The organism is Aeromonas sp. NJAU223, from assembly GCF_051125555.1.
Classification (GTDB): domain Bacteria; phylum Pseudomonadota; class Gammaproteobacteria; order Enterobacterales; family Aeromonadaceae; genus Aeromonas; species Aeromonas veronii_G.
On record NZ_CP144204.1, the window covers coordinates 2,790,963 to 3,021,648 of the forward strand.

Here is a 230,686-nt window from a genome sequence, read left to right on the forward strand (position 1 = left end):
AAGATCGTCGCCGCCGTGGCCGACAAGTTCATCTGCATCATCGACAACACCAAGACGGTCCCGGTGCTCGGCACCTTCCCGCTGCCGGTGGAAGTGATCCCCATGGCCCGCGAATACGTGGCCCGCGAGATCAAGAAGCTCGGCGGCAACCCGGTGTGGCGTGAAGGAGTGGTGACCGACAACGGCAACCACATCCTCGACGTCAAGGGCATGGCCATCACCGATGCCAAGGGGCTGGAAGTGCAGCTCAACGCCATCGTCGGCGTGGTCACCAATGGTCTGTTCGCCCACCGTGGTGCAGACGTCGTGCTGATCGGCACTCCCGATGGGGTTGTTACCCAATAAGGCATCTGACATGGTCGGCGTGGTCACCCAGGATCCATGTTCCGCCCACCGTGGTGCAGACGTCGTGCTGATCGGCACTCCCGATGGGGTCGTTACCCAATAAGGCATCTGCCATGGTCGGCGTGGTCACCCAGGATCCATGTTCCGCCCACCGCGGTGCAGACGTCGTGCTGATCCGCACTCCCGATGGCGTGGTCACCAACCAAGCCTCCCTGCCAACGGTGAGCGGCCCGTCCAGGGCCCCTCTGCCGTGAAAACAGCAACGGCGCCTCCTCGGGAGCCGTTGCTGTTTCTGGCTCAACAAACGACATAGTCTCAGCTACAACTATCGTTGAAAACTTCAAAGAATTTGACTTTCGTCACAAATATTCCCTCTCCTCGCTGTTTTTGCTAATTTACGGTTTTCTTCACATCGCATACCTGCACCGTTTTTCGCACACATATATAAAACAGAGGGATCGTCATGACAGCCAAGTATTCGCTGGACAAGGATAAAATCAAGGTGTTGCTGCTGGAGGGAGTCCATCCCAACACGGTGGAAACCTTCCGGGCTGCCGGTTATAGCAACGTGGAGTACCTCAAGACCTCGTTGTCGGAAGAGGATCTGATCGAGCGCATTCGCGACGTGCATTTCGTGGGCCTGCGCTCACGCACCCAGCTCACCGAGAAGGTGCTGGATGCCGCCAACAAGCTGGTGGCCATCGGCTGCTTCTGCATCGGCACCAACCAGGTCGCCCTCGACGCCGCCCATGTGCGCGGCATTCCGGTGTTCAACGCCCCCTTCTCCAATACCCGCTCCGTCGCCGAGCTGGTGCTGGGGGAGATCCTGCTGCTGCTGCGCGGCATTCCCGAGAAGAATGCCAAGTGCCATCGCGGCGTCTGGGAGAAGCTCGCCAACCGCTCCGTCGAAGCCCGTGGCAAGAAGCTCGGCATCATCGGCTACGGCCACATCGGCACCCAGCTTGGCATCATCGCCGAGATGATCGGCATGAAGGTCTACTACTACGACATCGAGAACAAACTCTCCCTTGGCAACGCCATCCAGGTGCCGAACCTGGTGGAACTGCTCAACATGTCTGACGTCATCAGCCTGCACGTGCCGGAAACCGCCTCCACCAAGAATCTCATCGGTGCCGAGCAGCTGCGCATGATGAAACCGGGCGCCGTCTTCATCAACGCCTCCCGCGGTACTGTCGTGGACATCGAGGCCCTGGCGGAAGCCATCAAGAGCGGCCACCTCAGTGGCGCCGCCATCGACGTCTTCCCCGTCGAACCCAAGTCCAACGACGAGGAGTTCCTGACGCCGCTGCGCGGTCTGGACAATGTCATCCTGACCCCCCACATCGGCGGCTCCACCCAGGAGGCGCAGGAGAACATCGGGCTGGAAGTGGCGAACAAGCTGGTGAAATACTCCGACAACGGCTCCACCCTCTCCGCCGTCAACTTCCCGGAGGTCTCCCTGCCCGGTCACAAGGGCTCCAGCCGCCTGCTGCACATCCACCGCAACCAGCCCGGCGTCATGAACCAGATCAACCAGATCTTCGCCGACGAAGGGATCAACATCGCCGGTCAATACCTGCAGACCAGCAGCGAGATTGGCTATGTGGTGATCGACGTGGAGACGGAGCACAGCGAGAAGGCACTGACCAAGCTCAAGGAGATCGGCGGCACCATCCGTGCCCGGATCCTGCACTGATGCCTTGCTCCCTTTCCCAAAGCAAAAAAGCCCGTCTGATGACGGGCTTTTTTATGCCACAGATCCCCTGTTCGCGCTCTGCTCCCCTCGCGGGAGAAGGGTTGGGGATGAGGGGAAAAAGGGACGCCCCTCACCCTGCTCTATTCCTGGCGTGAGAGGTGAAAACGTAATAGAAAATCGGGCCTTAACTACCACCAGCCGAGCAGGTTGCGGCCAATCAGGGCGCCCCAGACCAGAGCGTTGAGGGCCAGCGCGATAAAGACGGCGGCGGAGCCGAGATCCTTGGCTCGGCCGGAGAGTTCGTGATGCTCGGAGCCGATGCGGTCCACCACCGCTTCAATGGCGGAGTTGAGCACCTCGACGATCACCACCAGCCAGCTGATGACGATGAGCAGCAGCACCTGATTGAGGGAGTCCCCGAGCCAGCAGGCCAGCGGCATCAACAGCAGCACCAGCACCAGCTCCTGACGGAAGGCGGCCTCGTTGATCCAGGCTGATTTGAGCCCCTTCATGCTGTAACCGGTTGCGTTGATGATACGGGTTAACCCGGTCGCGCCTGGCTTTGCCACGATAACTACCTCATTGAAATGGCTTTTGGGCTCACATCCTAGCAGAGGCGCGATGGTTTCCATCAGGGGGTTTTTGCTTTATTTTATCCCTCTGCCTTTTCGGCACTGCATTTATCAGGGCCTGCCCATGGCGGTCCACACCACCTATTCGAGAATTGAGTCGTATGTCCATTCACACCGATGAATTGCGCACCCGCCGCCTGGAGTCCCTGATCACTCCGAGCGAACTCGCGCACGCCTTCCCCATCAACGACCAGATCGCCCAGAACCTGCTGGACGCCCGCCGGGAGGTGGAAGCCATTCTCGCCGGTGAGGATCAGCGCCTGCTGGTCATCGTCGGCCCCTGCTCCATCCACGATCCCGTCGCCGCTCACGAATATGCCCAGCGCCTCAACGCCTTGCGCGAGCAGTACCAGCAGAGCCTGTGCATCGTCATGCGCACCTATTTCGAGAAGCCGCGCACCATCGTCGGCTGGAAGGGGCTCATCAACGATCCGCGCCTGGATGGCAGCTTCGACGTCAACGAGGGGCTGAAACTCGCTCGCAAACTGCTGGTGGACATCAACGCCCTCGGCATGCCCACCGCCACCGAGTTCCTCGACATGGTGACCGGCCAGTACATCAGCGACCTCATCACCTGGGGCGCCATCGGTGCGCGCACCACAGAATCCCAGGTTCACCGCGAGATGGCCTCCGCCCTCTCCTGCCCGGTCGGCTTCAAGAACGGCACCGACGGCAACACCCGCATCGCCATCGATGCGGTGCGCGCCGCCCGCCACAGCCACATCTTCTACTCCCCGGACAAGGACGGCAAGATGACCATCTACCGCACCGCCGGCAACCCCTTCGGTCACGTGATCCTGCGCGGCGGCCATCGGCCGAACTACGACACCGCCAGTGTCGATGAGGCATGCGAGGCGCTGGCCGACGTGGGCCTGCCCGAGCGGCTGGTGGTGGATTTCAGCCACGGCAACAGCATGAAGGATCACCGCCGCCAGCTGCTGGTGGCCCAGGACATCTGCGATCAGTTGCGCCGCGGCCGTACCGGCATCGCCGGCATCATGGCCGAGAGCTTCCTGGTGGAAGGGCGTCAGGACGTGGAGAACGGCTGCGCCGCCACCTTCGGCCAGAGCATCACCGATGCCTGCCTGTCGTGGAACGATACCGAGACCCTGCTGGCCATGCTGGCCGAGGCCGCCCAGGTACGGCTGGACAAGCAAGCGGGCTAACTCGCCGAAACACGCCATGCAAAGGGCCAGACACCGCAGGTGTCTGGCCCTTTCGTCTTGTGGCGAGTGATCAACAGGAGCGCTCATTCGGCCAACGTAACGGCGCCCTTTTCCCGCTTATTTAAAGAAAGGGGATAAGGGGCGAGGTGTTTACAGGCTCGGTCTGAACCAGACCCGGCCATCTGCCTCGATGCGATCCGTCTTTATCTGGAACACCCGTGCCAGCAGTGCTTCATCGATAATATCGACGCCCCCCTCGGCCACCAGCGCCCCCTGTTGCAGGCAGAGGATCCGATCCGCCCAGTCGATGGCCAGGTTGATGTCATGAATGGCGATCACCACCAGCAGCCCCTGCCGGGAGAGGCGCTGGAGCAGCCGCAACAGGGCCAGCTGGTGATGCAGATCCAGTCCCGCCAGGGGTTCGTCCAGCAACAGCACCCTGCCTGCCGGGTTGAGCCCGGGCCAGATCTGCAGCAGGGTACGGGCGATCAGCACCCGCTGTTGCTCACCGCCGGAGAGGCGGCTGAAATCCCGTGCCAGCAGGGCATCGAGTTCGAGTTCGCGGCACAGGGCGAGCACCGCCTGATTGCGGGCATCGGGCTCGGTCGCCTCATCCAGCCCCAGGCTCAGCACCTGAAACACCGGAATATGAAACAGCTGGGGTTGACGCTGTGGCAGCATGGCGCGCTGCCTGGCAAGCTCTGGCCAGCTCATGTCCAATATGGACTGCCCATCCAGCAGCACATTCCCCTGCGAAGGCAGGAGCCCGGCCAGGGCGCCGAGCAGGGTCGACTTGCCGCTGCCATTGGGGCCGAGCAGGGCCACCAGTTGCCCCCCCTGCCACGCCAGATCCAGCGGGGCCAGCCGCGTGGGAATGGCCACGGCGCGGGCCGCCAGCACGGGTGAGAACGCAGCGGAAACGTTAACGGGCGACATCGGCATCTTGCCTCAACAGCAGGTAGATAAAGAGCGGCGCCCCCACCGAGGCGGTGATGACCCCGATGGGCAGCTCGCCGGCATCGAGAGCGGAGCGGGCGATGAGATCGGCCCCGAGCAGCAGGGCCCCGCCACCGAGGGCCGAGGCTGGCAGCAGAAAGCGCTGATCACTGCCACCACACAGGCGCAGCAGATGGGGCACCACCAGGCCGACGAAACCGATGACCCCGCACAGGGCCACCGCGAGGCCGGTGAGCAGGCAGACCACCAGCACCAGTTGCACCCGCACCCTGTCCACGTCCAGCCCCATCAGGCGAGCCTGGGTCTCCCCCAGCAGCAACTGTTGCAAGGCCCGCCCCTGCAGGCAGAGCCAGCCGAGGGTCAGCGGCAGCACCAGCCACCACCAGCCGAGCTGCTGGCTGCCATAGGAGAGACTGCCCATCATCCAGAACATGAATTCCCGCAAGGAGGCGTCATCGGCGAAATACATCAGCCAGGTCATGGCGGCATTGGTGAGGATCCCGATGGCGACCCCGAACAGCAGCAAGCGGGTGTGGCCGAGGCGGGCGCAGCGGGCCAGCCGGATCAGCATCATGGTCACCAGCAGGGCGCCACCGAAGGCGGCAAGGGACAAGCCCCAGCCCGGCAGATAGACCCCGAGGGCGCGGGCCACCGCCATGGCTATCATGGCGGCAAGCCCTGCCCCGCTCGAGACGCCGAGCAGGCCGGGCTCCGCCACCGGGTTGTGCAGCATCACCTGCAGCACGGCACCGCCACAGGCGAGCGCCGCCCCCGCCAGCAGGGCCAGCAGGGCGCGCGGCAGGCGCAGGTCCAGCAGGATGCGCTGCTCCAGATCGCTCATGGGGTGCCAGGGCAGCAGCACAAACTCCCCCCAGGCGAGGGAGAACACAAACAGCAGCAAGGTGAGCAGCAGCAGGGCAAGCAGCCAATAACGCTGCCAGCGCTGCTGGCGATGGATGAGAGCGAGATACAAGCGGGATCCCCGATGAGAGAGATGCGACCCAAAGCGGGCCGCCAGCAAGGGTGCATGATACCAGCGCCTGACCACCCGAGGTCAAGGGTGGTAAGGCTTGGCCAGGGTCTCTATCTCGCCGCTGGCCACCATCTCCTTGAGGGCCTTCACCAGGGCCGGAGCCAGATCATGATGGGGTGAGCGCTTGCTGATCCCGAGGTAGAGCACCACCGGGGATGGCGGCTGATAGTCCGCCTTGAGGAGGGCGCCGGCGTTGCGCTTGCTCAGGGCGTAATCCACCTGGCAGTCGGTGCCTATCATCAGCGGCAGGTGGCCACGTTCCACCATGCGTTGCAACTGGGATTCGGTCGGTACGCCGTGCTTGTCGATCCAGGGGTCATCATCGAAGGGATCAAAGTAGGCAGAATTGAGGACATAGCCCACCTCGCGTCCACGCAGATCCTCGTACTGCCGGATGCCGAGCACGGCCCCGGCCTTGCCGTAGAAGGCGGGGCGGCACTGATAGTAGGCCGGTTGCAGGTAATCGATGAAGGCGGCCCGCTCTGGGGTGTGGGCCAGCCCTATCATCAGGTCCGTCTGGCCGGTCTGCATCTGCTTGAGGGCGCGCCCCCAGGGCACCCGCTTGAGCGTGAGGCTGACACCGCTGCGGGCCTGCAGCCGGCGCAGGATATCGATATCCAGCCCATAAAAGTGCCCATCCTGCGCCAGCATGCGAAACGGGGGCCACACATCCGTCGCCACCGTCAGGGTCGGCGCACCGCTGGCCGCCATGGCCACAGGCGCCATGCAGGCAAACAGCAGACCAAGCACTCCCCAGCTTGTCTTGCCCATCCATCTCAGCCTTCTGTTGTCTTCATCCTTGTGCGCTAAAAATACCCGCAAGCCCCACTTATGGAAACCCATGGAGTCGAGATAAAATGCGCTTGATTTCAAAGGAGAACCTAATGAACCCTATCATCACCAGCATAGGCCTGCTCATCTGCAGCAACGTCTTCATGACCTTCGCCTGGTATGCCCATCTCAAGAGCATGAACCACAAGCCCTGGATCATCGCCGCGCTGGTCAGCTGGGGCATCGCCCTGTTCGAGTATCTGTTGCAGGTGCCTGCCAACCGCATCGGCCACACCGTGTTGTCGGTCGGTCAGCTCAAGATCCTGCAGGAGGTGATCACCCTCACCGTGTTCGTTCCCTTCTCCATCTTCTATCTGAAAGAAGACCTGAAATGGGACTACCTCTGGGCCGGCCTCTGCATCCTCGGCGCGGTATTTTTTGTGTTTCGCGAGAAACTCACCGGCATCTGAGCCTGTACACTCAACCACAGTCCCCACCGCATCCCTTTGAGCAAGAGGCCCCCATGGAATTGCGAGACATGTTACAAACGCTGGCCAAGCAGGATGGCTCCGACCTCTATCTCTCCACCGGCGCTCCCCCGTGCGCCAAGTTCAACGGCGCCCTGCGCCCCTTGAGCGAGACCCCCCTCGGGCCCGGAGACGTGGCAAAGATTGCCGACGACATCATGGATGCGGAGCAAAAGCAGCAGTTCGAGAAGGAGCTGGAGATGAACCTCGCCATCTCCCTGCCCCAGGTCGGCCGCTTTCGCATCAACATCTTCAAGCAGCGCAACGAAGTCTCGCTGGTGGCGCGCAACATCAAGACCGAGATCCCCCGCTTCGAGGATCTCAAGCTCCCTCCCGTGCTGCTCGACACCATCATGGAGAAGCGCGGCCTGGTGCTGTTCGTCGGCGGCACGGGCTCGGGCAAGTCGACCTCGCTGGCGGCCCTCATCGACCATCGCAACCGCAACCACAGCGGCCACATCATCACCATCGAGGATCCGGTGGAGTTCGTCCATCGCCACCGCAAGAGCATCATCAACCAGCGGGAGGTGGGCGTGGACACCCGCAGCTTCCACGCCGCCCTGAAGAACACCCTGCGCCAGGCGCCGGATGTCATCCTCATCGGGGAAATTCGTGACCGCGAGACCATGGAGCATGCCCTCGCCTTCTCCGAGACCGGGCACCTGGCCATCTCCACCCTGCACGCCAACAACGCCAACCAGGCGCTGGATCGCATCATCAACTTCTTCCCCGAGGAGCGCAGGGCCCAGTTGCTCAACGATCTGGGCAACAACCTGCAGGCGTTCGTCTCCCAGCGGCTGGTGAAGACGCTGGATGGCGGACGGCGGGCGGCGGTGGAGATCATGCTCGGCACCCATACCATTCGGGATCTCATCAAGCGCGGCGAGTTTGCCAGCCTCAAGGAGATCATGGAGAAATCCCGGGCCCTTGGCATGGTCACCTTCGACACCGCCCTGTTCGATCTGGTGGTGGAAGGGGCCATCGATGAAGAGGAGGCGGTGAAGAACGCCGACTCCGCCAACAACCTGCGACTCAAGATCAAGTTGTGGCGGGAGAAGGGGCAGATCCTCGGCAGCGCCGATGCCAGCAGCTGGAGCCTGGAACCCACCAAGGACGGGCAGCAGGATCTCTTGTAACCCATGCCGCTGGCAGATGAAGGGATCTGAAGAATATAAAAAGGGAACCGACATGGTTCCCTTTTTCGTGTTCAGGCAGTGATAAACAGGGTGGCGAGACTGGCCTCGTCAGCTCTTTTGCACCAGGCCTATCTGGCCCGGCTCACACCACTCGAACATCACCTCCTGGTGCTTGCCGCAGCAGCTGCCGCCGCAGACCCGGCTCTCGCGCTTGGCGACACGGCCCTTGCGCATCCAGACCCCCAGCATGGCTTCTACCGCATCTTCCGAGGTGTGAAAGTGGCGGGCCAGCTCTGCCCGGCTCACCTTCTGCTGGGCTGCCAGGTAATCACCCAGTTCGCGCAGGATCATGACTGGTTCTCCTCTTGATATGGCGAGTCGCGGCAAGCTGGCTCACAGGGCCATCACCTTGCGACCCGCGATGTCGCCGTGACGACGACCCAGCCACCAGAGCAGCACCAGGGACAGACCGTAGAAGGCCAGCCACAGCAGGCTCTGCTCGGGGTGGGCCGCAAAGGTCGCCAACTGATAGAAAACGGTGGCGCACATGAAGGCCAGGTAGTTGCACCAGGCGGCGGTGAACAGGGCCCACTGGCGGCCGGTTTCCCGCACCAGGGCGCCCATGGCGGCGGCGCACGGCATGTAGAGCAGCACGAACAGCAGGTAGGCGAAGGCACCGGCCACCCCATCGAAGTGGGTCTGCATGTTGCCGTAGGTGGAGGTGTCGACCTCCTGCTCCTCGGCCGCGACCTGCTGATCTTCCAGATCCCCGACCTTGATCCCCATGGGGTCGGTCGGATCGATGCCGGCGAGGTTCGCAGGAATGGTGGCGAGCGCCTCCTGCAGGCTGCCGAGCAGGGAGTATTCACTCTCCTCGTCATCCCCTGTGCTGCCGGCATACAGGCTGTTCAGGGTGGCGACCACGGCCTCCTTGGCGAAGATGCCGGTGAGGATGCCCACCGTCGCCTGCCAGTTCTCTTCCCGCACGCCGATGGGGTGCAGCACAGGGGTCACCGTCTGGCTCAGTTTGCTCAGCACCGAGTTTTCCTGATCCTGGTTGCCGAAGCTGCCGTCTGTACCCAGGGAGTTGAGCACGCTCAGCACCGCCACCATCAGCACGATGGTCTTGCCCGCGCCGAAGATGAAGGCCTTGAGCTTTTGCCAGGTACGCAGGCACACATCCACCGGACGGGGCCACTCGTAGTCCGGCATCTCCATCACCATGGAATCGCTCTTGCCCGGCAGCAAGGTGCTGCGCAGGAAGAGGCCGGTGAGCACCGCGGCCAGGATGCCGATGAGGTAGAGACCGAACACCAGGTTCTGACCCGATTCCGGGAAGAAGGCCACCGCAAACAGGGCGTAGACCGGCAAGCGGGCGCCGCAGGACATGAAGGGCGCCATGGCCGAGGTCATCAGCCGCTCACGCTCGGCGTTGAGGGTACGGGTCGCCATCACCGCCGGCACCGTGCAGCCAAAGCCCATCAGCATGGGCACGAAGGCCTTGCCGGGCAGGCCGAGACGGCGCATCAGGGCGTCCACCACGAAGGCGGCGCGGGCCAGATAGCCCGAGCTCTCCAGCACGGCGAGGAAGAGGAACAGGCAGCCCACCACGGGGATGAAGGTGGCCACCGTCTGCAGACCGGCGCCGACGCCGTCCGCCAGTACCGCATCCAGCCAGTCGGGGGCGCCGATCAGGCCGAGCAGGTGGTGCACCCCATCCACGAACAGGGCCGCCCCCATGATGTCGAAGAAGTCGATGAAGGCGCTGCCCACGTTGATGGCGAACATGAACATCAGGTACATCACCAAGAGGAAGAAGGGGATGCCAACCCAGCGGTTGAGCAGCGCCTTGTCCAGCCATTCGCTCTGGGCGACGGTGAGCTTGCCCTGCTGCTTGCACGCCTGCTGGCTCCAGTGGTGGATGTGACCATAGCGCAAGTCAGCCAGTTGCAAGTCGATATCCTGGGCGCCATGAGCCCGGCTCACCAGATTGTTGACGGCGGCCTGCTGACCGGCCTGCACCGTCTCCTGCATGGCATCGTCCTCTTCCAGCAGGCGCAGGGCGCGGCCACGGGCGTTGAGGTGATGGGGGGCGAGCAGGGTCTCAAGCTCGGCGATGTCCGCCTCCAGCGGCTGGCCGTAGTCGAGCACCAGGGCCGGAGCAACCTTGCCGATGAAGCCCTGGATCTGTGCCTTGAAGGCCGCCACCTGCTGGCGGTTGTGGGCGGAGAGCGACACCACGGGGCAACCCAGGGCCTCGCTCAGCAGGGATTCGTCTATGGTGACGCGGCGCTTTTGCAGCAGATCCATCTTGTTGAGCACCACCACCATGGGCAGGCCCAGTTCACGCAGTTGCAGGGTGAGGTAGAGCGAGCGCTCCAGATTGGCGGCGTCGATGACGTTGAGCAGCAGATCCGGCTGCTGGCCCTCGACGAAGCGGCTGGCGATCTGCTCGTCCAGGCTCGCCTCCTGATTGGCCAGGGCGTAGATGCCGGGCAAATCCGTCAGCTGGCACTCGTGCTCGCCGGAGAAGAACTCGCCCATCTTCTTGTCGACGGTGACCCCGCTCCAGTTGCCCACCTGCTGGCGGGCACCGGTGAGGGCGTTGAACAGGGATGTCTTGCCGCTGTTGGGATTGCCGACGGTGACCAGGTTGTAACTCATACCGGTTCCACCTCGATTTGCCGTGCCAGGCTCTTTTGCATGGAGAGACAGATGCCCTGGCACTGGATCTGAAGCGGATCCCCGAGCGGGGCCGCCCGCAGGAAAATGACCTCGGTCTGGGGCAAGAGGCCCATCACCATCAACTTGCGTCGCAACGGGCGCGTCAACTGATTCATGTTCTTGATGCGAGCACTCTGCCCCGGCGACAACTGCGTGAGTACCATGACGGACTCCTGATGATAAACAAGAATAATTCGCTTTTAGTCCGGGAATTATAAGCTGTGCCCCCAAGATTTATTTGCGTAAAATCAAACTCCGTTCAGCTAATCCACAAGAACTGCCATGACCCCAGACAATAACAGCCGCCTGGTTTACAGCACGGATGGCGGCATGATCAAAGAACAAACCGCCCCCCAAAACGCCTCCCCCTTCCCCACCGACGGGCTCGTTCGCATTCGACGCGAGACCAAGGGACGCAAGGGCGCCGGCGTCATCACCATCCACGGCGTGCCGCAGGATCAACAGAAGAGCATCGCCACCCTGCTCAAGAAAAAGTGCGGCACCGGCGGGGGCCTGAAGGAGGGGATCATCGAGATCCAGGGTGACAAACGGGAACTCATCAAGGCCGAACTGGAGAAGGCGGGTTTCAGCGTCAAGCTGGTTGGCGGCTAGCCCCCGGCTTTTTCATCCTTGTTTCCCTCCCCCTTTTTCCCTAGAATGCCCGCTCCCATCGAGGGGGAGTAGTCTCGCGGCCGGTCGGCTTTTGCCCAGTCCGACCCGCGATCCTGATCAACACACTTGGTGCCAACTCACCATGGTCAGGGTGATCCGGAGAACGCCGGATTTGACAAGACCTTTGACGGGCCAGTGCCAATACCGGGGACGGATGGCGCAGGCTTGTCTCAGGTATAACAATTCCGTCCCCCGGTTACTTTTTTATGGAAGCCTTGTTGACCTCAACCCTGAGCGTGGCCATCGCCGAAATCGGCGACAAGACCCAGCTCCTGGCGTTGCTGCTTATCTGTCGTTTTCGAAAACCCTGGCCCATCATCGCCGGCATGCTGGTGGCGACCCTGCTCAACCACGCAGGGGCCGCCTGGATTGGGGGCTTCATCAGCCGCTGGCTGGATCCCCATCTCATGACCTGGCTGGTGGCCGCCGCCTTCATCGCCATGGCGATCTGGATCCTGGTGCCGGACAAGATGGACGACGAAGAGAGCTCGCTGGACAAATACGGTCCCTTCATGGCGACCTTCGTGCTCTTCTTCATCGCCGAGATTGGCGACAAGACCCAGATAGCCACCGTGCTGCTGGCCGCCAAGTACGACTCCCTCACCCAGGTGATCGCCGGAACCACCCTCGGCATGATGCTGGCCAACGTGCCCGTGGTGCTGCTCGGCAAACTCGGTGCCGACAAGCTGCCCCTCAAGGGGATCCGCATCGCCTGCGCCATCCTCTTCGTGGGACTGGGCATCAGCACCCTCATCTTCGTCTGAGACGGGCCGCCATAGGCTGCCGGGGTCAGCGTGAGCACTGACCGATGGCACCAGAGGCCCCACCCTCATCAGCCCCGCACACCGCGGGGCTTTTTGTAGGCATTCCCTGAACCCCGCGCCCCCCTGTCGCAACCCCTCCGACAGGGTCTGCCCCCCATCACGTTGCCGTGCCATAATGCGACAAATACAAGGACAGACAGGCACTTGGGAGCCTTGCCATGCACTTCACCTCCAGACAAACCCTGCTCGACTGGGTCAGGCGTGGCAGCCTGGCCCCCGAGCGACTGCCGGCGGCTCTCGCGCTGCTGGATCTCCCCCCCAGTGCCCAGCGCTGGCAGTGGTTGTTCGACCGGCTGCTGCTCTGGCTCGGCAGCCTCTGCCTCGGCGCCGGGCTGGTGTTCTTCGTCGCCTTCAACTGGCAGGAGCTGGGCCGCCTCTCCCGCCTCGCCCTGCTGGAACTGCCCCTGCTCGCCATGCTGGTGCTGCTGTGGAAGCGACCCATGACGGGGGGCGCGCGCCAGGCCCTGCTGCTGGCCGTCGCCCTCAACATCGGGGCCCTGCTGGCCCTGGTGGGCCAGACCTACCAGACCGGTGCCGATCCCTGGCAGCTGTTCGCCACCTGGGCCCTGTTGCTCACGCCCCTGGCGGCGCTCGGCACCAGTCCCCTGCTCTGGACCCTCTGCTGGCTGCTCGGCCAACTGGCCCTGGTGCTCTATTGGCGCCTCGGCCTGTTTGACTTTTTCTTCGCCTTTGACGAGGAGGCCCTCGGCTGGAGCCTCTCCCTGTTCAACCTCGCCCTCTGGGGTGCCCTCATCCCGGCGCCCGCCCGATGGGGGCTGATGCCCTCCTGGCTGGCGGGCCTGGCCGCCGGCCTTGGCATCACCCTGCTGACCCTGCTGGCGCTGTTTGACGCAGCCTCTCCCTGGGTCTGGCCCCTCTGGCTCGGCTGGCTCGCCGCCGCCTACCTGCGCTGGCATGGTCGCTTCATCGCCGGTCTCGCCATGGGATGCCTGAGCCTCATCGCCGTCATCCTGGCGGCGCTCGGCAAGTGGATGGAGCCCGACATCAACGGCTTCCTGTTGCTCAGCCTCATCGCCATCGGCCTCTCGGTGGCCGCGAGCCGCTGGCTGCAACAACAACGGAGGCGTCATGGCTGAGTTCACTGGCTGGCAGTCCCGGCGCGCGCCCCTGGCGGCCACGTCACCGACCCTCATCACGGAGGCAATCCCATGTCCGAACTGACCCCCTGGCAGCGGCTGCAAGCCGCCCAGCTCGTCGAGGGGGATGCCCCGAGGGATGAGCAACCCCACTGGTCGAGCCGCTTTCTGCTCGGCGTGGTCGGCTGGCTGGCTGCCCTCTTCCTGCTGTTCTTCCTCTTCATGGCGCTGGAGTCCTGGATCCAGGAGGCAAACCACGCCCTCGCCACCGGCGCCGTGCTGATGGTGGCGGCCCTCGGTCTCAACCGCAGCGCATCGCGGGGCCCCCAGGCCAGCGATCTGCGGGATCAGTTCGTGCTGGCCCTGGCACTGGCGGCGGACGCCTGGCTGCTCTACGGCCTGCTGGATCGGCTGGATCTGGACTCGGCCCCCCTCTGGTTCGGGCTCACCCTGCTGGCGCTGGCCATCGCCGCCCTGTTCGAGCACTGGCTGGTGCGGCTGTTCCACAGCTTCGCCGCCGCCATCCTGCTGGCCCTCGGTCTCGCCTGCCTCGGCCTGCAGCTGCTGGCTCTACCGCTGGTGATGGCCGCCCTCGCCGCCTGCTGGCTGCAGGCCGAGCGCGATCCCAGGCGCCATCAACTCTACGAGTCCCTGACCCTGGGGCTGGCCCTCTCCCTGCTGGTACTGGGCCGCCTGCATCACCCGCTCTGGGAGGGGGGCGCCAGCGTGCTTGACGAGCTCGGCGGCTCCCGCCTTCCCCTCTGGCTCAACCCCCTGCTCTGCGCCGCCCTGCTGCTCGGGGTCATGGTGCGCCTCAAACTACCCCTGCTCTGCGCCCTGCCGCTGGTGCTCATTAGCGCCATCATCCCCGGCATGGGGGCCGGTGCCCTGGTGCTGGTGCTCGGCTTCTACGGCGGCAGCCTCGGCCTCATGACCCTGGCGGGCCTGCTGTTGCTGGGCTTTGGCTCCCTCTATTACTACGATCTGGGGCTCAGCCTGATGACCAAATCCTGGTTGCTGCTGGGCTCGGGGGCCCTGCTGCTCGGCGCTCGCCAGTGGTTGAAACTGCTTGGCGCAAGGAAAACCTCATGAAACCACTGCCACAATCCCTCTCACCTCATATCTTGACCACAGGAGGCCCGACATGAAGCGTCTTGCACTGCTGCTGACCGGCCTCGCCATCCTGGTGGGGATCAATGCCACCGTCTGGCGCTTCGAACACGCCATGGCGAGCGGCGACGTGGTGTTGTTGCCCCTGGCGCCGGTCGACCCCCGCTCCCTGATGCAGGGGGACTACATGCGCCTGAACTATGCGCTGGCCCGTGAGATCGCCGGGTTGGGGCAGGACAAGCTCGCCGCCCTCGAGACCCTGGTTGTCCGCCTGGACGAGCATCAGGTGGCCCACTGGGTGGCAGACGGCAAGCCAGATTCGCTGGCGGCCGATGAGCGCCTGCTGCAGGTGCACAGACAAGGCAACCAGTGGCGCATCGGGCCGGACGCCTACTTCTTCGAGGAAGGAACGGGGGAGCTGTTCGAGGCGGCCCGCTACGGGGAGTTCAGGTTGCAAGGTGACGGCTCCACCCTGCTGGTGGGGCTGCGAGACGCGGCCTTCAAGCCCATCGGCCCCAGCCGGGCGCGCTGGTAATCCCCTTGCGCCCACCAGTACCGCCATGGACTGGCGGTACTGCAGTTAGTTGGCCCGCCCGACCCCCCTCTGCCCTCCCCTGCCAGCCTGACTGCGACTTGCCCCTTGCCCGACCAGCTTTGGCTGCCGAGTGCCATGGCCGAAATCCGACCTCCCCCTCCATCGCGATAACCATGTGCCGGGGCCGCAATCCGACCACCTCCTCCATGGCGGGTGGCGAAAGCCCGGGACTTGGCAACACTTGATGGGGATAACCTGCATCAGGAGGGTCTGGATGAGCAGAGTCACATCAGTTGTCATGGGCGCCGCGGCGCTCTTGCTCCCCCTGGCGCTCTTGCCGGGGCTGGCGGGCGAGGCCCGGGCCAGCCCGGCTCTCGGCCAATTGCAATATCTCACCGAGGAGTACAGACCCTACAACTTCAGCGATGAGAGGGGAGCCCCCACCGGGCTCGCCGTCGAGCTGCTGCAACTGGTGTGGCAGAAGACCAATACCCCGCCCCAGCCCATCACCATGTTGCCCTGGGCCAGGGGATACTACCTGCTGACCCAAAAACCCAACGCCGTGCTCTTCTCCACCGCCCGCACCGAGGCCCGCAACCCGCTCTTCAAGTGGGCCTGCCCCATCGGCTACGCCGAGATAGTGCTGATGGGGCTCGCCAAGCGAAACCTCAAGATCCGCAAGCTGGAAGATGCCCTGAACTACAACATCGGGGCGGTGCGCACCGACGTGGGGGAGCAGCTTTTGCTCAACAACGGCTTCGATGAGCAGAAGATCATGAGTGCCAACCGCCTCTCCCAGGCCCTGCGTATGCTCACCTCGGGCCGGGTCGATCTCATCTCCACCAACAAGACCACCCTGCAGGATCTCATCAAGGCCCAGCAGCTGGATCCCGCCCTGTTCACCGTGAGCTGGGTGTTGAGCTCCGAGCAGTTCTGCTACGCCTTCAGCCATCCGGTGGACGATGCCCTGGTCAAGGAGTTCCAGCACGGCCTGACCCAGATGCTGGCAAGCAGCGACTTCCGGCTGCTGCAGGCCAAGTACTTCCCCCTCCCCTGACCGGCCTTCGCGGGCTACCCCCCAATAGCTTTAACCCCCGCTGGCGCCGTCATGCGCCAGCGCCTTTCTCTGCGGCGATGGTCGGCGCACGCCAGAGTCGATTGCCCGCAGCCTGGTGCCCTGCACACCGGCTCCGGCACGGGCCGTGAACACGGTACTGACTTACCCCCATCTGGCCGCACTCGCGGGATGGGGCGGTGAAAAGAAGAAGAGCCGGGTGATCCCTGTGATGTGCGGATCCCTGTCATGGGCGAATGGACGCAGCTCCTCGAGCGGCGGGGGCTGGCAGAGCGCGGCAGGCTTGTTGGAGGATCTTGTCGACGGGCGAGGATGCAGGCGGCGTCGAGCATGGCGATGGCGATGGCGATGGCGATGGCGATGGCGACAACAGGATATCCATCGCGGCATGACGACCGCTATTTATGGCTACCAAGTGGATTTGGTGCAGTTAAATGGCGAGGCAAAAATAAAAAAAGAAGCACAAACCCCCTGACAATTCACATCAAGGCAGTGCAAAAAAACTTTATAAAATGGCTTGTTTCCGGCCAGGGGCCGTGTCTCGCACGCCACCAGGGCCCGCAGGGTGCCTTTCAGCGTCTTCCCGGCCAGCAGATGCCCCCGCGGACGGGCGTCGCGCCATGTCACGACCCTATCTGCCACAGCCTGTCTGCCACAACCTGTCAGCGCAATCCTATTTGACCCGCATCAGCCGGTGGCTCACCGCCCCCACCGGGAGCTCGATGGCCTGGGAGCGCACCATCTCGTCCACCTGGCGCAGCATGGCCCCGTCATAGCCCTTGCGCACCATCCACTGCATGGGCTCCTCGAAGCTCCCCTCATTGACGACGAAGGTGTCGGTGTGGGTGTCGTGCAATATGCTGACCACCCAGATCCGCTGCTGAAACTCCATCAGATCGGCGGCCTTTGCCGCCAGGGTGCGCACTGTGCTGATAAACCGGTTGGCCATGGTCGAGGCTGCCTGTGATGAGAAGAGCTGCATCCTAGCATCGCCGTCGTCGGGGCAACAATGCGCGGCATCAAGTCGGGGCGATCGGCCTTCAGCGTCCCGCCTGTTCACCCGCTGGCTCAGCCCTGCGTGCGGCGCATCCGCTTGACCGCATACATGCTGGCATCTGCCAGACGCAAAGCTTCCTCGATGCTGGTCTCGGCGGGATTGACCGCCACCACCCCCACGCTGGCCCCGGGGTAGTGCAACGTCTGGGCGGGCAGCGGCAACTGCAGCACGCTTTGCTCGAACAGACGACGCTGGAAGCGCAGCACCGCCAGCTCCTGCGCCTCCTCCTCTGGCAGCGGGCCCATGCCCACCACCACGAACTCGTCCCCACCGACCCGCGCCAGCAGATCGCCGCTGCGAAGCGCCGAGCCCAGCCGCTGCGCCACCGTGGTGAGCAGCAGATCCCCCGCCTCGTGGCCATGGGTGTCGTTGATCTGCTTGAAGCCGTCGAGATCGATGAAGGCGACCAGCACGGGGTGGCCGGCCCGCGCCGACAGGGAGAACAGCAGCGGCAACTCCAGCATGAGGGCGCGGCGGTTGAGCTGCCCGGTCAGGGGATCGCTCAGCGCCTGGCGCGACAGCTCCAGATTCGCCTGCTGCAACTGCACCAGCAGTTGCTCCCGCTCCACGTGCTCGGCGATGAGCATCGCGAAGAAGGCGATGAGCTGCTCGGAGCCCGGCACGCAGGGCTTCTGTTTGGCACTGGCGGCGCACAGGGTGCCGTAGAGCGACCCCGAGGGCGTGCGCACCGGGCTGCTCAGGTAGGTACGAATGCCGAGCTCTTGGGCGGCATCGGAATCCCCCCAGCAGTCGGCCACATTGCCCGTATAGAGGCGCCCCTCGTTCATGGCGCGCCGGCACAGGGTATCGCTCCAGTCCACCGAGAGCCCCTCCGGGATCTGCAACTCCGCCACGTTGCGGGCGAAGCGGATGTGCTGCCTCTCCTCCCCGAGGTCTATCTCGGTGAGGTAGGTCGACTCCAGTCCGGTCACCGCTTCCAGCATCTCCAGCAGCGGCCGGGTCAGGCTCTCCAGATCCCGCGCCCGGGTGACCTGTACAGACAGGGCCTGCAATATCTTGTCCATGCCTATCTCCAAGCTTGCATGTTATCCATGGATAACCTTACCCAAGCCGGGCATGACCCGACAAGCGGGAGCAGGCGCCAGCCCGGCAAAATTCCGCCCTCTTCACACTTTGGCGAACCGCCCGTCTGGTACGCCCCCGGCTTCTGACCCAGACGCAGCCATAATGTTGAGCCAGCGCAAATATTCATTCATTTCTGATGGTTAACTCATCAAAGCCATGGATAAGACCAAGATGGCTCCGTAAGATGGGGGCGAGCTCCTGTGCCCATACGCCGGACGACGGTTCACGACGCACTCTGGCAGTCAGCGCCTGGCGGCAGCGTCCCTGGCGGATGCCAGCCCGGCATCCCGCCCCTGCGGCAAGGGGCGAGAACCCGTCCTCGATGGGTGTTCGCCGCCAGTAACCCGGGAATTGCCTCAAGTCTCCGGTGTGATCCCCTCTCCCCTGCGGGAGAGGGTCAGGGTGAGGGGTCACTAGCCTCTTTTGGCACGGTTTCATCGCGTGAGATGCGAGGACGCTGTCCTCGACAGGGTTTCGCCGCCGCTGCGCGGCTAGGCGAGTGACTTTGGAAAGACCCAAAGTCACCAAAGGTCTAATCCCCCGCTTGTTCGCCCTGCTGCGTCGGGTTCCCTCGGTTCACCCGTTTGTCACACGGCACGCGCCGATGGGTCATCCATGGCCCAGCGGCGCTCGCTCGGCGTCCTGCCTCGCGGCCTGGACAAACGGGCTCACCTCGGCGAACAACAGGGGGCAACCCCGAACCTTCAGCACCGAGGCTGGTTAATAGCCCTCTGTCTATTTGGGGGAAAGATCGGGAGGTTTGTTATCTCAGAACCAACCCCTCTCCCACCCCATGGCGAAACCAGATTGCCGCACCGATGAAACAAGAGTCATCAACGTGGTTGCATGGGTGAAAAAATCATTGTGAGTACAACAGCAAGCCGCACATACCTCTATCGGAGATAGAGTTTTATATTGAAGGCCCGATAGTGAGTATTTCACCGTAATGACACCTTATTTCTCGAACGTCCGATTATGCTTCGCTAATCGAACCTACAGCACTAATCAAGAATATATATTTGAAAAATGAATTTTAACATTGGAGGTATTGTGATAACGGATGATAAAGAATGGGGATGTAAACATAAAAAGCTCCCAGCAAGCGGGAATATAAAGTCGTGCTTGATTACTGTAAGCGATCTAAGATGCATAGCCCAAAAACTAACTGAATCTGTTCTGGATACTTCATGGATGCTTTCTATGGACAAGGGAACAAAGCGCTCTTATAGCTATACAGCCAATGAGACTGCAGAAGCACTTGTCGCTATTTTTAAAAAATTTCAAGACAGCAATGAAATTGGCTCTGAATTTGGCGAGATAATGATATCAATAGGTTCATCACGGGCCTTGAAGATAATTTTTGATCACAAGGCATTACCTATAGCTGAAATTTGGAAGCCACAGAGGAAACAAAATGAAGGTTTCGATTTTCATACAGAATGTCCAGAAAACATCATTAATTTTGGAGAGGCAAAATATTCTGGGTCAATTAATTCCCATATAAAAGCGATTCCACAAATAGAACGATTTATAAATGAAGAGAAACATTTTAGAGATAGGGTTCACCTAAAAAACCTAGCAAGTGCTGAATCAATAAATAATTTGGATGATGATAGCTTCGGTGTAATTGCTGCATTCTCGATAAATTCTGACAACCATGAATCCATAATGGACAATGCTCTTAATAGTGTCTGTAGCTCAAGTTTAGCCAAAGGTGCCACCGCAATATATTTAGTAGGTTTGATATGTTCAGCATAAAAAGTATTAAAGAGTCAAACAGTCCAGAAGATGACCTGCTTAAATTAATTGGAAAATTACACTCTGATGGCCCAATAGATAACAACATAATAGAAAACATAACATACTATAAAATTTTTCACCCAGAGACATTCGCATTTTACGAAGAGAAAATAATATCCACTCTAGGCCTGTTTTATAAAAACACAGAGCCTAAAAACTTATATTCATTCATCCTGTCTAACATTGGACATAACCACAAAAAAAGATTTGGTGAATACCTTACCCCCGTTCAAGCCAGTGTTAGAACAGCAGTAGAAAGCAAACAGTTTGTGTCTATATCTGCACCAACAAGTGCAGGAAAATCATTTTCTATTCGAGATTATATTTTTGATCTTCAAGGTGATTGTGTCATTATCGTTCCATCTCGCGCATTAATTGCAGAATATATAAAAACAATGCGAGATAAGTTTAAAGATGATAAGAGTGTTATGATTTCATCTTTTGTTGACTACGTATTTACAGAAAGACAGTTAAGACGAATATTCATTTTAACTCCTGAAAGAGCTAGGGAACTATTTACATCAAATGTGAGCTTAAATATATCTTTATTCTTTTTTGATGAAGCTCAAGTTTCAGAAGAAAAAGAACGGGGAGTTATATTTGATGTATTAGTTAGACGGATACAAAAGCATTATTCAGAGGCGAAATTAATTTTTGCACATCCATTTGTTGATAATCCAGAAGCTCAATTCAAAAAACACTCTATAAATGAAATAAGTTCATACTCAAGATCTTACCCTCACAACACCGTAGGGAAAATATTTGTTTTTGGCCATAAAAACCGCAAAGACTATTATTTTTCACCTTACATAGAAAAAGGTCATCGTCTAAATAATTGCATTGAGTTGGATAGTGATTTTGAAAGATTTGCATTTGATGGTAAAAAATCAGTTCTAGTCTTTGTATCGAAAGCATCTCTTTATCGTGGAGACTTCCTTGATAGCTTTAAGAAATTTGTTGACCACTACGATAAAATAACAAATGAACGAGCGTTGGAAATAATTAAGGAGGTAGAAAATGTTCTGGGAGCAAATGACAACAATCATAAATCCAAGCTGGTTGAATTATTAAGGATTGGGGTTGTTATTCATCATGGTTCAGTTCCACTGAATGTAAGATTCTTGATTGAAGATTTCATTAGGGAAGGATTTGCTAAAATTTGTTTCGCGACTAGTACCTTAGCTCAAGGTATAAACATGCCATTTGATATTGTCTGGTTAGATAATATGAGGATGCAAGGTGAATCTGAAGAAGACAAATCTTTAGCATTCAAGAACCTAATTGGCAGAAGTGGCAGACTTTCAAAAAAACCTACTTTTGACTTTGGCTTTGTTTATACAAACAATGCCAAACTCTTATCTTCGAGAGTTAACAGCTCTTACCATCTATCAGAAACCTCTCTATTGGAATCAGATGCTGACGAATTTACAGATGAAAAAGAGCTGGTCTCATCAATAATCGACGGAACTTTCAATGAAGATATTAATCTACCTCAAACAAAGATAGAGCGACTATCTAATGAACATACTTTCAATATAATCAAACAAATTCTCGACTTAATTTATGGTGATGAGTTTGGTAAAAAATTATTTGGTCATGATAACAAAGAGAACCGAGACATCGTCAGAAAAAACCTACGCCTCATATATGAAGCCTCACTAGGGAGAGAATTATTTGACGGTGAGCTCAATGTATTTAATACAGCTATAGTGATTTTCTTTAACGTGATTAGAGGCCGGCCTTTCAAGGAAATAGTTGGGCTCAGGTATAACGATATATCTAACCGCGATGGTGATAGGAATGCATTTGCAAAATTTACACAGCCAGCGAATAAGTTACCAGACAGCACCTTAACAAAGGCATACTCTTTGTTTCAAAACGGTACCAAGGCAAAAGATGTAAGCTATGATGCGATAGTTTTCGATACTTACGACTATCTCGATACGGTCATTGCATTCTCTCTATCGGATGTGCTAATAGGTGCATTTTATATTTATCATAGTGCAACAAAAGATAGTAACGCATTGAAAATGATTGAGTTACTAAAGTATGGAACAAATAATACTACTCACACACTATTAATAAGATATGGGTTTCCACCAGATGATCTAAAAGAAATATCAGAGTATATCGATAAAATTTCTGAAGAAAATATATTGTTTAAGCCAGATGTGATTTTTAGTTCGCCACATATACAAGAATTAGTTGAGTGGTATTTACCTTAGTCATCTAAACAGCATACTTAAATCCTAATTACTACCCCCTTAAAATCCCATATTTATCGCAATAAAAAACCGCAGCCTCGGCTGCGGTTTTTTTATTCCTGATTTCTATTTCCCCAACCCCTCGCACTGCTCTCCCCCTGCGGCGTAATAAACGGTCGACCAGAAAGATAAAGCCACGGGCGGGCACGGTATTTGTTCCCCCTGCAAACCGCCGAGCCGAGCTCAACAGGTCACGAGCGCCATCAGGGATGATGGCGTAGCCGGCATAGGGGCCAAATCGGATCTGGGCGAGCACTGCTCGACCCCGATTTGGCGCGAGAACAGGGATGTTCGAAGTGGGCTTTGGCCGAAGCCATGGATGGCGTAGGCCAAAGTGCCGTCTGCGGCGCTCCGTCCGACCCGTTGGACGAGACGAGGGAACCCGCGAAGCGGGCGGTTTGTCGGGGGAGAAGACTTTTGGTGACTTTTGGTCTTTCAAAAGTCACTCGCCAAGCCGCGCAGCGGTGGCGAAACCTCTTCGAGGACAGCCCCTCGCGTCCTGCATGGCGAAGCCATGCCATTAAGGCGTTGGACGGCATTCAGCCGAGGAATGACGTTAGCTCCCCTCACCCTAGCCCTCTCCCACAAGGGGAGAGGGGATCAAAGCCCAGGCCACCGACGCTTAAGAGGTGTAGAGGAAAATGCCACAAACAAAAACCGCAGCCCCAGGGCTACGGTTTTCTTATTGGCTCAACCTGTTGGCACTTGGCGCCAACAGGGCCAACCGGCCTTAGGCACGGCGCCAGCTGGTTTTGCCGGCGCTGTCTTCCAGCACTATGCCCATCTCGGTGAGACGGTTGCGGGCGGCATCGGCGGCGGCCCAGTTCTTGTCGGCACGGGCCTGGTTGCGCTGGGCGATCAGCTGCTCGATCTCGGCCACTTCGTCGTCCGCTTCGCTGCCCTTGAGGAAGGCGTCCGGATCCTGTTGCAGGATGCCGAGCACGGCGCCGAGCTCCTGCAGGCGGGCGCCCAGGCCAGCGGCAACAGCTATGTCTTCGGCCTTCTGACGGTTGATCTCGCGCACCAGGTCGAACAGGGCGGAGTAGGCTTCCGGGGTGTTGAAGTCGTCGTCCATGGCCTCCTTGAAGCGGGCCACCTGCTCCTCACCACCGGCGGCGGGAGCGGCCGGCAGGTCGCGCAATGCGGTGTACATGCGCTCCAGGGCGGCGCGGGCCTGCTTCAGGTTGTCTTCCGAGTAGTTGAGCTGGCTACGGTAGTGGCCGGACATCAGGAAGTAGCGCACGGTTTCGGCGTCGTAGTGAGCCAGCACGTCGCGGATGGTGAAGAAGTTGCCGAGGGATTTGGACATCTTCTCCTTGTCCACCATCACCATGCCGCTGTGCATCCAGGTGTTGACGTAGTCGCCACCGTGGGCGCAGCAGGACTGGGCGATCTCGTTCTCGTGGTGCGGGAACTGCAGATCCGAGCCACCGCCGTGGATGTCGAAATGGTTGCCGAGGTGCTTGGAGTTCATGGCGGAGCACTCGATGTGCCAGCCGGGACGACCCGGGCCCCAGGGGCTGTCCCAGGTCGGCTCGCCGGGCTTGGACATTTTCCACAACACGAAGTCGAGCGGATTACGCTTGGCATCCACTACGTCGACCCGGGCGCCGGCCTGCAGTTGCTCCAGATCCTGACCGGAGAGCTTGCCGTAATCGGCGAAGGACTCGACGATGAACATGACGTCACCGTTGTCCGCCACGTAGGCATGCTCTTTGGCGAGCAGGGTTTCCACCAGTTCGATGATCTCGTGGATGTGCTGGGTGGCGCGGGGCTCGATGTCAGGACGCACCATGCCGAGGGCGTCGAAATCCTGATGCATGTCGCCGATCAGGCGCTCGGTCAGATCGTCGCAGGTAACGTGCGTCTCGGCGGCGCGCTTGATGATCTTGTCGTCCACGTCGGTGACGTTGCGCACATAGTTCAGCTCATAGCCGCTGTAGCGCAGGTAACGGGCCACCACATCGAAGGCGACGAAGGTGCGGCCGTGGCCGATATGACAGTGATCGTAGATGGTGACCCCACACACATACATGCCCACCTTGCCCGGGTGGATAGGTTTGAATTCTTCTTTTTGACGAGTGAGTGTGTTGTAGATCTTCAGCATCTTTAGACCACTGCCTGTGAGTAAAATGGTCTGACATTCTAACCGCATCCGGGGGAGAAAACGAGGCGCAAAACGGGCCGGATCCTGCACCGTCGCCCTTCGCACGCCACATTGGTATCACGCCAGCGCTATGCCGGGCGCCCTTGTTGGGCTAGAATTGCCACCACTTTATGCCATACACCCGTGAGCCCGGCGCGGCTCACCTCACAGACAAGGACAACCTCATGGTTACTCTGCACACCAACCACGGCGACATCACCCTCACCCTGAACGCCGAGAAGGCCCCGGAAACCGTGGCCAACTTCCTGCAATACTGCCGTGACGGTCACTACGACAACACCATCTTCCACCGCGTCATCGACGGCTTCATGATCCAGGGCGGCGGCTATGCTCCCGGTTTTGAAGAGAAAGACACCCGCGCCTCCATCAAGAACGAAGCGGCCAACGGCCTGTCCAACAAGATTGGCACCATCGCCATGGCCCGTACCATGGAGCCGCACTCCGCCAGCGCCCAGTTCTTCATCAACGTGAACAACAACGACTTCCTCGACTTCAAGTCCGCCACCACCCAGGGCTTCGGCTACTGCGTATTCGGTGAAGTGACCGCGGGCATGGACGTGGTCAACAAGATCAAGGGCGTGAAGACCGGCAACTACGGCCGCATGCACCAGGACGTGCCGACCGAAGACGTCGTCATCACCAAGGTGACCCTTGCTGACTGATTGCTGCCATCTCGGCACTGACACAACTGCGGCCCCGGCCGCAGTTTTTCCATCTGCGCTGGCATCGGGTGCAGACGGCGGCCCGAACTGGCGCCGCCTCGACTACCTGGCCCAGGGCAACCCACGCCAGCGCTCGGCCCACGCCCTGCTCAGCGCCGGACTGTGGGATGAGCTGGCAGATCAGTGCCAGGATCTCGCGCTGGTCAGCACGGTCGCCATCGGGCTGGATCTGCCCGGCAGCGATCTCGACATTCTCTGCCAGCACGCCTCACCCGCCACCTTCGCGAAACACCTTGCCCGGCACGGCTGGCAGGTCAGTCACAAGGGTCAACAGGTCTGGCTCGCCGAGCAGACCCATGACGGCCCGGATGGCCAGGCATGGCCCGTCGAGCTCTATATCACCCAAGCGCCCATCGAGACGCGCCACGGCTGGCGCCACCTCAGCCTGATGGCGGCCCTGCTCGAGCGCTTCGGTCACGACTTCTATCTCGCCGTGCTCGCCCTTCGCCATCATGCGGATCTCAAGGGCGAAGTGGCCATCTGCCGGTTGCTCGATCTCCCCGGTGACCCTTATCTGGCCTTGCTGGCCCTGGAGGGCGAGGATCTTGACCGGATTGTCTGGTCAGCTGCGCCCTCCTCGCCTCGCACCGGCGCTCTTCCCTTACCATGACGCTCAGGACCCCATGAACACCCTCTTTATCAGCGATATTCACCTCAGCGATACCCGCCCCGACATGACGGCCGCCCTGGTGCGCTTTCTCGAACAGGACGCTCCCGGCGCCGATGCTCTCTATGTACTCGGGGATCTGTTCGAATTCTGGGTGGGAGATGATGACCCCAATCCACTCCATCGCCAGGTGGCGGATGCCTTCTTCGCCCTGAGCCAGCAAGGGGTGCCCCTTTACTTCATCCACGGCAACCGTGACTTCCTGCTGGGCAGGCAGTTTGCCAAACGTGCCGGCATGACGCTGCTCGGGGACCCTTGCGTCATCGACCTCTACGGGGAGCGGGTACTGTTGAGCCACGGGGATCTGCTCTGCACCCTGGATGTGGATTACCAGAAGTTTCGTCGCATCACCCAGCAGAAGTGGCTGCGCTGGCTGTTTCTGCGCCTACCCCTCGCTCGCCGCCAGTCCATCGCCTACAGACTGAGAGGTCAGAGCCAGATGGAGAATGCCGGCAAGCAGCAGACCATCATGGATGTCACCCCGGCGGCGGTGGACGCCATGTTGCGCGCCCATGACTGCGCCCTGATGATCCACGGCCACACCCACAGGCCCGCCATCCACGAATTCAAGCTGGATGGCAAACGGGCGCGGCGCATCGTGCTGGGAGACTGGTTCGAGCAGGGGTCCATTCTGGTGTGCTCCCCCGCCGGGCAGCGACTCGAGACCCGTTCACTGGCGTAAACAATGCACGCCGCCGGGTGGATGGTTCTCATATGACCATTTCTGACCAACCCGAGTCCCTGGCGGGATACATTCCAATCCACTGCGTATACTCTAGGTCTCTCACATAGCGAGGATAGAGTGATGGGATTTATTACCTGGATTGTATTGGGACTGATCGTCGGCATTCTGGCCAAATGGATCATGCCGGGCAAGGATGGTGGTGGTTTCTTCATGACGGTGATCCTGGGCGTGATCGGTGCCATGGTGGGGGGCTATGTCAGCACCCTGCTCGGCATGGGTGACGTTACCGGCTTCAACCTGCCGAGCATCATCATCGCCACCGTCGGTGCCCTGATCGTGCTGTTTATCTACAACAAGGTACGCAGCTGACAGACCCGCTTTCCCTTGGCATAGTGCGCGCCCTCACGGGCAAAGATCCGAAACCCAGTGTTTCGGATTTTTTATGGGCGCGATCCAAGAGGTGACGTACATCAGGCAAGGGGATGACTGGTAGGAACAGACCGTATCCATTCCAGACGATGGGACAGAACCGACGCAAGTAATGGAGCCGGCAAACTTGCAAGATGGATGAATCACTACCCAGCACGAGTACGGGGTAGTCCCAGCAAAAAACGCTGTCGCCACTTTGGCGCCATTTAACCAAAAACAAAAAGGCCGCTATTGCTAGCGGCCTTAGTAAGTCTTTGATCTTAATGGTGCCCGAGGCCGGAATCGAACCGGCACGCCGCGAACGGCGAGGGATTTTAAATCCCTTGTGTCTACCGATTTCACCACTCGGGCACCGTAATCGGTATCAAGTCCGCGCGGCGGGCTTGTCAATATGGAGGCACGTTCCGGAGTCGAACCGGACTAAACGGATTTGCAATCCGCTGCATAACCGCTTTGCTAACGCGCCATGCAAAGGAGAGTGAACTCTCGATTGTCTGAATTTGGAGCGGGAAACGAGACTCGAACTCGCGACCCCGACCTTGGCAAGGTCGTGCTCTACCAACTGAGCTATTCCCGCATCGGTCTGGCTGATTGCCTGACTACGAGGACGCATTCTAGCGATGTTCCTCGCCCAGTCAACCAAAAACATTTAATACGCTGATCGTTCGGGCATTTTTTGCCCTTTCCCGCACTTTTGCCCCTCATGACCGTTTCCTGGCACCAAGGGCCGGGAAACGGGGGTTTGTGAGGAGAAAAACTAGAAGCGGGAGTGATAGCTCAGATCGCCCCACGCGGCCTTCATGTACTGGAACATGGACCAGAAGGTGAGCACGGTCGCCACATAGAGCAGCACGTAGGCGAGCCAGACCATCCAGATGTCGTACTGCCAGATGAGGCCGGTGAGCGACACCATCTGGATCATGGTCTTCCACTTGCCAATCCAGCTGACCGCCACCGAAGAACGCTTGCCAAGCTCGGCCATCCATTCCCGCAGGGCGGAGATGATGATCTCGCGGCCTATCATGGTCATGGCCGGGATGGTCACCCAGATGGTGTTGTAGTGCTCGACGATGACCACCAGGGCCGCCGCCACCATGATCTTGTCGGCAACGGGATCGAGGAAGGCACCAAATGCCGTGGACTGGTTCAGCTTGCGGGCGAGATAGCCATCAAACCAGTCGGTCGCCGCCGCCAGGATGAAGACGATGGCCGCCGCCACATAGGCCCACTGATAGGGAAGGTAGAACAGGATGACGAAGACGGGGATGAGCAAAATCCGAAAAAACGTCAGCAGGTTAGGAATATTTGTCATTATTTTTCAGCCACTTCTTGTATGCCGCTACAGGGTAGCCCCAAGCCGATTGCCGATGCAACCGGGCGGTGCCCGTCTTGGTCTATGGATCCGTCAATAACCTCAGGATGCCGGTTATTATGGCATTGGCGGCCCCCCGACGTCACGGCTCTTGTATGCCGAAACGGGGCTTTGCCAGATCCCACCGGGCCCGGCGCCCCTGTGCAATACCCTGATCGCCCAGGATGATCCCCACGCCGATATGACCCTGTTTCTATCACAGCGAGTGCAGGGCATCGTGGATGGACTGAGCCAGTTCCTGGCTGATGCCGGGCACCTTGGCGAGCTCGTCCACCCCCGCCTTCTTCACCTCCTGCAGGCCCCCCAGGTATTTGAGCAGGGCCTGCCGGCGTTTGGGCCCGACCCCGGGAATATCCTCCAGGGTACTGGTGGTGCGGGCCTTGGCGCGCCGTGCCCGGTGGCCGGTGATGGCAAATCGGTGGGATTCGTCGCGAATGTGCTGGATGAGGTGCAAGGCGGGCATATCCGCCGGCAAGTGCAGCTCTTCGTGGCTATCCCCCATGATGAGGGTCTCCAGCCCCGCCTTGCGGGTCACCCCCTTGGCGATCCCCACCAGCAGCGGGTGTTTGCCGCCGAGGAACTCGAGCTGTCGCGCCAGGATCTCTTCGGCCCGGCGCAACTGGCCGAGGCCGCCGTCGATAAACAGCACATCCGGCACCTTGTCCGGCTCCTGCTGCTTGCCAAAGCGCCGCTCCAGCGCCTGCTCCATGGCGGCGTAGTCATCCCCGCCGGTGATGCCGTCGATATTGAAACGGCGGTATTCGGAGCTGAGCGGCCCCTCCCGGTTGAACACCACACAAGACGCCACGGTGCGCTCCCCCATGGTGTGAGAGATATCGAAACACTCCATGCGGGCGATGGGAGCCTCCAGTTCCAGCAGCTCCTCCAGCTGGGTGAAGCGGGCCGTGATGGTACTCTTGTGGGCGAGGCGCGAGCGCAGCGCCGTCTCGGCGTTGATGGCGGCCAGCTTGATGAAACGGGCCCGCTCGGAGCGAGTGCGGCTCTGCACCCTTACCTTGTAACCGGCGGTCTGGCTCAGGGTCTCGGCAATGACGCTTTCATCCTCCAGCGCCACGTCCAGCAGTACTTCGCTCGGGATCTGCCTGCCCCCCTGCCCCGACAGGTAGAACTGCAGCAGGAAGGATTGCACCACCTCGTCGAGCGGCGTATCCGCCGGCACCTTGGGGAAGTAGCTGCGCGAACCCAGCACCTTGCCCTGACGGATGAAGAGCACATGGATGCAGGCGGTACCCTGTTCGAAGGCCACCCCCACCACATCCAGCTCGTCCAGCACGTTGCCGCTCACCGATTGCTGCTCGGTGACCCGGCGCAAAGCCTGGATCTGATCCCGGTAGCGGGCCGCTTCCTCGAAGCGCAGATCGCCGCTGGCGGACTCCATCTTGCCCACCAGCTCCCCTATCACCTGCTGGTTCTTGCCCGCGAGGAACAGCTTGGCCAGCTCCACCTGCTGGGCGTACTCCGCCTCGCTCACCAAACCCGCTACACAGGGGCCGGCGCAACGCTTGAGCTGATAGAGCAGGCAGGGACGGGTGCGGTTGGCATAGACGGCGTCCTCGCACTGGCGCACCGGGAAGATCTTCTGCATCAGGTGCAGGCTCTCGCGCACGGCGCCACCGGACGGATACGGGCCGAAGTAGTCCCCTTTCACCTTGCGGGCGCCACGGTGGACGCCGATGCGAGGATGACGATGGCTGGTGATGATGATCCAGGGGTAGGACTTGTCGTCCCGCAGCAGCACGTTGTAGCGCGGCTGGTACTGCTTGATGAGGTTGTGCTCGAGGATCAGCGCCTCGGTCTCGGTGTGGGTCACCGTCACCTGGATGTCGGCTATCTGGCGCACCAGGGTACGGGTCTTGATGCTGTCGACATGGGTGCGAAAGTAGGAGGCGAGCCGCTTCTTGAGATCCTTGGCCTTGCCCACGTAGATGACGGTGCCGCCAGCATCATACATGCGGTAGACACCGCTCTGGTTGGTGACCGCACTCAGGAAGGCCTTGCTGTCGAAATGGGGTTCAGGAGAAGGGATCATCGGCGACTCGATTCAGGACAAGATTCTCGGGGGATCATACTGCGCCCCGCCACCGGAAAGCAAAACCGAGCGGCGACAGAAGCAGCCAGGGCCATCAAGCAAAAAGGCGGCCCGGGCCGCCTTTTTCAACACACTCAACCCGATCAGAGGGTATCGGCATCCAGCATGCCGTAGCGAATGGCCAGATGGGTCAGCTCCACATCCCCGTTGATGTCGAGCTTGCTGAACAACCGGTAACGGTAGCTGTTGACCGTCTTCGGGCTCAGGTTGAGCTGCTCGGAGATGTCGGTCACCTTCTGCCCCTTGGTGATCATCATCATGATCTGCAGCTCGCGCTCGGAGAGGGACTTGAAGGGGTTCTCGTCCGCCGAGGCGAACTGGCTCAGGGCCATCTGCTGGGCAATCTCCGGGGAGATGTAACGCTGGCCGGAGTGTACCAGCCGGATGGCGTGGATCATCTCGTCAGGCGCAGCCCCCTTGGTCAGATAACCGGCGGCACCCGCCTGCATCACCTTGGTCGGGAACGGGTTTTCTGAATGAATGGTCAGCACTATGATGCGCACATCGGGCCGGATCCGCAGGATCTTGCGGGTCGCTTCCAGACCGCCGATCCCCGGCATGTTCATGTCCATCAGGATCACGTCAGGGTGATGTTGCCGGCAGAAGGCCACGGCCGTCTCGCCGCTCTGTGCCTCGCCCACCACCTTGATCCCGCGGACATCTTCCAAAATGCGTCTTATCCCTGTACGCACCAACTCATGATCATCGACCAGGAATACATTAATCACCCATACACCCCGTTTCTTATGTCGTTATATGCCAGTTAGGGTTAACACGGCGTCTTGCATCATAACCAAACTCGGTGATTTGGCAAACCATGGCCGGTAAAAGTTTGAAACTCTCCATTAATGCCGTTTTAAATCAACTAATTATGTAAAGTTTCAACCAAAAAACGGCGCCTTGAGGCGCCGTTTCGGGTCTGATTGTCGTGATCTTTCTCAGGGGGCCAGCAGGGCGCGCACCTTGTCCAGATCCCGCTGGGTATCCACTCCCACGGGGGGGGCCTCCAGCGCCTGGGCCACGTGGATCTTCTCCCCGTACCAGAGCACCCGCAGCTGCTCCAGCGCCTCGACTTGCTCGAGGGCGCTCGGCGCCCAATCCACGTAACGCTGGATGAAACCGGCGCGATAGGCGTAGATGCCGATATGGCGCTGATAATGCGCCCCAATCTCTGCGTGGCTCTGGGCAAAGCGATCCCTGTCCCACGGAATGGAGGCGCGACTGAAGTAGAGGGCATAGCCCGCCTGGTCGGTCACCACCTTCACCGCATTGGGATTGAACGCCTCTTCGGCATCCTGGATGGGCACGGAGAGGGTCGCCATGGGGGCGCTGGCACTGGCCAGGTTGTCTGCCACCTGGCGGATGATGACGGGGGGAATGAGGGGCTCATCCCCCTGCACGTTGACGATGATGGTATCGGCGGCAAAACCGTAGTGACGGCACACTTCCGCCAGACGCTCGGTGCCGGACTGGTGATCGGCGGAGGTCATGCACACCTCGGCCCCCGTCTCGCTGGCGACCGCAGCCAGTGCGTGTTGTACCCGCACGTCGTCGGTGGCAACGATCACCCGATCCGCACCGGACTGCAGGGCCTTTTCCACCACGTGCTGCACCATGGGTTTGCCATGGATGTCCGCCAGCGGCTTGCCCGGCAGCCGGGTCGAGGCGTAGCGGGCCGGAATGACGACGACGAAGCTCATGGGTTCAGCTCTTCGAGTGACAGGGCGCGGGCGCGGTTCTCCAGCAACACAGGGATCCCCTCCTCCAGCGGATAGGCCAGCTTGTCGAAGCGGCAGACCAGCTCATGGGCGGCCTTGTTGTAGTGCAGCTTCCCCTTGCAGACCGGGCAGGCGATGATGTCGAGCAATTTGATATCCAGTGCCACAACGAAACTCCTTTGACGATTTCGGACAGGCGATCCCGGTCAGTAATGCCGGGCAATCCAGTGGGCATGTCCGGCGCCGATGACGAGTACCCCTGCGGGCACAGGCCTGGTATTCACGCCGGACATCGCCATATTTTCAACTGATTGGGTCGCTGTGGCAGTCATTACCCAAGGTAAATCTCGCACCAACAGCACAAATACGATGTTTATTTATTCACATTAGCACGAGGTGCTGCCACATCCCCACGGGTCGTGGCCAAGGAGGCCAGCAGGGCATCGAGCAAGGAGGTCGGCAGCGCCGCACTGACCGGCAGATACCACCAGTGGTCCGGCGCGAAGTCCCGGCACTTGACCGCGTCCTTTTCCGTCATCAGCAAGGGACGTTCGCCGAAGCGGGCCAGCAGCTCGGCGCGGTCGAACGCCTGGTGATCCGCGTAGCCGACGCTCTGCTTGAGTTCATAACCAAGGCTGGTGAGGGTCGCGAAGAAACGGGGAGGATGACCTATTCCCGCCAGGGCATCGATTTCGCGCGGCAAAGGCTCGGTGGCCAGCGCGTCGCCGCGCACCCGGCGCGGCGTATCCGCCACCAGTTGCATGGGGTATTCCCCCCTCGCCGGGGTGCCGCCATTGCAGATGATGGCATCCACCCGCTGCAAGCGGGTCATGGGCTCGCGCAGGGGCCCCATGGGCAGCAGGCAGCCATTGCCGAAGCGGCGCATGCCGTCCACCACCACCAGTTCCAGATCCCGAGCCAGGGCGTAGTGCTGCAGGCCGTCGTCGGTGATGATGATGTCCACCTCTCCACTTTGCTCCAGCAACCGCACCGCATCGGCGCGCTTGGGCGCCACCACCACCGGGCAGCCACAGCGCCGGGCGATGAGCACGGGCTCATCCCCCGCCTCGGCCGTGGTGCTGTTCTCATCCAGTCGATACGGATAATGCGGCGCCTTGCCGCCATAGCCACGGCTCACCACCCCGGGTTTGAAGCCGCGAGCCTGCAACTGTTCCACCAGCCAGACCACGACCGGGGTCTTGCCGTTGCCACCGACCGAGATGTTGCCGACCACGATCACCGGCAGACTGGCGCGATAGGCTTTGAACCAGCCGCGTCGATAGGCATAGCGGCGCACGCCGCTGATGAGGGCGAACAAGAGGGCGAAGGGGGCCAGCGCCCAGCGCCAGCCACTCTTCTCGTACCAGAGCCGCTCCAGCATCAGGCCTGCTGGCTCGCGGCGGGTTGGCTGGCACCGAACTGGATGGCGCGCAGCTGGGCATAGGTGCCCTGCTGGCTCATCAGTTCGCTGTGGTTGCCGCGCTCGACAATGTGACCCTCGTCGATCACCAAGATCTCGTCCGCCTTCTCGATGGTGGAGAGACGGTGGGCGATGACCAGGGAGGTGCGCGCCTTGCACAGCTCGTCGATGGCCGCCTGGATGTGACGCTCGGACTCGGTATCCAGGGCCGAGGTGGCTTCATCCAGCAGCAGCACGGGGGCGTCGCGCAGCAGGGCGCGGGCGATGGCGATGCGCTGGCGCTGACCGCCGGACAGGGAGGCGCCGTTCTCACCGATGACGGTGTCGTAGCCTTCCGGCATCTTGCGCACGAACTCGTCGGCGTGGGCGATGCTGGCCGCGTGCTGGATCTGTTCCCGGCTGTAGCGATCTTCCGCCGCGTAGGCGATGTTGTTGGCCACGGAGTCGTTGAACAGGTGTACGTGCTGGGAGACCAGGGCGTACTGCTTGCGCAGCTCGCTCAACTTGTATTCGCGGATGTTGACCCCGTCCAGCAGGATCTCCCCCTGCTCGATGTCGTAGAAACGGGTCAGGAGGCTCGCGATGGTGCTCTTGCCGGAGCCGGAGCGCCCCACCAGGGCCACGGACTTGCCCGCCTCGACCTTGAAGCTGACATTGTGCAGCGCCGGAGTCTCCTTGGTCGGGTAGGTGAAGGTGACATTGCGAAACTCGATTTCACCACGGGCCCGCTCCAGGGTGCGGGTGCCGGTGTCCTCTTCCGGGGTGGAGTCGAGCAGGCCGAACAGGCTCTGACAGGCGGTGATGCCGCGCTGGAACTGGTTGTTCACGTCGGTCAGGCTTTTCAGCGGCTTGAGCAGCATCATCATGGAGGTGACCATGACGGTGAAGGTCCCCGCGGTCAGGGTCGCCTTGACGCTGTCGATGGTCGCCACATAGAGGAAGACCGCCAGGGCCACCGAGGCCACCATCTGTACGATGGGGCTGCCGATGGCATCCGCCGCCACCATCTTCATGGTCTGCTGGCGCATACGGTTGCTGACGGAGAAGAAGCGCTTGTCCTCCACCTCCTGGCCACCGAACATCAGCACCTCCTTGTGACCCTTGAGCATCTGCTCGGTGGAGGTGGTGATATCCCCCACCGCCTGCTGGATCTGGCGGCTGATCTTACGAAAACGACGGCTGATGAGACCAATCAGGACGCCCACTACCGGGCCCACCACCAGGAAGATCACCGACAGTTGCCAGGAGTGGTAGAACATCAGGCCCAGCAGGCCGATGACGGTGGCCCCTTCCCGCACCAGGGAGACCAAGGTCGAACTCGCGGCGGAGGAGACCTGGCCGGCGTCATAGGTCACCTTGGAGAGCAGGTTGCCGGTGTTCTGGCGGTCGAAGAAACTCATGGGCATGGCCATCAGGTGGCTGAACACCTGCTGTTGCAGCCGCATCACCACATGGTTGCCGACCCAGGCCATGCAGTAGTTGGAGAGAAAGGCGGCGCAGCCGCGCAAGGCGACGATACCCAGCACGAAGAAGGGCATCCACTTGAGCACGCTGCTGTCGTTGCCGTTGAGCCCCTGATCGATGAGCGGCTTGATGGAATAGACGAAGGTGGTATCCACGGCTGCATAGCCCAGCATGCCGATGATGCCGCCAACCAGTCCCAGTTTGCGATCCCGGACATAACCGAGCAGGCGCTTGAAGACGGGCCAGCTCTCTTGTGAGGTTTCTTGTTGCATGAATAGCCGTAATTGAAGGAAATGACGGGCTATTCTAGCCAAAGCGCAGGCTTACACCAAGCACCGCCATCACGCCGCGCGCTGACAACATGGAAAATAGCGAAGGCATGCCCTACCAACCCCAGAGTCTGGGCCGCCACCAGTCGCCGTTTCGCCGATACCATGGCCCCTCTTCCCGCTCGGCCCGGATCTTGAGTCCCGCCCCCTCGGCTTCGACCAGGATGGCACCATCCTGCCCCGTCACCCATTGATGCGCCCCCGCGTATCTGGCCACCACTTCGGGCTTGGGAAATTGCCACTGATTCATGAAACCCGCGCTATGAATGACAAAGGCCGGACTGACCACCGCCACGAAGCCCGGTGTCGAGGAGGTGCGGCTGCCGTGGTGCGGGCTGATCAGCAGGGTGCTGGCAAGCCTCCCTACATGCCCCTCAGCGTTTTCCAATACCAGCAGGCGACGCTCCGCTTCCTTCTCGATATCGGCACTGAGCAACATGCGGCGAGGGCCGTCGCTTATCTGCACCACACAGCCATCGTTGTTGTGTCCCGCTCCCGGCCGCACAGGCCACAGCACCGCAAACTCGAGCCCCTGCCAGCGCCACCGCTGACCACGCTGGCACAGCTGGGTGCCTGGGCTGAATGCAAAGGAGGAGATCTCCCGGCGCACCGGCAACGCCTGCAGCACGGCGAGACGATTGCCCGCGTGATCCTTGTCCTTGTGGCTGATGATGAGGGCATCCAGTACCCGGATGCCGAGTCGGTTCAGCACGGGCAGGATGGCGGCATCGGCCATGTTGTAGCCGCCGGGGTAGCGATCGCCGGTATCGTAGAGGATGCCCCTCTCCCCCCGACTGATGAGCACGGCCAGCCCCTGTCCCACGTCCAGCACCCGCAGTTGCCAGGGGCTGGGCGCAGGCCATGCAGCCAGCAGCAGGGCCGTGCCCACCGGCAGCGCCAGGTAGCGCCCCCCCGGTAGACGCCAGCCCGCCCACACAAGGATGAGCAGCAGACTCGTCGGCATCAGCCAGCCCGGCACCGGCCACCAGAGCTGAAGATGGCTCGCCAGCAGGTTCACGCCCCAGAGCACCCACTCCAGTCCGCATGCCGAGAGCCAGAACAGACCGTGGGCGAGCGTGGTGGAAATGGGCGCCACCAGCACGCCGATGAGTGCCAGCGGGATGATGCCGATGCAAAACAGCGGCAGAGCCAGCAGATTGAACAGCAGCGTCAGGGGGGCCATCCCCTCGAACAACAACAGTTGCAAGGGCAGCAGACCGACTAGCAGCAGAACTTGCAGACGCATCAGGCCGGGTCTGGCCATGAGATGGCTCGCCAGCAGCAGGAGCGCCACCGCGAGGAAGGAGAGCCAGAAACCCGCCGAGTAGAGGGCGAAGGGATCCCAGAGCGTGAGTACGACGAAGGCCCACAACCAGATGCGATGACTCGGCCAGTCACGCCGTCGCCAACGCAGCAGGCTCCAGACCGCCACCATGATGAGGGCCCGCTCGGTGGCCACCGCAAATCCTGCCAGGGCGCTGTAGACAGCGGCAAACAGCAGCGACACAACTATGGCGGCGCGCAAGCCGAACAGGCGCCCGAGCCACCACCCGAGCACCGCCACCAGGGCGATATGCTGGCCCGAGATGGCGATGATATGAGTCAGGCCGCTGCCACGAAACAGATCCCACTGGGCATCCGAGATCCCGCCCTGCTCGCCAAAGGTCAGCGCCGCCAGCAACGGTGCCTGAGACAGTCCAGCCCAGGCGAGACGGGCCTCGGCCAGCCAGCGTTCACGCCAGCCGGGGGCGACAGCCGCCAGCGCCACCACCCGGCGCAGGTTGCCGGTGGCGGTGATCCCCTTGCCCAGCAGCAGTCGTCGCCCGTCCATGCCCGCCTCGTTGGCGAGCCCATGGGCCGGCTTGAGCGTGCTCACCAGGGTAATCTGACTGCCGGCGGGCAGAGGGGGCAACCCCTGGTAGGCGTTGACGCGGATCAGGGGCGAAGGACGGATGGTTTTCTCATCCAGGGTGCCGAGACGCAACAGCAGGCGAGCAAATTTATCCCCCTCTTTCCCTCCGGAGGACTCCGTACTTTGCACCTCTGCGGTTATCATGTGGGCAGTCTGCTCCTCCAGACTCCCAAGCCAGGCCAGCCGATATTGCAGACTGACCTGCATCCAGAGCATGCCGAGCAACAGGAACAGCCAGGGCCAATGACGGCCATGGGCCAGCCAGAGAGCGAGCATCAGCAGCACGGCCCCCCATGCCATCGAGGGGAGCCAGGGCCAGAGCAGTGAGGAGCTTGCCCCCAGGGCAAACGACAACAGACGCAGATCCATTGAGCAAGTATTTAGCAAGGTTTCAAACATGCCCAAACGACTCATCAAACGCTGGCTGCCCGATCAGGAGAAGCTCAAGGAGCACAAACATTTACGCCTGTTTGGCAAGCTGCTGCTCGATGCCAACCTCTGGCACCTCAACCGGCGCTCCGCCGCCGGTGCCTTCGCGGTGGGCCTCTTCATGGCCTGGATCCCGCTCCCCTGCCAGATGCTGCTGGCCGCCGGCGGCGCCATCGCCTGCCGGGTCAACCTGCCCCTCTCCGTCGCCCTGGTCTGGCTCTCCAACCCCTTCACCATGCCGCCGCTGTTCTACGGTGCCTATCTGGTGGGATGCCAGCTGCTGGGCCAGCCCCATCAACATATCGAGATAGAGTTCACCTGGGCCTGGCTGGTCTCGGTATTCGAAACCCTGGCTCCGCCCCTGTTGCTGGGCTCCCTGGTGCTCGCCCTGCTGAGCTCCCTGCTCGGCTACGCCCTGATCCGCACCTTCTGGCGCATCAACACGGTGCGTCAATGGCAGAAACGCAAGGTGGCACGGGCATGCTGAAGCAGTGGATCGCCCGCCTGAAGCTGGATCCCGAAACCCTGCGCCAACAGAAATGGTTTGCCCTGTTCGGCGAGCGGCTGCTCGCTCCGGCCCTGTGGCAGGGTGGGCGCCGCGCCCTCTGCGGCGCCATCGCCTCCGGCATCTTCGCAAGCTGGGTGCCCATGCCCATGCACTCCCTGGTCGCGGTGGCCCTGGCCCTCGTCTTCAGTTTCAACCTGCCGCTGGCCCTGCTGGCGGTCTGGTTCAACAACCCCCTGACCCTGCCCTTCATGTACCTGTGGGCCTATCGCACCGGCTGTCTGATGTTGGGGCAGCCCCCCGAACCCTTCCACCTCAGCTGGTCTTTGCACTGGCTGGAACACGAGGCGGCCACCCTGGTGCCCCCCTTCCTGCTCGGCAGCCTGCTGCTCGCGCTGATCACGGCCGCCACCGGGGCCCTGCTCACCTTGTTGCTGCTGCAACTGGCTCGCCTCGGCAAGGGTCAACCCCGGCGCCCCTGACCGCATAACTTTCGAGGCGAATGAATGACATACGGGAGGCCAGCGCGAGGGTGTCCCTTGCCATCATCTGGCTCTGCCACCACACTCCTATCAGCCTGTTTCCTCTTTGGTCGACTGCGATAAGGAGCCCTCCATGGCCGAACCACTGACCCTCGCCTACGCCAATGGCCAGCCCATCACCCTGCTGCCCGCACTGGCCAACCGTCACGGCCTCATCACCGGCGCCACCGGGACCGGCAAAACCGTCACCTTGCAGGTGATGGCGGAAGGCTTCTCCCGCATCGGGGTACCGGTATTCCTGGCGGACGTCAAAGGGGATCTCGCCGGACTGGGTGCCCCAGGTGCCCCCTCCACCAAGTTCGATGCCCGCCTGGCGCAGCTCGGCATCCCTGCTCCTGAATTTGCCGCCAGCCCGGCCATCTTCTGGGATCTTTTTGCCGAGCAGGGTCACCCGGTGCGGGCCACCGTCTCCGACATGGGCCCCCTGCTGCTGGCCCGACTGCTCGGGCTGAACGACACCCAGAGCGGGGTGCTGGAACTGGTGTTCAAGGTGGCGGACGACGAGGGGCTGCTGCTGCTCGACCTGAAAGACTTGCGGGCCATGGTGCAGTTTGTCGGGGAGAACGCCAAGTTCCTCACCACCCGTTATGGCAATGTCTCTACCGCCTCCGTCGGGGCCATCCTGCGCAACCTGCTCACCCTGGAGAGCGCCGGGGGGGATCACTTCTTCGGCGAGCCCATGCTGGATATACAGGATCTGCTGCAAACCGACGGCGCCGGCAGGGGGCACATCAATGTGCTGGCCGCCGCCAGACTGACCCAGTCCAGCCGGCTCTATGCTTGTTTTCTGCTCTGGCTGCTCTCCGAGCTGTTCGAACAGTTGCCCGAGGTGGGGGATCCGGAACGCCCCACTCTGGTGTTCTTCTTCGACGAGGCGCATCTCCTGTTCAATGACGCGCCCAAGGCATTGCTCGAGAAGATAGAGCTGGTGGTGCGCCTCATCCGATCCAAAGGGGTCGGCGTCTATTTCGTCACCCAGAGCCCGGCCGACATCCCGGACTCGGTGCTGGGGCAGCTCGGCAACCGAGTTCAGCATGCCCTGCGCGCCTTCACCCCGAGCGATCAGAAGGCGGTGCGCATTGCCGCCAACACCCTGCGGGCCAACCCCGCCTTCGATGCCGCCGGGGTCATCACCGAGCTAGGCGTCGGTGAGGCCCTCGTCTCCCTGCTCGATGAGAAGGGGCGCCCCAGCGTGGTGGAGCGCGCCTTCATCGCCCCCCCCGCCAGCCGCATCGGACCGTTGATGGCGGCCGAGCGTCAGACTCTTCTCCAGGGCTCATTGCTGCACGGCCGCTATGAGCAGAGCGAGGACAGGGAGTCCGCCTTCGAGCGACTCAAGGGCAATGAGAATGAGGAAAAAACGGCCGGGGATGAGAAATCAAGCCCTTCCCCAACCCCGAAGAGCCAGCCTGAGCAGGGGGGGCTGCTCGATGCCCTGAGCGGCATGCTGTTTGGTCGCACCGGCCCCCGTGGCGGCCAGCACGATGGGGTGGTGCAGACCGCCGCCAAGAGCGTGGCCCGCACCCTCGGCAACGAGGTGGGACGTCAGCTGATCCGCGGCGTGCTGGGATCCCTGCTGGGAGGCAAGGGGCGGCGCTAGCCCCCACGAGAACCCGACATAAAAAAGCCCGCCGAATTGGCAGGCTTTTCGTGCGCCCTGGCGGGCAGGCGTTTGGTTTAGCGCGAGTCGCCTTACAGCACCTTGGCGATGGCATCGCACAGGGGATCGATGTTGGCACGGGTGATCCCGGCCACGCTGATCCGGCCGGAGCCGACGATATAGATGGCAAACTCGCTCTTGAGGCGCTCCACCTGATCTTTCGAGAGACCGGAGAAGGAGAACATGCCATTCTGCTCGCGGATGAAGCCAAAGTCCTGGGCAACACCGCGCTCGGCGAGCTTCTCCACCAGCAGCTCGCGCATCTCGCGGATCCGCACGCGCATGGCGGTCACCTCTTCCACCCACTCGGCATAGAGGGCCGGATCGCTGACGATGGCCGTCACCACGGCGGCGCCATGTGACGGCGGGTTGGAGTAGTTGGCACGGATGACGGTCTTCACCTGGGTGAAGGCCACATCGGCCACGGCCTTGCTCGCACTCACCAGGGTGAAGGCGCCGACCCGCTCGTTGTAGAGGCCGAAGTTCTTGGAGAAGGAGCTCGCCACCAGCAGTTCGTCGTGGCACGCGGCGAAGATCCGCAGCCCTTGTGCATCCTCTTCGATGCCACGGGCAAACCCTTGATAGGCGAAGTCAAACAGCGGCAGCCAGCCGGCGGCGGCGCTCTGTTTGGCCAGGGCCTGCCACTGCTCGGTGGTCGGGTCGATACCGGTCGGGTTGTGGCAGCAGCCGTGCAGCAGTACCAGATCGCCGGCCTGCGCTTCGGCCAGCGAGGCCTGCATGGCGGCGAAGTCGAGGCCCTTGGTGGCGGCATCGTAGTACTTGTACCATTTCACGGAGAGACCGGCGGCCTGGAACACGCTGACATGGTTGGCCCAGGTGGGATCGGAGATCCAGATGGTCTTGGCGAGCCCGTTGCGCACCACGAACTCGGCGGCGATGCGCAGCGCCCCTGTGCCACCCGGTGCCTGCGCCGTCTTGGCGCGGCCGCTGGCGATCAGGGCGGAGTCCTGCCCGAACAGCAGTTGTTGCACGATGCGGGCGTACTCGGGGTTGCCCTCGATGCCGAGATAATTCTTGGTCTTCTCGTCACCGAGCAGCTTCTGTTCGGCCTTCTTGACGCAGTGCAGTATGGGGGTGGCACCGGACTCATCCTTGTAGATACCGACCCCCAGATTGATCTTGTGGCTACGAGTATCGGCACGGAAGGCTTCGGTCAGGCCCAGAATAGGATCCGCTGGGGCGGCAACAACCTTTTCAAACATGGTAGTCCCTGTATTCCATTGAATGTGTTGGGTGGCAGGCGCGTTTTTGAAACAAAAAAGTGGCAAACAAAAGCGCCCGCAGGCGAGCGCATTGTCAGCTCTTTATACCACCCTGCTCAATAGGGGAAAACCGCTTTTTCACAGGCATCTTTGACCGCTTACACTGCCCTGGTCACCGACGGCATGCCACTCATGCGCCAGGGCGCAGACTTCGGCAGACAAACCGCTGTTTGACTCGATCAAATCGCTACAAAGTACCACCAGTGGCCGCGGGATCCGGCTCGGTTCCCAGGGGCGGGAATCCACCAGGGGCGCGGCATAGGCCTCCTTGATGGGTGCCAAGGCCCGTGGCAGCCACCAGCTCGCCGGCCGCCCGAGCCGCTCGGCCAGCATCAGCACCCGATCGATGGCCGCGGGCTCCAGCGCCCCCAGGTGACTCCAGATCACCTGAGGCGGCAGTGCGGCAATCAGGGACCGCAGGGCGCCGGGTTCATCGGGGGGCAGCCAGACCAGCAGGGCATCCTCGGGCAATGCCAGCTCCGCGAAGGCGCCGAGAGAATCGGTGCTGATCACTCGCTGCATATGCCCCTCCCCCCACAGGATCTTGCCAAGGCCCCCCAGGGTGCGAACGGGCAGCGCCACCTCGCCGAGACTCTCCAGCCAGGGCCCCGCATCCAGCAGGCGCCCCCCGCTGAAAAACAGGCTGAACGGGTGCGCGGCCCGCAGCCGCAGGGATTGATCCCGGCACAGCCCAATCCCCTTGTCTTCGAAGTTGATCTGCTCGACGGGGCTGAAGCTGCCCTGCCCTTTGCGATAGAGCGCCGCCAGTACCCGCTCGTTAACCCGCTCCCCCAGCAACCAGCCCTGTCCGTGCAGCCACTCCTCCGGCTCGGGCGGGGCGCATGCCATCTCGGCCAGGGTCAGCTCACGGGTCAGATAGCGGCGGCCCGCCGGCGTCAGCTCATAGCGATGATTGCCAAGGGCCAGCAACAGCTGATTGTCTCTGAGCATGCCGATGAGCGGCTGCCATTGGCGCGCACGCAGCACCGGGGCGGCATCGGCCAGCAACTGCTGCGCCAGCGCCCGCCACTCGGGGTGGGTGAAATCGATCAAGCCTGCTCTTCCCTGTCGGTCAACTTTCCTTCAACGAGTTGAATAATCTAGCGATCCTGCCAGAGAGAGCCAAGGGAAAAAGCGTGGCAACGTGATACTGCGCGGGAATGAGTGGGGAGAGATTGCAGAAAGAGAGCCAAAAATAAAACGGCCAAGCGAGGCTTGGCCGTTTCGTCACTAACTCAGCGTTAAGACTGGATTAGAAGTTGTACTGCAGGGCAACGGTGAACTCGTCATCCACGTTGTCGATACCCTGGATCTTGTACTCGGTGTAAGCCTTGAACTTGGAGGTGAAGTTGTACTGCACGCCCAGCAGGGTCTCATCAACAATATCTTCGTAAGAAGCATTGGCGGAGTTGGAGGCAACCTTGCCTTCCTTGAAGTTGTAGCCGGCCAGGAAGGTCCAGGCGTCAACGTTGTAGGAAGCAGCCAGCTCGTAGCCACGGCCCTTGTCCTTGTCGCTACCGAAGGCGGTGTTGTCGTAGCTCAGGTCACCCTGGGTGTAGACACCGGCGAAGTAGAAGCCGTTGATGGCGTAGTGTGCGCCCAGGGCCCACTCTTTCTTGTCGCCAGAAGCGGAAGTGGTGGTGCTTTCCAGGTCGGAGTAAGCGTAACCGGCGTCGAAGCCCAGACCGAAGTCGAAGTCATAACCAGCAGCGGCAGCATAGCCGTACTTACGTTTTACGTTCGGACCGTATACGGCGTCTTCAGTGATGCCTTGGCCGATGTCGGTAACCTTGACGGCTACGTCATCGTTGGTCTGGTAGGACAGCTTGCCGCTGAAACCGCCGAAGCTGTTGGAGTAGATGATCTGACCTTCTTGACGGCCGTCGTAGAAGTTACCTACGTCACCCCATTCGTTGAAGATATCGGTCGGCTCCAGCACGTCGTAGAACGCGGTGTCGGTTTGACCGAAGATGATTTTACCGTACTGGGTACCGTCCAGGCCGACATAGATGTGACGGGAGTTGAACTTGTTGTCAGAGTTTTCAGCAGAAACTTGCCACTCGGTCTTGGCGATACCGGACCAGGTGTTGTTCAGCGCAACTTTACCGGACCAGCCCAGACGGGAAGAACCAACCAGCTCGGTATCAGCGTCGTCATGGTCAGCGTATACGTTAGCCTGAACACGGCCGTAGATATCAAAAGAAGTACCGTCTTTGTCATAAACGACTGCGGCGTTAGCGGCAGAAGCGAACAGAGCCGGGATTGCGATAGCCAGAATTGTCTTTTTCATAGTTGTTTCCAATGCCTACTGTAATTAAACACTAAGTCCTTGTTATTCCCTGTGTTAGCGATGTTCTTTGCATCACTATGCCGCCGAGACTATCACCGGGTTTTCCTATCCGCAACGAAAAAACTTGGAACTTTTTGCGAAATGCTTAGTCAAAGCAAAAATTTTGTGAGCTGACTCTCACATTGACAACCCCTGAAAGGGAAAACGTTTACAGCGATTATCGCTGTATTAATAACCCGCCCTGGTGGTTTATTGCACCAATTTGAGTCCTTATACTATAAATGCGGCGCCAGGGATCCCTCCCCCTGTCACTCCCTGCCTCGACCCCACCGCCTTGTTGCGGGTATCCTGTCTTCACCTCCCCCGCATCGGCCAGACTTCATTTATGCTATCGACCCGCCTCAAAGCCACCATTCGCAATACTTATCGACAGATTGCCGATGGTTTACCCGGCTTTGTGCCCCGTAAAGAGCAGAACTTTCTGGTGGCCGAGATAGCCAAGACCCTGACCGGTGAATACGACAGGGCCCGCCGGATCCTGGTAGCCGAGGCGGGCACCGGTATCGGCAAATCCCTCTCCTACGCCCAGGGCGCCATCCCGGTGGCACGCCTCACCCAGAAGAAGCTGGTGATCTCTACCGCCACCGTCGCCCTGCAAGAGCAGCTCATCCACAAGGACTTGCCCTTCTACCACAGGCACAGCGAGCTGCCATTCCGGTTCATGCTGGTCAAGGGACGCCAGCGTTACTGCTGCGAACATCTGCTGGAGCAGGCGGCGAGCGGCGGCGAGATGGCCAACTTCGAGCTCGATTTCGGGGCTTTGAGCAAACACAAGCCTTCCGATGCCGACAAAGAGCGCTATCAGGCGCTGTGGCAGGCCTATACCGAGGGCAAGTGGGACGGCGATCGGGACAACTGGCCCAAGCCCATCCCGGATCTCTGCTGGGACAGGATTGCCGCCGACCGCCACAGCTGCAACAAGGCCCTGAGCCATCACCAGCCCTGCCCCTTCCACCGCGCCCGCAACGACATGGATGCCGCCGACGTGCTGGTGGTCAACCACGCCCTGCTGCTCTCGGATCTCACCATGGGGGGCGGCATCATTCTGCCGCCGCCGGATGAGTGCATCTATGTGCTGGACGAAGCCCATCACCTGCCGACCATCGCCCGGGATCACGGGGCCGCTTCCGCCAGCGTCAAGGGTTCGCGCCGCTGGCTGGAGAAGCTGGTGCAAAGTGCCGGCAAACTGGCCCGGGCGCTGAACAAGGAGAGCCTGCTGGACCCTCAGCTCAAGTTGCAGGATGCGCTGGCCTCCCTGCAGCCGGATCTCAAGGCGCTGGAGCAGTGGCTCGCCGGCAACGATCACCTGTTTGGGGGGGAGCAGCATCATCGCTTCGCCGACGGGGTGCTGCCGGATCCCCTGCCCATGCTGGCGGAGAATCTGAAAGAGGCGAGCAAGAAGGCGCTGCGTGCGCTGGACAGGATGCAGGGGGCCATCGGCGAGGCTCTCAAGGATGGGGAGATCCGCCGCAAGGAGGCCGAGCCCCTGCTGGCGGAGAGCGGTTTTCACCTGCAACGACTCGAGAGCTTCTGCGCCCTGTGGGAGATGCTGAGCCGCCACGTGCCCACCGGCAAGACGCCACTGGCCCGCTGGATGGCCAAGGGGGAGGATGGCGACATCTGGCTGCACGCCTCCCCCATCGAAGTGGGTTATCTGCTGGAGGAGTGGCTCTGGGCAAAATGCCTTGGCGCCGTGCTGGTGTCGGCCACCCTCACCGCCCTCTCCTCCTTCAGTTACTTCCGCCATCAGGTGGGGCTCAAGGAGCACGATGGCACCCGCTATCTGCGATTGCGTTCCCCCTTCGACTACCACAAGGCGGAGCTCTATCTGCCCAAGATGGTCCATGAGCCCAGCGCCCCGGCCTTCACCCAGGAGCTGATAGAAACTCTGCCCCGCCTGGTGGCGGGCAAGGAGGCGAGCCTGGTGCTCTTCTCCTCCTACCGGCAGATGAACGAAGTGGCGGCGGGAGTGCGGGCCAAGGGGCTCTCCCTGCTAGTACAGGGGGAGGCATCTCGCAGCGCCCTCTTGACCCTGCACAAACAGAAGTGCGACGGCGGCCAGGCCAGCATCTTGTTTGGTACCGGCAGCTTCTCCGAGGGGCTGGACCTGCCCGGCCACTACCTCACCAACCTGGTGATCACCAAGCTCCCCTTCGCGGTGCCCAACTCCCCGGTGGAAGAGGCCACCGCCGAGTGGATTGAGCAGCGCGGCGGCAATCCCTTCCTGCAGCTGACGGTGCCGGAGGCGTCCCGCAAGCTCATCCAGGCCTGCGGTCGCCTCATTCGCAAGGAGGCCGACAGGGGGCGGGTCACCATTCTCGACCGGCGCCTGCTGACCAAGCGTTACGGCAAGGGGCTGCTGGATGCCCTGCCGCCCTTCACCCGACGGGTGGAGTAGGCCAAAGGATCGACTGCCCGCCCCTTCTCCTGCGAGAAAATACGCTGCAAACCCGGTCAGAGACGCCCTAAACACCTATTGCCGCTGTGCGGCAAACCTGTAAAAATGAGCCCCTATTTTTCAGTGGGCACTCGCCTGACTGTTCAAGGAGATGAAATGAAACTGACTGTTCTGGTACCGGCCCTGGCTGGTCTGTTGTGGGCAGGTAGCGCCCTGGCCGCTAGCCAACTGGAAATAAACAATCCCTACGTCATCCAGCTGCTCGACGGTGAACCCGTCAACCCGCAACTGCTCGACAAAGCCACCGTCTTCTCCATCGAGCCTGGCCGGCACCAGGTCGTCGTCGCCTTCGAAGGCAACTACTCCAGCCGCAGCGAAACCAAGCTGGTGACCGCCGAGCCCCTGGTGATCAACTTCAACGCCGCCGACAACCAGCAACTGTTCCTCGACTTCAAGAAACCCCGCAAGGAAGAGGAAGCTCGTCGTTTCATCAAGGATCAGAACGTGGTCCTGAAAGACAAAGCCACCGGCCAGGCTCTGAAGACCGAGCAATTCATCATGCCGACCGTGGGTGGCTTCCAGCTGACCCGTGACTACCAGCAAGAGCTCATCAAGATGGGCAAGGCATTCAATCAGCCCAAAACCGTTGCCGTCTCCACCGCCGCCGTGATGGCTGCCGCCAGCGCGCCGGTCGAAGTGGCGCCGAGCAAGGCCATGAGCAACCCGGAAGCCCTGACCCAGCTGCAGAGCTGGTACAACAAGGCCGATGCCGAGACCCGCAAGGCATTCCAGATCTGGGTGATCCAGCAGCAGTAATGGCCACGCCATATCGATGCCAAAGGGGAGCCATGCTCCCCTTTTTCACGCCCTTCTCAAACCTTGGGCAGGCCGCCTCATGACGCTTCGCATCTTCCATCACGACAGCTATTCCGCCCTCGCTCTGCCGGCGCGCCACCGCTTTCCCCTCGCCAAGTACCAGGCGCTGCAGCAGACCCTGTCGGCCCGGGGTTATCCCCTGGCACTGACGGCCCCCGCCAGCCGGGAGCAGCTCACCCGCGTTCATGACGAGCACTATGTGGAGGCCGCCCTCACCGGCGCCCTGGGCCGGGACGCCATCCGCCGACTCGGCTTTCCCTGGTCGCCCCTGCTTATCGAGCGTACCCTGCACTCGGTCGGGGCAACCATTGCCGCCAGCCGCCATGCCCTGGCCGAAGGGTGCGGCCTGCAGATCTCCGGTGGCTACCACCATGCCCACCGGGACTATGGCAGCGGTTTTTGCCTGTTCAACGATCTGGTGATTGCGGCCCAGACCTGTCTCGACGAGGGACGCTGCGAGCAGGTGCTCATCGTGGATCTCGATGTCCATCAGGGGGATGGCAGTGCGGCCCTGTGCACGGAGAGCCGGGAGATCATCACCCTCTCCCTCCATGGGGAGCGCAACTTCCCCTTCCACAAGCCCGCTTCCCATCTGGATTTCCCGCTGCCAGAGGCCATGGAGGACGATGCCTACCTCACCACCCTGGAGCAGGCCCTCGCCCTGTCGCTGCGCCTCTATCAGCCGGATCTCATCCTCTATCAGGCCGGGGTGGATGTGCACCATGCCGACGAGCTGGGGTTTCTCTCCCTGAGCGATGCCGGGGTGCGCCAACGGGACGCCATGGTCTTTGACTGTGCGCGGCAGCATGGGCTGGCCATCGCCGCCGTGCCGGGAGGTGGCTATCGGCGAGACTGGCAGGCCCTGATCCCCCTGCATCTCTCCCTGTTTGAGGAGGCGCGGCGCCGCTTCGGCTAGCCCGCTCACCCCAAACGAAGAGGCGGCCCAGGGGCCGCCTCTTCTTTATATAAAGCACAACAGTGACGGCTCAGCTCGCCCCCAGGATTGGCTAGCCGATTGACGGCCCGGTATCTGGCGCCTTTGCCCACCCTCAGGCATGAGCCACCGGCGTCCTGTGTGTCCCCATCTTGCGCAGCAGCATCAGCAGATAGATGAAGGAGACGCAGGCTATCATGACGAACAACAGGTTATCCGAGTAGCGCTGCATCAGCATCGCGGTCAGGGTCGGCCCCAGCAGACTGCCGATGGTATAGCTCAGCAGCAGCGCCTGGTTCATCGCCACCAGCTGATGCTGTTCGACCTTCTCGCAGGCCCAGGCCATGGCCACCGGATAGAGCGTGAATCCCGCCGCCCCCAGGATGAACAAGGTCGGCCCCATGGCCGCGTTGCCGAGCATCCCCAGGGCCCCCAGGATCACCACGAACACCTGCACCCTCAGCACCGGCAAGCGTCCGAACCTGTCCGCCAGACGGCCGATGGGCCACTGCCCCAGGATGCCGGCACTCACCATCACCGCCATCCAGAAGCCGATGCCCCCGTCGCTCACGCCCTGATGATTCAGGTAGAGCGGCATCAGGCCATAGAGGGATCCCAGCACGATGCCGGAGATGATGCAGCCATCGACCCCGAGACGGGCCGATCGCAGGCGCAGCATGGGCCAGACCAGGGTGGTACTCTGCTGTTCCCCGTGCGCATTGACGATGCGAGTGAACAGCAATGGCAAGCTGGCCACCAGTATCAGACCGGTGACCCAGGGCAATACCGCCATCAGCCCGGTCGGCACCTTGCTCACCAGGAGTTGCCCCAGCACCGTGCCCACGTAATAGACCATCATGTAGGCGGCCAGCAGACGGCCACGGTTGTGGGCGGTGCCGCTGCACATCAGTGCACTCTCCACCACCACCCAGATCATGGCGCAGCCGACCCCGGCGAGGAAACGCCAGCCGAGCCAGTTCCAGAATTCGAGGCTGATCCCGAGGCCTACACAGCCTGCGGCGAAGAGCAGGGAGGCCAGGTAGTAACTGCGGTTGAAGCCGACCCGTTTGATGAGCGACCCCGCCAGCAGGGTGCCCAGCAGGTTGCCGCTGAAATAGGAGGAGCTGACCATGCCCACCTGCCAGGTCGGCAGTTTTTCATGGGCCAGCCAGAGCGGTACCAGGGTATTCAGCACCGCGATGGCCAGGGTCAGCAGCAGCAGGCCACAGAGCAATAACAGCACTGGCCGGGTATATGTGGTCATGGATAAAACCGTGGGGAGAGGCAAAAATGCGAGCGCATCATGCCACCGCCAAAACCATTGTCAATCGCTCAGAGAGAGCGTCGGCGGGATTTTTTCAGGCCAGTGATTGGTGCCCACAGTGCGACTCAGCGAGCGCCAGCTGAACCTTGTTCATATCCTGCTGATTATCTGGCGGTTTCTATATAAAGCGAGGGCCTTAAGCAGGGTTTGCCCTCCCCCCATGGGCAATGGCGACGGCCAGCATAAAGACGGAAGCGTGAAGAAGCGAGGTTGCAGAACACTGTGGGCCAAACAAAAAGCGCCCGCAGGCGCTTTGTGTGTCAGTCGGTGGCAACGCCAGCAAGGAGGCCCCGGCTCAACGTTTCTTGGCGTACTTGCGACGGGCGCGGGCCTGACGCTGCTCCTCACGCTCCGCCTTCTCCTTGGCCTTCTGCTCGGCCTCGGCATCCGCTTCGATGATCTCCGCGGCCACCATCTCCGGCGTTTCCAGGGAGATGCGGCCCAGCATGCCGGAACGGAACTCGTTCACCAGGATCTCGGACGCCTTGTGCAGATCGGCAAGCCCCCCCTTGCGCATGAAGCCGCGCTGGCGGGCGATAAGCTCGAGCAGCTCGATCTCGGTTTGTGGCAGCTCGCTCAACTGGTAGCGCGTCTTGATCCGCTCGGGGTACGCCTTGATGAAGTAATCGGCGGCGAACATGGCGATGTCGGCATAGTCGAACACCGTGTCCTTGATGGCGGCGGTGATAGCCAGCCGGTAGCCGCAGGAGGGCGGATTGAGCTTGGGCCAGAGGAAACCCGGGGTATCGGTCAGGATAACGTTGTTGTCGAGCTTGATCCGCTGCTGGGACTTGGTCACCCCCGCCTCGTTGCCGGTGCGGGCGATGATGCGCCCCGCCAGGGTGTTGATCAGGGTCGACTTGCCCACGTTGGGGATGCCCATGATCATGGCCCGCACGCCGCGCAGGTCGAAGTTGCGCTCAGGCAGCATCTCGTGGCACAGGGTCAGCAGCGCCTTGATCTTCTCCGGCTCCTGCTGGGTCAGGGGCAGCGCCTTGATCCCCTTCTCTTTTTCCATGTGCGCCACCCACAGCTCGGTGATCTCGGGGTCGGCAAGATCCGCCTTGTTCAGCACCTTGATCACCGGGGTATCGCCGCGCAGCTCGGGCACCAGCGGGTTTTCGCTGGAGAAGGGGATGCGGGCATCGATCATCTCGATGATGACATCGACCTGGGGCATGACCTCGGCAATCTCTTTGCGGGCCTTGTGCATGTGGCCGGGGAACCAGTTGATGGACATATCCGTGACTCTCTGTAAGGGCTGCAGGCGCTGGCTTGCGGGAACGCGCGGCGAGCGATGGCGGACGTCTGGCGTCGCAAGGGGGCGCATTTTACCCGTTGGCGCCTCAATTTGACAGGTGATTCTAGTCAGATAAAAGCAAACCACCAAGCCGCTGGCTCCCCCTGCCCGCCTTTATTCAGGGCGGGAAACTGACAGAGCCATCATCAATAAGTGATTGATACAACATAACATTTAGCTAACACCTTCATCGGATTGTCATCCAATTTCACTAAAAGTGTCATCCGGCCCCTCTAGGCTGCGCTCAGGTTTTACAAGGAGCGAACCCCAATGAGAAAGATGGCAGGACTTGCATTGATGATCGGCGCCGCCCTGGCCGCTGGCTGCAATTCCACAAACGACAGCAATCCCCCCGAACCCCGCGCCAAGAACGTGATCTTCTTCCTCGGCGATGGCATGGGCCTCAACACCCTGACCGCGGCCCGTATCTACGGCGTCGGTGAAGAGGGGGATCTCACCATAGACACCCTGCCGGAGACGGCCTTCATCAAGACCTACTCCCACGATGCCCAGGTCACCGACTCGGCCCCCTCCATGGCGGCCTACATGACCGGGGTCAAGAGCAACAACGGCGTCATCAGCATGGACAGCGACGCCACCCAGGAGGCCGACTGCAACCAGAGTGCCGGCAAGCCGGTCACCACCTTGCTGGAGCTGGCCAAGGCTGACGGGCGCGGCACCGGCATCGTCACCAGCACCCGGGTGACTCACGCTACCCCGGCCGCCACCTATGCCCACATCTGCAACCGGGATCTGGAGGCAGACATCGCCGCCCAGCTGGTTCCGGGTGGCGCCGGCTACAACGGGGCCCTGAAAGAGGGGCTGGACGTGGTGCTCGGGGGCGGCAGCAGCTTCTTCCTGCCCACCGCCGACAAGGGCACGCGCACCGATGGTCGCAACCTGGTGAGCGAGATGCAGGCCAAGGGCTACCAGTTTGCCAGCACCCTCGACGAGCTGAACCAGGCCGATGCCAGCAAGCCGCTGCTGGGATTGTTCGGTTCGAGCCACATGAAATATGACCTGGACAGACCGGCCAGCGAGCCTTCCTTGAGCCAGATGACACTGGCTGCCATCAAGCAGCTCCAGGGCAAGGAGAAGGGTTACTTCCTGATGGTGGAAGGGGGACGCATCGATCACGCCCTGCACGACACCAACGCCAAGCGCGCCCTGCAGGACACCATCGCCTTCGATGACGCCATCAAGGCCGCCATCCTTGAGGTGAAGAAAACCGACCCCGAACTGCAGAATACCCTGATCGTGGTCACCGCCGACCATGACCATACCCTGGTACTGAACGGCTATGCCAAGCGTACCGGCAAGACCACTGCCAGCAACCCGGGCGTGCTCGGGCTGGTGAAGAACTACACCGATGGCGAACCCAGCAAGGACGCCGACGGCATGCCTTACACCATCATCGGCTTTGGCAACGGCTACAACCGGGTAGAAGGCCCGCGCAGCAGCGTGGCCGCCCTCGATGACGCCACCGTCTCCGCCGACGATTACCACCAGGAGGTGGTGGTCAGCACCGGCGACATCGGCAACGAAACCCATGGCGGCACCGACGTCTTCCTCGGCGCCATCGGCCAGGGAGCGGACAGCTTCCACGGCTCTCTCGATAACACCGCCGTGTTCGGCAAGGTCAAGGCTGCGGCCAAGCTGTAAGGAGCATTCTGATGAAATCAGCCATGAATAAAACCCTCGTCTGCACCGCCCTACTGGGAGCCCTGGCGGGCCAGGCCCAGGCCAGCGACGCCAAGAACGTGATCCTCTTCATCGGTGACGGCATGGGTCCCACCGTCCTCACCGCCACCCGCCTGTTCAAGGTCGGTGAAGAGGGGGATCTGGAGATCATGAAACTGCCCCGTAGCGCACGCATCAAGACCTTCTCCAACGATGCCCAGACCACGGATTCGGCCCCCTCCATGGCGGCCTACACCACGGGCGTCAAGATGAACAACGAGGTCATTGCCATGAGCAGCGATACCCAGGCCGTGGCGCCGGGCAAAGATGTGAATGGCAACAAGGGCGTCAACAACTGCACCAGCGACAATGGCACCCCGGTGCCCACCCTGCTGGAGCTGGCCAAGGCGGCGGGCAAGTCCGTCGGCGCCGTCACCACCACCGAGCTGACCCACGCCACCCCGGCCGCCACCTACTCCCACATCTGCCACCGGGATGCAGCCTATGCCATCGCCGAGCAGGCGGTGCCGGGCGGCGCCGGTTTCAACACCGCCCTCGGGGATGGGGTGGATGTACTGCTGGGGGGCGGTGCCAATCACTGGACCCCTTATAGTGCCAGCAACAAGGGGGGCCGCGCCGATGGCCGGGATCTCACCGCCGAGCTCAGTGCCCAGGGTTATCAATACGTCACCACCCAGAGCGATCTCGCCAAGGTGCAAAACGGCAAGGTGCTGGGGCTCTTCAGTGCCAAGTCACACCTCGACTACGAGCTGGACCGGGTCGCCAAGGGCGCGGCCAACACCCAGCCGTCCCTCTCCGAGATGACCGCCAAGGCGATCGATCTCTTGAGTCAGAACAGCGAGGGCTACTTCCTGATGGTGGAAGGGGGACGCATCGACCACGCCCTGCACGCCACCAACGCCAAACGGTCGCTGACCGATGCGGTGGCTCTGGACGAAGCGGTGAAGACGGCATTGGCCAAGGTGGATCTCGCTAACACCCTGATCGTGGTCACCGCGGATCACGACCACACCATGACCATCAACGGTTACTCCGCCAAGGGCAACCCCGTGCTGGATCTGGTGAAAAATGAGGATGGTTCGACCCAGAACGACGCCCAGGGCAAACCCTTCACCACCCTGGTGTTCGGCAACGGCCCTACCCGTCACGACGTTCGCCCCATCCTCACCAGCGATCAGGTGATGGCGGATGACTATCTGCAGGAGACCGGCGTCAAGCTCGGCTCCGAGACCCACGGCGGCGGAGATGTCATGTTGTTCGCGGGCGGTGCCGGCAGCGACCGCTTCAAGGGCACCCTCGACAACACCCGCGTGTTCGGCAAGTTGCGGGAGGCGCTCGGTCTGTAAACGGCAGGGGCCAGCCGATAAACGCTGGCCCCTGCTCTTTCGAGCGATGCTTATGATTCGACTCTTGTTTCCTCTCTGGCTGCTCGCCAGCCCCGCGATAAGCCAGGCCTACTTCGACGACGTTCCGGACTTGGCCACCCGCATCAGCTACCAGAACCGGGTGACCGGTGCCGATGGCATCGCCCGGGAGAGCCACTGGCAAGAAAAATGGATGCGGGTCGGCAACCAGGTGTGGAGCCAGCGGCTCATCCCCATTCCCCTGGCCCGCGCCTATCACGCCACCCATGACGCCAATCCGGGCCACAAGCATTTCACCCACCAGATGGCAGCCCGCTGGGTCAGCCAGAGCGACGAGGGCCTGCAACTGCGCTACGCCGACGCCTGGCACAACCAGTTGGTGGACGTTCCTCCCGAGGAGTACGGCCAAGTCGGCTTTACCCCCAATTGGGACAAGATCCGCTATTTGGTGGATCCGGCCCTGCTGCAGGGCATGACGCCACTGGACGAAGCGGCCCCCGCCCAGGCCCTCTGGTATGAGAAACGCGAGGGCAAGCAACGCACCCGCATCCTCTGGTCCAGTCAGTGGCAACTCCCCCTGGTGGTGGAGTCCGCGAGCCTGGATGGTTATCGCAGTTACCGGATGGAAGTGACCCCGAAGTCACTGCCAAAGACCTTGCCCTGGCAGCAGCTCGATGGCTACCAGGCGCTGGATCTGCGGGACTTCTTCGATTAGCGGATAAGCACGCCCCGGTACGCCTGCCCAGCATCATGATACACTCCCGCCATTCTCTGTCGGGCCCTTGCTCATGTCGCTGCGCACTCTGCTTTTATCATGCTCGTTCTGGCTGCTGGTGCCTTGCGCCGGCGCCGTGACCGTCATCGCCGGACAGGTGCCCCCCTATGTCATCCAGTCGCAACAGGGGGCGCCGAGCGGCATGGTCATCGAAGTGCTGGAAGAGGCGGCGCGCCGACTGCATGAACCCCTGCACATCGAGCTGATGCCCATGGCCCGCGCCGTGGAACAAGCCAGATACCGGGCGGACGTCCTGCTGGTGCCCCCCGTCAAGAGCCCCCAGCGCGCCCCCCGTTTTCTCTGGATAACCCCCTTGCTGGACGAGGCTTTCGTGCTAGTGACGCACCGCCACCATCACCCCGCCCCTGTCACGGTCGGTGAACTGCCCTCCCTGTCACTCGGCGCCATGCGCGGCTCTTATGGCCATAGCCTGAGCCGGACACTGCCCGAGCAGCGGGTCGAGACGGTCGCCGAGGAGCTCAACAACGCCAACAAACTGGCCCGTGGGCGCATTCAGGTCTGGGCCGTGGCCTGGAATACCGCCCGCTATGCCCAGAGACAGGCGGGCCTGCCCCTCAATGACCTGGTGCGGGGTGACACCTTGCAGACCACGCCGCTCTACCTGGCCGCCCATCCCGGTTTTCCACCCAAGGAGGCGGCGCGCTGGCGTCAGGTCATCCATGAGATGCGAGCCGACGGGACGCTAGCCCGCATCCTCAAGCAGTACGACTACCAGACCCCCTGACATTGCCAAAGCCTGTGGGAATGGTTATGGTATCCACATGAAAGCACTCATGATTTTTTCCAGTCCGCTCACACCCCGTTGAGCCCCCGCCCTCGCCCTGCAGCGCGAGTCGCTCGGGGGCATCGCGCTTGCGATCTCGTTACACAATCCCGATTTATCTCTCGACCAGCTTGCCCGTCATCCTGGTCTTGTCAGCCATTGATAAGGAATGCCCTATGAAACAGCCACATCTCGTGATTTCCAGCCTGGATCTCGATCGTATCGAGCAACTGCTCGGTAACCACCCCCAGCACCTGGCCCTGCAAGAGGAGCTGGATCGCGCCGAGATCCGTGAACCCGCCGACATGCCGCCGGACGTGGTCACCATGAACAGTACAGTTCGCTTTAAAATGCAAAATAACGACAGTGAATTCTGCCTAACTCTCGTTTATCCGAAGGATGCACTTGGTGACGAGACCAAGATCTCGGTGATGGCGCCGGTCGGCAGCGCCCTGCTCGGGCTGAAGGTCGGTGACAGCATCGCTTGGCCGGGCCCCGCCGGTCGCACCATCCAGGTGGAGATCCTGGACGTGGTCTATCAGCCCGAGCGCGCCGGCGAGCTGCACCGCTGATCACCCAGGCGCCCTTCCCCCCTGTGGAAGGGCGTACCGCCTGATCCGGATCAAACTTCCCACCCGTCCGGTCACTTATCTTGCTCACCGTTTGCCCTTTCCCTTGAGCCAAGGTGGCACCACGGGTATCTTGTTGGCCGCGCCAGCCCTGGCCACAGCTTCAGGCCGACACCATGATAAACATTGCCCTCATCGACGATCACCAGATAGTCCGCTCCGGCTTCGCCCAACTGCTCAACCTGGAACCCGATCTGCGGGTCGTCGCCGAATTCGGCTCGGCCGATGCCGCCCTCGCTGGTCTGCCCGGCAGCGGCGTCCAGCTCTGTGTGTGCGACATCTCCATGCCGGACGGCTCAGGGTTGGAACTGCTCAGGCAACTCCCCTCCAGCCTCGCCGTGGTGATGCTGTCGGTGCACGACAGCCCGGCCCTGGTGGAGCAGGCCCTGCAGGCGGGAGCCAAGGGGTTTCTCTCCAAGCGCTGCAGCCCGGATGAGCTGATCGCCGCGGTGCGCACCGCCGCCCGGGGGGGCTGTTACCTGACCCCGGACATCGCCCACAAGCTCGCCTGCAACAGCCGGGATCCCCTCACCAACCGGGAGCGGGAGGTGGCACAACTGCTGGCCCGCGGGCTGGAGGTCAAGGCCATCGCCGAGCAGCTCGGCCTCTCCCCCAAGACGGTGCACGTACACCGCGCCAACCTGATGGACAAGCTCAAGGTCAGCAACAACGTGGAGCTGGCCCACCGCATGCTGGACAGCTGGTGATCCCCCGTCTCGCCAGCTATGCCGCCATCTCGCTGGCGGCCAGCTTCATCTTCGCCGCCGGCTGGTTCTGCCTCTGGAGCATCGGCCTGCACCTGGTGGAGCACCCGGCCCTGGCGGTATTGCTGTTTCCGTTCGGTTTGCGGCTCGGACTGCTGCTGCAAAGCCCGCTCCCCTACTGGCCGCCGCTGCTATTGTGCGAGGCCCTGCTGCTCTACTGGCTCGACAGGGAGGTCGGGATCCCCCTGTGGCCATGGATAGAAGCCGGCAGCCTGCTCACCCTGGTACCCCTGCTCATCGCCCGTCGCCAGCCGGTGCGCAACGACTGGCAGCAACTGCTGGTGCTGCTCGCCACCGTCACCGTGGCGGCCCTGCTGCAATCCCTGCTCTGGCATCTGGCCGGGGAGGCGGCGCTCACCGCCCTGCTGCTGACCCTGACCGGCGGGCTCACGCTCACCTCCACCTGCATGCTGATCTGGCACTATCTCACCCGCGCCACCTGGGTGCCCCTCGGCCCCGCCCTCATCGATCAGCCAGTGGACTGGCGCTTTCGTCACCTGTTCTGGTATCTGCTGCTGTTCGTGCTGAGCCTGGGGTTGCAACTCGGCCTGCCGGACTCCCTGGTGCGCTTCACGCCGTTCTGCCTCGCCATTCCCATCATGGCCATGGCCTGGCGCTACGGCTGGCAAGGCGCCCTGCTCGCCACCCTGATGAACACGGTGGCGCTGATGGCAGGCCAGGCCTGGCACGAGCACCCGCTGGATCTGCTGCTCTCCCTGCTGGCCCAGAGTCTGACCGGTCTGCTGCTCGGCGCCGGGATCCAGCGCCAGCGAGAGCTCAACCAGGCACTCACTCAGCAGCTCGCCCACAATCGCCAGCTCACCGAGCGATTGCTGGAGACCGAAGAGTGCATCCGCAAAGAGGTGGCCCGGGAGCTGCACGACGATATCGGCCAGACCATCACGGCCATTCGCACCCAGGCGGGCATAGTGCGGCGTCTCGCGCCGGACAACCCCGGTGTCGGCCAGAGCAGCGCCCTCATCGACACCCTATCGCTCGGCATCTATGACGCGGTGCGCGGCCTGCTCGGTCGCCTGCGCCCCCGTCAGCTCGACGACATGAGCCTGGAGCAGGCGGTGCAGGGGTTGCTGCGGGAGCTGGAACTGGAGCGCCGCGGCATCGTCACCCGCCTCGAGTGGCGGCTCGGAGACAGCGATCTCTCCGATGCCCAGCGGGTCACCCTGTTTCGGGTCTGCCAGGAGGGGCTCAACAACGTGGTCAAGCATGCCAACGCCAGCTCGGTGCGCATCCAGGCCTGTCAGCAGGGTGGCCAGCTGCTGCTGCAACTGGAAGACGACGGCTGCGGTCTGCCCGAACACGCGCCCCAGGGTTATGGCCTGCTCGGCATCCGCGAGCGGGTGCAGGCGCTCGGGGGCAGGCTGCAGCTCTCCTGCCTGCACGGCACCCAGCTGACGCTCTCGCTGCCCAGCCGTAAACGGGAGGCGCCGGATGCGTGACCTTAGACGCCCACGCAGGACTCCTTCATGCTGAATTTCATCAAGAGTCATCCTCCCGCACCGCCGCTGCGGGACAAACGCGAGATAGACGCCACCTATCGCCACTGGCGCATCCACCTGCTGCTGACCATGTATCTGGGCTATGCGGTCTTCTATTTCACCCGCAAGAGCTTCAACTTCGCCATGCCGGAGATGCTGGCCCAGGGTCTGCTGGACAAGGCCGACATCGGCCTGCTCGGCACCCTGTTCTACCTCACCTACGGGGTGTCCAAGTTCCTCTCCGGCATCATCAGCGACCGGGCCAACCCCCGCTATTTCATGGGTATCGGACTGATGGCGACCGGGGTCATCAACATACTGTTCGGGCTGTCGTCATCGCTGTGGCTGTTCGCGGCCCTGATGGCGGCCAACGCCTTCTTCCAGGGCTGGGGCTGGCCTCCTTGTTCGAAGCTCCTCACCAGCTGGTATTCACGCACCGAACGCGGCGCCTGGTGGTCGGTCTGGAACACGGCGCACAATGTGGGCGGCGCCCTCATTCCCCTCATCGTCAGCACCATCGCCCTGCAACATGGCTGGCGCTACGGCATGATAGTGCCCGGCCTCCTCGCCATTGTGGCGGGGCTCTTCCTCTGCTGGCGGCTGCGGGATACCCCGAGCACCCTGGGGCTGCCCACCGTGGGACAGTGGCGAAGCGATGCGCTGGAAATCGCCCAGCAGACCCAGGATACCGGTCTCACCCCACGCCAAATCCTGCGCAAATACGTGCTCGGCAACCCCTATATCTGGCTGCTGGCCTGCTGTTACGTGCTGGTCTATGTGGTGCGTACCGCCATCAATGACTGGGGCAACCTCTACATGACGGAGCAACGCGGCTTCAACCTGATGAGCGCCAATTCCGCCATCTCCATGTTCGAGGTGGGAGGCTTCATCGGCGCCCTGGTGGCGGGCTGGGGATCGGACAAGCTGTTCAACGGCAACCGGGGTCCCATGAACCTCATCTTCGCGGTGGGGATACTGCTCTCGGTGGGCTCCCTGTGGCTGATGCCCTTCTTCAGCTATGTGATGCAGGCGGCCTGCTTCTTCACCATCGGCTTCTTCGTGTTCGGGCCCCAGATGCTGATCGGCATGGCGGCCGCCGAGTGTTCCCACAAGGACTGCGCCGGAGCCGCCACCGGCTTCGTCGGCCTGTTTGCCTACATGGGGGCGGCGCTGGCGGGCTATCCCCTGGCCCGGGTGCTGGAGATCTGGCACTGGAATGGCTTCTTCGTGGTGATCTCGGTAGCGGCCGGGGTCTCGGCCCTGCTGCTACTCCCCTTCCTCAAGGCCCAGGCGCCGAGGCTCCCCATCACAGCCCTGAGCTGAGCCGTGACACGTCCTCCTCCACAGGCAGGACGTCGTCATCAAGGGATAGCCACCACCCGACTGCCAGTGTCATCCGGCGACACAATACGGGTGAAACAAGCTCGTTTGATCCCCGCAAGCCGGGGGAAAGTGGCACAAAACGACCTCGACGGCGTTTTGCACTTGAACCCGCGCGCTTAGATAGATATGTTGTTTTCGTGTGCTTTTATGAGTCAAGCCACGAGGGAAAAGTGCGACTAACTTATTGAGTCTTCTAGCACAATCAAGTTTTGGTACATTTTTCACTCAGCAGACCATTCATAGAATCTCATATGGGGCTTTTGCCCGACCCAAGACAATAATCCTGTCTTGCCTGTTGCCGGATGCAGCAGTCTCTTGTGCCATGGAGTCGCACGGGAGCAGGTTCAAGGCCGAACACACTTTCGACAGAGACGTCACCGATATGATCAAAAAACTCATTCTCTCTACCCTGCTGCTGTGCGGGCTGGCCAACGCCGCTCCCAGCTCAACCCTGGACGCCGTGCTGGAGCGCGGTGTACTGCGGGTCGGCTTCGACGCCGGCTATCAACCCTTCGAAATGACCAACAAGCAGGGCCAATACATCGGCTTTGACGTGGATCTCGCCAAGATGGTCGCCAAGGAGATGGGCGTGAAGGTGGAGTTCGTCAACACCGCCTGGGACGGCATCATCCCCGCCCTCTTGACCGACAAGTTCGACGTCATCATGGGCGGCATGACGGTCACTCCCCAGCGCAACCTACGCGTCAACTTCGCCGATCCCTACATCGTCGTCGGCCAGACCATCGTCCTGCGCAAGGACAAAGCGAACGAGATCAAATCCTTCCAGGACTTGAACGATCCCAAATACAAGATCGCGGTCAAGCTCGGCACCACCGGCGAACAGGCGGTCAAACGCATGATCCCGAAAGCTACCCTGCTGCAGTTTGAAACCCAGGATGACGCCAAGCTGGAAGTGATCAACGGCAAAGTCGATGCCTTCATCTATGACCTGCCCTACAACGCCATCTTCGCCTCCCAGAATGCCGGCGCCGTGGTGCACCTGGACAAGCCGTTCACCTTCGAGCCGCTGGCCTGGGCCATCCGCAAAGGCGATCAGGACACCCTCAACTGGTTCAACAACTACCTGCGCCAAATCAAGGGTGACGGCAGCTACGACCGTCTCTACAAGAAGTGGTTTGAATCCACTACCTGGCTCAACCAGCTCAAATAACACCTCTCAAGGGGCGGTCCGCCGCCCCTTCACGCAGACCCCCACACAATAACGACAAGAGAGGTTGTGACAGTGATCAACCCCAAACCCGCAAGACAGATGGAAAAACAACCCAATCAGCTGCTCTGGCAAGGCGTTTTCCTGCTGATGCTGCTGGCCGCCATCTTCGGCATCTACAAGGCCGTACAGGCAGTGGATTACACCTGGCGCTGGGAACGTATTCCCCAATACATCGCCTACCAGGCCGAACAGAAACATTTCGCCGAATTTGATGGCACCGTGGTCGCCGAGAAGGGTCAGCTCTTCCTGCAAGACGATGCCGATGCCAGCCGTCGCCAGGCCATCGCCCCCCAGGGTGCACAAGTGGCCGAAGGGGATACCATCTTCCTCGGTGATACGCTCGATTCCCAACTCAGCTGGACCGCCGGCCCCATCGCCTGGGGCGTCTGGGTCACGGTCAAACTCTCCCTGGTGGCCGGAGTCTTCGCCATCCTGCTCGGCACCCTGGCAGGCCTGGCCCGACTCTCCCCCAACCCCGCCCTGCGTAACCTGGCGGTGACCTATGTGGAGCTTATTCGCGGCACCCCACTGCTGGTGCAGATCTTCATCGTCTACTTCTTTATCGGCACCGTATTGAATCTGGATCGCTTCACCGCCGGGGTGGCGGCGCTGGCGGTGTTTACCGGTGCCTATGTGGCGGAAATCGTGCGAGCCGGCATCAGCTCCATCCACAAGGGGCAGATGGAGGCAGGCCGCAGCCTCGGCATGACCTCGGCCCAGACCATGCGTTACGTGATCCTGCCCCAGGCCTTCAAGCGCGTGCTGCCGCCGCTGGCGGGCCAGTTCATCAACCTCATCAAGGACTCCTCCCTGGTCTCCGTCATCTCCATCACGGATTTGACCAAGGCCGGACGCGAGGTGGTGAGCTCCACCTTCAGCCCGTTCGAGGTGTGGTTCACCGTGGCCCTGCTCTATCTGGTGCTCACCGGTACCCTCTCCTTCCTGGTCCGCCGTCTCGAGGTGAAATATGCGAAAAGCAACTGATATGCAAACCCGACCGCTGTCGAGACACCTTGCCCACACCTTCCTCGTCCATCCGCTGGAGGTGACACATGCAGAAAGCCACTGATCCCATCATCAAGGCGACGGGCGTCGAGAAGTTTTACGGCAGCGAGGTCCATGCTCTCAAGAACGTCAGCACCCAGGTAGCCGAGGGGGAAGTCGTGGTGATCGTGGGCCCGAGCGGCTCGGGAAAATCCACCTTCCTGCGCACCCTCAATCAGCTCGAAACCATCAACGACGGCCACATCGTCGTGGACGGCATCAGCCTGACCGAGCCCGGGGACGTGAACAAGCTGCGGGAAGAGGTGGGCATGGTGTTCCAGTCCTTCAACCTCTTCCCCCACCTCAGTGTGCTGGACAACATCAGTCTGGCCCCCCAGAAGGTGCGCGGCCTCTCCCGAAAGGAGGCGGAGGAGAGAGCCAAGGCGCTGCTGCTCAAGGTCGGACTCTCCAACAAGGCCCAGAGCTACCCGTCCCAGCTCTCCGGTGGTCAACAGCAACGGGTGGCCATCGCCCGGGCGCTGGCCATGCAGCCGCGCATCATGCTGTTCGACGAGCCCACCAGCGCGCTGGATCCCGAGATGGTGGGGGAGGTGCTCGACGTGATGAAGGGGTTGGCGAAAGAGGGCATGACCATGGTGGTGGTGACTCACGAGATGGGCTTCGCCCGCGAGGTCGCCGACCGGGTGCTGTTCATGGAGAGCGGCGAGTTGTTGGTGGATGAGAAGCCCGGCGATTTCTTCGACAATCCCCCTTCCCCGCGCCTGCGCCAGTTCCTGAGCCAGGTGCTGTAACACGGCATCGCCGAACACCACAGAGGGAGCCTTGGCTCCCTCTGCCTTATGCACCAGCCCATCATCCGCCGCGCTGGCCCCATGAAATGTTAATGAAATTTTACATTCATTCGGTATGCTGGGAGCCAACTGGTCCAACCGGATGGCTGACATGGATGTCCAACTACTGCTGCTCTACCTCTCCCCCCTCTTCCTCGGCTTTGTCGTCTGGGAGATGCTCTACCTGCGCAAGCATGGCACCGCCTTTCCGAGCGCCGCTTATCAATGGCGGGATCTGTTCGCCAACGCCTCCCTGGCGCTGATGCACCAAGGAGGGGATGCACTGGCGGCCATCGCCATCGCCTATCTCTACGACGGCCTCTGGGGCTGGCGCCTGTTCGACATCGAACTCAATGTCTGGAGCCTGCTGCTGCTCTTCCTGCTGCAGGATCTATGCTATTGGCTGTTCCACTTCGCCAGCCACCATGTGCGCTGGCTCTGGGCCTCCCACGTGGTGCATCACAGCTCGGAGCGCCTCAACCTCTCCACCGCCTTTCGTCAGAGCCTGATGTATCCGGTCTCCGGCATGTGGCTGTTCTGGATCCCCATGATCCTCATCGGCTTCCCGCCCGAGGCCGTAGTCGCCACCGTGCTGCTGAGCCTGGGCTTTCAGTTCTTCGTTCACACCCAGGTGGTCGGCAAGCTGGGCTGGCTCGAGGCGCTCTTCAACACCCCCTCCCACCACAGGGTGCACCACGCCAGCAATGCCAAGTACATCGATCGCAACTTCGCCGGCGTGCTCATCATCTGGGACAGGCTGTTTGGCACCTTCGTGGAAGAAGACCCGGCCGAGCCATGTCGCTTCGGCATTACCAAGCCCATCCACAGCTTCAACCCGCTCACCCTCACCTTCCACGAGTGGCGCGACATGCTAAGAGACGCCCGTGGTCTACCCTGGCGGCAAAAACTCGCGGTGCTGTTCGGTAAACCAACCGGCCCATCCGCCTCCTGAGCCGGTTCAGCGTTGGAAAGAAATGAGGCCACCCAAGGGTGGCCTCATCACAACGAAGTCAGCTGGCGGCTCAACGCCCGGCCAGTACCCGCTTGGTCTGCTTGACCCAGTCGGACACTCGCCCCTGCTGGGAGTAGCCTTGCCAGATCTGCTCCCACTGGGCCGGGCTCAGGGGACGACCCAGTCTGCGCTGCACCCCGGCGTAGAGGTAATCGTGGGCCGTGGTACGGGCCTGGGCCGAGGTGAGGAACTTGGAGACGGGATCCGTCAGGCGCACGTCTCGCATACCGAGCAGGGGATAGTCGCTGTGCACCGCCGCCAGCATGGTCTCGCGCATGGCCGACTCGATGTAACCCCGGGCAAACAGGGCCGTCACCGACTCGAGCGACCCTTGATCCGGACCATGGTACTCCTCGTCGAACACCGGATTCGGCTCCGCCACGGCGCTTTGCACCACCGCATCGGGATCGGGCTGGGGTGCCACCACGGCAGCCTTGGGGGCGGCGGGTTTGGGAGTGGCGGCTGGCTTTTGCGGCGCGCTCTGGCTACAAGCCCCGAGGGCAAGGGCCAGGGCCACACAGCCAAGGGCACGGGAATAAGACGGCATCTTCATGACTCCTGAACGACCTTCTCGGTCACTATGGTTTCCATTCATGGGTTCCACTTGGCCAGGCAGCTTGTCGCCCGGCCCCTGCAAGGGGTATGCGCGCATAATATCGAAAAATGGCCCATACAGGGCCATTTTTATCCACCGGCATGAGTGTCCGCCACTCAGGCTGCCGGGTGTGACTCTTGCGGCAGCTTCTCGGCGGCAATGGGTTCGACCCGGGTCACCAGCAGCTGATCGATCTTGTAGCTGTCGATGTCCACCACTTCGAACTTGTAGCCCGCGTACTTCACCGAGTCGGTGCGCTTGGGGATCTTGCGCAGCATGTACATGATGAAGCCGGCGATGGTCTCGTAGTTCTGGTTCTCCGGGAACTCCTCGATGTCGAAGGCTCGCATCACGTCGGAGATGGGGGTCACCCCGTCTACCAGCCAGGAGTTCTCGTCCCGCTGGACGATCTGCTCTTCCACCACGTGGGTGGCCCACTCCCCCATCACTGTGCTCATCAGGTCGTTCATGGTGACAATCCCGACCACCAGAGCGTATTCGTTCATCACCACCGCAAAATCGCCACGATGATTCTTGAAGTACTCCATCGCCTCGTAGAGGTTCAGGGTATCGGGGATGATGATGACGTTCTGCACCAGGGAGCCGCTGTTGAGATCGATGCTCTGACCGCTGATGACGCGGATCAGCAGCTCTTTCGCATCGACGAAGCCCTTGATGCTGTCGAGGTTGTGGTCACAGACCAGGAACTTGTTGTGAGGGTGCTCGGCGATCTTCGCCTTGATGCTCTCCTCCCCCTCCTGCAGGGTGAAGTAGATGAGGCTTTCCCGCGCCGTCATGGCGGAGGTGACCCCGAGGGATTGCAGCTCGAACACGTTCTCGATGAGTTGATGTTCCTCACGCTGGATGACGCCGGCCTCGGCGCCTGCATCCATCACCGCATAGATGTCGTCAGAGGTGATCTCGTCGTTGCGTACCATGGAGACGCGCAGCAGACGGAACAGGCCGTTCGCCATGCCGTTGAACAGCCACACCAGCGGCATCAGCAGGGTGACGCACAGCATCATGGGGCGCACGACGATGACGGCGACCCGCTCCGGCATGGTCATGGCGAGGCGTTTTGGCATCAAGTCCGCTATCAGGATAAACATGCCGGTGACGAACACGAAGGAGGCGGCCGAGCTTATCTGGGAGAGCCAGGGGCCCTGATAAAACTCGGAGACAAGCGCCTTGATGGCGGGGTTCAGGGCCGATTCCCCCAGGATACCGCCGAGGATGGCGACGGTATTGAGGCCAATTTGCACCACGGTAAAGAAGTTGCCCGGCTGGGCCTGCAGCGCCAGCACTTTTTCGGCATGGCGGTTGCCCTCGTCGGCCATCACCTGCAACTTGATCTTGCGGGAGGCGGCGAGAGAAATCTCGGAGAGAGAGAAGAACACGCTGCTGGCGACCAGCAACATCAGTAAAAACAGACTATCGGCAAAACTCATGATTGACCTATTGCGACAGCCGCCTTGACACAAGACGGCAAACTGGGCCCGGGAGACCGGGCCGTGAGTCCATCCGGGACTCACACAGGGGCCATATTCTAGCAGATAAAGCCCCGTCCGGGGGCGTTATCTTAAGATGCCACTCAATGCAACAAAAAAGGCGCTTTACGCGCCTTTTTATTCACTCCTTGCTCAATGCTTGCCCAGCAAGTCACTCAGCTCGTCCGCCTTGGTATGGCGGACATCCTTGCCCTTGACGTAGTAGACGATGTATTCGCAGATGTGCTGGCAGCGATCGCCGACCCGCTCGATGGCCCGCGCCGCCCACAGCACGTTCAGCACCTGGGGGATGGTGCGGGGATCTTCCATCATGTAGGTCATCAGCTCGCGGATGATGGACTCGTACTCCCGGTCCACCTTGTCATCTTCCTTGTAGACGATGATGGCGGCGTCCAGATCCATGCGGGCGAAGGCATCCAGCACGTCGTGCAGCATCTTGATGGTGCGGCGCCCCATGTTCTCGAGCGACACCAGCGGCGGCTGCGGCTTGTTGGCGTTGTCGGTCAGCATGCGGGCTATCTTGTCCGCCACGTCGCCGATCCGCTCCAGATCCGTGATGGTCTTGATGATGGCCATCACCAGACGCAGGTCGGAGGCGGTGGGCTGACGCTTGGCGATGATGCGGGTGCACTCCTCGTCGATGGCCACTTCCATGGCGTTGACCTTGTGGTCGTTGGCCACTATCTTGCGCGCCGCATCCAGATCCTGGGTGTGAATGGCGGCGATGGCGTCGGTCAGTTGCTGCTCTACCAGGCCCCCCATCACCAGCACCTGATTGCGAACGTTCTCCAGCTCGGCATTGAACTGACCGGAGATGTGTTTATTGAGGTTCATATTATCCATACGAGTAATCCTTGATGCTCCGATTATGCCTTAGCCGTTGAACCGACTGCCAATCTGTTCCTGATATTCATGCGCTTCATGGCCCATGCCCCTGTTCCCTGCGACGACCTTAGCCATAACGACCGGTGATGTAGTCTTCGGTCTTCTTCTTGGCCGGGGTGGTGAAGATGGTATTGGTGTTCGAGTATTCGATGAGCTCGCCCATGTACATGAAGGCGGTCTGATCCGACACCCGCGCCGCCTGCTGCATGTTGTGGGTCACGATGACCACGGTGAACTGGCTCTTGAGCTCGTTGATCAGCTCCTCGATGGTCAGGGTGGAGATGGGGTCCAGTGCCGAGGTCGGTTCATCGAGCAGCAGGACTTCCGGCTCGATGGCGATGGCACGGGCGATGACCAGACGCTGCTGCTGACCACCGGAGAGACCGAAGGCATTGTCGTGTAGACGATCCTTCACCTCTTCCCATAAGGCCGCGCCGCGCAGGGAACGCTCGGCGGCTTCATCCAGGGTGCGTCTGTCGTTGATGCCCTGCAGGCGCAGACCATAGACCACGTTCTCGTAGATGGACTTCGGGAAGGGGTTCGGACGCTGGAACACCATGCCCACCTGACGGCGCAGGGCGGAGACGTCCACGCTCTTGTCGTAGATGTTGTGGCCATGCAGCTGGATCTCCCCTTCGATGCGGCAGATATCCACCAGATCGTTCATCCGGTTGATGCAGCGCAGCAGGGTGGATTTGCCGCAACCGGACGGGCCGATGAAGGCGGTCACCTGCCCTTTGGGGATCTTCATGTTGACGTTGAACAGCGCCTGCTTGTTGCCGTAGTACAGGTTGAGATCCTTGACCTCGAGGGCGGTCTGCTCCGGACTCAGGTTGAGCAGGTCGGTCGCGGTGTGCTGGGTCGAGTTCGGTGTTACGTTGATCATCTGTTGCCTCAAATCGTTTCAAGGTGGCCGGAGCAATTCCAGCGACCGTTTCATGGGTTGCTCTGGATGGCGGCCCCTGGGCCGCACATCGCCAATCTCAGTCTGGGTCAGCCGGATCAGTGTTCCAGCGACCGGAATTTCTCGCGCAGGTGGTTACGAATACCGATGGCGGTCAGGTTCAGACCGACGATCACCGTCACCAGCAGGAAGGAGGTAGCGTAGACCAGGGGGCGCGCCGCCTCGACGTTCGGGCTCTGGAAGCCGACATCATAGATGTGGAAACCCAGGTGCATGAACTTGCGCTCAACGTGCAGGTACGGGAAGTTGCCGTCCATCGGCAGCGTCGGAGCAAGCTTCACCACCCCCACCAGCATCAGGGGGGCCACTTCCCCGGCCGCCCGTGCAATGGCCAGGATGAGGCCGGTCATGATGGCCGGGCTCGCCATGGGCAGCACAATGCGCCACAGGGTCTCGGCCTGGGTCGCCCCCAGAGCGAGGGAGCCCTGACGTATGGTACTCGGGATCCGGGCCAGCCCCTCTTCGGTGGAGACGATCACCACCGGCAGGGTCAGGATGGCCAGGGTCAGGGCCGACCAGATGACGCCGGGGGAGCCAAAGGTCGGGCTCGGCAGCGCTTCCGGGTAGAACAGCTGATCCAGGGAGCCGCCCAGGGTGTAGACGAAGAAGCCCAGGCCAAACACCCCGTACACGATGGACGGCACACCGGCCAGGTTGATCACCGCGATGCGGATGATCTTGGTCAGGCTGTTCTTGCCCGCATATTCGTGCAGGTAGACCGCCGCCACCACCCCTAGGGGGGTCACGATGATGGCCATCAGCAGGACCATGAAGACGGTGCCGAAGATGGCCGGGAAGACCCCGCCCTCGGTGTTGGCCTCACGAGGATCATCGGAGATGAACTTGCCTATCTGATGGAACCAGTGTCCCACCTTGGCCGGCAGGCTCATGTCGTTAGGCCAGACCACGTCCAGCACCTTGGACATGGGCATGGTCACCAGCTCGCCGCGCATGTCCTTGACGGTGATGCTGTCTCTGTCTGCCTGGGTGCGCAGGGAGAAGAGCTCCTTCTCCAGCACCTGGTAGTTGTCGTTCAGTGCCTTGCGCTCAGCCTCCATCTCGGCCTTGAGTGCATCGGTCAGCTGGCCTTCCAGCTCGGCCTTGCGTTCCTTGAGGCGCAGCCGCTCCAGCTGGTAGTTGATGCTGCCGATGTCACCCTTTTGCAGGTCATTGGCTTTCTCGGACAGCGCGTTGGCGCGCTCCAGCACCCGGATGAGGGCGGGATGCAGATCCTGGCTCAGCGCCTTGCCATCCTCCTTCACCCCGACGATGTAGCCGTAGAAGTTGCCGTTGGTGGTGCGCTCGACCATGGCGAGCTCAGCCGGCTGGGTCTGGGACTGGATGTCCGTCTCCAGGATCCAGCGAAAATCGAGGTCGACGAACTCCCGGTTGCCGGTCTTGACCAGATAGCGGGTCAGCAGCTCGCGCTCCTCCCCCTCCAGAGCCAACCCGGCTGAACGCAGCCGCTCCACCGGTACCAGCTCGCGATCGTTGATCTCGCCGATGAGCACGCTCTTGTTGCCCTGCTCATCCTGCAACTGCCATTCATAGATGGGGTGAGGCCAGAAGTAGACCAGACCACGCCAGCCTATCAGCAGCAACAGGCCCAGTACGGCAACCAGACTCAGGCTGACGGCACCGCCGGTCATCCAGATCCAGGGGGCCCCTGATTTAAACCACTTACCCATTGTCGATTCCTTGTCCATGACAGAGTCGTTCCTTACAGAGAGCTGTATTTTTCACGCAGCCGCTGACGCACGAACTCTGCCAGGGTGTTGAACATAAAGGTGAATACAAACAGGACGAAGGCCGCGAGGAAGAGCACCCGGTAGTGGGAGCTACCCACTTCCGACTCCGGCATTTCCACGGCGATGTTCGCCGCCAGGGTACGCAGACCCTGGAACATGGAGAAGTCCATGATGGGGGTATTGCCGGTCGCCATCAGCACTATCATGGTCTCTCCCACGGCGCGGCCAAGGCCCATCATCACGGCCGAGAAGATGCCGGGGCTCGCGGTCAGGATCACCACCCGGCTCAGGGTCTGCCAGGGGGTCGCCCCCAGAGCCAGAGAGCCTTGCGTGAGGTGTTTGGGCACCGAGAACACCGCATCTTCGGCGATGGAGAAGATGGTGGGGATGACCGCGAAGCCCATGGCGATACCGACCACCAGGGAGTTGCGCTGGTCAAACTTTATGCCCATCTCGTGGGTCAGCCAGATGCGCGAATCCCCGTGCATGAAGGCATTCTCGATGAGCGGGCTCAAAGAGAAGGCCCCCCAACCGATGACGAGCAGCACTGGAATGAGCAAGATGGCGTGCCAGCCGTCCGGCAGCCAGGTGCGACCACGCTCCGGCAGGTAGTTCCAGACCAGCGCCGTCAAGAGCATGCCCATGGGCAGCAGGATCAACAGCAGGATGACCCCGGGCAGGGCCCCTTCGATGATGGGGGCAAGCCAGAGACCGGCCAGGAAGCCCAGGATAACGGTCGGCAGGGCCGCCATGATCTCCACCGTCGGCTTGACGTATTTGCGAAGGCTGGCAGACATGAAGTAGGCGGTGTAGATGGCGCCGGCCACGCCGAGCGGCACCGCAAACACCATGGCGTAGAAGGAGGCCTTGAGGGTACCGAATACCAGGGGCACCAGGCTCAGCTTGGCCTCGAAGTCATTGCTGGCGGAGGTGGACTGCCAGACGTATTGCGGCTCGGGATAACCCTCGTACCACACCTGTTGCCACAGGGCGGACCAGGTCACCTCGGGGTGATCGTTCTCCACATCAAACAGCTTGAAGCCATCCCCTTGCTGGGCCAGCAAGAGGTTGTGACGGGGAGAGATGGCGAGCGCCGCCAGGGCCCCGCCTTCCACCTTCTCGGTCAGCAGCTTGGCTTCACCGGTGGCGTGGAAGAAGTTGATGGTGCCATCCTGGGTCGCACTGATGAAGCCCTTGCGAAAATGCTCGGGGGTCAGCAGCGCCACGGCGCCATCGCTCTTGAAGTCACGAATTTGGGTAAACTGGCGCTTGCCATCCTTCGCCACTTCGAACCACTGGGAGATGACGCCATTGTCATTGCCCACCAGCAGGGAGGAGGCGCCGGAGAGCAGCTCGACCCGGGCCACGTTGGCATCGGGGGCGTTGATCTCCATGACATCACGCAGGGAGATATCGTTCAGGTTGTGGATGTCGTAAACAGACAGGCGATTGCCATCGCGCACGAACAGGATCCGCAGATTCGGGGTCAGCAGCATCTGATCCACGTGACGCGGCAGGGAGGGGATGGCGTAGTTTTCACTGCTCCACTCGACTTCCCCGGAGAGGAAATTCTCCTCACCGCTCATCACCGTCATGACGCCACGGCCATCTTCGGTCACGGCGGCGGCGGCCATCTTGTCCTTGGTCGCCTCGAACACCATGCTCGTCAATGCCTTGCCTTGCGGATCCACCACCATGGGCTTATCGCCGAAGGGATGCTGCAGGCTGGGCTCGATGACCCGCACGTCATTGGGATAGGAGACCTTGAAGGAGGGCTGGACCACCAGCGCCTTGCCATCGGCAAAGCCGTAAGCGATGAGCTTCTGGCCCGGTGCCGGGGCGGCGACCGAGGTGATCTGACCGACCATCTGGCTCTGGCCCAGCACCTGACCCACCTTGAGGTTGCCATCGGCCTGGACGGCGAAGAAGCTGACCTGACCCTGGTCGCTGAAGCGATAACCGATCTCGTTCTGCTCCTCGACGCCGAGCCAGGCGGTCTTGCCCTGCACCGGCAGCGTGAAGGAGGAGGTCGCTTCCATGCTGGCGCCATTGAAGATCGGCTTCACCACGTAGAGCAGATAGAAGAAAATAAGCAATAGAGCCACCAGTACCAGACCACCACCCGTGGTGACCCCGTACTTGGCCAACTTGTCCTTGATCCGGCGTTTTCTACTGCCCGCCATGACCAGGTTGATCGATTCCGATGACATGCAAAACCTCAATGTGAGCTAGGCTTGGCGGCATTATATGGCGGTTGCATGACAGTTTTGTTACATGGGGAGGTCGATGGCGCGCTTCTTTTCGGCGCTGGAAAGGGGGCGCTTCTGTCGGGGAATGGGGCGTGCGGCTCCCACCTTATAAAGGCAAAGTACTGGGGTGCGAGAGGAAGGCAGGTTGCCCCGACTGATATAGGCAAAACACCTGAAGGCGGGACGAAGGCAAGTGACTCCGCCAGATGATATAGACAAAACACCTCGGGGCAGGACGAAGGCAGGTTGCTCCATCAGATCTAAGCAAAGCCCCAGGGATACGAGGCGGAGCAGGTTGCCCCGCCCAGATCAGGCGCGGGGGGGGTCCGTCGGCTTGGCGGCCTGCTTCGCCGCCTTCTTTTCGGCGCGGCGCCGCTTGAAGAAGGCCGATAGCTGGGCCGAGCAGACCTCTGCCAGCACGCCCCCCTGCAGCTCGACGCTGTGATTGTGACGAGGGTCCTGCAGGATCTCAAACACCGAACCCGCCGCCCCCGTCTTCAGATCCCGCGCCCCATAGACCACCCGCTTGACCCGGCTGTGAATGAGGGCGCCGGCGCACATGCAGCAAGGCTCCAGGGTCACGTAGAGGGTGGTGTCGAGCAACCGGTAGTTCTGCAGCCGCGTCCCGGCGGCGCGGATCGCCATGATCTCCGCATGGGCGCAAGCGTCGTGTTCGCTGATGGAGCGATTCCACCCCTCTCCCACGACCTCATCGTCCAGCACCAGCACGGCACCCACCGGGATTTCACCTATCCCTTCCGCCTTGCTGGCCAAGGCCATGGCATGGTGCATCCAGCGCTCGTCTTGTTCTGTCTGGCGAATCTCGTCAGCCTGCTCAGATGGCGTCACTCCCGTTCCTCTCATTCGTCGATCTTGGTGGTTCTGGCCTCAGGAAGAGGGTTTTCGTTGCCGCGACCAGCGGCGTTCACCCCAGAGGCCGAGTGGGCGGCGATTATGCCAAATCTCCCGCTGCGGCCCAAGTTTCATCATGGCTGGACAATAAAGAAGCAGTCGGCATCTGACTGATAAAAAAGGAGTTGCGTCCGCAGAGCCAGTTCATTAGACTCCTTTCCCGTCAGCCGAGCTGACTCCGTCGGTGTGTAGCGCAGCCAGGTAGCGCATCTGCATGGGGTGTAGAGGGTCGGAGGTTCGAATCCTCTCACACCGACCAAATTCCCCGAAAATAGCCCAGTCCCTCGACTGGGCTATTTTTTTGTCTGCATATTTCTCCCTGGCCTTGTCGCAAAGCATCCCTGACATCTTTCACCCCATCATCGCGGCCCGCCGCCTTGCCCCATGCCGCGCTATCTTCTTCCTCCATGGCGGCTTTCACCGCCTATTCATGCTGCCATCGTTCGAAAACACAGTGCCGGAATATTTTTTATACAGAACCGCTTGAAGCTTTATAAAAGTCTCGCTAGGATACGCCACTTTTCCGCCGGCCATATAAACAGGGAGGTGGATATTCGGGTGAGGGAGTCACCGACCGGCTTGCAATCCATTGAGGCAAGCACCCATGACGCAAGCAGTTGATACCCAACCCGACCAACCCCTGCTCCCGACCCCGGCCAGCGAATCCGGCAGCACAGAGCACGGCCATATGGTGCACCTCGACGTGATCGATCTCGCCGCCCCGGATGATGACTATTGAACGGCGGCCAGCCCTCCGGCATGGTCAACGCCCCCTCCCTGAGGGGCCTCTTTTCCCCACACGCCGCCCCCTCTTTGACCGCGCCATTCCCACCTGGTCAAAATAACGATAAAACGCTAATAAATCACTTCATGACAGCATAATCAGCTGCCTCATTGCCTTGTCCCCCCTCCCCCCGGCCATCGGCGCCTTGATACAAACCTACGTTATTGCCCGTCATTTTCAGAGACTTTCCCTGCCTGCGTCACACCACCGTATTTCAGACATTTGGTTTTAAACAACAGTTCATCACCGAGTTCTCTTCTAAGCTGGATGCCAACTGAATTCACCGCAGATATTTCATACGGATGTTTTTTAAAAGTCTGGAGTTAGGTCGGGATTTGTTTTTGCATTGGTAATTTTATTACGTAATTAATTACATTTTTGACACCTCCTGACCTCTCCTTCCCCTCCCCCTGGCGAGGCTGGGATGCGAGAGCATAACCATCTACAAAGAGCTTTTGCACTAATCACATAAATCCTTTTAAAACATCATCTTAACTATCTGTAAAAAACAGGTGTTTTAAAAATACGGTTGACGGCACGGGTAATCTTTTGCACCTTATGAGTCATGTTGCCCCGCTGTTACAGGGCCTTTAAGAAAAACAGGGATCGACGTTAGTCGTAGTTAATAAGTTCAAAATGTAACTTTCAAAGGAGTGAACCCTATGTCGGCACCGGCCCAGACCATCAGCAGCACCCGTCTGCGTATGCAAGGCGAAATGCTTCCCGAGTACGCGCAAATCCTGACGCCGGATGCGGTGGCCCTGGTATCCGAACTGGTGGAGCGCTTCGCCCCCCAGCGCAATGAACTGCTCAAGCAGCGCGTGGCCCGCCAGGCGCGCATCGACGGCGGTGAATTACCCGATTTCCTGCCAGAGACGGCCCATATCCGCGAGGGAGACTGGACAGTGCGCGGCATCCCGGCCGATCTGCAGGATCGCCGGGTGGAAATCACCGGCCCGGTGGAGCGCAAGATGGTGATCAACGCCCTCAACGCCAACGTGAAGGTGTTCATGGCGGATTTCGAGGACTCATTGGCGCCGGCCTGGAATAAGGTGATCGAGGGTCAGATCAACCTGCGCGACGCGGTCAATGGCACCATCGCCTACCAGAGTCCGGAAGGGAAATCCTATGCCCTCAAGGCAGATCCCGCCCTGCTCATCTGCCGGGTGCGCGGCCTGCACCTGCCGGAGAAGCACGTCACCTTCGACGGTGCGCCCATTCCCGGCGGCCTGTTCGACTTCGCCCTCTACTTCCTGCACAACCACAAGGCGCTGCTGGCCAAGGGCTCGGGCCCCTACTTCTACCTGCCGAAACTCCAGAGCCACCTGGAAGGTCGCTGGTGGAGCGAGGTATTCGCCTGGACCGAAGACAGATTCGGTCTGCCCCGCGGCACCATCAAGGCCACCGTGCTCATCGAAACCCTGCCGGCGGTGTTCGAGATGGATGAGCTGCTCTATCAGATGAAGGATCACATCGTCGCGCTCAACTGCGGCCGCTGGGACTACATCTTCAGCTACATCAAGACGCTCAAGAACCACCCCGACCGCGTCCTGCCCGACCGCCAGGTGGTCACCATGGACCAGCCCTTCCTGTCGGCTTACTCCCGCCTGCTGATCAAGACCTGTCACAAGCGCGGTGCCCTGGCCATGGGCGGCATGGCGGCCTTCATTCCGGCCAAGGATCCGGCGGTGAATGCCGAGGTGTTTGCCAAGGTGAAGGCGGACAAGGAGCGCGAGGCCAGCAACGGCCACGACGGTACCTGGGTGGCTCACCCCGGCCTCGCTGATACCGCCATGGCCGTGTTCAACGCCGCCATCCCGGCCGGATCGCCCAACCAGTTGACCGTGCTGCGCGAGCAGGATGCCCCCATCACCGCCAGTGAGCTGCTGGCGCCCTGTGAGGGCGAGCGTACCGAGGCGGGCATGCGCACCAACATCCGGGTCGCCCTGCAATATCTGGAAGCCTGGATCAACGGCAACGGCTGTGTGCCCATCTACGGCCTGATGGAAGATGCGGCTACCGCCGAGATCTCTCGCACCTCCATCTGGCAGTGGATCCGCCACGGCAAGAGTCTGTCAAACGGCCAGGTGGTGACCAAGGATCTGTTCCGCCAGATGCTGGCCGAGGAGCTGGAGGTGGTCAAAGGCGAAGTGGGCGAAACCCGCTGGCAGGCCGGCCGCTTTGCCGAGGCGAGCGAGCTGATGGAGCAGATCACCTGCGCCGATACCCTGATCGATTTTCTGACGCTGCCCGGTTACGAGCGGCTCTGAAACTGAGCCCCTCGCGGGGCGGACCAATAACAAGTCAATGGACACGTGAAATCAATGAAAGAGGGAACTGATATGGCACTGACCCGTGAGCAACAGATCCAGGCTATCGAGAAAGACTGGGCAGAGAACCCCCGCTGGAAAGGGATCAAACGCGGCTACAGCGCCGAAGACGTGGTGAATCTGCGCGGCAGCTTGCAGCCGGTGCACACCCTGGCCCAGCGCGGTGCCGACAAGCTGTGGGAACTGATCCACGGCGGCGCCAAGAAGGGCTATGTCAACTGCCTCGGCGCCCTGACCGGCGGCCAGGCGGTGCAACAGGCCAAGGCGGGCATCGAGGCGATTTACCTCTCCGGCTGGCAGGTGGCGGCGGACAACAACCTCTCTTCCACCATGTATCCGGATCAGTCCCTCTATCCGGCCAACTCGGTGCCGTCCGTGGTGGAGCGCATCAACAACTCCTTCGCTCGCGCCGACCAGATCCAGTGGGCCAACAAGGTGGGTCCACAGGACAAGGGCTTCATCGACTACTTCCTGCCCATCGTGGCGGATGCCGAAGCCGGTTTCGGCGGCGTGCTGAACGCGTTTGAACTGATGAAGGGGATGATCGAAGCGGGCGCCGCCGGCGTGCACTTCGAAGATCAGCTGGCCTCCGTCAAGAAGTGCGGCCACATGGGCGGCAAGGTGCTGGTACCGAGCCAGGAAGCTGTGCAAAAGCTCATCGCGGCCCGTCTGGCGGCCGACGTCTGCGGCACCACCACCCTGGTGATCGCCCGCACCGACGCCAACGCAGCGGATCTGCTGACCACGGATGCAGATCCGTACGATGCAGGTTTCCTGACCGGTGAGCGTACCGCTGAGGGCTTCTACAAGGTGCAGGCCGGCATCGAGCAGGCCATCTCCCGCGGCCTGGCCTACGCCCCCTACGCCGACATGGTGTGGTGTGAAACCGCCAAGCCGGACCTGGACGAGGCGCGCAAGTTTGCCGAGGCCATCAAGGCACAGTACCCGGACAAGATCCTGGCCTACAACTGCTCCCCAAGCTTCAACTGGAAGAAGAACCTGGACGATGCCACCATCGCCCGCTTCCAGCAGGAGCTCTCCGACATGGGCTACAAGTACCAGTTCATCACCCTCGCGGGTATCCACAACATGTGGTTCCACATGTACGAGCTAGCCTACCAGTACGCCCGTGGCGAAGGGATGAAGCACTACGTCGAGATGGTGCAGCAGCCCGAGTTTGCCGCCGCCGAGCGGGGCTACACCTTCGTGGCGCACCAGCAGGAGGTGGGAACCGGTTACTTCGACAAGGTGACCACCGTCATCCAGGGCGGCCAGTCCTCGGTGACCGCCCTGACCGGCTCCACCGAAGAAGATCAGTTCCACTGATAACTTACGGATAGCAATAAAAAACCCCGGCCTGGAGCCGGGGTTTCTTTTTGAAAGGCCCCTCTCCCGGAGGGAGAGGGAACAGAGCCTTAGAACCGGTTCACGCTCTGTGACGAGAGGTTGTCAGCAAGGCGAAGAGCAGCGCAGGAACCGGAGTGTGTAAACACACATGAGGCTTCCGAGCAGCACATGAGCCTTGATCACGGCCTCGCAGTAAGAGTGTGAACAGGTTCTCAGAGCTCGAGGATCTCTTTGACAAAGGGAATAGTCAGCTTGCGCTTGGCACGAAAGGAGGCATTGTCGAGCTGATTCAAGGTCGTGAGCAGGGTGCGCATGTCGCGCGACAGCCGGTTGAGCAGGAAGCGCCCCACGTCGATGGGGAGCTTGAAGCCCCGCAGTTCGGCGCGCAGTTGCAGGGCGCTGAGCTTGCCTTCGTCATCAAGCTCGTCCAGATGGAAACTCACCCCCCAGTCGAGACGGGAGGCGAGATCCGGCAGTTGCAGCCCCAATTTACGCGGCGCGCTGCAGCCCGTCACCACCAGGGTTCCCTCTCCCTTCTCTTTCCAGCGGTTGTAGAAATCAAACAGGGCGCGCTCCCAGAGCGCATTGCCGGCGATGGCCTCCAGGCTGTCGAGGCAGACCAGGGGCAGGCTCTCGAGGGCGTCGAGCATGCTGGGATCCAGCTGTTCGAACTGATCGAGGGAGAGGTAAGCAGCAGCGGCATCCCTGGCGTTGACTTCGGCACAGGTGGCATGGAGCAGGTGGGAGCGCCCGGAGCCCTTGGCTCCCCAGAAATAGAGGAAAGGTGAGCCCTGACCAATGGCCGCATTCTTGAGGGCGGTGATCAGATGGGCGTTATTGCCGGGATAAAAACTGACGAAGGTTTCATCATCCGGTAATTGTACGGCTAAAGACAGTTGGGCCGGTTGCTTCACTCGTTGGGCTTTGACTGTGATATTTGTGCCCAAGTGTATCATTGCAGTGGCGGATAGAGAACCGCCCGGGCCAGGCCGGGCGGTGTGGATCCTCAACAAGGATCCAGGGTGCGACCATGAGTGGCGCATCTTGTCCCCATGGCGGGACGCCAGATCCTCAAACAGGATCAGGGCTGGGACCACTGATAGCGCAGACCCTGCTCGTTGTCTTCCACCTGATGCAGCCGGCTCTCCAGTTGCAACCCGCGCACCAGCTCGGCCTTGTCCCCTTGCAGCGTGAGGTTGAAGGTGACCTTGTCCCCTTCCAGCTTGCCGATCGCCACCTTGGTGACCGTGGCCATGCCTTGCAGCATCTTCTGCATCTGGATCATGCCATCGATGCCGGACAAGCCTTCCACCACCAGCGTCTGGCTGGAGACCACGCCCGAGATGCGCGTGCCATAGCTCTGTACCAGCCAGCCGGCCAGGGCATCGGCGAAGCCTTGTGCCACCTCGGCCTGGGTACCGGAACCCGACCCTTTGGTCAGCTCGGTCAGCTCACCGCCCTGGGCGCCCGGCTTGGTGCCGTAGAGCCCCCAGTCGATGCTCCACTTGCCCTCTTCCTTGTCATCAGGCGACAGCTTGCCGAGCACCACCATCTCGGCGCCGTAGCGCTGGCTGGCGGCCAGGATGGGATCGGCAAAGCGTCCCCACACATCGGTGGCGTTGACCGCCATGTTGTCATCCAAATCCATCAGAGGAATGCTCACCGGCAGTCCCATGGCCTGGGTCTGGGCCCGCAATGCCGCCGCCCAGCCATCGCTGGACTGATCCGCCAGGATGCGGCGCTCCCCCTGATCCACCACCAACCAGATGGCCATCTGCGGGCGTGCAGGTCCGAGCAGGGCAAACTTGCTCTGGCCGATCAGGGCGTTGACCTTGGCGACGTTGAAGTCGGCCTTGAGAAACTTGACCGGCCCCACATCCTGATAGCCATATTGCTGCACATAGTCGGCGGGGGCCGCCAGCGCCTTGACCACCTCGGGCTGGGTCAGGATGTCGCGCTTGCCACTCACCTTGATGAGCACCTCCCCCAATGCCTGGGACTGGGCGGCAGCCGTATCACCACTGGTCGGCGCCTTGCCCTGATAGAGATCGCTCACCTGGGCGGCCGACACCACCAAGGGCAGACAACAGCAGAGAAATGTTGCTAAGCGTTTCAGCATAAAGAAGATTCTCGAAATGGGAGATGGTGCTTATGGTAGCGGCAAGGCCGCTTTATCAGCAAGGCAAGCGGCCGGTACAACACCAAAAAGCGTGAAGCCGGCACGAGGCCGGCTTCACGGAGAGACAATCAGGACTTACTTGGTACCGAAGATCTTGTCACCGGCATCGCCGAGACCGGGCACGATATAGCCCTTCTCGTTCAGCCCCTGATCGATAGAGGCGCAGTAGAGCTCCACGTCCGGGTGGGCGGCTTCCAGCGCCTTGATGCCTTCCGGGGCGGCAACCAGCACCAGCACCTTGATGGACTGGCAGCCCTTCTTCTTGAGGAGATCGATGGTGGCAATCATGGAGCCGCCAGTGGCCAGCATGGGGTCGATGACCAGGGCCAGACGCTCCTCGATGTTGCTGACGATCTTCTCGAAATAGGGGACCGGCTGCAGGGTCTCTTCGTCGCGGTAGATACCGACCACGCTGACACGGGCACTCGGCATGTGCTCGAGCACACCGTCCATCATGCCAAGACCGGCGCGCAGGATGGGCACGACGGTGACCTTCTTGCCCTTGATCTGGTCAACTTCTACTGGCCCGTTCCAGCCATCGATGGTAACCTTCTCCGTTTCGAAGTCAGAGGTCGCTTCGTAGGTCAACAAACTGCCCACTTCTTTGGCCAGTTCACGGAAACGCTTGGTGCTGATATCGCCTTCACGCATCAGACCGATCTTGTGCTTGACCAGGGGGTGTTTGACTTCAACGACTTTCATTATTATCTCCTCTAACTGCCGCAAAAAAATCGCGGAATCATACAACAAAAGCCGCCGCTTGTAGAGCTTTTCCACGCAAAAACGCGCAAACGATTTCCTTTCTGCTTTTACCCCGCCGCTGGTAGAATACGCCCCGAATTTTACCCTCCACTTGTTTATATGACGGGGAATACGCGTGACTGACAAAACCTCACTGAGCTACAAGGATGCTGGCGTAGATATCGATGCCGGCAATGCACTGGTTGAACGTATCAAGGGCGTGTCAAAGCGCACTCGTCGTCCTGAAGTCCTTGGTGGTCTTGGCGGCTTTGGAGCCCTGTGTCAGATCCCTGCTGGCTACAAGGAGCCGGTGCTGGTCTCGGGCACCGACGGGGTGGGCACCAAGCTGCGTCTCGCCATCGATCTGAAGAAGCACGACACCGTGGGCATCGATCTGGTGGCCATGTGCGTCAATGACCTGATCGTGCAAGGCGCCGAACCCCTCTTCTTCCTCGACTACTACGCCACCGGCAAGCTGGACGTGGACACCGCCGCCGCCGTGGTGACCGGCATTGGCACCGGTTGCGAGCAGTCAGGCTGTGCCCTGGTGGGCGGTGAGACCGCCGAGATGCCGGGCATGTACGAAGGGGAAGACTACGACATCGCCGGATTCTGCGTCGGCGTGGTGGAAAAAAGCGAGATCATCGACGGCAGCAAGGTCGGTGACGGGGATGCCCTGATCGCCCTGGCCGCAAGCGGCCCCCACTCCAACGGCTTCTCTCTCATCCGCAAGATCCTGGAAGTCTCCAAGGCCGACGTGCATCAGCCGCTGGGTGATACCACCCTGGCCAACGCCCTGCTGGAGCCGACCCGCATCTACGTGAAACCCGTGCTCAAGCTCATCAAGGAGTGCGAAATTCACGCCCTCTCCCACATCACCGGCGGTGGCTTCTGGGAGAACATACCGCGCGTATTGCCCGCTGGCACCCAGGCGGTGATCGACGAGCAGAGCTGGCAGTGGCCGGCGGTGTTCAGCTGGCTGCAGCAGGCTGGCAACGTCACCCGCCACGAGATGTATCGCACCTTCAACTGCGGCGTCGGCATGATCATCGCCCTGCCGGCGGATCAACTGGAGAAAGCCCTGACCCTGCTCAAGGCCGAAGGTGAGAATGCCTGGCACATCGGCCATATTGCCAAGGCGGCCGAGGGTGAGGAGCAGGTCATCATTCAATGAGTGACCAGAGCCACGGCCAAATGGCCTCCCCGATGAAACGCATCCTGGTGCTGATCTCCGGCAGCGGCAGCAACCTGCAGACCATCCTGGACCATTGCGCCAACGGCAAGATTGCGGGCCAGGTGGTCGGTGTCATCAGCAACAAGGCCGATGCCTATGGGCTGGTGCGCGCCGAGCAGGCCGGGGTAGCCACCAGCGTGCTGGCCCAGCAGCAGTTTGCCTGCCGGGAGGATTACGATCTCGCCCTGCAGGGGCTGATGGCGGGCTATCAGCCGGATCTGGTGGTATTGGCGGGCTTTATGCGGATCCTGAGCGGCGATCTGGTGCGCCACTTCGCCGGGAAGATGGTCAACATCCACCCCTCCCTGCTGCCGAAGTATCAGGGGCTGCACACCCATCAGCGCGCCATCGATGCCGGTGACGAGGAACACGGTGCCAGCGTCCACTTCGTCACCGAGGAGCTGGACGGCGGCCCGGTGATCCTGCAGGCCCGTGTTCCCATCTTCGAAGGGGATGAGGCCGATGAGGTGGCAGCTCGGGTGCAGGCCCAGGAGCACAGCATCTATCCCCTGGTGGTGCAGTGGTTCTGTGAAGGCCGCCTGCAGATGCAGGAGGGAACCGCCTTCCTGGATGCTGCGGCGCTCGGCCCGGCGGGTTATGCCAGCGAATAAGCCGACCCCGTTCCGACAGATGAAAAAAGGAGGCCGATGGCCTCCTTTTTATTGTTTAAAACACGCAATTCTCAGCATTTTAGCAAATCAAAAACCAATAACTCAGCGCACTCATCTACCACAATGGCATCAGACAGTGCGATACGCTGCCGCCCCTAGACCGGATTATCGATGTCGATAAAGGTCACATCCAGCCCATGCACGGTGGCGAGCCACTCCCCCAGCGCCTTGACGCCGTAGCGCTCGGTGGCGTGATGGCCGGCGGCGTAGAAGTGCATGCCCATTTCGCGGGCGGTGTGGATGGTCTGCTCCGAGGCCTCTCCCGAGATGAAGGCATCGATGCCCTGCTCCGCCGCCTGGCTGATGTAGCTCTGGCCACCGCCGGTGCACCAGGCCACGGAACGGATAAGCTCGGGGCCGCTGTCACCGCAATGGAGCGGCTCACGGCCGAGCCGCTCGGCGATGAGTTTCGCAAAATCAGAGCCATTCATGGGCTCTTCCAGCTTGCCCACCATGGCCACGCTCTTGCTGTTCCAGGATTCGAGGCCGCGGCGCACCTTGATGCCGAGCAGCTTGGCGAGCTGGGCGTTGTTGCCCACCTCGGGGTGCACATCGAGCGGCAGGTGATAGGCGAACAGGTTGATGTCGTGGGTCAGCAATGTCTTGAGGCGGCGCTGCTTCATGCCGGTGACCTGAGCCGGTTCGCCGCTCCAGAAGTAGCCGTGATGAACCAGGATGGCGTCGGCATTGGCCGCCACCGCCGCATCGAGCAGAGCCTGGCTGGCGGTGACGCCGGTCACCACCTTGCGGATGCGCTCACGCCCCTCCACCTGCAGGCCGTTGGGGCAGTAATCCTTGATGGCGTGGGGTTCGAGCAGGTGGTTGAGCAGGGATTCCAGTTTTCGATGAGAGATCATGGGGGTCTCCTAACAGGGGCCCGCGCCAGCCATGGCGCCGTGAGCCCGGATACGGAACATCAGGCCCCCATGATAATCGAGCCGGGCCTCCAAGGCCACGGCGCAGGCCGCCAGGTGTCAGGCGGGCAGCTCGATGCCCGCGTCCCGCATCTGTGCCAGCTTGTAGCGCAGGGTGCGCGGGCTGATACCGAGCCTGTCGGCCACCGCCTTGCGGCTGCCGTTGCACTCCTGCAGGGTATCGAGAATGATCTGGTGCTCCTGCAATTTCAACTCGCTGCCGAGCCCCTCGCTCGCGGCCGGCCGCTCCAGCGGGCGTACCAGCCCCTCGTTCATCTCCTCGTCGCTCTCTTCGAGCAGCAGCTCAGCCTCCCCGATCACCCCGTCCGGGCTCAGGATCAGGGCGCGCTGCACCACGTTGTCGAGTTCGCGCACGTTGCCGGGCCAGCCATGGGCCAACAGCCGGGACTTGGCGCTCTCCTTGAGCCGTGGGGCGGGCAGCCCCATCTGGCTGGCGTGCAGCGCCAGCAGGTGCTCGGCCAGGGGCAGGATGTCGCCGGGCCGCTCCCAGAGCGCGGTCCAGCGCAGGGGAAAGACGTTGAGACGGTAGTAGAGATCCTCACGAAACAGCCCATCCTGCACCGCCTTCTTGAGATCCCGGTTGCTGGTGGCGATGACCCGCACGTCCAGCGGGATCATCTTGCGGCTGCCGAGCCGCTCCACCTCTTTCTCCTGCAGCACCCGCAGCAGCTTGGCCTGCAGGCCGAGATCCATCTCGGTGATCTCGTCGAGCAGCAGAGTTCCGCCCTGGGCCTGTTCAAACTTGCCGGGGCAGCCCTGGACGGCACCGGTGAAGGCCCCCTTCTCGTAGCCAAACAGGGTCGCCTCCAGCATGTTCTCCGGAATGGCGGCGCAGTTGATGGCGATGAAGGTCTGCTCGGCACGGCTGGAGTTGTCGTGGATATAGCGGGCCAGCACCTCCTTGCCGGTACCGCTTGGCCCCGTCACCATGACGGTGGCCTCGCTGCGCGCCACCCGGGTCGCCAGCTGGAACAGCTCGGCGGTCTTGGGATCCCCATGGACCACGGCCCGTTTCTCGATCTTCTGGGGCGGCACGTAGCGGCTCACCTGATTGAGCAGCACCTCGGGGGAGAAAGGCTTGGCGAGATAGTCGATGGCCCCCTCCCGCATGGCGCGCACCGCGCCGTCGATGTTGGCGTAGGCGGTCATCAGCAGCACCGGCACCTGGGGATACTGCTGGCGAATGTTGGCCAGCAGGGTTAGGCCATCCATGCCCCCCATCTGGATATCCGAGATCACCATGTCAAAGCTCTGGCGAGAGAGGGCCAGCAGGGCCCGCTCGCCGCTGTCGGCCTCACGGCACTCGTAACCGCCGAGCAGCAGGGTATCCACCAGGGCCTCGCGCAGGCCGCTGTCATCTTCCACTACCAGAATGCGGGCCTGGGTCATGCCACACCTCCAAGGCGCACCACCGCCTGATGCAGCGGGAATGAGAGGGTAAAGCAGGTGCCCTCACCGGGCACGGAGGCGACGCTGACCTCCCCCTGATGAGCCCGCACCACGGATTGCACCACCGCCAGGCCAAGGCCGGTGCCCTGGGAGCGGGTGGTGAAGAAGGGCTCGAAGATCTGGCCAAGCAGCTTGGCGGGCATCCCCTTGCCGTTGTCGAGGATACGCAGTTCCACCCGGGCACCGCTGCGCACCGCGCTCACTAGCAGGGAGGTGGCCCCCGCCTGCTGGGCGTTGGCGATCAGGTTGTTGATGGCGCCGGCCAGGGCGCTGTTATTGGCCAGCAGGCAGAGATCCGGCTCCGGCGCCTCCATGTGCAGGGTGCAGCCCTGCTGCTGGCAGAAGGCCTCGGCCCCCGCCTGCACCTCGGCCAGCAGTCCCTGTACCGAAACCGGCGTGACCACCTGGTTGTCGCCGTTGCGGGCGAACAGCAGGATGTCGTTGATCTGCTTTTCCAGATCCTGCAGCCGCGCCATCAGCTTTTGCTGGAACTGGCTGCGGGATTCGGGCTTGAGGGTGCGGTTCGCGAGGTTGGCCGCATAGAGCATGGCGGCGGAGAGAGGGGTACGGATCTGGTGGGCCAGGGTGGCGGCCATGTTGCCGAGGGCCGACAGCCGCTTCATGCGGTTGACCCTGTCCTGCAACTGGCGGGTCTCGGTGAGATCCGTGATAAACACCAGCTGGCCCGGTTGATCCGCCAGCGGCTGGGTCGAGAGCTGGACCCGGCGACCGTCCCGCAGGGAGATCTCGTGACCGTCGTCTTCACGGGGATGGAAGCTGCGGGCGATGATCTCGCGCCAGGGCTGTCCCTCTAGTGGCTCCCCCAGCAGGGCCAGGGCGGCCGGGTTGGCGCGGGTGATGCAGCCCTCCCCATCCAGCAGCAACACGCCGGTCGGCAGTGCCTGGAAGATGGCGTAGAGCTGGCTCACCTCGTGAGACTGGAGCGGATTGTCCTGCTGGAGCATTGTCATAAACCTGACCTCAAACTGGGTTTGGGGTAAGCCTATTCAATTTCCATGCCAGTAAAATATCCGTTAAATATCAATAGATTGAAGTCTGGCGTCAAAGCCTTGACCTCAGGCTTCCTTGCTCATGCCGTATTTCTTCATCTTCTCCACCAGGGTGGTGCGGCGCATGCTGAGCAGGTCGGCGGCACGGGCCACCACCCCGTCCTGGGACTCCAGGGCCTGACGGATCAGCTCCACCTCGAGATCCGCTAGCATCTCCTTGAGGTTGACCCCCTCCTGAGGCAGCTGCATGGGCAGCGCCACGGCGGCCGGGGCATCCAGCTCGGGGGTGCTCTGGAACACGGCGGCCAGGGCATCCCGCTCGTCCATCTCGGTGAGACGCTCGTCTCTCGGCTCGCAGGGGAGCAGACGATAGCGGCCGGGCAAATCCGCCACATCCACGATCTGGTTCGGATAGAGGATGAGCAAGCGCTCGATGAGGTTCGAGAGCTCGCGCACATTGCCCGGCCAGGAGTACTGCATCAGGGACTCCATGGCGCGCTGGGTCAGGCGAATGATGCCCTTGTGCTGCTCCGCGTGGCGATTGAGCAGCTCCTGCAGCAGCAGGGGAATGTCGTCGGAGCGCTCGCGCAGGGGGGGCGTCTCGATGGGGAAGACGTTGAGGCGGTAATAGAGATCTTCCCGGAACACCTGGGTGCGGATCATCGTCTCCAGATCCCGGTGGGTGGCGGCGATGACGCGCACGTCCGCCTGCACCGGCTTGCCGCCACCGACCCGATCAAACTGGCGCTCCTGCAGCACCCGCAGCAGCTTGACCTGCATGGGCAGCGGCATGTCGCCGATCTCGTCGAGGAAGAGGGTGCCGCCCTGGGCCAGTTCGAAGCGGCCGCGACGGGCGGCGATGGCGCCGGTGAAGGCCCCCTTCTCATGACCAAACAGCTCGCTCTCCAGCAGTTCTGCCGGGATGGCGCCGCAGTTGATGGGCACGAAGGGGCCACTGCTGCGGGCAGAGAGTTCGTGGATGGCGCGAGCCACCACCTCCTTGCCGGTACCGGATTCACCCAGGATCAGCACGTTGGCGTCGGTTTCCGCTACCTGGCCGATGAGGCGGCGCACCTCCTGAATGCCCCTGCCTTTGCCCACCAGCAGGCGCAGCAGGGCCTGGCCCTTGTCGTGCAGTTGCTGGCGAGGATGGAGGGAAAGGAAAGCCTGACAGAAGTGCAGATGACGGGTCAGGGACTCATAGGTGAAGGGCTCGTCGCTGCCACCGATGAAGTTGCTATTGGGGTGATCCGCCTGCTGCAGGGAGAGAAAGGGGATGCGGGGGAAGGCCCCGAGCAGCTCGATGAGGGGGCGCTCAAGCAGCTCACCCGTCAGGATCCCTTGCAGGGGTCCCGAGGACTCCACTGCCATGTCGAGATCGCCCTCATCCACTTCCTGCCACGGGATCCCCATGAAGGAGAGCACAGTACCCAGTTGCAAACGCCGCTGTTCATCGGCATCGACAATCAATACCCCCATCGCCATCATATCCATCCTGTCGAAGCCTCTAAAATATCTTATTGTTTTTTAAGTATTTTATATGGGCGTATCCATGCGCCGCCCATAGTGTCAATGCCGCACAAGGTGCCAAAATTCTGGCGGATTGTCAAAAGTTGTCGCGTCTTGCCCGCCTCTCTGTGGACGGGATCACGGTACGGGCATCTTGCCAGCGGGGTAAGAATAGAAGATGACAGGGGACTATCAAAAAAGAAGGGTCCACAAGGGACCCTCTGGGATGTCAGTGATGCATCTGCTCCCGGGGAGCGGCGTAGCGACATTGCGGGAAGCGGCTGCAGGCGAGGAACAGGCGGCCGGCATGGGGGCCCTTCTTGGCCTCCCGCTCCACCAGCAGGGCGTCGCAGCGCGGGCAGTGGGGCTGCGCCTGGGGACGCTCTTCCTCCTCCTCCAGGTCGCTGAACAGGTTGTCCAGCAGCTCGGGTTCCGGCATCCCTTTCTCCGGCGTCACAGTGGCGATCCCGGGCTGCGGGCTGACCGATTTGTGTCCGTGATGGCTCTCGCTCAGATCCACCCCATCCAGTTGCAGCGGATTGAAGGTCGGCTCGCGCCGCTCACCGGGCAGCAGATCCTCGGCAGGGGCCGTCGTCCTGGCAAGCAGCGGCAGCAGCTGTTCACGCAGATCCTCCACCTGATAGTGGCTGCTGGCAGGGATCTGCAGCAGCGGCAGGCCGGCGCTGTCGCAGGCCTCTTTCAGGAATTGATCCCGGGCCTTGCGCTTCTGGTGGCGATGGGAGCTGTCATCGAGCTCGACCGCGCAGAGGAAGGAGAGATCCCCCGGGTGGCAGAGCAGGTAGTCAAAATGCTTGGCGCTGATCTTGTTGAACGCTTGTTGCCACTTGCTCTTGCCCATGCGCGCCTCGGGCGTCAGCACGTCCGCCACCCGCACCTTGGCGAAGACCCGCGCCTTGTCACCCACAGCAAGGCTCAGCACCCCAAGGAAGGAGCGCTCCGCCGGGCTGAACAGAGTTTCCTGCAGATCATAGGGCAACGTCTTGCCCTGCTTGCCACGGGACCAGAAGATCGCCAGCAGCAGGAGCACCAATAACACCAATCCCGATACGACAAGGGTATTCATGAGGGTACTGTCCAATTCACACAATGAGAGAGAAGGAGCGCCACTTTACCACAGGGGCAAGAGGGCGCGCATCGCCCGCAGCAGGGCGAGCTCGGGGATCGGGGTTTTTCATGGGTTTTACGCACGGCGGGGCTTCATATGACCTGCCACAGCAGGCACAATGCTGGTGGAACTCATTCAAAGGAGAGCAGGATGCAAAAGCAATTGGTCGTCACCGTCATCGGGGCTGACAAGCCGGGTATAGTCGAGAGCCTGGCCAATACCATCAGCCATGAGCAAGGGAACTGGCTGGCCAGTTCCATGAGCGAGCTGGCCGGACAATTTGCCGGCATCTTACACGTCAGCGTCCCCGATGAGCACTATCGCAGCCTGTGCGAGGCGCTGGTGATGCTGCCTGGCCTCACCGTCAGCTTCGCCGAAGGTCAGCTCAGCCCGGAACCCGCCCGCCAGGTGATGCTGAGCGTGACCGGCAACGACAGGGCCGGCATCGTCCACGAGGTCGCCAGCATCTTGCGTCAGCTCAATATCAACGTGGCGGACCTCACCACCGGTTGTGAACCGGCCCCCCACTCCGGCGCTCCGCTTTTCTACGCCCATGCCCTGGTGGCCCTGCCCCCCCAGCTCGAACTGGATGCCCTCATCAGTGCGCTGGAGTCCCTTTCCGATGATCTGGTGGTCGATATCGATCAAGACCTCACCGAATAGCGCCGGCTGTCATAAATTTGTCATGGTTTGACCCCATAACTGCCGGCCAGATGCAACCGGATCACAGAGGCATATATGAGCACCGACAAGCAGTATGAAGAGAAAGAGCTGAGTTGGCTCTCATTCAATGAACGGGTGTTGCAAGAGGCGATGGACAAGACGGTCCCCCTCATCGAGCGGGTTCGCTTCCTCGGGATCTTTTCCTCCAACCAGGACGAGTTCTTCAAGGTCAGGGTCTCGGACGTCAAGCGCCGCATTCTCATCAACGAGGTGCACGGCGGTGACGACGAGGCCAAGGTGTTGCTGCGGGCCATCCAGCAGAAGGTGATGGCCCTTGGCGAGGCGTTCGACAACACCTACAAGGAACTGCTGATCGCCCTCGCCCGCCACAACATCTTCCTGGTCAACGAGAACCAGCTCTCCGATGCCATTCAGCAGTGGTTGCGGGTCTTCTTCAAGGAGAAGGTGCTGCGCCACATCATCCCCATCCTGCTGAACAAGGAAGTGAACCCGGTCAAGTTCCTGAAAGACGAGCACACCTACCTCGCCGTCGAAATGAAGAAGAACGGCCAGGTGATCCAGTACGCCCTGGTGGAAGTGCCGACCGACGATCTGCCCCGCTTCTTCCAGCTGCCGCCGGAAGGCACCCGCCGCAAGAAGCAGATCATCATCCTCGACAACGTCATCCGCTTCTGTCTTGACGAGATCTTCAAGGGCTTCTTCGACTACGACGAAATCGCGGCCTACGCGGTCAAGCTGACCCGGGACGCGGAATACGATCTCTCCGACCAGCTAGACCTCAGCCTGGTGGACAAGATGAGTGATGGCTTGAAGCAGCGCCTCACCGCCATGCCGGTGCGCTTCGTCTACGAGCGGGAGATGCCCGCCGCCATGATAAGCTTCCTCAAACTCAAGCTGCAGATAAGCTCATACGACGCCATCATGCCCGGCGGTCGTTATCACAACTTCAAGGACTTCATCGGCTTCCCCAACGTGGGCCGGGATTATCTCGAAAACCCCAAGCTGCCGGCGCTGGATTGCCGCGACTTCGACGGCTTCGTCAACGCCTTCGACGCCATCGCCAAGCAGGATATTCTGCTGTATTACCCCTATCACAAGTTCCATCACTTCACGGAATTGGTGCGTCAGGCAGCGTTTGACCCGGCAGTAAGCGCCATACGCATCAATATTTACCGGGTCGCCAAGAAGTCGCGCATCATTCACTCCCTCATCGACGCCGCCAACAACGGCAAGAAGGTGACCGTGGTGGTGGAGCTGCGCGCCCGCTTCGACGAAGCGGCCAACATCGACTGGGCCAACATCCTCACCGATGCGGGGGTCAAGGTGGTGTTCGGGGTGCCGAGCCTCAAGATCCACTCCAAGCTCTGCCTCATCACCCGCCACGAACACGGCGAGGCGGTGCGCTACGCCCACATCGGCACCGGCAACTTCAACGAGAAGACCGCCAAGATCTACACCGACTTCTCCCTGCTGACCCGCCACCCGGACATCACCGCCGAGGTGGAGGGGGTGTTCGAGTACATCGAGTACCCCTACCGGCGCTACAAGTTCAACCACCTGCTGGTCTCCCCCATCAACAGCCGTCGTCAGCTCTATCGCCTCATCGACAACGAGCTGGCCAACGCCAAGGCGGGGCAGCCAAGCGGCATCACCCTCAAGATCAACAACCTGGTGGACAAGGATCTCATCAACCGCCTCTACGCGGCCGGTCAGGCCGGGGTGCCCATCCAGATGATCATCCGCGGCATGTGCGCCCTGCGCCCCGGCGTGCCGGGCCTGAGCGAGAACATCCAGGTCATCAGCATCATCGACCGCTTCCTCGAGCACCCCCGCGTCATGGTGTTCCACAACAAGGGCAACCCCCAGCTGTTCATCTCCAGCGCCGACTGGATGAGCCGCAATATCGACGGCCGCATCGAGGTGGGTACCCCCATCTACGACGAGCGCCTCAAGCAGCGGATCCTGGACATTCTCCAGTTGCAGCTCGGCGACACCTGCAAGGCCCGCGTCATCGACGCGGATCAGAGCAACCAGTACGTGAAGCGGGGCAACCGCCGCAAGGTGCGCTCCCAGGTGGCGATTTACGATTATCTCAAACGCATAGAGTCAAACCATGGACAATAGTCTGTACGCCGCTGTCGACCTGGGCTCCAACAGCTTTCACATGGTCATCGCCCGCCTCGCCGAGGGGCGGATGCAGATCGTCGATCGCATCAAGGAGCGGGTCCGCCTGGCGGAGGGCATGGACGAGCAGCGCCGCATGTCCGAGGAAGCCATGGCCCGCGGCCTCGACTGCCTTGGCCTCTTCGCCGAGCGCCTCACCAACATCAAGCCGGATCAGATCCGCATCGCCGGCACCTACACCCTGCGCCGCGCCAGCAACGCCCGTGACTTCGTGCGCGAGGCCGCCCTGGTGCTCAATCACCCGGTCGAGATCATCAGCGGCCAGGAAGAGGCCCGTCTCATCTATCAGGGGGTGGCGCACACCCAGCACATCGAAGGCCAGGTGCTGGTGGTGGACATCGGCGGTGGCAGCACCGAGCTCATCATCGGCGAAGGGTTCGAACACAAGGCCCTCACCAGCCGCAAGATGGGCTGCGTCAGCTTCACCCAGAGTTTCTTTGGCAACGGCAAGCTGAGCGAGAAGGCCTTCAACGCCGCCGTGCTGGAGGCCCAGCACCAGCTCGCCCCCATCATCAACCAGTACCGCAAGCTCGGCTGGCAGAGCTGCCTTGGCAGCTCGGGCTCCATTCGCACCGTGCGGGACGTCTTGCAGGGGGAAGAGTGGACCGACGGCAGCATCACGCTGGCGGGGCTCGAGCAGCTCAAGACCGAGATGCTCAAGCACAAGAAGGTCGAGCAGCTCAAACTCGCGGGTCTCACCGAGGAGCGCCAGGGGGTGTTCGCCGCCGCGGTCGCCATCCTGATCGGGCTCTTCACCTCCCTGCCCATCGAGCGGATGGAGTACTCCGACGGCGCCCTGCGTGAAGGGTTGCTGTACGAGTTCGAGGAGCGGCTGCAACACCACGACATCCGCGAGCGTACCGCCCTTGCCCTCATCAGCCACTACCGCATCGACAAGCGCCAGGCGGCCCGGGTCGAACAGAGCGTGCTGGCCCTGTTCGATGCCCTGAGCGATCCCTGGCAGATGCCCATCGAGCCCTATCGCGCCATCCTCGGCTGGGCGGCGCGGCTGCATGAGATTGGCCTTGCCATCAACTACAGCGGCATCCACAAGCACTCCGCCTACATCTTGCAAAACACCGACCTGCCCGGCTTCAACCAGGACGATCAGGCCCTGCTCGCGGCCCTGGTGCGCTTCCAGCGCAAGGGGCTCAAGCTCGCCGAACTGCCCGCCTTGCCCAACCACGATGAGCAGACGGTGCTGCGCTGCATCCGCATCCTGCGCCTCGCGGTGGCGGCCCACCACCGGCGCCAGGACAATCTGCTGCCGCCGTTGAGGGTGGTTGCCGCCGGGGATCAGCTGGTGGTCACATTGCCGACCGAGTGGTGCGAGGATAACCGCCTGCTGATGCAGAATCTGGAGAAGGAGCACCGTTATTGTCAGGAGCAGGGCTGGCCCCTGCTGTTTCAACTGAGTTAGCGCCCCTTCCTTGATGCAAAGAGGCAGCCCGGTGGCTGCCTCTTTGCTTATGCAGGTTTTTCTTGTCTGCTCAGTGCAGCTCCGGCAACAGCCACTTGGCAATTTCGAAGTAGATGATGAGGCCGGTGCCATCCACCAGGGTGGAGATGAAGGGGGCTGAGACCACCGCAGGATCTATCCTGAAGCGGCGCAGCACCATGGGGATCACGGAGGCGACAGTGGCGCTCCAGAGCACGATGGCGATGATGGTCAGGGTCACCACCATGCCGATCTCGGGGCCCACACCCAGGCTCCAGGCCCGCACCCAGGCCGCCAGGGCGATGGCCATGGAGATGAGCAGACCGGTGGAGAGCTCCTTCTTGAGCACTGTGCCGAGGTTTCTCATGCTCACCTCCCCCACCGCCATGGCACGCACTATGGTGGTGGTGATCTGGGTGCCGCTGTTGCCACCGGTGCCGATGAGCAGCGGGATGAAGAAGGCCAGGGCGATGGCCGCTTCCAGCTGCTCCTCGAAGGCCCGCAGCACGGTGCCGGTGTAGGCCTCTGCCACGAACAGGACGAGCAGCCAGCCCACCCGCTTGCGCCACAGTTGCCAGGGCGTCGCCTGCAGATAGGGGGTATCCAGCGGTGACGAGCCCCCTTGCAGCTCCGCATCCTCGGTGGATTCGAGCTCCAGGATGTCGGCGGCGTCGTCCACGTGGAAGACCCCCACCAGCCGTCCCCTGTCCTCCACCGGCAGGGTCGAGATGTCGCGATCGATGAGCAGACGGGCCGCCAGCTCCTGATCCGCACGGGCGTCGATGCGCACCGCCTCCCTGTCCATCAGCTCGCTCACCGGCCGCTGAGGGTCGGCGATGAGCAAAGACTTGAGAGTGACGCTGCCGAGCAGGCGCTGATCGCCGCTGACCACGTAAAGCTGCTGGAACGGCAACCCCTTGTCCCAGGCGTCGTGGATCCGCTGCTTGGCGATCGCCACCGTCTCCCCCTCATGGATGGCGACGAACTCGTGACGCATGTTGGCCCCGACCGAATCACTCGGCCACTCCAGCAGGGTGGATAGCCCCGACTGCGCCGGTTCGGGGAGGCAGGCGAGCAGTTTGCGGCGCTCGCTCTCATCGAGCTTGCGCAGGATACCGAGCAGCTCGCGCCGCGGCATGGCCCCCTGCAGCACGCCGAGTATGCTGGCGTGCAGGCGCAGCAGCAGCCTGGCGGCCCCATCCGGTGGCAGGGAGACGAGCAGGTCACTCCCTTGCGAAGCTGGCAGGGTGTCGAAGATGCAGTTGAGCTCTTCCGGGCGCAGGGTCAGCAGTTGGTCGGCTCGCTGGACAGGATCCAGGGTACGGGCGAGCCAGCCCTGCAGGGCAGCCAGGTCGAGCAGTTGATGACGGTTGAGCAGATGGTGTGTTTTCTTCATCACAGATGTCCTCATGTGATCCCGGGGCAGGCCCGGAAGCAGCCGATGAACCGCGGCCGCCGCTTGCAAGAAAACAGCAATTTGATTGACGAGTAACAGGCAGGAAATGACGCCGTCCGGCGTGTCTTCATCCCCACGTACCAGCTTTAGCACTGCATAACGTATCCGGCACGCCGGAAGCCACTTGGGTTGACACCTTAATCCGATGAAAACTGTCCTGATCTTGGGCGTCTCTGGACGTCGTGAGATCAGTGGCCTGTGTTTATGCAGGAGCCTCGCCTAACGAGATGCTGCGAATAGATGCAGGGCCCTTGGCCATGCGGGCGGCATCATCGGCGAGGTGCGACCGGGAGTCAAGGCGCCGTGGCCCCTTGCAACGGGTTGTTACAAATTGGCCGAGAGGGCCTTGAAATAAAGGGCCCTGAAATGACGACTCCCCCGGGCCAGGGCCACGGGGGAGTCACGGTCAACGAGCGGAGATCAGCGGATATAGTCGAACAGGGTCAGCTTGCTTATCTTGCTGAAGGCGAGCTGGGAGGCGCTCATGGCGGCGTCTTCCTTCGACAGCGCGGCGATCACCTCGTACATGTCCGCCTCGGAGACCTTGGCCCTGGCCTGCTGATTCAGGGTGCTGAGACCATCGTTCGAGCTCATCACCTGTTCCAGGCTGTTGAGCCGGCTGCCCACGTCCCCCTGCCTTCGATCGACCTTGGTTCTGGCGTTGTCCATGTGGGTGGTAGCGTCGGCCACCGCCAGCTGGAAGTCATCCGCCGAGATGTTGGGGTCGCGCAAGGCCGAGATGAAGTCGGACATACCGTTGAGTATGTTGTCGTTCTTGGGGGCATCGAGGGCAAAGGTCTGATCCGCGCTGCCCGCCGGCAAGTCCAGGGTCAGCTCCAACCCGTTGAAGGCAATCTTGTTGCCCGCGCTGTAGTCGCCACTTTGCACCACAGTACCGCCACTGTCCTTGATCTCGTAGGTATCCGGCGGGCCCGCCAGGGTGCTCACGGTGAATTCGTTGCTGGGCAGTGCGGAGTCGTAGTTGTTGCGATAGAAGCTCTCGAAGTTGCCCTGATCCCCCACCCCCACCTGGATGTTGCCGCTGGTGGCGCTGGCGGTGCGCCGGGTCGCCACCATCTCGAACAGATCGAAGCCCGAATCGTTGGCCGGGATCTGCACGGTCGGCGAGACCTGGATGCTGCGCTGGCCCGTGTCCCCCTGGAACACATAGTTGCCGCTCGCATCCTTGACGAAGGGCTGGGTCTTGCTCTGATTGCCGCCGAAGATGAACTCCCCCTGGGAGTTCTTGCTGTTCATCAGATCGAACATCTGCTTTTGCAGCCCCTCCAGTTCGCTTGCGATGGCGCTGCGCTCCTCGCTGCCCATGGCGGAACTGTTCGCCTTCTGGATCAGGGTCTTGGCGCTCAACATGGCGGTGTTGATGGAGGATAGCACTGTGTCTTCGTGGCCCAGGCTGTTCTCCAGCAGGCTGCCGTTGACACTGTACTGCTTGAACAGGTCGATCTCCTTGGTCAGGGCCAGCTTCTGGCTCATGCCGGAGGGATCTTCCCCCGCCCGGGTGAACTTGTCCCCTGTCATCAGCTGGTTGTAAGCCGTGTTCTGGCGCTCGCTGACCTTGCTCATGGTGGCCAGATTGCGGTCGTAGATCATGTTGGTGGTGATGCGCATGGATTACCTCACGGACGACAGCAGGGTATCGAAGATGGTCTTGGCGGTGTTGACGATCTGGGCCGAGGCGGCATAGGACTGCTGGAAGCGGATGAGGTTGGCCGCCTCTTCCTCCAGATTGACCCCGGAGACGCTCTCGTAGATGCCGGTGCTCTGGGTCAACTTGGCCTCGTTGGCCTGCAACAACGTCTTGGCCTGACTGGTCTTGTTGCCCACTCCGGTCACCAGGGCGCTGTAGGCATCGTTGAAGGTCATCTTGTCGTTGCTGGTGGCGGCATTGTTGTTCTTGCGCACCAGCTCCTTGTTTTGCAGCTCCGCCAGGGCCAGACCGTTGGCGTTGTCGGCGAAACCGTCCTTGTTGTAGCTCAGATGGAAGCTGTCCTTGGCCTCCACCTTGCCGGTGATGCTGACGTCATAACCCGGCGCCGTCTTGGGATCGGCATACACCTTGGGGCCTCCCAGCGGGCTCTCGAGGGCGGCCATCAGGTTCTGCCCCTTGCTCGAAGCCGGTGCCACCCCGATGAGGGTGGTGCCGTCCGCCGCATAGACCTCGTAGTTGCCGCTGTTGTCTATCTTGACCACCTGGGGCGCCGCGGGATCCAGGCTGTTGGTGCCAAACCCCGAGCCCGTCCCTGTGTTGTAGACACCGGTCATTTTTATTTCACCGGAGCCGATATTCTGAGAATTTTTATCTGCTTTGATGGGGGATGCCAGTGCGATATCCTCCGGGCGAGTGATGGCGGCTTCGAGTCCTGCGGCGGCATACTTGGTCGGCTGCAACAGGATCTTGTCCCCTGCCGCCGGGGTACCGGAAAGATCGATCTCGATGCCGTGTCCCGCCACGCCCACCTTGGCAGGCGGCGTGGTGCCCGTCATGAGAGAGGTACGGTTGCCGCTGCCATCGATGGCGAACACCTCATAACCGGTGGCACTGCTGAACTTCACCTCGTAATCGAAGGTGGTCACCTCGGTCCCCTTGCCGGGCACGAAGCTGACGCTGGCAGCGCCGCTGCCGGTGTTGCTGCCATAGGGCAGGCCCTTGCTGGCCGCGAGGGTGAAGAGATCCCCGCCAATCTCGTTGTCCAGATCCATCCCCAGCCGATTCTGCTGGTTCATGGCATCCGCCATGGCGACGGCCAGCTGCCCCAGCTCCCGCTTGGAGGGTTCCAGATCCCGGCGAGCGGCAAAGAGGCCGCCGATACCGCCGCCGATGTCCTGATCGTTGATGTCGGCCTTATTGGTGCCGAGGGTGAGTTGCAGGGTCGAGTCCCGGGAGTCGGGGTTGCCCGCCACCACCTTGAACTGCGCGACCCCGCCATCCAGCACCAGGGAGTGGCCCGTGCTCATGTTCACCAGCATGCTGCCGTTGGGCTGGGTGACGGTGCGGATCTCCATCTTCTCGGAGAGCTGACGCACCGCCTCATCCCGCTGATCGAACAGCATCAGACTCTCTTCCGGCGTCCCCTGGGTGCGGATGATGGCCTGGTTCAGATCGTTGATGCTCTGGAGCAGGCTGTTGACCCTGTCGGTCTCGTCGCCGATGGTGGCGTTGATGGTGTCCGACTGCTTGTCGAGCTGGGCGGAGAGGGTGTGATAGCGGTTCACCATGCCATTGAGTTCGCTTAGGGTGGTCTTGCGACCCCCGATCTCGGCCGGTGACTCGTTGGCGGTGTGGAAGGCCTTGAAATAGGAAGTGATGGTGGTGCCCACGCTGTTGCTGCTGTCACCCAGCAGGCTGTCGAGCTGGAACAGCTGATCGTAGCGATTGCCGGAGGCATGGTAGGCGGAGGTGTCACGACGCACCTCCCCCTGGGCATAACTGTTGATGACCCGCTGGGTCACCATGTCGCCCGTCCCCAATCCGACGGAGTTGGTATACACCAGGGTGCGTTCACGTACATAGCCCTGGCTATTGACGTTGACGATGTTGTTACTGGTGGTCTGCAGCAATCGCTGCTGGGCCATCACACCCGAGGTTCCAATTCCAAGCAGATCGCTTGCCATAGCTTACAGCTCCATCTCTGTGTTGCCGGTTGCGGAGTAGCCGGCGATGGCGTCACTGCGCAATACCTGTTTCAGTTTGCTGGCATACTGGGGGTCGGTGGCATAACCGGCCTGTTGCAGCGCCTCGAAGTAGCGATCCGGACTGTCCACCTTGGCCAATGCCCCCTTGTAACGGGTGCCCGAGGTGAGGAAGTCCACGTAGTCGTTGAAGCTCTCCTCGAACGACTCGTAAGAGCGAAACGCCGCCTTCTGGCGTGAGGCCACCCCTTGTTCGTATTCCAGGGTGCTCACCACCGCCTTGGGACCATCCCAGCGAGGATCAGCCTTGATGCCAAACAGGTTGTGGGTTATCTGCCCCTCCCCGTCCTTGATCACCCGCTTGCCCCAGCCGCTCTCGAGGGCCGCCTGGGCCACCAGTACCGCCGGGCTCAGCCCCAGCTTGTCCGCCGCCTTCTTGGCGAGCGGCATCAACCTGTCCACGAACTCCTCCGGGCTGTCGAACACCAGCGCCGTCTTGTCCAATGTTCTGCTGTGTCCGGCGGCGATGCCTTGTGCCGGCCCCATGGGGGGAATGGCACGGCGGCGGTGGGAAGTGGCCGTCGATTGGCTCCCCCCCATCTCGTTATCAGCAAAATCTTTGCCAACTTTTGAGGCCGCAATCAGATCGTTCGGTGCCGAGGTGGGAGGCTGGTAGGGTTTGTAGACCCGCTCGGTGCGCTCCGGCAGCCTGAGTACCCGGCCATCGTTGTGGGTGAAGGTTTTCTGCTCGGGGGCCAGCTGCTTGGCCACCATCTCGGCGATGCCAAGGCCCCCCTTGCTCGACATGTCGGCGACCCGCTGTTCATCCAGCATCCCCTCGTAGAACTGGGTGTAGCTGCTGTTCATGGGATTGCCTTCGGTCAGCACGGCGTTGGCCTGGCGCATCCCCTTGAACAGGGTCTGGGTGAAGATGGACTCGAACTGGCGAGCCGCCGCCATCAGCGCCTCTCCCTTGCCCTCCTTGCTCTGGCTCATCCGGCGCAGCTTGTCCAGGTTCTGGACGTCCTGCACCATGCCAAGGTTGATCCCGCTCTGGGTGTCGAACTCTGCCATACCTACCTCGTTGCCGCCCGTGGCAAGCCTTTGCCGCCCGGCGTCGACCAGATGGCCTCCCGCCGAGTGACCAGGCTTCGCATCACCGCCTCGACACAAACACCCATTTACAGGATCACCAGCTGACCCTGGATGGCGCCCGCCTGCTGCAGGGCCTCCAGGATGGCCATCAGATCGCCTGGGGCTACCCCTACCTGATTCACCGCCCGCACCAAGTCGTCCAGGGTCGCGCCGGTGTCGAGCTTGAACATCCGACCCGGATCCTGCTGCACGTTGATGGTGGAGTTGTTGGTGATCGCCGTCTGGCCACCGGCCAGCGGATTGGGTTGGGAGACCTGCTGATTCTCGGCGATGGTGACCGTCAGGCCACCGTGACTGATGGCCGCCGGCCGCAGTTTGACCTCGCTGCCGATGACGATGGTGCCGGTGCGCGAGTTCACGATGATCTTGGCGGATTCACTCGCCGGATCTACTTCCAGGTTCTCGATGGTAGAGAGATAGGAGACCCGCTGACCCGGATCCCGGGGCGCAAACACCTTGATGGAGGTGGCATCCAGCGCCTGGGCCGTGTTCGGGCCCACCAGATCGTTGACCACGTCGGCCACCCGCCGGGCGGTGGTGAAGTCCGGTCGATTCAGGTTGAAGGTGATGGTGTCGCCCTGGCTGAAGGAGTTCGGCACCTCACGCTCCACGGTGGCGCCGTTGGCGATGCGCCCCACGGTCGGGGTATTGACCACCACCTTGGAACCGTCCGCCCCCTCGGCCCCGAGGCCCCCCACCACCAGGCTGCCCTGAGCGACGGCGTAGACGCGGCCGTCCAGCCCTTTCAGGAAGGTCTGCAGCAGGGTGCCGCCGCGCAGGCTCTTCGCCTCGCCGATGGCGGAGACGGTGACGTCTATGGTCTGGCCCGGCTTGGAGAAGGCAGGCAGATCCGCATGAATCGCCACCGGCGCCACGTCCTTGATCTTCGGCTTGATGTTATCCGGCACCTTGATGCCGAAGTTGTTGAGCATGGTTCTGAAGGTCTGCTCGGTGAAGGCGTTGTTCTTCTCCCCCGTGCCGGGCAAGCCCACCACCAGGCCGTAGCCGATCAGCTGGTTGCTGCGCACCCCTTCCACCGAGGTGAGATCCTTGATGCGTGAGGCGTGTGCCAGCCCGAGCGGCAGGCAGCAGCACAGCAAGGCGAGCAGACGAAGTCGATTCATGAGAGCTCCTAAACCCCTGATTGCTAGATGGGCCACCAGGGGCCGTTGAAGAAGCTGGTGAGCCAGCCCTGTTCCTGGGTGTTGGCCAGATCGCCGGTGCCACCGTAGTGGATGCGCGCGTTGGCGACCCGCTGGGACGACACGCTGTTCTCGGAGGTGACGTCCTCCGGGCGCACCAGCCCGGTGATGCGGATGTATTCATTGCCGTTGTTGAGCATGATCCACTTCTCGCCGCGCACCAGCAGGTTGCCGTTCGGCAACACCTTGACCACGCTGACCGAGATGTTGCCCTGCAGGCTGTTGCTCTGATCCGCCTTGGCCTGCCCCTTGAAGGCGCTGCTCTGATCGACGGAGGCCGACAGGTTGTAGGGGCTGGCGGTCACCGGCACCCCACCAAGGCTGACCGGTGACAGGTCGAAGCTGTTGTCCTTGCCACTCTGGGTGTTGGCCTTCTTGGAGGCCGAGGTGGACTCCGCCAGTTCGATGGTGATGATGTCACCTATCTTGTGGGCCTTGATGTCCGAGTAGATGCCGTTGACCTGCTCGGGCTGGAAGATGGCGCCGGTGGGACGCACCGACACCGGCTCCGATTCGCCGTAGACGGGGGCGAACTCAGGATCATCGGGTCTGGCGGTGTTGGGGGTACTGGTGCAGCCGGCCAGCGTCAGCAGGCCCAGCATCCATATGGCTTTCATCATGGGTCTCCTACATCAGGTGCGCTGGGTCAGGAAGGACACGAGGACCTCCACCGCCAAGCGTTGCCAAGACAGTCTTCTTGTCACGTTGCCTTCCCTTAGGTCCGCTGGGTCAGGAAGGACATCATGGAGTCCACCGCCGAGATGACCTTGGAGTTCATCTCATAGACCCGCTGGGCCTGGATGAGGTTGACCAGCTCCTCGGTCACGTTGACGTTGGAGGTCTCCAGCATGCCCTGCTTGATGACCCCAAGGCCGTCCGCACCGGCGGTCCCCTGGATGGGGGCACCACTGGACTGGGTCTCGACGAAGAGGTTTTCCCCCATGGGTTGCAGGCCGGTGGGGTTGACGAAATCCGTGGTGTTGATCTGACCGACCACCTGGGACTGGCCATCACCCTTGAGCTGCACCGACACCTGGCCATCCTCGCCCACGGTCACGCTCTGGGCGTTCTCGGGGATCTGGATCTCCGGTTGCAGCGGATAACCGTTGCCCGGGGTGACGATGGTGCCTTCGTCATTGAGGGTGAACTGGCCGTTGCGGGTATAGGCGGCGCTGCCATCCGGCAGCTGGATTTCGAAATAACCGCGCCCGCTGATCATCAGATCCAGGGAGTTGTCCGTGGTCTGCACGTTGCCCTGGCTGTGGTTCTTCTGGGTGGCGACCACCTTGGCCCCCGCCCCCAGCATCAGGCCGGAGGGCAGCTCGGTGTCCGCCGAAGAACGGCCACCCGGCTGGTTGATGTTCTGATAGAGCAGATCCTCGAAGATGGCACGGGCCTTCTTGTAGCCCACTGTGCTGGCGTTCGCCAGGTTGTTCGAGGTGACCGAGATGTTGGTCTGCTGGGCATCGAGGCCGGTCTTGCTGATCCAGAGTGCAGGATTCATTTAATGCTCCTTGATTAGCTGATACGCAGCAGCTGGGTTTGGGCCTCGTCATTCTCCTCGGCGGTCTTCATGATCTTGACCTGAGTTTCGAACTGACGTTGCAAGCGAATAAGGTTGGTCATCTCGTCGACCACGTTGACGTTGCTCCCCTCGAGGGAGCCCGCCAGCAGGCCGACATTGGCGGAGGCCGGTTCGGTCTGGCCATCCTTGCGACGGAACAGGCCATCCTGCCCCTTGGCCACCGCATCGGCCGGCGGATTGACCAGCTTGATGCGCTGGAAATCTTCCGGCAGGTTGGGGGCGGCCCCTTCCGGGCGACCGCTGATGGTGCCGTCCCGGTTGATCTCAATTTTCTCCATGGGCAGCGGCAGCACGATGGGCTGGCCCGCGTCATCCACCACGTTCAGGCCGGTGGAGGTCTGCAGGTTGCCGGCTTCGTTCAACTGCAGGTTGCCCATGCGGGTATAGGCCTCGCCGCCGTTGGGATCCTGCACCGCAATCCAGCCCGGACCGTCAACGGCGACGTCAAGATCCCGACCCGTGGTCTGCAGCAGGCCATGCTGCAGGTTCTGACCCGGACTCTCCGTCATGGCGAACACCCGCGTGGGCAGCCCTTCGCCAAACGCCTGCATGCTGCGCGCCTGCTCGAAGTCAGACTTGAAGCCGATGGTGTTGGCGTTGGCCAGGTTGTTGCCACGCACAGCCAGGCTGTTCATGTTCTCCTTGGCCCCGGACATGGCAATATAAAGCAGGTGATCCATGGGATCCTCCGTCAAACTGATGACTCTCGGGGGACAACTGCAAGTAGGATGCCAATAGCAGCGCGATTGGCACGAAGAAGGGGTAAAAGGCGGGGGAAGAGAAAACACAAGGGGCGCCGAAGCGCCCCTTTACAACCGCGTACTCGATTAACGGATCTGCAGGATGCTCTGCTGCAGGGAGCTGTTCACTTCCAGGGAACGGGAGTTGGCCTGGAAGTTGCGCTGGGCGGTGATGAGATCCACCAGCTCGGTGGTCAAATCCACGTTGGACTGCTCCAGGGCCGAGGACTTGATGGAACCGAAGGTACCCGAATTCGGCGTACCCGGCAGGGCGTCCCCGGAGAGCAGGGACTGGCGCCAGGAGGTGTCACCCACCTGGGTCAAGCCCTGGGAGTTGGCAAACTTGGCCATGGCCACCATGGCCACCTTGACCGTGGTCGCGTTGCTGTAGGTGGCGGAGACGATGCCATCTGCCCCGATCTCCACCTTGGTCAGACGACCGACGGTAGAGCCATCCTGGGTCAGCTTGCTCACCTCGAAGGGAGAGGAATACTGGGTCACGGTGCCCAGCTTGAACTCGATCTCCTGAGTGCCATCGGCACCATTGGTGATGATACCGGCCCCCGCCGCCCCCAGTTGTTCGGTCTTGATGACCGCCGGCGTGGTCGGCGTCACCATCTTGCCGGAGGCATCGAAGGTCACGCGGGCGCTCAGGGGCGCCTGGCTGACACCGGTCGCCATGGTGGTGGCGGTGCCGCCGGCGATGTCGATGGGCTTGTCATCTTGATAGAGGTACATGCGCCAGGCGGTCGGTACCGCCGCCTGGGTCGGATCGGCCGGGTCGGCTTCTTTCACGAAGTACTGGGTGATGGTATGTGCTTCACCCAGGGAGTCGTAGGCCACCACGGACGTGGAGGAAGAGTAGGTGCTCGAATCCTTGGGATCGAACTTGGAGGCATTCACATCCATCAGAGTCTTGGTGCTGGAAGGCAGGTTGAAGCCCGCCTCGACCGTCGTGGTCTGTACCGGCTCACCGGCCTTGTCCGGGATCTGGATGGGCTTGGTGGCGTTGATGCTCACCGCCTTGGGGGTGCCATCGGCGTTAATCTCGTACCCCTGCAGATAACCACCGGAGTTGCTGACCATGTAGCTGCTTTCGTTCAGCTTGAAGGCACCGGAGCGGGTATAGGTGCGATCCAGGTTGGTCAGGCCATCGGAGGTCACGAAGAAGCCGTTGCCCTGGATGGCGAGATCCAGCGCGTTGTTGGTAAATTGCAGCGCCCCCTGGTGGAACTGCTGGGCCACGGCACCGGTCGCCACCCCATTGCCGACCTGGGTCTTGGCATTGACGAAGATGGAGTTGGCATAGACGTCGGCAAACTCGGCGCGGGACTCCTTGAAGCCGGTAGTGTTGACGTTGGCAATGTTGTTCGCGGTGACGTTCAGGTCTTTTTGAGCCGCATTGATGCCGCTGAGGGCATTGTTGAATGACATGTCTTTATCTCCTTAGATCACTGCTTTAGAGGTCGAGTCAGGGGTCGTGGTCGACTTGCCGCTCGTCCCGCCAATTTCCAATACATCGGTCAGATAGATGCCACCCAGTCCCCTGAGTTTGAGGGTGCTGGGGTTTGAACTGGTGCCCAGGGTCACGCTCTCCACCTTGGCATAGGTGAGGGCCGGCATGCTCTCGGACTTGCCGTCCACGGTGCCGTGCGCCTCTATGCTGTACTTGCCGCTCTTGACCTCATTGCCATCCTTGTCCTTGCCATCCCACTCGAAGGCCACGTTGCCCTTCTTGTCTCCCTCGAGGGAGAACTCCTTGATGACCTGGCCGCTCTCGTCCTTCACCGTCACCTTGATGTTGCTGGCGCCGTCACCGGTGGCGATGACCCCGCTGATGCTCTCCCCCTTCTCCAGATAACCGGTCTGGGATGGGATCAACACGTTCTGGCCCACCAGGGCCGAGGCCTGCAGCGCCTGGCTGGAGGTCATCAGGCTGTTGAGGCTCTCCATCTGGGTGGAGAGGCTGCTGATCCCCTGGGAGGTCGACATGGACGTCATCTGGGACAACATCTGGGCGTTGTCCACCGGCTTGAACGGATCCTGATAGGAGAGCTGCATGGTCAACAGCTTGAGGAAGGACTCCTGATCCAGCTCCTTCTTCTGGACGCTGGTGGTGGTGCTGGTCTGATTCGCCGTCGTTCGATTGACGCCGAGCAGGCTGTCATAGGTATCTGCCATCTATCGCTCCCCCTGTCAGGACTTGCCGAGGCCAAGGGTCTGCTGCAGCATCTTCTTGGCTGCATCGGCGACCTGGACGTTGGTCTGGTAGCTGCGCGAGGCATTGATCATGTCCGCCATCTCCTCCACCATGTTGACGTTGGGCTTGAAGATGAAGCCATCCTTGTCCGCCATGGGGTGATTGGGGTTGTACTCCTTGAGCAGAGGGGCATCGCTCTCGACGATCCCCTTCACATCCACCCCCACCGAGGCCTGCTTGTCGGACATGGCCTGATCCAGCTGGGCGGCAAACACTGGCCGCCTGGCATGGTAAGTTTTTTCCACACTGGAGCTGACGCTGTCGGCGTTGGCCATGTTGCTCGCCACCGTGTTGAGGCGAACGGACTGCGCGCTCATGGCAGAGCCTGCAATGTCAAAGACCTTGAACAAACTCATTACTGTTCTCCTTTCAGTGCCTTGAGCAGGCCGCTTATCTTGCCGTTCATGAATTCGAGGGAGGCCTGGTACTCCAGGCTGTTGCGCAGGAACTCGCTACGCTCCTCCTGCACATCCACGGTGTTGCCGTCTCCGGTATCCGGTTGCAGAGGGTTGCGATACTGGGTCGTGCCCGGGGCGTCCATCTGCAAGGCGAAGTGTTTCTCGCTGGTGGTGGCCAGACCGAACCCTTGCTGGCTCTGGGCCTGCTGCAAGGCCTGGGAGAAATCGATGTCTCTTGCCTTGAAACCCGGGGTATCCGCGTTGGCGATGTTGCTGGACAGCACCTCGGCACGCTTGGCGCGAACGCTCAGCGTGTACTGGTGAACCCCGAATGCCTTGTCGAATGAAATTGCCATAGCGCACCTCCTGCTTCACGAATGTTTAGCAAGAGGTGTGCCAAAGAGGGGTTAGAAGGGAGTTATTTGACTTTGTAGACGATGCCGGGGTTGCAGCGGATCATCTCGAACTTGTCGGTGAGACCGGCCAGGGACTCCGAGGCCCCCAGCATCAGATAGCCGCCGGGATTGAGGCTGCTGGCAAACTGGTTGAGGATCTTGGACTTCACCTCGGGGGCGAAGTAGATGAGCACGTTGCGACAGAAGATGATGTCGAACTTGCCGAGCAGGCTGTAACTCTCCAGCAGATTCAGGGGGCGGAAGCTGGTCAATTTTCTGACACGCTCCGACACCCGCATCTTGTTGTCACCGCAGGGCTCGAAGAACAGCCGCTTGCGCTCGGGGGAGAGGCCGCGCGCCAGCGCCAGGCTGTCATAGACCCCCTCCTTGCACTGGTTGAGCATGGTGCTGGAGATGTCGGTGCCGACGATCTGCACCCCGCCCGGCAGGGTACCCGGCCGTTTCACCTGCTGCTCCAGCGCCGTCATGGCGATGGAATAGGGCTCCTGCCCGGAGGAGGAGGCGGCAGACCAGATCTTGATGGGGCGGCCACTCTTGCCCAGCTCCGGGAAGACCTTGTCGCTGAGCAGCTGAAACGGATAGGTATCGCGAAACCACAGGGTCTCGTTGGTGGTCATGGCGTCCACCACGGCCATCTTCAGCTCCCGCTCCCGGATCCCCATGGAGCGGGTCACCAGTTCAGACAGACTCTCGATACCAAACTGAGTCATCAAGGGCGACAGACGACTCTTGACCAGATACTGTTTGTTGTCACCCAGCACGATCCCGCTCTGTTGCGCCAGAAAATTGCTGAATTGTTTGTATAAGTCGTCCGAAAGTGTCTTCATGCAGTTTTTTCTTCTTTATTAGAGTGCGCCTTGTACGGCCTTGGCCAATTCATCCGGCTGGAACTTGGCGATGAAGTTGTTTGCACCAACCTTCTGGACCATGGCCTGATTAAACACCCCACTGAGGGAAGTGTGCAGAATAACATGCAAATCCTTGAGTGCGGGATTGTTGCGGATCTCGGCGGTGAAGGTGTAACCGTCCATCTCCGGCATCTCGATGTCCGAGATGACCAGGGCAATCTGATCCAGGATGGGCCCCTGCTTGGCCATCTCCAGCAGCATGTTGAGGGCTTCGCGCCCATCCTTGGCCAGCACACACTGCACGCCGATGGCTTCCAGCGCCCGCTGCACCTGCTTGCGCGCCACCGAGGAGTCATCCGCCACCAGCACCGGGCGACCATGGGGATTGCGCTCCACGCTGGCGTCCACCAGCTCGGCACTCACCTCGGTGGAGACCGGCGAGATCTCGTTCAAAATCCGCTCCACGTCCAGGATCTCCACCAGCTCGCCGTCCACCTCGGTGACCGCCGTCATGTAGTTGATGCGCCCGGCGCCTTTGGGGGGCGGCAGGATGGATTCCCAGTTCATGTTGATGATGCGCTCCACCGAGTGCACCAGGAACCCCTGAATGGATCGGTTGTACTCGGAGATGATGATGAAGCACTTGGAGAGATCCTGGATCGGACGTTTACCCATCGCCATGCTGAGATCGATGACCGAGATGGTCTGGCCACGAATGTGCGCCACCCCGCGGATGCAGGAGTTCAGCTTGGGCATGACGGTCAGGGACGGACACTGCAGCACCTCACGCACCTTGAAGACGTTGATGCCAAATCTTTGACGTCCGTTGAGACGAAACAACAACAGTTCCAACCGGTTTTGTCCCACTAGCTGGGTACGTTGATTGACCGAATCGAGAATACCCGCCATAAACACTCCCTAAAAACGCTGGCATTAATCATGCATATGTCTTCGCATACAGGCTGGCGTGCGTCAGACTCTTGTTGTCTGGGCGGCCAAATTCTGCAGCAAGCATAGTTAACTACGGTGATATACGTGAACAGCTTATCGACCGGCAAGCAAAAATGATTAGTAGACTTTTCCTCATCTTACTGCCCTTTGTCGGCCTCTCTCAGGCCCGGGCATCCGAGGTCACCCAATACCTGCAGGAGCAGGCACAGGAGTTCGTGCTCGGCCAGCTGGATATCCCCCTGGATGCCCAGGCCGAGGTGACTGCCGCCTCCATCGACGAGCGCCTCCCCTTGAGCCGCTGTGAAGAGGCCCTGACCCTCTCCTTCCCCAGCAAGATAGAGATCCGCCGCAACACCACCGTCTATCTCAAGTGCGAGGGGGACAAGCCCTGGGATCTCTATCTGCCGGTGCGGGTCAGCATCCAGAAACCCTATGTCACCGTGGCGGCCCCCGTGGCCAAGGGCGACATCCTGAGCGAGGGCATGCTGACCCTGGCCTACCAGGATCAAACCCTGATCCGTGGAGACTACTTGAGCGACACCGCTCCCCTCATCGGGGTGCGCAGCAAGCGGGAGCTCAAACCCGGCCAGCCCATCCGCCTCACCCAGGTGTGCGTGGTATGTAAGGGGGACCAGGTCACCCTCAGCGCCGAAAACAGCAGCATGCAGATCAAAACCATGGCCCGAGCCTTGCAAGATGGCAGCTTCGGAGACATGATCAGGCTCGTCAACATCCGCTCGGGCAGGCAGGTGCAAGGCAAGGTCGATGCCGTCGGCTCCGTGGTGGTCACATTCTGATTATTTTGTTAATGCCCGATTTTTTTTCTAAAGTTCTGACCGCCGTCACCGATAACCAGATAAGCGAACAGCAAAGCAGACGAAGGTAACCCTATGGCTATCAACAATATCAACAACTTGGCAAACAGCCGGCTGCAAAACAATGCAACCAGCGTCGCCAGCAAGTCTACGACTTCGGCCGAAGGCAGCCGCGCGACCCCCGTCAAGGCTGACTCTGTCTCCTTGACCAGCGAGGCACAGCAATTGCAACAGATGAGCAAAACCCTCAACACCGTCTCGACCGGTAACGAGAGCCGCGTCGAGAGCCTCAAGAAGGCCATCGCCAGCGGTGAATACAAGGTCGACAGCGAAGCCGTCGCCAAGAAGATGTTCAGCTTCGAAGCGGATCTGGATAAACGCCTCGGATGATGGACTTAGCCGAGCTGTTGCGCGCCCAGGACGACCATCTCTCCCAGATGCAAGGCGTGCTGGCGGAGGAATTTGATCTGCTCAAGCAGCACAGGGCGCTGGCCCTGCCAGCCTTGGCCGAGCGCAAGCAGCAACTGCTGGCTGCCATCGAAACCCTGGATCAGACCCTGGCCAAGCAGCCGGATCTGCGTCAGCAACTGAGCGCCTTCCCCGCGCAGTTGCAGGCCTTGCAAAGCAAACTGGATGCCTGTCAGGAACAGAACGATCTCAACGGTCGCCTGCTCGAACTCAGCATCATCTCCAATCGCCGTCTGGCCAGCTTCCTCAGCAAGCTCAGAGACAGCAACTCCCTGACCTATGACGCCAAGGGCAACACACGTTCGGGGACCCGCTCCCTCGGCATCAAGGCCTGATCGCCGCTCTCTTCTCGCTTTTCGTTACAACACCAGTCGCATCAGTTCGGCCCCATCGGCGCAGCCGTGAATGCTCAGGACACCATCCTGATAGCGGCCATAACTTGCCGGCCACTCCCCTCGCGGAAAACAGATAGACCCCGGATTCACCAGCACCCGATCCCCTTCCCGCTTCAGCACGGGCAGATGGGTGTGGCCGCTGATGAACAGGCTGCCCGCAGGCAGGGGCACCGCCTGCGGCTGATAGAGGTGACCGTGGCTCGCGAACCAGCGTCGCCCGTCCACCAGCAGCTGGTTGTAGGGGGCCGTGATGGGGAAATCGAGCAGCATCTGATCCACTTCCGAGTCGCAATTGCCCCGAACCGCCATGATCTGCGGCGCCAGTCGGTTGAGCCGCTCGGCCACCGCCGCCGGGGCATAGCCCTCGGGGACCGGATTGCGCGGGCCGTGATTGAGCAAGTCCCCGAGCAGCAGATAGTGATCCGGCTGCCAGGGGGCGAGCCGCGCCAGCGTTGTCTCCAGCGCAAGCAGGCTGCCGTGAATGTCGGAGATGATGGCGATCTTCATGGTGCGCTCCCTTCCTTTGCGACCGGCGGCTGGCTGAAGTAGAGATCCTTGGTGGCGATGGAACCCTTGAGATTGCTGCTCGGCAGGCCGCGCAGGGAGGGGTCCACCAGCCGCATCTGGTTGTAGTGATAGACGGGGATGACGGGCATCTCGTCCATCAGCATTCGCTCGGCCTGATGGTAGTAGCCGTTGCGGGCCTTGCCATCCAGGCTGTCCGCCGCCTGTTGCAACAGGGCATCGAAGGCGGGATTGCAGTAGCCGCTCTCGTTCTGGGGATCCTGGCAGCGGAAACTGCTGAGCATGGATGATGGTTCAACATAATCACCAAACAAAAATGAACGGGCCAGCATGAAATCACCGCTGTCCTTCGCCACCTGGTAGGCATTCCACTCCATGTTGTTGAGCACCACCTCCACCCCCAGCGGCTTCCACATGGCGGCCACCGCCAGCGCCAGCCGCTTGTGATTTTCCGAGGTGTTGTAGGTCAGGGTCAGCGTGAGGGGATGATCCCGGTTGTAACCCGCCTCGTTCAGCAAGGCCGCGGCCTTGGCCAGCCGCGTCGGCTGATCCAGGGTGGCGAGCTCGGAGCCGAGCGCCTCATAACCCGGCATGGCGGGCAGCAGGGACCAGGCCGGCGGCTCACCCTGGCCGCTCACCTTGTCGGTCAGCAAGCGGCGATCGATGGCCATGGCGAGGGCCTGGCGCACCCGTACATCCTGCAGCTCCGGGCGGCGCAGGTTGAAGGTATAGAGATAGGTGCCGAGCAGGGGCAGGCCCCAAATTCGCTCGGGGGTCGTCTCCTTGGTCTTCTGGTAGTACTCCAGCGCCACCTTGTTGGTGAGCTGGATCTCGCCCGCTTCGTAGCGCAGCCGCTCCGCATGCTGGGAGGCGAGCGGCAGATAGGTGACCCGCTGGATGCGGGTATGGGCGTCGTCCCAGTACTGGGCGTTGCGCTCGGCCTCTATCCGCTCGTTCGGCACCCAGTTCACCAACTTGTAGGCGCCGTTGCTCACCAGCTTGCCGGGCTGGGTCCACTGCTTGCCAAACTGCGCGATCGCCTGCTTGTTCACCGGCACGAAGGGGCGCTGGCTGATGAGCTGCAGGAAATAGGGCACGGGCCGCTCCAGGGTCACCTTGAGGATCTGGTCGCTCTCGGCCTCCACCCCCAGGGCGTTCAGATCCAGGGCGCCGGCATAGATGGACTGGGCATTGTTGATACCGGTGGCCAGCAGCAGGCCAGCAGACGGGGAGCCCTGCGCCGGATCCAGCAGCCGCTGCCAAGCATAGACGAAATCCTGGGCTGTCAGCGGCTCACCGTTCGACCACTTGAGCTGGGGACGCAGAAAGAAGCGCCACACCAGACCATCCTCGCTGGTCTCCCAGCGCAGGGCCTGGGCCGGCACTATCCTGCCCTGGCCATCTTCACTCACCAACCCTTCGAACAGGTCCACCAGCACCACTTCACCGGGAAAACCTGAGCGGATCTGGGCCGGATCCAGGGATTCGGGCTCGGCGCCGTTCCCCTTGACCAGGGTCTGTCGGTCCGCCAGCGCCGGGCTCTGGACAACGGTGGTCGCCTGCAAGGGAGGAGCCAGCATCAGACCCAGTAGAAAAGGGGGAAGCCAGCGGCGGGCACAATGGGGGGCAAGGGGGGAACGCATCACATCAACCTCATTCAATTCTGTTCACAACAAAAATAGGGGGAAGGCCGGCGGCGCGCCTTGGTCAAGAATGCATGATGCCGCGCTTGTTATCCCCGAAGACGGGCCGTATTGTATCGGGCTTGCCCGGCAGATGGAGTCTTTCGGGCTATTTTTTTCAGAAGTTTTTTGCGATGTCCGCCAGTGAAGGCTCAGTCACGACCTGGCACGCCTTTTCGATCATCTATGCAGGGATATGTTATGGGGTATGAGTGGCTGGCTCTGGCTGCCGCCGGCTTGTGGGCGGTCGCCGCCCTGATTTCCGTCAAACCGGCCCGTCATCTGGGGGCCTTTGCCTACAGTCGCTGGCGGATGTTCCTGGTCACGCTGATGCTGGGCAGCGCCAGCCTGGCCACCGGTGGCTGGCAGACCCTGACCCAGAGCGCCCTCCCCCTGCTGGCCCTGTCCGGCCTCATCGGCATCTTCGTCGGCGACACCGCCCTGTTCGCCTGCATGAACCGGCTGGGCCCCCGGCGCAGCGGCCTGCTGTTCTCCTGCCATGCGCTCTTCTCCGCCTTGCTCGGCCTCTGGTTGTTCGGTGAGCAGCTCGGTGGCTGGCGCTTGGTGGGGGCCTTGCTGGTGCTGGCCGGGGTCATGCTGGCGATCCTGTTCGGACGACGTGGCGGGGCCCAGGACAACGAGTGGGAGCATGTGCGCGGGCACCTCGCCATCGGCATCGCCCTCGGGCTCACGGCCGCCCTCTGTCAGAGCCTCGGCGCCATCATCGCCAAGCCGGTGATGATGGGCGGCGAGGTGGATGCGGTGAGCGCCTCCGGCATCCGCATGGGCAGCGCCCTGCTGGCGCACTGCACCCTGCGGCTGTTGCGGGTGCCGCTCGCCATGCCGCACCACCCCATCAACCGGCAGGTGCTCGGCATGATAGGGATCAACGGCTTCCTCGCCATGACCCTCGGCATGACCCTTATCCTGGTGGCTTTGCGCCAGGGGGACGTGGGCATGGTGGCCATTCTATCCTCCACCACCCCGGTCATCCTGCTGCCCCTGCTGTGGTGGCACTCGGGCACGCGCCCCGCCCTGCCCGCCTGGGCGGGCGCCCTGCTGGCGACCCTGGGCACGGCGCTGGTCCTCGGCATGGGCGGGAGCTGACCGCCTCTTTGCCGCTCCATCGTTGTTCAACGAATCGGGGCGGGGGAAGTGTCAACTTCCCCCGCCCCGACTCAGGCTCCCGTCATCCCGGTTTTATCTGACCTCATCACCGCCTCGTGAAACGGGGCAATGTCATGGCGCTGAGGCCAACCCTTGCTACTCAGGCAACTAGAACTGGGCTATCTCCTCGGCGGTCAGTTCGCGGTACTCCCCTTCGGCCAGGTCGGCATCCAGCGTCAGGCCACCGATCCGCTCCCGATGAAGCCCCACCACCTTGTTGCCGATGGAGGCAAACATCCGCTTCACCTGGTGATACTTGCCCTCGTGAATGGTCAGGCGCGCCTCGCACTCGCCGAGCAGCTCGAGCTGGGCCGGCTTGGTCTTGTCGTTCTCGTTGCGAAGATACACCCCATCGGCAAACAGGGAGATGGCATCCTCGTTCACCGGATCCGCCAGCCAGACGTGGTAGGTCTTGGCGCATTCGTGTCGTGGCGAGGTGATGCGGTGGGACCATTGGCCATCATCGGTGACCAGCACCAGTCCCGTGGTATCGAGATCCAGCCGCCCCACCACGTGCAGCTTGCCCATGGAGGGCTCGTCCATCAGGAAGAAGACGGTGGGATGATCCGGGTCTTCATTGGAGCAGACATAGCCCTCCGGCTTGTGCAGCATGAAGTAGCGGTTCTGTTGATTGAGGGTCAGCATGACGCCGTCGAACTCGATTTGGCTCTGCTCGTTGATATGAAAGGCCGGCTGCTTGACCTGAATGCCATCGACCATCACCTCCCCCTGGCGGATCAGCTTGCCCGCCTGGGAGCGGGTCAAATCGGAGCAATCGCAAATAAATTTATCGAGCCGCATGCACAACCTCGGAGTCCATGATGAAAGGGGCGTCATTATATCGGCCATGTCAGGCAACGCCAGCACTATGGCCGAGGATAAACGGTGTGACGCAAGGCCACTCGGCGATCATGACGCCATCGATGGCCGGTGTTAGACTGCCCGCAGAGGGCCCACGTTACGCATAATAAGAATCGCAGGAAGTCGTATGAAGTCGCACACGCCTCATCCCGTCATCCCCGTCAGCCAGTTGCAACCCGGCATGTATGTCATCGCCATCACCAGCCAGACCGGTACCATGGAAATAGCCCAGATGGGACTGGTCACCGATCGCAAGCAGATTGCCTCCCTCGTTCAGCGCGGCGTCACCACGGTACGGGTGGATCTCGCCCGCAGCAAGCTGGCTGGCATCGACACCCTCCTCGCCCCCGAGCCCATTCCTGCCGTCGCCCCCCAGCCTCCGGGCAACTCTGCCAACGGTGAGGGGCGTACGCTCAAGATCCGCCGCCTCTATCAGGAGGCTCGCGAGCTGCAAGGCAAGTTTATTCGCCAGCTCAAGGCGGGAGAGCCCATCGACATCACCCCGCTGGCCGCCGTCGCCGAAGAGATGGTGGACACCATGTTCAGCCACGGGGATGCCATGCTCTGCCTCGCCCGGATCCGGGCCAAGGATGCCTATCTGATGGAGCACTCCATGAACGTGGCCATCTTGCTCGCCAACTTCGGCCGCCATCTCGAGCTGGATCGCAGCGTGCTCAAGGAGCTGACCCTGGGGGGCCTGCTCCATGACGTGGGCAAGATCATGACCCCGGACGCGCTGCTCAACAAACCGGGCAAGCTGACCGAGGAGGAGTTTGTCATCATGCGCCAGCACGTGGTGCACAGCCACGACATCCTGATGGCCACCGCCGGCATCACCCCCACCATGCTGGAGGTGGCCGCCAATCACCACGAGCGGCTCGACGGCAGCGGCTACCCACGCCACCTGAAGGGCAGCCAGCTCTCCCTCTACACCCGCATGAGCGGCATCGTCGATGTCTATGATGCGGTGACCGCCGACAGGGTCTACAAGCAGGGCATGTCCCCCACCCAGGCGTTCCGGATCCTGCTCAAGGGAGCGGATCACCACTTCGATCGGGAGCTGGTCAATCGATTCATCAAGTGCATGGGAGTCTATCCGGTCGGCACCCTGGTGCGCCTCTCCAACCAGCGGCTCGCCATCGTCATGCAGCGCAATGCCCAGGAGCCGCTCAAACCCGTGGTCAAGGTGATCTATCACGCCACCCAGCGCCACTACCTCGAGGTGCAGTGGCTGGACCTGGCCAGAAGCGGGAGTCAGGAGAGCATTGAGTGCACGGTGGATCCCAAGGAGTTTGACATCCACCTCGCCCGCTTCATCTAGCGGTCCGGCGCCGCGTTGGCCTGTTCGCGGCAATGGCGGATAAGAAACTCCTCATCCAGGGGGGAGAGATCAAAACGCAGGCTCACCTCCTCGATGGCCCGCAGATCGTGCTGATGATGTTCACCCAGCCAGCGTATCGCGCGGCGCAAGTCTTCACCATGGGGCAGCAGGGAGTGATCGCTCATGGGGTATCTCCAGCCAAGGGGCCCGGGATGCCGGGCCCTCCTCCAGAGTCTAGTCCCGCCCCAGGTCTTGGCCGAGTGACACCGCCCAGAGCCTCACCCTCATCCGTTGGCAAGAGATTGCCGTCCCTTTCATCTCACGGGTTGACGCGGATCACCCCTTAGCGGTTATGCTCGAGCTTCTGCCCGTGCGCCGGTTCACCCGGCGCCTTCTCTTCTCAGTCATGCCAAACAAGGATGTATATGCAAGCCAAGGACAAGTGTCTGGCCGCCCTGGTCATTCTCTGCTGGGGCCTCAACTTCGTGGTGATCAAGTGGGGGCTGGAGGGAATACCGCCCCTGCTGCTGGGTGCCCTGCGCTTCATCGGCGTGGTCTTCCCCGCCATCTTGCTGGTGCCCAGACCCGCCATGCCCTGGCGCTGGTTGCTCGCCTACGGCGGCGCCATCAGCCTGGGGCAGTTCGCCTTCCTGTTCAGCGCCATGAAGTTCGGCATGCCCGCGGGCATGGCTTCCCTGGTGCTGCAATCCCAGGTGCTGTTCACCCTGCTGTTCGCCATGCTCTGGCTGGGGGAGCGCTGGCAGGCCCACCATTGGGTGGCCTTGCCCCTGGCCGGGGGCGGTCTCTACCTCATCGCCGCCAACGGCGAAGGCAATCTCACCCTGCTCGGCTTCGCGCTCACCCTGTGCGCCGCCGCCTGCTGGGGCCTTGGCAACGTCATCAATCGCCAGATAGGCCTGCGCTACCAGACCACGCTGCCGAGCCTCATCGCCTGGGGCGGCCTGGTGCCCATCCTGCCCTTCCTCGCCCTCTCCTGGCTGTTCGAAGGACCGGAGCGCATCGCGGACAGCCTGCTGCACTTCAGCTGGCAGGGGCTCTTGTGCGTCATCTATCTGTCGTTTGTCGCCACCTGGCTCGGTTACGGCCTCTGGGGACGGCTGCTGATGCGCTACCCGGTCGCCCAGGTGGCGCCCCTCTCCCTGCTGGTGCCCTGTGTCGGCATGGTGACCGCCGCCCTCTTGCTGGATGAACACCCCAACACGCTGCAGTGGCTGGGGTCGGCCCTGGTGCTGCTCGGCTTCGTGGTACACCTGCTGGGAGGGCGCCTGCGGCTGTTCAAGGCGCAATCCGAACGCTGAGCGATAACCCATTGACCCGCACGGGAAAACTTTCCATATTGAAGCAGGCCCCGAGGGGCCTGTTATCGTTTGCTGCCGGCAGGACGCCCATCATCAGGAGAGCAAGGACATGCTGCACCCTTCGTCACCGACCATTTCACTCCCCTCACGCATTCGACTGATCACTGCCTTTGCTGCGCCGCTATTTTTTAGCACATTCGTCTGGAGTGCAGCCCTGCCGGCAGATCTCGTGTGGGAGAGCAACGACACAGACCCGGTCTACGCCGATCCCGCCGCCCAGCGCGGGGGCACCTTTCACGACTTCATGCTGAGCTTCCCCCTCACCCTGCGCAAATACGGGCCGGACTCCAACGGCGGCTTCGCGGCCTACATCCGGGAGGGCACCCTGCCCCTGCTCGCCACCCACCCCATCACCGGCAAGCCCATGCCCATGCTGGCGAACCAGTGGGCGTTCGGGGCCGATCACAAGACCCTCTATTTTCGCATCAACCCCAAGGCACGCTGGTCGGACGGCGAGCCGGTCACCACGGACGACTGGCTGTTTACCCTGAAGATGATGCGCAGCAAGGAGATCAACGATCCCTGGTACAACAACTACTACTCGACCCAGATAGTGGATGTGACCAAGTATGACGACCACACCTTCTCCATCACCAGCGGCACCGAGAAGAGCCGGGAGGATCTGCTGGACTCCCTCCCCTTCTCCCCCGAGCCGAGCCACGCCATCAAGCTCACCGCCAACTGGGTCAAGGAGTACAACTGGAAGCTGCTGCCGGTCACCGGCGCCTACCGGATCGGCGAGGCCAAGAAGGGCAAATCCGTGACGTTCGAGAGGGTCAAGGATTGGTGGGGCAACGACGAGCGCTACTTCCAGCACCGCTTCAACCCGGACAGGATCGAGGTCAAGGTGCTGCGGGATCAGAACATCGCCTGGCAGCACTTCCTGCGCGGGGATCTGGACAGCTTCGGGCTCGTCATGCCGAACTGGTGGCACGACAAGAGCAAGACGGCGGAGTTCGAGAAGGGCTATATCGACAAACTCTGGTTCTACACCCAGACGCCCCAGTCCCCCATGGGCCTCTACCTCAACACCGCCGACCCCTTGCTGCGCAATCCCGACGTGCGGATCGGCATCCAGCATGCGCTGGCCATCGACAAGATGATAGCGACCCTGCTGCGGGGGGATTATCAGCGTCTCAATACCTATGGCTCCGGCCAGGGGGCCTTCACCAACACCGAGATCAAGGCGCGCCCCTTCGATCCCAAACTCGCCCGCGAGTACTTCGCCAAGGCCGGTTTCAGCAAGGCCGGACCGGACGGCGTGCTGCAAAACGACAAGGGGCAGCCCCTCTCCCTCACCATCACCTACACCACGGCGGAACATGCCCAGCGGCTGACCCTGCTGCGGGAGGAGGCGAAGAAGGCAGGGCTCAATCTGGAGCTGAACCTGATGGATGCCTCCGCCGGCTTCAAGTCCATGCTGGAGAAGAAACACCAGAGCGCCTGGATGGCCTGGGCCGGTAGCCGCTACCCCGCCTACTGGGAGTTCTTCCACAAGGTGAACGCCAACAAGCCCCAGACCAACAACATCATGAACATCGACGACGATGCCATCTCCGCCTTGGTGGAGCAGTACGACAAGGCGTTCGACTTCACGAGAAAGGCCGAGCTGTCACGCCAGATCCAGCAGCGACTGTTCGATCTCGCCAGCTTCGTCCCCGCCTATCAGGTGCCCTATACCCGGGCCGGCGCCTGGCGCTGGGTGAAGCTGCCCAAGATACCGGCCACCCCCCAGAGCGATCTGCTCTACTGGCCGCTGGATGGTGCCAGCTCGGGTTACAGCTACGGCGGCCTGTTCTGGATAGACGACAAGATCAAGCAAGAGACTCGGGCAGCCATCAAGAGTGGTCAGCGCTTCCCCCCCGTGACGGTGGTGGATACCCGCTATCAGCAGCCGTGAGGCGCATCTGATGACGGTGGCGCCGGGATAGCCTCCCCCTCCTTGCCATAAACAAAGACCCCGCACTCAGGCGGGGTCTTGTCTTGGCAGAGGCGAAGCGCTTAGCCGCGCTTGGCCTGCTTCTCGGCGATGGCGTCAGCCACGTCGGCCGGCTCCAGTACGATGCCTTCCTGCTCCGGGGTCGGGAACACGGCAACGCACAGCTCATCTTCCGCCATGCCGTCGATCCAGCGCTCCAGCCACACCTTGAGGGTGATGGACTGCGGCTTGCACTCGGCCCACTCCCCCTCGGCCCAGGCCTTGGCGTATTCAGGATGCGGCCAGACCGGGATACAGTCTTCATCATCGGTGGTCAACATCATGACGCCGTGCTCGTCGGTCAGGACAAACAGCTCTTCGTGCTCGACCAGCTTGCTGATGAAGTGATCGAAGCGGTAATCGGCGTTCAGTTGCAGCGCGGCATTGCGCTCGGTGTCGCTAAGTTCATAGCTCATCGGTCAAGTCTCTCATTCAATAAAGGGCGACATGTTCACATCTTGCCGTCGGCTTGTCCAGCCGGGCATGCAGTGTCGCCACAAAGCCTCACCCCAGGGCCGGGGTGACGAGGGTGAGCTCGGGGAGTTCACTCAGGCGTTGGCGCAGCCAGTAGGCGGACTCCACTTCCACGAAGCAGAGCTGATCCCGCCCGGCCCTGGCCCCTTGCATGAGTTGCTCGAGGCGTGCCTGCTGCTGCTGCTCCCAGGCGGCGGCCAGCTTGGTACCATGGGCCTCGTCCACCACTTCGCGGCGCAGCTCGAACAGGTTATCGGTGATCGGGCTGTTGATCTTGGCCGGATGGCTCCAGTACATCAGCAGGTTGTCCAGCATCTCCTCGTCATAACTCGCCAGCGCATCGAGCTCTGGGGTCTCCCCGCCATTGTCGCTTGCAAAATCGCACCAACCCGAGGCGAGGGAGGCCAGCTGCTGGGCCCCCTCGCCTTGTTGCGCCAGAGCCGTCACCTCTGTCCCCTTGATGGCAGGCAGCCAGAGATCCCCCTGATGGCGCTCGACCAGCGGCAGCAGCAACGCAGGAGAATAGTGGGGAAAACGGGGGCCGAGCCTGTGCAGCAGAGAAACCAGAGTGACTGTGATCATGAGAGGCGCCTTGGGCAAAAGGCCGGATCATCCGGGCCAGAAAACAGAAGAGGGATGAGTCTACCATGTTTCATGGGCACGTTGACGGGCACAGACCTACATCCACGGTCGGCCCCAGGCCAAAAAAGCAGCGCTCGCACCGCCGCCGTCCTCATAAAGCCCAATACTTTGAGCCAGCGCCCACTAAAGTGAAACCGGGAATGCTAGTTTGCATACATCTTTAGCGTTAAGGAGTGCATCCATGAGTGGGATCGAACAGGTTTCCGAGGATTTTGTGAATGAGCTGAAAATACTGGCCTGCTTTGATCCGGCCAACATGAGCCAGGGGATCAAGCTGCGCAGCGATCTCTCCCCGGCGCTGAGCCTAGCGGCGGAGCGCCTGCACAGTCAAGGCCTGATCAGTGCCGTCGATGGCGGTTACCTGACCCCCTTCGGCATGACCATGCTCGAGCATCTCCAGCATCTGCTGGTAGCACTCAAGCCGAATTGAGCTCCTGCGGGGCCCAGAGCGAGAAGTTGAGCAACTCCCAACTTCCCTGGTGCTTCAACAGACAGGCAAACAGCAAAGGACCTTCGGGTCCTTTTACTTTGCCGTCCACCAGCCATTCCCCCACCCGTTTGGCCACGGGCTGCACCTTGACCTCCTCGGGCCGGGCCGTTTTCCCCAGACGTACCTGCACAAACTGCTGACACACGGAAGCGGCCTCATTCACCACAGGGTTGGGCGCGGGTGTCGCAACAAGCAGGGTGGCACTCAGCAGCAGGGATGGGATCATGATGATTGGTACGGTTCAGACATGGGTTCAAGAATATGCCATAAACAAAAAGCCGCGCTACCAGAGGCAGCGCGGCTTTCTTAAATTCTGTAAGAATTACAGAGCAGTTACGTTCTCAGCCTGCGGGCCTTTCTGACCTTGGGTCACAGAGAACTGTACGCGCTGACCTTCAGCCAGGGTACGGAAGCCGTTACCGCTGATGGCGCTGAAGTGAACGAAAACGTCCGGGCCGTTTTCTTGCTGGATGAAGCCAAAACCTTTGGTTTCGTTGAAAAACTTAACGGTACCGGTGATCATGTTAGACATATCTTTAACCTGTATTCAAAATAATTACTTATGCTTTTCAGCGGGTAAAGCTCAAAAACGGGATTTACTTATGAACAACAGGAAAAGATGCAAAACATCGTATTCATTGACATAACAATCGCCTTTTCAAGCTGCCTGAGATTATACGTCCCTTTGTCGATTACGCAAACAAATTTGTACCCTGCCAACGGCAGGGTACAAAGGCTTACACATCAACAGATTCCAGTGCCTGAACCAGGGCTTTGAGGAAGCGTGCAGCCTCGCCGCCGGTGCAGGCGCGATGGTCAAAAGTCATCGACAAGGGCAGCGCCCGTACCGGTCTCGCCTCCCCGTTGATGAACACCACCTTCTCGAACAACTTGCCCGCCCCGATGATGGCCACCTGGGGGGGCGTCACGATGGGGCTGGCATAGCGGCCCGCGATGGCGCCGAAGTTGGTGAGGGTGATGGTCGCCCCCTGCAGCATCTCCCGCGGCACGGCGCGGGCCTTCACGTCGGCGATCATCCGATCCAGCCCCTGACGGATGTCCGCCCGCTCCCGCTCGGCCACGTTTTCCATCACGGGCACATAGAGGCCGTGTCTGGAGTCCACCGCGATGGCCACATTGACCTCGTTGAACAGCCGTCTCGACAGGGTATCCCCATCGAACCAGGCGTTCATGGAGGGTTCGGCGCGGCACGCCACCCCGATGGCCTTGATGAGGCGCACAGTCACATCTTCATCGGCACGCCAGTGACGCAGATCCACCTCGTCGGTGAGGCTCACCGGCACCACCGTCTTGTGGGAGAGCTCCATCGCCTTGGCCATGGCCCGGCGCGATCCCTTGAGGAACTCGTTGCCACTGCCCTGCATCACCTCGAACGCCGATTGCACGTCCTGCTCGGTCACCATGCCGGCACTGCCGCTGCCCTGTATTTTGTCGATGTCGAGACCGAGCTTTTGCGCCAGCAACCGCACCGCGGGCATGGCCTGCACCAGGCTGCCGCCGGGGGCTATGGCGCCCACCACGAAGTGATCCTCGATGTGCTGCTGATGGGCGCTGACCTTGCCCACGACGGTACCGTCATCCTCACCCCCTTCAAACTCCACCAGAGGGGCACCGATATGGAGGATATCTCCCTCCTGACCACAGAGCCGGGCGATGACCCCGGCCACCGGCGAGGGTACGTCCACCAGCGCCTTGGCGGTCTCCACCGACAGCAGCACCTGATCCACCTGCACCGTATCGCCGGCGCTCACCTTCCATTCCACTATCTCGGCCTCGGCCAGCCCTTCGCCCAGATCCGGTAATTTGAAAAATTTCATGACCCGTTCTCCATCCGCTGGGAAATCACCGCACGTTGAAAAATTCCATGCCTGTCGCTTGTGTTGAGTCTCACACCCCATGTCATGAACAAGGTCATAGCCAGTTTTTCTCCATCAGCTGATGAGCCGCATCCGCGATGTCCTGCTCGGTGATGAGGTAATACTCCTCGTTGCGATAGTAGGGCACGGCGGCGTCCACCCCGGTGAGGCGCTTGGGCGGTGCCTTGAGGGAGGTCAGCGCCTCCTCGGTGACCCGCGCCACTATCTCGGCGCCTACCCCGAAGCTGCCGCAGGCCTCGTGCACCACCAGCAGGCGGCCGGTCTTGCGCACCGAGCTGAGGATGCTCTCCATATCGAGCGGCTTGATGGTGGCCAAGTCCAGCACCTCGCACTGGATATCCCGCTCTGCCAGTTGGGCGGCGGCTCGCATCACCTCCTGAATGCAGGCGCCCCAGGCGACGATGGTGAGATCCCGTCCCGATCTCAGGGTAAAGCAGACATCGAGCGGCAGGCCGACACCATCATCCACCACGTCGGACTTCATGGAGCGGTAGATGCGATCCGGCTCGAAGAACATCACGGGATCCGGGTCGCGGATGGCGGAGAGCAGCAGACCATATGCCCGCTTGGGGCTCGACGGGATCACCACCCGCAGACCGGGAATATGGGCGAACAGCGCCTCCACGCTCTCGCTGTGGTGTTCCGGCGAGTGGATGCCTGCGCCATAGGGGGAGCGGTAGACCAGGGGGCAGGAGAGCCGCCCGCGGGTGCGATTGCGCATGCGCGCCGCCTGACAGATGATCTGTTCCATACCGGGGAAGATGAAGCCCTGGAACTGGAATTCCGCCACGGGCTTGAGCCCCTGGGTGGCCATGCCGACCGCCACCCCGGCGATCAATCCTTCGGCGAGCGGGGTATCGATCACCCGCTTGAAACCGAACTTGTCCCTAAGGCCCACGGTGGCACGGAACACCCCGCCGTTGACCCCCACATCCTCACCGAGCACCACCACATCCGGGTCGCGCTCCATCTCGTGATGCAGCGCCAGATTGATGGCTTCGAGCAACGTTATTTCACTCATGCAGCCTCCCCAAGCCCAGAGTCATCTCGTGATGCAATGTCAGGCGGACTTCTTCGAGCAGCGTCATTTCACTCATGATGTGTCTCCCCGCCCTGCAACTGCATCCCCTTGGCGATGATGCGCTGACGCTGGCTGCGATAGTCCCGCGGCAGCTCGGCAAACTGGTAATCGAGCAGGGTTTCCGGCGCCTGGGGTGCCATGCCCTCGTAGGCGGCGACGGCGCGTTCGACCTCGCGGGCGGCATCCGCCAGCAAAGCCTGCTCCTGCTCCTCATCCCACCAGCCCTGCTCCGCCATGAACTGGCGCAGCCGCTTGACCGGCTCCTTGGCCCAGGCGGCTTCCACCTCGGCGGATTCCCGATAGCGGGTGGCGTCGTCGGCGGTGGTGTGATCCCCGAGCCGGTAGCTGACCGCCTCGATCAGGGTCGGCCCCTTGCCGCTGCGGGCCCGCTCCATGGCGGCGCGGGTTGCCTCATAGACGGCCACCACGTCGTTGCCATCAACCTGCAGGCTGCGCACCCCGGCCCCTATGCCCTTCTGGGCCAGGGTCGGGGCGCTGGTCTGCAGCTTGCGGGGCACCGAGATGGCCCACTGGTTGTTGTTGATGATCATCACCATGGGCAGGTGCCAGACACCGGCGCAGTTGAGCCCCTCGAGGAAGTCCCCCTTGGAGGTGCCCCCATCGCCGATGGTGACCACGGCGACCCTGGGCTGATTGCGCAGTTTGAAGGCCGCGGCGATGCCGGCGGCGTGGGTGATCTGGGTGGCGATGGGCACACAGATAGGCAAATCTTCCGATAATTCGCCATCAGGCTTATAGAAAACACTACCCCGCTCATCCCCGCCCCAATATTGCAGGTTTTGCTCCATGGGCACGCCTCTCACATAGAGGGTCGGCATGTCCCGGTAATAGGGTACGTAGACATCCTCTGGCTGCATGGCGAGCCCGACCCCGATCCCCACCGCTTCCGCCCCCAGGTGGGAGGGAAAGGTGCCGAGTTTGCCGGTTCGTTGCAGCGCGATCGCTTTCTTGTCATAGCTGCGCACCATCACCATGTTGCGGTAGAAGGTGTGCAGTGTCGCCTTGTCCAGCCAGGTCGGCAGTGTCGCGACCGGGCGCCCCTCCTCATCGAGGTAACGAAGGAAGGGGATGTCGACATGGGTCATAACTGGCTCCTTGCCGTTGTCAGCGTCACCACCATGAGGTGACCCTCAAAATGTAAACAACATGTTAACTTTGTGGCAATGGGATTTCGTCAGGTTAGACCAGTAGAAACTTCTTTAATTTCAGAAAGAAGAAGAGATTTTCGGCGAGCAGAAAGGAAGAAGGGAGCCCGTTCGGGCTCCCTGTCAGGGTGAATTTGGGATCACGCCCATCGGATGTGTTGCCCCCGCAGCCGCCTGGGACGCCACTTCGGTGGGCAGCAACGGGCTCAGATCACTCCCACAACCGGGTCGGCACCACCAGCAGCATGGTGCGCTGGCCGATGGCCACGTTGGCGTTGGGAAAAACCACCGCCTCCCGCGGTTTCTCTACCCTGTACTGCTGATCACCGTCCTCCGCCAGCACAAATCCCTGGGGAAACTCGGTGAAATTGTCCACGTCGCTGGCAAACAGGAAGCGGAACTGCTCGGAGCGCTTGTTAATCACCCGATCGATGGCGAACAGGGTGAAGTCATCGGCGCGCCAGGGCTCCAGCACCATCTCGTCCCGGGTCACCAGCTCCTGCAGCGCCTGACGGGCTTCGATGAAGCGGGTCATGTCGTTCTCGCCAAAGGGGCGCACCTTGCCGAGCTCCACCGTGAAGGCGTGGGCGCCGTGGCGATGGGAGCTGTAATAGCTGAAGGTGGTGGTCGGCCCGCCGGAGAGCAGTATGGTGCGCACCCCGCAGGCACCGAGGAACTGCACCTGCTCCTTGCAGTGGGGCCGCTCGTGAGGGAAGGGATAGACCGCAAACTTCTCGTGGCGCGAACCGCGAATGGCGGTGTGCAGATCGTAGTGATAGCGCGGCCGGGCCGGGTCTTCGAAGAAGCGGCTCACATACTGCTCGAGGCGCATGGCGCGGATCCGCTCCCGGTTGCAGAGCCCCTCCCCCTTGCTGTGGGCGCCGGAGAAGAGGCGGTTCATGTTCTCCTCCACCTCCCGCAGTCCCAGATTCATGGCGGCCGGGTTGCCAAACAGGAAGAGCACCCGGTGACGGGTTTGCAACTCCCCACTCAGCAAGCGCGACAGCAGCTGGTTGCAGATCTCGATGGGGGCGGTCTCGTTACCGTGGATGCCGCAGGAGAGGACGATGTCCTTGCGTCCACCCGGCTCATCACCCGCGCCGCTGGCGGGCTCCAGGCAGAGCACTCCCGTGTCCCACACGCTCACCTTGTCGCCGTTTGGCAGCGTATAGGCGAAGGGGTCGAGCTGCCACTCGTGGCGGCGGGTCAGGGCCAAAAAGTCATGCTGGGGAATCATCCATCTCACCCTCTTGTCGGTTCACACTTGTCGATGTCAGACAAGGCGGATTATACGCAAGAGCCGGAGCCTTAGAACCAATTTTTAAACAAATTCAAACAGTAAGGATACAAATGCAACAGTGGCTAACGGGGGAGAGCGATGAGGCACAGAGGGAGAAAAACGGGACACTGCGGGAGGACGGGGAGAACAGGGGATCAGGTCATGCCGCTCTCAGAGGCGAGATGGCGGATGACAATCAGCAGAGAAACGAGGCATCCATGCCCGGTCATTCAGCCACGCCAGAACGGCTTGGTGGTCTCTTGATAACGGTCGGCTTCGTTCAGGCCGATGTCTTTGAGCAGGTAGGCGGGCAACTCGGAGAGCTGACGGCGGCTGCGGCTGCGCTCAAGCCAGGTCAGGACGGTCGTTTTCACGCGAGCCACCAGATTGGTCTGGCTGGAATGCTGGTAACCGGCTTCGGTATAAGTCATGTTGGCCATGGGATGGCTCCTCTGAATAAAGTGCGACACTGGGTTCAAATTTGTTGCGCAGAGCTTAGTCAGGGAGCAGAGGCGTCTCAATTGACGAATTTTGATACAAGAGATTAGGAAAACTAATGATCAACATCACAGGAGAGTCACGTGTAACCAGTTGATTTTAAATGGAAATGATATTTTCATACGCCAATGGGCGCCCCCACAGCATTTTCTCCTGCCTCTTCCGCCTCTAACTATGCAGTTTCTCGCAGTAGCTATGCATGGCATCTCACCGGCAAGCATGCCGATAACCGCGGGTTCACAGCCAATTGTTAATCATGCGATCTTTCATTGATCCTTATTTAACAGTCAGATACAAACAACCAACGCTCAAATGGCACTGCCCCTCCCGCCCCTGCTGGCAGATTGCGATGGGGACTTGGCGCCCCGCCTTCATGCTGATATGGTTATTTATACAGTAGTTTGCCCCAGCGCCGCCGCCCGTCACTCAGCCGGCAGGCGCTCACCACAGGATATGTCGATGGACGCCTTTACCCCGACCGCCGCCTTGCGCCAGCAGATGGAGACCCTGGAAGCCGCCCTGGCGCACCTCGCCAATCGGCTCGGCCAGTTACCCCTGCTGGAGGCCCATGTCTATCCCCTCCCCGCCGTGCCCCTGGGGGAGGAGCACGATCCCATCGACACCATAGAGGTGGGCTATCTAACGGGTGAGGAGGCACTGGCCGTCACCCAGGCCGCCTATCAGGATCACTGTGCCCGCCCCGGTTGCTCCACCAAGGCGACCCTGCGCCTGCCGGGCTGGCTGCGCTTTCCCGCCGCCTGCGCCGGGGAGCTCGGCCCCCTGATTGAGGCGATCAACGGCCACAAGCTCGCCTTCAAGGCACTGGTGCAACAGGCGGGGGGACGGGATGAGAAGTTCGAGCTGGTGCATCAGGCGCTGCCCGGGGTCATCACCCTGCAGGTCTATCGCAAGCTGACCCTGCTCCAGGGGGAGCTGCATTCCCTCGGCTTCACCTGGGCGGACAAACAGAGCATCAGCCGCCTGACCCGGGAGCAGGTGCTGGAGATGCTGGAGCGCAGCCGCCGCTATGTGCCGGCCCTGTCGGACAACGAGGAGTGGAGCAAGATGGTGGATCAGGAGGTGTATGACATTCGCCGCCTGCCGGCGGACGTAGCGCTGCGGATCCGGCGGCCGGTCAAGACCCACCCCATGATCAACCTGCTGTGGCAGGACAGGGAGCCGCGCAAGCAGCAGCTCAAGGCGAGCCTGCCGCTCTTGCTCTGCTCGGACACGCCCCCCAGCGTCACTCACCTCGGCCACTATCCCCCCAAGTTGCGTCAGGCCAGGCGGGATCGCAAGATAGGCGGCGAGGCCATCATAGAGCGGCTGCACCTCTACCGCTATCAGGGGTAGGCAGGAGCCCAAACGACGAGGGGAGCATCACCGGATGCTCCCCTCGTCACTTTCGCCCGCCCGGGCAATCAGCTCATCAGCAGGGCGCGCAGGCTCTCCACATCCAGCCCCTTCACCTCGGACTGACCACTCAAGAGGCCATCCGCCAGCGCCCGTTTCTCATCGTGCAGGGCCACAATCTTCTCCTCTACCGTCTGCTCGCACACCAGGCGATAGACGGTCACCGGCTGGGTCTGCCCCATGCGGTGTGCCCGATCGCTCGCCTGATCTTCCACCGCCGGATTCCACCAGGGATCCAGGTGCAGCACGGTATCGGCCTGGGTCAGGTTAAGCCCCGTGCCCCCCGCCTTGAGGCTGATGAGGAACAGGGGCACCGGTTCGTGACGAAAACGCAGGATGGACTCCTGACGGGATTTGGCGGAGCAGCCACCATCCAGATAGCAGTAGTCCCACTGGCGCTGCTCGATGCGTGCCCGCAACAGGCTCAGCAGATCCACGAACTGGCTGAACACCAGCACCCGGTGGCCCCCGTCGATGGCCTCCTCCAGGAGCCCCATGGCCTCGTCCAGCTTGCTGCTGGTCTGTGACCACTCCGGCATCACCAGCTGGGGGGAACAGCAGAGTCGGCGCAGCCGGGTCAGGCCGCTCAGCACGTGCATCAGGGCGCGGCCATCGGCACTTTGCACCTGCTGCACCACCTCCCGTCTCGTCGCCTCGTAGAGTTGGCGCTCCTCCGGGGAGAGGCTGATGTGATGGATGATCTCCGTCTTGTCCGGCAACTCGGTCAGCACCTGCTGCTTGAGGCGGCGCAGGATGAAGGGGCTGATCACCGCCCGCAGCAACGACATATGGCGGGGATCTTTGACCGCCTTGCCAAAGCGACGCTTGAACTCGCTGAGGCTGCCGAGCAGCCCCGGGTTGATGAAGGCAAACAGACTCCACAGCTCACCGAGGTGGTTCTCGATGGGGGTGCCGGAGAGCGCCAGACGAAAATCGCCGTCGAGCTGGAACAGCAGCTTGGCACGCTGGGTGCCGGCATTTTTGATCTGCTGCGCCTCATCCAGCACCATGCTCGACCAGTGACGGGACTTGAGAGCCTGGGCGAGGCTGCCGAGCATGCCGTAGTTGACCAGCACGATCTGACCCGGCCTGGCCTCCTGGATCAGTGCCTCCCGCTCGGCCGGGTTCTCGAAGACCACCACCTCCAGTTCGGGAGCGAACCGCGCCACCTCCTCCTGCCAGTTGGTGACCACTGACTTGGGCACCACCACCAGAGCCGGTCCCAGATGCTGGCGCATGCGCAGCAGGATAAGCGCCTGCAGAGTCTTGCCAAGGCCCATGTCGTCCGCGAGGCAGGCGCCGAAGCCGTGGTGGGCCAGGGTCGCCATCCAGCGTACCCCCTCCTTCTGGTAATCCCGCAGCGCCGTCAGCAACTCGGGCGGACACGCCACCTCCTGCTGCCACTCCTGCTGGAGGGACTGCCAGGCCTCGTCCCCCGCCGTGGTCACCGCGGACAACAGGCGGGCCAGAGGATAGGCCAGCTTGTTGTTGATGCGCTGTTCGGTGTCGAGCATGGCCCCCAGCATGGTCAGGCGATCCACCAGCTTGTCGGTCAGCATCAGGCTGGTCTTGTCATCGAGCTGGACGGTGCGCTGGCCCGGGGTGAGCTGACGCAGGATGAGGCGCAAGTCGAGGATCTGATGCTCGTCCAGCGCCAGGGCCCCTTCCACCTGGAACCAGTCCTGGCGCCGCTCGATGCGAAGGCTCAAGGCCGCCTCGTCCAGACTCTTGAGGCGGGCGCTGTCCTGGTGCCAGTGAATGGCCACGCCGGCGTCCACCAGCTCCGGCAGGGCGTTGACCAGGGTCAGTGCCTGCTCACCCTCCAGCTTCCACTCGTTGCCCGGCAACCCGATGGGCAGTTGGCTGCGCAGCCGCTGAGCCGCCTCCTTCTCCGCCCCCAGATCCCGTTGCCAGTAGTGATACGCCTTCATCCCCTGCCGGACGATGGCCTCCCCCTTGCCAAGGGGCAGAGGGGGCAAGTCCCCCTCCCGGGTCACCAGCTGGACCACCAGCTGGCCATCTTGCCAATCCAGCTGTACCGAGGCCACACCCGGCCAGGGGGCGATCTCGGCATTGCCCTGCAGGCCCGCCACCTGGCTGTGCCAGGGGAGATCCGGGATGGCGTCCAGGGTGCGTTGCAACTCGGCCAACCCCGCCTCGGGCAGGGGGGGAATGGTGGTCAAGGCAGGCAATCTGTCTACCAATGCTTGCGGCGTCAGAATAAGCTGCCATAAATCCTGCGCCAGCGGCACGATATGCGCCCCCCGGGCCGCGGCCCGGGGGTTTAGCAACGCCCGCATGCCCGGCATCCGGGACTCTGGAGTCGAAGGCTGGGCCGTCTGCGCCAAAGCTTCCGGATCGCTCTGCCCGTCATCCGGCACGATCTGCAGCAAGGGGGCGCTGATGGCCAGTTGCAGCTTCTGGCCCTTGGCGTTGAACAGGCGGGGATGGTCGGCAAGGGGCGCCCAGGCCTCTCGCGGCAACTTGCTCATTGAGCGCGGCAGGGTGCGCACCAGCGCCCAGTCGGCCTCGTCCAGCAGGGCCGCATACTGGGTGGAGAGAAGGGCGGGATCCACCCGTCGACCGGCGGTCCACTCCCCCTTGGTGCTCTGCTTCTGGATCTTGCACTCCAGTTCGGGCCCCTCGGCGTGAAGCAGCCAAACCAGCCGCTCCTGCGCCTTGCGCACGCCACTGGAGCGCCCCAACCCCTGCAGCCAGTTCAGCCAGCTGGCGGAGGCGGGAGCCTTGTCATCTTCCGGCTCATCGTCGCCCTCACCATCGGTGCTGACCGGCAACTGATTGAGGGGAGGACGCTGCGCCCCCTGCCCCAGCAAGCTGCGCAGCAGATCCTGGCAAAACGCCATCAGCCGGTGATGGGGCTCGGCCTCCAGCAGGTGGGAGAGATCCCACTTGTGCAGAATGGCCACCTGGGGGCTCTGCTCCCCATGGCGCGCGAGGGCACAGAGATCGAGCCAGAGATAGCCCCAGTGCAGCTCTTCAAGGGGCAGTTGCAGGGTATCGAACAGACCGACCGCCTGACCGTGACGATCACCGGCCCACTGCCCCAGCAGATCTCCGAGCAACGGGAAGCCACTGCGAGCCCCCCCCTGACCCAGGCTGCGCTGCCACTGCTTGCGCTGCTCGCTGGCCAGCACGGGATCGGCCTGCTGCAACCAGCCCAGCCAGAGCAGGGTGCTGAACATGGGGGGCCAGCCGCTGAGATCCCCCTCGTCCTGCCGTTCGGCCTTCCACTGCGCCAGGGCCCCGAGCAGGCGCTCCCCCAGAGGATGCTCATCGGGATGCTCCGCCAACTGCTGCAGTGCCGGCCAGTGAGTGGTCACCCCGCCCCTGGCCTCCCCCTCTGGCGAACCGCAGAGCCACTGCCACTCGGCAGCCAGCATCTGTACCCGTCCGGACAGGGGGGCGGCGCAGGCCGCGGCAATCTCAGCCAGCGGCCAGCCTGACGCGGGCTCAGCATCCAGCAGGGTTTGCAGGGCGAAGTGTTCCAGCAGGAGCTGCTGCCAGGCGGGGCTCGCCCCGGGCAACAGGCGATGGGCATCGGGCAAGTCCAACAGACTCAGCAACTCGGCACTCTGGTAATAGGCGGGGATCTGGCCCGCCTCCCCCAGACAGAGTTCGCGCACCAGGGCTTGCGCCATCTCCTGCCCGGTGACGGAGGGCACCCGTGACCACTCCGGCATGGGACAATGGCCGCCACGCACTCCCAGGATCAGGGCCAGCGTCCCCTCCGCCGTCAGGCTCCACTGCTGCTCTCCCCGCAGACGCACCAAGCCCTGCTCCTGCAGCTGTGCCAACCGCTCGGCCAGCAGTCCGGGGGACTGGGGGCCAGGCCTTGCATCTTGCAAGGCGTCGAGCAGATAGCGGGGGCTGGCGGCGCGCTGCAGTTGCAGCTCGCTGAGCAGGGCATAGCAATCCGAAGAGAGGGTGAAGGCTGACATCAGGACTCGTGGGCTGGTGCAAAGGCGGAATTTTACCGAGAAAGGGGCGGCGGCTCGACCCTTAAGCGCGAATTAGTACAAAAAAAACGGCCAGCTTCATAAAAAACGGCGGGGGGAATAGGACAGGGATCGACAAAAAGAGGAGGAAAATTAGCATGAAGGGAGTCAGATGGCGGACGTTGGCGACGATGAATTAATCTCGCCAACGGGCAACCCGGTGCAATCAAAAAGGCGCCGAGGCGCCTTCTGATGAACCATCTCGGGCTTCATCCCTCCAGCTGCGCCAGCCTGGACTCCAGGGCCGCCAGACGCTCTTTGAGGCTCTCGACCTCCTCCTCGAGCTGGCTCAGGCGATCGCCGGCGGGAGAGGCGTAAGTGCTGGCGGGAGCCGCCTGTGCCAGTGCCTGCAGATCGATCTCGCCGCTGAACAGGTGGGCGTAACGAGACTCCCGCTTGCCCGGTTCCCGGGGCAGCTTGACCACATAGGGGCCCCGCTCGGCGAGGCCGACCAGTACGGCATCGACTTCGGTCACATCGTCGAAACTGCACAGACGGTTGGTGCGTGAACGCAGTTCGCCCGGCGTCTGCGGGCCCCGCAGCAACAACTCGCAGAGGATGCCGAGCTCTTGCGCCGTGAACTTGAGCTCACCAAACTCGGTGTTGCAGAAGCGATGCTGATAGCGCGGTACCCGTGCGTTGAAGCCGGCGGTATTGACCACCAGACGGCGACGGATCAGCTCGTCGATCACGGCGCGAATATCCAGCTCGGCGAGATCCAGCACGGGTTCACGATTACTCTTCTGGTTGCAGGCGTTGACCAGTGCATTGAGGGAGAGGGGATACTGATCCGGCGTGCAGATCTCTTTCTCTATCAGACAGCCGATCACCCGGGCCTCCAGCGGGCCTAGTACTAACTCCATTTCAACCTCCCTTGCCACACGTTAAGAGACTCATCTTAACCAAGGCGCGCACCTCGTCCAGCCCTGAACCACAATTTTGCGACCGGGGAAAACAGTTGGTGAAACATCGCGCAGGAATGGACCGCACACGGCGTCATTCAACGCCCGTTCAGGGGTAGTTCAGGGAGAACCTCACCCTGTTCTGGCCAAGCGGTCACCGAGTCAGCCCCCAGTCGACGCATCGCCATTCAGAGCGACTTGTCGACCCGGGTGTCTGCACCCGAGGTCAGGATCCGCACCCTGTCCCCCTTGGCAAAGCTGAGCTTGGGATCGCTCGCCTGCACTACGCTGAGCACCTTGCCGCCGTCGGTCTTGATCTGCAGCTCCACCGATTGCGCCGCCTGTGGTGAATTCTGCGCACTCTGGCGACGACGAGACACCTCAGCGCCAGCAATCGCCCCCGTGGCTGTCATGATGGTCTGACCCGAGCCGCCGCCGAACTGGTTGCCAACGGCCGCACCGAGCGCCGCCGCGCCTATGGTGCGAAGGGGTCTGGCCCCCTGATGAGCAGGCGGGGTGGTCTGAGTGATGAGATGACTCTCCTGCACCGTGCCGTATTCGACCTGGGCGCTGGTACCGGCCATGGCGGATGAGCTGAGAATGAGCAGACTGGCGGCGATGAATTCCACTTTCTTCACGATGTAGGCTCCGATGAGGGGCCCGGCGGGGATGCCGGGCCGGTGGCAGGAGGGCCCTGCCATCGAATCATCAGACTACCGGAACCAAGCTGACTGCAGGCTTGCCCGCACCACAGATAGTGACGAGAGCCTGAACGTCATCAGGAGGAGGGCTTACGCTCCAGGGTCGCCGCCACCGAGGCGGCCCCCTTGCCGGTGAGCAAGGGCTCACCCGGATAGAGCAGCAGAGCCCGGGTCCGCAGCTGGTTGGCGTCTTCCGTTCGCCCCAGCGCATTGAGGGCGATCACCATGTTGGCGTAGATATTGGCCCGCGGGGTATGGCGCACGAAGGCATGTCCCCACTCGAGGTAGGCCTCCAGCTCCGCCTTGTTGTGTGTCTGCAGGCCCACCATCAGCCGCACCGCGTTGACGTCGAACTCCACTCGGGTCAACCAGGCCATGGGATTGATGACGTCCAGCAGCAGGGTCGGCTCCTTGTAACCGCCGCGCTCATACTTGGTCACCACCCAGGCGGTGTGAATGGCAGTCAGCATGAAGGGCACCACCACCAGGGGAATGGCCATGGCCATGAAGCGCAGCAGCAGCCAGGGACGATAAATATATTCCCGCCAGCTGGCCGCCCCCCCCTCCCCCACTTCCGCATCCACCACATAGATGAGCAGCAACAGGGCCCACCAGAGGGCGATGGCATGATAGAAGGGGTATTCGGTCTGGCTGTGCAGCAAGATGGGGGTCACCAGAGCCAGCAGCGCAGCGCCTCTGACCCAGCCCGCCCGACTCAGCCGCCACAGCAAGGTCCCCCCCATCAGCAGCATGCCAAGCATGGGGGCAATCCCCCCCTCCACTGCCCAGTAGAGAAATTCGTTGTGGGGGTGGTCGAGGTTGTACTCAATCTGCACCATGGCTGGGTTGAGGGCCTTGTCAGCCATGTAATGCTCGAGGAACACCGGCTCGAAGCTGCCGTAGCCCCAACCCGTCCAGGGGGACTCTGCAATCAACTTGGCGGCATAGGGCCAGTAGATGGAGCGCATGCCGCCGGATTGGTAGATATCCAGCCCCCGCTTGGCCCCCGCCATGGCGTATTGGGAGAGAAACCCCAGGGCAATACCCAGTCCGATCAGGGTGAGGATGCGCCCCAGCTGCCGTTGACGTCGCAGTTGCGGCACCAGCAACAACAAGGCCAGCAAGCCCCCCAATTGGCCGACCCGGGATTGCAGCACGACCAGCAGCACTGACGCCGCGAGGATCACCCCATAACGCAGCCCCCTGAGCCAGGGGTGAGTACTCCCCTTCATCTCGAGCCAAACTGCCAGCGACAGACCGGTCGCCATGAAGCTCGCCATCACATTGGGTTGCTGGAAGATGCCGTAGGGTCGGTTGGCACGTGTGTCGTATCCTAACCAGTTGCCCGGTGTCAGCAGATAGAACTGCACCAGACCGACAACACCTTCAATGGCCACCGCCACCAACAACAGATAAAGCAGTTTATCCCGCGCCGATTTCTCCCATTTCCACTGGTAGAGACAACTCAGAAACAGCAGGCCGGCAAAGAGCCCGAGCAAACGGGGAATGGCGTAGTCTTTTTGCTCAAAACCCGGATAGGCCATGGGCAGCAGCAGCAGCATGCCCCCCAGCCAGAGTCCAATCTGCAGCGAAGAGACGACCAACTGCTGGCGCAAGGTCACCTGCCAGAGGCCGAGCCCAATGACCAGGCTCGCAAAGATCCAGCCCCAGGCATTGAACGGCAGATAGAGCCCGGAGCCCCCCGGATTGTGCATAAAGAAATGCATGCCGAGCAGCCAGTAGAGTCCGCTCACTACGCCAAAAGACTTTGCCGTCGTTGTCATCTTCCCAGGTTCCTCAATCCCATACTCCTCGCCACTCGCGTGCACCCCAGAAAACAAAAAAGGGGGCTATTGCCCCCTCTCGCTCATGGATAAACATTATACCTGTTCTGGTCTGACTTGTTCTGGTCTGACTTGTTCTGGTCTGACTTGTTCTGGTCTGACTTGTTCTGGTCTACGAAACGCATGGCGAACCAGCACAATCCCCACCCCCAACATGCCACCGAGCAAGGCAGCAAGCACCACGATCAGCGGACGTTTGGGTTTATCGCGGGAAAGAGGCTCACTTGGCGAAGCCAGGTAGGAGAATGATTGGAATGGCAGCTCTTCGAGCTTGATGGCCTGCAGACTGCTCAATTGCAGACGCAGGTCACTCAGTGCCGGGTTGAGGAACTCGGGGTTTTTGATTTCCTTGAGGATCTTGAGCTTCTCTGCCAGGGCGCGCGCACCCAGATCGATAGGCAGGCTTCCCTGATCTTGCAAATTTTGAACGGGAGTATCAATTCCTGCTGCCTGAGTAATACGAAGCCCATATTCGGTACGTATGATGTCATCCTGCAGTTGCTTGATGGTATCCAACTGGGAGCTCTCATACTGAGTCTGCAACGTTTTGATCCTGTTTTGCCAGATCGTTGTCAGTGCCTTACCTTTGGCCATAGACTCCTGTTGCTGGATGAAGGCTATATACCGCTCCAGACGCTGTTTGGCTTCAACTGCAGTTTCTGCAGCAAAGGATAGAGTGACATTTTCACTCAATTTATCAGGAGCCTTTGCACTAATTCCCTCAACCATGCCTTTCAATAACAGCCGCTTACCTTTTTCATCTGTTACTTCAGATTTTTTAGCTTCGGTATCAAGATATCCCTCCTCGATCAAAAACAGACGTTTGTTATTGAAGCTATTGAAACTATTGATGAAATCATTATAAATTGCCTTCTTGTCGAATGCGGTGAAGGCTGTCGTTGGCACTTGAGCATTGATCAACTGGTTGATATTAAGCTCAAGCGATTCGACCTCTTTAAGGTTGGGCTGCATGATCTCGGCTTGGCTGACCCAAACTTGGGGAGCCAAGAGCGCATAAGCAACACCTGCGATGGAAAATGTGGCAGCGATCAGCAGAATTAGAACCTTTTGACGCCACAAAACTAAGATCAATTCACGCAAATCGATTTCATCACCTGAGGAAGCTCGCCAACCTTGAGGTAATCCGTTGTTTACATTGTCACATACTTGCTTGTTCATACTGGGCCCTAAAAATTATTATTTATTGCCAGAAAGGGGCATCACGATCTTTGTCCGATAAATACAATGGTGCATTTTCCAACAGGGGCCAAGCGATCTCCAGCGTGGGATCTGACCAGTTCAAGGTTCTCTCCAACCGAGAGTCATAATAATCAGTACACTTATAGAGCACATGGGCCCACTCACTTAGCACATAGAAGCCATGAGCAAAGCCGGGGGGGATCCACAAAGCAGAGCTCTCTTTATCACTGAGCAGTTGCCCAACCCATTGTCCACGAGTCGGGCTGCCCTCTCGCAGATCAACAGCTACATCAAAGATGGCGCCAGTGATAATCTGTACCAGCTTCCCTTGAGGCTTCTCCTGCTGATAATGCAGGCCACGCAAGGTTCCCTGCCGAGAGCGACTCAAATTGTCCTGAACGAAGATAAAATCACCACACCGTTGCCTAAAGGCTTCATGACGAAACAACTCCATAAAGCTGCCACGCTCATCCTCATAACATAGGTGGTGGACAAGAAGTACATCAGGGATATTCAAGGAAGTCAGATGCATAGAGGTTATCGTTGAGATATGAGTGTAAAGATATATCACTCAATATCATTTCAAATCAATCCCAATCAAAGTTTGCAAAACCCAAGGTCGGTTGCACCAGCCGTAACAAGTAATCACCATATCCACTTTTCTCAAGAGAATAAGCCAACAATTTGAGCGCATCATCGGATATCCAACCACGGCGCCAGGCGATCTCCTCCGGGGCGGCCACCTTGAGCCCTTGGCGTTTCTCCAGGGTCTGGATGAAGCTGCTCGCCTCCTGCAGGCTGTCATGGGTCCCAGTATCCAGCCAGGCAGCACCACGCCCCATGAAACAGACCTCCAGACTTTGCTGTGCCAGATAATGGAGATTGACATCGGTGATCTCGAGCTCTCCCCGTGATGAAGGGCGCAGGCCCCGGGCAATCTCGCTTGCCGTGGCATCGTAGAAATAGATGCCCGTCACCGCATATTGACTGGCAGGAGATGCCGGCTTCTCGACGATCGACTCGACCCGCCCCTCACCGTCGAACCCCAGCACACCGTAACGTTCGGGATCCTGTACATGATAGGCAAACAAGGTGGCGCCTTGCGTCTTGGCGCTCGCGCGCTGCAACTGGCGAGGCAGCTCGGTGCCATAGAAGATGTTGTCCCCCAGAATAAGGCAGCAGGAGCTGCCGGCCAGAAAGGGTTCGGCGATGAGCAGCGCTTGCGCCAGCCCGGCAGGCTCTTCCTGCACTGCGTAGCTAAAACGCATCCCCCATTGGCTGCCATCCCCCAGCAACAGCTCGAAGCGAGACAGATCCAGCGGCGTGCTGATGATCAGAATGTCACGGATACCCGCCTGCATCAGGGTTGAGAGGGGGTAATAGATCATGGGCTTGTCATAGACCGGCAGCAGCTGCTTGCTGATGGCCAGCGTCGCCGGATAGAGACGGGTGGCCGATCCCCCGGCCAAGATGATGCCTTTACGCTGGTGCATGAAGCACCTCCAGAGAAGAATAGAGAACCATTAAGACGCGAGCCACGTCATTCATCTTCACACTGACTGGCAAGCCAACGGCTGATCAGCACTTCCCAAGCCGGAATCTGGATCCCGAAAACAGTGGAAAACCGTCGACAATCTAGCCTGGAGTTGGATGGTCGACGGGCTGCCTGGGGCCAGTTTGCAGATGTAATGGATTTTATCGGAACGGGCCACGCCAGCAGACCAAGCCGACAACCTTCCTCTACCAGGGCTGAGGCCACGCCATGCCAGCTCGTCTCGCCTGCGGGGCAGAGATGATAGAGGCCGCCCTTGTCTGGCGCCTTCACGACCTGTGTCAGCGCCAGGAGAACGGACGTTGCCAGCCAGTCCACCTGGGTCGGCGCCCCCCACTGATCCGCCACCACCTCAAGGGGCTGGCCCTCGTTGGCACGGCGCAAGATGGCTCGGGCGAAGTGTGCCCCCTCCCCACCATAAAGCCAGCTGGTGCGCACGATCAGATGATGGGGACACAGACTCTGAATAGCCTGCTCTCCGGCCAGCTTGCTGCCACCATAGACATTGAGCGGGGAAGGCGTATCCACCTCGCGCCAGGGATCGTTGCCGGAGCCATCGAACACATAGTCGGTGGAAAAATGCACCAGCAGCGCCCCCCTGGCACCGGCTTCCCGGGCAAGCAGTGCGACGGCCTGATGATTGATGCGCTCTGCCAGCTCGGGCTGGCTCTGGGCAAGATCGACTGCCGTATAGGCCGCACCGTTGAGGATGACATCAGGCTGATGGCGGTTCAGGACGCTGATCAGCGCATCGGGGTCAGTGATATCACACACCTCCCTGCCAAGGGCCATCACCCGCCAATGGGGATAATCCCGGCACAGGGCAGAAAAAAGGGCTCGTCCCAACTGGCCACGCGCTCCCAGCAACAAGATCCGCATCGGGATTACCTCGCGCCAAAACCGGTCAGGATGGTGCGGATGGTCTTGAACACGATGAGTACATCCAGCCAGAGGGAGAAGTGCTTGATGTAGTAAAAATCGTGCTCGATCTTGATGCGGGTATCATCGGCATCGGCAGCATATCCGTGCACCACCTGCGCCCAACCACTGATCCCGGGCCGCACGATATGACGATACATGTAGAACGGGATCTCCCGCTCGAACTGATCGACGAAAGTGCGTTGCTCCGGTCTTGGCCCAATCAGGCTCATGTCCCCTTTAAGGACGTTGAAGAACTGCGGCAGCTCGTCGATGCGCAGCTTGCGGATCACCTTGCCCACCCGGGTGACGCGCATGTCACCGTCCTGGGCAAACTGGGCGCCGGCTTTTTCCGAATCCTTGCACATGCTGCGGAACTTGTAGATGCGAAAATCCTTGTTCCCCTTCCCTACCCGGTTTTGCAGGAACATCACGGGGCCCGGACTCTCCAGCTTGATAAGGATCGCCGTCACCAGCATCAGGGGGGAGAACAGCGGGATCGCGATCAACGCGGCCAGAATGTCCATTCCCCGTTTGATGAAGGCATAGACGGGGGACGGCAAGAGGGAACCAAGCTGGTTCTCATGGAGATGGTCTATTTTCACGCGCCCGGTCAGGGTCTCGCTGATCTGCTTGATGTGATAGACGGGAATATGAGCCAGGGCGCAGTGCGCCAGGAAACGTTCCCACTCACCCGCCAGCTTCTCATCCCGAAGATCTGCCACCACGGCGTCATAACGTACGTCCCCCAAGTCCGGTCCATCCAACAGACGCCACTGCACGCAGGAGTGCTGGGTCAAGACCTGATAGTCGCCAAAGGGCAACAAGGCATACTTAGGTGTCTGGTAGCGACGACCAATGAAGTAAACCAGCCAGCAGCATAGCAGCGCCACCACATATGACTCGAACAATACCTGACGGCTGTAAGGCAGGCGCAGGAAAAAGAGGATCCCGACCAGAGCACCATAGAGGGTAGTCACAGTCGGTATCATATATGCAACCGGACTCGCGCCCGGATAGCGCAGGAAGCGATGCAGCACAATGCCGGTCAGCAGAAACGCCACAAAGGCACCGCTCAGAGTATTGATCCGGACAGCATCGAGGTGATGCCAGAACTCCATGCCCCATCTCTCAATGGCAGGCAGACAAACCGCAAGCAAAGCTCCGAAGATGAACAAGACTGGAGGGTTGAATAATACACGCTCATACCAGCGTGAGTGACGACGTTGAAATGACAAAGACACCCTCCAAATAAAATATTAACTATATGTTATTACACAGAACTAGAGTTGAAAGACGACAATAAAGACTATAGCTGATTTATTAAAAAATATTTAATAACAAGAATAATGCTAGAGCTAGTCGATCACGAGTTCGACGCCTTAGTTTATTAACTCTAACAAGAAGATATAAATTACCTTTATAGCCATTTGCGAGGCCAAATCTGAATATGGCTGAGTTTTGTAAACCCAAATATCCAGCGATATTCATCACTTGTTTACGATACCATTTTGACCTAATTAATAAAAATCGCTTTTTGGCTGCTTTAATATTATTATTAGTACCAACTTGATTATTAGCATGTTGCCGATAGCGCATCATTGGTTCTGGATCAATAAACCAACGATATCCGCGGCTACGTGCAAAGGCATAAATAAGCCAGTCATGCAACTCGATATCATCACCAATTTTTTCATAGTGCATAAGCAACCATGTTTTAAATTGGATGATTACATCTCTTTTAAACACATAAGTGCAGCCTGGACCTGCTGCTTCAAATAGAAAATCCCATTTACACTGTAACTGTGATTTATCAATTAACATCTCACGGCCATCTTCCCAAAAAGCGATAACATTGGAAGAGTAACAGTCATATCGATGTAACTCGCTGATGGCCTTAGTTAATTTATCTTCATGCCAAATATCATCCTGATCGCTGAAAGCGATATAATCATAACCATTCAAATCGGTATCAGCTAGTAGCCTAAAGAAGTTTTTACCCGCACCACCGAATTTAAAACCATATGGTAATACCGTTATATTCTTATTTTTTGTTGTGTAAGATTGACAGATATCAAGTGTCCTATCTGTTGATTCATCGATGCTTATATAAATGTCAAGTGAAATATTATTTTGCTCGATTATGGAACTTAGTTGCTCTTCGATCCACTGTTCACCATTATAGGCTGAGAGTAAAACTGCTACTTTATGCATTGTTAATTATTTTCATTTACTTGAAAAATTTCACGAACGGCATCTAATTTCTGATAACCAGTTTTAGTGTCAGCCTCTAGATATGCACACTCAGACCACTCATTCCATGCATTAATAAAAATAAACTTGTGCTCATGGGTAGCAACTTTTTCCTTCGCAATACTCAATGCAGTTTTAAATGATTCAAGAGATACTCCAGAAAAAAAAGTGGCTCTTTCTTTGTAGCGTGGGGCATTATCCCAATCGGGAAATACCACTGGATATACAGGTTTGGAATAAAAAGTGTCAGAGTCTAGCTTCATTGTAGATATATAGTCATCATACTTAAATTTCTTATATGAATTTTTGTTGTATAAACACCCTAATTTTAGTTGTAAGTTTTCAGGCAACCTTCTGAGCACGCTCTCTATATATTTTATGTAGATGGGTGATTTCTTGAGATGGCAGTTTATGGAAAATCTAGGCTGAAAATTCATAATCATATCGAATTTTTCATATACTTTTTTAGCGTCCACAATATCATATGCACGAAGAGCGATAAGGTGGACTCCTGCAAAACCATCACTTTTTGCTTTATTATTTATAAAATCAACCCATTTATCTAATTCTTTAATTAATTCAGCTCTATAAATACAAAGCATTGGTTTATTATTTATTTTAACGTATCTAGAATCGAAGAAAAACCGTCTTAAATATTCATAGTGGCGATTCCATACTGACTCATCAGGCTTATGCTCTTGTTTAATTAAGATATCATTAGGCTTCCCAATCCATTGTCTTGTCCAAGTTTCATTCGCCCAAGTGATAAAGTATTCAATATCAATACTCTTATCAGAGTAAATGTTATTAATTGGAGCATCTAAAAGAACTTTTCCATCAAACCAATAATGGTAAAAATTAAATCCAGATATCCCGTACTGCTTTGCCAAAGTGGCTTGAGCCTTAATTACATCAGGGGATGATTGATCATAGAAACCATTAATTGGAATACGCGGCTGAACCTGCTCAGCACTTACTGCTTTTGATATCTTAACCAGTTCCCAATCTGTAAAACCCTGCCCCCACCACTCATTGTTTTCAGGCGTCGGATAAAACTGAGGAAAATAAAATGGATAAACTTTATATTCTTGCATAGTCATTTTGTTAGCAACTTTATCGCATGTTTTATAAAAATGAAACTTTTAAATTTCATTGCCATTTTAACGGAATAAGCAAACATATATATTACATAAAGAAACAAGATCAACGGCCTTTCTTTCAAAAACCGTAGCCAAAAGAGATTAACTTTATATAATATGGATGAATACTGCCCTATATTATTATTTGAAGGATGGTTACTAATATCATGAACTAGGACCGAATCTAATAAAAAGTATGAATTCTCATATTTACGAAACTCATGTGAGAAAACAGTGTCCGTGCCATAAAAATCGACTATATCTGGATATCGAAAGCCTGATTTAATGAAAAACGCCCCTCTAATAATCATACCACTATTAATTGCTGCAATATGCTTCGACGAGTTTATTCCTATTTCAAGTGTTTTAATTTTCCTACTGAAAAACACATAGCTGTAGTAGGGGCTATACAATCCACCACCCGCTTGTACTTGTGGTAGAAATAAATTTATCTCTTTACAATCACAATGAACTCTCAGAAAATCTGAAATATACTCCTTTGGCAAGCAAGTATCATCATCCAGTAATAAAAGAAATTCTTCTTCATTTAAATTTGAAATCCGTTCATTATAGATTTCTCGGAGAGTTCTATTTGTCGGATCGTGAACATAGCTAACACTGTATTTTTTACGTAGACATTCTAAGAAAAACTCATCCAATTTTGACTCGAGAGAATTATCGTCTATATATAATATAAAGTTAAGGCTTTCATTATACATAGGTATTCTTTGACTTAATAAAGTCTGTAATGTTAAGCTATCCCTCATGTCTTTTTCATAAATAACAACTTGAATATACATTTTCATTTTATTACCACTCTAAAATATCAGCCTACCTTATATATTCATCAACGATTAAGACAACGCAATATAATTTATACCACTTTATGAAGGTCATATTTTTTTAATAATGCAAGGCCGTATAATCCCTATTTACACACTCTCTATTTTGGCTTACAAGCTTATTGAACTGAGCTTAGACATGAATTATCTTCATGATGATTTTTCTTTAAAGATAGCAATCCTATTATGATTAGGAAAAAAGGGAAAACTATTTTGCTCAGAAATGCAGAATTAATTAGCAGTGAAATGAAAATAATAAACAAGAAAACATCTAAATTATACCTCCTAAGTTGATTAGATAATACAAATGAGGGGGTTACAAAAAATAGCAACAAGAAAAATATAGTAAGAAATAAACCAAAATCTAAAGTTATAAGCATTAAAGCACCATCTGTAACTATTCTATTTATTGTGTTCATAATTTCAGCAGGAACACCGACCAACCAATAGTCATGCAGGTATGTGAGACCAAGAGCAATATCATCTAATCTGGCACTATCTGAGGTTGCTGTATCTCCCATAAATATGAGGCGGTATACTATATAGCTAATATGTTCCCAAAATATAAAAACAAGAGCACACACGACTATAAATGAAAATAAAAATAGACTTAAGGCTTTCGTTATAGAATAAAAACGAAATACAGTAATAGAAACTAAAATAATAGAAAAAATGATAGAAAGTCTTGACGCATTTAAAATTAAAATGAAAAAAATAAAAAATAAAAATAATAAAGATGAAAGACCCCGTTGTTCTGAAATGGGATTAACGTTCATCATGAAATATAAAAAGCATAACAACAAAAAGCTAAATTCTATTGGATTTGCAGCGACCAGACCATTTGGCTTGGTATATTTCAGTGCCCCTAAATATGATTGCGTATGATATGCCACACCATCTAAGTTAATTAAAGGCACTCTAATTAATGCATTTGGTAAAAAGGATTCAAAAAAGAATTGAGCAACACAAATAAATATTGTAATCAATATTAAGTTTCTTACCGTATTTATTAAAGATAAATATTGATTATTATCAACTTCTAAAATCACAAATAATAATGAATATGGGAGAAAAAATAATAGGAACGTTTTAAGGTAAATCTCTCCAAAGAATGCAGCATTAACACTCAATTTAATTAAAAATAGGAACACAAAAATCAGCAACATCACGGCATATGGCAGAGAGCATTTCTTAAAGCGGCCATCTATAAATATTCCCAGCCATAATAAAACTAATAAAGCATAAGTAATAATAGTACCTATACTGAAAGATAAATCTATGCCAAATAATCTTAAAAAAGAAATCATCCATCCTTGTAGAAATAACGATATTATCGTAATTTTTAGTATTAAAAATCTATAGACTTTCATATATTATCCACATCTAGAGCACGCGCCTCCAGGCTATCTATTCGTCACTTTTATTTTGAACTAGGTTCGAAATTATCACGTAATATCTGTGCATTTCGATTTCTGCACCGTTCACTGACTGCTCCAATAACAATGATAACTGGGGTAGGCATCCTTGGCCCCCTATTTAAATCTGACATAAACACATTTGACACAAATATAAATATGTACTGTTTGGCCAGATGCCAGCAATCATTTGCATGCAGTATCAATATTGAGTGTTCTTGTTGGGATACGTGAGATACTATTCACGGTTAACTATAACCTTAATCTCGAACCACACTTCTCTAATGAAGAGGCGAAGTGAAGAAGATAAAATGTTGAAGCTGCATAGCGTAGAAAATTTAAAGTTCTAAATAATCTTACAAAATAGAGAAAACATAGAATACTCCCCCCTTCCTTCCCCAAAAGAAATAAGATAGATTTATATGTATAAAATAATAATTAAAAAACTTTCATTCCCTATACCATTTATTCATAATAAAATTGACCAGCTGCATAGAAAACTCCCCCCCTTCCAATACATGGGCATCATGAAATTTAATTAAAGTATCAATCTTATTTAGATTGCTTTCTACCGAAATGGCTTTCAATATGACAAGTAGCTCATCCCAGTTACCTGCGACCGGATAACCACTTATCAATTTCGAGTAGTCAAAATACATATCCCTATCTAGCAACAAATATTTCTCAATATCAAATGGTGCAAATATAATAGGCTTCTTAGAAAGACAAAAATCAAACATAATACTTGAATAGTCAGTAATCAAACAATCGTAATTACCTATAACATCATAAATATCATCATCAGATGAGATCTTGATATACCTGCTATTACCAACCTTGTCAATTATATTTTGCGGCGGTCTGTTAACTGGATGCGTTCTTAAGGTAAGACAGATTCTATGCTGTACTAAAAAATCAATTAATTTTTCAAAATCAAAAAAATAATCACTATTGAATAAAGAAACTTCATCACCAATTTTATCCCGAAACGTAGGCATATATATGACTTGAAATAGGCTGCTTTCTATTTTATATTTTTTATCGCTAATAAAAACATCATTTCTTGGGTAACCTGTTTCTATTATCCTATCGAGAGGCATAGAAAATGCGGTTGCAAAAAGGCTCGACACTTTCTTTCCTGTACTAACCATATAATCATAAAAATTATTATTTAGATATTGATATACCCATGTTCTATGCCATTTTCTTGCTGTTAGATTATCATCTAATCCAATCTTCTTTAATGGTATTCCATGCCATAACTGAATCCTTTTAGTCGTAATACCAATAAATGCTCCATTTAGATCAGTATTAATAGAATGGCCAACGAAAGCTATTTTTGCTACAACCTGATAGTATATTCCCTTCAAACTCAGGTGATAATATATATCTAAATCAAGTCCATATTGTCTTTTGGCCCTATTTATCAACTGTTTATCTTTGCAAATCCAAATAACTCTAACGGGAAAATCTCTCAACGCTCTAACACGGTTGAAGAGATATTTTGGGTTGTCGGCGAATCGATGGCCAAACCAAGCACCAAAGACCCATATATTTTTATTTTTTGGAATAAGTGACACTAGTGCTATCACGGCAAATCTAAATATATAAAAAATATAACGTGTCATCACCTTCATATTTTTCAATATAGCCCTCAAGTAATTAAAATAGAAATAAATATAGGAGCAGGTTTAAAATCTTCTTGATGGGTATCCGCGAAATACATCATGTTGCTGAAAATATTATGGCTACGATGTACGCCTTATATATTTTTATCTATGCGGATAAATAACCAATATGTTAAGTAGCATTGAAATATCAAACCGAATAGAAAACATCAATTTAACAGCTACGGAGTATATACCTAGAGGATGAACAACAAAACTACCCTTCCTACAGTTCATAATTAGCTAAAAATATATTTTTTATATCAAAAGTGTTACCCGTTAGTTTTTTTAAACTCTGATTAATACCTTTTACGACCCTATTTTACGAATGAAATAATAAAAAAACGATATCCTAAGTAACATTACAATGGTTTCGACAAAAAGGACGCTATAGCATACATTAATTGCTGATATCATACCCTGCATATACATCAAAAACAAACTTATTAATTGCAGTGCAGCTCCCCATAATACCGTCTTATTTGCAATATCAACACGACCAATCATTGAAAATGCCGGATAACCAAAATTAATTCCGATAAAGGTCACAACAGAGGAGATCAAAAAAACTCTCAAAATGTCACTTGCCTGAGCAAAATCTTGGCCATAAAACAATGATAATATTTCACTTGAAAAAAAATAAATGATGGAACAACCGAGAGCTAGAGGCAGTGTAAGTAATACAATAAACTTATAAAAAATTTTGGCATTTGGGGTATGAGTCAGATACGGATAAAGTGCTTGAGTTACAGGAGCTGTGACTCCTTGCCCCGCCTGATATAATTTTTCTGCGCTGGAATATAGTGCAGCTTGTTGAGCACCACAAATAGAACCGACAATGAAGGTACTGGCACTTGTATAAATACCTACAGCAGCGCGCGACATAAAAAACTCTACACTACTAGAAAAGACCTTCCAAACTAAATCCATTGAAGGGAAAGAAAACCAGTAGCCGGCATTTTTTAGTAACCTGGAACCAATCACAGCAGCTATAATGTTACTGCCAGCTAAACTATACATTACAAGATGTATATCATTTTCATCTCGGATCAGTAAAAACACTAAAGCCATATATAGTATTTTGGCTGTTACTAAACTAATTGTAATATTTTTCATCTTTTCAATTCCTTGAAAAAACCAAGTTAACTGAAAAGCCTGTGAAAGAATAACTAAAACAATAGAAAACAATACTAGGTTGGAGAATCCTATCTGTGGCATTAGCCAACTATAAATAACAACACCCGTTGAGCTAATTATGGCAAGACATAGCTTAATAATGGTTACTGAACCTAAATATTTGGCAACCTTTTCTCGCTGTTCATGATATCTAGCAACCCAATGAGTACCAGAAAGATTAAAACCAAAATCAGTTAATATCATGGCAATGCTCGTCATCGACATAGCCATAACAAAGACACCAAATTTCTCAATTCCCAGTACACGGGTCAAATAAGGCAACAGTAATAATGGTGCTATATAATTGGAAAACTGAACAAGTAGCAGAAATGCAATATTTTTGTAAACACGAATCTCGCTCACGTAGCTTACCCCCTTTGCCGTTGCAGATTATTCCTGAATATTCGTACAACCTTTTTGATATATATTATATATTTCAAGCTAACGCCTTCATTTTGGCAAAGGAAGTTTTCTATTTTGGAGAGATATAGATTTAAATATTTAGTCATAGCCAGTAACGGGCCATCCTATATATTGGCATTACATCCTATATAAATATACTATCAGGAAACTTAAAAATCATGACGAACACTTAAATTATTTTTACGATAAAACACTATATCTCCACTTGAATACCTTCCATTAATTGTATCAATTATTGGAGCAATGCCTTCATCAACATCCATAACATTCGGATTATTAATTGCAAGCCCCTTCCTTAGCTTAGTATCGATAGCTCCAGGACATAAAACAACGACATCAAATCCGTTTTTTACCAATCCACCGGATAGTTTCAGCACTCCAGATTTAGATGCACAATAAGATGTCCAATCTTTATATGACTCATATGCTGCTGTAGATGATATATTTATTATTCGGCTATTTTTATAGTTTAGTATGGCCCTGCGAGTAACAAGATAAGTACCAATTAAGTTTACATTAATATCTCTTATCCAGAGATAAGGATCGCTATCAACCAATAGGGATGAATATAATACTCCTGCTGCATTAATTACAACATCAAACTTCTTGTCACCCATATAACTGTCAACGGAAACCACATCAGAAACATCTAAATCTTTTTTATTCGGTATGTATATATTAAAATCATTGGATAATCTCTTGGCTAACGTAGATGCAATATCACCATCTCCACCAGTGATCAATATAGTCTTCAATTATTTACCCTCAGGCTCTGGAATCGGGTGACAATCGCTATCTTTTATAAGTTTGACATACTGATCATAAATTCTTTGCTTAAGATTTGTTGAACTAATCCCCACGCCATAAGGCAAATAAAATACCTCAACCCCCAAATCTATCAAATAATCATATTTACCAAACCAGTCATCCCCTATCACAAAGCGAGATACATTCAATTTCTTTACAGTTTCTGTATGATCCAATGTGTGCTGTGGAATAACTAAGTCAGGATATTTCAGCCCTTCAACGATAGCGATTCTTTCTTCAAATGGGATGATTGGAGGCTTCTTATATGTGCATACAAGTTCGTCAGTGCTAACCCCAACAATTAATGTCTCCCCAAGCCCTCTCCCATATCTTATCATTTTTAAGTGATTACTATGAAATAAATCAAATGTTCCTGATACATATACTACGGCCATTTTCACACCTTATATTGCATAGATAGTAATAAAACATTCACAAACAAAAAATATAGAACAATTAACTTATTCACCACAAAAAATTTTAATCATAAAAATATTTTGCATTTTCAAAATGGATCCCATTCATATCTTTTGGGGATAGTTGTGGTAAAAAACAAATTGGCCATTCAATAGCCACATCCGAATCATCCCATATAATTGATGCCTCACTTTGAGGAGAGTAATAATTAGTTGTCTTGTAAAGAAATTCAGCAGTCTTGCTTAATGTTACAAATCCATGAGCAAATCCTTCCGGGACCCAGAGTTGGCGTTTGTTCTCGGCAGATAGATGCACCCCCACCCACTGACCAAAGGTGGGGGAGTTTTTACGAATGTCAACGGCGACATCAAATACCTCACCAACGACACAGCGTACCAGCTTGCCTTGAGCGTGAGGGGGAAGTTGATAATGCAAGCCACGCAATACACCCTGGCTCGATTTAGAGTGGTTGTCTTGGACAAAATTTACTGGATAACCGACCGCTTCTTCAAATTGCTGCTGGTTAAAGCTTTCAAAGAAAAAGCCGCGTTCATCACCAAAGACCTTAGGCTCAATGATTTTGACGTCGGGAATTTTAGTATCGATGATGTTCATTTTGATCTCGGAATCGGGGGACGTTAGTCGTTAGTCGTTAGTCGTTAGTCGTTAGTCGTTAGTCGTTAGTCGTTAATCGTTAATCGTTAATCGTTAATCGTTAATCGTTAATCGTTAATCGTTAATCGTTAATCGTTAATCATCGCCTACCGACCATTAACCGTTCAGACTTTGCCAACCATCTTCAGCAGATATTGACCATAAGCGTTTTTTGCAAGTGGAGCAGCCAGATCACGAACCTGCTCAGCACTGATAAATCCTTGGCGATAAGCAATCTCTTCCGGGCAAGCCACTTTCAAACCCTGGCGATGCTCAATAGTTTGAATAAAGTTGCTCGCTTCAATTAGGCTCTCATGGGTGCCGGTATCAAGCCAAGCATAACCACGGCCCATCATGGCCACCGATAAATTACCTTGCTCCAAGTAGATACGGTTCACATCGGTGATTTCCAGTTCACCACGCGGCGACGGCTTCAGACTCTTGGCGATCTCTACCACGCTGTTATCGTAGAAATAGAGACCGGTGACCGCATAGTTGCTCTTGGGATCCAGTGGCTTTTCTTCCAGAGAGATAGCAGTGCCCTCTTTATCGAACGCCACCACCCCATAACGTTCCGGGTCATGCACATGGTAAGCAAAGACGGTAGCGCCGCTCTTTTTAGCTGCAGCTGCTTCAAGCTGTTTCTGCAGGTAGTGGCCATAGAATATGTTGTCACCCAGTATCAGCGAGCAGGGGTCTGACCCGATAAACTCTTCACCCAGAATAAAGGCTTGTGCCAACCCGTCCGGACTTGGCTGTACCTTGTATTGCAAACTCAGGCCCCACTGGCTGCCATCACCCAGCAATAGCTCAAAACGGGGAGTATCTTGCGGGGTGCTGATGATCAAAATATCGCGAATACCGGCCAACATCAGGGTACTGAGCGGATAGTAGATCATCGGCTTGTCATAGATGGGCAGCAGTTGCTTGCTCACCGCCATGGTGACTGGATAGAGACGAGTGCCAGAGCCACCGGCCAGAATAATGCCTTTACGTTTGGTCATGATGCTTGTTTCTTATGTTCAAATTGCAAAAGAAAAGGGTGGCTTGCGGCTACACTTTTCAAGTTTTATCCCTGCCAGCTGGGGATTTACTTGCCGAGGACCTCAGCCAACATCCGTTCCACACCGACAGTCCACTCCGGTAGTACCAGATCGAAAGTGTGCTGGAATTTAGTGGTATCAAGACGAGAGTTGTGAGGACGTTTGGCAGGGGTCGGGAAGGCACTGGTCGGCACCGCATTAAGTTGCGTGACCGCTAGCTCAACCCCGGCCTCTCTGGCTTTGGCAAACACCAGCTGGGCGTAGTCAAACCAGGTGGTGGTGCCGGAGGCAATCAGATGATACAGCCCGGCGACCTCGGGTTTGCGCTGTGCCACGCGGATCGCATGAGCAGTGCAATCTGCCAGCAACTCGGCGCCGGTAGGTGCGCCGAACTGGTCATTGATAACTGACATCTCGCTACGTTCTTTGCCAAAGCGCAGCATGGTCTTGGCAAAGTTGGCGCCACGAGCGGCATAGACCCAGCTGGTGCGGAAGATCAGATGACGGGAGCAAAGCTCTGCCCCTTGCTCACCCGCCAGCTTGGTCTCGCCATAGACGTTGAGCGGAGCTGTCCCATCGGTTTCCACCCAGGGGCGCTCACCACTACCATCGAACACATAGTCGGTGGAGTAATGCACCAGCCAGGCACCCAATACTTCAGCTTCTTTGGCTATCGCTGCCACGCTGGTTACGTTGAGCAGCTCGGCAAACTCCCGCTCGCTTTCGGCCTTGTCGACTGCGGTATGGGCAGCCGCATTGACAATTACATCCGGTCTGACCAGCCGCACAGTTTCAGCAACACCGGCCGGGTTGCTGAAATCGCCGCAATAGTCGGTGGAATCAAAACCAACCGCGGTAACCTGACCCAATGGGGCCAGTGAGCGCTGCAACTCCCAGCCGACTTGACCATTCTTGCCGAACAACAGGATATGCATCAGGATCGCTCCCCATAGTTTTGCTCGATCCACGATTGATAGGCCCCGCTCTTGACGTTGCCCACCCACTGCTGGTTGTCTAGGTACCACTGCACCGTCTTGCGAATGCCGGATTCGAAGGTTTCTTGGGGTTGCCAATCCAGCTCGGTACTCATCTTGCTGGCATCGATGGCATAGCGGCGGTCATGACCGGGACGGTCGGCCACATAGGTGATCTGATCGCGATAGGAGCCGGTTGTCGGCACCATTTCATCGAGCAAATCACAGATGCAGTGCACCACCACCAAGTTCTGCTTCTCGTTATGACCGCCGATGTTGTAGGTCTCGCCAATCACCCCGGTGGTGACCACGGTATAGAGCGCTCGAGCATGGTCTTCCACATAGAGCCAGTCGCGGATCTGATCGCCCTTGCCGTAGACCGGTAACGGCTTGCCATCCAAGGCGTTCAGGATCACCAGTGGGATCAGCTTCTCGGGGAAGTGGAAAGGACCGTAATTATTGGAGCAATTGGTGACGATGGTCGGCAAACCGTAAGTACGACGCCAGGCGCGCACCAGATGGTCACTCGATGCCTTGGAGGCGGAATAGGGGCTGCTAGGAGAATAGGGAGTGGTTTCGGTAAAGAGCGGCAGCGCCTCACCAGAAGCGACTTCATCGGGATGGGGCAGATCGCCATAGACCTCGTCGGTAGAGATATGGTGGAAGCGGAACGCCGCCTTGCGCACCTCATCCAGACCGTTCCAATAATCGCGTGCCGCTTCCAGCAGTATATAGGTGCCGACGATATTGGTTTCGATAAAATTGGCAGGACCTGTGATGGAGCGATCAACGTGACTCTCGGCGGCCAAGTGCATCACGGCATCAGGTTGATGGGTAGCAAACACCCGATCCAATTCGGCGCGGTTGCAGATGTCAACTTGCTCAAACGCATAGCGCTCGCTAGCAGAGACAGCCGCCAAGGACTCCAGGTTGCCCGCATAGGTCAACTTATCGAGGTTGACCACTGAATCTTGGGTATGCCGGATGATATGACGAATAACGGCAGAGCCGATAAAACCGGCACCACCAGTCACGAGGATCTTCATTGAAAGGCTCCCGATTGCAATCTGATTAAATGGAAAAGAGATTTCTGGCTATGGTTGGCGACCATATGCCGTCACACCTCATGGTGAACAAGCGTAATATGATGTAATGGCCTAATGGCTGGAGTCGAGAGCATCCATTTACTTCCGCAGGTTGGCGCTTAATTTCAAGAGCGTGGAATCACGACATTGATAGATTGATTGATGGGAAAGAAAGTTATGCTGTTTTCCGTCCAGAAAGGCAAACAAGGCTGATGCTACCGCCCTTGGGTTACAGCTCCCAACATGCTGCTTTTAACCTGATTGTCCATGCTGTTGGCCATCACATCCTCCAGCTTCTTGTTTTGATTGATGTTTAACAATTTTGTCGCATTACATTGCATACCCAGGCAGTCCACTGCCTGCATTGCTCACATCTTGGACTATCTGCGCCCCAAACCCGATTCGGTGCCAGATTCTATCTTGTTTAACCCAAAGATGAACAGTCAAAACAATAGGAAAGCGACTATTGACATCAGGATTCAAAAAACATTCATGTCATATTGCCCTCAGTGAATCCACTCCGCCGTTGCCGGGGATTGCCCAGCTTTGCTCCAGCATCCAGGCCATGGAATGTAAACATTTTTAATTTCAAACAATTAAAAACACATCTCATGCGCTTGCAGGCACACGGTGGTGGCCTGACGCCAGCAAGGTTCCCCGCCCCTGTGTACAGGTCAGCTGAAAGCGGCAAGCCGCTTGTGCGATAAGAATCGTCGCGACCAGCCCCGCGCCCCTGCCCCAGCTCTGACCCTCAACACAGAGAAACCGGCAGGCACGGACAGCGAGCCTGAACGCGAGGTTCATGACACAGCTTTGCATCATGGGAAATGAATGAGGAAAGAAGGCAGGGATGATTCAGTCTCGATACAGGGGGGGCGTGTAGGATCCGGATTGACTCTCTTCTTCTTACCCTCTCTAATTGACAGCCTGGACCCTCATCATCATGCATCTTATGAAAATCCTTTTGGTCGAAGACGATAAGCTGCTCAACCATCACCTCACCACGCTGTTGACCGAGGCCCAGAATCAGGTTTACAGCACTGACCAGGCCCAGATTGCGCTGCATTACGCTCGCGACTACCCCATCGACGTGGCCATCATCGATCTCGGCCTGCCGGACATGGACGGGCTGCATCTCATCACCCAGTTGAGAGAGCAGCAGATCCCCTTCCCCATCATAGTACTGACCGCGCGCGGAAGCTGGCAGGACAAGGTCGAAGGGCTGGAGGCCGGAGCCGACGATTACCTGGTCAAACCGTTCCAGAAAGACGAGCTGCTGGCCCGTTTGAACGCGCTGGTACGCCGTAGCGCCGGCTTCATTTCTCCCCGGGTGAAGGCCGGTGACTACGAGCTGGATCTCTCTCGCAAGGAGCTGACCATCGCCGGTGAAGTCACCGTTCTCACCAGCTTCGAGTATCTGATCCTGGAGTACCTGATGCGCAACGCCCGCCAGGTAGTCTCCAAACAGCAGTTGCTGGACCAGCTCTACGGCGATGGTGAAGGGGATCCGAACACCATAGAGGTGATGGTGAGCCGTCTGCGCAAAAAGCTGGATCCGGAAGGGACCATCGCCCCCATCTCCACCATCCGCCGCCAGGGTTACATCTTCAACCTGTCATGCAGTTAAGCGGAACATCGCCATGGCGTTTGGGGGAGATTTGATGAAGCTTATCCGCCGCTCCCTGCATATCAAGCTGATGATGAGCGCCATGCTGGTCATCGCCATCATCATGGCGTTTTCCGTCTATATCCTCTATCTCGGCCATGCCGAAGAGCAGGCCCAGAAGGCCAGTACCCGCATGCAGGAGAACCTCTCCAAGCTGTTCTCCTCCAAGCAGCCGGATCCCCACGCCATCACGGAGCTCGCCAGCATCACCCCCGATGCCATCGATCCCAACCTCGATACCCTCATCTGTCGCTCGGATGGCGAGCTAAGCTGGTCCAGCCTGCACATGCCGGAAGTGATCACCATCAAGGGCACCATCTGCCAAGACCTGATGAAGTATCTGGGGGGGCTGGATCAGGATTACTTCTTCAAGCTGCACACCATCAAGAACGGTGACAGCTATTTCATCTACAGTCTGCGCTTCCTGCGCAATCACGGTGACGGCCCCACCACCTACTACGTGGTCATGGTCGACTCCGCCAAACGCTATCAGGATCAGACCCGGGAGTACCTCTACCAATGCATCCGCCAGGCGCTGCTGGCCTATTGCCTGCTGGGTGCCCTGCTGCTGCTCACCAGTTTCTGGAGCCTCTCCTCCCTTCGCACCATGGCGCGGCAGATCAACGAGATCCGGGCCGGCAAACGGGAGGCCCTCTCCAGCGATTATGAGCGGGAGCTGCTGCCCCTGACCGAGTCGGTCAACCAATTGCTGGAAAATGAACGCCAGCAGACCCAACGCTATCAGCATGCGCTGAACGATCTGGCCCACAGTCTCAAAACCCGGCTCGCCCTCATCCAGATCACGGCTCAGGAGTTCAAACTGGGCCACCCGGTGCACGACAACATCAATGAACAGATCACCACCATGGATCAGATCATCCAGTATCAGCTGCGCCGCGCCGTCACCGGCCGCAAGCGCCTCGCGAGCAAAGGTACCGAGCCAGTCCCCCTCATCGAGAAGCTGCTGGCGAGTTTGGCCAAGGTCTATCGCCACAAAAAACTGCAGACCCAGTTCCAGTTCGACGATGACGTCTTCTTCCATGGCGAGCAGGGGGATCTGATGGAGATGATGGGCAATCTGCTCGACAACGCCTGCAAGTTTGCCATCAGTGAGGTACAAGTGCAGGTACGTCGGCAAGGCAGTGGCCTGCTTATTCTGGTGGAAGACGATGGTCCAGGCATCACGCCCGGCAAGTCGGAGCAGATCTTCCAGCGCGGTGTCCGGGCTGACAGCTCCCCTGGCCAAGGCATCGGTCTCGCGGTCGTGACCGAAATAGTGCACAGCTACGGTGGCGACATTCGGGTGGATGAATCTCCCCTTGGCGGCGCCCGTTTCCAGATGACCATTCCCTGAGGCTGAAGAGTGAGTGGGCAACCCTCATCAGGTTGCTGCCTGAAGCTGCCATTTTTTGACGAATCAAACACTAACAAGCTGGCAAGGGGTTGCCGGCTATGAGATAAACTAAAGCCAAATACGACTGCATGGATGCGTTGCTATGGCTACTTCGAACCCTAGATCCATTCTCCGGCCCCAACACCAGATGTTGGCATTGGAACCGCGCATACTGTTTGACGGTGCCGCGGCCGTGGCAGCCGAGCATCAGAGTCAGGAGCACCAGGACAACCCAAGCGATGCCCCCGCTCACGGTGAACCTTCACAAACAGCCCAACCCCGCCACCTGCTGGTCATCGATACCCGGATCGAGCAAGCGCAGCAACTGACCGAACACCTGGACGGCAACACCAGCCTGCTGCTGATTGACAAGCAAACCGATGCCCTGGCCGCCATTGGGCAGAAACTGGCGCAGCTCGGCCAGGTCGACAGCATCCAGATCCTCTCCCACGGCTCCGCGGGTCAATTCACTCTGGGCAATCGCACCCTCACCGCCGACAATCTGGCAAGCGTCAGTGCGCAATTGCAGGGCTGGCAATCCCATCTGAGCCAGAATGCCGACATTCAACTCTACGGTTGCCGAGTCGGTGCCGGGGAGTCCGGACAGGCGCTGGTCAATGCCCTGGCACAATGGACTGGGGCCGATGTCGGGGCATCCAGCGATGACACCGGCGCCATCAGCAAAGGGGGAGACTGGCAACTGGAGGTGAGCAAGGGACTCATCGATCAGCCACTCGCCCTGGGTGCTGCAGCGCTGCACAGCTACGATAGCCTGCTGGCCAACGCCGAGCCCAGCAGCAGCCTGCCTCAAAGCAGTGCCGATGTGCTGCTCGGTGACGAGGTCCAGTTCACCGTCAACGTTCGCAATGCCGCCAGCCAGAGCGGTTATGCTCCCTATCTGGATATCTATCTGCCCAGTACAGGCAAGGACGGGAACGATGGGATCACCTTTACCCAGGCAAGCTATCTGGGCCAGGTCCTCCAGACCCATACCGTCGTCTTCGACGCCTCCGGCAATGCGACCCACCCCCTCGCCGTCGACAGCAGCGGCAATCCCCTCATCATCCGGGCGGCCGATGTGGGGCTGCGTGCCGGGGATACCCTGGTGGTGGTGGTACTGCCCTTTGCCAGTGTGACCCAGGGGCAGCCGGACATTCCCATCCAGATCAGCGCCAGGTTGAGCGAGCTGGCGGATACCAGCTACTCCTCGGCCACGCCACAGCTCACCATAGGAGTGCGCAGCGGCTTCCAGTATGGCAACGACGCCCTGAACAACCCGCTAGATGATCCCACCCTGACCGAGAGCAGTCTGCACAGCTTCGTGGTCAGGCCCACCATCATCGAGTTCGAACAGAGTCTCGACATGAAGGAAGGGGAGACCACCACGGGCCCCAACTTCAACCATACCCTGACCCTGACCGCCACCCCGGCCGCAGGCCAGATACTCAGCAACGTCGTCATCAGCCAGGCTCTGCCGGCCAATATGCAGGTCACCGCCATCACGCCGGGGACCAACGGTACCCTGACCTCCATCACCCTCTCCGATGGCCGGGTCATCACCAATCCGACCCTGATGGCCAATGCCATCAACAGCGATCTCATCTTCATCAGCGCCTTCACGGTGCAATACAGTACCCTGAGCGCCGCCACCGACACCCTCGTCAAGTTTTACGTGCCCGACGCCGATGCCAACGGCCAGCAGGTGATCGACCCCAACAGCGGCGATGCGGTCCAGATCACCATCGCCGCTCCCACGGCCACCGGTGAGTGGACCCCCATCGACAGCCGGGATGTGACGCCACCGGACACGACCATCGACTTCAGCGGCCAAGGTGACACCATTGCCTTCACGGCTCGATCCATTTCGCTGCAAAAAGAGGTCGTGCTCAGCGTCGACAGTGGCAAGACGGGTCTCAGCCCGGGAGATACCCTGGCTTACACCGTCAAGATGGCGCTGTCAGACTACTTTGCCTTTGGCAAAAATATCCTGGGGGAAGGGCAATTCGTGGTCACTGACACGCTGAGCGACGGCCAGACCTTCACCGGCACTCCGACCCTGACCCTGATGCGCAACGGCACCAGTGAGACCATCGCCCTGGTTTACACCGCGACACAAAATGCCGATGGCACCACCACCATCACTTTCGATATCGGCCAGTCCCTGCAAAATGCCTTCCCGCTGCTGAGCTGGCTCGGCGGCGATCTGGCTTTCGATGACAATCAGCAAGGCGCCACCCTCGCCCTGCTGAGTTACAGCGCCCTCATCAGCCAGAGTTATACCCCGCCCGCCGGCAACCCCCAGAGCGAGATCAATGAAGGGGACAGCATAGGCAACAGCGCCACCGTCACGGCCAGCATCCTTGAGAACAGCACCAACCTGACTGGCGGCACGGAGTCCGACAGCTCCCAGACCACTACCCGCATCCCCACCAGCCAGGTCGATATCCAGCTGGCCACCGTCAATGGCAGCAACAGCCCGGGCGGCCCCGTCGAGCTCAGACCCGGGGATGAGGTCACCTTCCGACTCAGTTACGACCTGGTGACCGGGGACTATGAACAGTTCAAGCTGACCGCCTATCTGCCCCTCCCCCTGTTTGATATCAGCACCATCAACTGGACCGAGGGCACCGGGGTCGGCATGTGGCACTTCGGTACCGGCGACACCAACCTCGGCAACATCGTCAGCGTCACCGTGGGGCCCGGCAACGCCCTCATTTTCGACTTCGGCAGCTATGCCACCAGCGCGCTGGGGGGCAGCCGCATCGAGGTGGAGTTCACCCTCAGAGTCGGCGATCAACCCTTCGCTGATCAACGCACCCTGGATGTGCTGGCACAATCCAGCCAGGTCACCACCCTGAACAAGACCCAGCTCAGCAGCTCGGATGTCACCATCATCACCTCCATCGCCGAGCCGGATCTCGCCATCAACCACGGCGTGGTCTCGTCCAGCAATGGTACCGTCAGCGGCACCACAGGCAGTTGGACCGCGCCAGGCAGCGGCGGTCGTCCCTTCACCGCCCCCATCACCGATATCAATGCGGTGAATGGCGATGTCGTCGATATAGACGGTGCAGATAAACTCCGTCTGGCCACGGCCATCGAGAACCGGGGGGGCGGCGGCGCTTATGACGTCGTCACCAGCATCAACCTTCCCGCCGGTCTCACCTTCAGCAACGGATCCCTGGCTTTAGCCAATCTGCAGGTCTATCGCGGCGATGGCACCCAGCTGACCCTGGGGGTCGACTATCAGGTCAACGGCAACACCATCAGCTTCCTGGACGCGGGCAATGTCGCCAGCCTGCTGCCCGGACGGAGCGGCACGACAGCCGACACAAACGGTAGCAATCTGATAGTCATCACCTATGACGTGGATGTAGCGACAGATATTCGGGCCAGCAGCACCCTGGAGACCAGCGCCGTGCTGAGCAACTATGCCAGCGTCAACAACGGGCTGGACTTCACCCCGGTGGATTTGACCGACACGGCAAGCGAGCAGGTTGCCGCCCCCAGTCTCGTCATCGACTTCATCAACGGGGATGCGGATGCCTCGTCCAGCGCCGGCCATACCTCCGGCAATGTGTTGGTGATCGGTGAGAGCATGGGTTACGACATCCGGGTCACCCTGCCGGAGGGGAGCACCCAGCAGTTGCAGATCACCGACCTTATCCCGCCAGGGTTCAGGCTCGACACCAGCTACAACGGCGGCAAGGGCTATGAGCTCATCACCACCGGCTTTGGTGGCACCATCAGCGATCCAACCCTGAGCGGTAGCGGGCTGGGAACGAATGATGCCGACGCCCTCTTCAGCTTCAACGTGAGTAGTGCCACCGCGGACAACAACCAGGGCAACAACAGCTTCACCATCAGATTGCGTCTGGTTGCCGACAACGTCATGAGCAATCAGCCAGGTACCCATCTCAGCAACGGCGCCAGCTTGCACTACCAGGACCCCGATGGGGATGTCGCGGCGGGCGCCCCCATCGTGCGAGAAGTCACGACGGCACCGGCCTCCGATGTCATCATTCAGGAGCCCAGACTCACTGTTATCCAGAGCTTGCAGACCACGCCCCCACCCTATGGCTTCGAGGAGGGAGACAACCTCAGCTTCAACATCGTCGTCAGCAACACCGGCGCCCTGGACGCCTTCGACATCCGTCTGAGCAATGCCCTGCCCACCCAACTGGGCAACTACAGTCTGGGGTCGGTCATCTATGATGGTGTCGACGTCAGCAGTCAGTTCGAACTGGTGGGCGACCCACAGGCCGGCTACCACTTGCAGACCAAGGCCGATGCCAATATCGACATGGCGGTGGGCAAGCAGCTCATCATCACTGTCTCCGCTACCGTCAATGCCAGCGCCACCAGTTTTGCCCAGCTGACCAACCAGGCCGAGGTGCAGTGGACCAGCCTGAACGGCACTCAGGGTACCAGTGCCGACCCCGCTGGCGAGCGTACCGGTGTCGATGGCCAGCTCATCGACAACGTGCTCAACGACTTCCAGGTCATCAGCAAGGGGGTCATCCCTATCGCCAGCGGCATTCTGATCTCCCGGGTCGGCGGTGTGGCAGAAACCGGTGGGGGGGCCACCGATGCCAGCATCGAGCAGGTCACGGTGGGCGAGATAGTGCGCTACAAGGTGGTCGCCCTGATCCCCGAAGGGGAGAATGACAACTATGAGCTCAGGGTGAGCCTGCCGAAGGGGCTCAGTTTTATCGATCCGGAACAGGTCCGGCTAGCCTTGATCTCCAATGGCGCCCTCACCAGCAGCCTGGGTGGGTCGCTCATCACCGGGGCTGACGTCCTTGGCGATCAGACCAGTATAGCCGCGCAGTCCATCTCCCCGACCCTGGCCAACGGCCTGCAAGGCCTGCTTGCCAACAGCCAGATCCAAGTCGTCACCGACGCCGATGGTAACCAGACCATCATTTTCCGCTTGGGCAACATTGATAACTTCGATGGCGATAGCAACCTTGAAGGCATCGCCATCGAGTTCAACGTCCGGGTCGACAACGTCCAGAGCAACCAGGCGGGTACCCAACTAGGGGTCATCGCCAAGGATTATGTCGGGACGGATCCCGCCAATCTGGTCCAGCGTGGCACCAGCGCCACCGTCATTCAGAGCGTCATCGAACCCGGCATGGGGGGCCTTGACAAGACCATCACGGGCTTCACTCCCAGCATCAATGGTACAGCCGGCAGTGCCAACGTCCAGATAGACTTCCAGCAGACCGGGGGCATCATCGCCTTCGAACCCCGCCTGACCGATGGCTTCCCGGGTGGCAGCAACTACGCCCTGACCAGCCTGACCATCACCCTGAACGGCACCACCTACACCTATGACCGTAGTGCCGGCGGCAACAACTTCGGCCTCCCTCCCGGCACGACAGTGACCCTGACCGAGGGCAACAGCTTCGCGGTCAACTTCTCCCAGCTGGATGTGGGCGCCAAAGTGAGCCTTGTCTACAGCGTGGACCTGCCCAATGGCGCCAACATCACCGGTACGGATGCGACCCTCACCTGGTCCAGCCTGCCGGAAAGCTTCACCGGCTGGGGCGGCTCCAGTGTCGGCGCAGATGGCAGCGACAGTGGCGAGCGTACCGGTCAGGACGGGCCGGGCAACACGCTCAACAACTATGTGCTCACCAGCCGGGCCGGTCTTGGCATCATCAGCGGTACCCTGTGGAACGACACCGCCAGCGCCAACACCAGTACCACTCCGGATGGCCCGGGCCTGACAGGGAAAACCGTCACCCTGGTCTGGGGCGGTGCCGATGGAGATCTGGCCACCACCGGGGATAACCGGAGTTTTACCGCCACAACAGACAGCAGCGGCCACTTCTCCTTTGGTATCCTTCCCGCCGGTGTCTATCGTCTCGACGGGCCCGCCGGCGCCACCATCACGGATGCCAGCGCAGGCACCCTGCAGGTGCGCATCGACAGCGATGGCAACACCCTTGGCCAGGTCAGCGTCACCCTCACCGAAAGCGGTATCGACGGCAGTCAATATGTCGATGGTGCCAACATTGGCTATGTGGAGCTCAACGACGCCCCCGAACTCGGCAATACCACACCGGCCCAGAGCGTGGATGAGGACACCGACCTCACCATCACAGGGCTGTCGGTGGCCGATATCGACGCGGGCACCGGCGCCCTGACCCTGACCCTCACCGTCAGTCATGGCGTCTTGTCTCTTGGCAGCGCCGCGGGCCTGACCGTTGTAACCAACAACAGTGGTGCCCAGCTGATATTGACCGGCAACCTGAGTGCCCTCAACGCGGCCCTGCTGACCCTGAACTATCGCGGCAATCAGGATTTCAACGGCAGCGACGTCTTGTCCGTGCTGGTCAATGACAATGGCCAGTTCGGTGACAAGCTGAATGGGGATGGCATCCCCGGCAATGCCGAAGATGCCCTGACCGACACGACCAGCATCGCGATTACCATACGGCCAATCAATGACGCCCCCATCGGCCAAGACGATAATGTCACTGCCACCGAGGCCGGTGGCACGAAAAACAACCAGCCAGGAAACAATCCACAGGGCAATCTGCTGACCAATGACCTGGATGTCGACATTGCCACCAATGGCGATCGTCTGCATCTGGGGCTGGTCACCAGTTTGGACACGGCCCCCAACAACACCGTCACCCCGAACTCGGCCGATATCCCCGCCACCCTGAATGGCAAATATGGCACTCTCTATCTGCTGTCCGGCGGGGGATATCGCTACGAGGTCAACAACAGCCATCCGGACGTCGAAGCCCTGCGTCTTGACAGCGACACCCTGACCGAACGGTTCAGTTACACGCTGATAGACAGCCTGGGTGCCAGCAGTCTGGCTTACCTCGACGTCACCATCCAGGGAGCCAACGATGCTCCTGTGGCAACTCCGGATACGGGCAGCGCCACCGAGCAGGGGGTCGGCCAGCCCGGCACGGATGCAACCGGCAATGTGCTCGGCAACGATACGGACATCGACAACGCCGACAGCAAGCGCGTCGACAAGGTCGCACTGGGCCCCGTCACCGATCTTGGGCAGATCATCGATGTGCCGGCGGGCAGCACCAGCGCCAACGGCGGCCAGGTGCCCGGTCTGTACGGCACCCTGATCCTCGGGGCCGATGGCAGCTATCGCTATGTCGTCGACAACACCAACGCCACCGTCCAGGCCCTGCTCACGGGGGAGAGCCTCACCGAGACCTTCAGTTACCGGGTCATGGATCTTGGCAACCTCAACGACATCACTACCCTGCTCATCACCATCAACGGTAGCAATGATGTCCCCATCGCCGTTGCCGACACCGGCACCGCCATCGAGGCGGGCGGCATCAACAACGCCACCCAGGGCAGCAACGCCACCGGTAACGTGCTCACCAATGACACCGACCCCGACTCGGCGAACCTGAATGAGACCAAGACCGTCAGTGCCGTCAGCACTGGTGGTGGCACCGCCGGGATCCTGGGCTCAGCACTGAAGGGCACCTACGGCTGGCTCACCCTCAACGCCAATGGCACTTACACCTACGTGGTGGATAACAGCCTGTCTGCGGTGCAGGCCCTGCGCCTGACCAGCAACACACTCACCGACAGCTTCAGCTACACCATGCGCGATGCCGCCGGGGCCACCAGCCAGGCCAGCATCACCATGACCATCCAGGGGGCCAATGATGCACCCACCGCCGCCGCCGATACCGCCACCGCCATCGAGGACGGTGGCCTCAACAATGGCACCGCGGGCACCAATCCCAGTGGCAACGTGCTCACCAATGACACCGACCCCGATGCCAACGGCGAGCAGCTCACCGTCTCCGGCGTCAACTTTGAAGCGACCACGGGGACGGTCGGCAGCGCCATCAACGGACGCTACGGCACCCTCACCCTCAATGCCGATGGCAGCTACAGCTATGTGGTGAACAACGCCCATCCCGATGTCCAAGCACTGCTGCCGGGGGGAACCCTCACCGAGCAATTTGGCTATCAGATCCGGGATCTTGGCGGCTTGCTCAGTGCCTCGACCCTGACCATAACCATTGAGGGACGCAACGATACCCCGATCGCCATCGCCGATACCGCCATCGCCATCGAGGCCGGTGGTCTCAACAACGGCACCGCGGGCACCAATCCCAGTGGCAACGTGCTCACCAATGACACCGACCCCGACTCGGCGAACCTGAATGAAACCAAGACTGTCAGTGCCGTCAGCACCAGTGGCGGTACCGCCGGGACCCTGGGCTCCGCGCTGAGGGGCACCTACGGCTGGCTCACCCTCAACGCCAATGGCACTTACACCTACGTGGTGGATAACGCCAATCCCGATGTCCAAAGACTGCTCCCCGGGGACACCCTCACAGAACAATTTGACTACCAGATCCGGGATCTCGGCGGCTTGCTCAGTGCCTCGACCCTGACCATCACCATCGAGGGACGCAACGACACCCCGGTCGCCATTGCCGACACCGGAACCGCCATCGAGGCGGGCGGCATCAACAATGCCACCCTGGGCAGCAACGCCACCGGCAACGTCCTTGCCAACGACACCGACCCTGATTCGGCGAACCTCAATGAAACCAAGACCGTCAACGCCGTCAGCACAATTGGTGGCACAGCCGGTATCCTGGGCTCACAACTGAGGGGTACCTACGGCTGGCTCACCCTCAATGCCGATGGCAGCTACACCTATGTGGTGGATAACAGCCTGCCTGCGGTGCAGGCCTTGCGAACCAGTGGCGATGTGCTAAACGACACCTTCAATTACGGCATGCGGGATGCCAACAATGCCAGCAGTCAAAGCACGCTCATCATCCGTATAGAGGGAGCCAACGACGCACCGGTCGCCCAGAACAATACTGGCCTCGCAGCCGCCGACAATGGCGCAGGCAACGTCAGAAACCCCAGCGGCAATCTGTTGACCAATGACACGGATGTCGACAGTGGCGACCTCCTCACCCTGACGGGGGGGCGCACCGGGGAAGAGGCCTCCAGCGGCACTCTCGATCCCGTGAGTCTGGGTGTGCCATTGGTGCTAGTGGGCCAATATGGCACCCTGACGCTGCATCTGAACGGCGACTATCAATACGCGCTGGACATCACCAACGCCGCCGTACTGGGCCTGGGGCCCTTGCAGACCCTCAATGATCATTTCACCTATCGGGCGCAGGATCTTGCCGGGGCCATCGATCTGGCTCAACTCACCATCATCATTCGCGGGCGCAATGATGCGCCTGTCGCCAATCCCGACCAGGCACAGGTCATCGAGGCCGGAGGGCTGAACAATGCCCAGCCTGGCCTGAATCCGAACGGCAACGTGCTGGACAATGACACGGATCTTGAAGGAGATTCCCTGACCGTGACGCAGGTACAAAACGCCAATGGTCAAAGTGCCAGCCTGGGCACGGTATTGCGTGGTCGTTACGGGGATCTTCTTATGAACGCCGATGGCAGGTGGCACTACAGCCTGGACAACAGTCTGGCCGAGGTGCAAGCCCTGCGTAGACCGGATCAGACCCTGACCGAAGTCTTCAGCTATCAGATTGTCGATATCTGGGGAGACGGCAGTGTCAGCACCCTGACCCTGACCATCAGGGGGAGTAATGACACCCCCATTGCCCAGGACGATCAGACCACGGCCATCGAGGCTGGCGGCATTCACAACACCACGGCAGGGCGGGATCCCACTGGCAATGTACTGGACAACGACAACGATGTAGACAGCGCGGCCAATGGTGAAACCCGTACCGTTCTCACCGTCAGCAATGCCCAGGGGGTCAGCGCCACGGCAGGGCAGACGTTGCAGGGCCGCTATGGCCAGCTCATCCTCAATGCCGATGGCAGCTACCGCTATCTGCTGGACAATGACAACCCTGAGGTCGAGGCGCTGCGTACCGCCGGTCAGACACTGACCGACACATTTATTTATCTGATGCAAGATACGCTGGGAGCACAATCCCAAGCAAAATTGACAGTGCTGATTGAGGGAACCAATGACACCCCCATCGCCCAGGACGATCAGACCACGGCCATCGAGGCTGGCGGCATTCACAACACCACGGCAGGGCGGGATCCGGTGGGCAATGTGCTGGACAACGACAGCGATGTAGACAGCGCGGAGAACGGTGAGACCCGCGCCGTCCTCACCGTCAGCAATGCCCAGGGAGTCAGCGTCGCGGCAGGGCAGACGTTGCAGGGACGCTATGGCCAGCTCATCCTCAATGCCGATGGCAGCTACCGTTATCTGCTGGACAATGACAACCCCGAGGTCGAGGCGCTGCGCACCACCGGCCAGACATTGACCGAGATCTTCAGCTATCAGATGCGTGACACCACCGGGGCTCAGTCCCTGGCCCGGCTGACGGTACTCATTCAAGGGGCCAACGACAATCCGGTCGCTCAGGATGACAGTGCGGTCGCCAACGATCAGCAGCCCGCCCCCCATACCCAGGGCCAGGTACTGCCAAACGACGGGGATGTGGACGCCAATGATCCCTTGCGTGTCGTGGCCGTGCGCAGCGGTGCCGAGAATGGCAGCGGCGACGGGGGCGTGCTCGGCCAGCCCCTGGCAGGCCGCTACGGCTGGCTCACACTCAATGCCGACGGCAGCTACAGCTACACCATCGACCTGACCAACCGGGAAGTGCTTGCCGCTGCCGGGCTCGGACAGGTACTGCAGGATGTCTTCACCTACACCCTGGGGGATGGCAGCGATGCCACCGACCAGGCCCAGTTGGTGATCCACCTGGACATCTCGGCCCCCTATGTTCCGCCCCCCGACGAGGGACCCGCTGGCCACCATGAGGACGGGGCATCCGGAAATACCAGCACCGTTGACGCTTACCCCGACCCGACCCCCGTGGTGTTCGTGACCCCTGTCGTACAGAACATCAATTTACGGCTCGGGGCCAGCGCCGAGCAGTCCGATGGCAGCCAGCTGTTCTTCGGGCTGGCGCCGGAGATCCAGAGCCAGAGCATCGGCCAGGGTCTGGGTCAGCTCGACGGCACCTTCGTCAGCCAGAGCGTACAGGAGAGCTGGCTTGCCCAGGAGCTGGATCTGGCGACCTTCCTCGGTCGCCACGGGCGGATAGATCTCAATGCCGACGGCCTGCTCAGCGATGAGTCCGTATTCGCCATGACTCCCCAGCAGATGAGACCCCATCTCGCTGACGGGCGCACCGGCAAGGCCAGCAGTTTTACCAGGCAGTTGCAGGATGCTGCGGGACGCACCATCGCACGCAATGCTGTCACAACAACAAGATCAGGCACTTGATTCCAAGGACGAACCCTATGCCACAACTCGCTTCCAGACCCTTGCTCCTCAGCACCCCACTGCTGCTGTGCGCCTGCAGCACTCTGCCACCTGAGACCTATACCGAGCAGGACAAGACCGACAGGATCCAGTTCGATCGCCAGATGATGTATGGCCAGCAGGAACCGGTGAACCACCCCATTACCTTCTACGAGGCGGCGGCCCGCGCCCTCAAGTACAACCTGGACTATCGCCTGAAGCTGATGGAGAGCGCCCTGGCCGCCGATCTGCGGGATCTCTCGAGCCACGAGATGCTGCCCCAGCTGGTGGCCTCCGCCGGACTGGCAGGACGCAGCAACGACTCCGGCGGCACCTCGGTCGGGATAGAGGATGGTGAGGTGAGCCTGCGCCCCTCAACGTCCCAGGAGCGTTATCGTGATCTGAGCGGGCTGGGCCTGAGCTGGAGTCTGCTGGACTTCGGAGTGGCCTATTACCGCAACCAGCAAAAAGCCGACCAGGTGTTGATGGCCGAGGAGCGCAGACGCAAGGTTGCCCAGAACGTGCTGCAGGATGTGCGCAGCGCCTACTGGCGCGCCCTGGGGGCGCAGCGGCTGCTGCCAGAGGTCAACAAGCTGATGGCCAGAACCCAGATGGCCCTGGATTCGGCCCGCCAGGCCGAGACGCAGGGGTTGATGCCTCGCCAGCAGGCCCTCGCCTACCAACGGGCCCTGATAGACGCTGTCTCCCTGCTCAATCAGCGGCGACAGGATCTCGAGTTCGCCCGTGCCGAGCTGGCCGCCCTCATGTCGCTCCCCTCCGGCAGCAAGATGGAACTGGCCGATACCCCCGAGCCCAAGCTGCCCATCCTGGCACAGACCATCGACAACATGGAGCTGATGGCGCTGGAGAATCGCCCCGAGATCATGGAGGAGTGGTATCGCAAGCGTGCCAACCAGCAGGACATCAAGATAGCCAAGGCGGAACTCTGGCCAAACGTCAGCCTGAACTGGGGTTACAACTACGACTCCAACCAGTATCTCTACAACAATCACTGGTCCGAGACCGGGCTGCAAGTCTCGATCAACCTGCTCAAGTTCCTGCGCATCCCCGCCATCCAGAATACCGAGGTCTCCCAGAAGGTCACCGACGATGCCCGCCGGGTCGCCCTCTCCATGGCGGTGCTGACCCAGGTCAGGGTCGGAGCGCTGCGTTATAACCTGGCAGCCCAGGAGGTCGCCTTCGCCGACGAGAGCCTGCGGGTCGACAAGAGTCTTCTGAACTACGCTCAGGCGGCCCGTACCAGCGATCAGGGCTCAGAGCTCGAGGTGATCCGCTCGGAGGGGCGCTACCTGCTCTCCCGCTACCAGCGCGAAGCGGCTTACTCACAGGCACAGGCGGCCTGGGGGCGGCTCTACAACTCCATCGGCCTGGATGTGCAACCCGAGGCCATTGCCCAACACGACATCACCACCTTGGCCAACGCCATCGAGCAGACCATCAAGAAACAGGAGAACCAGGCCTTGCTGACCTCCAATAGCGGGGTACCCTATGCCCTCGTCGACTAACCTCTGCCTCCCGTGCCTGCTGCTGTTGCCGCTCAGTCTCCAGGCCGCGCCCGCGCCGCAGAGCGATCAGCAGCACTGGCAGGATGACCCCAATGCCATCCGCATCCTGCTGGCCGCCAATCTGGAGACCACCCTCTCCAGCCAGATGAGCGGTACCCTGGGGGAACTCCAAGCCCGTCTGGGCCAGCGAGTCCCAAAGGGCACGCTGCTGGCCCGTTTCGATTGCCGTGAAGGGGAGGCTCAGGCCAGCGTCGCCCGGGCTGAATTGCAGATGGCGCGCCAGGATCTCGCCGCCAAACGCAATCTGCGCAAACTCGATGCGGTGGGGGATCTCGAGGTCGCCATCGCCGCCACCGGAGTGCAGAAGGCCGAGGGCGCCGATGCCCTGGCTCGGGCCCGCAGCAGCTACTGCGATGTCAGGGCCCCCTTTGCCGGGCGCATCGCCCAGGTGCAGGCCAAACCCTACCAGACCATGACTGCCGGCACCCCGCTGTTCGATCTGGTGAGCGACGGTCCCCTCAAGGTAAGGCTCAACGTCCCCTCTCGCCTGCTGTCCGGCCTCAAGGAGGGGCAGCCCATCGAGATCAACGTGCTCGAAACCGGCAAGCCCTATCAGGCCAAGATCAGCCAGATCAATGCCAGGGTCGATGCCGTGGCCCAGACCGTCGAACTGGAAGCCCGCCTGGATGCCCCCTACCCCGAGCTGGTGGCCGGCATGAGTGGCGTGGCTCGACTCATGGAGTCCCATGACTGAACGCCTCCCTCCGCCTCAGCTACTGCTCGCACTCCATGCCCTGCGCGACCGGGCCATGGCCGCCCGAAGTCTCAACGCCCTCGCCTTCTCCATGGCCAACGACCTGTATCAGCTGCTGCCCTTCCATCAGGCGCTGGTGTTCAAAAGCCACGGTCAGGCACAAGAGCTGCTCTGTGTCTCGGGCCTGGCCAAACCCAGCGAAGACTCTCCCTACCTCATCTGGCTCGACGGCATGAGTCGCTGGCTCGATGCACAGGTCAGCGGCAACCAGCCCGTCTGGCTGGCACGGGATGCCCTGGCCCTGCCCGATCACCTGGTCGATGGCTGGGCCGAATGGTGGCCGGAGGGGGTATTCTGCGTTCCCATCCAGCATGAGGAGGGAGAGCGCCTCGGTCTGTTCTGCCTGCTGCGCGAAGCCGAACCTCCCGCTCCCCTGCTCCCCCTGCTGCCAGGCCTCTGGCAGACCTGGGCCTATTGCTGGCACAGCCTGACCCATCAACCCAGGCTATTCAGCTGGCGGCCAAGCCGACGCCAACTCATCCTGCTGGCCACTGCGGCAGGCATCATGCTGCTCATCCCCATTCGCCAGAGTGCCCTGGCGCCGGCAGAAGTGGTCTCACGCACCAATCAGGTGATCAGCAGCCCCTTGGCGGGGGTCATCCAGCATCTGGCAGTGCGCCCCAACCAGGTGGTGAAGGCCGGGGACCCGCTGTTTCGGCTCGACGAGACCACCTTGCGCAATCGGGCAGAAGTACTGACGCAGGAGGTGGCCGTCGCCGATGCCGAACTGCTCGCCGCCAGCCAGCGTGCCTTCGACAATCCCCAGAGCCGACGTGAGCTGACCCTGCTCACCGGCCGCGCCCAGCAGAAACGGGCCGAACTCGCGGGGGTCGAGCTGCAGCTCTCCCGCAGCGAGGTCACCTCCCCAAGCGATGGCATCGCCGTGTTCAGCGACGTCAACGACTGGATCGGCAAGCCGGTGGTGACCGGAGAACGCATCATGCAACTGGCGGATCCCGGTCGTCCCGCCATGCGCATCCAGCTGCCGGTCGCCGACGCCATCGCCCTCGAACCCGGCGCCGAGGTCACCCTGTTCCTCAGCGCCTATCCCTTGCAACCCCTGCGTGGCAAGATCCTGGAGACCAGCTATCAGGCCCAGCCTGGGGCCGAAGGGGTCATCGCCTATCGGCTGCTTGCCAGCATCGAGGACGCCCCGCCCCATGCGCGCCTCGGCTTGCATGGCACGGCCAAGCTTTACGGCGATCGCGTCCTGCTCGGCTATTACCTGCTGCGCCGGCCGCTGGCGGCCCTGCGCGCCTGGAGCGGACTTTGATGCTGGATCCGGCCGATCTCCCCCTGCCGAGCCTGCGCGACGATCTGCGCCTCTGCCCGGCCGACAGCACCGCCACCGGGGAGCCCGCCTGGCTCATCCAGGACACCGTCATCAACCGCTTCTATCGCATCGGCTGGTTCGAATTCGAGTGTCTGGTTCGCTGGGCCGGACAGACGCCCCGCAGCCTGCAACAGCAGCTGCAAAACGAGACATCCCTGCACCCGGAAGCCGAGCAGATCCTCGCCCTCTGCCAGTTTCTCGAGCGCCATCAGTTGCTGCGCCCAAGTCCCCAGGCCGTGGAGCGGTTGCGTCAGGGCAGTGAAGGCCGGGCATGGCTGAAGGGCAACTGGTGGCTGCATCACTACCTCTTCTTTCGCATTCCCCTGCTGCGTCCCCAGGCCCTGCTGCAGCGCCTGGCCACACACCTTGGCTGGCTGTTTTCTCCCATCACCGCCTGGCTGGTCATCCTCGCCAGCCTACTCGGCGTCATGCTGGCACTGCAGCAATGGGATGCCTTTACCCACGCCCTGGTGGAATCTTTCTCCCTGGATGGACTGCTGAGCTTCGCCATCGCCCTGATCCTGGCCAAGACGTTGCACGAGCTTGGCCATGCGCTGGTCGCTACCCGGCTGGGGGTGCGGGTGGCCCACATGGGCATCGCCTTCGTGGTGCTCTGGCCCATGCTCTACACGGATACCAGCGAGAGCTGGAAGCTGACCCGCCCCAGACAGCGGCTCGCCATCGCCAGCGCCGGGATCCTGACCGAGCTATCCCTCGCAGGTCTTGCCACCCTCGGCTGGGCACTGTGCGATGACGGCCCCTTGCGCAACGGCTTGCTCTACCTCGCCACCACCAGCTGGATCCTCTCGCTTGCGCTCAACGCCAGCCCTTTCATGCGTTTCGACGGCTACTTCATCCTCTCGGATCTGCTCAATTTTCCGAACCTGCACGAGCGTGCCTCGGCGCTGGCCAGGGTGGCACTGCGCCGTCGCCTGCTCGGACTGCAGGAGCCCTGGCCCGAGCCATTCCCGCCACGGCAGCGACGGGCACTCATCGCCTTTGCCATCGCCACCTGGTGCTACCGCCTGGTGCTCTTCCTCGGCATCGCCATCGCCGTCTATTTCCTGTTCTTCAAGCTGCTCGGGATCTTCCTCTTCATGGTCGAAATCACCTGGTTTATCGTGCTGCCAGTCTGGCGTGAGCTCAGGCACTGGTGGCAGGCTCGCACCAGCGTGACCCGCCCCCGTCGCCTCGGGCTGGGGCTGGTCCTCATCAGCCTGTTTGTCTTGCTGGCCCTGCCCTGGCACAGCCAGATCAAGGGTGTCGGGGTTGCCCGGGCCGAGCGTCAGCTGCTGGTGTTCACCCCCTTTCCTGCCCGCCTGGAGAGCCTGCACGCCCCAGGGCCGGTGAAGGCTGGCGATGCCCTGTTGCAACTGGTGGACCCCGATCTCGACTGGAAGGTGCAGGGCAATACCCAGAGCATCCAGACCTATGGCGCCCGCCTTGGGGGCATGCTGGACGATCCTTTCGGCCTGAGTGAGCAGATAGCGACCCAGGAGCGGCTCCGGGTGCAATACCGGGAGGCCAACGCCACCCGGGCCGAAATAGAGAGGCTACGCCTCGCGGCCCCCTTCGACGGACTCTGGCTGGATGTGGATCCCGAGCAGCGCCCGGGCCAGTGGCTCAACAGCCAGCATCCGGTCGGGATCCTGATAGACCCGAGCCAGTGGCAGCTCGATGCCTATGTGGCGGCGGACGACATGGGACGGCTGCGAGTGGGGGATCCGGTGCGTTTCTACCCGGATGGCACCGCCAGCCCGCTCACCGGCACCCTCATCAGCCTCGGCACCACCCGGGTGGGCAAACTCAAGCACCCCATGCTCGGCTCCCGCTTCGGCGGCCCCATCCCCACCAGTACGCAGGGAGAGGATCTGCAACCCATACACCCGCTTTTCCTGGTGCAGGTTCGCCTAGACCAGGCTCCCGCTAATCTGCGGGAGACCCGGGGCAAGCTGGTATTGGAGGGGGAGAAACGCAGTCTGTTGGGGGAAGGGCTGACCCAGCTGCTGGCCGCGTTACTGCGCGAGAGCGGCTTCTAGCGGGCAAACGGGCATAAAAAAACCGGCCGCGAGGGCCGGTGAAACAGTTCAGGCTTGTCAGGTGACAAACGCACCCAGCGGATGAAGACCGGTTTCAATTCCTTATGAAGCCCCGTCTTCTTGAGTACGTGTGATCACTCTACGCCCTGGTCACTGAACCAAGACTTAACCGCCATGACATCGTTTCCTTCGCCCCTCAGAGCCGGATCCCGAGAGACTGGCGCAGATAGGCGCCGGCGCCGAGCAGACCCGGCCCCTCATGAGTGATGAGGAAGACGGGAATATCCTTGAGATAGGGTTTGAAGCGCCCCTTGTCTTCGAACGCCACCCGAAAACCCGAGCCGATGAAGAACTCCTGGAAGCGTGGCACTATGCCACCGGCAATATAGACACCGCCGAAGGTGCCCATGTTGAGGGCCAGGTTGCCGGCAAAGCGCCCCATCAGCACGCAGAACAGGCTTAGGGTACGACGGCAGTCGAGGCAATCCCCGGCCAGAGCCCGCTCGGTAATGTCCTTGGGGGCGAAGGCCTGAGGCTCGCGGCCGTCAGACTTCACCAGGCCACGGTAGATGTTGACCAGACCGGGGCCCGACAGCAGCCGTTCCGCCGACACATGGCCGAGTTCGGCACGCATCACCTGCAGCACGGCGTCCTCTTCTTCGCTGTTGGCGGCGAAGTCCACGTGACCGCCCTCCCCCGGCAGGCTGAGCCACTGCTCGCCGGCCTGCACCAGATGGGCGACCCCGAGGCCGGTGCCAGCGCCATAGATGGCGACGGGCTTGCCCGCCACGGGAGCATCACCACCGAGCTGGATCCTGTCCCCTTCCCCCAGTACGGGGACGGCCATGGAGACGGCGGTAAAATCGTTGATGACCTGCAATTCGGCCAGACCCAGGTTGGCCTGCATCTCGCTAATGGAGAATTCCCAGGTGTGGTTGGTCATGGCGACCCAGTCGCCGTTGATGGGACAGGCGATGGCGATGCAGGCCTCGCTCACCCTGACCTCATGCTCTTCCAGATAGAGGCGGATCACCGCCTCCAGGCTGGGATGGGCCAGGCCGGAGTAAGTCTTGGCCTTGGAAATCGCGCCGGTGGCCAGCTCACAGAGGGCCAACCGAGCATTGGTGCCGCCGACGTCGCCGACCAGCGCATGGGTATGCTGCATAACAAACTCCTTCGTTACCAACTCGGGGCGGCCCTTACCGTCCCGATCTTATTATTTGGCAAGGATTCTACCCGAGCGCACCCCGCGACAGAGGGTTTGTTGAACGCAACTGTGCGCCCGCTCACAGTGTTGTTGCTTTGCAACATCTGTAAGCGTTTTCACCGCCAAAATGGAAGTTTGTAACCTAAATGACGAAATAATTAGACATGAGTCATACTTTACGGGGACGAGGTTAGTTTGGATAAGAGCTTGTCTTGTATAGTCCTCGAGTCAATTAGAAACACGCTAAATTGTGAACTTAGTGCAAAGACACTTGAAGCTAAATTACAAAAATGCCTGGTGGTAATGATGAATACCCTCGATAAAATTACGAACAATCTGGAAAGTTTCAGTAAATCAGAGCGTAAGGTGGCTGAAGTGATCCTGGCGTCCCCCCAGACAGCCATTCACTCCAGCATTGCCACCCTCGCCAAAATGGCCGACGTCAGCGAACCCACCGTCAATCGCTTCTGTCGCCGCCTCGATACCAAGGGCTTCCCGGACTTCAAGCTGCACCTGGCCCAGAGCCTGGCCAACGGCACTCCCTATGTGAACCGCCACGTGGAAGCGGAAGACGGCCCCGATACCTATACCGCCAAGATCTTCGAGTCCACCATGGCCTGCCTGGATGCTGCCAAGAACAGCCTGGATATCTCCGCCATCAATCGCTGCGTCGACATCCTGACCCAGTCCAAGAAGATCAGCTTCTTCGGCTTGGGCGCCTCCTCCGCCGTGGCCCGCGATGCCCAGAACAAGTTCTTCCGCTTCAACATTCCGGTGGTGAGTTTCGACGACATCGTGATGATGCGCATGAGCTGCATCAACAGCAGTGAAGGGGACGTGGTGGTGTTGATTTCCCACACCGGCCGTACCAAGGCGCTGGTGGAAATTGCCGCGCTGGCCCGTGAAAACGATGCCACCGTGATCGGCATGACCGCCAAGGATTCCCCCCTGGCCCGCGAGTGCAACCTGGTGCTCTCCATGGACGTGCCGGAAGATACCGACGTCTACATGCCGATGGCCTCCCGCATCGCCCAGCTGGCACTGGTGGACGTACTGGCAACCGGCTTTACCCTGCGCCGTGGCATGAAATTTCGCGAAAACCTGAAGAAAGTCAAAGAAGGTTTGCGCGAATCCCGCTTTGATACCCCCCATACTTCCTGAAGGCTCGGGGGGCCATCCCCCGGCTGTCTATGCCAACTCGCTTGGTGTAGTATCGTAATTTAATAACATAAGGCCACTCAGAGTGGTCTGCAGGCGGGCGCCAACGCCATTCGCTTGACGGGGCAGTATTTCAAGTCATATCAACTTCACATTGGAGTATTTCATGCCAAGACGTACCAAGATTGTAACCACACTGGGTCCGGCTACCGACCGCGACGGCATCCTCGAGGGGATCATCCGCGCCGGTGCCGACATGGTGCGGATGAACTTCTCTCACGGCACTCCTGAAGATCATATCCAGCGCGCCAACCAGGTGCGTGAAATCGCCGCCAAGCTCGGCCGCCACGTCGCCATCATGGGCGATCTGCAAGGCCCCAAGATCCGCGTATCCACCTTCAAGGATGGCAAGATCTACCTCGCCATCGGTGACAAGTTCGTGCTCGACGCCGCTCTCGGCAAGGGGGAAGGCTGCCAGGAACAGGTCGGTATCGACTACAAGAGCCTGCCAGGGGACGTGGTGCCCGGCGATATCCTGCTGCTGGATGACGGTCGCGTGCAGCTCAAAGTCGAACAGGTGGAAGGCACCCGCATCTATACCAGCGTCACCGTGGCGGGCCCCCTCTCCAACAACAAGGGCATCAACAAGAAAGGCGGCGGCCTCTCCGCACCGGCCCTGACCGAGAAAGACAAGGAAGACATCAAGACCGCCGCCCGCATGGACGTGGACTATCTGGCCGTCTCCTTCCCCCGCAACGGGGATGACCTGCGTTACGCCCGCGAACTGGCCCGCGAGGCTGGCTCCAATGCCAAGATCGTGGCCAAGGTCGAGCGCGCCGAAACCGTCGCCAGCGATGAAGCCATGGAAGACATCATCCTCGGCTCCGATGCCGTCATGGTGGCCCGTGGGGATCTGGGCGTCGAGATCGGCGATCCCGAGCTGGTCGGTGTGCAGAAGAAGCTCATTCGCCACTCCCGTCGCCTCAACCGCGTGGTCATCACCGCGACCCAGATGATGGAGTCCATGATCAACGCGCCGCTGCCGACCCGCGCCGAGGTGATGGACGTGGCCAACGCCGTGCTGGACGGTACCGATGCGGTGATGCTCTCCGCCGAGACCGCAGCCGGTCAGTTCCCCATCGAGACCGTCACCTCCATGGCCAGCGTCTGCGTGGGGGCCGAGAAGCACCCGAGCCTGAACGTCTCCAACCACCGCATGAGCTACACCTTCACCTCGGTGGAAGAAGCGGTAGCCATGTCCACCATGTATGCCGCCAACCACCTGGAAGGGGTCAAGGCGATCGTGGCACTGACCGAGTCCGGCACCACCCCGCTGCTGATGTCCCGCATCAGCTCCGGCCTGCCCATCTTCGCCATGTCTCCCCACAACAAGACTCTCTCCTGGGCCAACCTGTACCGCGGCGTGACCCCGGTGCTGTTCGACGGTGACGAGAGCAAGCCGGTGTACGAGGTGTGCCGCGAGGCACTGGACGTACTCAAGGCAAAGGGCCTGGTCCAGAGTGGCGACATGGTGCTGTTGACCCATGGCGACAAGATGGAAACCGTGGGCAGTACCAATACCTGCAAGGTGATGATGGTCGAGTAATTCCCCATCACAGCTCGTAAAAACGGCTCCCTCGGGAGCCGTTTTTTTATGCCTCACCGCCCATCTCAGCCACGAAACAGCTCCACCTTGTCCCCATCCTGCAGGCTGCCGGCGCCACGCACCACGACCTGGTCTCCCTGCTTGAGGGCCCCGCTCACCGCCACCTGATCGCTGTCACCGAACAATACGGTCACGGGGACTCTGCTGACTGTCAGTGCATCCCCAGTCTGTTTGACCTGATAGACCACGCTCCCCTCGGTATTAAGCACCAGTGCATCTCTTGGCAGCAGCATGGTCTGCTGCTGGCCCATCGGCAGAGCCACCCGTACCGGCGAGCCGATGATGAAATGACCGGCGTCGGGTTTAAGCCGCAGCTCGATGAGGCGGGACTTGGGATCCGCGCTCGCCGCCCGCTGGTAATAAACACCGTGACCGCTGAGCTGTTCCCCCTCGATCCGCAACTTGGCTCCGTCTCCCAGTTGCTGGGCCCAGACGATGGGCGCCCGCAACCGAATGTCCGGCACATCCGGATTGACCAGCTCCAGCGCCTTCTCCCCCGCATCCACATGCTCCCCTGGCTGGATGAAGTGATCGTTCACCACCCCGTCGAAGGGGGCGAAGATGTGGGTCCTGCGCAGTTGCTCCTCGATTTGGCGCACCTGTACCCCCGCCAGTCGCTCCGCCAGGGTCGCCTGCTCCACGTCGTAGCGCGCCTTGTCATACTGGCTCTGGGAGGTGCTCTTCTGTTGGTGCAGCCGCTCGAGGCGCTGGAACTCGGCTTTGGCGAAGTTCAGGTTGCTCTGCTCCTTGGCCTGCTCGGCCCGGGACTGCTCGAGCGACAGCCGCAGCGCGGCCCCGTCGAGGCGCAGCAGCTCGTCCCCCGCCTTGACCCGACTGCCGAACTCCGCAATCCACTCCACCCGGCCACTCACCTCGGCACTCAGCGCCGCCTGCTGACGGCTTGCCACCGTGCCGCTGACCCAGATACTGGCGCCCGCCTCCCCCTGGGTCACGCTGGCCAGGGTCACCATCTTGGCCTGAACCGGCAGGCCGAGGCCGAGGGCCGTGACCAGCATCATCCTTGTCATCATTCGTTTCATTTTGGGCTCCTTCCTCAGGCTCGCTGCCGAATGGGCTGCGGCACGTCGACCCGCTCACCCAGCCGCAAGAAGGCGGGGAGCAGGATCAGGGTAAACAGGGTGCTGCAACTCATGCCGCCGACGATGACGGTAGCCAGCCCCCGATAGATCTCGCTGCCCTCGCTCGGGCTCAACATCAGGGGCAACATGCCGAAGATGCTGGTCAGGCTGGTCATGGCGATGGGACGCATCCGGCTTTGCAGCGCATCGGCCACCGCGGCGGGCCGACTCATGCCCTCCCGCTCGGCGCTGCGGGTCTGATGCACCAGCAGGATGGCGTTGTTGACCACCAGTCCCAGCAGGATGACGAAGCCGATGATGGTCAAGAGATCCATCGGCAGCGGCACCAGCAAGCCGCTCAGGCGCAGCGCCAGCACGCCGCCAACCGCCGCCAGAGGCAGGGTCAGCAGCACCAGGATGGCATCTTTCAACGAGGCGAAGACGCCCCACAGCAGGATGAGCAGGATCAGCACCGCAAACAGGAAGATGCTGCCGAGATTGTCCAGTGCCTGTTGCAGGCTGTCGGCATTGCCAGCTACCTGCAGCTCCCCGCCCGCAGGCAGGATTGGCCGGATGGCGGCGAAGCTCTTGGTCTGCAGGGTTTCCAGCACCTGTTCCATGCTCATGCCGTCCGGCGGGGTGATAAAGAGTTGGATGCTGCGCCGCCCGTCGGCCCGAAAGATGCTCTCCGGCCCCAGGTTGTGCTCCACCCGCAGCAATTCCCCCAGGGGCACGATGCGCCCGGAGGGGGTCGCGAGCGGTACGGCTCTGAGCTCATCCGGATTGGCCGAGCTCTGGCCCATCAGCAGGATGTCCAGCCTGTCCTCCCCATCGAAATACTCGCCGACCCGCAGGCCATCCCCGAAGGTCTGGATGATGGTAGGCATGGGGGTGCGATCCCAGCCCACTTCCGCCAGCCGCCTGTCTTGCGGCACCAGCAGCAGCTCGGGGGCGGTGAAGTCGAGACCGGGATCAGGCCGTATCTGGGCCCCCGGCAGGTCTTTTTGTACGATGGCCATGCTCTCCCTGGCCGCCCGATAGAGCTCGGGCAAGGTGCCGCCCTGGACAAGCAACGAGATGCTGTTCTCGCTGTCAAAGCCGCCAAACAGGGAGCCCTGGCCGCCGAAGGCCCGGGTGTCCGGGATGTTGGCCAGCAGGTTGTCCATCAACAGGCGTTCCAGCACCTTGATCTGGGCCTCGTCCTTGGGACGCACCCCGATCTGGGCGCCGCCCGGGTAGCGCAAGATGTAGTAGTTCTTGAGGGCCGGTTCCTTCTCCCCCTTCATGTAGGGATCCAACCGGGTAATGAGGGTATCGATCACCTCTTCGCGCTGAGCCTGGGGGTTGACCCCAGGGGTGAAAGTCATCCAGACGTCGATGGCGTCCCGTTTCACATCCGGCAGGTAGTTCATCTTGGGCAGCAGCCACCAGCTCACCAGCATGGGCCCGCTCATCATCAGAAGGATGATGGTCCAGCGCCGGCGGGAGGTGGATGTCCAGCGGATCACGTGACGGGTGGTACGCTGCCACAGGCTGTCATAAGGGTCCATCAGCCGCTCGCGCCCCATCCAGCGCGCCGCCACCGCCGGCAGAACGGTCACCGCCACCAGCATGGAGACGGTGACGGCGCAGGCGATGGTGAGGGCGAGATCCGCAAACAGCTGTCCCTCCACGTCGTTGAGCAGCAGCACCGGCAGGAAGATGGCCACTGTGGTGAGGGTCGAGGCCACCAACGCCGTCCACACTCGGCTGGTTCCGTCCAGCGCCGCCTCCGCCTTGCTGATATCTCCCCGCTCGGTGCGGCGATAGATGCTCTCCAGCACGACGATGGCCGCATCAAGCACCATGCCCACCGCGAAGGCGATGCCGGCCAGGGAGATGACGTTGAGGGTTCTGCCCATGATCTTGAGCAGACAGAAGGTGAGCATGATGCTGATGGGAATGGCGATCGCTATCATCAGGGTCGCCTTGAGCTGACGCAGGAAGACCCAGAGGATGGCGCAGGAGAGCAGGACCCCCAGCCCCAGGTTAGCGGTCACCATGCCCACCGCCCGGTTGATGTACAAGGAGGCATCAAACGACTGCTCCATGTGCAGGCCGACCGGCTCCAGCACCTCCCGGTTAAGCTCGCCGACCTTGGCCTTGATCCCCTCCAGCGCCGCCAGCGCATTGGCCCCGCTCTCCTTGAAGATCTGGGCCGCGATGGCGGTGTTGCCGTTCTGGATGCGCAGCACCGGGTTATCCTCCCGGGCCAGCCGTACCTCGGCCACGTCCCGCAGGTAGATGGGTAGGCCATCGCGCCAGTCCACCACCTTGTCCCCCAGGGTCTCCACATCGTAGCGACCGGCGAAGCGCAACTTGTACTCCCAGCGACCGATATCCAGGGTGCCGGCAGACACGTCCCAGTCCGTGCTGGCCCGGCTGGCGAGCACCGGGATCTCCACCCCCAGCTCGGCGGCGCGATAGGGGTCGAACCGCACCTGGATCTGGCGCTCGTTGATCCCCTCCACCTCCACGGTGGACACTCCGGGGATCCGCTCCAGCTCCGGTTTGATCCGCGCCTCGATCAGCGCCTGATGATCGTCGATCAACCCCTTGGCGTCGGGCAGTTGCTGGATGAAGAAGAAGGTGAGGGTGTCGTTGCTGTTGTAGTTGTTGACGTAGGGGCCGTCGATCCTGTCCGGCAGACCGGAGACCCGGTTCAGCCGCGAGATCACATCGAGCTGGGCCCGCTGCATGTCGGTACCAAGCGCAAATGCCAGGTTGATCTCGGTGAAACCGGGGTAGCTGTTGCTGCCGATGCTTTTCAGCCCCTGCACCCCCTGCATCTCCTGCTCGATGGGGTCGGTGACCTCCGACTCCATCTCCTGAGGCGAGGCGGAGCGCCAGCTCACCGAGATGTTGAGGTGGGGACGATCGATGTCGGGAAACAGCTGGATCGGCAGCCCCCGAATGCTGAGCAGGCCCAGCAGAAAAATAAGCACGACCGAAACCGCCACCCAGATGGGGCGTTCGATCGCCGTTTTGGCGAGGTTCATTCACTCTTCCTGAGTTGTTGTTATCGGCCATTCCACTGGCCTGGCTTCCTGCCCAAGGGTGAGGGCCATTGCATTAAACTGGAATTAATCGGCATTGTAAATGCCTGGTTAAACAACAAAAAAACCGGCCACATTGGCCGGTTTGTCACTCTAGCATCAGACTCAGGCGGCATGCACCGCCGGGGCCGGTTGAGACAATCCCTCCAGCTCACCGGGCGCGAAGTTGTCCACCTGGATAGCCTCATAGCGCAGGGCATCGGCGGCCAACAGCTTGTCCGCCTCATCCTGGTTCAGGATGGACTGGGACAGTGCCGCAGCGACCAGCTCAGGCAGGGCCATCTTGCGTGGCAGCTTGCCCTCTTTCTGGGCCTGCACCAGCTTCTTCTCGATGGGCTGAACCGCGACCATGGCCTGGAAGGCGCGCTCCATCTGGCCGACCGGATCCGCCTCATCCTTGCCCACATAACACAGGGCAGTCAGGCGGTCGCGGAACTCACCCGGCTTCATCATGGCCAGGCAGATGGCGTGGCAGCGATCATCCGCCGGCATCTTGTAACCGACACCGAACGGGAACACTACCCGCTTGAGCACGGCCCCTGCGACCTTGTTCGGGAAGTTCTGGAAGAAGCCCTCGAACGCCTTGCCGATGAGATAGAGGTTACGTTCCACCGCGTACTGCACGAAGGGCAGATCCGAGACCATGCGGCCCTGATCCTCATAGTGCTTGAGGGTGGCAGAGGCCAGATAGAGATGGCTCAGCACGTCACCCAGACGAGCGGAGATCATCTCCTTGCGCTTGAGATCCCCACCCAACATCAACATGGAGACATCGGCGCACAGCGCCAGCCCCTTGCTCATGCGGGACAGCTGCTTGTAGTAGCGCGCGGTCTCGCCACCCACCGGGGAACCGTTGAACTGGCCCAGGGTCAGCCCCTGGAACAGGGCGCCGAAGAAGTTACCGGTGCCAAACGCGATGTGCTTCATCAGCAGGGCGTCGAACTTCTCGAGGCCGCGCTCCACGTCGGTGTCGGCGGCCGCTTCCAGCTCGGCGAACACATAGGGGTGACAGCGGGTGGCGCCCTGGCCGAAGATCATCAGGTTGCGGGTCAGGATGTTGGCCCCTTCCACCGTGATGGCCACCGGAATGCCCATGTAGGCGTAGCCGGTGTAGTTCTTCGGACCAAGCTGGATGGCGCGGCCGGCGTGGATGTCCATGGAGTCATCCATGATCTGGCGGGCCATCTCGGTCATGTGGTACTTGGAAATCGCGGTGACGATGGCCGGGGCCTGACCCAGATCCAGGGAACCTGCGGTCATGCGGCGAGCCCCTTCCAGCTGATAGGTCAGACCACCGATGCGAGCCAGTGCCTCCTGCACCCCTTCAAACTTGCCGATGGACATGCCGAACTGCTTGCGTACATAGGAGTAGGCACCCACGGTACGACTCGCCATGTGACCACAGGCAGTGCCGAGGGCCGGCAACGAGATGCCACGACCGGCGGAGAGGCATTCAACCAGCATGCGCCAGCCGCGACCCGCGTATTCCGGGCCACCGATGATCCAGTCCAGCGGAATAAACACATCCTTGCCGAAGGTCGGGCCGTTCAGGAACGCCAGCCCCATGGGGTAGTGGCGATCGCCGACCCGCACGCCGGGGTGGTTGGTGGGGATCAGGGCACAAGTGATGCCGATCTCTTCCTTGTCACCCAGCAGCTTGTCCGGGTCATACATCTTGAACGCCAGGCCCAGCACGGTGGCGCGCGGCGCCAGGGTGATATAGCGCTTGTTCCAGTTCAGGCGAAGCCCGAGCACTTCCTCACCCTTGTACATGCCCTTGCAGACGATCCCCTTGTCGGGAATCGCGCCCGCATCGGAACCCGCTTCCGGGCCGGTCAGTGCGAAACAGGGGACTTCCTTGCCATTGGCCAGTCCCGGCAGCCAGAAATCCTTCTGGGCCTGGGTACCGTAGTGCATCAGCAATTCGCCGGGGCCCAGGGAGTTCGGCACCATGACGGTGACTGCCACGCTCAGGCTCTTGGTGGCGATGCGGGTGACGATAGTGGAGTTGGCGATGGCCGAAAACTCGCGCCCGCCATAGGATCTCGGAATGATCAGGGCGAAGAAGCCTTCCTTCTTCAGGTAATCCCACACCGGTTCCGGCAGATCCTTGGTCTCGTTGACGATCTTGAAGTCATCCACCATGGCGAGCAGGGTCTCGACCTGATTGTCGATGAAGGCCTGCTCCTCGGCGCTCAGGGTCGCCTTGCCATAGCCGTGCAACTTCTTCCAGTCGGGGTTGCCGCGAAACAGCTCGCCATCCCACCAGACGGAGCCAGCCTCCATGGCCTCCCGCTCGGTGGCCGACAAGGGCGGCAGGATTTTCTTGAAGATACCGAACACCGGACGGGTCACCACCTTTTTGCGGATGGCTGGGATCCCGAGTACCACGGCTATCGCCAGCACCAGCAGGACAAGCAATGTGATCATACGAAAGTTCCTTTTATTTCACTGTTTCCGTTGATTATTGTTGGGCACTACACGGCCAGGGAGAGCCTGGTCGACTCCACGGGCGCACCGACACCGGACGCCAGATAAGGAATTACGTTGCGCACCAGCCCTTCTACATCGAGCTGCTGGCCAAAATCGGCCTGGGCGATATCACGCAGGGCATCGGCGGACGCCATGGTGAACACGACGGTGCCCAGGGTGAAGTGCAGGCGCCAGAACAGATCTGCGGGCGACAAGGCCGGGTTGGCCTTGGAGATGGCCTGGGTGATCCCGTGCAGGGTGGCGCCATAGTGGGTGGTGATGAAACGGCGCAGGTGACCCTGGCTGTCGATGTAGCCGCGTCCCAGCAGTTGCATGAAGATGGCAGGCCCGTTGGTGCGCACGGCCACCAATTTCATCAAGGGTTCGACGAAGCTCTCGAACACCTGCAAGAGCGTCAGCTGCTCCTGCGCCATCAGGGTGTGCAGGCGAGCATCCAGTTCCGGCATGAAGAGGCTCAGATAGCGGTCAAGCACCGCCTGGATCAGCTCCTTCTTGGAGCCGAAGTGGTAGTTGACCGAGGCCAGGTTCACATCGGCCTCGCTGGTGATCAGACGCAAGGAGGTATCGGCAAACCCCCGCTCGGCAAACAGCACCTCGGCGGCATCGAGAATACGGTTCTTGGTATCGATTTTACTCACTGGACACCTCACTTAAACGAATGTTTAAAAAGTACGTTTCACGCCCAATCATGTCAAGGGAATGTGAACGGGTGTTGAGGAAATGTTTTTAATCAAAAAAGAGGAACAAGGTGGGAACTTCGTCGGGAAACGGAACTCTATATCTATGCCACTGCAATTAAACATTAAGTCTCGCCCAACTAACGCCATGTTAGTTGGGCATTTTTTTATCCAGTAAATAAGCATGTCCAGGGATCTGGGCAAAAAAAACCGTCGCAGGGGGCGACGGTGGGGAAACGGGTCGGACCATCCAGTGTCGACCCATCGATGGGTGTTCAGGCTTGCATCGATGGGGCCATTCTCCCTGCCAAAAGTGGCCAGACTTTGTCAGTCTTGCCGTAATTTGTGACAGAGTATGGCAAGCCGCTGCGTGGCCTCTATCCGCCATTTTTGCTATGCTGGCGCCTCATGCCAGAGGGGAGAGAAGATGAAGTATACGGTCGATACCCACACGCACACCGTCGCCAGCACCCACGCCTACAGCACCATTCACGACTATCTGCCCATCGCCAAAGCCCGGGGCATCAAGCTGTTCGCCACCACGGATCACGGCCCGGAGATGGCCGATGCGCCCCACGTCTGGCACTTCGTCAATCTGCACGTGCTGCCGAGGGTCGTGGATGGGGTCGGCATACTGCGCGGCATCGAGGCCAACATCAAGAACATCGCCGGCGAGATAGACTTCCCCGAACGCTATGAGTCCCGCCTCGACATGATCATGGCGGGCTTCCACGAGCCGGTGTTTCCCCCCTGCGATCAGGCGACGCACACCCAGGCCATGATCAATGCCATCAAGAGCGGTCGGGTCGACATGATAAGCCACCCCGGCAATCCCGCCTTCCCCATCGATATCCCGGCCGTGGTCAGGGCCGCCGCCGAGTACCGAGTAGCGCTCGAACTCAACAACTCCTCCTTCACCCACTCCCGCCCCGGCAGTGAAGGCAACTGCCGCGCCATTGTCGAGGCCGCCCGCGATCTGGGTGCCTACCTCACCTTCGGCTCCGACTCTCACGTCGCCTTCAGCCTGGGAGACTTCGAGCACTGCAAGCGGCTGGTGGCAGAGACCGGTTTCCCCGAGGAACGGATCCTGGCCCGCTCCCCCCGTGCCCTGCTCGATTTCCTCGAGAGCCGCGGCCGGGCCCATATCCCGGAGTTCGCAGATTTCTAGATAGCCTAACTCCATGAGCGGCCTCATGAAATTTGCCAAGGCGCATTGACTCATGGCTCAGTTTTCGGGAATCTAGCTGCACGCCGGTGTAGCTCAGTTGGTAGAGCAGCGCATTCGTAATGCGAAGGTCGCAGGTTCGACTCCTGTTTCCGGCACCATTTAATATCAATAACTTAGGCAATTTTTGCCGCTGCGTGATCTTCTCCTTGTGTCGTTTTTGTGTCGTAAATACCCAAAAGCAGGTCGATCTTGCGGCCGTGTTCAGTGCGAGGTGCGCATACCTCCGGACCATCTCGATGCATTCCCAATATCCCGCATGCAATGATGGCAATATATTCTTCCTTGGAAACTGCTGTATTTGGCATGAGGAGAAGCTGGACGTAATGCGCCTAGGGATTAAAGGTACATGATATCGATTCTGGTTGATGGTGAGGACAAGACCGCAAAGATCAGCGACTGGGTGATTCGCTGGAGCGAAAAGTACGAAGCACTGGAACTGACCTGTCATTTCCCCTCCAGTAAAAAATACACCCGCCCGCTCAGTAACTGCCGAGTGTCACCTTCCCGCGAGTTGAGCAATATACTGCTGACCAAACCTGGCAGCACGATCGTCAAACCCATCGACAAAGCTGTGATCTACGGCGAGCGATATGCCGTGGTGCACTATCCGGGCACCAACAGGCCTTATGTTCACAAGATGGATGGCATCGTCTTCACCTCCCCTACCTCGATCAAGGACACGCCGGTCTTCGGTTATTTCATGAAGATTGCGAGTGCCCGACACGCTCAAGCGCAGTCGCAGTCGCAGGCTGATCGTGACATAGCCAGCAATGTTGTGACTCAACTTGGAAAGCTGCCTGCCATCGCCAGCACTGCCTTGCAAGCCTATTGCACCGGGCGCAACGGCACGCTGATGCCAGGTCAGGGGCTCATTTATCCGTTCGGGCTGAACGAAAGCCAGTACAAAGCAGTCGAGCGTGCGTTCAGCGCGCAAATCAGCGTGATCGAAGGCCCACCGGGAACCGGCAAGACCCAGACTATCCTCAACATCCTCGCCAATATCCTGTTGCGCGGGCAGACGGTGGCGGTACTGTCCAACAACAATGCAGCCGTGGCAAACGTCTACGAAAAGCTGGAAAAATGCGGCCTGGGCTACCTGATAGCCAAGCTTGGCAGCAAGGATAACCGCGAGGCCTTCTTCGCCAACTTGCCTGCGTGGCCCTCCAGCGCGCCCGGGCCGACACCATCCCAGGAAGAGATCCAGGCCTTGCTGACCCGCTTGAAGCAGCACCTGCAAGACCACAACCGGGCGGCACAACTGCAGATCGAACTGGACGAGCTAGTCATCGAGCGGCGCTACCTGCAACAGTGGCAGGCAGAAAACGGTGTGCAGGTCACGTCGTTGGACAAGTACAGGCTGACTCCGCGCAAGGCTGCCGACCTCATGGCCTACCTGGCGCACCTGGGCGAGCAGCGCGTGAGGCTCAAGGACCGCATCGAGCTGCTGTTCCAATTCAGAATCTTTCGCACCAAGCCGTTCACCGAGGGCGAGGCGCGCATGGCCGCGTTCCATGCCCTGCAGATGCATTACTACGACAAGTCGCTGCAGGATAAGGAAACCGAGCTGCGGGCGTGCCGTGAATCCTTGGCGCGCGCAAACTTCACGGCTTTGCTCAAAGAACTGACAACCGTATCGATGCACCATCTGAAGCAGCATTTGCAAAGCCAGGTTCCGCCGCGAGACAGCTTCGATGCCAAAACCTACCGCAGAAACTTTGATGCCTTCGTGCAGCGTTTTCCTATCCTGGGCAGCGGCACGCACTCCATCGTCAACTCGATCGCGCCGGGGGCAATCCTCGACTATGTGATCATCGACGAAGCTTCCTTGCAGGACATAGTGCCGGGCATCCTACCGCTGGGCTGCGCCAAGAACCTGATCGTTGTCGGCGACAACCGCCAGTTGCCGCACATTCCCGTGAAACTGGGGCTGCAGGCACCGGCCGAGGCTTACGATTGCGAGCACTACAGCCTGCTGGATTCGTGCATTGCCGTATTCCAGGACGCACTGCCAAGAACGCTGCTGAAGGAGCATTACCGCTGCCACCCCAGGATCATCCAGTTCTGCAACCAGCAGTTCTATGACAACGCGCTGGTGCCAATGACAGTGGATAACGGCGAGGAGCCCCTGCGCCTGGTGGTGACCGCCAAGGGCAACCACGCACGCAAGAACACCAACCTCCGGGAGCTGGATTCCTTGCGGAAGGTGCTCGAAGACGAAGGGCAGCCCGTCGCAGTAGATAGTGAAGGTCGCGGTTACATCGCCCCGTTCCGAGCACAGGTCAGCCTATCCAACACACACCTGCCGGCGGACTTCGTCAGAGACACTGTGCACAAGTTCCAGGGGCGTGAATGCGACGAGATTGTCTTCTCTACCGTGCTCGACAAAAAGCGCTACAACCAGGCGCAGGGACGCCTGGATTTTGTCGACGACCCCCGCATGATCAACGTGGCAGTGTCGCGGGCCAAACATCGCTTCACCCTTGTGACCGGTGACGAGGTGTTCACCGACAACAATGGCCACATCGCCGCGCTGATCCGCTATATCAGCTATTACGCGCAGGACGAGCAGGTCGTGCGTGCCCCGGTGGTGTCGGCATTCGACTTGTTGTACCACGAGTACGATCAGTCCTTGGCACGCCTGAACGCCCGTCTACGACCCGAGGATTCGCGCTACAAGTCCGAGCAGATCGTAGCGCAGTTGCTGCGCGAAGTACTGTCGGCTCCGGCGTGCCAGGCACTGAAGTACCATACGCAGATCCGACTAGAAAAGCTCGCATCGCCGACTAACTCCGACTGGACGGAGACTCAGCGGGCGTTCATGAGGCGCGCCAGCTGCGATTTCGTCATCTATTTCAAAGTGGGCAAGACCCCGGTTGGGGTGATCGAGGTCGATGGCGGGTATCACGACCACCCAGAACAGGCGGCTCGAGATGTCATGAAGAATGAGATTTTGAATAAATGCCACATTCCCATTTTACGATTGCGGACAGTTGATAGTGGTATTAAGCAGAGAATCGACAACTTTATTGGTCTGTGGGTTAAATAGCTGTTCCTAATAGTAGAACGCAGGAGGATGAAAACTCAGTCCAGCCTGCGTGACTTGATTAGTTGCCAAACGACATAAGCTACAAACCAACAATGGAATCATTCGTTTCGTAATGTGCTGGTCGCAGGTTCGACTCCTGTTTCCGGCACCAGTTAAAACAAAGGGTTAGCCTCATCACGAGACTAACCCTTTGTGCTTCTTGTCATTCGGGCCCCACCAGGGGCCCCGGATTGGCAACGCGAGCGCCATCCCCTTTCATATGCCTGCTATGAGCGGCTCTCCATGCCCCCCTGACACGCTGACTGGAATATATGAGGTCAGGGAATGAGCTCCACAGATTAATCCACCTGCATAAGGACACATGGCCGGGATATTCTCATCCAGGACGAACCTTACTGCACCGCATAAATCTGGTCAAATACCCCACCCTCCTTGAAGTGGGTGCTCTGGATCACCGGCCACTCGCCGAAGGTCTTCACCACGTCGAGGAAGGTGACCTGCGGGAAGCGGTCGGCAAACTCGGCAAGGATCGCCGGGTTGCGCGGGCGCAGGTAGTTGTTGGCGGCGATGCGCTGTCCTTCGTCAGACCACAGATACTTCAGATAGGCTTCCGCCTCCTTGCGAGTGCCCCGCTTGTCGACCACCTTGTCCACCACCGCCACCGGCAGCTCGGCCACGGCGGTGACGCTGGGGTAGATCACCTCGAAACTGCCACGGCCAAACTCGCGGGCAATCATCTCGGCTTCATTCTCGAAGGTGATCAGCACGTCCCCTATCCGGTTCTGGATGAAGGTGGTGGTGGCGGCGCGGCCACCGGTGTCGAGCACAGGCACCTGCTTGAACAACTTGCCGACAAACGCCTTGGCGGCGTTCTCATCCCCCCCTTTGTCCAGTACATAGCCCCAGGCCGACAGGTAGGTGTAGCGCCCATTACCCGAGGTCTTGGGGTTGGGCACGATCACCTTCACGCCCTCTTTGAGCAGATCAGGCCAGTCCTTGAGCCCCTTGGGATTGCCCTTGCGCACGATGAACACGGTGGCCGAGGTGAAGGGAGCGCTGTTGTCCGGCAAGAGGGTCGCCCACTCTTTCGGAACCAGAGCGCCATGTTCGGCGAGGGCGTTGATGTCGGTGGCCATGTTCATGGTGATCACATCCGCGGGCAGGCCGTCGATGACGGCGCGCGCCTGCTTGCTCGAACCACCGTGGGACATGTGGATCTGCAGCGGCTCACCCCCTTGGGCCTGCCAGTGCTGCACGAAGACCGGGTTGTAGTCCTTGTAGAAGTCGCGCATCACATCGTAGGAAGCGTTGAGCAGGGTGGCCGCCTGGGTCAGCGGGGCGAGAACCAAACCTGCACCGAGCAGGATGGCGGGCAGTCTTCGTTTCATTGCACGTCCTTGGAATGAGAGTCGAGTGACCAACTATATGATTCGCCCATTTATTCTTTGAAAGAATAATTAGTTCGCAGCTTATGCAATCCATTGCACAGCCTTGGCAGGGCCCCGCAGACGATGGGGAACGGGACTGAATGCGGCCACCCCCTGGTGCGAAGTGACGCTTATCGTGGGAGATGCCCGCGCCCACACCACCTCTCTGTCAACGACTAGCCGCCATCCCATATAAAAACAGGGCGAACCAAGTGGTTCGCCCTGTGTCTGCATGATGTGACGCTCGTCATCAACCCTGGCTGTCGGTCGCCTGAGTCGCCTCTTCCGGCGCCTGCCAGCCACCGCCAATCGCCTTGTAGAGGGCGACCTGGTTGCTGAGCTGGGCCAGACGGGTGCTGATGAGCCCCTGCCGTGCGCTGAACAGGGAGCGCTGGGCATCGAGGCGGGTCAGATAGCTGTCCACCCCTTGCTCATAGCGGAACTCCGCCAGCTTGAAGTAGGTCTGGTTGGCATTCACCAGATCCTGCTGGGCCTGCAGCTGCTGCTGGTAATCCGCCTGGGCGCCCAGAGTGTCGGCCACCTCCTTGAAGGCGGTCTGGATGCTCTTCTCATAGCTCGCCACCGCCTGCTTGGCGCCGACCTCGGCCACGTCCAGATCGGCAACCCGTTTGCCACCGTCGAAGATGGGCAGGTTGATCTGGGGCATGAAGGTCCAGGTACCGGTGCCGCCGTCAAACAGGCCGCTCAGCTGGTTGCTGGCGGTGCCCGCCGTCGCGGTGAGCGAGATGGTCGGGAAGAAGGCGGCGCGGGCTGCGCCAATGTTGGCGTTCGCCCCCTTCAGACTGTGCTCCGCCGCCAGGATGTCCGGGCGTTGTTGCAGCAGCGTGGAAGGCGCACCCACCGGGATGGCAGCCAGTTGCACCTCGTCCAGGGTCTTGGGTTGTCCTTCCAGCACCGGCACATCGGTGCCGAGCAGCAGGGCCAGACCGTTCTTGTCCTGCTTCACCTGACGCTGATACTGCGCCTGGCTGACCCGGGCGTTCTCCAGCGCCGTACGTCCCTGTGCCAGCTCCATCTCGGAGGCGGCGCCCAGCCGGTATTTATGCTGGGTCAGGGCGTAGCTCTCCTGCTCGGTGGCCAGGGTCGCCTGGCTCAGCGCCAGCAGCTCCTGATCCGCCAGCAGGGTGAAGTAGGCATTGGCCACCGAGGCCACCAGGGCGATCTGGGTGCTGCGCTGGGTCTCGATCTGTGCCAAGTAGTTCTCCAGCGCCTGATCTTTCAGGCTCTGGATCCGGCCAAACAGGTCCAACTCATAGGCGGTGATGCCGATGTTGGCGCCATATTGGCTGCTGATGGTGCCCTGCCCCGTGCTGCTGAGATCGTCCGATCCCTGCTGGCGGGAGCCGCTGCCATCGGCAGCCAGGGTCGGCAACTGGGCCGCCCGCTGGATCCGGTATCTGGCTTCATAGGCCTCGACGTTCAAGGCCGCGAGGCGCAGATCCCGGTTGTTTTCAAGGGCTGTGCCGATGAGCTTCTGCAACTCGGGATCGAGGAACTGCTGACGCCAGGGCGCCGCTTCCCCCTTGGCGGCCAGATCGGCCTGCCAGGTGGCCCCTTGGGGCTGCGCGGGACGTTGGTAGTCGGGGGCCATGGAACAGGCCCCCAGCAGCAGGGTCACACTCAGGGCGATCAGGGTCTTAGTCATGTTTGATCTCCTTGGCGTGGGCAATGCGCTCCTCTGCGCTGTGGTGCTCGGTGAAATAACGCATCACCAGCACGAAGAACAGGGGCACGAAGAAGATGGCCAGCACGGTCGCGGTGATCATCCCCCCCATGACGCCGGTACCGATGGCGTTACGGCTGCTGGCGCCGGCGCCGGTACTGATCACCAGCGGCAGTACGCCGAGGATGAAGGCGAGCGAGGTCATCAGGATAGGGCGCAGGCGCTGGCGGGAGGCTTCCACCACGGCTTCGCCGAGTTTCATCCCCTTGTCGTGCAGCTCCTTGGCAAACTCGACGATGAGGATGGCGTTCTTCGCCGACAACCCGATCGTGGTGAGCAGGCCCACCTGGAAGTAGACGTCGTTCTCGAGCCCGCGCATGGTTGCCGCCAAAATGGCGCCCAGCACCCCGAGCGGTACCACCAGCATGACGGAGAACGGAATGCTCCAGCTCTCATAGAGCGCCGCCAGACAGAGGAAGACCACCAGCAAGGAGATGGCATAGAGCGCAGGCGCCTGGGATCCGGCCTGACGCTCCTGGAAGGAGAGACCGGTCCACTCGATGCCTACCCCTTCGGGCAGTTTTTCCACCATGGCCTCGATGGCTGCCATGGCATCCCCCGTACTCTTGCCCGGCGCCGCTTCACCGACGATCTCCATGGCGGAGACGCCGTTGTAACGCTCAAGACGCGGCGAGCCGAAGCTCCACTCCGTGGTGGCGAAAGCAGAGAAGGGCACCATCTGGCCGGAGCTGTTGCGCACGTACCACAGCTTCAGATCTTCCGGGTTCATCCGGAATGGCGCATCCGCCTGCAGATAGACCTTCTTGACCCGGCCGCGATCCACGAAGTCGTTCACGTAGGACGAACCCCAGGCTGCCGACAGGGTGTTGTTGATGTCCGCGATGGAGAGACCCTGGGCCAGCGCCTTCTCGTAGTCGATCTTGATGTCGAGCTGGGGCGTGTCTTCCATCCCGTTCGGGCGTACCCGTACCAGGTTGGGATCCTGCGCCGCCATGCCGAGCAGTTGGTTACGAGCTTCCATCAGCTTCTCGTGCCCCAGACCACCGCGGTCTTGCAGGAAGAAGTCGAAACCGGTGGCGGTCCCAAGCTCGGGGATGGGAGGCAGGTTGAAGGCGAAGACCTGGGCTTCCTTGATGCTGAACAGGTAACCCATGGCGCGGCCGATGATGGCATTGGCGCTGCGCTCCTCACCCTGACGCTCGCTCCAGTCCTTCAGCTTGATGAAGGCCATGCCCGCATTCTGACCGCTACCGGCGAAGCTGAAGCCCGCCACCGTCAGCACGGAGTCCACGTTCTCCTTCTCGTTCTCGAGGAAGTAGTCGCGCATCTCGGCCAGTACCACTTCGGTACGCTCCTTGGTAGCGCCGACCGGCAACTGCACCATGGACATGATGACCCCCTGATCCTCTTCCGGCAGGAAGGAGGTGGGCAGGCGCATGAACAGCACCCCCAGCACGACCAGCATGGCCAGATAGATGATGCTGTAGCGGGTCCCCTGCTTGATCACCTTGCGTACGCCGTTCTGATAGCGGTTGGCATTGGTGTCGAAGAAGCGGTTGAACCAGCCGAAGAAGCCACGCTGGGTACCGTGTTCCCCCTGCTTGATGGGTTTGAGCAAGGTGGCGCACAGGGCCGGCGTCAGGATCAGGGCCACCAGCACGGAGAGCACCATGGCCGAGACGATGGTCAGGGAGAACTGACGATAGATGGCACCGGTGGAACCGCCGAAGAAGGCCATGGGCACGAACACGGCGGAGAGCACCAGGGCGATCCCCACCAGGGCGCCGGTGATCTGGGTCATGGACTTGCGGGTCGCCTCCAGCGGGGAGAGTCCCTCCTCGCTCATCAGACGCTCCACGTTCTCCACCACCACGATGGCATCATCCACCAGGAGGCCGATGGCCAGCACCAGACCGAACATGGTCAGGGTGTTGATGGAGAAGCCGAACGCCGCCATGACGCCGAAGGTCCCGAGCAGTACCACGGGAACGGCGATGGTCGGGATCAGGGTGGCCCGGAAGTTCTGCAAGAACAGATACATGACACAGAACACCAGGAAGATCGCTTCCACCAGGGTCTGCACCACCTCCTCGATGGAGATCTTCACAAACGGCGTGGTGTCGTAGGGGTAGACGATCTCCATGTTGTTCGGGAAGTACTCATAGAGTTCCCCCAGCTTGGCACGGACATGCTCGGCCGTGTCCAGGGCGTTGGCGCCGGTGGCCAGCTTGATGGCGAGTGCCGCGGTGGCCTGACCGTTGTAGAGCGCGGAGGCGTCATAGCTTTCGCCGGCAAGTTCGACCCGGGCCACGTCTTTGAGCAGCACCTTGGAGCCATCCTGGTTCACCCGCAGCAAGATATTGCTGAACTGCTCCGGGGTGGAGAGACGAGTCTGACCCATGATGGTGGCGGTGAATTGCTGATCGCTCACCGACGGGGTGCCACCGAGTTTGCCGAACGCCACCTGGGCGTTCTGGGACTTGATGGCGGCCTGGACGTCAGCGGGGGTCATCTGCACCCGATTGAGCTTGTGCGGATCCAGCCAGATGCGCATGGAGTACTGGCTGCCGAACAGGGTGATGTCACCCACGCCGTCCAGACGGCTCAGGGGTTCCTTGATGTTGGACACCACGTAGTCGGCGAGATCGTCGTTGGTCATGCTGCCATCGGTGGAGATGAAGGCGGCCACCATCAGGAAGCTGCTGGAGGTCTTCTGAACCCGGATCCCCTGCTGCTGTACTTCCTGCGGCAGGAGCGACATCGCCTGTTGCAACTTGTTCTGCACCTGCACCTGGGCAATATCGGGATCCGTGCCCGGCTTGAAGGTGAGGGTCACGCTCACGTTGCCCGAGGAGTCGGATTGCGCCGACATGTAGAGCAGGTGATCCAGACCCGTCATGTTCTGTTCGATGATCTGGGTCACCGAGTCTTCCACGGTCTTCGCGGAGGCACCCGGGTAGCTGGCGGAGATGCCCACTGCCGGCGGGGCTATGGTCGGATACTGTGCGACCGGCAAGCCGATGATGGCCATGACCCCGGCCAGCATGATCACCAGGGCGATTACCCAGGCGAAGATCGGTCTATCTATAAAAAATCGTGCCATTTGGCGACTACTCCATCCTACTACTTGGTTACCGGGGTCTGCTCAGCCTGTGCGGTGGCCGTGGTGGCAGCGCGCTCAGTGGGGGCAACCTCGGCGCCAGGTTTGACCTTCTGCAGACCGGCCACGATCACCTTCTCACCGGACTGGAGACCTGACTCCACGACCCAGCTATCGCCAACCATGCGACTGACTTGCACATCCCGCAGCGCCACCTTGTTGTCCGGGGTCACCACCATGACGGTGGCACCGCCGTTGGGGGTACGGGTCACGGCAGTCTGCGGCACCAGCAAGCCTTCGGGGCGCTCGCCCTCTTGCAGGGTGGCGCGCATGAACATGCCGGGCAGCAGCAGATCCTTCGGATTGGGGACGATGACCCGCAGGGTCACCATGCCGGTGGTCTCATCCACGGTCACGTCGGAGAACTGCAGTGAGCCCTGCTCGGCATAGGTGCTGCCATCTTCCAGCTGGAAGCTGACCTTGGCGCCATCCTGCTGACCCTGGGTCAGCTTGCCAGCAGCCACTTCACGCTTGAGGCGCAGCAGGTCGGCGGTGGATTGGCGCACGTCCACATACATGGGGTCGAGCTGGGAGATGGTGGTCAGGCTGGTGGCCTGCTGGGCGGTCACCAGGGCCCCCTCGGTCACCGCAGACTTGCCGATGCGGCCGCTGATGGGGGCGGTGATCCGGGTATAGGCCAGATTGATGTTGGCGCTCTGCAGGGCGGCCTTGGCGGCACCGATCTCGGCAACCTGCTGTTTCCAGGCGGCGTCTGCATCGTCATATTCCTGACGGCTGATGGCCTTGACCTTCACCAGCTCGGCATAACGCTGGGCCTTGAGACGGGCACTGCGCTCGTTGGCCTCTGCCTTGGCAAGGTTCGCCTTGGCGCTGGCGACGGCGGCCTGATAGACGGCGGGGTCGATCTGGTACAACAACTGGCCGGCCTTGACGTCGCTGCCTTCGGTGAACAGGCGCTTGAGGATGATGCCGTTCACCTGGGGACGCACCTCGGCGACCCGCAGGGGGGCGGTACGGCCGGTCAGCTCGGACAGCAGTTGCAGCGGAGCCGTGTGCAGCGTCACCACATCCACCGCGGCGGGGGGCATTTCTCCCATGGCCTGCTGAGCCTCGCCCTTGTCACCACAACCAATCAGCAGGCCACTTGCCAGCATGGCAAGGCCGACCGAACGTGCGAGAATATGTTTGTGCATGAAATTCCTAGCCTCTGTTTCAATCAAAAAGAGAACAAAACCATAGGGTTTATAAGGGCCCTATTGGTAAAACTGCGAAGATGGTGCAATATACATACATTCGAGAATGTATGTAAGTAACTTTTAATCATTTCAACGGGTACAGCACCATGGCCAGACGGACTAAAGAAGAAGCGCAGCAGACCCGCTGCCACATCATGAGCACCGCCCTGACTCTGTTCTGTCAACAGGGGCTGGCCAGAACCAGTCTGACCGATATCGCCAAGGCAGCCGACCTGACCCGGGGCGCCATCTACTGGCACTTCAAAAACAAGGAAGAGCTGTTCGTCTCCCTGTGGGAGGAGCTCTGTGCCCCCCTCTCCCATCAACTCGACGCCTGTCTCGATGAGCGAGAACCCGATCCCCTCGGCAAGCTGCGCATCTTCCTCAAGGAGGTGATGATCAAGATAAGCACCGAGCCCGCCCAGCAGCAGATGTTCACCATCATGTACAACCTGGAGTCCCTGGAAGGGGAAGCCAGCTCATTGCGCGAGCACATGCGCCAGCAGTCGCTCAACTTCTTCCGGGATCTGGAGCTCACCCTGGCCAACGCGGTACGCCTCGGCCACCTGCCCGCCAATCTGGATCTGCATCGGGCCGCCACCCTGATGCACTGCACCCTGGATGGTTACGTCATCAACTGGCTGCACTTCCCGGAGCGCCTGAACCTCATCAAAGACGCCGACTTCCTGCTCGACGGCATGTTCTCCCTGATCGCCCAGCCCCGGGGCCCGGCAGTGCGCCCCGCCTGACCGAGACGAGGCCTTAACATCAGAAGGCCGGTCGGGAGAGATGAGGATGGCCTCCTCCCCCGACCAAGCCAGCCACCAGAGCCGGAAATCTGCTAGAGTAGCCGCCCCGCATCCAAGAGATCCCCTGATCATGCCCGCGTCATCCTCTCTTCTCCCCCTTCTCGCCCAGGCCCATCATCGCTTCCTGGCGCTGCTGCCAGAAGGCGCCCACCTGCTGGAGGCGGGCTGCGGGTCGGGCGAGGATCTTCACTATTTTCGCGACCAGGGGTATGTGGTCACCGCCTTCGATGCGAGCCTGACCCAGGCCAAGGCCGCCTCACGCCGGTGCGGCCAGCCGGTGCGGGTGTGCCGCTTCGAGCAGATGCACAATGTGCTGCCCTTTGACGGCATCTGGGCCAGCGCCTCCCTGCCCTGCCTCACCGAGGCCGAGCTCGCCCCCGTGCTGGCTCACCTTGCCAGCCTGCTCAGGCCAAAGGGACCGCTCTACTGCTCCTTCCCCCACCCGGATGGCGGGCTGCCGCGCGAAGACGCCGCCGCGCCTCTCGACTATCCGCTGCGCACGGCCCTGGACGAAGCTGCTCTTGCCGCTCTCATCGCCCCCTTGCCCTTTGCGCTGCAACAGTGCTGGCAAAGCGACGATGAGAGGCAGGGACGCTGGCTGCACGCCCTGCTGATCCGCGAGGCCAATCCCGCCACAATTAATCAATATCGCGGCCGCCGCTCCAGACAGGGAGCCCGACGCGACGTCGCATCCAGATAACAATATTTAACTCTGCATTAACCAGGTGAAGACAGACAAGATGCGGATTTTGTGTTAAAAAGCAGCATCAAAATCAAGATTAAATAACAAAACAGACACCAACACCTGGATTAATGCATGAAACTTGTCCTTAAACTGATTGCCGGCATCCTCGCCGGTCTCCTGCTCGGTCTCTACGCCCCGGAATGGGTCGCACGCGTGCTGTTTACGGCCAAGACGGTCATCGGTCAGCTGATCACCTTCACCATCCCCCTGATCATCCTGTTCTTCATCATGAGCGGCATCGCCAGCCTGCCGAAGAACTCCGGCAAGCTGCTGGGCAAGACGGTGGCCCTCTCCTACTGCTCCACCATACTGGCGGGCCTGTTCGCCTTCACGGTGGCGAGCCACCTGATCCCGCACCTGACCACGGCCGCCGAGGCCAGCACGGAGACGGCCATCAAGCTCAGCTCCTACATCAACCTGGAGATACCGCCGCTGTTCGGGGTCATGTCGGCCCTCGCCGCCGCCTTCGTGTTCGGCATCGGCATCAGCGCCACCCAGGCCACCGATCTGCGCCGGGTCGCGGATCAGGGCCGTGACATCATCGACCGCCTGCTGGCCCGGGTGATCATTCCGCTGCTGCCCTTCTACATCGCCGGCGTCTTCGTCGAGATGACGGTGGAAGGCACCGTCTTCGCCACCCTGAAGACCTTCGGCGTGGTGCTGGTGATGGCCATCGCCATGCACTGGATCTGGCTCTCCGTGCTGTTCGTCGCCACCGGTCTGGCGCTGGGCCGCTCCCCGGCCATGCTCATCAAGAACATGCTGCCCGCCTACTTCACCGCCCTTGGCACCATGTCCAGCGCCGCCACCATCCCGGTCGCCCTGAAAGCCAGCAAGAACAACGGGGTGAGCGAGGGGATCGCCAACTTCACCGTTCCCCTGTGCGCCACCATCCACCTGTGCGGTTCCACCATCACCCTGGTGACCTGCGCCACCGCAGTGATGTTCCTCTCCGAGCACCTGGCCATCCCGGGGATCGGCACCATGCTGCCCTTCATCATGATGCTGGGCGTCATCATGATTGCGGCCCCCGGTGCCCCGGGCGGCGGCGTCATGTCGGCGCTGGGCCTGCTCACCTCCATGCTCGGGTTCGGTGAGGCCTCCATCGCCCTGATGATCGCCCTCTACCTGGCCCAGGACAGCTTCGGCACCGCCTGCAACGTCACCGGTGACGGCGTCATCGCCCTCTGGGCCGACCGCTTCGCCGAAGGGGAAAGCCTGCCGGTCGCCGAGCAGGAAGCGGCCTGACAGGCCACATCAGCCAATAAAAAAACGGGAGCCAGTGGCTCCCGTTTTTTTATGAGGCGTGTTCTGCCGGCGGCAACGGCTCGCTAAACACCAGCCGGTTACCGAAGGGATCCCGCACCGTGAGCTCCCGGCAACCCCAGGGCATGGTCTCGATGGCGGGGCGGGCGTTGGGATAGCCCTTGGCCCGCCACTCGGCGAACAGGGCATCGAGCTGGTCGGTGGAGAGGCGCAGGGCCGCCCCCGGGCAGGCATCCCCGTGGTGCTCGGAGAGGTGGATGACCCACTCCCCCCGGGAGATCTGCAGATAGAGCGGCAGGTCCGGGCCGAATCGGTGCTCCCAGTCGATGACGAACCCCAGGTAATCGAGGTAGAAGGCGCGCAACTTGCCCTCATCGAAGCTGCGCAGAATGGGCACGATCACAGGTTCATCCCCCGGCCGTTTGAGCAACTCATGGGTTGCTGCCCCGGCGGCGGATCACCCCTTCCTGCATGGTGCTGGCCACCAGCACCCCGTCACGGGTGAAGAACTGGCCGCGCACCAGGCCGCGACCGCCGCTGGCGCTCGGGCTGTCTACCACGTAGAGCAGCCAGTCATCCAGCCGGAACTCCCGGTGGAACCACATGGAGTGATCGATGGTCGCTACCTGCATGTCCGGCTCCCAGTAGGAGACGCCGTGAGGTTGCAGGGCGGCGAACAGGAAGTGGAAGTCCGAGGCATAGGCCAGCAGGTAGTTGTGCACTCGCTGATCGTCCGGCACCGGGCCGTTGGCCTTGAACCAGGTGTAGCGCAGGGGCTCGTGCACATCGGGCCGGATCGGGTCGACCAGGGTCACCGGGCGGATCTCGATGGGTTTCTCGCACAGGATCTTGTCCCGCAGGGCCGGCGGGATCACCTGCTCATAGGGGCGCACCAGCTCCAGCTCGCTCTTGAGCTGCTCGGGGGGGGTGATCCCCTCTGGCATCCGGGCCTGGTGTTCGAAGCCCTCGGCCACCACCTGGAAGGAGGCGTTGAGGTAGAAGATGGGCTTGCCCCCCTGGATGGCCTTGACCCGGCGGGTGGAGACGCTCTGGCCGTCGCGGATGTTCTCCACGTCGTAGACGATGGGCTTGTTGGCATCCCCCGGGCGCAGGAAGTAGGAGTGGCAACTGTGCACCTGGCGATCGCTCGCCACCGTCTGCTTGGCGGCTGACAAGGCCTGCCCCATCACCTGTCCGCCAAACACGGCCCGCAGACCGAGATCCTGGCTCTGGCCCCGAAACAGGCCCTCCTCGATTTTCTCCAGCGCCAGCAGTGCCAGCAGCTCATCCAATACCTTGCTCATTCATCTCTCCTGTATCAGTGCGGGCAAGGCTAACAAGCCAGCCCAGGCAGAGCAACCGCTCCCGCAGCCTGACACGCAGTGATAGAAAAATTTATCAAAATGAAAATCCATTAGTATTATGAATGAAAATGCCCCCATTCCCCGGCTGAGCGACCCTGCCCGCCGCGGGTAACCCCCAGAAATAGAAAAGCCCGCACCAGGTGGTGCGGGCTTTCAAGGCGTGGCGACGAGCTCACCCCCGGGCAGGCTTACTTGCTGCCGGTCCCCGAGTTGCGGGTGGAGGAGGTCGGCTTGCGACGGGCGGTGGTGCTGCGGGCACGCGGCTCCTTGCCCTGCATCTCCTTGTGGCGCTTGACCGCGCGGCGGATCTGGGCGGCCTGCTTGTGGCGACCGGCCTTGCCGTCCTGTTGCAAGTCCACCTTGGACTCGGTTTCGTTGGGCAGATTGACCAGGCCGCGCAGGTAGTTCACCTCGGGGAGTTTCAGCTCCTGCCAGCCGCCGCGGGGGATGCCGCGATCCAGGGTGACGTCGCCGTAGCGGATGCGCATCAGGCGGCTCACCTGCACTTCCTGGGATTCCCACAGGCGGCGCACTTCGCGGTTGCGACCCTCGGTCAGGGTGACGTTGAACCACTGGTTCAGCCCTTCACCGCCGGCCGGCTTGATCTTGTTGAACTTGGCCATGCCGTCTTCCAGCTGCACGCCCTTGCGCAGGCGCTGCAACATGGCTTCGGTGATCTCGCCAAACACGCGCACCGCGTATTCCCGCTCCACTTCGTGGCTCGGGTGCATCAGCCGGTTGGCCAGCTCGCCGTCGGTGGTGAACAGCAAGAGACCGGAAGTGTTGACGTCCAGACGACCCACCGCTATCCAGCGGGCCCCGTCCATCTTCGGCAGACGATCAAACACGGTGGGACGCCCTTCCGGATCGTGACGGGTACACATCTCCCCTTCGGGTTTGTGGTACGCCAGCACGCGGCAGATCTGCTCTTCCGCCGCACGGGTCTTGACCTGGTGACCATCCACCCGGATCACGGCGTTTACTTCGACGCGATCCCCCAGCGTGGCGACCTTGCCATCCACGCTGACCCGACCTGCGGTGATCAGGGCCTCCATCTCACGACGGGAGCCTTGACCCGCGCGGGCCAATACTTTTTGCAGTTTTTCACTCATCGGGTTTACCTGATTGTTGATCGCTGCCCGCATGATGAAGGGCAACGGTGGCTTTCGTGATGACGCCACGTGTGGCGCCCTCACCGCTTGATACTTCTCGGCTCATGACGGCACGCTCTGGCCGCTCTGGCCGCCCAGCCCTTCCCCGGACAAACCGGCGAGGGGGGTCTGCAGCTCGGGGTCCAGCTCGGGGAGCTGCTCCAGGCTGCGCAAATTGAAATAATCCAGAAACTCCCGGGTGGTGGCGAGCAGCTCGGGGCGCCCCACCACCTCCTTGTGGCCGATGCTGCGCACCCAGCCACGATCCTTGAGGGTATTGACGATCTGGCTCGACACCGCCACCCCACGGATGGCTTCAATCTCGGCCCGGGTAATGGGCTGGCGATAGGCGATCAGGGTCAGCGTCTCCATCACGGCCCGCGAGTAGCGCGGTGCCCGCTCGCTCCAGAGCCTCGAGAGCTCCTCGGCATACTCCTGGCGGGCCTGGAAGCGCCAGCCAGAGGCGACCTCCTTGAGCTCCACCCCCCGCGTCTCGTACTCTTTCTTGAGCTCGGCCAGCAGCAGTTGCACGTAGCGACCGGTGACCGGGTAGTCCGAGAGCACGCCCCCCTTGAGTTCACTCACCGAAAGCGGGCGACCGGCGACGAAGAGCGCCGCCTCGATCAATGTCTTCAGCCGTTCAGTGGGCAGCGCCATGGTTGCCCTCCTCGGGCGCACTGGCCAATGCAAAGTGGATGGGACCGAGCGGCTCGGCCTGCAAAATCCAGATAAGCGACTCCTTGCACAGCTCCAGCAACGCCAGGAAGGTCACCAGCACCCCCATGCGCCCCTCTTCAGCCTTGAGCACCTGATCGAGGCGCAGGGTCTGGCCCAGGGACAACATGGCCAGGATCTCCGCCATGCGCACCCGGGTCGGGATCTGTTCCCGGCGGATCTGGTGATGCTCAAAATGAGTCGCGCGTTTTACCACACTTTGCATGTAAAGGGCGAGCTCAACCAGTGAAACATCGGGCGTGAGCGGCTTCAAGGCGCCGAAATCCGGCGGCAAGGCGCTCGCCACATAGATCTCCCGCTCCACCCTGGGCGATGCGTCCAGCCGCTCGGCCCCCAGCTTGTAGCGCTCGTACTCCTGCAGGCGACGGATGAGGGTCACGCGGGGATCTTCCCCTTCCTCGTCATCCTCCAGCTCCGGCGCCTTGGGCAGCAGCAGGCGAGATTTGATCTCCGCGAGCCAGGCCGCCATCAGCAGATATTCCGCGGCGAGCTCCAGGTTCAGCCCCTGCATCAGCTCCACGTACTCCATGTACTGGGCGGTGATCTGCAAGATGGGCAGGTTCAGGATATCCAGCTGCTGGCGGCGGATGAGGTAGAGCAAGAGATCGAGGGGCCCCTCGAAGGTGTCGAGGAACACCTCAAGCGCATCCGGCGGAATAAACAAATCCTGGGGCAGCTCATGATAGGGCTGCCCCAGGACAGTGGCGATGGGCGGCGCCGGGACGGGCGGGGGGGGGTTGCCCTCACCCGGGTCCCGGGTCGCCGTGTCGGCGGCCTTATTCAAACGGCGTGGGATCCCCGGCGCCGCGACGACGCAGCACGGGCTCGTCGTCGGAGAAGTCCACCACAGTGGTGGGCTGCTCGCCGAGATAACCGCCGTTGACCACCAGATCCAGCTGCTTGCCGAGCTTGTCGGCGATCTCTTCCGGGTCGAACTCCGCCATCTCGGAGCCCGGCAGGATCAGGGTAGTGGAGAGCAGGGGCTCACCGAGCTCTTCCAGCAAGGCGAGGGCGATGTTGTTGGCGGGCACCCGGATGCCGATGGTCTTCTTCTTTTCGTTCATCAGGCGGCGCGGTACTTCCTTGGTCGCTTTGAAGATGAAGGTGTAAGCCCCCGGGGTATTGTTCTTGATCAGGCGAAACGCGCCATTGTCCACCTTGGCGTAGGTGGCGATTTCGGAGAGATCCCGGCACACCAGGGTGAAATCATGGTTCGGCTCGATGCGGCGGATGCGGCAGATACGCTCGAGGGCATCCTTGTTGCCCATCTGGCAGCCCAGGGCATAACCGGAGTCGGTGGGATAGACGATGACGCCGCCGTTTTTCAGGATCTGCACCGCCTGGCCGATGAGACGGGCCTGGGGGTTGTCCGGGTGTACGTAAAAATGCTGACTCATATGCTGTTCTCGCGATAGGGGCACGCGGCGTGCCCGCTTCATGGTCAAGGGCCTGCGCCCATGACACTACCTTAACGCCTTTGGCGAAGACTCGCTCGCGCCAAAAGTTAAAAATGGCTTCTCAGCCTCCCAATCCGCGCCTCAGCGGGCGGCCAGCAGGCTGGCATGCTCCTCGGGGCTGAGGCCAAAGTGGCCAGGATAGCCGAGCCAGAGCGGCATTCCCTCCTTGGGCAACCAGAGGTGACAGCCGAGCTCGGTCCAGCTGGAGGGGAAGTGGAAGTCCGACCCCACCGAGATGTAGAGATCGTGTTCCCTGGCCCACTGACCGAGGTTGGCGCGCTCCTGGGGGCTCTGCTGGGGCAGGGAGACCTCCATGGCATCCCCCCCCGCGGCCTTGAAGGCCACCAGCAGCCGCTTGATCCACTTGGCGGTGAGATCGTAGCGGCTGGGATGGGCCAGCACCGCCAGGCCACCAGCGCCGTGGATGGCCTCGATGGCCACCGCCATCTCGGGCCACTCGGCGGGGACATAGCCCTTGTTGCCCCGGCTCAGGTACTTCTTGAACACCTTCTGCATGTTGTCCGCCACCCCGCGGGCCATCAGCACCCGGGCGAAGTGGGCGCGGGTCACGGCGGCGTCACCGGCCAGGGCCTTGGCCTCTTCATAGGTGCCGGGCAGCTGGCACTTCTCCAGACGACGCCCTATCTCCTCGGCGCGGGCCTCCCGGCGGGCCAGCTGGGTGGCCAGGAAGGCGGTGAGCCCCGGATCTTGTTCATCCACCCCGAGCGCCACGATGTGGATCTCGTGATGCTCCCAACCGGTGGAGATCTCGACCCCGCTCACCAGCCGCAGGGGCAGCTGCTCTGCGACCATGGTCTGGCGCACCTCATCAAGGCCGGCGAGGGTATCGTGGTCAGTGACCGCTAACACCTCGACCCCTTTTTCGGCGGCGCGGCGCACCAGGTCGGAGGGCGAAAGCACCCCATCCGAGGCCGTGGTATGACAGTGAAGATCGAATCTCATCGGCTTGTTTCGCTCTCGTTGACTGATCCGCTTGGCAAAAAGCGGCAAAAAAGCGACTTGACTTGGCCGCAGCTTTAGCGTTTTCTGTAGACACTTCAAGTGCAAACAGATCGATACAGGATTTTATCATGCAAACGACAATCACCCTGACCCATAGCTGGTGGTGGCACATTCCCTGACATGCGGGCGTGTGGTCGTTGCTGTACCTGAAATCTGACAGCAAATTAAGAACCCAGAGAAAAAGCCCGCTGACCCCAGCGGGCTTTTTTATTATCCGGCAAATGGACATCTGATGAAACCGAGAATTCTGATCAGCGTACAAGCAGGGCGATGGCGGGCCCACTGAGGCGACCCCATCCATCCATTTTCAAGAGACTCAACATCATGAACATCGGTTACACAGAACAGCTGCAAGGGAACGCATCATGACAGGCAACAAGACCCGGTTACCCCTGGGCGAATTCGATACCATCCGGCTCAACGCCCCCTATGTGACAGACCCGCTGGCGCTCTACAGCCAGCTCTGTCAGGGCCGCCCCAACAACCTGCTGCTGGAATCCGTGGAGATCGACTCCAAGGCCGGCACCCAGAGCCTGCTGCTGGTGGATGCCTGCCTTCGCATCGAGTGCCGCGGTCGCACCGTGCGGGTACGCGCTCTCAACGACAACGGCGAGCGCCTGCAGACCCTGCTCGATGAGCGTCTGCCCGCCCTCATCACCCGCACCCAGGACGATGGCGAACTCTGCCTCACCTTCCCGGCCTCCGATCGGGAACTTGACGAAGACAGCCGCCTCAAGGGGATCAGCGTGCTGGACGTGCTGCGCACCCTGCAACGGGAGCTGCAGTGCCAGCTCGGTAAAGAGGCTCTCTTTATGGGAGGCAGCTTCGCCTACGACCTCATCGCCTCCTTCGAGGATCTGCCCGCCGTGCCGGAGGGCAGCAACGACTGCCCCGACTACTGCTTCTACGTGGCCGAGACCCTGATCACCATCGATCACATCAAGCAGAGCACCCAGCTGCTGGCCTGCTTGTTTGGTGGCAATAGTGGCGGCGGCGAAGAGGACGACAGCCAGCTCGATGAGCGCTACGCCCGCCTGACCGCCCGCCTCGAATCCTTCAAGCAAGCCTGCCAGCAGCCGCAATCCAGAGCGCAAGCCACCCAGCCGCTGACCGGCGCACTCAATGTCGACAAGGGCGACAAGCAGTTCTGCGCCGAAGTCGAAAAGCTCAAAGGCTTCATTCGCCGTGGCGACATCTTCCAGGTGGTGCCGTCCCGCAGCTTCTCCCTGCCCTGCCCCGAGCCCGTCGCCGCCTATCGTCGCCTCAAGCAGACCAACCCCAGCCCCTACATGTTCTACGTGCAGGACGAAGGCTTCACCCTGTTTGGCGCCTCCCCCGAGAGCGCGGTCAAGTTCGAGGCGAGCAGCCGCCAGGTGGAGATGTACCCCATCGCCGGTACCCGCCGTCGTGGCCTCAACCCGGATGGCAGCATCAATCTGGACCTGGATGGCCGCATCGAACTGGAGCTGCGCCAGGACGAGAAAGAAGTGGCCGAACACCTGATGCTGGTGGATCTGGGTCGCAATGACATCGCCCGCATCTCGGAGCCCGGCACCCGCTACGTGAAGGATCTGCTGAAAGTGGATCGCTACAGCCACGTGATGCACCTGGTCTCCCGGGTGGTCGGCACCCTGCGTGCCGATCTCGATGCCCTGCACGCCTATCAGGCCTGCATGAACATGGGCACCCTGACCGGCGCCCCCAAGCTGCGCGCCAGCGAGCTCATCCGCATGGTGGAAGGCAAGCGCCGTGGCAGCTACGGCGGCGCCGTGGGCTATCTCAACGGTGAGGGGGAGATGGATACCTGCATCGTCATCCGCTCCGCCTTCGTGAAAGACGGCCTTGCCCATGTCCAGGCCGGTGCCGGCGTGGTCTATGACTCCAAGCCCCAAGCCGAAGCGGACGAGACCCGCGCCAAGGCCGCCGCCGTGCTGGCCGCCATCGCCGCCAGCCATGGCACCTCCCTGCAGGCCCTGAGTCTGCAGGAGCACCAGTCAGTGCAGCACAAGGAGGCCCGCCATGACTAACATCTTCCTGCTCGATAACTTCGACTCGTTCACTTACTGCCAGGTTGCCGATCAGTTCCGCCCTTCGAAGGAGCAGTATCATGACTAACATCTTCCTGCTCGATAATTTCGATTCCTTTACTTACAACCTGGTGGATCAGTTCCGTACTCTCGGCTACCCGGTGCGCATCTACCGCAACAGCCTGCCAGCGAGCCGCATCATGAATGAGATCGAAGCGGCCGGTGGCGACGCCGTGCTGGTGCTCTCCCCGGGCCCGGGCGCTCCCCATGAGGCGGGTTGCCTGATTGACCTCATCAAGCTGGCCCGCGGCCGGGTGCCCATCATCGGCATCTGCCTCGGTCATCAGGCCCTGTGCGAAGCCTACGGCGGCACCGTCGGTGCGGCGGGTGAAATCGTCCACGGCAAGCGCTCCCTCATTGAGCACAACGGCCACGGCGCCTTCGCCGGTCTGCCGAGCCCGCTGCCGGTGGCTCGCTACCACTCCCTGGTCGCGACCTATGTGCCCGAGGAGCTGGCCGTGATTGCCCACTATCAGGGCATGCCCATGGCCATCGAACAGCGCGGCGAGCGCGTGCTCGGCTTCCAGTTCCACCCAGAATCCATCATGACCAGCGAAGGGGCCCGCCTGCTCACCCAGGCCCTCGCCCACGTGACGCGTCCCGAAAGCAGTGTGCGGTAAGGAGACCCCCATGCATCAACATCTCAATACCCTCTATCAGGGACAGTCCCTCTCTCGCGATGAAGCGCGTGATGCCTTCGGTCAGGTGGTGCGCGGCGAAGTGGATCCCATCGTGCTCTCCAGCCTGCTCACCGCCCTCAAACTCAAGGGGGAAACCCCGGAGGAGATCGCCGGCGCCGCCGATGCGCTGCTGGCCGAAGCCCGCGACTTCCCGCGCCCGGACTATGCCTTCTGCGACATCGTCGGCACCGGTGGCGATGGTCTCAACACCATCAACGTCTCCACCACCTCGGCCCTGGTGGCCGCCGCCTGCGGCCTGAAGGTGGCCAAGCACGGCAACCGCTCCGTCTCGAGCAAATCCGGCTCGAGCGACCTGCTGGACAAGATGGGGATCAAGCTCGACATGAGCCCGGCGCAGGCGCGCCGCTGCCTCGATGAGCTCGGCATCTGCTTCCTGTTCGCCCCCCAGTACCACGCAGGAGTGCGCCACGCCATGCCGGTGCGCCAGGCCCTCAAGACCCGCACCCTGTTCAACGTCTTGGGGCCGCTCATCAACCCCGCTCGCCCCACCTACCAGCTGATGGGGGTCTATGCCCCGGAACTGGTGCGCCCCATCGCCGAAACCCTGCTGGCGCTGGGTCTGAAAACCGGTATGGTGGTACACGGCGCGGGGCTTGACGAAATCGCCATCCACGGCCCGACTCAGGTGGCCGAGATCCGGGACGGTGAAATTCGCGAGTACCTCATCACCCCGGCGGATTTTGGCCTCGAAACCTATCCGGTCAGTGCCATCCAGGGCGGTGAGCCGGAAGAAAACCGCGCCATCACCGCCGCCATCCTGGCGGGTGAAGGCAGCCCGGCCCACAACGCCGCCATTGCCGCCAACGTAGCGCCCCTGCTGGTAATGGCGGGCAAGGCACCGGACTTCAAGCAGGCCGCCGCTCTGGTGTTGGCCAAGCTCGCCAGCGGCGAGTGCAGCGCCCTCGCCAAGGCGCTGGCCACCCTGAGCCATCAGGAGGCATGATGTCAGCCACGATCAAAGAGCGCCCACAAGGCGCTCACTCAGAACGCCCGCAGGGCAGTCAGCTTCGCAAGGATAACGAGATGTCAGACATCATTGCTCCTCATGCTTTCTTGAACATGGCCTCCATCAGCCAGACCATTCTCGGCAAGATTGTAGCTGCCAAACAGGGCTGGATTGCGGCCCGCAAGGAAGCCCAGCCGCTGGAGAGTTTCAAGGGCGCTCTGGTGCCAAGCGATCGGGACTTCGAGGGGCAGTTGCGGGCTGGTTCCACCCGCTTCATTCTGGAATGCAAGAAGGCCTCCCCTTCCAAGGGATTGATCCGCAATGACTTCAGCCCGGAGGCCATCGCCGATGTCTATGGCAAGTACGCCACCGCCATCTCGGTGCTGACCGACGAGAAGTTCTTCCAGGGGGATTTCGCGTTTCTGCCGAGGGTGCGCGCCCGGGTCCAGCAACCCGTGCTGTGCAAGGACTTCATGATTGACCCCTATCAGGTCTATCTGGCCCGCCACTATCAGGCGGACGCCATCCTGCTGATGCTCTCCGTGCTCACCGACGAGGGTTATAACGCCCTGTTCGCGGTCGCCAAGGAGCTGGGCCTCGGGGTGCTCACCGAGGTGAGCAATGAAGAAGAGCTGGAGCGCGCCATCGCGCTGGGCGCGCCAGTGATTGGCATCAACAACCGCGACCTGCGGGACTTGAGCGTCGATATCGCCCGCACCGGCCAGCTGGCCGCCCGCATCCCCGCCGATCGCATTGTCATCAGCGAGTCCGGTATCCGCAATCGTGCCCAGGTGGCCGAACTGCGCCTGCATGCCAAGGGCTTCCTGGTGGGGTCATCCCTGATGGAAGAGGCAGATCTCGAGGCCGCGGTGCGCAAGCTCACCCTCGGCCAGAACAAGGTGTGCGGCCTGACCCGCCCCGAGGACGCTGCTGCCGCCCATCAGGCCGGTACGGTGTTTGGCGGCCTCATCTTCGTATCCAAGAGCCCGCGCTACGTGGACATCCCCGCCGCCCGCGCGGTGATGGCGGGTGCGCCCCTTTCCTATGTGGGGGTGTTTCGCAATGCCCAGGCCGCCACCATCGCCAAGACGGTGGATGCCCTGGGGCTTGCCGCCGTGCAGCTGCACGGGGATGAAGACGCCGCCTATGTCGAGGGTCTGCGCCCCTTGCTGCCCCCGGGCTGCGAGATCTGGAAGGCCGTGGGCATTACCCTCGGCGAGACCAGCGGCGAGCCCCTGCCCGCCCTCGACTTCCCGGCTGATCGCCTGCTGCTGGATACCAAGGTCGGCAGCCAGAGCGGCGGCACCGGCCAGGCCTTCGACTGGACCCTGCTGGCGGGGCTCGACAAATCCAGGCTGATGCTGGCGGGCGGCCTGAACGCTGACAACGCCTTGCAGGCCGCCCAGGTGGGCTGTTTGGGTCTTGATTTCAACTCCGGGGTGGAGAGTGCCCCGGGCCAGAAGGATGCACACAAGATAGCGGCCGCCTTTGGCGCACTGCGTCAACTATAAGGGCCAACGGTAAGAGCGCCCTGCGCCGCTGAACATGCACCAAATTGATGAATCGCTTTCGCCTATAAATACAAGGAATAGTCCCATGACTCTGCTCAATCCGTTCTTCGGGGAGTTTGGCGGTATGTACGTGCCCCAGATCCTCGTCCCCGCCCTGCTCCAGCTGGAGAAGGCCTTCGTCGATGCCAAGGAAGACCCGGCTTTCGTCGCCGAGTTCGAGGAATTGCTGACCGAGTACGCCGGTCGCCCAACCCCGCTGACCCTGACCCGCAACCTGACCAAGGGCACCAAGACCCGGCTTTACCTCAAGCGTGAAGATCTGCTGCACGGCGGCGCCCACAAGACCAACCAGGTGCTGGGCCAGGCCCTGCTCGCCAAGCGCATGGGCAAGAGCGAGATCATCGCCGAGACCGGCGCCGGTCAGCACGGGGTCGCCACCGCACTGGCCTGCGCCCTGCTCGGCCTCAAGTGCCGGGTCTACATGGGTGCCAAGGATTGCGAACGCCAGAAGCCGAACGTATTTCGCATGAAGTTGATGGGGGCCACAGTGATACCTGTGCATTCGGGCTCATCCACCCTGAAAGATGCCTGCAACGAGGCGCTGCGTGACTGGGCTGCCAACTACGACAGCGCCCACTACCTGCTCGGCACCGCAGCCGGCCCTCACCCCTTCCCCACAATAGTGCGGGAGTTCCAGAAGATGATCGGCGAGGAGGCCAAGGCCCAGTGCTTCGAAAAAGAAGAGCGCTTGCCCGACGCCGTGATCGCCTGCGTCGGCGGCGGATCCAACGCCATCGGCATGTTTGCTGACTTTATCGATGAGCCTTCGGTGCGTCTGATCGGGGTCGAACCCGGTGGCCACGGCATCGAGAGCGGCGAGCACGGTGCACCCCTGGGTCACGGCAGCAAGGGGGTCTTCTTCGGCATGCACTCCTACCTGATGCAGGACAACCAGGGGCAGATTCAGGAGTCCTACTCCGTCTCGGCGGGGCTCGACTTCCCCTCCGTCGGCCCCCAGCACGCCCACCTGGCTTCCATCGGCCGCGCCGACTATGTCTCCATCACCGACAAGGAGGCGCTTGACGCCTTCCAGGAGCTGGCCAAATCCGAAGGCATCATACCGGCGCTGGAGTCCTCCCACGCCCTGGCCCATGCCCTCAAGATGGCCCGCAGCGAACCTGAGAAAGAGCAGGTGCTGATCGTCAACCTCTCCGGCCGTGGCGACAAAGACATCTTCACCGTTGCCGACATCTTTGAAAAAGAAGGAACCTTGTCATGAATCGCTACGCACAACTCTTCTCCCGTCTGGACAAGGCCAATCAGGGCGCCTTCGTGCCCTTCGTGATGCTGGGTGACCCCACCCCCGAATTGTCCCTGGCCATCGTCGATGCCCTGGTCGAAGGGGGCGCCGATGCCCTCGAACTGGGCATTCCCTTCTCCGATCCGGTGGCGGACGGCCCCACCATTCAGGGCGCGGCCCTGCGGGCCTTTGCCAGCCACACCACCCCGGACGACTGCTTCGGCCTGCTTGGCCGCATCCGCGCCAAGTACCCGGAGCTCCCCATTGGCCTGCTGGTCTACGCGAATCTCGTTTATGTGCGCCACATCGACGGCTTCTACGAGAAGTGCCAGCAGGCCGGGGTGGATTCCGTGCTGGTAGCGGACGTGCCGGTGCAGATGTGCGAGCCCTACAAGGCGGCGGCCGACAAGTTCGGTATCGACAGCATCTTTATCGCCCCGCCCAACGGTGACACCGAGACGCTCAAGGCAGTTGCCGAGCTCGGCAGCGGTTACACCTACCTGGTGAGCCGCGCCGGCGTGACCGGCGCCGAGACCAAGGCCGGCATGCCGGTGGATGGCCTCATCAACACCTTGCGCGAGTTCAAGGCTCCCCCCGCCCTGCTCGGCTTTGGCATCAGCGAACCGGCCCAGGTACGCGAGGCCATCAAGGCCGGCGCCGCCGGTGCCATCTCCGGCTCCGCCGTGGTGAAGATCATCGAGACCCACCACAAGAACCCGGAGCATATGCTCACTCGCCTGAAGGAATTTGTGGAAGGGATGAAGGCGGCGACCAATAAGTAGGGGCAGGTATAGGGTCAAATGCCGTTGGCCTTGACCAGCCAGCCAGCATAAAGGGAGCCCACTTGGGCTCCCTTTTGTTATCCGGCGTCAGCGGTTGGCTTCTCTGTAGGTTTGATTAGCGAAGCGTAATCAGACGTTCGCGGATTGGTTGAGATAGCGTGGCTTTGCCACGCAGGATGCGAGGGCCCTGCCCTCGACGGGGTTTCGCCCGCCCTTCGGGCTTGGGCGAGTGACTTTTCTTTGCGTGGCCAAAGAAAAGTCACCAAAAGAAAGGCCACCCCGCCAAGCCGCCCGCCTTCGGCGGATTCCCTCACCTCGCTCTCTGGGTCTGACGGAACGCCGCAGATGGTACATCCCTGTACCAACTGCGGCTGCGCCGTCATCCCTGACGGCGCTTTTGACCCACAGAGTTCGACTCGGCGCCTTGGAGGGGGATCAAGACAGTACCAGCCCTAAGCTCCCGTCTAACCGCAAACAAGCTCCCTCTCCCCCCGGGAGAGGGTTGGGGTGAGGGGATTTCCGCACTCTCTACCAGCCCTGAGCCCACTAAAAGCAGCGGTTGCTCACTAATTGGTTGAACCAGCTCAGATTTCTATCAACCACCCCTTCCCATGCCTCGATCAGGGCCCTTAAGATAGCCAAACGACAATCCATCTCTAGGGAGAGCCCCATGACAGCGATGGTTGCTATCTCGCGGGTGAAAAAGCAGCGAGCTGGGAGCTGAAACTCAGGGGCGGTAGCGTGGTTTTTATAGATTGGCGCAGAGCTTAGCGAAGCCCAACCTGCGTGCATTATTATTCCCCCCAGAGCGGGATAGATATGGATGTGTCAGATCCGTAAAACAGATTGATAAATATATTTTGCGGTAAACGTTGGGCTTCACTTCGTTCAGCACCAACCTACGATTTTGAGCCAAATATACGAGATAACAAATGGTTAAAATATCTCAACTTGCTCATGGGACAGACTAAAATCGTCCCCTAAACCAACCATTAGACTCCTCGAGGAAAATATGCCAATAATTGAGTTCATTAAACCAATCAGCCCTGAAACGATGATTCCCGCTCGAGCTATTGGTATTAAAGAGGGTGAGGTTGAAACTGAAATGGTTACTCTCCAATTGTCAAAAATAGATCAAGCATGGAGAAAAGATATATTTTCTTATTCTGGCTTAGGAGGCATGGATAGAAAAGAAAGTAAAATAATAGGAGTTGAAAACTGGATTTCCACCTACAATAAAGTTCACGCCCCAATTATTTACATCACAAATAACGACCCAAAAAATTTATTTTTTGTTGATGGCCGACACACGACCGCATTTCTGACTGAATCCGGCTACAAAGAGGCTAAATTTATTATTCCTAGTATTCAGTTAAATATCATATCAAACACTTTTGCATAGTCATACTTCATTCGGTACAGTGTAAAATACGCCTAAACCATTGGTTAAAGTCATCGCTCGGAACCGAGTTCTTCCAGTTGTCGCAGCGAGCATTATTGCACCAACCAGTTCTGGATAAACAAGGATGTGGTAGATCCGTAAAACAGATTTACAGATATATTCACTGTAAACGTTGGGCTTCACTTCGTTCAGCACCAACCTACGTTTTTTAGCCCACCATAAGAAATACCCATCCTAGTGGGCGTTATAAATTCGAGCAGGACTAACATGAAAGCTCAAACAGAAAGACTTGGCGTATCCAAATTGGATCATTATTTTTCATCTCATGGATGGCTCTTCAGGGAACAAATGATCCATGACTTTGGTATTGATGCCCATGTTGAAATAACTAGTGAAAACTATCCAACTGGAGAGCTCATTGCCATACAGATTAAATCTGGCATGAGCTTTTTCTCTGAAGAGAACGCACACTCCTATGTTTTTAGAACCGAAGACAAACATATTGAGTATTGGTCCAATCATACATTACCGGTAATCTTGGTTTTATATAATCCAGATGAGGACGTTTTGTATTGGCAAGTAGTAAACGAAAGTAATGTGGTGTCAACTGGGAAGGGCTGGAAGATTGAAGTTCCAAAGGCTAAGAAATTAGATGATGATAGCCTTTCTGTTCTTCGTGAGCTCACTCAGCCTGAACCTTACATTCAAAAACTGAACAAGCTGAAGCTTGATCGCTATTGGATGGAGAAAATAAATGATGGATATTATGTTTACGTAGATTTCGATGATTGGATAAATAAATCGTTAAGTCGATACCAAATAAGTTTGAGTTGTGAAGGTGAGAGCCAGCATTGGCCAATGACTTATTGCCCAGGCATGTCAATTGAAGATGCACTAGAGTTTTTTCTACCTTGGGCAGATTTTGAAATGGACCTGGAAGCCCATAGGGAAGGATGCATTGGTCAATGGGATGCCGAATGCTACATTACATACGACAAAGAAGAGGGTCGAGCTATTCACGGAGTGTCATTTGAAGAATGGTATAACGAGCCTGATGGAATTGTTCCTTATCAAGAAGATGGAGAGGTAGCCAGCTATAGGCTACGACTTGAGTTAAACGATCTTGGTAAATCCTTTATAGAAATTGATAGTTTTCTTTCCGAAAAGAATAAATTCCAAGGAACAACCTTCACGGTTGACGACTTGCGGTGGTAAAGATATATAAAAATCAACGGCAGCGAAATAATTTACTCTTCGATCCAATTGTCCGCAGAGCTAAACCTTAGAACCATTTAAAAATCTGGAGAATATATTGATAAAAAATTATCATGGCTCGACCGCAAGCGCTATCGATGCTATTCACGTTGGCAATATTGATTGGACTTTGGGAGGAGGTGAGCTAGGGCGTGGCTTTTATACTACACCTGATATATGGGTTGCTTCAAAGGCTTCATGGAACTGTGGTAAAGATGAGAGTGTTTCAGTGGTTGAACTGATAGTAAAAAACTCTGATTGCAATAAATTACATCAGGAAGCATTCGATTTACATTACGCTCAATTAGAGAGAGAAAAAATTAAGGCAATGCCAGGAAACGGCCCTAGAGATTTTATTTATAATTTTTTTGATATCATTCAATCCCCAATAGTAGGAAAAGAAATGTACAATAGAAACCTGCAACATAAATGGCAGTCAATAGTTGCACAGAATTTATTAAACTCAAACCTAGTCACAAGGACTGTAAAATGAGTTTAGTCTATGACTTTATAGAGAGTTCTTTCAGGAAACTGATATTTCCCATTGAAAGACCTAAAGGTTCCAGTAAGTTCACTTCATTTTTTTTGAGTTTTGATGATTATATTGAAAGAAAAAGTAAGTATTGTTTTTACGCTGTTCAAAATGGTCAACTTGAGACTCATTATCTTCTCATGGTTTCACACAATCTTTTTTTTGTCCCTCATGCAGACCATGGCAATATTTTCTTTGGTGTAAGCCTCATAAGTGACACTTGTGAGTACGTTGGCCATTCAAAAAAGATTGCAAAATCCAGTAAGTTCATAAGACTGTTTCCTCTAGACAACGATGAGCTAAATTACTTGTGCGAATATCATAAGTTTTTCTTCGTGGGTTATGTTGATCGAAGTATTGAGCGAAGAGTGGAAGAATTGTTCTAACAAACTATTTAAGAGTGATTCGTAACGCGTGTTTTTTTACTATGCATTTGGCGTTTAAGGTGGTATACGGAGGGTTCAGTATTGCGTTGCTCACTCATTAACAAGGCATTAACGTCAAAAGGTATACCAAGAACCCCCGAGAAAACGAACATTCAGGCCCCCCATCTTTCTAAACACTGCATAGCCAGAACAGAAGAGATGGGTGTCCTGAGTTTTATATTTTGCTCAGCCACGATATATCCAACAATCCTTTCCAACCCAGCAACTACCGCCCCCTGCCCCACGCCTGCCACCCCATCAACATCAACATCAACATCAATACAATTCCCGGCAGCCAGACCCAGTAGAGCTCTGAGAGGATCACCGCCTCACCTCGGGCGGTGAGATAGACCTCCAGCTTGAAGGGGGCGACCCGGATAACCTGCCAGGGGGCGAAGAAACGCTCGTCACGCCACGGCCAGAGCCAGCCAACCCCTTTGCCGCCGGTGGTGTGGGAATCGAGCAGGCTGTGGGAAAGTAGCGAGACCAGCAGAAACGACCAGACAGTGGCGGCACTCGCCCTAAGCTGGCGGTGAAACAGCATGGCCAGAGTGGGCAGGGCAGAGGCGAACAGCAGGGAGTGGGTAAAGCCGCGGTGGCCAAAGACATGGCCGTAGGCAACCCCCAGTTTAAAGGCGAGCACGTCGGCATCGGGCAGCATGGCGATGGCAACCCCTGCCAGCAGCAGGCGCGGCGGAATAATCCGGCTGCCAAGCCCCAGCCCAAGACAGAGGGGTACGGCGGCGTGGGTGACTATGGTGGGCATAGAATAAAGCTCCAACTGAAAACTGGTGCCTACCCTACCCCCGCTCGATGAAGTGAACATGAAGTACAATGCTGCTCTGCAAGCGACATCCTCCCGGCCCCTCGGTCATCCCCCAGACCATCCCTCACCACCTTTCTGTTCTAAAAAGTGAACCCCTCTACACTTTTCTCTCGCAACCAGTACCAGGACCATAAAAAGTGCACTATCGTACACTTTTGGTTGCTGTTTGCTCTTACCATGAGTTAAGGTGTAACAACCTACACTTTTTCCGTGATCATGATGGCAGACGCATCGTTGCAAACCGGCCCGAAAGAACTGGATCCCGCCTCGCTGGGGCTGGCGATCCGCGAGAGGCGCAAGGCCGCCAGGATGACCCAGGAGGTGACGGCCTCACTGTGCGGCATCTCCAAGAAGACCCTGATCAAGATTGAAAAAGGGGGTGATGTCTACCTCTCGACCCTGTTGCAGGTGATGAAGGCGCTGGGGCTGAGGTTGCAACTGGTGCAAGAAACGGGCTCACAGGTAGCGAGCGGCAACAGCCAACCAGAGGTCGGTGATGATGAGTGGTTCTGAGCACCATCGGCTGGAACTTCGGCTGGGTAACCAGCTGATCGGCCACCTCGAATATGACTCCAGCCGGGATGCGTTTCAGCTCGGCTATACACCTGCGTGGCAGGCGCGCGGATTCCCGCTCTCACCCCCGCTGGCGCTGGATGGCTCGGCCAGCAGCGCCCAAGTCCGGGCATATCTCGGCAACTTGCTGCCTGAAAATCGCGGGCTGGAGCACCTGATTGAGGCGCTCTCCGTTTCGCGCAGCAATCTCTTTGCCCTGATCCACGGCATCGGCCGCGATGTCTCAGGGGCTGTCACCTTTACCCTGCCCGCAGAGCCCGACGTCCCCACCCATTTTCGCCCCATCACCCCGGAAGAGCTGTTGCTGCGCCTCGATCAGCCCGAGATCTGGCCGCTGGAAGTCTGGGATGGTCGCCCCCGCCTCTCGGTTGCGGGCGTGCAGGCCAAGCTCAACCTGCTGCGACTCGAGGGGGCGCTGGGATTTGGCGAGGGCGAGCTCTGTTCCACCCACCTCCTCAAGTTCGAGCACCATCCTCATCTGGTGATCAATGAGTTTGTGACCATGCGGCTGGCCGCACTGCTGGGCATGCAGGTGGCACAGGTCGAACTGCACAGGGTCGGCCAAGGCGATAAGTCCCACCGAGGCTTGCTGGTAGAACGCTTCGATCGGCGCCTCGATGAGGATGGCGTTAGGGTACGCCGTCGCCATATGATCGATGCCTGTCAGGGATTGGGGTTTCCCGTCGCCCGAAAATATGAACGCAACTTCGGTGACGGGCGGGACGTGGCCCATATTCGGGAAGGGGTGAGCCTGCCACGGCTGTTCAACCTCAGCGCCCTCTGTGTCAATCCGGCGCAGGCCAGACTGGACATGCTGCAATGGCTGCTCTTCAACCTCTGCGTCAACAATCACGATGCCCACGGCAAGAACTACAGCTTCTTCGTATCAAAAGCCGGGCTCATGCCCACCCCCTGGTACGATCTGGTCAATGTGGGGCTTTACCCCGAGTTCAACCAGCATCTGGCCATGGCCATAGGCGACGAGTTTGCTCCCGAGGCGGTCAACGCATGGCAGTTGCTGGAGATGGCTGAAGCATGTGATTTGCCCAAACGCCTGTTGCAACAGACCTTGCACAAGGTGGCCAACGACATCCTTCACCATCTGGATGCCGCCATCGCCATGGTTGAGACAGACAATCCCGCCGAGCTGGCTTATCTGGCAGGCTACCGAGACGACGTTGAGCGCCGTTGCCACCATTTTCAGGCGCAGGCAGCGCTGTTGCCCGAGCTGCAACTGTAACCTGACCTTGTCCACTCCCATGGGATGCAACCCAGCCTTGAGCCCATGGCGGGCATTGCCTACAATGACCCACTTTTTATCAAACTCAGGTCTATAAAATGAGCGACAACAAACCTGCACTGCCCGACCGTCTGGCGGCCAACCCGCGCAGCCCGCACCATGTGGCAGAGTGCTTCGAGCACGAGATCGGCATTCGCCTCAACGGCAAGGAGCGCACCAATGTCGAGGAGTACTGCATCAGCGAAGGTTGGGTGAAGATCCCCTCCCCCAAGGCCAAGGATCGCTACGGCAACCCCATGCTGATCACCGTCAAGGGCACCGTCGAGGCCTTCTACGCCTAAGTCGCCCTGACTGCGACGCCTCGATGATCAGGGGCGCGACCCTGTTATTCCAGAACACCGGCCGAGCGCCGGTGTTCTGCTTTTTAGGGCTGGCCCTGCTCGCGGGTGGCTTCCCTTCCTCCCTTTCCTTCATTTCTCTCCCTTCCGCCAGGGCCGTGAGCTGGATGGCCTGCGACCTTTCCGCCTAGGCCAGGGCCGCGCTCTTATCACCTAACACTGCGGGTGTCGCCACGCCATCGCCGCTCATGGCGAGGAGCGCGGCTTGCCAGTCTGCCAGCGTTGCAGTGCGGCGCCCGCCAGCACCAGCAGAATGCCGAGCAGATCGCTCGCGGCCAGCCGTCCGGCCAGGGCATCGAGCAGTGCTCCCCCCAGCAGTTGGCCTGCGACGATGAGCAGGGCGCAGGCCAGGGCCCCGACCCGGCCTATGGCCCAGCTGCTGGTGGCCACGAACAGCGCCCCCAGCACGCCACCTAGCAGCAGCCAGGGATCGAGCCCGGCGAGCCGCTCCCAGGGCGCGCCCTTGAGGATGAGCAGGGCGCCGAGCAGCACAAAGCCGAGCAGGTGGTTGGCAAGGGAGGCCGTCATGGCGCCCCGGGCGCTGGCGAGGCGGCCATTGAGGGTGCGCGACAGGCTCACCGCCACGCCGTTCAGCAGTCCCAGCAGGATCAGAAGGGTCATGGTGTGTCTCCTAGCCGAGTACGATGAGCAGGGCGCCGGCCAGCACCAGCAGGGCGGCGAGCGCGTCCTTCCCCGAGGGGCGGCGGCGGGTCAGCCCGAACCAGCCTCTGGCGTCGCACAGGGCGCCAAACAGCAGCTGGCCGAGCAGCAGCAGGGCCAGGGTGCCCGCCATGCCGAGGGGCGAGTTGAGGCACAAGGCCGCCAGCACCACGGTGAGCGCCCCCGGCAGGCCGCCGAGCCAGGCCCAGGGCGGGGCGGCCTCCGGCGTCGGAGATCGGGGGGCGAGACACCACAGGAGCGCGGCAACCAGGGTGCCGACCCCGTGGGCCAGCCAGCTCCCGAGCCAGGGGTCGGTGGCGCGGGCCAGGGCGCCGTTCTGGGCGATCATCAACGCCAGCAACAGGCCGGCGGCGAAGGCGGCCAGGGCACCTATGGTCTGGCCAAGTGTCTGGCCGAGGGCGAGGCGTCCGGGGCGGCGGTCGATAAGCGGGGGGATCATGGGGTCACTCCTTGGTTGAACTGAGGAGCAGGGTAAATTGTTTTCGATATGGGGATAATCTACCCTTATGGAACAACATTGTTTCCGCATTGAGAACAACATGAACCAGGATGCCTTCGCCCTGCTCCCCGCCTTCGTCGCCGTGGTGGAGGCGGGCACTTTCTCCGGCGCCGCCCGCCAGCTCGGCCTCAGCAAGTCGGTGCTAAGCAAGAAGGTGAGCCAGCTTGAGCAAACCCTCGGTTGCCAACTTATCTACCGCACCACCCGCTCCCTCGCCCTGACCGAGGCGGGGGAGCGCTACTTCGAGACGGTGCGCCATGCGGTGCGCCTGGCAAGCGAAGGGGAAGATGCCATCGGCGCCCTGCAATCGGCGCCGCGCGGCCTGCTGCGGGTGACGGTGCCCATGGTCTATGGTCGGCGCCACATAGTCCCCCTTATCCCCGAATTTCTCGCCCTCTACCCCGAGGTGCAGTTGCAACTGGAGATGAGCGACGCCCTACAGGATCTGGTGGCCGAGGGGTTCGACGTGGCGGTGCGCATCGGCGAGCTGGAAGATTCGAGCCTGGTCGCCCGCCGCCTCGCCCCCTGTCACAGCACATTGTGCGCCGCCCCCGCCTACCTGGCGCGGGCCGGCACGCCCCGCACCCCGGCGGATCTCGAGCGCCACAACTGCCTCTTCTACTCCCTGTTTCGCGGCGGCACCCAGTGGCGGCTGCAAGGCCCCGAGGGGGAGGTGGCCATCACCCCGCGCGGCAATTTCGAGGTCAACAACAGCGACGCCATCCACACGGCGCTGCTGGCGGGGCTCGGCATAGGCAACATGCCGGACTTTATCGTGGAGCGGGATCTCGCCACCGGTCGGCTGGTGCCCCTGCTGCCAGACCACGCCCTGCCCGAGCACGGCATCTGGTGCCTCTATCCGAAGCGCCGCCACCTGCCCGCCAAGGTGGAGGCCTGGCTGGGGTTTCTCCACGAGCGTCTGGGTCTGCGCTAGGGGGTGACCGGGATAACCGAAGCGGTTCACGTTTTTTTCATCGGGAAAGGAGTAGAGTAGGCAATTACCAAGCGCCTGTTTTAATTGAAAAAGGCTCCAGGGGAGCATGCCATGGCATAGCGCCCCTCCCCCTAGGTGGAACGCCATGATGAAGAAAACTGCGATTGCCCTGACCCTGGCCAGCCTGCTGGCGCTGCCGGTGGTCACCGCCTCCGATGCCTGGGCCGCCCCGGTGCGCTCCCTGCAAAAGGAGCAAAATTACGACCAGTACATCAGCAAACGCCAGGTGGTGGATCAGCTGCTGGCGGATGCCGCCCGCATCTTCCACTCCCCCGCCCGGGTCTCAGATGCCGGTTTCACCGCCAAGATGCCGAGCAACATGGAGCAGGTCACCGAGCTCCTGCTGCAGGCCCACCAGCTCGAACCCTACCGCACCGATCTGCTCATCTCGGCGGCCAACGCCCAGATCTACAACGGCAACGTGGACAGGGCCATCGCCCTGTTCGAGCAGGCCCTCAGCACGGCGCCGGACGATCTGGATCTCAACACCTATCTGGCCACCTGGCAGCGCTTCAAGGGCAACCAGGCCAAATCCGATGGCTACGTCAAGCGGGTCGGCGAGCTCAATGCCGGTCGGGCCGCCGATCTGCAGCGGCTGTTCGATACCGTGGACCGGGTGGTTGCCACCCCCCTCAAGGAGCGCCAGGGGCGCGGCGAGAAGAAGGGGCGACAGGCCATCGTCACCCTGGGCTATGCCCTCAACCCCGATGGCTCCATGCACGAGATCCTGCTGGGGCGCCTCGAGACCACCCGCGCCCTGGCCCAGGCCAACCCGGCGGCCCTCATCATACTGACCGGCGGCGTGCCCCAGAACCGCCAGACCGAGGGCAAGCTGATGGCGGACTGGCTGGCGAAGAAGGGCATAGACAGATCCCGCATCATCGAGGAGAACTACGCCACCAGCACGGTGGAGAACGCCCTCTACAGCGGCTATGCCCTCGCCCGCCACGAGATTGAGTACGCCACCCTGGTGAGCTCGGCGAGCCACGTGCGCCGGGGCCAGACCCTGCTGGAAATAGCCTGCTGGCAGAGCGGCCCGGCCAATATCCGCATCGACAGCGTCGCCTACCCGGACAAGCCCCTCTCGGCCCTCGCCAAGGCGAGCCCGGAGGAGCTGCTCGGCATCTACCGGGATGCCCTGCGCACCTATGGCCTCTGGAGTTACCGCTCGGCGCCGCTGATCGAACGCTGATCGACACCCTGATCCCCGGGCCTTGATCACCCGCTGATCGGAGCACTGATCCCCGGATCCCCTTCACCACGCCCGGGCCCGCCAAACGGCGGGCCCGCGCTTCGACCCTCGGGGTCCTGTCCCGCCCTCTTCTTTCCTTTATTTTCCCTGCCCCGCTCCTGCTCGCTCACCCTGCCATTCCTCGCCGCGCCCTTGCCCATGGGGTCATTGCCAAGGGGTGCATAAGCACTTCACAACCCGGCATATCTCAATTAGCTCATTGATTTGTTGCTCTTTTTCTAAGAACCATAAGGCATGAGAGCGCGTTTCTCGTTCCTTCATTCCCAAGCGCGCTTTGGACAAAGATGTGGCTTCCAACACCCCAGACAAGGAAGTGCATCATGACAGCAAAAGGCATCTCTGTGTGGCTCGCGGCCTCCGTCCTGCTCAGCCAGTCCGCCCAGGCGGTGGACGTCACCGTCGCCTACCAGACCTCCGCCGAACCCGCCAAGGTGGCCCAGGCCGACGGCACCTTCGCCAAGGAGAGTGGCGCCAAGGTGGAATGGCGCAAGTTTGACAGTGGCGCCAGCGTGGTGCGGGCGCTCGCCTCCGGCGACGTGCAGATTGGCAATATCGGCTCAAGCCCCCTGGCGGTGGCGGCGAGCCAGAACGTGCCCATCAAGGTGTTCCTGCTCGCCTCCAAGCTCGGCGACTCCGAGGCGCTGGTGGTGAAGCAAGGACTCGCTAACCCCCAGGATCTCGTTGGCAAACGCATCGCCGTGCCCTACACCTCCACCACCCACTACAGCCTGCTGGCGGCCCTCAAGCACTGGGGGGTCGATCCGGCCAAGCTGCAGATAGTGAACCTGCAGCCGCCGGCCATCATTGCCGCCTGGCAGCGCGGTGACATCGACGGTGCCTATGTGTGGGCCCCGGCCCTCAACCAGCTCAGCAAGGAGGGCAAGGTGCTGACCGACTCGGCCCAGGTGGGGACATGGGGGGCGCCGACCCTGGATGTGTGGGTGGTCCGCAAGGACTTCGCCAAGGCTCACCCCGAGGTGGTTCAGGCCTTCGTGAGCAGCACGCTCGCGGCCCAGCGCGGCTATCTGGACAACCCGGAGGGCTGGCTGGCCCGGCCGGAGAACCTCGACAAGCTCGCCCGCCTGAGCGGCGTGCCCGAGGCGGATATCCCCGAACTCGTCAAAGGCAACACCTACCTCGACGCCCGCGCCCAGAGCGCCGAGCTCGCTACCCTGGTGAACCAGACCATCGTCGACACCGCCCGCTTCCTCGAGGGACAGGGCAAGGTGGCCAGGGCCGCCGACGACTATCGCCAGTTCGTCACCGACCGCTTCGTGAAAGCACTGCCTCAATAAGCTACAGGAGGCGAGTATGCTGCATATCTCTCGTGTGTCTGCCGAGTACGCTGGCAAGAAGGTGCTCGACAACATCAACCTCTCCCTCGCCGAGGGGGAGCTGATGGTGGTGCTCGGCCCCTCGGGCTCGGGCAAGACCACCCTGCTCAACCTGGTGGCCGGTTTCGAACCCTGCCGCCATGGCCAGATAAGCCTGGGGAGTGAGCCTGTCATCGGGCCCGGTGCCGAGCGCGGCGTGGTGTTCCAGAGTGAGGGGTTACTCCCCTGGCGCAACGTGCAGGACAACGTGGCCTTCGGCCTGCAACTGGCCGGGGTACCCAGGGCCAGTCGCCATGAACAGGCGCAAGCCTTGCTGCGCCAGGTGGGATTGGAAGGGGCGGGCGAGCGCGCCATCTGGCAGCTCTCCGGCGGCCAGCGCCAGCGGGTCGGCATCGCCCGGGCCCTCGCCACCCGACCGCAGCTGTTGTTGCTGGACGAGCCGTTCGGCGCCCTGGATGCCTTCACCCGGGAGCAGATGCAGACCCTGCTGCTACGGCTGTGGTCTGAGGCCCGCCGCCAGGTGCTGCTCATCACCCACGACATCGAGGAGGCGGTGTTTCTGGCAACCGATTTGGTGCTACTCTCCCCCTCCCCCGGCCGAGTGCTGGAGCGGCTCTCCCTGAACTTCGGTCGCCGCTTTGCCGCCGGGGAGTCCAGTCGCAGCATCAAGTCCGATCCGGCCTTCATCGAGCGGCGAGAATACGTGCTCGGCCGGGTATTTGCCGAGCGGGAGGCCTTCGCATGAACCAGACCCTGACCCAACCCCTGGCCACGCCCGCCACCCATGCCACCCGCAGGCCGCTGCGCTGGCCCCTCGGTCGCCGCCTTGGTCTGAGCCTTGCGACCCTCACCGCCCTGCTGGCCCTCTGGTGGCTGGTGGCACGCCTTGGCTGGATTGATCCCCTGTTCCTACCGCCTCCCGAGCGGGTGCTGGGGCAGCTCGTCACCATCGCCGGGCCGCAAGGCTTCATGGACGCCACCCTGTGGCAACACCTGGGGGCGAGTCTGGGCCGCATCCTGATCGCCCTGGCGGCGGCCACGGTGTTTGGCATCGCCGCGGGCATCGCCATGGGGCTCAGCCCCACGGTGCGCGGGGTGCTGGATCCCCTCATCGAGCTCTACCGGCCGGTGCCGCCGCTTGCTTACCTGCCGCTGATGGTGATCTGGTTTGGCATCGGCGAGACCTCCAAGGTGCTGCTCATCTATCTGGCCATCTTCGCCCCCGTGGCCATGGCCACCCTGGCGGGCGTGCAGAGCGCCCAGCCGGTGCGACTGCGGGCGGCCCGAGCCCTTGGCGCCACCCGGACTCAGGTGCTGTGGCACGTGATCCTGCCGGGGGCCTTGCCGGAGATCCTGACCGGGATCCGCATCGGCCTCGGCGTGGGCTGGTCCACCCTGGTGGCTGCCGAGTTGATTGCCGCCACCCGGGGCGTGGGCTTCATGGTGCAATCCGCCGGCGAGTTCCTCGCCACCGACGTGGTGCTGGCCGGCATTCTGGTGATCGCGGTGATCGCCTTCGTATTGGAACTGGGCCTGCGCGCATTGCAGCGCAGGCTGACGCCCTGGCATGGAGAAATACAATGAATGACAACAAGCTGACCATCACCCCCCTCGGCCCCCACATCGGTGCCGAAATTGCCGGCCTCACGCTGGCCGAGCCCCTGAGCCAGGCGCAGTTCGAGCAACTCCACCGGGCCCTGCTCAAATACCAGGTGCTGTTTGCCCGCGACCAGCCCATTACGCCGCGAGCACAGCGGGCGCTGGCGAATCGCTTCGGGGATCTGCACATCCATCCCGTCTATCCCCACAGCGAGGAGGCGGAGGAGATCATCGTGCTCGACACCCATGACGACAACCCGCCGGACAACGACAACTGGCACACGGACGTCACCTTCATCGAGACGCCACCGGCGCTCGCCATCCTGGCCGCCAAGCAGTTGCCCCCCACCGGGGGAGACACCCTCTGGGCCAGCGGCATCGCGGCGCTGGCGGCCCTCTCCCCACCCCTGCAAAAACTGCTGGCGGGGCTGGAGGCGGAGCATGACTTCACCAAATCCTTCCCCGCCCATCGCCATCAGGGCAGCACGGAGGAGCGTCAACGCTGGCAGGCAGCCGTGGCCAGCAACCCGCCCCTTCGCCATCCGGTGCTGCGCACCCACCCGGTGAGCGGACGTCAGGCGCTGTTCGTGAATGAAGGTTTCACCACCCGTTTGCCGGACCTGCCGGCCCGGGAGAGCGAGGCCCTGCTCGGCTTTCTGTTCGATCACATTCGCCGCCCCGAGTTTCAGGTGCGCTGGCGCTGGCAGGAGAACGACATCGCCATCTGGGACAATCGGGTGACCCAGCACTACGCCAACGCCGACTACCTGCCGGCCCGGCGGGTGATGCACCGCGCCACCATCCTCGGGGACAGGCCCTTCTGGCGAGCGAGCTGAAGAGCGCCGCTTTTCCCTGAAAAATGGCCATAAAAAAAGCCCGCCGATGGGCGGGCTCTGGTCATGGCCTCATCCTGCGAGGTCGACATCAGGCCTTGAGATCCAGCACGGCATTGAAGCCGCCGAAGATCATGCGGGCACCATCGAAGGGCATGGGCGGGTTGTCGGGGTTTTTCGGATCCATCCTGGGATCCTGCATCATCTTCTGCATCGCCTCGTCCCGGGTGGCCTTGTCCGGCCATTCCACCCAGGAGAAGACCACGGTCTCATCCTTCTTCGCCGCCACCGCGCGGTAAAAATCGGTCTGCTTGCCGTGTGGCACGTCATCCCCCCAGCACTCCAGCACCCGGATCGCACCGAGTTCGAGGAAGAGGGGATCGAAGTGTCTCGCATGATCGATCATGGCCTGCTTGTTCGCCGTGGGCACGGCGATCACGAATCCATCCACATATGACATGGGAGCGTCCTCCTTGCTTGGGGATTTCAGCATAGCAAGGGAGTCCGGCCACCGCCCCGAGCCTCAGGTGGCGATCAGCCGCTCCAGATCGCTGCGACTCAGGTGTTTGGTATCCACCTTCACGTACAGAGAGCGCTCCTCGGCCACCAGCAGCACGGCGCTCACCCCGTCACAGGCACGCACCTTCTGCTCGAGGACCGGCGTGGGTGCGACACCCTCTGGCAACACGATGCGCAGGCTGCTCACATAGGGGGGCTCCTGCATGGTGAGGCTGACCCCGAACCAGAGCAGGGCCAGGACGGCGCAACCGCCAAATACCAAGGCTGCGCCCCCGATGCCGTAAAGCAGCCCGCCCAGACTGCCACCGATGGCGACCCCGATGAACTGGCTGGTGGAGTAGACCCCCATGGCGGTGCCCTTGTAACCCGGCGGGGACTCCTTGCTGATGAGGGACGGCAGCAATGCCTCCATCACGTTGAAACCGATGAAGAAGATCTGCAGCCCCGCGAGCAGGCCCCAGAGTTGCAGGCCCGCTTGCCAGAGCACCAGCTCGGCGATGAGCATCACCAGCACGCAGAGCTGGAACACCCGCTTCATCTGGCGGCGCTTCTCGGCATAGATGATGAAGGGCACAACGCTCACGAAGGCGATCAACATGGTGGCGAGATAGGCCTGCCACTGGTGCTCCCGCGCCAGCCCTGCCTGCTCCAGCAGTGGCGGCAGCGCCACGAAGCTCGACATCAGCAGGGTGTGAACGCAGAGGATGCCGAGGTTGAGTTTGAGCAGCCTGGGGTTGGTCAACACGGTGCGAAAACCGCCCCGCACCATGGCGGATTCGCGATTTTGCAGATGGGCCTCAGGCCTTGGCACCGCCCAGATCACCAGGGCAATGGCGGCCAGAGCCAGCAGGGCGATGAGCCAGAACAGGCCGGACAGGCCCAGGGCGTGGGTGATGAGGGGACCGGTCACCATGGCGATGGCGAAGGTGATGCCAAAGCTCACCCCGATGAAGGCCATGGCCTTGGTGCGGTTCTGCTCCCGGGTGAGATCCGAGAGCAGGGCCATGACGGCGGCGGAGATGGCACCACTGCCCTGCAAGGCGCGGCCGACGATGACCCCCCAGATGGAGTCGCTCAGGGCGGCGACGACGCTGCCGAGTGCAAACATCAGCAAACCGCCGACGATGAGGGGCTTGCGCCCGATGCGGTCGGAGAGCAGACCGAAGGGGATCTGCAGCAGGGCCTGGGTCATGCCGTAGATGCCGATGGCGAGGCCGATCAGTGCCTCGGAGGCGCCGGCCAGGGACATGCCGTAGGTGGTCAGTACCGGCAGCACCATAAACATGCCGAGCATGCGCAAAGAGAAGACGGAGCCGAGCGCCCAGGTGGCGCGTCGCTCGCCCCTCGTCATGGTGAAATCATTCATGATGGCCTCGATAGACAAGAAGAGAGAAGAAATCCGGACCCGTGACGTCTTGCATTCGTCCGCAGAAACCGGGCAATCACCCCGCACGGGGGCCACATAATAACAGAGCCGGGAAGGTTCCCGGCTCTGGATTCTATTGATTTTCCTGCGTCACATCACAGCGGTGAACCACAGCACTCAAGGCAGCATGGTCACCAGGACCGGCGCCGCATCGGGCTGGAAGTCTACCGACATCATCACGCTCAGGCAGGTGATGGTGACGATGGAGAACATGAACAGCTTGCGGGCCCAGAGGGAGTCATCCACCGCGGCCTTGTAGCCGGACAGCGCCATCCCCAACCACCAGACACTCACCGCCGTGGCGACGATCAGATACTTGTAACCGGCGTAACCGCCGAGGAACAGCATCAGGGTCGGCACCATGAAGGCCAGGATGTAGAGGGTGATGTGGTGTTTGGCCACCGAGATCCCCTTCACCACCGGCAACACCGGGATGTTGGCGGCCTGGTAATCCTTGAAGCGGAAGATCGCAATCGCATAGGAGTGCGGCATCTGCCACAGGCTGAAAATCGCCAGCAGGATCAGCGCCCCCGAGTCGAACTGGCCGCTCACCGCGCAGTAGCCGATGACCGGTGGCGCGGCGCCGGAGAGGCTCCCCACCAGGGTGCCATAGACCGAGTGGCGCTTCATGTAGAGGCTGTAGACCCCCACATAGACCAGGAAGCCCAGCACTGCCAGCAAGGCGGCCAACGGATTGGCCGCGAAGTAGAGCAGTGTAATGCCCGCAACACCGAGCACGCTCGCATACCAGAGCGAGACACCCGGTGCGATCAACCCCTTCACCAGCGCACGGTGCTTGGTGCGCTCCATGATGCAGTCGATGTCCCGGTCGATGTAGTTGTTGAACACGCAGCCGGAGGCGACCACCAGTGACACCCCGACCATGGTCAGGATGAACAGAGGGACGTCGAGGCTCCCCTTGGACGCCAGCAGGAACCCTCCGATAACCGAGATGAGGTTACCGAAGATGATGCCTGGCTTGGTCACTTGCAGGTATTGCTTCATCATCACATCAACCCGCTTAGTGAACCATCATGTTGATGTTGAGGTTGTACATGATCCACAGGGAACCCACCACGACTATGGCAATGATGAGCACGGTGAAGACCAGGGCCACCAGGTTCCAGCGCTCCTCGGAGGAGGTGTTCATGTGCAGGAAGTAGACCAGGTGCACGAAGATCTGCACCACCGCCATGCCGACCACGGTGCCGAGCACCACGGCGTGGGAGGCGGAGCCGTCCATCACCATCCAGAACGGGATGGCCGTCAGGATGAGTGACAGCACGAACCCTATCATGTAGGACTTGACGCTGCCGTGGCTGGCGCCGTGATTGTCAACAGAATGACTCATTTACATGACCCCCATCAGATAGACCACGGTGAAGACGCAGATCCAGACCACGTCCAGGAAGTGCCAGAACAGGCTCAGGCACATCAGGCGAGTACGGTTGCGCTCGGTCAGCCCCTTCTTGGTGATCAGCACCATCATCACGATGATCCAGATAAGACCGCTGGTCACGTGGATACCGTGGGTACCGACCAGGGTGAAGAAGGCGGAGAGGAAGCCGCTGCGATCCGGGCCCGCATCGTTGACGATGAGGTGGTGGAACTCGTAGATCTCCATGGCGATGAAGCCGGCACCGAGCAGGAAGGTCACGAACAGCCAGGTGTTGACGGCGGAGACCTTGTTCTTGTTCATCGCCAGCATGCCGAAGCCGAAGGTGATGGAGCTCAGCAGCAGCAGCATGGTTTCGGCGAACACGAACGGCAGTTCGAAGATGTCCTTGCCGGCGGGGCCGCCGGCAGTGCCGTTGACGAGAACCGCATAGGTTGCGAACAGGGTCGCAAACAGGATGCAGTCACTCATCAGGTAGATCCAGAAACCGAATACCTTGGTGGCACCGGCGTCATGGTGCCCATGATCGTCATGGGCGCCGTGAGTGTGATGGAGTACGTCAGTTGCCATAGCGTCAGGCTACCTTGTTGATGTTGTCGAAATGCTGACCTTCGATACGCTCGATCTCGTCAACCTGTACGTAGTAGTCCACATCGTCGTTGAAGCTGTGGATGATCCAGGTGGCGATCATGCCGACGAAGCCGGCGATGGCCATCCACCAGATGTGCCAGATCATGGCAAAACCGAACACCACGCTGAAGGCGGCGATGATCACACCGGCACCGGAGTTCTTCGGCATGTGGATGGGGGCATACTGGGCCGGCTTGCGGTAGGCGCTACCGTCTTGCTTGGCTTCCCAGAAGGCATCCAGACCCTTGACCTTCGGCTCGATGGCGAAGTTGTAGAACGGCGGCGGCGAGGAGGTCGCCCACTCCAGGGTACGGCCACCCCAGGGATCGCCGGTCAGGTCACGGTTCTTCTCGCGGTCACGGATACTGACCACGATCTGGACAACCTGGCACAGCACGCCGAGGGCGATGAGACCGGCACCGCAGGCGGCAACCACCAGCATGCCGTGGAACTCGGGATCGATGTTCTGGCTGACACGACGGGTCATGCCCATGAAGCCCAGCACGTAGAGCGGCATGAAGGCCACGAAGAAGCCGACAATCCAGCACCAGAAAGCGCGCTTGCCCCAGACGTCATCCAGCTTGAAGCCGAATGCTTTCGGGAACCAGTAGGTGATACCGGCGAAGCAACCGAACACCACGCCGCCGATGATGACGTTGTGGAAGTGGGCGATCAGGAACAGGCTGTTGTGCAGCACGAAGTTGGCAGCCGGCACGGAGAGCAGTACCCCGGTCATCCCACCCACGGTGAAGGTGATGATGAAGCCGACAGTCCACAGCATGGGGGAGCTGAACTCGATGCGACCCCGATACATGGTGAACAGCCAGTTGAAGATCTTCACCCCGGTCGGGATGGAGATGATCATGGTGGTGATGCCGAAGAAGGCATTCACGTTGGCGCCGGACCCCATGGTAAAGAAGTGGTGCAGCCAGACGATGAAGGAGAGCACGGTGATGGCCACCGTCGCCCACACCAGGGAGGTGTAGCCAAACAGCTTCTTCTTGCAGAAGGTCGCCACCACTTCGGAGAAGATCCCGAACACCGGCAGCACCAGGATATACACCTCGGGGTGACCCCAGGCCCAGATCAGGTTGATGTACATCATCATGTTGCCACCCATGTCATTGGTAAAGAAATGGGTACCCAGGTAGCGGTCTGCGGTCAGCAGGGCGATGGTGACGGTCAGGATCGGGAAGGAGGCGATGATCAGGATGTTGGCGCACAGGGCGGTCCAGGTGAACACCGGCAGACGCATCATGGTCATGCCGGGGGCACGCATCCGGATGATGGTGGCAAAGAAGTTCACACCGGTCAGCAGGGTACCTAACCCTGAGATCTGCAGACTCCATATCCAGTAATCGACCCCGACGCCCGGACTGAACTCCAGTCCCGACAAGGGCGGATAGGCCAACCAGCCGGTCTGGGCGAATTCACCAACCCCGAGGGAGATGTTGATCAGCACCACGGCCGCGGCGGTAAACCAGAAGCTCAGGTTGTTCAGGAAGGGGAAGGCGACGTCACGGGCACCGATCTGCAGCGGCACCACGATGTTCATCAGGCCGATCACCAGTGGCATGGCCACGAAGAAGATCATGATGACGCCGTGGGCGGTGAAGATCTGGTCGTAGTGATGGGCATTCAGATAGCCTTCACCACCGGCGGAGGCCAGCACCTGCTGACCACGCATCAGCACCGCGTCGGCAAAGCCGCGCAGCAGCATGACCATGCCCAGGATGAGATACATGATACCAAGGCGCTTGTGATCCACCGAGGTGAACCACTCTTTCCACAGGTATTGCCATTTGCCGTAATAGGTGATGAGGCCGGTCAGCGCCAGCCCACCCAGAATGATACCGACTATCGTGACCATGATGATGGGTTCATGGTACGGGACAGCCTCGAGTGTCAATTTTCCAAACATCAATTATTCCTCGGATCCTGCTTTCACACTCTTGTCAGCCATCGACGTGGCCATGTGTCCTGCATGCTCGTCATGATTCATGGCCGCGTGGTCCATGGTGTCCTCATT

Annotated in this window: 196 protein-coding genes, 5 tRNA genes and 1 riboswitch (2 of these 202 only partly in view); of the genes, 86 read left to right on the forward strand and 115 right to left on the reverse strand. The window is 60.1% G+C overall.

Going from position 1 to position 230,686, the window contains the following annotated elements; all coding sequences use genetic code 11:
- Both rpiA and serA read left to right on the forward strand, forming a co-directional pair.
- On the forward strand, window positions 1-345 hold the 3' portion of the coding sequence (gene rpiA / locus VZC39_RS12630) for a ribose-5-phosphate isomerase RpiA (protein WP_434662929.1). 309 nt of this gene lie to the left of the window's left edge; the window shows 345 of its 654 coding nt (coding positions 310-654); the start codon falls outside the window, past its left edge; the stop codon is at window positions 343-345.
- 463 nt (window positions 346-808) lie between these two features.
- On the forward strand, window positions 809-2,041 hold the full coding sequence (serA, locus tag VZC39_RS12635) for a phosphoglycerate dehydrogenase (RefSeq protein ID WP_434662931.1): 1,233 nt from the start codon (window positions 809-811) through the stop codon (window positions 2,039-2,041).
- Between the two features lie 188 nt (window positions 2,042-2,229).
- On the opposite strand, the gene VZC39_RS12640 is transcribed toward serA, so the two are convergent.
- Entirely contained in the window at window positions 2,230-2,610 is a 381-nt protein-coding gene (locus VZC39_RS12640; protein WP_434662934.1) for a diacylglycerol kinase, read from the reverse strand.
- 164 nt (window positions 2,611-2,774) lie between these two features.
- On the opposite strand from VZC39_RS12640, the gene VZC39_RS12645 reads away from it, so the two are divergent.
- On the forward strand, window positions 2,775-3,839 hold the full coding sequence (locus VZC39_RS12645; RefSeq protein WP_434662936.1) for a 3-deoxy-7-phosphoheptulonate synthase: 1,065 nt from the start codon (window positions 2,775-2,777) through the stop codon (window positions 3,837-3,839).
- 150 nt (window positions 3,840-3,989) lie between these two features.
- On the opposite strand, the gene VZC39_RS12650 is transcribed toward VZC39_RS12645, so the two are convergent.
- From VZC39_RS12650 to VZC39_RS12660, 3 genes are all read right to left on the reverse strand, one after another.
- Window positions 3,990-4,775, reverse strand: a complete 786-nt coding sequence (locus VZC39_RS12650) for an ATP-binding cassette domain-containing protein (protein ID WP_434662938.1) — start codon at window positions 4,773-4,775, stop codon at window positions 3,990-3,992.
- Window positions 4,762-5,769: a vitamin B12 ABC transporter permease BtuC gene (gene btuC, locus VZC39_RS12655; RefSeq protein WP_434662940.1), complete on the reverse strand. Its 1,008-nt coding sequence runs from the start codon at window positions 5,767-5,769 to the stop codon at window positions 4,762-4,764. The genes VZC39_RS12650 and btuC overlap by 14 nt, the downstream gene beginning before the upstream one ends.
- A gap of 81 nt (window positions 5,770-5,850) precedes the next feature.
- Complete coding sequence (locus tag VZC39_RS12660) at window positions 5,851-6,600, reverse strand: substrate-binding periplasmic protein (protein WP_434662942.1); 750 nt, start codon at window positions 6,598-6,600, stop codon at window positions 5,851-5,853.
- Between the two features lie 113 nt (window positions 6,601-6,713).
- On the opposite strand from VZC39_RS12660, the gene VZC39_RS12665 reads away from it, so the two are divergent.
- A complete protein-coding gene (locus VZC39_RS12665) occupies window positions 6,714-7,070 on the forward strand; it encodes a DMT family protein (protein WP_349918382.1) in 357 nt (118 codons plus the stop codon).
- A gap of 53 nt (window positions 7,071-7,123) precedes the next feature.
- Window positions 7,124-8,263 carry a type IVa pilus ATPase TapW gene (tapW, locus tag VZC39_RS12670; protein ID WP_434662944.1) on the forward strand — a complete coding sequence of 380 codons (1,140 nt, stop codon included), beginning with the start codon at window positions 7,124-7,126 and terminating at the stop codon, window positions 8,261-8,263.
- Window positions 8,264-8,371: 108 nt separating this feature from the next.
- Here tapW and VZC39_RS12675 read toward each other — a convergent pair whose 3' ends face one another.
- The 3 genes from VZC39_RS12675 to VZC39_RS12685 are packed head-to-tail and all read right to left on the reverse strand — an operon-like array spanning window position 8,372 to window position 11,151.
- Window positions 8,372-8,614 carry a FeoC-like transcriptional regulator gene (locus VZC39_RS12675; protein ID WP_434662946.1) on the reverse strand — a complete coding sequence of 81 codons (243 nt, stop codon included), beginning with the start codon at window positions 8,612-8,614 and terminating at the stop codon, window positions 8,372-8,374.
- 42 nt (window positions 8,615-8,656) lie between these two features.
- A complete protein-coding gene (gene feoB, locus VZC39_RS12680; protein WP_434662949.1) occupies window positions 8,657-10,927 on the reverse strand; it encodes a Fe(2+) transporter permease subunit FeoB in 2,271 nt (756 codons plus the stop codon).
- Window positions 10,924-11,151 (reverse strand): FeoA family protein, encoded by a 228-nt coding sequence (locus tag VZC39_RS12685; RefSeq protein ID WP_349918387.1) that lies wholly within the window; start codon window positions 11,149-11,151, stop codon window positions 10,924-10,926. Before VZC39_RS12685 ends, feoB begins: the two co-directional genes overlap by 4 nt.
- Before the next feature lie 118 nt (window positions 11,152-11,269).
- Between VZC39_RS12685 and VZC39_RS12690 the strand changes: the two genes are divergently transcribed.
- From VZC39_RS12690 to VZC39_RS12715, 6 genes are all read left to right on the forward strand, one after another.
- Entirely contained in the window at window positions 11,270-11,599 is a 330-nt protein-coding gene (locus VZC39_RS12690; RefSeq protein ID WP_349918388.1) for a translation initiation factor, read from the forward strand.
- Window positions 11,600-11,865: 266 nt separating this feature from the next.
- Window positions 11,866-12,423 carry a TMEM165/GDT1 family protein gene (locus VZC39_RS12695; protein WP_349918390.1) on the forward strand — a complete coding sequence of 186 codons (558 nt, stop codon included), beginning with the start codon at window positions 11,866-11,868 and terminating at the stop codon, window positions 12,421-12,423.
- A gap of 218 nt (window positions 12,424-12,641) precedes the next feature.
- Window positions 12,642-13,580, forward strand: a complete 939-nt coding sequence (locus VZC39_RS12700) for a DUF2157 domain-containing protein (protein ID WP_349918392.1) — start codon at window positions 12,642-12,644, stop codon at window positions 13,578-13,580.
- 72 nt (window positions 13,581-13,652) lie between these two features.
- The gene (locus VZC39_RS12705) at window positions 13,653-14,672 is read left to right on the forward strand and encodes a DUF4401 domain-containing protein (RefSeq protein ID WP_434662953.1); all 1,020 of its coding nucleotides are present in this window, start codon (window positions 13,653-13,655) and stop codon (window positions 14,670-14,672) included.
- A 52-nt stretch (window positions 14,673-14,724) separates the two neighbouring features.
- Window positions 14,725-15,225 (forward strand): GDYXXLXY domain-containing protein, encoded by a 501-nt coding sequence (locus tag VZC39_RS12710; protein WP_434662955.1) that lies wholly within the window; start codon window positions 14,725-14,727, stop codon window positions 15,223-15,225.
- A 298-nt stretch (window positions 15,226-15,523) separates the two neighbouring features.
- Window positions 15,524-16,282 (forward strand): substrate-binding periplasmic protein, encoded by a 759-nt coding sequence (locus tag VZC39_RS12715; protein ID WP_434668471.1) that lies wholly within the window; start codon window positions 15,524-15,526, stop codon window positions 16,280-16,282.
- Between the two features lie 691 nt (window positions 16,283-16,973).
- Here VZC39_RS12715 and VZC39_RS12720 read toward each other — a convergent pair.
- Together VZC39_RS12720 and VZC39_RS12725 are read right to left on the reverse strand one after the other, a co-directional pair.
- Window positions 16,974-17,249 (reverse strand): hypothetical protein, encoded by a 276-nt coding sequence (locus VZC39_RS12720; RefSeq protein WP_349918398.1) that lies wholly within the window; start codon window positions 17,247-17,249, stop codon window positions 16,974-16,976.
- Between the two features lie 119 nt (window positions 17,250-17,368).
- Window positions 17,369-18,382, reverse strand: a complete 1,014-nt coding sequence (locus VZC39_RS12725) for a diguanylate cyclase (protein ID WP_349918400.1) — start codon at window positions 18,380-18,382, stop codon at window positions 17,369-17,371.
- 1,261 nt (window positions 18,383-19,643) lie between these two features.
- On the opposite strand from VZC39_RS12725, the gene VZC39_RS12730 reads away from it, so the two are divergent.
- Window positions 19,644-20,201 (forward strand): hypothetical protein, encoded by a 558-nt coding sequence (locus VZC39_RS12730; RefSeq protein WP_434662959.1) that lies wholly within the window; start codon window positions 19,644-19,646, stop codon window positions 20,199-20,201.
- Entirely contained in the window at window positions 20,189-22,468 is a 2,280-nt protein-coding gene (locus VZC39_RS12735) for a DEAD/DEAH box helicase (protein ID WP_324016123.1), read from the forward strand. The genes VZC39_RS12730 and VZC39_RS12735 overlap by 13 nt, the downstream gene beginning before the upstream one ends.
- A 769-nt stretch (window positions 22,469-23,237) precedes the next feature.
- On the opposite strand, the gene cysS is transcribed toward VZC39_RS12735, so the two are convergent.
- Entirely contained in the window at window positions 23,238-24,614 is a 1,377-nt protein-coding gene (gene cysS, locus VZC39_RS12740; RefSeq protein WP_434662961.1) for a cysteine--tRNA ligase, read from the reverse strand.
- A gap of 224 nt (window positions 24,615-24,838) precedes the next feature.
- Between cysS and VZC39_RS12745 the strand changes: the two genes are divergently transcribed.
- From VZC39_RS12745 to VZC39_RS12760, 4 genes are all read left to right on the forward strand, one after another.
- On the forward strand, window positions 24,839-25,336 hold the full coding sequence (locus VZC39_RS12745; RefSeq protein ID WP_434662964.1) for a peptidylprolyl isomerase: 498 nt from the start codon (window positions 24,839-24,841) through the stop codon (window positions 25,334-25,336).
- Entirely contained in the window at window positions 25,326-26,006 is a 681-nt protein-coding gene (locus VZC39_RS12750; RefSeq protein WP_434662966.1) for a DUF4269 domain-containing protein, read from the forward strand. The genes VZC39_RS12745 and VZC39_RS12750 overlap by 11 nt, the downstream gene beginning before the upstream one ends.
- 13 nt (window positions 26,007-26,019) lie before the next feature.
- A complete protein-coding gene (gene lpxH, locus VZC39_RS12755; protein ID WP_434662968.1) occupies window positions 26,020-26,745 on the forward strand; it encodes a UDP-2,3-diacylglucosamine diphosphatase in 726 nt (241 codons plus the stop codon).
- Between the two features lie 123 nt (window positions 26,746-26,868).
- Window positions 26,869-27,117 (forward strand): GlsB/YeaQ/YmgE family stress response membrane protein, encoded by a 249-nt coding sequence (locus tag VZC39_RS12760; protein ID WP_349918414.1) that lies wholly within the window; start codon window positions 26,869-26,871, stop codon window positions 27,115-27,117.
- Between the two features lie 324 nt (window positions 27,118-27,441).
- Here the strand turns inward: VZC39_RS12760 and VZC39_RS12765 are convergent.
- From VZC39_RS12765 to VZC39_RS12815, 11 genes are all read right to left on the reverse strand, one after another.
- Window positions 27,442-27,528, reverse strand: a tRNA-Leu gene (locus VZC39_RS12765).
- Between the two features lie 41 nt (window positions 27,529-27,569).
- Window positions 27,570-27,643: transfer RNA gene (locus VZC39_RS12770), tRNA-Cys, on the reverse strand.
- A 35-nt stretch (window positions 27,644-27,678) separates the two neighbouring features.
- A tRNA-Gly gene (locus VZC39_RS12775) sits at window positions 27,679-27,754 on the reverse strand.
- Window positions 27,755-27,934: 180 nt separating this feature from the next.
- Window positions 27,935-28,489: a CDP-diacylglycerol--glycerol-3-phosphate 3-phosphatidyltransferase gene (gene pgsA / locus VZC39_RS12780; protein WP_100861136.1), complete on the reverse strand. Its 555-nt coding sequence runs from the start codon at window positions 28,487-28,489 to the stop codon at window positions 27,935-27,937.
- Window positions 28,490-28,745: 256 nt separating this feature from the next.
- Window positions 28,746-30,599: an excinuclease ABC subunit UvrC gene (gene uvrC / locus VZC39_RS12785; protein WP_434662970.1), complete on the reverse strand. Its 1,854-nt coding sequence runs from the start codon at window positions 30,597-30,599 to the stop codon at window positions 28,746-28,748.
- A 143-nt stretch (window positions 30,600-30,742) separates the two neighbouring features.
- Window positions 30,743-31,387 carry a UvrY/SirA/GacA family response regulator transcription factor gene (gene uvrY, locus VZC39_RS12790; RefSeq protein WP_349918418.1) on the reverse strand — a complete coding sequence of 215 codons (645 nt, stop codon included), beginning with the start codon at window positions 31,385-31,387 and terminating at the stop codon, window positions 30,743-30,745.
- Window positions 31,388-31,597: 210 nt separating this feature from the next.
- Entirely contained in the window at window positions 31,598-32,359 is a 762-nt protein-coding gene (kdsB, locus tag VZC39_RS12795) for a 3-deoxy-manno-octulosonate cytidylyltransferase (RefSeq protein ID WP_434662971.1), read from the reverse strand.
- On the reverse strand, window positions 32,356-32,544 hold the full coding sequence (locus VZC39_RS12800; protein ID WP_434662973.1) for a Trm112 family protein: 189 nt from the start codon (window positions 32,542-32,544) through the stop codon (window positions 32,356-32,358). The genes kdsB and VZC39_RS12800 overlap by 4 nt, the downstream gene beginning before the upstream one ends.
- Window positions 32,545-32,750: 206 nt before the next feature.
- Window positions 32,751-33,758 carry a tetraacyldisaccharide 4'-kinase gene (gene lpxK / locus VZC39_RS12805; RefSeq protein ID WP_434662975.1) on the reverse strand — a complete coding sequence of 336 codons (1,008 nt, stop codon included), beginning with the start codon at window positions 33,756-33,758 and terminating at the stop codon, window positions 32,751-32,753.
- On the reverse strand, window positions 33,758-35,533 hold the full coding sequence (msbA, locus tag VZC39_RS12810; RefSeq protein ID WP_349918423.1) for a lipid A ABC transporter ATP-binding protein/permease MsbA: 1,776 nt from the start codon (window positions 35,531-35,533) through the stop codon (window positions 33,758-33,760). The genes lpxK and msbA overlap by 1 nt, the downstream gene beginning before the upstream one ends.
- Window positions 35,534-35,645: 112 nt before the next feature.
- Window positions 35,646-37,871 (reverse strand): DNA internalization-related competence protein ComEC/Rec2, encoded by a 2,226-nt coding sequence (locus tag VZC39_RS12815; protein WP_434662977.1) that lies wholly within the window; start codon window positions 37,869-37,871, stop codon window positions 35,646-35,648.
- 28 nt (window positions 37,872-37,899) lie between these two features.
- Between VZC39_RS12815 and VZC39_RS12820 the strand changes: the two genes are divergently transcribed.
- From VZC39_RS12820 to VZC39_RS12830, 3 genes are all read left to right on the forward strand, one after another.
- On the forward strand, window positions 37,900-38,418 hold the full coding sequence (locus VZC39_RS12820) for a DUF2062 domain-containing protein (protein WP_349918426.1): 519 nt from the start codon (window positions 37,900-37,902) through the stop codon (window positions 38,416-38,418).
- Window positions 38,412-38,918 (forward strand): DUF2062 domain-containing protein, encoded by a 507-nt coding sequence (locus VZC39_RS12825; protein ID WP_434662981.1) that lies wholly within the window; start codon window positions 38,412-38,414, stop codon window positions 38,916-38,918. Before VZC39_RS12820 ends, VZC39_RS12825 begins: the two co-directional genes overlap by 7 nt.
- A 133-nt stretch (window positions 38,919-39,051) precedes the next feature.
- The gene (locus VZC39_RS12830) at window positions 39,052-40,578 is read left to right on the forward strand and encodes a helicase HerA-like domain-containing protein (protein ID WP_434662983.1); all 1,527 of its coding nucleotides are present in this window, start codon (window positions 39,052-39,054) and stop codon (window positions 40,576-40,578) included.
- Window positions 40,579-40,670: 92 nt separating this feature from the next.
- Here VZC39_RS12830 and VZC39_RS12835 read toward each other — a convergent pair whose 3' ends face one another.
- The 3 genes from VZC39_RS12835 to VZC39_RS12845 all read right to left on the reverse strand — a co-directional run bounded on the left by VZC39_RS12835 (window position 40,671) and on the right by VZC39_RS12845 (window position 44,211).
- Complete coding sequence (locus VZC39_RS12835) at window positions 40,671-41,861, reverse strand: amino acid aminotransferase (RefSeq protein WP_434662985.1); 1,191 nt, start codon at window positions 41,859-41,861, stop codon at window positions 40,671-40,673.
- Between the two features lie 138 nt (window positions 41,862-41,999).
- A complete protein-coding gene (locus tag VZC39_RS12840) occupies window positions 42,000-42,974 on the reverse strand; it encodes a hypothetical protein (RefSeq protein WP_434662986.1) in 975 nt (324 codons plus the stop codon).
- Window positions 42,975-43,173: 199 nt separating this feature from the next.
- The gene (locus tag VZC39_RS12845) at window positions 43,174-44,211 is read right to left on the reverse strand and encodes a porin (RefSeq protein WP_349918432.1); all 1,038 of its coding nucleotides are present in this window, start codon (window positions 44,209-44,211) and stop codon (window positions 43,174-43,176) included.
- 385 nt (window positions 44,212-44,596) lie between these two features.
- On the opposite strand from VZC39_RS12845, the gene dinG reads away from it, so the two are divergent.
- The 3 genes from dinG to VZC39_RS12860 all read left to right on the forward strand — a co-directional run bounded on the left by dinG (window position 44,597) and on the right by VZC39_RS12860 (window position 48,461).
- Window positions 44,597-46,669, forward strand: coding sequence for an ATP-dependent DNA helicase DinG (gene dinG, locus VZC39_RS12850; RefSeq protein ID WP_434662989.1), 2,073 nt, complete (start codon window positions 44,597-44,599; stop codon window positions 46,667-46,669).
- A gap of 156 nt (window positions 46,670-46,825) precedes the next feature.
- Window positions 46,826-47,485, forward strand: coding sequence for a YccT family protein (locus tag VZC39_RS12855; RefSeq protein ID WP_349918435.1), 660 nt, complete (start codon window positions 46,826-46,828; stop codon window positions 47,483-47,485).
- Between the two features lie 79 nt (window positions 47,486-47,564).
- Entirely contained in the window at window positions 47,565-48,461 is an 897-nt protein-coding gene (locus VZC39_RS12860; RefSeq protein ID WP_434662992.1) for a histone deacetylase family protein, read from the forward strand.
- Between the two features lie 133 nt (window positions 48,462-48,594).
- Here the strand turns inward: VZC39_RS12860 and VZC39_RS12865 are convergent, their stop codons facing one another.
- Window positions 48,595-49,743: an MFS transporter gene (locus VZC39_RS12865; protein ID WP_434662995.1), complete on the reverse strand. Its 1,149-nt coding sequence runs from the start codon at window positions 49,741-49,743 to the stop codon at window positions 48,595-48,597.
- A 355-nt stretch (window positions 49,744-50,098) separates the two neighbouring features.
- Complete coding sequence (ylqF, locus tag VZC39_RS12870) at window positions 50,099-51,043, reverse strand: ribosome biogenesis GTPase YlqF (RefSeq protein WP_349918440.1); 945 nt, start codon at window positions 51,041-51,043, stop codon at window positions 50,099-50,101.
- Between the two features lie 330 nt (window positions 51,044-51,373).
- On the opposite strand from ylqF, the gene VZC39_RS12875 reads away from it, so the two are divergent.
- From VZC39_RS12875 to VZC39_RS12930, 12 genes are all read left to right on the forward strand, one after another.
- Complete coding sequence (locus VZC39_RS12875; protein WP_434662998.1) at window positions 51,374-52,765, forward strand: alkaline phosphatase; 1,392 nt, start codon at window positions 51,374-51,376, stop codon at window positions 52,763-52,765.
- An 11-nt stretch (window positions 52,766-52,776) separates the two neighbouring features.
- On the forward strand, window positions 52,777-54,150 hold the full coding sequence (locus VZC39_RS12880) for an alkaline phosphatase (protein ID WP_434663001.1): 1,374 nt from the start codon (window positions 52,777-52,779) through the stop codon (window positions 54,148-54,150).
- Window positions 54,151-54,202: 52 nt separating this feature from the next.
- Window positions 54,203-54,883, forward strand: a complete 681-nt coding sequence (locus VZC39_RS12885) for a hypothetical protein (protein ID WP_434663003.1) — start codon at window positions 54,203-54,205, stop codon at window positions 54,881-54,883.
- A gap of 73 nt (window positions 54,884-54,956) precedes the next feature.
- Window positions 54,957-55,688, forward strand: coding sequence for a substrate-binding periplasmic protein (locus tag VZC39_RS12890; RefSeq protein ID WP_434663005.1), 732 nt, complete (start codon window positions 54,957-54,959; stop codon window positions 55,686-55,688).
- A gap of 215 nt (window positions 55,689-55,903) precedes the next feature.
- Window positions 55,904-56,299 carry a nucleoside diphosphate kinase regulator gene (gene rnk / locus VZC39_RS12895; protein ID WP_434663006.1) on the forward strand — a complete coding sequence of 132 codons (396 nt, stop codon included), beginning with the start codon at window positions 55,904-55,906 and terminating at the stop codon, window positions 56,297-56,299.
- Window positions 56,300-56,472: 173 nt separating this feature from the next.
- On the forward strand, window positions 56,473-57,063 hold the full coding sequence (gene uhpA, locus VZC39_RS12900; protein WP_349918449.1) for a transcriptional regulator UhpA: 591 nt from the start codon (window positions 56,473-56,475) through the stop codon (window positions 57,061-57,063).
- On the forward strand, window positions 57,060-58,577 hold the full coding sequence (gene uhpB, locus VZC39_RS12905) for a signal transduction histidine-protein kinase/phosphatase UhpB (RefSeq protein ID WP_434663008.1): 1,518 nt from the start codon (window positions 57,060-57,062) through the stop codon (window positions 58,575-58,577). The genes uhpA and uhpB overlap by 4 nt, the downstream gene beginning before the upstream one ends.
- A 27-nt stretch (window positions 58,578-58,604) precedes the next feature.
- Window positions 58,605-59,939, forward strand: a complete 1,335-nt coding sequence (locus tag VZC39_RS12910; RefSeq protein ID WP_434663009.1) for an MFS transporter — start codon at window positions 58,605-58,607, stop codon at window positions 59,937-59,939.
- Window positions 59,940-60,381: 442 nt separating this feature from the next.
- Window positions 60,382-61,170 carry a transporter substrate-binding domain-containing protein gene (locus tag VZC39_RS12915; RefSeq protein WP_349918453.1) on the forward strand — a complete coding sequence of 263 codons (789 nt, stop codon included), beginning with the start codon at window positions 60,382-60,384 and terminating at the stop codon, window positions 61,168-61,170.
- Window positions 61,171-61,269: 99 nt separating this feature from the next.
- Window positions 61,270-62,214, forward strand: coding sequence for an amino acid ABC transporter permease (locus tag VZC39_RS12920; protein ID WP_349918455.1), 945 nt, complete (start codon window positions 61,270-61,272; stop codon window positions 62,212-62,214).
- 68 nt (window positions 62,215-62,282) lie between these two features.
- Window positions 62,283-63,026: an amino acid ABC transporter ATP-binding protein gene (locus VZC39_RS12925; protein ID WP_349918456.1), complete on the forward strand. Its 744-nt coding sequence runs from the start codon at window positions 62,283-62,285 to the stop codon at window positions 63,024-63,026.
- A gap of 151 nt (window positions 63,027-63,177) precedes the next feature.
- On the forward strand, window positions 63,178-64,017 hold the full coding sequence (locus VZC39_RS12930; RefSeq protein ID WP_434663012.1) for a sterol desaturase family protein: 840 nt from the start codon (window positions 63,178-63,180) through the stop codon (window positions 64,015-64,017).
- 70 nt (window positions 64,018-64,087) lie between these two features.
- Here VZC39_RS12930 and VZC39_RS12935 read toward each other — a convergent pair whose 3' ends face one another.
- From VZC39_RS12935 to tadA, 7 genes are all read right to left on the reverse strand, one after another.
- A complete protein-coding gene (locus VZC39_RS12935) occupies window positions 64,088-64,630 on the reverse strand; it encodes a hypothetical protein (protein ID WP_349918459.1) in 543 nt (180 codons plus the stop codon).
- Between the two features lie 158 nt (window positions 64,631-64,788).
- Window positions 64,789-66,120 carry a hemolysin family protein gene (locus VZC39_RS12940; protein ID WP_434663015.1) on the reverse strand — a complete coding sequence of 444 codons (1,332 nt, stop codon included), beginning with the start codon at window positions 66,118-66,120 and terminating at the stop codon, window positions 64,789-64,791.
- Window positions 66,121-66,312: 192 nt separating this feature from the next.
- Entirely contained in the window at window positions 66,313-67,023 is a 711-nt protein-coding gene (gene phoU, locus VZC39_RS12945; RefSeq protein WP_349918461.1) for a phosphate signaling complex protein PhoU, read from the reverse strand.
- A 109-nt stretch (window positions 67,024-67,132) separates the two neighbouring features.
- Window positions 67,133-67,951: a phosphate ABC transporter ATP-binding protein PstB gene (gene pstB, locus VZC39_RS12950; protein ID WP_349918462.1), complete on the reverse strand. Its 819-nt coding sequence runs from the start codon at window positions 67,949-67,951 to the stop codon at window positions 67,133-67,135.
- Between the two features lie 116 nt (window positions 67,952-68,067).
- Window positions 68,068-69,717 carry a phosphate ABC transporter permease PstA gene (gene pstA / locus VZC39_RS12955; protein ID WP_349918463.1) on the reverse strand — a complete coding sequence of 550 codons (1,650 nt, stop codon included), beginning with the start codon at window positions 69,715-69,717 and terminating at the stop codon, window positions 68,068-68,070.
- Between the two features lie 32 nt (window positions 69,718-69,749).
- Window positions 69,750-71,987 (reverse strand): ABC transporter permease subunit, encoded by a 2,238-nt coding sequence (locus VZC39_RS12960; RefSeq protein ID WP_434663018.1) that lies wholly within the window; start codon window positions 71,985-71,987, stop codon window positions 69,750-69,752.
- 348 nt (window positions 71,988-72,335) lie between these two features.
- On the reverse strand, window positions 72,336-72,818 hold the full coding sequence (gene tadA, locus VZC39_RS12965) for a tRNA adenosine(34) deaminase TadA (protein ID WP_434668473.1): 483 nt from the start codon (window positions 72,816-72,818) through the stop codon (window positions 72,336-72,338).
- A 302-nt stretch (window positions 72,819-73,120) separates the two neighbouring features.
- Here tadA and VZC39_RS12970 point away from each other — a divergent pair.
- The 4 genes from VZC39_RS12970 (at window position 73,121) to aceA (ending at window position 77,378) form a co-directional block, all read left to right on the forward strand.
- Window positions 73,121-73,197 (forward strand) — tRNA-Pro (locus tag VZC39_RS12970).
- 345 nt (window positions 73,198-73,542) lie between these two features.
- The gene (locus VZC39_RS12975) at window positions 73,543-73,677 is read left to right on the forward strand and encodes a hypothetical protein (RefSeq protein ID WP_349918465.1); all 135 of its coding nucleotides are present in this window, start codon (window positions 73,543-73,545) and stop codon (window positions 73,675-73,677) included.
- A gap of 707 nt (window positions 73,678-74,384) precedes the next feature.
- Window positions 74,385-75,992 carry a malate synthase A gene (gene aceB, locus VZC39_RS12980; protein ID WP_349918466.1) on the forward strand — a complete coding sequence of 536 codons (1,608 nt, stop codon included), beginning with the start codon at window positions 74,385-74,387 and terminating at the stop codon, window positions 75,990-75,992.
- A gap of 72 nt (window positions 75,993-76,064) precedes the next feature.
- Window positions 76,065-77,378 (forward strand): isocitrate lyase, encoded by a 1,314-nt coding sequence (gene aceA, locus VZC39_RS12985; protein WP_378013543.1) that lies wholly within the window; start codon window positions 76,065-76,067, stop codon window positions 77,376-77,378.
- A gap of 233 nt (window positions 77,379-77,611) precedes the next feature.
- Here aceA and hda read toward each other — a convergent pair whose 3' ends face one another.
- From hda to upp, 3 genes are all read right to left on the reverse strand, one after another.
- The gene (gene hda / locus VZC39_RS12990) at window positions 77,612-78,313 is read right to left on the reverse strand and encodes a DnaA inactivator Hda (RefSeq protein WP_010633474.1); all 702 of its coding nucleotides are present in this window, start codon (window positions 78,311-78,313) and stop codon (window positions 77,612-77,614) included.
- A 167-nt stretch (window positions 78,314-78,480) separates the two neighbouring features.
- Window positions 78,481-79,518: a DUF2066 domain-containing protein gene (locus VZC39_RS12995; protein ID WP_349918468.1), complete on the reverse strand. Its 1,038-nt coding sequence runs from the start codon at window positions 79,516-79,518 to the stop codon at window positions 78,481-78,483.
- Window positions 79,519-79,653: 135 nt separating this feature from the next.
- On the reverse strand, window positions 79,654-80,280 hold the full coding sequence (upp, locus tag VZC39_RS13000) for a uracil phosphoribosyltransferase (RefSeq protein WP_434663023.1): 627 nt from the start codon (window positions 80,278-80,280) through the stop codon (window positions 79,654-79,656).
- A gap of 175 nt (window positions 80,281-80,455) precedes the next feature.
- Here upp and purM point away from each other — a divergent pair, with 175 nt between their 5' ends.
- Both purM and purN read left to right on the forward strand, forming a co-directional pair.
- Window positions 80,456-81,493 carry a phosphoribosylformylglycinamidine cyclo-ligase gene (purM, locus tag VZC39_RS13005; protein WP_434663026.1) on the forward strand — a complete coding sequence of 346 codons (1,038 nt, stop codon included), beginning with the start codon at window positions 80,456-80,458 and terminating at the stop codon, window positions 81,491-81,493.
- Between the two features lie 32 nt (window positions 81,494-81,525).
- Window positions 81,526-82,164, forward strand: a complete 639-nt coding sequence (gene purN / locus VZC39_RS13010) for a phosphoribosylglycinamide formyltransferase (protein WP_434663029.1) — start codon at window positions 81,526-81,528, stop codon at window positions 82,162-82,164.
- Between the two features lie 155 nt (window positions 82,165-82,319).
- Here purN and VZC39_RS13015 read toward each other — a convergent pair whose 3' ends face one another.
- From VZC39_RS13015 to VZC39_RS13035, 5 genes are all read right to left on the reverse strand, one after another.
- On the reverse strand, window positions 82,320-83,081 hold the full coding sequence (locus tag VZC39_RS13015; RefSeq protein ID WP_434663031.1) for a Nif3-like dinuclear metal center hexameric protein: 762 nt from the start codon (window positions 83,079-83,081) through the stop codon (window positions 82,320-82,322).
- Between the two features lie 117 nt (window positions 83,082-83,198).
- A complete protein-coding gene (locus VZC39_RS13020; RefSeq protein WP_434663034.1) occupies window positions 83,199-84,548 on the reverse strand; it encodes a sigma-54-dependent transcriptional regulator in 1,350 nt (449 codons plus the stop codon).
- Window positions 84,545-85,579: a sensor histidine kinase gene (locus VZC39_RS13025; protein ID WP_434663037.1), complete on the reverse strand. Its 1,035-nt coding sequence runs from the start codon at window positions 85,577-85,579 to the stop codon at window positions 84,545-84,547. The genes VZC39_RS13020 and VZC39_RS13025 overlap by 4 nt, the downstream gene beginning before the upstream one ends.
- Window positions 85,580-85,684: 105 nt before the next feature.
- On the reverse strand, window positions 85,685-87,106 hold the full coding sequence (locus VZC39_RS13030) for a sigma-54 dependent transcriptional regulator (protein WP_434663039.1): 1,422 nt from the start codon (window positions 87,104-87,106) through the stop codon (window positions 85,685-85,687).
- A 250-nt stretch (window positions 87,107-87,356) separates the two neighbouring features.
- Entirely contained in the window at window positions 87,357-88,211 is an 855-nt protein-coding gene (locus tag VZC39_RS13035; protein ID WP_349918475.1) for a DUF2726 domain-containing protein, read from the reverse strand.
- A gap of 192 nt (window positions 88,212-88,403) precedes the next feature.
- Here VZC39_RS13035 and VZC39_RS13040 point away from each other — a divergent pair, with 192 nt between their 5' ends.
- From VZC39_RS13040 to ppx, 3 genes are all read left to right on the forward strand, one after another.
- Window positions 88,404-88,916: a glycine cleavage system protein R gene (locus VZC39_RS13040; RefSeq protein ID WP_349918476.1), complete on the forward strand. Its 513-nt coding sequence runs from the start codon at window positions 88,404-88,406 to the stop codon at window positions 88,914-88,916.
- Between the two features lie 75 nt (window positions 88,917-88,991).
- On the forward strand, window positions 88,992-91,061 hold the full coding sequence (gene ppk1 / locus VZC39_RS13045; protein ID WP_434663042.1) for a polyphosphate kinase 1: 2,070 nt from the start codon (window positions 88,992-88,994) through the stop codon (window positions 91,059-91,061).
- A complete protein-coding gene (ppx, locus tag VZC39_RS13050) occupies window positions 91,051-92,541 on the forward strand; it encodes an exopolyphosphatase (RefSeq protein WP_434663044.1) in 1,491 nt (496 codons plus the stop codon). The genes ppk1 and ppx overlap by 11 nt, the downstream gene beginning before the upstream one ends.
- A gap of 70 nt (window positions 92,542-92,611) precedes the next feature.
- Here the strand turns inward: ppx and mgtE are convergent, their stop codons facing one another.
- The 14 genes from mgtE to VZC39_RS13120 form a co-directional block, all read right to left on the reverse strand.
- On the reverse strand, window positions 92,612-93,955 hold the full coding sequence (mgtE, locus tag VZC39_RS13055; RefSeq protein ID WP_434663047.1) for a magnesium transporter: 1,344 nt from the start codon (window positions 93,953-93,955) through the stop codon (window positions 92,612-92,614).
- Between the two features lie 124 nt (window positions 93,956-94,079).
- Window positions 94,080-94,249: riboswitch (M-box (ykoK) riboswitch) on the reverse strand.
- 186 nt (window positions 94,250-94,435) lie between these two features.
- A complete protein-coding gene (gene flgL, locus VZC39_RS13060) occupies window positions 94,436-95,644 on the reverse strand; it encodes a flagellar hook-associated protein FlgL (RefSeq protein ID WP_349918480.1) in 1,209 nt (402 codons plus the stop codon).
- 3 nt (window positions 95,645-95,647) lie between these two features.
- On the reverse strand, window positions 95,648-97,648 hold the full coding sequence (locus VZC39_RS13065; protein WP_349918482.1) for a FlgK family flagellar hook-associated protein: 2,001 nt from the start codon (window positions 97,646-97,648) through the stop codon (window positions 95,648-95,650).
- Between the two features lie 3 nt (window positions 97,649-97,651).
- Window positions 97,652-98,740, reverse strand: coding sequence for a flagellar assembly peptidoglycan hydrolase FlgJ (gene flgJ / locus VZC39_RS13070; RefSeq protein ID WP_434663049.1), 1,089 nt, complete (start codon window positions 98,738-98,740; stop codon window positions 97,652-97,654).
- Between the two features lie 107 nt (window positions 98,741-98,847).
- A complete protein-coding gene (locus VZC39_RS13075; protein WP_349918484.1) occupies window positions 98,848-99,945 on the reverse strand; it encodes a flagellar basal body P-ring protein FlgI in 1,098 nt (365 codons plus the stop codon).
- A gap of 23 nt (window positions 99,946-99,968) precedes the next feature.
- The gene (gene flgH / locus VZC39_RS13080) at window positions 99,969-100,640 is read right to left on the reverse strand and encodes a flagellar basal body L-ring protein FlgH (RefSeq protein WP_349922491.1); all 672 of its coding nucleotides are present in this window, start codon (window positions 100,638-100,640) and stop codon (window positions 99,969-99,971) included.
- 98 nt (window positions 100,641-100,738) lie between these two features.
- Complete coding sequence (flgG, locus tag VZC39_RS13085; RefSeq protein ID WP_100859248.1) at window positions 100,739-101,527, reverse strand: flagellar basal-body rod protein FlgG; 789 nt, start codon at window positions 101,525-101,527, stop codon at window positions 100,739-100,741.
- A 14-nt stretch (window positions 101,528-101,541) separates the two neighbouring features.
- Window positions 101,542-102,288: a flagellar basal-body rod protein FlgF gene (gene flgF, locus VZC39_RS13090; RefSeq protein ID WP_434663050.1), complete on the reverse strand. Its 747-nt coding sequence runs from the start codon at window positions 102,286-102,288 to the stop codon at window positions 101,542-101,544.
- A gap of 147 nt (window positions 102,289-102,435) precedes the next feature.
- Entirely contained in the window at window positions 102,436-103,782 is a 1,347-nt protein-coding gene (gene flgE / locus VZC39_RS13095; protein WP_349918487.1) for a flagellar hook protein FlgE, read from the reverse strand.
- A gap of 12 nt (window positions 103,783-103,794) precedes the next feature.
- Window positions 103,795-104,529: a flagellar hook assembly protein FlgD gene (locus VZC39_RS13100; protein ID WP_349918489.1), complete on the reverse strand. Its 735-nt coding sequence runs from the start codon at window positions 104,527-104,529 to the stop codon at window positions 103,795-103,797.
- A 15-nt stretch (window positions 104,530-104,544) separates the two neighbouring features.
- The gene (gene flgC / locus VZC39_RS13105) at window positions 104,545-104,964 is read right to left on the reverse strand and encodes a flagellar basal body rod protein FlgC (protein ID WP_349918491.1); all 420 of its coding nucleotides are present in this window, start codon (window positions 104,962-104,964) and stop codon (window positions 104,545-104,547) included.
- On the reverse strand, window positions 104,964-105,362 hold the full coding sequence (gene flgB / locus VZC39_RS13110) for a flagellar basal body rod protein FlgB (protein WP_349918492.1): 399 nt from the start codon (window positions 105,360-105,362) through the stop codon (window positions 104,964-104,966). The genes flgC and flgB overlap by 1 nt, the downstream gene beginning before the upstream one ends.
- 62 nt (window positions 105,363-105,424) lie before the next feature.
- Window positions 105,425-106,249, reverse strand: coding sequence for a CheR family methyltransferase (locus VZC39_RS13115; RefSeq protein WP_434663059.1), 825 nt, complete (start codon window positions 106,247-106,249; stop codon window positions 105,425-105,427).
- Window positions 106,250-106,267: 18 nt separating this feature from the next.
- Window positions 106,268-107,179 carry a chemotaxis protein CheV gene (locus VZC39_RS13120; RefSeq protein ID WP_434663062.1) on the reverse strand — a complete coding sequence of 304 codons (912 nt, stop codon included), beginning with the start codon at window positions 107,177-107,179 and terminating at the stop codon, window positions 106,268-106,270.
- A gap of 233 nt (window positions 107,180-107,412) precedes the next feature.
- Here VZC39_RS13120 and flgA point away from each other — a divergent pair, with 233 nt between their 5' ends.
- From flgA to VZC39_RS13135, 3 genes are all read left to right on the forward strand, one after another.
- A complete protein-coding gene (gene flgA, locus VZC39_RS13125) occupies window positions 107,413-108,018 on the forward strand; it encodes a flagellar basal body P-ring formation chaperone FlgA (protein WP_349922492.1) in 606 nt (201 codons plus the stop codon).
- A gap of 93 nt (window positions 108,019-108,111) precedes the next feature.
- Entirely contained in the window at window positions 108,112-108,426 is a 315-nt protein-coding gene (flgM, locus tag VZC39_RS13130) for a flagellar biosynthesis anti-sigma factor FlgM (protein WP_349918495.1), read from the forward strand.
- Window positions 108,423-108,839 carry a flagella synthesis protein FlgN gene (locus VZC39_RS13135; protein WP_349918496.1) on the forward strand — a complete coding sequence of 139 codons (417 nt, stop codon included), beginning with the start codon at window positions 108,423-108,425 and terminating at the stop codon, window positions 108,837-108,839. Before flgM ends, VZC39_RS13135 begins: the two co-directional genes overlap by 4 nt.
- A 24-nt stretch (window positions 108,840-108,863) precedes the next feature.
- On the opposite strand, the gene yfcE is transcribed toward VZC39_RS13135, so the two are convergent.
- Window positions 108,864-109,406 carry a phosphodiesterase gene (yfcE, locus tag VZC39_RS13140; protein ID WP_434663065.1) on the reverse strand — a complete coding sequence of 181 codons (543 nt, stop codon included), beginning with the start codon at window positions 109,404-109,406 and terminating at the stop codon, window positions 108,864-108,866.
- Window positions 109,403-111,067: a peptide ABC transporter substrate-binding protein gene (locus VZC39_RS13145; protein ID WP_434663068.1), complete on the reverse strand. Its 1,665-nt coding sequence runs from the start codon at window positions 111,065-111,067 to the stop codon at window positions 109,403-109,405. Before VZC39_RS13145 ends, yfcE begins: the two co-directional genes overlap by 4 nt.
- A 240-nt stretch (window positions 111,068-111,307) precedes the next feature.
- Between VZC39_RS13145 and VZC39_RS13150 the strand changes: the two genes are divergently transcribed.
- On the forward strand, window positions 111,308-112,213 hold the full coding sequence (locus VZC39_RS13150) for a DMT family transporter (RefSeq protein ID WP_434663071.1): 906 nt from the start codon (window positions 111,308-111,310) through the stop codon (window positions 112,211-112,213).
- Window positions 112,214-112,381: 168 nt separating this feature from the next.
- Here the strand turns inward: VZC39_RS13150 and rsuA are convergent, their stop codons facing one another.
- Entirely contained in the window at window positions 112,382-113,074 is a 693-nt protein-coding gene (gene rsuA / locus VZC39_RS13155; RefSeq protein ID WP_349918502.1) for a 16S rRNA pseudouridine(516) synthase RsuA, read from the reverse strand.
- Window positions 113,075-113,261: 187 nt separating this feature from the next.
- Between rsuA and VZC39_RS13160 the strand changes: the two genes are divergently transcribed.
- Window positions 113,262-114,455 carry an HD-GYP domain-containing protein gene (locus VZC39_RS13160; protein ID WP_434663073.1) on the forward strand — a complete coding sequence of 398 codons (1,194 nt, stop codon included), beginning with the start codon at window positions 113,262-113,264 and terminating at the stop codon, window positions 114,453-114,455.
- On the opposite strand, the gene VZC39_RS13165 is transcribed toward VZC39_RS13160, so the two are convergent.
- Window positions 114,452-114,640 carry a hypothetical protein gene (locus VZC39_RS13165; protein ID WP_434663075.1) on the reverse strand — a complete coding sequence of 63 codons (189 nt, stop codon included), beginning with the start codon at window positions 114,638-114,640 and terminating at the stop codon, window positions 114,452-114,454. The two genes, VZC39_RS13160 and VZC39_RS13165, sit on opposite strands and share 4 nt — an antisense overlap.
- 240 nt (window positions 114,641-114,880) lie before the next feature.
- Here VZC39_RS13165 and VZC39_RS13170 point away from each other — a divergent pair, with 240 nt between their 5' ends.
- Window positions 114,881-115,774, forward strand: coding sequence for an EamA family transporter (locus VZC39_RS13170; RefSeq protein WP_349918505.1), 894 nt, complete (start codon window positions 114,881-114,883; stop codon window positions 115,772-115,774).
- A gap of 109 nt (window positions 115,775-115,883) precedes the next feature.
- Window positions 115,884-117,734 (forward strand): extracellular solute-binding protein, encoded by a 1,851-nt coding sequence (locus VZC39_RS13175; RefSeq protein ID WP_434663077.1) that lies wholly within the window; start codon window positions 115,884-115,886, stop codon window positions 117,732-117,734.
- A 101-nt stretch (window positions 117,735-117,835) separates the two neighbouring features.
- Here the strand turns inward: VZC39_RS13175 and VZC39_RS13180 are convergent, their stop codons facing one another.
- Together VZC39_RS13180 and VZC39_RS13185 are read right to left on the reverse strand one after the other, a co-directional pair.
- On the reverse strand, window positions 117,836-118,228 hold the full coding sequence (locus VZC39_RS13180; RefSeq protein WP_349918508.1) for a DUF2750 domain-containing protein: 393 nt from the start codon (window positions 118,226-118,228) through the stop codon (window positions 117,836-117,838).
- A gap of 88 nt (window positions 118,229-118,316) precedes the next feature.
- Window positions 118,317-118,868, reverse strand: coding sequence for a hypothetical protein (locus VZC39_RS13185; protein ID WP_434663079.1), 552 nt, complete (start codon window positions 118,866-118,868; stop codon window positions 118,317-118,319).
- A 241-nt stretch (window positions 118,869-119,109) separates the two neighbouring features.
- On the opposite strand from VZC39_RS13185, the gene VZC39_RS13190 reads away from it, so the two are divergent.
- Window positions 119,110-119,358 carry a TIGR02647 family protein gene (locus VZC39_RS13190; RefSeq protein WP_349918511.1) on the forward strand — a complete coding sequence of 83 codons (249 nt, stop codon included), beginning with the start codon at window positions 119,110-119,112 and terminating at the stop codon, window positions 119,356-119,358.
- Here VZC39_RS13190 and VZC39_RS13195 read toward each other — a convergent pair.
- The 7 genes from VZC39_RS13195 to VZC39_RS13225 form a co-directional block, all read right to left on the reverse strand.
- A complete protein-coding gene (locus VZC39_RS13195) occupies window positions 119,345-119,644 on the reverse strand; it encodes a hypothetical protein (RefSeq protein ID WP_434663082.1) in 300 nt (99 codons plus the stop codon). The genes VZC39_RS13190 and VZC39_RS13195 overlap by 14 nt on opposite strands.
- A 96-nt stretch (window positions 119,645-119,740) precedes the next feature.
- The gene (locus VZC39_RS13200; RefSeq protein ID WP_005331438.1) at window positions 119,741-119,950 is read right to left on the reverse strand and encodes a cold-shock protein; all 210 of its coding nucleotides are present in this window, start codon (window positions 119,948-119,950) and stop codon (window positions 119,741-119,743) included.
- Window positions 119,951-120,155: 205 nt separating this feature from the next.
- A complete protein-coding gene (locus VZC39_RS13205; protein WP_434663090.1) occupies window positions 120,156-121,256 on the reverse strand; it encodes a dihydrolipoamide acetyltransferase family protein in 1,101 nt (366 codons plus the stop codon).
- 94 nt (window positions 121,257-121,350) lie between these two features.
- Complete coding sequence (locus VZC39_RS13210; protein ID WP_434663093.1) at window positions 121,351-122,337, reverse strand: alpha-ketoacid dehydrogenase subunit beta; 987 nt, start codon at window positions 122,335-122,337, stop codon at window positions 121,351-121,353.
- Window positions 122,338-122,405: 68 nt separating this feature from the next.
- Window positions 122,406-123,503 carry a pyruvate dehydrogenase (acetyl-transferring) E1 component subunit alpha gene (pdhA, locus tag VZC39_RS13215; RefSeq protein WP_349918517.1) on the reverse strand — a complete coding sequence of 366 codons (1,098 nt, stop codon included), beginning with the start codon at window positions 123,501-123,503 and terminating at the stop codon, window positions 122,406-122,408.
- A 271-nt stretch (window positions 123,504-123,774) separates the two neighbouring features.
- On the reverse strand, window positions 123,775-124,800 hold the full coding sequence (gene astE, locus VZC39_RS13220) for a succinylglutamate desuccinylase (RefSeq protein WP_434663095.1): 1,026 nt from the start codon (window positions 124,798-124,800) through the stop codon (window positions 123,775-123,777).
- Window positions 124,801-125,072: 272 nt separating this feature from the next.
- A complete protein-coding gene (locus VZC39_RS13225) occupies window positions 125,073-125,282 on the reverse strand; it encodes a DUF1127 domain-containing protein (RefSeq protein WP_349918520.1) in 210 nt (69 codons plus the stop codon).
- A 517-nt stretch (window positions 125,283-125,799) separates the two neighbouring features.
- On the opposite strand from VZC39_RS13225, the gene VZC39_RS13230 reads away from it, so the two are divergent.
- A complete protein-coding gene (locus tag VZC39_RS13230; RefSeq protein WP_349918522.1) occupies window positions 125,800-126,693 on the forward strand; it encodes a DNA replication terminus site-binding protein in 894 nt (297 codons plus the stop codon).
- A gap of 68 nt (window positions 126,694-126,761) precedes the next feature.
- Here the strand turns inward: VZC39_RS13230 and VZC39_RS13235 are convergent, their stop codons facing one another.
- The 21 genes from VZC39_RS13235 to rfbB form a co-directional block, all read right to left on the reverse strand.
- Window positions 126,762-130,712 (reverse strand): DEAD/DEAH box helicase, encoded by a 3,951-nt coding sequence (locus VZC39_RS13235; protein ID WP_434663097.1) that lies wholly within the window; start codon window positions 130,710-130,712, stop codon window positions 126,762-126,764.
- Between the two features lie 266 nt (window positions 130,713-130,978).
- Complete coding sequence (locus VZC39_RS13240; RefSeq protein WP_434663100.1) at window positions 130,979-131,632, reverse strand: YceH family protein; 654 nt, start codon at window positions 131,630-131,632, stop codon at window positions 130,979-130,981.
- Window positions 131,633-131,859: 227 nt separating this feature from the next.
- Window positions 131,860-132,309: a hypothetical protein gene (locus VZC39_RS13245; protein WP_434663102.1), complete on the reverse strand. Its 450-nt coding sequence runs from the start codon at window positions 132,307-132,309 to the stop codon at window positions 131,860-131,862.
- A 140-nt stretch (window positions 132,310-132,449) separates the two neighbouring features.
- Window positions 132,450-134,156: a Wzy polymerase domain-containing protein gene (locus VZC39_RS13250; RefSeq protein ID WP_434663104.1), complete on the reverse strand. Its 1,707-nt coding sequence runs from the start codon at window positions 134,154-134,156 to the stop codon at window positions 132,450-132,452.
- Window positions 134,157-134,252: 96 nt separating this feature from the next.
- Window positions 134,253-135,395, reverse strand: coding sequence for an LPS O-antigen chain length determinant protein WzzB (locus VZC39_RS13255; RefSeq protein ID WP_434663107.1), 1,143 nt, complete (start codon window positions 135,393-135,395; stop codon window positions 134,253-134,255).
- Between the two features lie 22 nt (window positions 135,396-135,417).
- Window positions 135,418-135,948, reverse strand: coding sequence for a dTDP-4-dehydrorhamnose 3,5-epimerase (rfbC, locus tag VZC39_RS13260; protein ID WP_434663109.1), 531 nt, complete (start codon window positions 135,946-135,948; stop codon window positions 135,418-135,420).
- A gap of 55 nt (window positions 135,949-136,003) precedes the next feature.
- Complete coding sequence (rfbA, locus tag VZC39_RS13265) at window positions 136,004-136,909, reverse strand: glucose-1-phosphate thymidylyltransferase RfbA (protein WP_434663111.1); 906 nt, start codon at window positions 136,907-136,909, stop codon at window positions 136,004-136,006.
- Between the two features lie 47 nt (window positions 136,910-136,956).
- Window positions 136,957-137,847, reverse strand: a complete 891-nt coding sequence (gene rfbD, locus VZC39_RS13270) for a dTDP-4-dehydrorhamnose reductase (RefSeq protein WP_434663113.1) — start codon at window positions 137,845-137,847, stop codon at window positions 136,957-136,959.
- A 5-nt stretch (window positions 137,848-137,852) separates the two neighbouring features.
- A complete protein-coding gene (locus VZC39_RS13275) occupies window positions 137,853-139,007 on the reverse strand; it encodes a sugar transferase (protein WP_434663115.1) in 1,155 nt (384 codons plus the stop codon).
- A 202-nt stretch (window positions 139,008-139,209) separates the two neighbouring features.
- Window positions 139,210-140,100, reverse strand: coding sequence for a glycosyltransferase (locus tag VZC39_RS13280; protein ID WP_434663116.1), 891 nt, complete (start codon window positions 140,098-140,100; stop codon window positions 139,210-139,212).
- Between the two features lie 2 nt (window positions 140,101-140,102).
- Complete coding sequence (locus VZC39_RS13285) at window positions 140,103-141,239, reverse strand: glycosyltransferase WbsX family protein (protein ID WP_434663119.1); 1,137 nt, start codon at window positions 141,237-141,239, stop codon at window positions 140,103-140,105.
- Window positions 141,236-142,084: a glycosyltransferase gene (locus VZC39_RS13290; RefSeq protein WP_434663121.1), complete on the reverse strand. Its 849-nt coding sequence runs from the start codon at window positions 142,082-142,084 to the stop codon at window positions 141,236-141,238. The genes VZC39_RS13285 and VZC39_RS13290 overlap by 4 nt, the downstream gene beginning before the upstream one ends.
- Window positions 142,085-142,239: 155 nt before the next feature.
- A complete protein-coding gene (locus VZC39_RS13295; RefSeq protein ID WP_434663123.1) occupies window positions 142,240-143,490 on the reverse strand; it encodes a hypothetical protein in 1,251 nt (416 codons plus the stop codon).
- A gap of 494 nt (window positions 143,491-143,984) precedes the next feature.
- Window positions 143,985-145,163, reverse strand: a complete 1,179-nt coding sequence (locus VZC39_RS13300; RefSeq protein WP_434663125.1) for a CDP-glycerol glycerophosphotransferase family protein — start codon at window positions 145,161-145,163, stop codon at window positions 143,985-143,987.
- Window positions 145,164-145,511: 348 nt separating this feature from the next.
- Window positions 145,512-146,741, reverse strand: a complete 1,230-nt coding sequence (locus VZC39_RS13305) for an oligosaccharide flippase family protein (protein ID WP_434663128.1) — start codon at window positions 146,739-146,741, stop codon at window positions 145,512-145,514.
- Window positions 146,742-146,950: 209 nt separating this feature from the next.
- A complete protein-coding gene (locus tag VZC39_RS13310) occupies window positions 146,951-147,556 on the reverse strand; it encodes an SDR family oxidoreductase (RefSeq protein ID WP_434663130.1) in 606 nt (201 codons plus the stop codon).
- Window positions 147,557-148,003, reverse strand: a complete 447-nt coding sequence (locus tag VZC39_RS13315) for an adenylyltransferase/cytidyltransferase family protein (protein ID WP_434663133.1) — start codon at window positions 148,001-148,003, stop codon at window positions 147,557-147,559.
- Between the two features lie 85 nt (window positions 148,004-148,088).
- Window positions 148,089-148,640 carry a dTDP-4-dehydrorhamnose 3,5-epimerase gene (rfbC, locus tag VZC39_RS13320; RefSeq protein WP_434663136.1) on the reverse strand — a complete coding sequence of 184 codons (552 nt, stop codon included), beginning with the start codon at window positions 148,638-148,640 and terminating at the stop codon, window positions 148,089-148,091.
- A 164-nt stretch (window positions 148,641-148,804) separates the two neighbouring features.
- On the reverse strand, window positions 148,805-149,683 hold the full coding sequence (rfbA, locus tag VZC39_RS13325) for a glucose-1-phosphate thymidylyltransferase RfbA (protein WP_434663138.1): 879 nt from the start codon (window positions 149,681-149,683) through the stop codon (window positions 148,805-148,807).
- Window positions 149,684-149,769: 86 nt separating this feature from the next.
- A complete protein-coding gene (gene rfbD / locus VZC39_RS13330; RefSeq protein ID WP_434663140.1) occupies window positions 149,770-150,657 on the reverse strand; it encodes a dTDP-4-dehydrorhamnose reductase in 888 nt (295 codons plus the stop codon).
- Window positions 150,657-151,742, reverse strand: coding sequence for a dTDP-glucose 4,6-dehydratase (gene rfbB / locus VZC39_RS13335; protein WP_434663142.1), 1,086 nt, complete (start codon window positions 151,740-151,742; stop codon window positions 150,657-150,659). Before rfbB ends, rfbD (VZC39_RS13330) begins: the two co-directional genes overlap by 1 nt.
- Before the next feature lie 991 nt (window positions 151,743-152,733).
- Here rfbB and VZC39_RS13340 point away from each other — a divergent pair.
- The 7 genes from VZC39_RS13340 (at window position 152,734) to VZC39_RS13370 (ending at window position 171,830) form a co-directional block, all read left to right on the forward strand.
- Entirely contained in the window at window positions 152,734-153,408 is a 675-nt protein-coding gene (locus tag VZC39_RS13340; RefSeq protein WP_434663145.1) for a response regulator, read from the forward strand.
- A 34-nt stretch (window positions 153,409-153,442) separates the two neighbouring features.
- Window positions 153,443-154,801 (forward strand): ATP-binding protein, encoded by a 1,359-nt coding sequence (locus VZC39_RS13345; RefSeq protein WP_349918554.1) that lies wholly within the window; start codon window positions 153,443-153,445, stop codon window positions 154,799-154,801.
- A 196-nt stretch (window positions 154,802-154,997) separates the two neighbouring features.
- Window positions 154,998-166,100, forward strand: coding sequence for a VCBS domain-containing protein (locus VZC39_RS13350; RefSeq protein WP_434663147.1), 11,103 nt, complete (start codon window positions 154,998-155,000; stop codon window positions 166,098-166,100).
- A gap of 17 nt (window positions 166,101-166,117) precedes the next feature.
- Window positions 166,118-167,644 (forward strand): TolC family protein, encoded by a 1,527-nt coding sequence (locus VZC39_RS13355; protein WP_349918557.1) that lies wholly within the window; start codon window positions 166,118-166,120, stop codon window positions 167,642-167,644.
- Window positions 167,628-168,398, forward strand: coding sequence for an efflux RND transporter periplasmic adaptor subunit (locus tag VZC39_RS13360; RefSeq protein WP_349918559.1), 771 nt, complete (start codon window positions 167,628-167,630; stop codon window positions 168,396-168,398). Before VZC39_RS13355 ends, VZC39_RS13360 begins: the two co-directional genes overlap by 17 nt.
- A complete protein-coding gene (locus tag VZC39_RS13365; RefSeq protein WP_434663150.1) occupies window positions 168,391-169,731 on the forward strand; it encodes an efflux RND transporter periplasmic adaptor subunit in 1,341 nt (446 codons plus the stop codon). Before VZC39_RS13360 ends, VZC39_RS13365 begins: the two co-directional genes overlap by 8 nt.
- A complete protein-coding gene (locus VZC39_RS13370; protein ID WP_349918562.1) occupies window positions 169,731-171,830 on the forward strand; it encodes an HlyD family efflux transporter periplasmic adaptor subunit in 2,100 nt (699 codons plus the stop codon). The genes VZC39_RS13365 and VZC39_RS13370 overlap by 1 nt, the downstream gene beginning before the upstream one ends.
- Before the next feature lie 196 nt (window positions 171,831-172,026).
- On the opposite strand, the gene glk is transcribed toward VZC39_RS13370, so the two are convergent.
- On the reverse strand, window positions 172,027-172,995 hold the full coding sequence (gene glk / locus VZC39_RS13375) for a glucokinase (RefSeq protein WP_349918563.1): 969 nt from the start codon (window positions 172,993-172,995) through the stop codon (window positions 172,027-172,029).
- 348 nt (window positions 172,996-173,343) lie between these two features.
- On the opposite strand from glk, the gene VZC39_RS13380 reads away from it, so the two are divergent.
- Both VZC39_RS13380 and pyk read left to right on the forward strand, forming a co-directional pair.
- A complete protein-coding gene (locus VZC39_RS13380) occupies window positions 173,344-174,198 on the forward strand; it encodes a MurR/RpiR family transcriptional regulator (RefSeq protein WP_349918565.1) in 855 nt (284 codons plus the stop codon).
- Window positions 174,199-174,361: 163 nt separating this feature from the next.
- Entirely contained in the window at window positions 174,362-175,801 is a 1,440-nt protein-coding gene (gene pyk / locus VZC39_RS13385) for a pyruvate kinase (RefSeq protein WP_349918567.1), read from the forward strand.
- Between the two features lie 65 nt (window positions 175,802-175,866).
- On the opposite strand, the gene VZC39_RS13390 is transcribed toward pyk, so the two are convergent.
- The 4 genes from VZC39_RS13390 to VZC39_RS13405 form a co-directional block, all read right to left on the reverse strand.
- Window positions 175,867-176,901 carry an efflux RND transporter periplasmic adaptor subunit gene (locus VZC39_RS13390; protein ID WP_434663155.1) on the reverse strand — a complete coding sequence of 345 codons (1,035 nt, stop codon included), beginning with the start codon at window positions 176,899-176,901 and terminating at the stop codon, window positions 175,867-175,869.
- Between the two features lie 14 nt (window positions 176,902-176,915).
- Window positions 176,916-179,978: an efflux RND transporter permease subunit gene (locus VZC39_RS13395; protein WP_434663157.1), complete on the reverse strand. Its 3,063-nt coding sequence runs from the start codon at window positions 179,976-179,978 to the stop codon at window positions 176,916-176,918.
- A gap of 162 nt (window positions 179,979-180,140) precedes the next feature.
- A complete protein-coding gene (locus VZC39_RS13400; protein ID WP_434663159.1) occupies window positions 180,141-182,465 on the reverse strand; it encodes an acyl-CoA dehydrogenase in 2,325 nt (774 codons plus the stop codon).
- A gap of 47 nt (window positions 182,466-182,512) precedes the next feature.
- A complete protein-coding gene (locus VZC39_RS13405) occupies window positions 182,513-183,166 on the reverse strand; it encodes a TetR/AcrR family transcriptional regulator (protein ID WP_349918571.1) in 654 nt (217 codons plus the stop codon).
- 466 nt (window positions 183,167-183,632) lie between these two features.
- Here VZC39_RS13405 and VZC39_RS13410 point away from each other — a divergent pair, with 466 nt between their 5' ends.
- From VZC39_RS13410 to VZC39_RS13420, 3 genes are all read left to right on the forward strand, one after another.
- Window positions 183,633-184,373 carry a phosphatase gene (locus tag VZC39_RS13410; RefSeq protein ID WP_349918572.1) on the forward strand — a complete coding sequence of 247 codons (741 nt, stop codon included), beginning with the start codon at window positions 183,633-183,635 and terminating at the stop codon, window positions 184,371-184,373.
- Window positions 184,374-184,455: 82 nt separating this feature from the next.
- Window positions 184,456-184,531 (forward strand) — tRNA-Thr (locus tag VZC39_RS13415).
- A 248-nt stretch (window positions 184,532-184,779) separates the two neighbouring features.
- Window positions 184,780-187,479, forward strand: coding sequence for an AAA domain-containing protein (locus tag VZC39_RS13420; protein ID WP_434663162.1), 2,700 nt, complete (start codon window positions 184,780-184,782; stop codon window positions 187,477-187,479).
- A 392-nt stretch (window positions 187,480-187,871) separates the two neighbouring features.
- On the opposite strand, the gene VZC39_RS13425 is transcribed toward VZC39_RS13420, so the two are convergent.
- The 4 genes from VZC39_RS13425 to VZC39_RS13440 form a co-directional block, all read right to left on the reverse strand.
- Window positions 187,872-188,867 (reverse strand): sulfate ABC transporter substrate-binding protein, encoded by a 996-nt coding sequence (locus VZC39_RS13425; protein ID WP_349918613.1) that lies wholly within the window; start codon window positions 188,865-188,867, stop codon window positions 187,872-187,874.
- Between the two features lie 289 nt (window positions 188,868-189,156).
- The gene (locus VZC39_RS13430) at window positions 189,157-190,572 is read right to left on the reverse strand and encodes an efflux transporter outer membrane subunit (protein ID WP_349918615.1); all 1,416 of its coding nucleotides are present in this window, start codon (window positions 190,570-190,572) and stop codon (window positions 189,157-189,159) included.
- Complete coding sequence (locus VZC39_RS13435) at window positions 190,565-193,714, reverse strand: efflux RND transporter permease subunit (RefSeq protein WP_349918617.1); 3,150 nt, start codon at window positions 193,712-193,714, stop codon at window positions 190,565-190,567. Before VZC39_RS13435 ends, VZC39_RS13430 begins: the two co-directional genes overlap by 8 nt.
- 20 nt (window positions 193,715-193,734) lie before the next feature.
- Window positions 193,735-194,925 (reverse strand): efflux RND transporter periplasmic adaptor subunit, encoded by a 1,191-nt coding sequence (locus VZC39_RS13440; RefSeq protein WP_349918619.1) that lies wholly within the window; start codon window positions 194,923-194,925, stop codon window positions 193,735-193,737.
- Between the two features lie 149 nt (window positions 194,926-195,074).
- Between VZC39_RS13440 and VZC39_RS13445 the strand changes: the two genes are divergently transcribed.
- The 3 genes from VZC39_RS13445 (at window position 195,075) to VZC39_RS13455 (ending at window position 197,769) form a co-directional block, all read left to right on the forward strand.
- Window positions 195,075-195,716, forward strand: a complete 642-nt coding sequence (locus VZC39_RS13445) for a TetR family transcriptional regulator (RefSeq protein ID WP_349918621.1) — start codon at window positions 195,075-195,077, stop codon at window positions 195,714-195,716.
- 130 nt (window positions 195,717-195,846) lie between these two features.
- A complete protein-coding gene (locus VZC39_RS13450; RefSeq protein WP_434663167.1) occupies window positions 195,847-196,476 on the forward strand; it encodes a class I SAM-dependent methyltransferase in 630 nt (209 codons plus the stop codon).
- Window positions 196,477-196,593: 117 nt separating this feature from the next.
- Entirely contained in the window at window positions 196,594-197,769 is a 1,176-nt protein-coding gene (locus VZC39_RS13455; RefSeq protein WP_349918626.1) for a dicarboxylate/amino acid:cation symporter, read from the forward strand.
- Window positions 197,770-197,818: 49 nt separating this feature from the next.
- Here VZC39_RS13455 and VZC39_RS13460 read toward each other — a convergent pair whose 3' ends face one another.
- The 7 genes from VZC39_RS13460 to rnm form a co-directional block, all read right to left on the reverse strand.
- Entirely contained in the window at window positions 197,819-198,190 is a 372-nt protein-coding gene (locus VZC39_RS13460; protein WP_434663169.1) for a glyoxalase superfamily protein, read from the reverse strand.
- A 28-nt stretch (window positions 198,191-198,218) separates the two neighbouring features.
- Window positions 198,219-199,091, reverse strand: coding sequence for an acyl-CoA thioesterase II (tesB, locus tag VZC39_RS13465; protein ID WP_349918630.1), 873 nt, complete (start codon window positions 199,089-199,091; stop codon window positions 198,219-198,221).
- 248 nt (window positions 199,092-199,339) lie between these two features.
- Window positions 199,340-200,263, reverse strand: a complete 924-nt coding sequence (rluB, locus tag VZC39_RS13470; RefSeq protein ID WP_349918632.1) for a 23S rRNA pseudouridine(2605) synthase RluB — start codon at window positions 200,261-200,263, stop codon at window positions 199,340-199,342.
- Window positions 200,264-200,365: 102 nt separating this feature from the next.
- The gene (gene scpB, locus VZC39_RS13475; protein ID WP_434663173.1) at window positions 200,366-200,959 is read right to left on the reverse strand and encodes an SMC-Scp complex subunit ScpB; all 594 of its coding nucleotides are present in this window, start codon (window positions 200,957-200,959) and stop codon (window positions 200,366-200,368) included.
- Window positions 200,943-201,821, reverse strand: a complete 879-nt coding sequence (locus VZC39_RS13480) for a segregation and condensation protein A (RefSeq protein WP_434663176.1) — start codon at window positions 201,819-201,821, stop codon at window positions 200,943-200,945. The genes scpB and VZC39_RS13480 overlap by 17 nt, the downstream gene beginning before the upstream one ends.
- On the reverse strand, window positions 201,814-202,434 hold the full coding sequence (locus VZC39_RS13485) for an L-threonylcarbamoyladenylate synthase (protein ID WP_349918636.1): 621 nt from the start codon (window positions 202,432-202,434) through the stop codon (window positions 201,814-201,816). The genes VZC39_RS13480 and VZC39_RS13485 overlap by 8 nt, the downstream gene beginning before the upstream one ends.
- A 141-nt stretch (window positions 202,435-202,575) precedes the next feature.
- A complete protein-coding gene (gene rnm / locus VZC39_RS13490; RefSeq protein ID WP_434663178.1) occupies window positions 202,576-203,457 on the reverse strand; it encodes an RNase RNM in 882 nt (293 codons plus the stop codon).
- Between the two features lie 425 nt (window positions 203,458-203,882).
- Between rnm and VZC39_RS13495 the strand changes: the two genes are divergently transcribed.
- The 9 genes from VZC39_RS13495 to VZC39_RS13535 all read left to right on the forward strand — a co-directional run bounded on the left by VZC39_RS13495 (window position 203,883) and on the right by VZC39_RS13535 (window position 213,993).
- Complete coding sequence (locus VZC39_RS13495) at window positions 203,883-205,544, forward strand: anthranilate synthase component 1 (protein WP_434663181.1); 1,662 nt, start codon at window positions 203,883-203,885, stop codon at window positions 205,542-205,544.
- A gap of 80 nt (window positions 205,545-205,624) precedes the next feature.
- On the forward strand, window positions 205,625-206,224 hold the full coding sequence (locus VZC39_RS13500; RefSeq protein ID WP_434663183.1) for an aminodeoxychorismate/anthranilate synthase component II: 600 nt from the start codon (window positions 205,625-205,627) through the stop codon (window positions 206,222-206,224).
- A gap of 10 nt (window positions 206,225-206,234) precedes the next feature.
- Window positions 206,235-207,248 (forward strand): anthranilate phosphoribosyltransferase, encoded by a 1,014-nt coding sequence (gene trpD, locus VZC39_RS13505; protein ID WP_434663186.1) that lies wholly within the window; start codon window positions 206,235-206,237, stop codon window positions 207,246-207,248.
- Window positions 207,249-207,328: 80 nt separating this feature from the next.
- The gene (gene trpCF, locus VZC39_RS13510; protein ID WP_434663188.1) at window positions 207,329-208,762 is read left to right on the forward strand and encodes a bifunctional indole-3-glycerol-phosphate synthase TrpC/phosphoribosylanthranilate isomerase TrpF; all 1,434 of its coding nucleotides are present in this window, start codon (window positions 207,329-207,331) and stop codon (window positions 208,760-208,762) included.
- An 85-nt stretch (window positions 208,763-208,847) separates the two neighbouring features.
- Window positions 208,848-210,041 (forward strand): tryptophan synthase subunit beta, encoded by a 1,194-nt coding sequence (gene trpB, locus VZC39_RS13515; RefSeq protein WP_434663191.1) that lies wholly within the window; start codon window positions 208,848-208,850, stop codon window positions 210,039-210,041.
- Window positions 210,038-210,844, forward strand: a complete 807-nt coding sequence (gene trpA, locus VZC39_RS13520; protein ID WP_434663194.1) for a tryptophan synthase subunit alpha — start codon at window positions 210,038-210,040, stop codon at window positions 210,842-210,844. The genes trpB and trpA overlap by 4 nt, the downstream gene beginning before the upstream one ends.
- A gap of 1,012 nt (window positions 210,845-211,856) precedes the next feature.
- On the forward strand, window positions 211,857-212,246 hold the full coding sequence (locus tag VZC39_RS13525) for a hypothetical protein (RefSeq protein WP_434663197.1): 390 nt from the start codon (window positions 211,857-211,859) through the stop codon (window positions 212,244-212,246).
- Between the two features lie 267 nt (window positions 212,247-212,513).
- Window positions 212,514-213,461, forward strand: coding sequence for a DUF4365 domain-containing protein (locus VZC39_RS13530; RefSeq protein ID WP_434663199.1), 948 nt, complete (start codon window positions 212,514-212,516; stop codon window positions 213,459-213,461).
- 97 nt (window positions 213,462-213,558) lie between these two features.
- Window positions 213,559-213,993, forward strand: a complete 435-nt coding sequence (locus tag VZC39_RS13535; RefSeq protein ID WP_434663200.1) for a hypothetical protein — start codon at window positions 213,559-213,561, stop codon at window positions 213,991-213,993.
- Window positions 213,994-214,683: 690 nt separating this feature from the next.
- On the opposite strand, the gene VZC39_RS13540 is transcribed toward VZC39_RS13535, so the two are convergent.
- The gene (locus VZC39_RS13540) at window positions 214,684-215,223 is read right to left on the reverse strand and encodes a metal-dependent hydrolase (RefSeq protein ID WP_434663202.1); all 540 of its coding nucleotides are present in this window, start codon (window positions 215,221-215,223) and stop codon (window positions 214,684-214,686) included.
- Between the two features lie 279 nt (window positions 215,224-215,502).
- On the opposite strand from VZC39_RS13540, the gene VZC39_RS13545 reads away from it, so the two are divergent.
- The 3 genes from VZC39_RS13545 (at window position 215,503) to VZC39_RS13555 (ending at window position 217,437) form a co-directional block, all read left to right on the forward strand.
- Entirely contained in the window at window positions 215,503-215,796 is a 294-nt protein-coding gene (locus VZC39_RS13545) for a helix-turn-helix domain-containing protein (protein ID WP_232301917.1), read from the forward strand.
- Window positions 215,780-217,096: a HipA domain-containing protein gene (locus VZC39_RS13550; RefSeq protein WP_434663205.1), complete on the forward strand. Its 1,317-nt coding sequence runs from the start codon at window positions 215,780-215,782 to the stop codon at window positions 217,094-217,096. Before VZC39_RS13545 ends, VZC39_RS13550 begins: the two co-directional genes overlap by 17 nt.
- Window positions 217,097-217,194: 98 nt before the next feature.
- The gene (locus VZC39_RS13555) at window positions 217,195-217,437 is read left to right on the forward strand and encodes a DUF3297 family protein (protein WP_042040288.1); all 243 of its coding nucleotides are present in this window, start codon (window positions 217,195-217,197) and stop codon (window positions 217,435-217,437) included.
- 243 nt (window positions 217,438-217,680) lie between these two features.
- On the opposite strand, the gene VZC39_RS13560 is transcribed toward VZC39_RS13555, so the two are convergent.
- Together VZC39_RS13560 and VZC39_RS13565 are read right to left on the reverse strand one after the other, a co-directional pair.
- A complete protein-coding gene (locus VZC39_RS13560) occupies window positions 217,681-218,115 on the reverse strand; it encodes a DMT family transporter (protein WP_434663209.1) in 435 nt (144 codons plus the stop codon).
- A 10-nt stretch (window positions 218,116-218,125) separates the two neighbouring features.
- Window positions 218,126-218,614 carry a DMT family transporter gene (locus VZC39_RS13565; RefSeq protein ID WP_434663211.1) on the reverse strand — a complete coding sequence of 163 codons (489 nt, stop codon included), beginning with the start codon at window positions 218,612-218,614 and terminating at the stop codon, window positions 218,126-218,128.
- A 100-nt stretch (window positions 218,615-218,714) separates the two neighbouring features.
- On the opposite strand from VZC39_RS13565, the gene VZC39_RS13570 reads away from it, so the two are divergent.
- The 6 genes from VZC39_RS13570 to tauD all read left to right on the forward strand — a co-directional run bounded on the left by VZC39_RS13570 (window position 218,715) and on the right by tauD (window position 224,689).
- Window positions 218,715-219,608 (forward strand): LysR family transcriptional regulator, encoded by an 894-nt coding sequence (locus tag VZC39_RS13570; protein ID WP_434663214.1) that lies wholly within the window; start codon window positions 218,715-218,717, stop codon window positions 219,606-219,608.
- A gap of 148 nt (window positions 219,609-219,756) precedes the next feature.
- Window positions 219,757-220,860, forward strand: coding sequence for an ElyC/SanA/YdcF family protein (locus VZC39_RS13575; RefSeq protein ID WP_434668476.1), 1,104 nt, complete (start codon window positions 219,757-219,759; stop codon window positions 220,858-220,860).
- A gap of 380 nt (window positions 220,861-221,240) precedes the next feature.
- The gene (gene tauA / locus VZC39_RS13580; RefSeq protein WP_434663216.1) at window positions 221,241-222,215 is read left to right on the forward strand and encodes a taurine ABC transporter substrate-binding protein; all 975 of its coding nucleotides are present in this window, start codon (window positions 221,241-221,243) and stop codon (window positions 222,213-222,215) included.
- A gap of 16 nt (window positions 222,216-222,231) precedes the next feature.
- A complete protein-coding gene (tauB, locus tag VZC39_RS13585; protein WP_434663219.1) occupies window positions 222,232-222,999 on the forward strand; it encodes a taurine ABC transporter ATP-binding subunit in 768 nt (255 codons plus the stop codon).
- On the forward strand, window positions 222,996-223,838 hold the full coding sequence (gene tauC / locus VZC39_RS13590; protein WP_434663222.1) for a taurine ABC transporter permease TauC: 843 nt from the start codon (window positions 222,996-222,998) through the stop codon (window positions 223,836-223,838). Before tauB ends, tauC begins: the two co-directional genes overlap by 4 nt.
- On the forward strand, window positions 223,835-224,689 hold the full coding sequence (gene tauD / locus VZC39_RS13595; protein WP_434663226.1) for a taurine dioxygenase: 855 nt from the start codon (window positions 223,835-223,837) through the stop codon (window positions 224,687-224,689). The genes tauC and tauD overlap by 4 nt, the downstream gene beginning before the upstream one ends.
- Before the next feature lie 88 nt (window positions 224,690-224,777).
- Here the strand turns inward: tauD and VZC39_RS13600 are convergent, their stop codons facing one another.
- The 7 genes from VZC39_RS13600 to cyoA all read right to left on the reverse strand — a co-directional run.
- Window positions 224,778-225,146, reverse strand: coding sequence for a DUF1428 domain-containing protein (locus VZC39_RS13600; RefSeq protein ID WP_434663228.1), 369 nt, complete (start codon window positions 225,144-225,146; stop codon window positions 224,778-224,780).
- Between the two features lie 63 nt (window positions 225,147-225,209).
- Window positions 225,210-226,571, reverse strand: a complete 1,362-nt coding sequence (locus VZC39_RS13605) for an MFS transporter (protein WP_434663231.1) — start codon at window positions 226,569-226,571, stop codon at window positions 225,210-225,212.
- Between the two features lie 177 nt (window positions 226,572-226,748).
- The gene (gene cyoE / locus VZC39_RS13610; RefSeq protein WP_434663234.1) at window positions 226,749-227,642 is read right to left on the reverse strand and encodes a heme o synthase; all 894 of its coding nucleotides are present in this window, start codon (window positions 227,640-227,642) and stop codon (window positions 226,749-226,751) included.
- A 10-nt stretch (window positions 227,643-227,652) separates the two neighbouring features.
- Entirely contained in the window at window positions 227,653-227,982 is a 330-nt protein-coding gene (locus VZC39_RS13615; protein WP_349918678.1) for a cytochrome o ubiquinol oxidase subunit IV, read from the reverse strand.
- Window positions 227,983-228,597 carry a cytochrome o ubiquinol oxidase subunit III gene (locus VZC39_RS13620; protein ID WP_349918679.1) on the reverse strand — a complete coding sequence of 205 codons (615 nt, stop codon included), beginning with the start codon at window positions 228,595-228,597 and terminating at the stop codon, window positions 227,983-227,985. It abuts the gene before it with no gap.
- Between the two features lie 4 nt (window positions 228,598-228,601).
- Window positions 228,602-230,578, reverse strand: coding sequence for a cytochrome o ubiquinol oxidase subunit I (gene cyoB, locus VZC39_RS13625; RefSeq protein ID WP_349918681.1), 1,977 nt, complete (start codon window positions 230,576-230,578; stop codon window positions 228,602-228,604).
- A 3-nt stretch (window positions 230,579-230,581) separates the two neighbouring features.
- Window positions 230,582-230,686: the 3' end of a cytochrome o ubiquinol oxidase subunit II gene (cyoA, locus tag VZC39_RS13630; RefSeq protein WP_349918682.1), read on the reverse strand. Its footprint extends 924 nt past the window's final position; only the last 105 of its 1,029 coding nucleotides appear in the window; its start codon lies beyond the right edge, outside the window; it ends in the stop codon at window positions 230,582-230,584.

Coding starts and splice junctions, on each gene's coding strand:
- VZC39_RS13455 (WP_349918626.1), top strand. CDS start 196,594: ATGAAACTTGTCCTTAAACTGATTGCCGGCATCCTCGCCGGTCTCCTG.
- trpB (WP_434663191.1), top strand. CDS start 208,848: ATGACTCTGCTCAATCCGTTCTTCGGGGAGTTTGGCGGTATGTACGTG.
- VZC39_RS13295 (WP_434663123.1), bottom strand. CDS start 143,490: ATGAAAGTCTATAGATTTTTAATACTAAAAATTACGATAATATCGTTA.
- pyk (WP_349918567.1), top strand. CDS start 174,362: ATGCCAAGACGTACCAAGATTGTAACCACACTGGGTCCGGCTACCGAC.
- pgsA (WP_100861136.1), bottom strand. CDS start 28,489: ATGACAAATATTCCTAACCTGCTGACGTTTTTTCGGATTTTGCTCATC.
- VZC39_RS13280 (WP_434663116.1), bottom strand. CDS start 140,100: ATGCATAAAGTAGCAGTTTTACTCTCAGCCTATAATGGTGAACAGTGG.
- VZC39_RS12860 (WP_434662992.1), top strand. CDS start 47,565: ATGACGCTTCGCATCTTCCATCACGACAGCTATTCCGCCCTCGCTCTG.
- rnk (WP_434663006.1), top strand. CDS start 55,904: ATGAAACAGCCACATCTCGTGATTTCCAGCCTGGATCTCGATCGTATC.
- flgL (WP_349918480.1), bottom strand. CDS start 95,644: ATGCGCATCACCACCAACATGATCTACGACCGCAATCTGGCCACCATG.
- VZC39_RS12745 (WP_434662964.1), top strand. CDS start 24,839: ATGGTTACTCTGCACACCAACCACGGCGACATCACCCTCACCCTGAAC.
- VZC39_RS12730 (WP_434662959.1), top strand. CDS start 19,644: ATGGACAAGGGAACAAAGCGCTCTTATAGCTATACAGCCAATGAGACT.
- ppx (WP_434663044.1), top strand. CDS start 91,051: ATGGACAATAGTCTGTACGCCGCTGTCGACCTGGGCTCCAACAGCTTT.
- VZC39_RS13180 (WP_349918508.1), bottom strand. CDS start 118,228: ATGAGCTATGAACTTAGCGACACCGAGCGCAATGCCGCGCTGCAACTG.
- VZC39_RS13200 (WP_005331438.1), bottom strand. CDS start 119,950: ATGTCTAACATGATCACCGGTACCGTTAAGTTTTTCAACGAAACCAAA.
- VZC39_RS13035 (WP_349918475.1), bottom strand. CDS start 88,211: ATGAATACCCTTGTCGTATCGGGATTGGTGTTATTGGTGCTCCTGCTG.
- VZC39_RS13020 (WP_434663034.1), bottom strand. CDS start 84,548: ATGACCCAGGCCCGCATTCTGGTAGTGGAAGATGACAGCGGCCTGCGC.
- VZC39_RS13225 (WP_349918520.1), bottom strand. CDS start 125,282: ATGGCCAACATGACTTATACCGAAGCCGGTTACCAGCATTCCAGCCAG.
- VZC39_RS13370 (WP_349918562.1), top strand. CDS start 169,731: ATGCTGGATCCGGCCGATCTCCCCCTGCCGAGCCTGCGCGACGATCTG.
- kdsB (WP_434662971.1), bottom strand. CDS start 32,359: ATGAGCTTCGTCGTCGTCATTCCGGCCCGCTACGCCTCGACCCGGCTG.
- VZC39_RS13400 (WP_434663159.1), bottom strand. CDS start 182,465: ATGATCACATTGCTTGTCCTGCTGGTGCTGGCGATAGCCGTGGTACTC.
- VZC39_RS13500 (WP_434663183.1), top strand. CDS start 205,625: ATGACTAACATCTTCCTGCTCGATAATTTCGATTCCTTTACTTACAAC.
- VZC39_RS12885 (WP_434663003.1), top strand. CDS start 54,203: ATGATTCGACTCTTGTTTCCTCTCTGGCTGCTCGCCAGCCCCGCGATA.
- VZC39_RS12820 (WP_349918426.1), top strand. CDS start 37,900: ATGCCCAAACGACTCATCAAACGCTGGCTGCCCGATCAGGAGAAGCTC.
- VZC39_RS13175 (WP_434663077.1), top strand. CDS start 115,884: ATGCTGCACCCTTCGTCACCGACCATTTCACTCCCCTCACGCATTCGA.
- mgtE (WP_434663047.1), bottom strand. CDS start 93,955: ATGAAGAAAACACACCATCTGCTCAACCGTCATCAACTGCTCGACCTG.
- flgG (WP_100859248.1), bottom strand. CDS start 101,527: ATGAATCCTGCACTCTGGATCAGCAAGACCGGCCTCGATGCCCAGCAG.
- VZC39_RS13030 (WP_434663039.1), bottom strand. CDS start 87,106: ATGATGGCGATGGGGGTATTGATTGTCGATGCCGATGAACAGCGGCGT.
- glk (WP_349918563.1), bottom strand. CDS start 172,995: ATGCAGCATACCCATGCGCTGGTCGGCGACGTCGGCGGCACCAATGCT.
- VZC39_RS13205 (WP_434663090.1), bottom strand. CDS start 121,256: ATGAAATTTTTCAAATTACCGGATCTGGGCGAAGGGCTGGCCGAGGCC.
- VZC39_RS12665 (WP_349918382.1), top strand. CDS start 6,714: ATGAACCCTATCATCACCAGCATAGGCCTGCTCATCTGCAGCAACGTC.
- rfbC (WP_434663109.1), bottom strand. CDS start 135,948: ATGCATCTGACTTCCTTGAATATCCCTGATGTACTTCTTGTCCACCAC.
- VZC39_RS13600 (WP_434663228.1), bottom strand. CDS start 225,146: ATGTCATATGTGGATGGATTCGTGATCGCCGTGCCCACGGCGAACAAG.
- VZC39_RS12825 (WP_434662981.1), top strand. CDS start 38,412: ATGCTGAAGCAGTGGATCGCCCGCCTGAAGCTGGATCCCGAAACCCTG.
- VZC39_RS13015 (WP_434663031.1), bottom strand. CDS start 83,081: ATGATCTCTCATCGAAAACTGGAATCCCTGCTCAACCACCTGCTCGAA.
- tadA (WP_434668473.1), bottom strand. CDS start 72,818: ATGCACCATGCCATGGCCTTGGCCAGCAAGGCGGAAGGGATAGGTGAA.
- tesB (WP_349918630.1), bottom strand. CDS start 199,091: ATGAGCAAGGTATTGGATGAGCTGCTGGCACTGCTGGCGCTGGAGAAA.
- VZC39_RS13340 (WP_434663145.1), top strand. CDS start 152,734: ATGAAAATCCTTTTGGTCGAAGACGATAAGCTGCTCAACCATCACCTC.
- msbA (WP_349918423.1), bottom strand. CDS start 35,533: ATGCAACAAGAAACCTCACAAGAGAGCTGGCCCGTCTTCAAGCGCCTG.
- VZC39_RS13150 (WP_434663071.1), top strand. CDS start 111,308: ATGGGGTATGAGTGGCTGGCTCTGGCTGCCGCCGGCTTGTGGGCGGTC.
- trpA (WP_434663194.1), top strand. CDS start 210,038: ATGAATCGCTACGCACAACTCTTCTCCCGTCTGGACAAGGCCAATCAG.
- upp (WP_434663023.1), bottom strand. CDS start 80,280: ATGAAAGTCGTTGAAGTCAAACACCCCCTGGTCAAGCACAAGATCGGT.
- VZC39_RS12880 (WP_434663001.1), top strand. CDS start 52,777: ATGAAATCAGCCATGAATAAAACCCTCGTCTGCACCGCCCTACTGGGA.
- dinG (WP_434662989.1), top strand. CDS start 44,597: ATGCTATCGACCCGCCTCAAAGCCACCATTCGCAATACTTATCGACAG.
- VZC39_RS13240 (WP_434663100.1), bottom strand. CDS start 131,632: ATGGAGTTAGTACTAGGCCCGCTGGAGGCCCGGGTGATCGGCTGTCTG.
- rfbD (WP_434663113.1), bottom strand. CDS start 137,847: ATGCGGATCTTGTTGCTGGGAGCGCGTGGCCAGTTGGGACGAGCCCTT.
- flgH (WP_349922491.1), bottom strand. CDS start 100,640: ATGAAAGCCATATGGATGCTGGGCCTGCTGACGCTGGCCGGCTGCACC.
- rsuA (WP_349918502.1), bottom strand. CDS start 113,074: ATGCGGCTCGATAAATTTATTTGCGATTGCTCCGATTTGACCCGCTCC.
- VZC39_RS13410 (WP_349918572.1), top strand. CDS start 183,633: ATGAAGTATACGGTCGATACCCACACGCACACCGTCGCCAGCACCCAC.
- VZC39_RS12930 (WP_434663012.1), top strand. CDS start 63,178: ATGGATGTCCAACTACTGCTGCTCTACCTCTCCCCCCTCTTCCTCGGC.
- tauB (WP_434663219.1), top strand. CDS start 222,232: ATGCTGCATATCTCTCGTGTGTCTGCCGAGTACGCTGGCAAGAAGGTG.
- VZC39_RS13360 (WP_349918559.1), top strand. CDS start 167,628: ATGCCCTCGTCGACTAACCTCTGCCTCCCGTGCCTGCTGCTGTTGCCG.
- tapW (WP_434662944.1), top strand. CDS start 7,124: ATGGAATTGCGAGACATGTTACAAACGCTGGCCAAGCAGGATGGCTCC.
- VZC39_RS13530 (WP_434663199.1), top strand. CDS start 212,514: ATGAAAGCTCAAACAGAAAGACTTGGCGTATCCAAATTGGATCATTAT.
- cysS (WP_434662961.1), bottom strand. CDS start 24,614: ATGCTGAAGATCTACAACACACTCACTCGTCAAAAAGAAGAATTCAAA.
- VZC39_RS12910 (WP_434663009.1), top strand. CDS start 58,605: ATGCTGAATTTCATCAAGAGTCATCCTCCCGCACCGCCGCTGCGGGAC.
- VZC39_RS13145 (WP_434663068.1), bottom strand. CDS start 111,067: ATGCGTTCCCCCCTTGCCCCCCATTGTGCCCGCCGCTGGCTTCCCCCT.
- VZC39_RS13570 (WP_434663214.1), top strand. CDS start 218,715: ATGAACCAGGATGCCTTCGCCCTGCTCCCCGCCTTCGTCGCCGTGGTG.
- VZC39_RS13135 (WP_349918496.1), top strand. CDS start 108,423: ATGATGGACTTAGCCGAGCTGTTGCGCGCCCAGGACGACCATCTCTCC.
- VZC39_RS13450 (WP_434663167.1), top strand. CDS start 195,847: ATGCCCGCGTCATCCTCTCTTCTCCCCCTTCTCGCCCAGGCCCATCAT.
- VZC39_RS13075 (WP_349918484.1), bottom strand. CDS start 99,945: ATGAATCGACTTCGTCTGCTCGCCTTGCTGTGCTGCTGCCTGCCGCTC.
- VZC39_RS13160 (WP_434663073.1), top strand. CDS start 113,262: ATGAAGTCGCACACGCCTCATCCCGTCATCCCCGTCAGCCAGTTGCAA.
- VZC39_RS13620 (WP_349918679.1), bottom strand. CDS start 228,597: ATGGCAACTGACGTACTCCATCACACTCACGGCGCCCATGACGATCAT.
- VZC39_RS12925 (WP_349918456.1), top strand. CDS start 62,283: ATGCAGAAAGCCACTGATCCCATCATCAAGGCGACGGGCGTCGAGAAG.
- VZC39_RS12865 (WP_434662995.1), bottom strand. CDS start 49,743: ATGACCACATATACCCGGCCAGTGCTGTTATTGCTCTGTGGCCTGCTG.
- flgE (WP_349918487.1), bottom strand. CDS start 103,782: ATGTCATTCAACAATGCCCTCAGCGGCATCAATGCGGCTCAAAAAGAC.
- VZC39_RS13185 (WP_434663079.1), bottom strand. CDS start 118,868: ATGATCACAGTCACTCTGGTTTCTCTGCTGCACAGGCTCGGCCCCCGT.
- pstA (WP_349918463.1), bottom strand. CDS start 69,717: ATGGGTAAGTGGTTTAAATCAGGGGCCCCCTGGATCTGGATGACCGGC.
- VZC39_RS13355 (WP_349918557.1), top strand. CDS start 166,118: ATGCCACAACTCGCTTCCAGACCCTTGCTCCTCAGCACCCCACTGCTG.
- VZC39_RS12855 (WP_349918435.1), top strand. CDS start 46,826: ATGAAACTGACTGTTCTGGTACCGGCCCTGGCTGGTCTGTTGTGGGCA.
- VZC39_RS13285 (WP_434663119.1), bottom strand. CDS start 141,239: ATGACTATGCAAGAATATAAAGTTTATCCATTTTATTTTCCTCAGTTT.
- VZC39_RS12720 (WP_349918398.1), bottom strand. CDS start 17,249: ATGGCCAACCGGTTTATCAGCACAGTGCGCACCCTGGCGGCAAAGGCC.
- phoU (WP_349918461.1), bottom strand. CDS start 67,023: ATGGATAATATGAACCTCAATAAACACATCTCCGGTCAGTTCAATGCC.
- VZC39_RS13605 (WP_434663231.1), bottom strand. CDS start 226,571: ATGAATGATTTCACCATGACGAGGGGCGAGCGACGCGCCACCTGGGCG.
- VZC39_RS13550 (WP_434663205.1), top strand. CDS start 215,780: ATGATGAGTGGTTCTGAGCACCATCGGCTGGAACTTCGGCTGGGTAAC.
- tauA (WP_434663216.1), top strand. CDS start 221,241: ATGACAGCAAAAGGCATCTCTGTGTGGCTCGCGGCCTCCGTCCTGCTC.
- flgB (WP_349918492.1), bottom strand. CDS start 105,362: ATGGCAATTTCATTCGACAAGGCATTCGGGGTTCACCAGTACACGCTG.
- rnm (WP_434663178.1), bottom strand. CDS start 203,457: ATGAGATTCGATCTTCACTGTCATACCACGGCCTCGGATGGGGTGCTT.
- VZC39_RS12835 (WP_434662985.1), bottom strand. CDS start 41,861: ATGTTTGAAAAGGTTGTTGCCGCCCCAGCGGATCCTATTCTGGGCCTG.
- VZC39_RS12935 (WP_349918459.1), bottom strand. CDS start 64,630: ATGAAGATGCCGTCTTATTCCCGTGCCCTTGGCTGTGTGGCCCTGGCC.
- VZC39_RS12650 (WP_434662938.1), bottom strand. CDS start 4,775: ATGTCGCCCGTTAACGTTTCCGCTGCGTTCTCACCCGTGCTGGCGGCC.
- flgF (WP_434663050.1), bottom strand. CDS start 102,288: ATGGATCACCTGCTTTATATTGCCATGTCCGGGGCCAAGGAGAACATG.
- VZC39_RS12705 (WP_434662953.1), top strand. CDS start 13,653: ATGTCCGAACTGACCCCCTGGCAGCGGCTGCAAGCCGCCCAGCTCGTC.
- VZC39_RS13290 (WP_434663121.1), bottom strand. CDS start 142,084: ATGAAAATGTATATTCAAGTTGTTATTTATGAAAAAGACATGAGGGAT.
- VZC39_RS13380 (WP_349918565.1), top strand. CDS start 173,344: ATGAATACCCTCGATAAAATTACGAACAATCTGGAAAGTTTCAGTAAA.
- scpB (WP_434663173.1), bottom strand. CDS start 200,959: ATGGCGCTGCCCACTGAACGGCTGAAGACATTGATCGAGGCGGCGCTC.
- aceB (WP_349918466.1), top strand. CDS start 74,385: ATGTCGGCACCGGCCCAGACCATCAGCAGCACCCGTCTGCGTATGCAA.
- VZC39_RS13275 (WP_434663115.1), bottom strand. CDS start 139,007: ATGGAGTTCTGGCATCACCTCGATGCTGTCCGGATCAATACTCTGAGC.
- VZC39_RS13210 (WP_434663093.1), bottom strand. CDS start 122,337: ATGAGTGAAATAACGTTGCTCGAAGCCATCAATCTGGCGCTGCATCAC.
- VZC39_RS12845 (WP_349918432.1), bottom strand. CDS start 44,211: ATGAAAAAGACAATTCTGGCTATCGCAATCCCGGCTCTGTTCGCTTCT.
- VZC39_RS12700 (WP_349918392.1), top strand. CDS start 12,642: ATGCACTTCACCTCCAGACAAACCCTGCTCGACTGGGTCAGGCGTGGC.
- VZC39_RS12975 (WP_349918465.1), top strand. CDS start 73,543: ATGACGCAAGCAGTTGATACCCAACCCGACCAACCCCTGCTCCCGACC.
- lpxH (WP_434662968.1), top strand. CDS start 26,020: ATGAACACCCTCTTTATCAGCGATATTCACCTCAGCGATACCCGCCCC.
- VZC39_RS13495 (WP_434663181.1), top strand. CDS start 203,883: ATGACAGGCAACAAGACCCGGTTACCCCTGGGCGAATTCGATACCATC.
- VZC39_RS12710 (WP_434662955.1), top strand. CDS start 14,725: ATGAAGCGTCTTGCACTGCTGCTGACCGGCCTCGCCATCCTGGTGGGG.
- VZC39_RS13250 (WP_434663104.1), bottom strand. CDS start 134,156: ATGACAACGACGGCAAAGTCTTTTGGCGTAGTGAGCGGACTCTACTGG.
- VZC39_RS13065 (WP_349918482.1), bottom strand. CDS start 97,648: ATGGCAAGCGATCTGCTTGGAATTGGAACCTCGGGTGTGATGGCCCAG.
- VZC39_RS13390 (WP_434663155.1), bottom strand. CDS start 176,901: ATGAAACGAATGATGACAAGGATGATGCTGGTCACGGCCCTCGGCCTC.
- VZC39_RS13395 (WP_434663157.1), bottom strand. CDS start 179,978: ATGAACCTCGCCAAAACGGCGATCGAACGCCCCATCTGGGTGGCGGTT.
- uhpA (WP_349918449.1), top strand. CDS start 56,473: ATGATAAACATTGCCCTCATCGACGATCACCAGATAGTCCGCTCCGGC.
- VZC39_RS12960 (WP_434663018.1), bottom strand. CDS start 71,987: ATGTCATCGGAATCGATCAACCTGGTCATGGCGGGCAGTAGAAAACGC.
- VZC39_RS13025 (WP_434663037.1), bottom strand. CDS start 85,579: ATGACAATGCTCCAGCAGGACAATCCGCTCCAGTCTCACGAGGTGAGC.
- VZC39_RS13235 (WP_434663097.1), bottom strand. CDS start 130,712: ATGTCAGCCTTCACCCTCTCTTCGGATTGCTATGCCCTGCTCAGCGAG.
- VZC39_RS13575 (WP_434668476.1), top strand. CDS start 219,757: ATGAAGAAAACTGCGATTGCCCTGACCCTGGCCAGCCTGCTGGCGCTG.
- VZC39_RS13365 (WP_434663150.1), top strand. CDS start 168,391: ATGACTGAACGCCTCCCTCCGCCTCAGCTACTGCTCGCACTCCATGCC.
- rfbB (WP_434663142.1), bottom strand. CDS start 151,742: ATGAAGATCCTCGTGACTGGTGGTGCCGGTTTTATCGGCTCTGCCGTT.
- rfbA (WP_434663138.1), bottom strand. CDS start 149,683: ATGACCAAACGTAAAGGCATTATTCTGGCCGGTGGCTCTGGCACTCGT.
- VZC39_RS12875 (WP_434662998.1), top strand. CDS start 51,374: ATGAGAAAGATGGCAGGACTTGCATTGATGATCGGCGCCGCCCTGGCC.
- VZC39_RS13555 (WP_042040288.1), top strand. CDS start 217,195: ATGAGCGACAACAAACCTGCACTGCCCGACCGTCTGGCGGCCAACCCG.
- VZC39_RS13560 (WP_434663209.1), bottom strand. CDS start 218,115: ATGACCCTTCTGATCCTGCTGGGACTGCTGAACGGCGTGGCGGTGAGC.
- ylqF (WP_349918440.1), bottom strand. CDS start 51,043: ATGTCCATCAACTGGTTCCCCGGCCACATGCACAAGGCCCGCAAAGAG.
- VZC39_RS13540 (WP_434663202.1), bottom strand. CDS start 215,223: ATGCCCACCATAGTCACCCACGCCGCCGTACCCCTCTGTCTTGGGCTG.
- rfbA (WP_434663111.1), bottom strand. CDS start 136,909: ATGCACCAGCGTAAAGGCATCATCTTGGCCGGGGGATCGGCCACCCGT.
- VZC39_RS12940 (WP_434663015.1), bottom strand. CDS start 66,120: ATGAGTTTTGCCGATAGTCTGTTTTTACTGATGTTGCTGGTCGCCAGC.
- lpxK (WP_434662975.1), bottom strand. CDS start 33,758: ATGCTGGAGCGGCTCTGGTACGAGAAGAGTGGCTGGCGCTGGGCGCTG.
- serA (WP_434662931.1), top strand. CDS start 809: ATGACAGCCAAGTATTCGCTGGACAAGGATAAAATCAAGGTGTTGCTG.
- VZC39_RS13315 (WP_434663133.1), bottom strand. CDS start 148,003: ATGGCCGTAGTATATGTATCAGGAACATTTGATTTATTTCATAGTAAT.
- feoB (WP_434662949.1), bottom strand. CDS start 10,927: ATGAGTTACAACCTGGTCACCGTCGGCAATCCCAACAGCGGCAAGACA.
- VZC39_RS12920 (WP_349918455.1), top strand. CDS start 61,270: ATGGAAAAACAACCCAATCAGCTGCTCTGGCAAGGCGTTTTCCTGCTG.
- VZC39_RS13255 (WP_434663107.1), bottom strand. CDS start 135,395: ATGAACAAGCAAGTATGTGACAATGTAAACAACGGATTACCTCAAGGT.
- VZC39_RS13445 (WP_349918621.1), top strand. CDS start 195,075: ATGGCCAGACGGACTAAAGAAGAAGCGCAGCAGACCCGCTGCCACATC.
- VZC39_RS12815 (WP_434662977.1), bottom strand. CDS start 37,871: ATGGATCTGCGTCTGTTGTCGTTTGCCCTGGGGGCAAGCTCCTCACTG.
- rluB (WP_349918632.1), bottom strand. CDS start 200,263: ATGAGTGAAAAACTGCAAAAAGTATTGGCCCGCGCGGGTCAAGGCTCC.
- VZC39_RS12690 (WP_349918388.1), top strand. CDS start 11,270: ATGACCCCAGACAATAACAGCCGCCTGGTTTACAGCACGGATGGCGGC.
- pdhA (WP_349918517.1), bottom strand. CDS start 123,503: ATGACCCATGTCGACATCCCCTTCCTTCGTTACCTCGATGAGGAGGGG.
- pstB (WP_349918462.1), bottom strand. CDS start 67,951: ATGATCAACGTAACACCGAACTCGACCCAGCACACCGCGACCGACCTG.
- VZC39_RS13525 (WP_434663197.1), top strand. CDS start 211,857: ATGCCAATAATTGAGTTCATTAAACCAATCAGCCCTGAAACGATGATT.
- astE (WP_434663095.1), bottom strand. CDS start 124,800: ATGATTCCCCAGCATGACTTTTTGGCCCTGACCCGCCGCCACGAGTGG.
- cyoB (WP_349918681.1), bottom strand. CDS start 230,578: ATGTTTGGAAAATTGACACTCGAGGCTGTCCCGTACCATGAACCCATC.
- VZC39_RS12915 (WP_349918453.1), top strand. CDS start 60,382: ATGATCAAAAAACTCATTCTCTCTACCCTGCTGCTGTGCGGGCTGGCC.
- VZC39_RS13300 (WP_434663125.1), bottom strand. CDS start 145,163: ATGACACGTTATATTTTTTATATATTTAGATTTGCCGTGATAGCACTA.
- VZC39_RS12890 (WP_434663005.1), top strand. CDS start 54,957: ATGTCGCTGCGCACTCTGCTTTTATCATGCTCGTTCTGGCTGCTGGTG.
- VZC39_RS12735 (WP_324016123.1), top strand. CDS start 20,189: ATGTTCAGCATAAAAAGTATTAAAGAGTCAAACAGTCCAGAAGATGAC.
- VZC39_RS13195 (WP_434663082.1), bottom strand. CDS start 119,644: ATGATCCCATCCCTGCTGCTGAGTGCCACCCTGCTTGTTGCGACACCC.
- VZC39_RS13120 (WP_434663062.1), bottom strand. CDS start 107,179: ATGGCGGGTATTCTCGATTCGGTCAATCAACGTACCCAGCTAGTGGGA.
- VZC39_RS13615 (WP_349918678.1), bottom strand. CDS start 227,982: ATGAGTCATTCTGTTGACAATCACGGCGCCAGCCACGGCAGCGTCAAG.
- VZC39_RS13040 (WP_349918476.1), top strand. CDS start 88,404: ATGCAAAAGCAATTGGTCGTCACCGTCATCGGGGCTGACAAGCCGGGT.
- flgM (WP_349918495.1), top strand. CDS start 108,112: ATGGCTATCAACAATATCAACAACTTGGCAAACAGCCGGCTGCAAAAC.
- VZC39_RS13165 (WP_434663075.1), bottom strand. CDS start 114,640: ATGAGCGATCACTCCCTGCTGCCCCATGGTGAAGACTTGCGCCGCGCG.
- VZC39_RS12645 (WP_434662936.1), top strand. CDS start 2,775: ATGTCCATTCACACCGATGAATTGCGCACCCGCCGCCTGGAGTCCCTG.
- VZC39_RS13115 (WP_434663059.1), bottom strand. CDS start 106,249: ATGAAGACACTTTCGGACGACTTATACAAACAATTCAGCAATTTTCTG.
- uvrC (WP_434662970.1), bottom strand. CDS start 30,599: ATGATCCCTTCTCCTGAACCCCATTTCGACAGCAAGGCCTTCCTGAGT.
- VZC39_RS13420 (WP_434663162.1), top strand. CDS start 184,780: ATGATATCGATTCTGGTTGATGGTGAGGACAAGACCGCAAAGATCAGC.
- VZC39_RS13170 (WP_349918505.1), top strand. CDS start 114,881: ATGCAAGCCAAGGACAAGTGTCTGGCCGCCCTGGTCATTCTCTGCTGG.
- VZC39_RS13565 (WP_434663211.1), bottom strand. CDS start 218,614: ATGATCCCCCCGCTTATCGACCGCCGCCCCGGACGCCTCGCCCTCGGC.
- VZC39_RS12695 (WP_349918390.1), top strand. CDS start 11,866: ATGGAAGCCTTGTTGACCTCAACCCTGAGCGTGGCCATCGCCGAAATC.
- VZC39_RS12675 (WP_434662946.1), bottom strand. CDS start 8,614: ATGATCCTGCGCGAACTGGGTGATTACCTGGCAGCCCAGCAGAAGGTG.
- VZC39_RS13435 (WP_349918617.1), bottom strand. CDS start 193,714: ATGGCACGATTTTTTATAGATAGACCGATCTTCGCCTGGGTAATCGCC.
- rfbC (WP_434663136.1), bottom strand. CDS start 148,640: ATGAACATCATCGATACTAAAATTCCCGACGTCAAAATCATTGAGCCT.
- aceA (WP_378013543.1), top strand. CDS start 76,065: ATGGCACTGACCCGTGAGCAACAGATCCAGGCTATCGAGAAAGACTGG.
- trpD (WP_434663186.1), top strand. CDS start 206,235: ATGCATCAACATCTCAATACCCTCTATCAGGGACAGTCCCTCTCTCGC.
- VZC39_RS12830 (WP_434662983.1), top strand. CDS start 39,052: ATGGCCGAACCACTGACCCTCGCCTACGCCAATGGCCAGCCCATCACC.
- purN (WP_434663029.1), top strand. CDS start 81,526: ATGAAACGCATCCTGGTGCTGATCTCCGGCAGCGGCAGCAACCTGCAG.
- tauD (WP_434663226.1), top strand. CDS start 223,835: ATGAATGACAACAAGCTGACCATCACCCCCCTCGGCCCCCACATCGGT.
- VZC39_RS12660 (WP_434662942.1), bottom strand. CDS start 6,600: ATGGGCAAGACAAGCTGGGGAGTGCTTGGTCTGCTGTTTGCCTGCATG.
- VZC39_RS13430 (WP_349918615.1), bottom strand. CDS start 190,572: ATGACTAAGACCCTGATCGCCCTGAGTGTGACCCTGCTGCTGGGGGCC.
- yfcE (WP_434663065.1), bottom strand. CDS start 109,406: ATGAAGATCGCCATCATCTCCGACATTCACGGCAGCCTGCTTGCGCTG.
- VZC39_RS13345 (WP_349918554.1), top strand. CDS start 153,443: ATGAAGCTTATCCGCCGCTCCCTGCATATCAAGCTGATGATGAGCGCC.
- ppk1 (WP_434663042.1), top strand. CDS start 88,992: ATGAGCACCGACAAGCAGTATGAAGAGAAAGAGCTGAGTTGGCTCTCA.
- VZC39_RS12715 (WP_434668471.1), top strand. CDS start 15,524: ATGGGCGCCGCGGCGCTCTTGCTCCCCCTGGCGCTCTTGCCGGGGCTG.
- VZC39_RS13190 (WP_349918511.1), top strand. CDS start 119,110: ATGAGTGGGATCGAACAGGTTTCCGAGGATTTTGTGAATGAGCTGAAA.
- VZC39_RS13545 (WP_232301917.1), top strand. CDS start 215,503: ATGGCAGACGCATCGTTGCAAACCGGCCCGAAAGAACTGGATCCCGCC.
- VZC39_RS13230 (WP_349918522.1), top strand. CDS start 125,800: ATGGACGCCTTTACCCCGACCGCCGCCTTGCGCCAGCAGATGGAGACC.
- VZC39_RS13440 (WP_349918619.1), bottom strand. CDS start 194,925: ATGCACAAACATATTCTCGCACGTTCGGTCGGCCTTGCCATGCTGGCA.
- flgJ (WP_434663049.1), bottom strand. CDS start 98,740: ATGGCAGAGTTCGACACCCAGAGCGGGATCAACCTTGGCATGGTGCAG.
- flgC (WP_349918491.1), bottom strand. CDS start 104,964: ATGAGTTTGTTCAAGGTCTTTGACATTGCAGGCTCTGCCATGAGCGCG.
- rfbD (WP_434663140.1), bottom strand. CDS start 150,657: ATGCATATCCTGTTGTTCGGCAAGAATGGTCAAGTCGGCTGGGAGTTG.
- VZC39_RS12760 (WP_349918414.1), top strand. CDS start 26,869: ATGGGATTTATTACCTGGATTGTATTGGGACTGATCGTCGGCATTCTG.
- VZC39_RS13100 (WP_349918489.1), bottom strand. CDS start 104,529: ATGGCAGATACCTATGACAGCCTGCTCGGCGTCAATCGAACGACGGCG.
- VZC39_RS13485 (WP_349918636.1), bottom strand. CDS start 202,434: ATGAGTCAGCATTTTTACGTACACCCGGACAACCCCCAGGCCCGTCTC.
- VZC39_RS12685 (WP_349918387.1), bottom strand. CDS start 11,151: ATGGTACTCACGCAGTTGTCGCCGGGGCAGAGTGCTCGCATCAAGAAC.
- trpCF (WP_434663188.1), top strand. CDS start 207,329: ATGTCAGACATCATTGCTCCTCATGCTTTCTTGAACATGGCCTCCATC.
- tauC (WP_434663222.1), top strand. CDS start 222,996: ATGAACCAGACCCTGACCCAACCCCTGGCCACGCCCGCCACCCATGCC.
- VZC39_RS12995 (WP_349918468.1), bottom strand. CDS start 79,518: ATGCTGAAACGCTTAGCAACATTTCTCTGCTGTTGTCTGCCCTTGGTG.
- VZC39_RS12725 (WP_349918400.1), bottom strand. CDS start 18,382: ATGGACAAGATATTGCAGGCCCTGTCTGTACAGGTCACCCGGGCGCGG.
- VZC39_RS13425 (WP_349918613.1), bottom strand. CDS start 188,867: ATGAAACGAAGACTGCCCGCCATCCTGCTCGGTGCAGGTTTGGTTCTC.